Origin of the sequence: Edaphobacter sp., from assembly GCF_028283685.1 — a bacterium.
Classification (GTDB): domain Bacteria; phylum Acidobacteriota; class Terriglobia; order Terriglobales; family Acidobacteriaceae; genus Edaphobacter.
The window spans coordinates 1-230686 of record NZ_JAPWKF010000007.1; the positions used below are offsets into that span (position 1 = coordinate 1).

Genomic DNA, 230686 nt, shown 5'->3' on the forward strand with positions numbered 1-230686 from the left:
GGACGACGGGGCTCGAACCCGCGACCTCTGCCGTGACAGCTAAGCTGGATCGCGTAACTTGTTGATACTAGGCGTAGCGGATGGCTCCCTGAGCGCCTTATTGAACCCTCGGCAACGGTTACTGGACCCTTAGCGGACCCACGACCTTTGCCCTCCAAACCTTTGCCCTGCTCTCGATTTTCCAGCAAATTTGGGCATTTTTGCGGTCGATTTCGGCCGATTCCTCTGTCGCGGTAAGGCAGAGGTCGAAGGTCCAAATGATACTCCAATCACCGATTGTTCCTTCTGGGGGAACTTTTCGTGCAAACAATAACATCCCTACGTGATACCCTGTTCGCGTTTCGTTCCTTGCGGGGGAACAATATGATCACGGAATATAACCCGAAGACTGCTGGACCTAGATCTAAAACCTTGGGACCAAGGTCGTCCGCCCTCTGGGTGGAACTCAATGAACGCGGCAAAACCACGTTCACTCTCAAAGATGCCGAGGAGATAACCGGCCTGCGCGGTTCCTCGGCGCGGACCCTGATCCACAAGGCGGAGCGGCGGGGACTCGTAACCCGGCTGCGCTCCGGCCTCTACACGTTGGTCCCTTTCGAACTGGGCAGGGCGACCGAGTACGTCGGCGACCCCTTTGTCATCGCACGGGAAATGTGCGAAGGGCGCCCCTACTTCATATCGCACGGCTCCGCGATGGAATTGCACCGCCTGGTCACGCAGCCCCAGTTCACCATCTACGTCAGTTCGACACTCAGGACGCCACCACGTTCGGTGCATGGGCACGAGTACCGCTTCGTCACGGTCAAGCCGACAGATTTCTTTGGCCTGACGCAGGTCTGGATTACGAAGCAGCAATCCGTCATGATCAGCGACAAGGAGCGGACTATCCTTGACGCTTTGCGCCAGCCGCAATACGCGGGCGGCATCCCGGAAGTAGCGAAGGCTCTCTGGATGGGCCGCACGGAAATCAAGGTTGCGAAGCTTCTCGACTATGTGCAGCACTTTTCGAGCGGCGCTCTGCGGCGGCGACTTGGGTTCCTGTTGGAACTCTACGCAATGGCCACACCGGGGGAGCTCGAACCGCTTCGCTCGAAGCTGACCTCCACCTATGACCGCCTCGATCCAACGTTGCCAAAGTCAGGTTCCTTTCAGGCACGCTGGCGTCTGCAACTCAATATCGGTATCGACGAACTGGAGGCGATTCCGCACACATGATCCCGCAGCGCAATCTCTCCCTTCTCGCCAACCGGCTGTACAAGGAACACGGTGGCCGTCGTATTCCCGAGGCCGTGCTGGAGCGGGATTACTGCCTGGCCTGGTTTCTTGTGGGCTTGAGCCAAAGCAAGCTCCGCGACCTGCTCATCTTTAAGGGCGGCACGGCGCTGAAGCGCTGCCACTTCGGCGACTATCGTTTCTCCGAAGACTTGGACTTCACCCTTGCAAGGAAAGTGCAATTTGCGGGGATCCGCGCAGGACTGGACGAGGTCTATGAGCTGGTGGCCCAAGCCTCCGGCATACGCTTCTCGTTCGGGGCTGAAGACCGCCAGACGCATGTCAACAGCTTCACCTTCTATCTCCGGTATCAAGGACCGCTGCCGATACCCAACACCGTGAAGGTGGACATTACTGTTTCGGAGATTCTGCTCTTCCCAGTCGAGCAGCTTCCTGTGCTACGCACCTATCCAGAGTTTGAGGACGTACCGGAGGATCGCTTGATCTCTGTGTACAGCCTGAACGAGATCGCCACTGAAAAGATCGTGGCTCTCCAAGACCGGGCTCGCAACGAGCCGCGCGACCTCTACGACCTGTGGTTCCTGACTTCTCATGCGGGTATCGAAATCGGCCATCTCATCGGAGCCATAACGGAAAAGCTACGCTTTCGGGAGAAAGATATCGCCGGCGTCGAAGCCCGCATCCTCGCAAAGGAAGCTCGTCTGAAGGCGCTCTGGAACGGCCGTCTCGGACATCAGATGGAAGCATTACCACAGTATGATGGGGTCTTCCGCACCGTGCGTCGCGAGCTTCGGCAAGCAGGATTTGCGAACTAGGACAGACGTTCTGGGTAATTGATAGATGAGTGATTGTCCCTTCTTGCCCTCGACGCGGGGTTTTGCCTACCACTTGTGTGGTCTACGCGAAGTGGATCGCCGGGTATGCTAACGACATATGGCCAAAGCGAAGACCAAAGCGACAAACGGTCGGAGGGAATCTGAGTCGATCACCTTCCGCGTCGATTTTGTGGTCAGCCTTTCTCAATATGAAGGAGACCCTAGCGACTTCATCACGGTCTGTCACGGAGACATTATCTGCTTGATGGATGACGACAGTGAGCAAGAGATAGGGACAGTCGTGGTCTACATGATCGAACGTAGCCGGGTGCCGAACGAAGGAATGTCCCTCTTTGAGGTGATGGATTGTCTCGATGGCGACAGTTGCGATTGCTTTGCGAATCTCTTCGACCAGGAGAGCGAACAGCTAAAGCCAGAGGTCGAGCGACTGCTTTCGGAAAATCGTGCGTTCCAGCATGACATGATGCTGATCGAGCGGCTTGAGCTAAAGCCTGACTATCGGGGTCGAGGTTTGGGAAATGAGATTGCTTCGCGCGTGATCCAGAAATTTGGACAGAATTGCAGTGTCATTACCTGCGTACCTGTCCCCCTGCAGTTCACGGGTCTCGGGCCGAGGGACAAAGAACCGACTGGAAAACGGTCGGCACAGCAGCGCGTTCGCAAGTTCTGGGAGGGTGTGGGGTTTTTGAGGCTGGCTGGAAGCGACTACTACATCTGGCCTAACTGACTACTCCTCTTCCGCCCTGCTTGCCACCGTAAACAAAAAGCGCCAGATGTCTCCGTTCACGGTCATTTAGGTTCTGGCTAGGAGTTCCACCGGCAGTGAAATACACAACAACCTGAATCGATGGTGGGCTCGAAAGTGGCGTTAGCTCGTCGGATTGAAATTGGAGTTAGATTTTCAGTTTGAAGCGGGATGCAGCACCACTTGTCGGGAGAACAGAACGTATGACTGCCAAAATCTACAGCCGTGGAAGATGGAGCATAACCACCGGCCGATCCTATCGGTGTATGCCTTGGAACTAGACCTCGCTTCGTACTCGGATCCCCAGATGCCTCAAAGCCAATTCAGCAGTGCGCTTGAGTTGAGCCCTCGTGGAGCCGTTTGCCGCTTGCACGGCGAGACCACTGAGGAGTGATGACAGGTAGCGGGTGTAGTCATCGATGTTCTCTTCTTTGGAGAACTCTCCGGCTCTTCGGGCTTTGAGAAGACGGCCCTTGAGGACGGCTTCATTCCGGAGCCGTATATCGAGCATTAGAGCCTTGGCAGGTTCCGTGTCTACACCGCAGGACAATGACCCAGTCAATGTGAAGCAGCTAGCCGGATATTCCTTGCCTCCTAGAAACTCCACTGTGTTGTAGAACGCAGCCTGTACGAATGTTTCAAACGTTGGCTCAGCAAGCGCTCGCACCATGTACTGCCCAGGTACTTCCAAATAACGTTTCGCCGCGAGAGCGAACAGTGCCTGCTTATCCCCGAACGCCGCATAGATACTGGACGGGTGAATGCCCATCGCGTGCGAGAGATCCGCCATGGAGGTGCCTTCGTAACCCCGTTCCCAGAACAGACGCATCGCGACATCTAGCGCGGCGTCTTTGTCGAAGGCAGCAGGTCTTCCGAGCTTGTTCGAGGGCCTCATATCGTTTTATGACGCAAGTTTTTTGAATCAGATGCAGAGTTGATCACATCTGTAGTGATCGTACGATATCATTCCGTAATGATCATTCTCGAATAAATCGCGATTCACATCCCAGCTTTACAACCGCAACGCAGCAAAGGCGAAATATTAAGGAGTCGAATGGGCAGGCTGAGTGGCAAGGTAGCGCTAATCACCGGAGGCAATAGCGGGATTGGGTTGGCAACGGCAAAGTTGTTCGTCAAAGAAGGAGCTTTTGTCTACATAACAGGACGAAAAGAGGCGAGCCTCGCAGAGGCCAGCAAACTTCTGGGCGAGCAGTCGCAAAGTATTAAAGTCGATGTGTCGAAGCTGCGCGATATTTCCCGCATGTACGACGTTATCGCCGAACGGCATCAGCGGCTCGATATCCTTGTCGCGAATGCCGGTGGCGGAGAATTCAGCGCGCTAGGAGAGTACACCGAAGATCATTATTCCCGTACGTTTGATGCGAACGTGAAAGGGCTGATCTTCACGGTTCAGGGTGCTCTTCCTTCTTTGCATCCGGGCTCGTCCATCGTGCTTGTCGGGTCGCAAATATCTATCGAGGGGGTCGCGAATTTCGGCATCTACGCTGCAACGAAGGCCGCTGTACGCTCGCTTGCGCGAACGTGGACTGCCGAACTATCGGATCGCAACATCAGGGTCAACGTTGTTAGTCCGGGACCCACGGATACTCCCGCGATCTCCGGTCTAGTGGATCGCGACCCAGCGCGGGATGCTGAACTCAGGAAACTACTAGCCTCATCGGTCCCACTCAAGCGTATGGGTACAGCAGATGAGTCAGCGAACGTGATCCTTTTTCTTGCGAGTGATGAAAGCAGCTTCGTAGCTGGAGCTGATTACGTCGTGGATGGCGGCAAGACGGGCATTTGAGCGAAGGTGTCATTCGTCAACGACGGCAAGAAGCACGGGTGGCGCCTCTTTACTGACTACATGTAATGAAAGTTCAGAACGTGGAAGGAAAGCACCTTGGAGATCACTCGCAGACAATTTTCGGTTGGTGCCGGCGCGGCCGGAGCATTGGCCCTCCTGAACGGAACGTCCAGCAGCGCCGCGACAACGAAAGCAAACGAAGACATGCAGAATCAACCTAAAGGTAAGTCGTTCTGGCCTAACGGAGCGCGTCTGGCCGTCAGGATCTCTCTCATGTTCGAAGGCGGAGGGCAGCCCATTTCGGGTGCCAAAGCGCCTTCGGCCCGATCCTAGACGGTCTACCAGACCTCCCGGCGAATGCATTTTTCGCTTACGGGCACTACGAAGGAATACCCAGGGCACTGAACCTGTTCGATAAACACAACATCAAGGTTTCGTGTTTCATGGTTGGCAAAGCCATTGAGAATGCCCCTGATGTAGCTCAGGAGGTCGTGCGCCGCGGGCACGAAGCAGCGGCTCACGGTCGCACTTGGTCGGCCTCTTACAATTTCTCTCGCGAGGAAGAGAAACGCTTCATCGCTGACTCACAAGAAACCATTCATCGGCTTACCGGACAGACAGCAGTTGGTTGGAATGCCTTCTACATGCGCAATTCGGTCAACATCCTGGAGACACTGCAGGAGCTAGGCTTCTTGTACACCATTGATGAACCGAGCCACGATGAACCCTTCATCATTCCGGTAAAGGGCAGAGGCTTCGTGACCGTGCCGTATACGCTCAGCATGAACGACATTTCGTCTTTCCCACTGGAGGGCTACAACCCGCTTGCCTATGAACAGGCATTGAAAGACGAGTTCGACCAGTTATATGAAGAAGGCGCGAGCCGCCGCAGGTTGATGCTCATAGGCATGCACGACCGGATCAATGGCCATCCAATCGGATTCGTGTACTCGATCGCTTCTTGACATACGCGAAGAGCCACAACGACGTTTGGTTTGCGCGTAAGGATGAGATTGCGAAGTGGGCGTTGGAACACAGGGAGGATACGCCGATCGTGCATCGTGGATCGGCAAGTATTTCGGGGCTTCAGGGTAGTTGATTGGCCGTTCAGTGGTTCGGACAGTTGTGCGGAGGCTGGCACGGGCCGCAAGGACGCGACCCCAGAACTCGGTCTGTCCTTCATAGACCCAAAGCATCGAGGGGTCTGTCGGTTGATTGAAGTTTGGTGACCAGAGACCAGCGGGCTGGCGAAAGCGGCTGTTCCATGCGTGAACGTATTCGTGCGCGATCAGGTCTCGGTTGTTCAACTGCTGCACGCTTGCGGTGAAGTAGTTGGCAGGAAAATTATTTTCCTGCCCTCATCCAGATGTTCGAGGCCTCCGCCAGGAGAAAGCTGATTGCTGAGCGAAACCAAAGCGTCATAGTGGCGAAAGGGCGCCGGGCCGAAAACCTTTGAGGCTTGCACGACCAAGGCCTGCAACTCAGCAAGATCTGTTGGCGAGATTTCGAGGTCCGCAGGTTCATCTGCGACAAGGTCGAGATGAACGGGGACATGCGAGGGAGATGAGAGAACCAACTGTCGTGTGTACCGTGCGGCATAGACCGGAGCATCGACGAGGCGGTCGAGAGTTTCAGGCGAGAAAGCCAAAAGATTGGCTGAGCTATCAGGAGGGTGCAACGGTGCGAGTGCAGTGAACGCAAGCAGCCCCTTCGGAAGTTCTAGCTGCGCAGCCACCGGAATATCCCGGACAAACCAGCCGGCCGGGTAGAGCAGGAGATGTTGCCACTCGACATCGACCATCTCTGGGCGCAACTTGGCCGAGGAGCGCGACGGCAGGTATTGAAAATTCAATGTCAGCGAACGTGCTCCAGCAGGGATGGCTAAGTGAAAGGCGTGAACGTCGATCGTGTCGCGCCGCCACTCGATGTCGTGTCCATCGACCTGCATGCGTATGCCCGCCAGCTCTATAGCCGATACCGTGTGCCCGTGGCTGGTCGTTTCCCACTCGGGGTAAAGCAGCACCATTTCACCGGGAGCTTGTATAGGTATTGATTCGCTTACACGGAAGAAACTATGAATCGTGTCCGTAGCGTCGACGTGAAGTTGGATCGTACCCCTAAAGTGCTGGTCGCGCGGCTGAGGCACCGAGGACCGGAGAGGCGTTGAGAACGGCTTACCCCCGACCTGTCCAATCGCAGAAACACAAACCAAAGCAGAGACACCAAGGACTACGAAACGCATGGTCGATTGTAACCAATCAAAACGAAGAGGAAACAAAACTGCCAGCATCCCGAGACGCTCTTCGCGGGTGGCGTGAAGACAGTTTCAAAACGTTTCCGAGAGTTATAGACAACTTCGCAGGCACATACAAGTCTCGACGAGTTGGAGTTGTCTGATGGATGAGGTTTTCCGTAAGTCAGGTGAAGCAGCAGATGGGTTGCAGCCGCGAGCATACTGTCGCGGCGAACAACCCATGACCCGCTTGAATGCTTTGCTAAAGGCGCTTTCAGATTCGTAACCCAACGAAAGAGCGATCTCGGAGATGGCGTCGGCAGTATTTTGCAGCCTGTCGCCGGCGAGCAACATCCGCCAGCGGGTCAGGTACTCCATCGGGGATGATCCGACCGCCTTTTTGAACCGGAGGGTGAAGATCGTTCGGGACATACCGGCGCGTTCCGCCAAGGTCTGCAACGTCCAGCGGTGGGCTGGATTCTCGTGCATTGCGTTCATTGCCAGGCTAAGTTGCTTGTCCGTTAAGGCGAACATCCATCCGACACTGCCTCTGCCTCCTTCCAGATGCAGCCGTAGAGCCTGAACCAGCATCATGTAGGCGAGCTGTTGGGTGACCAGAACTGCTCCTGGTCGTTGTTCGCGCAACTCCTGCCGCATGCGCTCAAGAGCCCAACGCAGTGCTGCCTTATCCGATTCTGTCTGGAGATGCACGATGGGTGGCAACGCACCCAACAGAATGCGGGCGTGACCGCCTGTGAGCGTGAAGTGGCCCCCAACGATGAGGCAACTGCCACCACCATTGAAGGAGACGATACCGCCGCTTCGCCCGCTCGCGTAAAACGCGGATGCGTCGATCGGGGCAAGTGACAAGTCGCTTGCAAGGCGTAAAGGCCTACCGGTCGGCAACAGGAAACAATTTCCTGTCTGAAGGTGCACCGGATCAGGAACACCTTCCACCGAGAGCCAACATGCGCCTGAAACGACTGCGTAACACTTGATGCCCTCCTTTTGAGGGAACTGGATTGCCCATTCTCCTCCCACGTCGAAACCACCGGACACGTAAGTGCGTGGCTTCAGCAACGACAGAACATCCGAAAGTGGGTCCATAAAATCTCCGTACGATCGAGCTAGTAATGCGAACGCCCTGCCATAGATCGTACGACAAAAGTCGGCATATTGTGGGGACAGTGGTTCCCAGAAGTGTCCAAGGGCAATGCGAAATCTACGGGAGAAAATATGCGTGTTTTCGTCACAGGCGCTACGGGCTATATCGGTTCAGCCGTAGTTGAGGATTTAATTCGAGCTGGACATATGGTGCTTGGTCTTGCTCGAAACGACGTGGCAGCCGATGCGCTTAAGCGAATGAGAGCCGAAGTCCACAGAGGTGACTTGTCAGACCCGAAGGGCCTTTCCCTGGCCGCCTTAGAGTGCGACGGCGTGATCCACACCGCCTATAACCATGACTTCTCGCAATTTGCGGCTGCCGCTGAGATGGACAGGCGTGTTGTAGAGGCGTTCGGCGAAGCACTCTCGGGAACAGGCATGCCCTTGGTCATCGCCTCCGCAATTGGTTTGCTCTCGCCGGGACGCCCAACGACCGAAGACGACACTGGAGATCCCCGTTCTCTTGGAGCAGCTCGTATTCCATCGGAGGAACTGGCTCTTGCGTTGGCGTCTGAGAACGTCCGATCAAACATTATCCGGCTTCCTCCTGTGGTTCATGATCGAACGAAGCAGGGCCTCGTCACCAGAATGATCGCCTTGGCGAATCAGACTGGTGCTTCGGCATACGTGCGCGGCGGACTCAATCGCTGGCCAGCCGTACATCGTCGGGATGCCGCACAGCTCTTCCGATTAGCGCTCGAAAAAGGGGCATCGGGAAGCCGGTATCACGCGATCGCCGAGGATGGTATCGCATTGCGGGCGATCGCTGAGGCAGTCGGAAGGCTTGCGAACGTTCGTGCTGTCTCGAAGACTCCCGAGGAAGCGGCATCTCATTTCGGTTTTCTTGCTTACTTCGTGAGCGCTGATTTCCAGGCATCCAGCACGAAAACAAAACAAGCATTGGGTTGGAATCCAACGGGACCAGGTTTGATCGCCGATTTGGAGCCTGCCTGATCGATGAGTTTCCCCTGCGTGCATATGCGTGGAAAACCCAAATTGCAAACTACAAGGAAATCCCCGATGAGTTATAGAAAAACCTTCTTCATTCACCGAATTCTGTTGTCTATCCTTTCCTTGGTTTTCATCCTTGGGTCGGTGGAACCAACACTTGCCGAACGCATTGACAGCGGCGTGCCGGGGATGATTTTCGAGCAGGATGTGCCCATCACGATGACAGACGGCGTTGCATTGCGTGTCAACATCTATCGCCCAGAGAAACCCGGGCACTATCCCGTGCTAATGTCTATGGGGCCTTACGGCAAGGACAGCCGGATGGATTCGGTTCCAGCGTACAGTGCTTCATGGGCAAGACTGATCGCAAAGTACCCGGATCTCTGCAAGAAGTCGTCCTGCCGTTACCTGCGTTTCGAGGAGGCCGACCCCGAGCGCTGGGTTCCGCAAGGTTATGTTGTGATCGATGCCGACTCACGTGGCGCTGGCAGCTCACCGGGTATGCTCGACCCCTTTTCTCCTCGGGAGATCGACGATTACGCAACCTTAATTACCTGGGCCGCTCATCAGACCTGGAGCTCGGGTAAAGTCGGTTTGATAGGAACCTCCTACCAGGCCATCAATCAGTGGATGGCCGCAGCACGACAACCTGAAGGGCTCGCCGCCATCCTGCCATGGGATGGAGCCTTCGACTACTACCGCGAGATCGCCTTCTACGGCGGAATACTCAATCCTGCATGGAAGTTCTGGTGGGACCATCAGGTCGTCCCCGATCAGAATGGAAATGGCGAGTCGCCTCTCAAGGATATGGTCAATGGTCAACGGACGACCGGTGAAGCCTTGTCCGCGGAATTGTTGAAGCAGAATCGTGCCGCACCTCTCGATGCATGGATAAGCCATCCTTATGATGGAACCTTCTACCACGAGCGAACACCCGATGGCAGTCGCATCACCGTCCCGCTGTTATGTGTTGCCAACTGGGAGGACTGGAGCACAGCTGGCTATATGGCCGCAAGCAGCAAGTCAAAGTGGCTGCGGATCGAAACTGGCGATCATCTGACACCGTTTTATTCCGAAGAGTCTTTTGACTTGCAAAAGCGCTTCTTCGATCACTTTCTGAAAGACGCGAAGAACGGGTGGGACAAAGAGCCTCCAGTTTCAGTGCAGGTCAGGAGTCCGGATGGCACCTTCTGGAAGACAGATGCCACATGGCCGTTGCGGGAGACGCAGTGGACACGCTACTACCTCGATGCTGATAACAGCGAAATGGGTCCGGACAAAGATGGATTGGCCGCAACCGAGAAGTCGTATGCGGCAATGGGCGACGGCCTGACTTTCAAAACCAAACGATTCAACGAAGACGTCGAGTTCACCGGACCAGTAGCGCTCAAACTGTGGGTTCGATCTTCCACATCCGACATGGATATCTTCGCAGCCTTGCACTTGATCGATCCTGAAGGGCTGGAGATAACCTTCACAGGCAATACCGATCCGCATGTTCCCGCAGATCAAGGCTTCCTCCGTGTCTCTCGCCGAGCTATCGATCCGGTGAAGTCAACGAACTATTACTCCTACCACCCCCAACTCGCCACAAAGCCGATGGTGCCTGGCCAGATTTACGAAGTGGATGTCAATTTCGCCTGGCCGACCAGTGTCGTCGTACCAAAGGGCTACCAGTTAGCCTTAAGTATCCAGGGCAAGGACTGGCAATATCCGCCCAGCGCAAGCATCGTGCCAAGCAAGGATTACGTACTTCCGTTCTCAACCAACCCCGGCTTATTTTACGCAGCGCATCCGAATCGTGATCCGGCTCTCTATGGAGGAACGAGCACGGTTGCGACCGGCGTGGGGCAGGCTTCTTATTTGTTACTGCCGTTGAGTCCGAGCAGGCATTGACGGCGCTATGCCGACAGCATCGCAGCTTAGGAGAGAGGAAAGATATATGCGTGTTTTCGTTACCGGAGCTACGGGATTTGTAGGATCAGCCGTCGTGAAGGAACTTCTCGAAGCCGGTCATCAAGTGTCGGGGCTTGTGCGCTCGGAGGCAGCGGCGAAATCGCTGATCGCCGCTGGTGCTCGGGCGCATCGCGGCACGATTGAGGACTTGGAGAGCTTGCGTAGCGGAGCTGCTGCTGCCGACGGCGTGATCCATACCGCCTTCTTCCATGCGTTCTCGCAAGCCAGCCTCGGAACGCGCCTTCGTGTGATGCTCGGCGGAAGTCCGAGCGGCATTGTTTCGCGCTTCATGTCAGCCGCAGTCAGGGCGGACAAACGCGCCATCGAAACCCTTGGCGCTGCACTGATGGGCCGTGACCGCAGGCTGGTCGCTGTATCCCCGACCATGGCCCTCTCGCTAGGCCGTACTGCCACAGAAGAGGATGTGGCCGATCCTGCCTCTGTTGGCGGTATCAGAGCCGGAACCGAAACGGCTGTGCTGGCACTGGTCTCGCGCGGCGTGCGTGCTTCTGTGGTGCGATTGCCTCCATCCGTCCACGACCAAAGCAAGCAGGGATTGGTCACCCAGATGATAGGTCTGGCCCGCAAGAAACAAGTCGCGGTGTATGTGGGCGAAGGAAAGAATCGTTGGGCGGCAGTGCATCGGTTCGATGCCGCTAGGCTTTTCCGGCTGGCGCTTGAGAATGGCGAGGCAGGCGCAAGGTATCACGCTGTAGACGACGAGGGCATTGCGGTTCGTAACATTGCAGACGCCATCGGCCGGAGCCTGGATGTACCGGTTGTCAGCAAGTCCGCCAAAGAGGCGGCCAAGGATTACAGCTTCTACACGCCGTTCCTCTCGGCAGATAACCCGGTGTCAAGTCAACTGACCAGGAAGGCACTTGGATGGCAGCCGACAGAGGTTCATCTCATGTCCGAGCTCGACCAGCTGCTTGCGCACCAATGAGCCTATTCGCCGCACTTGGGCCACGGTTTCGCGCGCCCAGCGGCAGCAAGGTGATCGGGGCTGCTCACTGTTCGGTCAGAACGCTGGTGAAGATGGCCTCCCCGATTGGACGTAGACCATCGGCAGTATGGCACTGCAACGATTGCTTAACTGAAACCGGGCCATCTTGATTTGGCATATGTATCCAGCGTCACTTCGTAGAAGGACCATCGGGAGGAAGGAGGGCGAGCAACAGTCGATTATGAACAATCCAGAAGCAAGATACGTGCGCAATGCGACTTTTACTGTTGGTGTTCTCTTCCAAAGCAAATGGAGAATACAGATTCTCTGTGCCATGCGTACGGGGCCAATTCGCCTGGGGCATCTTGCAAGACTGGTTCCAGGGGCCTCCAAGAAAATGTTAGTCCAGAATCTGCGCCAACTAGAAAGCGCTGGAATTGTTGCTCGAAACGATATGAGTGATCTTGTGCTGCATGTTGAATATGAACTGGACGGCGGCACGAGAGACGGCGTGTACGCGGTCTTGGATCATCTTGCAGAGTGGGGAGGAATTTATCTCAGCAAATCGTAGAGCCACAGATCTCTATGACGAAGACTTCGAACTTTCGTATCAAATGCTATTTTTTACAGCTTTCGTCTTCAGGGAGATAACACATGAAGCGTCTCGCCGGTAGCCTCTTCTTTGTTTTCATGATTCTGATCGGCGCCGCAAGCTCCACTCAGAGTCCACTACCAGCTGATACCAACAAGGCTGTCCCTACCAGCACCGCGTCGGATACTGTCGACGTTCAGCATGTGATTGATGCTTATCACGAAGCCGTTCTGACCCATGACGGGTCTCGACTAGCGCGTCTCTTTTTTCCTCAAGGCGGTATGTGGCTCAACGTACTTTCTGATGAGGCTTACGCCCGCGCGAAAGCGAAATCACCAGATGCGGTGAAGGTTCGTGTGGGAAGTTACACAGACTTCGCAAAGCTGGTTTCGACCTCAAAGGCCAGCTTCAATCCGACGCACACACATCTGCATGAGAACAGCGACGGGACGATCGCGTCCGTGTACTTTGACTTCGTATTCCTGGTTGACGGAAAGGAGCAGAATCGCGGGAGCGAAACCTGGGTTGTTGGTCAAAGGAAGCGAGGGTTGGAGGATAGCCGCAATGACCTACTCGTCAAATCCACACGTATCATGAGCGCTCGCTCCGCCTGACTCATTCAACGCAAAGTCAAATTAAAGAGGACAACACACATGTTCGCTGTTATGGGAATCACCGGTAATGTGGGCGGCGCCGTCGCAAACGCTCTCCTCCAGCATGGAAAGAAGGTTCGCGGTATCGTCCGTGACGACTCGAAGGCGCAGGCTTGGAAAGACAAGAGCGTTGAAGTTGTAAATGCCAACTACGATGGCCACCTTATCGCCGCCTTTACGGATGTCGAAGGTGTATTTTGCATGATTCCGCCCGATGTGGTTCCAGGGTTTCCGGACAGCGTCGCGCGAATCGTCGCGATCAAGAAGGCAGTTCTCGCGGCCAAGCCTCCCCAGGCCGTCTTCCTCTCCTCCATCGGAGGCGAAAAGGCCTCAAGTTTGGGCCTAGTTACTACGGCTCATATCCTTGAAGAGGAACTCGGCGGCACCAGGGTTCCCAGCGCGTTTCTTCGTGCCGGATCGTTTATGGAAAACATTTCGCATAGCATTGCCGCTGTCCGCACTACTGGCATGTACTTCTCCTTTTACCAGCCCATGGAAGACCCTATTCCACTTGTTGCTACAGAAGACGTTGGCCGGATCGCCGCAGAGATTCTGCTCCAGGCCTGGCAAGGGAACCGATTTATTGAGATTTCAGGCCCGACTTACTACTCCCCGAATGATGTGGCGGCTGCCCTCGAAAAGGCTCTCGATCGGCCTGTCACCGGCGTTGCCTTTCCGCGAGAGACGTGGGTCGATACTCTGGCACAGCATGGTATGCCAGCCGAACGCTCCGGTGCCTACGTTGAGATGGTCGATAGCTTTAACTCTAGGTGGATCGACTTTGGAGCACCCGGCACCGAACACATCAAAGGGACGATTGATCTGGTCACGGCTGTGAAGTCGCTGACCAAGTGAGCCATGAACTCCCCAACCTTGATTCAAAAATAGGCAAGTATTCCTGAATCTGCAACGATCGTTATTCGATCTTATGGAAAACGGTCGTTGTAGTATGGCCGCACCTCACTCAACAAGCGCCACTAAAGCCTTAAGGAGAAGAGATGAAAATTGGAATCATTGGAGCGGGGGGCGTTGGATCAGCCCTCGCTGTTCACTTCCGCAAGCTCCAACATGCTGTGCAAATTGCGAACTCACGTGGTCCAGAGACGCTTTCGAAGGTTGCTGAGGAAACGGGCACTACTGCCGTAGCTATTTCGGACGTAGCAAAGGGTGTAGATCTGCTCGTCATTGCGATTCCTGAGAAGAGTGTGCCCTTGCTCCCGAAGGATCTGCTTGGTGCGCTCCCTTCGGGGGCACCCATCGTCGATACTGGGAACTACTATCCTCAGCGCGATGGTTTGATCGCTCAGATTGAAGGAGGAATGACGGAAAGCGAGTGGGTGTCCAGTGTGTTGGGGCGTCCCGTCATTAAGGCCTTCAATAACATATTCACGTATAGCATCATCAACGGCGGGCTTCCAAAAGGTTCACAGACTCGCATCGCCCTTCCCATATCTGGAGAAGACATGAAGGCCAAGCAGTTATTGATCGCCCTCTTGGATGGCATGGGCTTTGACGGCATCGACGCTGGGCCGCTCTCCGAATCCTGGCGTCAGCAGCCGGGCACTCCCGCCTACTGCACGGATTACAACGCAGAGGTACTGAGGGGCGCACTTGCAAGCGCAAACATTGCGATTGCTTCCCAAATGCGCGACGCCGGCTTCCAGACGGTGATGAGTCTTCCGCCGGACACGCCGCCTGAAGAGATCGTTCGTTTCGCTCGCGCCCAGTGGACGACTTTCGCCTAGACTAGCGCATTCGAGAATACAAGCAACATCCTGAATACTCCGACAATCCCATGCTCCGTCCACGGCTCACGATTCTTCCATCAGTTTGATTTCAGCCTAGAACATCTAATGAGCTCGGAGAGCAAAGGAAAAAGTGGAGATACAGAAAACAAGCAACTGTAAATCCACAACGACTTCCACTCGTTTTTGAGGTTTATGCGACTATGAACTTATTTCGTAAGCATTCTCTTCTTTCTCTATTAGCGCTGCCTTTTGTCTTCCCGACGTTCAGCGCAAAGGCTCAATCCAGTACCAGCACATGCTACGACGCAAGTGATGCAACTGATCTGCGCCTATGGGACGATCAGGCTCCCGGGTCGGTCGGCAACAATCCGTGCATCGACATTCCGTTTCTTCGCGTGTTCAGACCCGAGGGAGCGGCCGCTGCGACAGACATCGGGATTGTTGTCATGCCGGGCGGCGGATACAACGAGTTGACCGATGAGAACGAACAAACTCCCGTCGGCCAGTATTTTGCGAACAAGCTTGGCATTACGACCTTCGTGCTCTATTACCGCCTTGCGCAGGCGAATGGCACATACCGCTATCCAGTCCCCATGTGGGACGGACAACGTGCAGTTCGCTATGTACGGTTTAATGCCGCACGGTTCGGCATCAATCCCGCGCATATCGGTGTCTTTGGTTTCTCGGCAGGCGGCCATCTCGCCTCGACGATCGCCATTCACTTCGCCTCGAACTTCAACCTTCCCTCTCAGGACAGCATCGACCAGGTCGACGCACGTCCCGACTTCCTTGGTCTTGGCTATCCAGTTATCTCCATGGATCCCAATCAATTTGCCTCCGCGTCCTCGCTCAGCCACCTGCTCTACGGATACACCGGCACCGAGTTGAGCCAACTGGAGGACTATCTCTCCGGGCAGAAGCAGGTAAACTCTACCACCCCACCTGCGTACATCTTCGAGAGCTTCGACGACAAGGTTGTTGATTCTCAGAACAGCATCCTTTTCTATGAAGCGCTTAGAACCGCGAAGGTTCCCAGCGAGGCTCATATCTTTCAAAAAGGAACACACGGCGCGGGCCTGGCGACGACTGAGCCCTATGAGTATGTTTGGCCAGAGCTCTTTCACAATTGGCTGAGTGAACAGGGACTTCTACCGTCTCCATGGAAGCTTGTTCCTGAAGATTCTGAATACAGGCGGTGACTCGATCCATATCGCATACATCCACGACTTCTCACAATTCGCAGCAGATGGTGAAACCTGATTCGGATGCTTCGAAGACCACAGGATTCACCTCAACCTTATCTTCCCGCCAAGTCTTCCAACCATCCTTGCCTAACCAGGAGAAGCATCTGAGTGACTTTTTAGATGTCCTTACGAAAAGAACTGCGGCGGAGCATTTTGATTCGGCTGCGTCGATTTCCGACTCTGAAGTAAAGGAGCTGATCGGAGAAGCATCGCAGGCTCCCTCGTCCTTCAATATTCAACATTGGCGATTCATCGCGGTGACTGACCCGGAAATTAGACAGAGGCTTAAGTCCGCCACAATCGAGTCGAATCAGAAAAGGGTCGCCGATGCACCTGTAACCTTCTTGATTCTTGGTGATTTGCAAGGGCACGAGAGATTAGCGGGGCTTTTGGACGAGACCGTCAAAGCCGGACTCTTGTGTCGCGAGGTCGCGGATGTTTGGTTGGCCATGGCCATCCAGATGTACGGTAATCCTCTTGCGGCCCGCGATGAGGCAATTCGATCCGCTTCGTTGGCTTCGATGACACTGATGCTTGCTGCGGGGAACCGCGGCTACGTCAGTTGTCCGATAGGTTTCGATCCAATCCGGGTAAACAACATTCTCGGAATAAGTAACCGGTATATGCCAGTAATGATGCTTGCGGTGGGTCGTGCTTCTTCCGGGAATACTGCGCGAAGGCCGAGGCTTAGCGTTGATGACATTCTCGCGTTTAACGTTTTTCGGGAGTTCTGACGAGGTGGTTTTGACAGGCAAGCCTCTGCGATCAGGCCCTTGAATCGGTCGTTAAATGTGACCTGTAAAACAAGGGGCTTAACAAGCACACATAATGAGGAAGTGAAAAGAGAAGTGAAAAGCACAAAGATAAAAGCACTCGCGACATTCGCTCTAGTTTTCATTACCGCCACGCTGATTGTAGGCGTGGTCATTCATCGGCGGCATTTACGATCTGCCGCAGAAGCTGGGCTGCGGAAGGAAATCAGCGAAAATAATGATGGTTTGCAGCAGATGCGAGAGTCGCTCCCCAAAGAGATCGACAACTTAACTGCAATCGTAACTTTGATGACAGAGAGAGAAGCTGGCCGGCCGACAGACGAGAGAACTCCTGCAAAACTTGGTCTCGCCGTCATGGCTTTCACGAACGCGAACTGGCAGGCAGCCTCGGCGACCGGAGCGGTCGAATTGATGAACTATCAGTCGGTGGAAAGATTTGCAGGAGCGTACTTCGAACAGGCTCGTCTTGCGCAACTTCAGACAGCAACACTCGAATCGATGATGGGTCTGACTTCGTACGTGGGGCATGGCGAAAGGATCGCATCCATGACTCCAGAACAAGCCCGGTTGGCCGATGTGCAGGCCCAACTGCTGCTGGCTCACCTGCGAATGATGTTGCGCATGAGCGAAGGGGTACAAGGAGCCTATAAAGAAGCTCTGGCACCGGCAGCCAAAGCAGAATGACCTGCCTTAGTCCTGCTCGGAGGAGTTCTGCGACAAGAGGCGCGCAAATCCGCAAGTCAGTCGCATACGCAGGAACAATCGCCATAAAGGGAGACTGACAGCATGTTGAATCACAAGTTAAACCGATGGATCGACGTACACGCACACTTCTACCCACCGGAGTCTAACGAGGTACGGGAAAACCGCCTGCGCGGTCTCAAGGAAGGTTGCTGGCTCGTCGACAAGTCTCCGGAATGGAACCCCGAAGACACCCTGGCTTACATGGACCGCACAGGGATTGCCATGCAGATGTTGAGCAACATCCCAAAGACGCTTGAAGCCCTCCATGCCTCGAATGACTATGCTGCCTCTCTCGTGAAGCAACATCCGAGCCGCTTCGGTCTCTTAGCAGCTCTGCCCACGGACGATCCAGATGCCGCGCTCGATGAGATAGAGCGCGCGTCGACCCAGTTGGGCGCGGACGGTTTTGCCGTGACCTGTAACTACAATGGCGTTTACCTAAGTGACCCCAGCCTGAAGCCGGTCTGGAAAGAACTGGATCGTCGTGGCGCGGTCGTGTTTGCCCATCCAAACGCCTACGCGCCTGGATCGATGGGTAGGCCTTGCGTCGTGGTTGAAGTAGCGTTTGAGACGGCTCGCACCGTAACGGATATGCTCTATGCCGGCATTTTTCATGAGTTTGCTCAGATGCAGTTTGTTCTGGCGCACTGCGGCGGAGCCTTGCCGGCTCTCTCTGGGCGGCTGCTCATTCTGGGTAATGAGTCGTGGCTACCGAACCCCAACAAAGTTACGATCGCTGAGATGCGTGAGCACCTGCGTCGGCTTTACCTGGACACAGCCGCCACCTGCCCCACAGTACTTGGCCCGGCCCTTCAGATGACAACGCCGGACCATATCGTCTACGGATCTGACTGCGGGGTACCCTGCACAACGGAAGAGTCAATGAACGCCAACCTTACAGCGTTGTTCGGGTATGACGGGTTGACTCAGCCACAGATTGAAGCAATCGGCCACAACGCTCTACGGCTGTTTCCTGCCGCGGCGAAGCGAATCCAATTGCCAGCGTAGACAGCTCCAGAGGCGCACTTAAATTGGGTACGAACCAGCACGAATAAACGAGAGACGGTTGTTTTGATTCATGGCGTAGGCCATGATCTGACCTATTGGGATCAACAGATCGAAGCGCTATGCGGGAAATACAACGTGGTCGCACTCGATTTACCCGGCCATGGACAATCGTCGGGCGCGCCGGAAGATTGGTCATTTGACCGGCCGCCCCTATCGTTGCCAAGCTGATCGAAGAGGTCAGCGCCAAGCCAGTTCACAATCGTCGGAATCTCGTTCGGCGGAATGATCGCACAGGTAATTACGCTCGAAAGGCCCGACCTGGTTCGCAATCTCATTCTGATCGGCACAGCCTCCCAGTTTTCCGAAGACGTGCGAAACGGTATGAGAGCTCGTGCAGAGACGGTCCGCCGGGGGAATGGCTACCGTTATTCAGTCGAGTTTGGAACGGTGGTTCACCAAGGAGACAAGAACACAGCGACCCGACATTGTAGATAGAGTCACGAAGACACTACTCGCAGATGATCCTGCAACTCATGCGGCTATATGGGGCGTCATTTCGAAGCTCGATATCCATACCCGGCTTGGGGAGATCCGTTGTCCCACACTGATCCTGGTAGGAGAGCACGACCCAGTACGCCGCCGAGCGTAGCCCGCGGGCTGTCTGAAGCCATACGGGGCGCGAAAGTTACCGTCATTCCGGATGCCTCGCACATTGTTACGGTCGAGGCGCCCACTGCTGTCAATGACGCATTGGAAGCGTTCTGAACGAACTTGAGGACTCGTGCGGCCAACTCGGTTTGTCGTCAGTGATCAGTGACTGACGCTAGGCGCATGCGCCGTGAAAGGCGTTTAGCCCACACTGGGTGCAAGTTCGCTGCGAATGATATTACGCATGAGCGACGGGGTACAAGGAGCCTATAGAGACGCTCTGGCACAGGCAGCCAATGCAGCATGACCTGCTTTGGCCCTGCTCGGAGAGATTCACGGTGAACATCTGTGACGCAATCATCGGTCTTGTTGTCACAGGCAGGTTTGACGAGTGAGATTAGGCGCGTAGCTTCTCTATTCGGGGCCGGGATCAATGGAAACTGGATCGTGCATCCTCACGCTGAGCCCACTTAACCTGCGCTTTACTTATCAAAACGGCCAAAGAACTGTAAACACCAGACGCAGCAAGGCGACCCAGCTTCTCGGCCTCAAAATATCCAAGCCAGCGGAAAGACGCGCGACCCGTACCAGTTCTTGCGGCGGAAAGTCGGCGGGGAGCTTCGCCATCATCTTAGCTGCCTGATCTCGATTCGCTGGTGCTTTATCGCGATTGGCTCGCTGCAACAGGGATGGCAGCTGTCGGATCGTCGGATCAGGACAGTAAGCTGGCGTACCAGGCTGATAGCGCCAGGATGCGGAGAGGAGACCTGCATCCATGGCATCGAAGCCCATCTGATCCAACAGAGCGATCACAAGCTCTTTGGCACTGACATCATCTCCTGACACTGGAAGAGCGATGCGGCTCTTCGAGCCTTTCGGAAGACCTTTATGAAGAAGGCTATCCGCTACGATGTTGTTGAATGCCTTGATGACAGGGCGCCCCAATATGTGCGAGGTCCACTCGCTCTCGACCATACCTTTATCAAGCTCAGTGATATGACCGTCGCGAAGAGGATAGTAATTTCCGGTGTCGATGATCGGCGATGTCACAGGCAGACTAGCGAGCAGATCATCGGGTAGCGACGGCACGTTCTTCATCGGAATGGCGATGACGAGCAGATCAACTCCTTTCGCGACTTCCGAGATATTGACTGGAGTAGCGCCAGTTTCCTGAGCGACCTTAAAAAGCGTCCCCGGGCCGCGCGAGTTTGCTATTACTATGATGTGCTGTAGTTTGTGGAAGTATCCGGCGAGTGCCGATCCGATATTGCCCGCTCCTATGATTCCGATCTTCATATTTTCTCCCGTGCGGCTCTGACCATGCGACGAATGTCTCGCGCATGCTACAACGTACGTTTTCCTAGATGCGGAAACGGACGTTGTAGATTCATCGAATGTTCTATATCCTAGACAGGTGGCGGAGAGGCATCAATGAAGACGGCGGCTAAGCGCACATCCAAAGCAATTATGGTCGCCGAGAAGGATCGCGCGATCGTGCTTTCAGCCCGTGAACATTTTCTGAGGGACGGATTTGCCGGGACATCGATGGATGCGATCGCGAAATCCGCAGGAGTCTCCGTCAAGACAATCTACGGTCACTTCGCTAACAAAGAAGAACTTTTCAGCAAGGTGATGGTCGCGGCTTGTACCGACCATCTTCTTTCAAGTGAACTTCCCTCCGATTCGGTGCTTGCGGAGCAATTTGCCTGGTTCCGCGAGGCAACGCAACGCGGCCTCATGGAAGCCGGTCGAGAGTATCTTCGGCACTTGCTCTCAGAGGAACAGTTGGCGCTCTATCGCGTCGTGACGCGAGATGCAGACCGTTTCCCGGACTTGGGAAAGCACTATCATAAAAACATCGCGCGTGGCAGGACGGGCATTTTAGTCACCTATCTCAGGAGCGTTGCTCGAAAAAAGTCCTGGGCAAGAAGAGATGCAACACAAGATGCAGCTCTCTATGAGGCGTTGCTGCGCGCTGGCATTTACGAGGAGGTCTTACACGGCCTCGTAGCTGCCAACTCAGAGACAATCAAGATGCATGTACGTTCGGCTTCCAAAACCATGTGGAAGGTACTTACATCCAACCGCGAATAAGTATCGGAAATACAGCATAACGAGGAGGCAAAACATCACTCCTGACCCCGACTGAGTCCAGCCGCCTCTCCTCTTCCTAATGCAGCTGTCCCAGACGAATGAGACAACAAACTTGAGACTCCAATGCCCCAGCAGATGAGGATGTCGGACCCAGATGTTCCGGTCCAGTCTCCGATGTTTAGCCATAGATTCACGCCTTATTTGGAGAACGACAGAGAAATGGATTCCTACAACCTTCGATGAATGGCCGATGTATGGGCTGGTGGTCTCCGTTATCTGAACTGGGCCTGTGCCTCTGATCGTCAGCCCCCCGCTCAAGGCTCGTTTGGCCATGCCCCTGGTGTGGTCGCAAATTGTCAACGATGTTTCAAAGGACTTCGGAATTTATTTAGAAGGAACTACGACTGGTTTGCGCGTAAGGATGAGATTGTGAAGTGGGCGTTGGAACACAGGGAGAATACGCCGATCGTGTAACGTGGGTCAGCAAGTATTTCGGGTCTTCAGGGTAGTTGATTGGCCGTTTCAGTGATTCTGACAGTTGAAAGATAGCCGGTAGTTAGCGCCCTTGATGATGTGAATCTGAATCATAAAAGGGCTAGATAAAAGGAAACGCAGATCGGCTCTTGAGAGCTGGTTGCTGATTGAAAGCTGATTTCTAAGGAACATCCGCGCTCTCTTAATCTTAACCAACGGTGGCTTAGCCATCAGAAAGTAGAGGTGCAATATGGGAGTTTTCTTGATAACTACCCTTCTCCTTGCTTCCATAACCCCCGCGACGACTTCGGCAAAAAATCCCTGGAATGGCACTTGGGTTCTCGATGCCAGCAGAAGCACTCCCGGAATCAAGAACCAGGCTGCGAATGCTTATCGCTTTACTTTGCAACCTGACGGGCAGATCAAGTGGGAGATTCCGTCCCTTGGAGAAGTTGTTACGGGTAAAACAGACGGAGTGCCCATGGAGGTGCACAGGACGAAGCCGTCGCCTGGTCTAACGCTAAGTGTCACGGCGGAGAGTCCGGAGGTGCTCATCTACAAGGTCGCTCGCAATGGCAAGCCCGAGGGGGAAGGTCGAATGACCTTGGTAGAGAACGGCAAGGCTTGGGTCGATATCTCATGGCCCGCAGGTCAGGCGCAATACGCGGGAGAAGTTGTGTATGTGAAGCAGTGAGGCGACCCGCTCCACTCCGTCTCCTTGTTGCGGGCTACTTCGACGGTGTGCGCTTCGACGCAACATACATGTGCAGCCGAATCGACAATGACCAAATTCGTCTGGAACCGGAACGCAACGAAAAGGCGGCGCACACCACTCTGCGGCTCGCTCGCATGTCAGAACCGCGCGATTATCCGTTATGCAGACCCCGTTTCGATGGCTCCAAGAGCGGACTCTTGAACGATAGATTAACTAGTCGGAGATGAATATGCATCGCCTCACAAGAAGAACGTTCACCAAGAGTGCCGTCGTCGCAACCGCTTCGTTTGCTCTGGACAGTTTCTCGCAAACCGTCCCCTCCCAGCAACAAGTAGGCATTGCCCCTATTGGTCTGGGAAGCATCGCTGAGGTCTTCATGCGTTCGGTAGGCAAGTCTGAAAATGCGAAGCTGACAGGTTTGGTCACCGGTCATCCGGTAGAAAAGGGTAAAAAGTTCGCATCAATGTACGGTGTCGCTGACAGCTCCATCTACACCTACGAGACCTTCGATAGTATCCGCAATAACCACGGTATTGATGCCGTTTATGTGGCACTACCGAACAGCATGCATTGCGAGTACACGATCAGGGCAGCTGAAGCGGGCAAACATGTCTTCTGTGAAAAGCCGATGGCTATCTCTTCCAATGAGTGCAAACGAATGATCGATGCGTGTCGCCACGCTGGCGTCAAGCTAATGATTGGCTACCGTCTACACCATGAGCCTGTGTTTCTGAAGTTGCATGAGATGGTGCGGTCTGGAGCCTTTGGCGAGATTCTGCAGTTCCAAGCTGGCTTTTACGGAATGAAAAATAAACAGGAATGGAGACTCAATCGTGCGCTCGCCGGTGGCGGTTCCATGTTTGACCTTGGAATTTATGCACTCAACACAATCCGTTGGTTCACCGGCGAAGAGCCAGTGGACTTCAGGGCCGTGGTGGCTACGCGTGATAAGACTGGGAAGTTTACTTCGGTGGAGGAGACCATCAATTGTCTTCTCAAGTTTCCATCCGGCATCCTCGCAGAATGCGGAAGTTCTTATGGACAGAATGGTACAAACTTTCTCCAGATCAACGGAACTACGGGACACGTTCGGGTCGAGCCCGCATTTACTTACGGAGATACGGTTCTCAAATACGAGGGGAAGACCGAGTCGGGCGATCTCGCTGGCAGCGGTGCTGTATACGATCCCGACCAGTTCGTCACTGAGGTCACACACTTTGCAAATTGCGTTTTGCAGAACGCCGAGCCAGCGACTCCGGGCGAAGAAGGCCTGAAAGATTTACTGTCCGTTGAAGAGATTTATAAGGCGGCTGGCAGTTCAATGGCATAGCCTTCATGCGGATAACTGTCGGGTACAAGGTGCTTGTGCTTAGGGTTCGGATCTAGGCCATATCACGTTAAGCATCTTCAGAAGTGAGGGTTGTCATCTGCGCGGTACCGAGGGAAGGTCCAGGAGCAATAGGAACTCGAATCTTGGCGCGCAGCCGGCGAGCGGCAGCCGGAACGCAAGCGGGATGAGGGCCGGGAGAAACCGAAGAGGGTTTTCCCGCCGCGATCCGGAAGCCGGTCGGAACAAAACGACCCCGGATGAATCCGGGGCCAGAATGAACGGGCTGAGCGGCTTTTTGCTTCTTGGCGGTGACTTTCATCTCGGCAGGTTTGACGAGAGTTGGAGCCGCCTTCGCTTTGATCGCTTTCTTGGGCTGGGCGTGGGGTGGAGCGAACAGTACCTCGGCTTCCGCAAGCAGGTCGGGATCGGTGTCGCGTGGCACTCCGTGATGGTCCGTAGGTGCAAGACGCAGGGCGAAGCTGCACAGTCTCCTCGTGGGTGAGCGACTTCGGCGCTCATCAGGGTCTATCCGACGCGAGAAGGGGCAGGTTACCTTGGCGCTCTGCAAGCGGTACGGCCCGTCGTGCTTGTGATGGTACCTCTATTCTCCTCAGAATGCTTCATGCATTTACTGCAAGGTGGCTTCCGGTTCTGCTTTGCGATCGAAAGATAGTCGCCGGTATGCGGTTAGCTTGCAGAGCCGCCGAGGCCGACATTGCTCGGATTACTTGAGTGCTTTGACGACGCTGATGCGAATTTCATCACTAAGCAGTGGAAGGATCTTGTTCATGTCGGGCTTCTGAGCTTTGACGTGCGTCTCCAAAGCGTGTTCGCTGGCCCACTCCTCGACGGTGTAAAAGCTACCGACGTAATAAAGGTCTTCGAAGAGCTCATAGCTCACACATCCTTCTTCGCTGCAAGCAGGTTCCACAAAGGCTTTGAGGGCCTTGCGCACGTCATCTTCATGCCCGCTCTTTGCGCGAGCGTAGCCCATAACTGTAATCGACTTGCTCTCTGTATTCATTCGAGTCTCCTAGTTGTAATCGTGGGTGCCGCGAAACCTTCAATGTGTCGCGAATCGGAAAGGTTCTATTCTCGTGATGTCGGAGCAAAATGCTGCGGTGTGTACTTTCCCGATGTGCCAAGAGAAGTGTTTGAGACAAAGGCGGGCTCATGTTGATGTACCGCAAGACCGCGGGCATCGGGTGAGAGTTCCGGCTTCAGAACCTGGACGTCGTTGTAGTCGCCGCCGTTCTGCGAGCGGTAGCCGATAGGTTCAGTTGTCTGCGCCGCGAGAAGGCGGTCAACATACACCCGAACCATAGCTTTCACGCTTTCCTCCGACGAGCGTTCCACTTCGTATAAAACCGCCGGCGGCAGCACAGTCATGCCGGGATAAAAGAGTATGCCGTGCTGCACAGGCCAAAGAATGTCGTCGATGGCACCATTCACGCCACGTGGACCGTAGTGAGACATGCGACCTCCGACGGTCACAGCGACTATAGCCTTGCGCCCTTCTAAAACGCCTTCCCCAAACCGGTCGCCCCAGCGCGCGCCTCCGTGCTCGCCAACGCCGTATGCAAAGCCGAGAGCATAAACACGATCCACCCACCCCTTGAGGATGGCTGGCATGCCATACCACCAAAGCGGAAATTGAAAGACGACTACATCGGCCCAGAGTAGTTTGCGCTGCTCTTCGGCCACGTCTACTGACTGCGTTCCGTTCTTGAACGCCTTGCCAGATTCGGAGGGGTAGTGCAGCGGGGTAGCACGGTCGCGTTCGGGGAAGTCTTCGCCGTCCGCTACTGCTTTCCACTTCATGGCGTACAGATCGGAAATCTCGACTTCGTGACCCGCTGCCGTAAGTGCTTGAATCGCCTCATCCTTCAACAATCCGTTGAGTGATATCGGCTCTGGATGAGCGTAAACGAAAAAGTATTTCATGGGGCAATCCTTTCGGTTGGTGCTTTCTGAGTGATGCAGCAACATCAATAAGATGCCGGGGAATGACGCAAGTCGCACATTTTGTTATACTTACAAATTTGTAACCATGCCATCTTCTTGTTACCATGGGTCATGCGGAAGCAAAGATATGCGCGTTATCCTTCAGCAAGTGGGTGCGGCGTGGAAGCAACCCTTGAGGTCATCGGTGGCAAATGGAAGGGCTTGCTGCTGCATCAGTTAATTGAGCACGATACGCAGCGCTTTGGTGAACTGCAAAGCCTCAAGCCGAAGTTAAGCGCGCGCATTCTCACGGCACAGTTGCAGGAATTGGAAGAGGACGGGATAGTTGTTCGAAAGGCGTTTCCAGTCGTTCCACCGAAAGTTGAGTACTCGCTCTCCGACTATGGCAAGACGCTGGTTCCCCTTGTCCGCATGCTTCAGACCTGGGGCGACGCAGACCAGCAACGGCGTAACGAGAAAAGTCTGGAATTAAAGCTAGAAAACAGGGAGTCCCGATGAACGCTGTTCTCCTAATTCGAAGGTCGCGGCCAGCCAAGGGACAGAATGCAAAGAGGAGGAACTTGACTCTTTGCCGCGCAGCCGGCGAGCGGGGGCCGGGAGAGCAAGCGGGATGAGGGCCGGGAGAAACCGAAGGGGGTTCTCCCGCCGCGATTCTCGGGGCGGATCGAGAGACAAATCGGCCCCGGACGAATCCGGGGCCAGAGTATCTATGCTTAGGCTGCTTTCTGTTTCTTCGCCGCTGTCTTTTTCTCCGCAGGCTTGACGAGAGTCGGAGCCGCTTTCGCTTTGGTGGCTTTCTTGGCTGTGGCCTGGGGTGGTGCGAACAGCGCCTCCGCTTCCGCAAGCAGGTCGGGGTCGGTGTCGCGGGGCAATCCAAGATGGTCCGTCAGTGCAAGACGCAGGGCCAAGCAGGTTAGCTTTTCGTCTGCGGTGTTGCCGAGCGCGGCCAGTACGATCTGCCTCCCAACGAACCGCATTCGGATGCAAGATTTTGAGTTCAGCCGGTTGCTCGATGACGACGAGACGCTCATAGAGCGGAACGTGGTCGAGAAGCGCCTTCATCAGGGTCGACTTACCCGAGCCGGTTCCACCACTGATGATGCCGTTCTTGCGCTTCGTAATGAGCCCCACAGCGGCGTCGCGGACGTGGGCTGGAAGCCCACCGGCAGCGACCAGCTCGTCAGAGGTGTACCAGCGATTGAATTTGCGGACTGTGAGCGTCGGGCCATTAATGGAAGATGGAGACCCAACGACGGCCACGCGCGAGCCGTCAGGCAAGCGCGTATTCAGGATGGGATTTTGGCTGGTCAGATCTTGCCCGAGCAGGCGTGCAACGCGTTCAATAGCCGCCTGCAGGCGGTCATTGGTGTATGGCGCGGAGAGCGGGATATGCTCGACCTCGCCGGCTCGATCCGCGAACACACCCGTAGTCCCGTTGATCATAAAATCCGAGATCGACGGGTCCATCAGGAGCACTCGCAACTCCTCTGGGAAGAACGGGAGTATGAGCTCGAAGCTCATCGCGTTGCTCCCGGCGCAGACTGGACGATTCCGTTGGGATTCACGCCCGGCGTTTCGGCATCTACGGACACGCGGTTTTCGTGGAACTCGGTGATCGTTAGCCCCAACGGATTAATAAATTCATACTGCGGGTAAATCCTGGACTGACGGCAGGCTGCGACCGCAGAACATGTTCGGCGGCTTTGCTGAAGTTCTTGCTTTCGGCAATTGCAACCAGGTATTCCAGATGGCGAAATTCGATGATGTCTGACATGGCCTTGATACTCCGCTGGCTGTGACGTCAAGACTCCACATCTCACTCGGGGGACGAGAGTCGATGTTGCACCTTTAATCGTTCAACTGGGAACCACATACGTCAATTAGTTTCGTTTGGGTTGCTAGGTTCCTACGCGGGTAACTAGGAACCAAAAGGTTCCTACCTCTATAGGCCAGCTATGCACAGAACTTTGAGTGGTATTGATGAGAAGTATTGGACGCGTATGGAGATCAGCGTCACTCTTGGAGTCGGGTATATCCCTACAACGAGGTGAACATGTCTTCAGTCCTGTATGACGCTAAGGACTCGAATCCACTCGGGAAGAAACCACCTGCTTCTGCTGGAACCTTCACGCCGGAAAGACTACTGGACAGTGACGAGGCGGCAAAGATCATGAATGTCCACCCGAAGACACTTCAGAAGCTCGCTCGCAAGGGCATTGTGCGGGGAGTCCATGTTGGGAAGCTGTGGCGCTTCCGCGCCTCCACGATTGAGGATTGGATTCAGAGCCAGCTCGCGAGTTAATTCCCGCAACGAAGACTCGACCTTTGCCCAGCGTAGCGGTAGCCTAATATCAGCCATCCGTTGCGCCGAAGACAGGAGAGAAAATGTCTAGGCGGACACGGTATCAGAATGGAAGCGTGCAGCGCGAAAAGCGCCAGAGTGGACCCGATGTATGGGTCTTTCGATGGTGGGAGCCTGGCTCTGATGGAACGAACAAGCGAAGGAAAGCAATCGTGGGAAATATCCTCACGTTGCCGACTGAAGCAATCGCCCTCAAAGCAGCTCGCGCGTTGCGCATCGACGCCAACTCACTAACCCCGCAGGTAGATGGCGGTCCGGAAACAATCGCAGACTTGGTGGCTCATTATCGTCTCAAGGAATTGAACGAAGAGAGTCACAGCCAAAAGGCGTTTCCGACACGAGCTGCCTATCAAAGCTATCTGGAGAACTGGATCTTGCCCCGCTGGGGTGGACTCAAGATGGACCAGGTAAAACCCGTAGCAGTCGAAGAGTGGCTGCGAGGGATCAAGCGGGCCAAAGCAACACGAGCCAAGCTACGGAATCTGATGAGCGCACTTTTCAGTCACGCGATGCGGTACGAGTGGACGGATAAAAATCCGATCAAGCTCGTGCGCCAGAGCGCTAAGCGAGAGCGCGTTCCTGATGTTCTCGAACTGAGAGAGCTTCAGCTTCTCCTCACCAAACTCGACACACGCGAGCGCACCTTGGTTCTGCTGGCTGCTGCCACAGGACTGCGCGTAAGCGAGCTGTTGGGGATTCGGTGGGCGGATGTGGACTTCGAAAGTCTTGAGCTGCGTGTAACCCGATCCATCTGGCACCAGAAGATCGGGGATTGCAAAACGGAAGCTTCTGCCAAGCCTGTCCCACTCGATGGGTACATGGCGGAAGACCTGCTTCAGTGGCGAAAGAAGAGTCCTTATCCAACACAAGAGGATTGGGTCTTTGCCAGCCCGACCATGAAGGGGGAACAACCCTATTGGCCGGACAATCTGATGAAGCGGTACATCAAGCCGGTCGCCAAGGCGAACAGCATTTACAAGAACATCGGCTGGCACACCTTCCGCCATACCTTCGGCACGTTGCTGAAGGCGAACGGAGAAGATGTGAAAACCGTACAGGAGCTTTTACGGCACGCGAACAGCAGGATCACACTGGATGTGTATACCCAGGCAGTGGGTTCCAATAAGCGCGCCGCACAGAGCAAGGTTGTAAGGATGATGATTCCCAGCGTGGGTCAGAAAGCGGGTGAGACGGACCCGCAGAAAGCTCATGTTGGAGCGTAATGGACCCTTATTGGACCCGGATTTGGCTGTCACTTGGGGTTGCCATAGCTTCTAAGTCCTTTAGAATCTATGGCGGGGACGACGGGGCTCGAACCCGCGACCTCTGCCGTGACAGGGCAGCGCTCTAACCAACTGAGCTACGTCCCCAAGATTGTTTTTCAACAACTTGGAATTTCCAGCAGATAGAAACTGTCACAAAGTCTCTCTCTAACTTACTGCAAACATTGGCCGCTCGCCTGCTTCGGCGAACCACCATCGTTGCAACAACAAGATTGAGTCTAACAGACTTGCAGCACTTTTGGTGTTGGCTACGCAAAACAAAATCTACACGGGCATTGTGTTAGAAACGGAAGACGGAGCCAAACTCTACCAATATTCCTATCGTGGGAGATACGCAGCATCCGGCCCTTCGGATTGTTCTGCGTCTCGATATATCCTGAGAGATCGCGCCCTGTATGGGTGTCCGATGTAGTTGACCTTAATACTCTCGCCATCGTTCCATCCCCGCATGTTGAACTGCGTCAGCGAGGCCCAGTATCCAACCAGGACGGCTTATTCAGCAGAATGTGACGGTCATTCTGCTCTGCCGTCATAATTCGCGTTACATTCTGCAGCCTCTCAAATGAGAATAACCAGGATCAAACCTTTTCCAGTGAAACAGTTAGCAGATGCCGGTTGAATCTTCGGCGCGGGATCAGGATAGAGAGATTATGTCTGGATCGCTCGCAGTGCGAAATAGGTGAGGCACCCCTCCCATCCCCTCAGCCAAATTCAACTGCGGGGCGGCAGGAAGACACTCCTCATCCAGGAGGAATGCACCTTTCCCCTAGCCGTTTCCTGCAACAAGAATAGAAGAAGCAGAGATCCCTAAAATCTGCTTGAACGAAACCTTGAAAGTTTTTCAAGAAACGCTATAAACAGGTAATGCCGTCAACAAACGGTATGCCATCAACCCCGCGACGGCACGAAAACCTGAAATAGTTACTAGCATCTCTGATGCTATAAATTGCGTTCGAGAGCTCGACGAAACCTATCTCAAACGCAGTTAATCGGCTACGCCATCTCCAAGAGACCCTGCGGCTGACAAGCCATGCTTGTCCATTCGATAGATCAGTGTCCTGCGGCTGATATCGAGATACCTTGCCGCCTGCGTCTGATTGCCACCAAATCTCTCCAGCGCCCGCGTAATCAGATCTCGCTCGATCGCCTCAAGGCTGATGCCTTCGTCCGGCAGATCTGGCCACACAAAACTTCCGACACTTCCCTTTTGCTTCGACAACTCCTCGGGCAACTCCTCCGCTGTAATGGTCTCGGAGCACGACAGGACTAGCATACGTTCCAGAACGTTCTCCAGCTGCCGCACATTTCCCGGCCAACGGTATGAAATAAGCCGCTGATGCACCTCTGGCGAGAGCCTTACATGGTTCAGACCATGCCGCTGCTTGGCGCGATAGAAGAGCTTCTCGATCAGCTCCGGAATATCATCCTTCCTATCCCGCAATGGTGGAATGGTTAGCGGAACCACCGCGAGGCGGTAATAGAGATCTTCACGGAACGTTCCGTCCTCCACCATGGCGGAGAGCGTTCGATGAGTAGCCGCAATCACGCGCACATCCACTTTTGCGCTCGTTGTCGTTCCCAGCTTGGTCAACTCCCCTTGCTGCAGCACACGCAGCAGCTTCACCTGCGCATCCAGGGGCAGTTCCCCTATCTCATCCAGGAAAAGCGTTCCTCCATCAGCGGCCTCAATGCGGCCCGGCTTGTTGGCCAGCGCCCCTGTAAAGGCTCCGCGAACATATCCGAATAACTCCGACTCCACCAGATCCCTTGGGATAGCGCCGCAATTGATGGAGACAAACGGCTGGCTACGCCGTGGACTGTTATGGTGAATCGCACGCGCCAGGAGCTCCTTGCCCGTTCCCGTCTCTCCCTGGATCAGGATCGTGGCATCCCTCTGGGACACACGAGCTGCCTGGTTCAGAACATGCAGCAATCCCTTGGAGTGTCCAACGATTCCTTCAAAACCGTACCGCTGATCAAGAGCTGATCGAAGAGTCCGCACCTCTTCGATCAGCTTCTGACGTTCCATCGCACGGTGAACCACCAGCACCAGAGCTTCAAAATCGAGCGGCTTGGTGACATAGTCATACGCACCAAGACGCATCGCCTCCACAGCCGTCTCGATGGTCCCGAATGCAGTCACCACAATCACCGTGGTCTCAAGTCCCTGCTTCGTGATGCGTCCCAGAAGCTCCATGCCGGTCGTCGGCATTCGAAGATCGGTGATCACCAGCGCTGGTTCCTGTTCGCGTAGCATCGACCACGCCTCCTCGCCGTCCGAAGCGAGTGCCACCTCATAGCCGGCCTCTTCCAGCTGCATCTTCATCACGCGACGAAGGCTGCTGTCATCGTCCACCACAAGAATATGTTTGCGATTCATCGCGTCTCCACTCGGCCGGACACTATAGAAGATTCCACGGCCAGCGGCAGCTCCGTACGAAAGATCGTTCCCTTCGCTCCATTCGGACGGCACGTGAGTGCGCCTCCATGTTGCGATGCAATATTCGACGCGATCGCAAGCCCCAGCCCCGTCCCTGTCTCCTTCGTCGTGAAGAACGGTTCAAAGATACGCTCCCTCTCCGATGCCGGAATGCCTCGTCCCTCATCGCATACCTCAATGCAAAGGTGTTCTGAAAGAAAGAACGAACGTACGATCACCTTGCCGTGGCTTTCCGTTGCGTCCAAAGCGTTCAAAATGAGGTTCAGCAGTAGCTGCTTGATCTGCTCCTGATCGCATGGAACCTCACGGGAGCCATCCGCCAGCTGCATCTCCACTACGACTCCTTTGCGTCTCGCAGCATGCTGTGCCAGCGTCCCCACAGCATGAATCATCTCTCGAGGATCGGCATTCTGTAGACGAGGAAGCCGGGGACGGGCGAAGTTGAGAAAGTTCGTCAGCAGCTTGTTGAGTCGTTGCGACTCCTTCGTAAGAATCTCCAGGCATTCGCTGCGAGCCTCCTGCGATGCCTGCCCGCGCGCCAGAATTCCGGTAGCACCGCTGATGCTTGCCAATGGATTGCGAATCTCATGCGCCAAACTCGCCGACAGTTGTCCGGCTGCTGTCAGCCGTTCCGTCCGCTTGATCTGATCGAGGCTCTGTCGTAGCTCCGTGTACACCCGCTCCAGTTCAAGCTTGGTCGTCTCTACTCGAAGGCGTTGCATTCTCTCTCTCTCCGAGAGGAACCCCGCGATAATGCCGGCGGCGCCGAAGGTGCCCAACTCAACCACCTGGTCCTGCGAATCCAGCGGCGCACGAAACCAATGCCGGTAGATCGAAGGGGCCATCAGCACAGCAGTAAACAGAACCGTCTTCAGCGCGCCTCGCCAACCGAAGAACATCCCTGCCAGCATGAACGGAAGGATGTTGAGGTGATGCAGGATGTTATGCAACACCACGGCATGCGGGGGCACAATCCAGGTGTAGACCGCCAACGTCACCACCAGAATCACAATCAGCACGGCCTTTGCCCGCTCAGACCGCAGCCACCGAGGAACCAGCGCCATCTCATTATTGTCCCATGCAGGCGTCAAACTGCCGGACATGTATCCATGCACACGGCTCCCCGGAATGGCATTCATTAGCACGACGTGCCTTCACTGCAATTCAGTCGCCAAGCTGAGCGGCATCTTTTGTTGACGATTTTCAATCGTGATGCCGCCTCTGGCACGCACTCCAACCAATTCGGTACACCCATGTACCTTATGGGACACTCTGCCAGCCAGCCTCTTCGAAAAACGCCCGTATTCGGTCCAATTGCGTTTGGCGTTGCAATTGCACTAATCAAACATGTGACGTTGCATCGACTTACATTGCAGTTCTTCCTGCTAACCAGCTCCTGCCTCATCGCGCAGGAACTACCTCCGTCTCCGTCTGCCGTCGCTTTCGATCTCAGCAGCGACGGTCAGAAGCTGCCCACAGCAGGGACTGAGGCTTCTCCTTCGACGCCTGCCGGCGCTCCCCAGCTCGTCCTCACTCTATCTGATGCCAATTGCGATGTCATCGCGCAGCAACCCAAGGTTAAGCGAGGCGCAGGCCTTGACCGACAAGGCCAGTGCAGCAGCGAAGACAGCCCGCGCCTATACCAACCCAACCATCGATATCTACGAGGGTCGCCAGTATGCACGCCCGATACGAACCCCCGGCGTGCCCGGACTTCTGCAGCATTACGGCGGCTCGCAAACGATTGAAATCCCCTCCGAGCGCCGCGCACGACAGCGAGTCGCTCAGTATGAAATCGCGAGCAGCCGGGCAGCCCAGACCGCGACAGCCATCACCGTCGTAGCCGATGTGAAGCATGCCTTCTACGATGCCCTTCGCCGCCGCGAAGAGATCAGCCATGCGAAAGAGAACCTGCAACTCGTTCAGGATCTCCGACGTCGGGTTGAGGTCGAGGTCCGTGTTGGAGAAAAAGGGCGTCTTGAACTGACCCGAGCTGAAGCTGAACTGGCAAGAGCGCAGTTTGCCGTTCGCAGCGCGCAGATCGAATACAACAACGCCATCGCGATGCTGCGTGTCACCATAGCTGCACCCGCCGACGTCAACCTGGAACCACGCGGCGATCTCGAATCTCGCATCTCACTTTTGCCGGTCGATCAGCTTCGTCAAAACGTGTTGAACGCGCACCCGGCCATCGCGCAATCGAAAGCCGATATCCAGGCAGCTGAAGCATCACTCGATCAGCAAAAGAAACTTCGTATCCCTCAGCCGCAGCTCTTCGCAGAGTTTGAAAATCAGCCGGACCTCCGCTTCTGGCGCACCGGCGTCAACATACCGATTCCCCTCTGGGACCGTCGTCACGGACAGATTGAAGAAGCGCACGCAAACATTAGCCAGTCAACCGCCATCCTCAATCAGCGGCGCCTTGAGCTGATCTCGGCACTCGAGCGCGCCTACGAACAGTACCAGCTGGCGGATCAGCAGGCCACATCACTCGAGTCCGGATCCCTCCACGCAGCCGAGAGCGCAGTCGATGCCGCCAAGGCGGCCTATCGCTACGGCGAACGAGGTATCGTCGAGGTCCTCGACGCACAGCGGGTGCTGCAAAGTGTTCGCGGCGATCTGCTCGACGCACAATACGCCCGCCAATCTGCCCTCATCGATCTACAAGAACTCGGCGCCGTCGCGCCTGGAGCGAAGCCCTAACATGAACGGTCCTGCCAATACACGCGCTCGCAGAAGCCGCAACCTCGCCTATGCCCTTGCACCTTTTCTGTTGCTCTCCTTCATCACACTCCAGGGATGTAAGCAGAAGCCTAAGGAGGAGAAGGCTCAGGTACAGACCGATCCCAACGAGGTCGCAGTCACCCCCGCACTCGCGGAGAACCTGAAGTTTGGTACGCCGGAGATCACCGATGTTAACGGGACCCTCCGCGTCGCCGCGCACGTCGAAACCGATGCGCAGCGCATCGCGCATGTCGGCTCTCCAGTCGCCGGGCGCATTCTGAAACTTCTCATCTTTGAGGGCCAGTATGTCAAAGCGGGGACCGTGCTTGCGACGCTGCACAGCACGGCGCTCTCCGACACACAATTTGCGCTGATCAAAGCAACATCGCAGCAAAACCTCGCCGCGGCTGCAGAGAAACGTGCTGAACAACTGGTTGACGCCGACGTGATCGGACGCGCTGAACTCGAACGCCGCCGCGCCGAGCTGCTTCAGGCTACAACGGAAGCTGCCTCGTATCGCACGCAACTCCTTGGTCTCGGCATGACCGAGGGCCAGATTCGTCAGTTGGAGATAAGCCGCAAGCTCAGCGCAGACTATCCCATCGTGACCCCAAAGAGCGGTACAGTCCTGAAACGCGATATCACCATCGGTCAGGTCGTTCAGCCTGCAGATCAGGCCTTCACCATCGCAGACCTCTCGAGCGTCTGGATCGTTGCTAACGTCCCCGAAGAAGATGCCGGAACACTGCATAAAGGCATTCGCGTCGAAGTCGAAGTGCCCGCGCACCCTGAGAACAAGATCACCGGGTTGCTCTCCTTCGTCTCCCCCATCGTTGATCCCGCCACCCGCACCGTCGATGTACGCATGGATGTCGATAATGCCAATGGCATGCTCAAACCCGATGAGCTCGCCAGCATGACCTTTGTCGGTCACACCGAAAAGAAACTTACGGTGCCTAACGCCTCCGTTGTTCGCGAAGAGAATCAGGACCACGTCTTTGTACAGGTCGCACCGCAGCGATTCGTGCTGCGCGAGGTATCGCTTGGCGAAGAAGAGAATGATCGGCGAGTCGTGCTTGACGGCGTTCACCAGGACGAGCGCATCGTCACCGAAGGCGCCTTCCACCTCAACAATCAGCGCCGGCAGAACTCCATCAAGGGAACACAATAGATGCTGCAATCCATCATTGCCGGTGCACTCAGGCAGCGGCTCATTCTGGTTGTCGTCGCGCTCGTTCTCGTCGGGTTCGGCATCAATGCTGCGCAACACCTCTCCGTCGACGCGTTTCCTGACGTCGCCAACATCCAGGTCCAGATCGCTACTGAAGCCCCAGGAAAATCTCCGGAAGAGGTTGAGCGCTTCGTCACCATCCCCATCGAAATCTCGATGACCGGCCTGCCCGGCATGACCGATATGCGCTCGCTCAACAAGCCCGGGCTCTCGCTCATCACCCTTGTCTTCACCGATGAGAGTGATCTCTTCCGCGAGCGCCAGATGATCTCTGAGCGGCTCGCAGAGTTGCGCGAGCGCATGCCAGCAGGCGTCACGCCTGTACTCGGCCCCATCACGAATGCTCTTGGCGAGGTCTATCAGTACACCCTGGAGCGTCCCGGCGAAACCGCATCGAAGCATATCCTCACCCGCGATGAACTAGTCGAACGTCGCACGCTGCAGGACTGGGTCGTGCGCCCGCTGCTGCGTTCCATCTCCGGCGTAGCAGAGATCAACTCGACAGGCGGCTTCGTCAAGCAGTACGAAACCGTCGTCGATCCGCAGAAGCTGCATTATTACGGCCTCAGCATCGGAGATGTCCGCTCCGCGCTCGCGCAGAATAATGCCAACGCCGGCGGCGGCATTCTTCCCCAACACGCTGAACAGTACCTCATCCGCAGCGTCGGCCTTATTCACGACCTCGATGACATCCGCAATATCGTTCTCAAGGAGTCCAAGGGTACACCCGTCTATATTCGCGACGTCGCCGAAGTCCGCCTCGGCACCGAGGTCCGCTACGGCGCCATGATCAAGAACGGCTATACCGAAGCCGTCGGCGGTGTCGTCCTTATGACCAGCGGCGGCAATGCCAAAGAGATCGTCAGCCGCGTCAAGGATCGAGTCGCCGAGATCAACAACCGCCACATGATTCCCGGCGGACTGCAGATCGTCCCCTACTATGACCGCTCGCAGCTAGTTGACGCCGCCATCCATACCGTCACGGAGGTCCTCGGCGAAGGTGTCATCCTCGTCGTCATCATCCTCTTCCTCTTTCTAGGCGATCTGCGCTCCAGCTTCATCGTCAGCGCTAATCTCATTCTCACGCCTCTGCTCACCTTCCTGGTGATGAACAAGATCGGCCTTTCCGCAAACCTCATGTCGCTTGGCGGTCTCGCCATCGCCATCGGTCTCATGGTTGACGGCTCCGTCGTCGTCGTCGAAAACGTCTTCGCCCGTCTCAGCCATGCTAATCACGAGCAGCACGGCCCCGTGAAGATCAACAAGCTGAGCCTGGTGCTCTCTGCCGTGCAAGAGGTCGCCACACCAACCCTCTTCGGCGTCACCATCATCATCCTTGTCTTCCTTCCCCTCATGACTCTAGAAGGCATGGAAGGCAAAATGTTCGCCCCCCTCGCCTACACCATCGCCATCGCACTTGCCATCTCGCTAGTGCTTTCGCTTACCCTCTCCCCGGTGCTCTCCACCTACCTCCTCAAGGGTGGCTCTGAGGACGATACCTGGCTCGTCCGCATCCTGCGCAAACCCTACCGCAGCATGTTGTCCTGGTCGATGAATCACCGTGGCCTCACCGTGGTCTCGGTCATCATCATCTTCTTTGCTGCGCTCTCGCTATTCCCCTTCCTCGGCACCTCTTTCATTCCCGAGATGCAGGAAGGCACTCTCTCGCCCAACGCAGACCGCGTCCCTAATATCTCCCTCGAAGAGTCCCTCAAGATGGAGAAGGAGATGCAGCGGCTCATGCTCAAGGTCCCCGGCGTCGATAACGTCGTCTCCCGCGTCGGACGCGGAGAGTCCCCCGCCGATCCTGCCGGTCCGAACGAAGCCGACGTTCTTGCCTCGCTTACGCCCTTCGACGAGCGGCCTAAGGGGATGACGCAGGATCACATCGCTGAACAGATTCGGGAGAAGCTTGCTGCACTGCCCGGCATTAATCTCGTCATGTCGCAACCCATCAGCGATCGTGTTGATGAAATGGTCTCCGGCGTCCGTGCCGACGTCGCCGTCATGCTCTATGGCGACGATCTCGACATCCTTGTTGAAAAGGCCAACCAGATTGCGAAAGTCGCCACGGGTATCCAGGGCACACAGGACACCCGGGTCGACCGTGTTGGCGGCCAGCAGTACCTCACCATCACCATCGACCGCGGTGCTATAGCCCGTTACGGCATCAATGCCGCCGACGTTAACGATGTCATCGAAACCGCCATCGCCGGAAAATCCGCTACCGAGATCTACGAAGGGGAGCGCCGCTTCTCCGGAGCCGTCCGTCTCCCGCAGACTCTGCGCGACAGCGTCGAAGATATACGCGAGCTACTGATCAACTCGCCTAATGGCGCCCGCGTCCCGCTTAAAGACCTGGCGACCGTCAAGGTCGTCGAAGGCCCTGCTCTCATCAACCGCAGCATGGGCAAACGCCGCATCGTCGTCGGTGTCAACGTACAGGACCGCGACCTAGGCGGTTACGTCAAAGAACTGCAGCAGAAGGTCGACGGCAATGTGAAGCTTCCCGCCGGCTATTACATCGAGTGGGGCGGTCAGTTCCACAACATGGAGCGCGCACTGCACCATCTGATGATCATCGTACCGATCACGATTGCCGCAATCTTCTTCCTGCTCTTCGTGCTCTTCAGATCCGTCCGCTTCGCCGCACTCATTATCACCGTGCTTCCACTTGCTTCCATTGGAGGCATCGTTGGGCTCTTCGTCACCGGCGAGTATCTTTCAGTCCCAGCATCTGTCGGCTTCATCGCTCTCTGGGGCATCGCCGTCCTCAACGGCGTTGTGCTTGTCTCGTATATCCGCAAGCTCCGTATCGAAGGCATGGATCAGTCCGAAGCCGTTTACGAAGGTACGCGTCTGCGATTCCGTCCCGTCATGATGACCGCGACAGTCGCTGCATTAGGCCTCGTACCATTTCTCTTCGCCACTGGCCCAGGCTCCGAGATCCAGCGCCCACTTGCCATTGTCGTCATCGGTGGACTGGTAAGCTCCACAGCACTCACCCTGCTGTTGCTGCCCACCGTCTACGCTTTCTTTGAGGGCAACGGCGATCCCCGTCTTGAACTGGAACACCACGACACGATTCAAGGCTAAGCTCTATGGGACGCTGACCACCGCGCTAACAGGTCAGCGTCCCGCGCAGCTTTATTTCAACATCGCAGCCTCTTCGACACTCGGCAGTGCGGGCTCCTTCTCCTTAGGGAAGGAGGGCAGGAACAGCACCAGCACAATCAGTGAAGCCACTGCGGAGACGATCCAGATCGAGCGCCAGTCGTAGCCGCTGCCAACCGCGTAGTGCTCCACAACCGCGCCCGAAAGCCACGATCCCAGAAACATGCCGACGCCATAGGTGATGAAGTAAATCAGTCCCTGGGCAGCGGCACGCAGCGAATTCGGCGCCTTCTGGTCGACATAAATCTGCCCCGTCACGAAGAAGAAGTCATAGCAGATGCCATGCACAATAATGCCCAGCCACAGCATCCACATCTTGCCGCTGGCATCGCCATAAGCAAAAAGAGCATAGCGCAGAACCCAGGCCAGCATGCCGCTCACCAGCATGTACTTCACTCCAAGACGACGGAAAAACCACGGAATCAACAGCATGCACAACAACTCGGAGATCTGACCGCCGGTCATCTTACCTGCGGCGTTCGTCACCCCAATCTGGTTCAAAAACAGATTCGTGAAGGCATAGTAGAACTGCAGCGGAATACAGATCAGGAAGGATGCAATCGCAAATATGGCCATGGAGCGGTCCTTGAACAGAAACAGCGCCTCTTTCGGAAACAGCCCAGTCTGCTTTGCACTCTCTGCCTTTGCCAGCGGTGGTGTATGCGGAAGAGTCAAGCAGTACAAGCCCATCAGAAACGACACCGCCGCAGCCATCCGCAGCGGCTGCGCCGTAGCCTCCAGCTTCATCGCGCCGATGATAATTCCCGCTACGATCCAACCTGCCGTTCCCAGCACGCGAACCGCGCCAAACTCCGCCTTCGTATCCGTCATCTGTCGAAACGACAGCGAATTCGCTAATGCCAGCGTCGGCATGTAGCAAAGGCAATACAGCAGCAACGTCGCATACACTGCACCGAAGGTCTTCTGCTGCGATGTCAGCAACAGAAAGACGGCGCCCACAATGTGCAACACAGCCAACACCTTCTCCGTAGCGAAGTACTTGTCTGCGATCAACCCCACCAGGAAGGGCGCGAACGTTGCGCCAACCGCCGTTGTTCCGGCCACCAGGCCTACCTGCTGCCCCGAGAAGTGAAGCGTCGAGGACATCCAGGTTCCCACCGTCACATACCACGCGCCCCAGATAAAGTATTCGAAGAACATCATGGCGCTAAGCCGAATTTTTGTCCCTGTCATGAACGTCTCATCCTGCCGCTCCATAGCCATACCGCGCCATGGCAGCTATAAAGGTTTCGGCAAGCAGCAGGCGCAAACCAGCCGCTGAGGCCTCGCATCCACCATACAGCACTACCCCCAGATGTTTCCCGCCAAATTCCATCCCAAGGTTGTTGTCTTCTCCAAAGCCACCACTCTTCAGTGAGACAATCAAGCCATGAAGGCAGGCCACCCCTATCCCCTCGGAGCCACCCTCACCGACCACGGCGTGAACTTCAGCATCTTCTCCTCTCACGCCCGCGGTATGCATCTTCTATTGTTCGACTCGCCCTCATCGCCCTGGGCTGCCCGGACCATCGCCCTCGACCCCACCATCAACCGTACCGGCCACTACTGGCACATCGAGGTTCCCGATCTCGTCGCCGGGCAGACCTACGCCTATCGAGCCGACGGCCCCTACCTTCCCGAAGCCGGCTATCTCTTCGACAGCAACAAAGTTCTTCTCGATCCCTACGGACGCTCCGTCTGCACTCACCTCTACGACCGAGCCGCGGCAAAGAGCAGAAACGACAACGAGACCGTCTGCATGCGCAACATCGTTATCGATCTCGGTGCATACGATTGGGAAGGTGACCAGCCGCTCGGTAATCTCTTCCACGAGACCATCATCTACGAGCTGCAGGTCGGAGGTTTCACCCGACACCCCGAATCAGGCGTCAGCCCGGAAAAACGCGGCACCTTCGCCGGAGTCATCGAGAAGATACCTTATCTCCAGCAACTCGGCATCACCGCCGTCGAACTCATGCCCATCTTCCAGTTCGATGCTCAGGATGCTCCGCTCGGCCTCGAAAACTACTGGGGCTATAGCCCCGTCAGCTTCTTCGCCCCTCATCTCGCTTACTCCGTCAGCCAGTCCCCGCTCGGCTGCCTCAACGAATTCCGCGACATGGTCAAAGCTCTCCATCGTGCCGGTATCGAGGTCATCCTCGACGTGGTCTACAACCACACCGCCGAGGCAGGGGCCAACGGCCCTACCTTCGGCTTCAAAGGCCTCGACAACTCGCTCTACTACATGCTCTCCGCCGATCGCGCTCGCTTCGCCGACTATACCGGCACCGGCAACACACTCAACTCCAACCACTCCGTCGTACGCCGCCTCATCCTTGATAGCCTCCGTTACTGGGTCTCCGAGATGCACGTTGACGGCTTCCGTTTCGACCTTGCCGCCGTGCTGAGCCGCGATGAGACCGGAACCCCTGTCCCCAACGCACCCATCATCTGGGACATCGACGCCGATCCCATCCTCGCCGGAACCAAGCTCATGGCCGAAGCCTGGGATGCCGACGGCCTCTATCAGGTAGGCTCCTTCTCCCGCGATCGCTGGAAGGAGTGGAATGGCCGCTTCCGCGACGACATCCGCACCTTTCTTAAGTCATCCGACGGCTCCATCGCTCATCTGCAGCAGCGCCTGCTTGGCAGCCCCGACATCTATAACCTCCCACACCATCCACCAGAGCAAAGCATTAACTTCGTCACCTGCCACGACGGCTTCACCCTCAACGACCTCGTCTCCTACGACCAGAAGCACAACCTGGCAAACGGCGAGCAAAATCGCGACGGCCTCAACGAAAACCTCTCCTGGAACTGCGGCGTCGAAGGTCCCACCGAAGACGAAAACATCAACGCCCTCCGCGAACGCCAGATACGCAATGCCTTTGTTCTGAATCTGTTCTCCGTCGGAACCCCGCTCCTGCTCATGGGAGATGAAGTGCGACGCACCCAGCAGGGCAACAATAACGCCTACTGCCAGAACAACGAAATAAGCTGGTTCGACTGGACGCTCTGCGAGAAGAACTCTTCTCTCCTCCGCTTCGTCAGCATACTCATCCACATGCGCCGAAGCTTCGGATCAACCTTCGAAGGACATGCCCTCTCCCTCCGCGGCGTGCTCGAAAGCGCACATATCGACTGGCATGGCGTTCATCTGAACAGTCCCGATCTCTCCCATCAATCCCATACCTTGGCGGCGACGGTCTATACACTCTCCGGTCCTGCCTTTCATGTCATCTTCAATGCTTACTGGGAGCCGCTTACCTTTGCTCTCCCCGCTCCCGTCCCACCCGGTCCTTCATGGTTCCGCATCATAGATACCGCCCTGCCCTCGCCCGAAGACATCGTCCTCCATCAACGCGAGTCGATCACCGACGCGAAATATAATGTCGCTCCCAGATCCATCGTCCTGCTCGGCAACCTTGCCTGCCAGCCTCCAGATCAGCAGAACTAACTGATCGTCAACACAGCGCACGTCGCCTTTGCCAGCAACGCGGGCGTCAATCCCGTCTGCATCAGCATCTGCCCAAATCGCTCTTTCCTCGAGCCCAGTACGATCAGTTGCGCGTGAATCTTTTCCGCGAGCTCCAGCAGCACATTCGCGGCCTCTCCATGCTCGACCACACACGATGGGCTGCACCACGCATAAGCTGAAGCTGGAATCATCCGCTGCAACTCTGTCCGCCACTCTTCGTCCGGCCGCGATAGCTTCTCTTCTTTGGCCTTCACCACATGGCACACATACAGGCGCGCATGCTGCTTCTCTGCAAACGCCAGTGCAGCTCCTACCGCACGAACCGACTCCGCTGAAAAGTCCGCCGCGCAAAGGATGCTGTTCATCAGCTCCCCTTCCAGCAAGGGCTTCACCTTCGGTCCCACCGTCAGCACAGGACATCTCGCATGACGAAAGACAGCCTCTGCCGTTGATCCAAACACTATCTTTGTGAGGCCCTGTCTGCCCGACGTCCCCATCACAATCAATCCCGCCTTCACCTGATCTGCATAGTCCAGAATCGCCTGCGACCGGTCCCATCCCCTGATTTCGACACACTCTGCATGGATGCCCTGCATACGGCGCGCAGCCTCGCACAACAAATCTCGGTTCTGGATCAGGATCGAATCCAGCGCAGGTGCAGAAAGTCCCTCTGCGGCCCTTGCCAGAAGCGAAAGATCGGCCACGTGCAGCACATCCACTCTGGCAGAAAAATGCACCGCCAGGGCTCTGGTATACGACAGCATTGGCAAACTGTTCGACGCAAGATTGGTTGCCATCACAATTCGGTCGATGGCAACTGCTTTTTGCCTACTGATGGCTGGCATCACCCATTCCTCCGTCACGAAGCGCCAACCATACTAGACCTAATTTGTCTTCGCGCGGGAAAGATCTGCCTCAGCGAATGCGCGAAGCCACCTGAGGGGATGCCTCGCCACCCGGCAGCAAAACCGTGAACACCGAACCATGCTCCAGCTGGCTCGTCACAATGATTCTTCCTCCGTGGGCCTCTACGATGGCCCGGCTGATCGCCAGCCCCATCCCGGTCCCCGAAGCCCCGCTTGCCTGCAACCGGCCGCGATAAAACCGCTCGAAGATCAGCCCCTGCTCGGTCGGATCAATACCAATCCCGCGATCCGCCACACTGATCGCAATACCAGCCCCCTGCGCCTCTGCCGTCACCGTAATCGGCGTCCCCGAAGGCGAATACTTTGCCGCATTTTCCAATAGATTTGTGATCACCTTTACCAGCAGCGAAGGATCAGCACGCAGCCACAAATCCTCTGCGATCTGCAGCCGCAGCTCGTGGTTCTCTTCCACCCAGCCACACGTATCTCTCGCCTCGTCGATCAGGCCACGCACCGTCACTCGTTCAAAGTGCATCTGCACCTTCTGTGCATCCAACTGAGCCGTCTCCACGGCCTCCGAGACCAAGCGATTCAGACGGTCGCTCTCCTCGTCGATGATGCTCAGCAACTCATGCCGATCTTCCGCATTAACCTCGCTTTCCAGCAGCGTCGTCGCCGCGCCCTTGATCGAGGTCAGCGGGGTCCGCAACTCATGCGTGATCGAATCGATCATGAGCGAACGCAACCGTTCGTTTTCCTTCGCGGCCTCTCCTCGCGCCACGTTCTCCAGAGCCTGCGCGCGATCGATGGCAATCGACACCAACCCGCCAATCGCGTTGGCTGTCTCGAGCGAAAGAACGACGCCACGCAACAGAAGCATTCCCTTAGGCCGAACCCCCGACCGTACCGGCATCTGCACTTCGTCCGCCGTCATGCTGGCCTGCGTCAGGGATATCGCAATCTGCTGAAAGTGCGGCAGTTCGACCTCCGACACCATGCCATCCCCGGCCTGGAAGACCCGCCCGCCCTCCAACAGATACAGGAGTCCATAGCGTGCCGCCGTCACATCGACCACAGCAGCCGGCAGAGAACGCAGCAGGCTCGCCGCACTCTCCGTCTGCAGCAGATCGCGGCTCAATTGGAACAGGACTTCCAGCTCATGCTGTCGCGCGCTCGCCTCATCCGCTTCGTCCCTTGCGGCCTGCGATAACCTGCTGGCAATAATCGAAGTTGCCAGAAACACCAGCAGCGCCAGCCAGTTCTCCGTATCCGAGATCGTAAAAGTCCCAAACGGTGGCAGGAAGAAAAAGTTATAGCACGCCGCAGCGGCAACCGAGATCACCACGGCAAACCGCAGCCCCCACTCCGTCGCCAGCAGCAGGATAAACAGCAGCAGCGTCAGCGCCACCGTTGTCGTATTCACATGCAGCCACCGCTTGTACACTAGAACGATCGCCGCCAGGCCGGCAAATGCCATGCTCCAGCGGGCGGCTGTCAGAGTTCGACGCGAGTGCATGCGAGAATTGTACGGCGTGACCCATCCGACCAAATCTCCGGAAGACTGGCTCCAGGCCGCCGAGACCGAAAAGCAGCGCGGCCGATTGAAGATCTTCCTCGGCTACGCGCCCGGAGTTGGCAAGACCTTCAGTATGCTCAGCGAAGGCATCCGCCGTCGCAGCCGCGGCGAAGACGTCGTCATCGGCGTGGTCGAAACGCATGGCCGTTCCGGCACAGCGGAGCTTTCCGCCAAACTCGAACATATTCCGCGCCGCGAGATCGAGTACAAGGGTGCCCTCTTCTCTGAGATGAACGTCGACGCCATCCTCGCCCGAGCTCCACAGGTTGCCCTCATCGACGAGCTGGCCCACACCAATATCGAAGGTAGCCGTCTTTCCAAGCGCTACGAAGACGTCTTCCTCCTCCTCGAAAATAAAATTGACGTCGTCAGCACCGTCAACATCCAGCACGTGGAGAGCCTGACCTCGCGCGTGCAGGCACTCACCGGTGTCATCGTCCGCGAGCAGGTACCCGACTGGGTTCTGGACCGCGCCGATGAGATCGTCATCAGCGATCTCACCCCTGAAGCGCTTGTAACGCGCATGCGTCGTGGCGACATCTACCCTGCCGAGCGCATCGAGCGATCCCTCGCCAACTTCTTCCGCCGCGGCAACCTTATCGCCCTCCGCGAGATGGCGCTCCAGCGCGTCACTCGTGCCGTCGATCGCAGCCTTGATGACTATGTGCGTCGCAAGAAACTCGGCGCCCACTGGACCGTATCCGAAAAAATCGCCGTCTGCATCAGCTCCGGCTCGCAAGCCCGCGATCTCATCGCTCGAGGTGCGCGCCTCGCCGAAGCACTCGACGCCGAGCTCTATGTAATACATGTGGCCACCACCCTTGACGAGACACCGGAGCGCAAACGCGCGCTTGAGTCCAACCTTCAGTTCGCCAGAAATCTGGGTGCATCTGTCATCACTCTCAATGACACCGACACCGCGCACGCCACAGCCGCCTTCGTGCGCGAAAACCGCATCACTCAGGCCATCGTTGGTCGTTCCGCCACACACGGACTGCGCAGCTACCTCTACTACCTTGCAATCCAGAAGTTTATGTCCGAAGCCCCACACGTCGACCTTCATATCGTGACCCAGGAGGACCGTTGAAACGCATTCTTGTCGTCGACGACGAGCCGCAGATCAAGCGTATGCTTCGCACCTCGCTTCAGAGCAGCGGCTACGAAGTCATCCTCGCCGCCAATGGTATCGAGGGACTCGCAGAGTTCGAGAGCAAGCGCCCCGATCTCATCATCTCCGACCTGGCCATGCCCGAGATGAATGGCCTTGAGCTCACGCAGGCCATCCGTCGCATCGCCGACACCCCCATCATCGTGCTCAGCGTGCGCGACACCGACGCTATGAAAATCAGTGCCCTCGACGAAGGCGCCGACGACTACCTCACCAAGCCCTTCAGCATGCCAGAGCTTCTCGCCCGTGTCCGCGCGCAACTGCGCCGTACCACCGAGCCCGAAGTCGCCACCCGCATCTCCATCGGAGACTTCATCATCGACGCCGACGCCCACACTGCAACCGTGCGCGGCGCAGCCATCCATCTCACGCCAAAAGAGTTCGACCTTCTTCTCCTCTTCGCGCGCTCACCCGGACGCGTTCTCACCCATAAGGTGCTCCTGCGTTCCATCTGGGGGCCGGCCGGCGAAGACCAACCCGAGTATCTCCGTGTCCTCATCGCCGGTTTGCGCAAAAAAATCGAACGGCCGGATGCGCAGAAGCACATCGAAAGCGAACCTTGGGTCGGCTATCGCTTTCAGCCTGGCGCAGAGACACAGGAATAGCTCTCTGCCAGAACTTACGACTTCTTAACGCCTTCTCAACGGACTTTCTACGGCCTCGGCAGCTTCAATAGCTTCCGAGGCCGTTTCATGAAGTCCACCGCTCTACTCGTTCCCGCACTCACACAACTGATCCTCGCAACCGCGGTATCGGCACAAACTCCACGACCTCGTCCTCTCACCGACGCAGAGCGTGACGCCGAGATTCGCGAGATCCACAAGCAGCTCGATACCCTTTCCGCGCGGCTCGCAGCTCTCGAAGCTCAGACGGCTAATAGAGACGCTCCAGCAATCGCTGCCCACGATGACGCCGAGTCGTCGATGCCTCCGACAGCGATCTCCGCGAAAGCCGGAGCCGCTTCTCAACCACTCATTGACACTCCCGATACGCCCGCGAATCTCGGCTTCCTCCACGGCACCACGCTCAACTTTGGCGTCGACGGCTACTACGGTTACAACTTCAACGCCCCCATCGGTCGCGTCAATCTTCTCCGTGCCTACGACGTGACGTCCAACAGCTTCAACATCAACCAGGCAAGCTTCATGGTCGAACACCTCCCTACGGCCACGGAGCGCCTCGGCGGACGCATCGATCTCCAGTTCGGTCAGGCCACCGAAACCCTGCAGGGATCCTCCAGCAACGAGGAGCGCCCTCAGGTGTGGCGCAATCTCTTTCAGGCCTACGGCAGCTATCTCGCCCCCATCGGCTCCGGCCTCCAGATCGATTTCGGTAAGTGGGCTAGTTCTCTCGGCAACGAAGGCAATTACACCAAGGACCAGATCGCCTACTCGCGCTCCTTCAGCTTCGATTACCTGCCTTTCTACCACATGGGCTTGCGCGCCAACTACAACCTCACGCCCAGGCTCAACGTCGCTTACTGGCTCGTCAATGGTGCCAACGACACCGAAGATCTCAACGGCTTCAAATCGCAGGCCTTCCTCTTCACCCTCAAACCTGCTAGCTCACTCACCTGGAACATCAACTATTACTTCGGCCAGGAAGCGCGTGACGTCGAGCCCACGATCAACACCAACGCTCCACCATCGCCGACGCAGCCCGGTCTGCCTACAGCCAACATCACTCCAGCGCCCAACGGACGCGAACACATCTTCGACACCTACGCTACCTGGAAACCTACCAGCAGGCTGACTCTCATCGGGGAGGCAGACTACGTCATCCATCGCACGCAACAGCAACAATCACCCTCCCACGTCGCGCTCGGCAGTCTCACCACCAAATATTCGCTTGCCCGCAACTGGAATCTCGGCGGCCGCTTCGAATACTTCGACGACCGCAACGGCCTCTTCAGCGGCAAAGCACAGGCACTGAAAGAGTTCACCTTCATCTCCGATCACACCCTTACACCCGGCTTCCTTGTACGCGCCGAGTACCGTCGCGATTTCTCCAACCAGCCCTACTTTCTAACCGACACCATCGGCGTCCTTGTCCGCTCGCAGACAACCGCCACACTCGGCCTCGTCTACTGGTGGGGCACCAAGCAAGGCATCTGGTAACACGGAGGTCCCATGCCCGACATCATCGCCATCGTCTCCTTCTTCCTCTTCTTCCCGATCTGTCTCTTCTACGTCGTCGGCTGCAAACGCCTGAAAGGCTCTCGCAAATGATCCTCAATGCATCGTTGCTCACCGTCTCGCTCGCCCTGCTGGTCTATCTTGTCTACGCCCTGCTTCGCCCGGAGAAGTTCTAAATGTCTCTCAATGGCTGGTTACAAATCACGCTCTTCATCGCGGCTGTTCTACTGCTGGCCAAGCCGATGGGGATCTATCTCACGCGTGTCTTCAATCGCAGCTCCACTTTTCTCGATCCCATCCTGCTTCCCTGCGAACGCTTCCTCTATCGCCTCACCGGCGTGAATCCCGAGCAGGAGATGCGCTGGACCGAATACGCCACGGCAATGCTCGTCTTCAGTGCCGCGACCATGCTGCTCACCTATCTTGTCGAGCGCCTGCAGCACATCCTTCCACTCAACCCGCAGCATCTCCCCAACGTCGAACCTTTTCTTGCCCTCAACACCGCGGTCTCTTTTACCACCAATACCAACTGGCAAAGCTACGTACCCGAAGCCACGATGAGCTATCTCACCCAGATGCTCGCCCTCGCCACACATAATTTTTGGTCCGCTGCCGTAGGTATGTCCCTTGCCATCGCCTTCATCCGCGGCATTGCGCGGCGTGAATCCAAAACCCTCGGCAACTTCTGGGTCGATCTCACTCGCGGAATCTTCTGGGTTCTTCTCCCTATCTCCATCGTCTTCTCCCTCGCTCTCGTCTCGCAAGGTGTCGTGCAGAATCTGCGCCCCTATGACACATCAAAGCTCGTCGAGCCACAGATCTCCATCTCCTCCGACGGCAAGACCTCGACCATCACCACGCAGACCATCGCCCAGGGCCCCGTCGCCTCGCAGGAGGCCATCAAGATGCTCGGCACCAACGGCGGCGGCTTCTTTAACGCCAACAGCGCACATCCCTTTGAGAATCCAACCCCGCTCACCAACTTCCTGCAGATGCTCGCCATCTTTCTCATTCCCGCTGGACTCACCGTTACGCTTGGCCAGATGGTCGGCTCTCCGACACACGGCTGGGCTGTACTCGCAGCAATGGTTGTTCTCTGGTTCGCCGGAACCTTCACCTGTTACTGGGCTGAATCGCAACCGAACCTCATGCTTCACGGCGTCAACCAGCATGTCTCCGAACTACAGTCCGGCGGCAACATGGAGGGCAAAGAGGTCCGCTTCGGCATCACCAACTCCGCTCTCTTCGCAACCGTTACCACCGATGCCAGCTGCGGCGCCGTCAACGCCATGCACGACAGCTTCATGCCCCTCGGAGGAATGGTGCCCATGGTCAACATTCTTCTTGGCGAGATCGTCTTCGGTGGCGTTGGTGCAGGCCTTTACGGGATGCTCATCTTCGTCATCATCGCGGTCTTCATCGCCGGACTCATGGTCGGACGCACCCCCGAGTATCTCGGAAAGAAGATCGAAGCCTACGACGTGCAGATGTCCATGCTCTATCTGCTCATCTTCCCTCTCATCATCCTCGGCTTCGCCGCTATCTCCGTACTCATGCCCACTATCGGACTCGCCAGTCTCGCCAACCACGGCCCCCATGGACTCAGCGAGATCCTCTATGCCTATACTTCGGCTACCGGCAACAATGGCTCCGCCTTCGCTGGACTCAATGCCAACACGCCCTGGTACAACAACTCCCTGAGTGTCGCCATGTTCTTTGGCCGCTTCATGATGATCATCCCCATGCTCGGCGTCGCAGGAAATCTGGCAGGCAAGAAGATCGTTCCCGCATCCGCTGGAACCTTCCCAGTGACCACGCCACTTTTTACCCTGCTGCTGACTGGCGTCATTCTCATCGTCGGAGCGCTCACCTTCTTCCCCGCGCTCTCGCTCGGCCCCATTCTTGAACACCTTCTGCTGCGTGCCGGTCACGCGTTCTAAGGCAAAAAGGAGAATACCTTGTCATCGCATGCCAACCGCCGTTCCCTGTTCGATGGGAAGATAGTTCGTCGCGCTTTCTTCGACGCGTTCGCTAAGCTGAGCCCAAGACTCATGATGAAGAACCCCGTCATGTTCGTTGTCGAGATCGGCAGCGCCCTCACCACTATTCTTCTCATCGCCGACTTCGCCACGCACAAGACCGGACTCCGTTTCAACCTCCAGATCACTCTCTGGCTCTGGTTCACCGTCCTCTTCGCCAACTTCGCGGAAGCTATGGCTGAGGGCCGCGGCAAAGCCCAGGCCGACGCCCTCCGCCAGGCAAAGTCTGAGACCACCGCCTACCGCATCATCAAAGGAGAGGTTCACGAAATTCCAAGCTCGCAGCTCCGCGTCGATGATGTCGTTCGCGTCACCGCCGGTCAAATGATCCCCGGTGACGGTGAGGTCATCGAAGGTGTCGCCTCCGTCGACGAGTCCGCCATCACCGGTGAATCGGCTCCCGTCATCCGCGAAGCAGGTGGCGACCGCTCCGCCGTCACCGGAGGCACACGCGTTCTCTCCGACGTCATCACCGTCCGCATCACCTCCAACCCCGGCGAGACCTTCCTCGACCGCATGATCGCCCTCGTCGAAGGCGCCGAGCGCCAGAAGACCCCCAATGAGATCGCCCTCAACATCCTTCTCGCGGGACTCACCATCATCTTCCTGCTCGCGGTCGTCACCCTCCAGCCATTTGCCGTCTACTCCGGCGCACAACAGACCATCTTCGTCCTTATCTCCCTGCTCGTCTGCCTCATTCCCACCACCATCGGCGGCCTGCTCTCCGCCATCGGCATCGCCGGCATGGATCGACTCGTTCAGCACAACGTCCTCGCCACCTCTGGCCGCGCCGTAGAAGCCGCTGGTGACATCAATACCCTCCTGCTCGATAAAACCGGCACCATCACCATCGGCAATCGCCAGGCATCCGAATTCGTTGCTGCTCCCGGCATCGACGAACGCACGCTCGCTGATGCCGCGCAGCTGTCCTCTCTCTCCGACGAGACCCCTGAAGGGCGCTCCATCGTCGTTCTCGCCAAAGAAAAGTACAACCTGCGCGGACGCGAGCTGGCCCACCTTAACGCCGAGTTCGTCCCCTTCTCCGCCATCACCCGCATGAGCGGCATCGAGGTCGACGGCCGCAGCATCCGCAAAGGCGCCGTCGACGCTATCGCCAGCTACCTCCAACAGCACGGCTCGGGCTTGCCCACCGAGGTCCGTGCCTCCGTCGAAAAGATCGCGCGCAGCGGAGGTACTCCGCTCGTCGTCGCCGAAAACGGTTGCGCGCTCGGTGTCATCCATCTCAAAGACGTCGTCAAAGGCGGCATGCGCGAGCGCTTCGATCAACTCCGCGCCATGGGCATCCGTACCGTCATGATCACTGGCGACAATCCCCTCACCGCCGCGGCCATCGCACGCGAGGCTGGCGTCGACGACTTCCTCGCCGAGGCCAAACCCAAGGACAAGATGGACCTCATCAAGCGCGAGCAGGCCGATGGCAAGCTCGTCGCCATGACCGGCGATGGTACCAACGATGCCCCCGCACTCGCACAGGCCGACGTTGGCGTCGCCATGAATTCCGGAACGCAGGCCGCCAAAGAGGCAGGCAACATGGTCGATCTCGACTCCAACCCCACCAAGCTCATCGAGGTCGTCGCCATCGGCAAGCAGCTCCTCATGACACGCGGCGCACTCACCACCTTCTCCATCGCCAACGATGTGGCCAAATACTTTGCCATCATCCCTGCCATGTTCGCAGGCGTCTTCCCTGTGCTCAACGCGCTCAACGTTATGCATCTGCACAACGCGGAATCCGCCGTCCTCTCGGCCGTCATCTTCAACGCACTGATCATCGTTGGCCTCATCCCGCTCGCGCTCCGCGGCGTCAGCTATCGACCCATGTCCGCCGCCGCACTGCTGCGCCGCAATCTGCTCGTCTACGGACTTGGCGGCATCATCGTCCCCTTCATCGGCATCAAGGCCATCGACATGGCTATCACCGCGCTCCACCTCGCATAAGGACCCGTCATGAAGAAGCTCTTCCTCACCGCAACGCTCTACACACTCATCACAGCCGTTGCACTCGGCATCGTCTATCCCGCGCTTGTCACAGTACTCGCACACGTCGCCTTCCGCGACAAAGCCGACGGTCAGCTCATCCAGCGCAATGGTCAGATCGTCGGCTCACACCTCATCGGACAGCCCTTCACCGGCCCAGGCTACTTCCATAGCCGCCCATCTGCCGCAGGCACCGGCTACGACGCCTCCGCATCCTCCGGCTCCAACCTCGCCTCCACCAATAAAGCTCTTATCGATCGCGTCAGCGCCAGCGTCGCCCATGAAGGCACAGCGGGAGCCGTTCCTCCGATAGATCTGGTCACTGCTTCTGCCTCTGGTCTGGACCCCGACATCTCTCCCGCAGCCGCGTTCTATCAGGTTTCACGCGTTGCACGAGAGCGACACCTCACTGAAGCTGCTCTTCACACCCTCATCGAAGAGCACACGACACCCGCGTCAGTTCGGCCTCCTCGGCGAACCTCGCGTCAACGTCCTCGAACTCAATCTTGCTCTAGCCGATCTGCATCCCTAGCCAGTGCAGCTTGGCGCTACTATGTCCCGCAGAAGGTTCTGCTGACATATTCTTCCGGACGAGCAGGTCGTGCGTACTCCTCCAGCTCTGGCCTCTCGTCATACGGCTTCGCCAGCACCCTCAGTAGATCCTCAAAGACCTGGAAGTCCTGACGATCCACCGCCGCACGAATCGCCGCCTCCACCAGGTGGTTGCGAGGAATGAACATCGGATTCACCTGACGCATCGCCTGCGCGCATTCCTGCCCTGAGACCGCATCCTGCGACAACCGCTCTCGCCACGCCATCTCCCACGCGTCGAACGCCGCAGGATCGGCAAACAACGCCCGCACCCCGGCATTGCCTTCAACACTCTCCGCCGCATCGCAGAGCCTGCGAAACATCAGCGTGAACTCCGCACGATTCGCTTCCATACGCTTCAGCAGATCATCGATCAGAGCGACATCTTCATCACGCTCCGTCTTCAGGCCAATCTTCCGTCGCATCCCTGCATAGAATGCTGCCTCGAACTGAATGCCAAACTTCTCCAACGCCTCATGCGCAGAAGCCAGCCCCGCCTCATCGCTTCCCCCCTCCTCCTGCACCAGAAGCGGCAGCAGTGTCTCCGCCAGCCGAGCCAGATTCCAGTGCATCGCATGAGGCTGATTGCTATACGAATACCGTCCCTGATGATCAATGGAGCTGAACACCGTACGCGGATCATAAGTCTCCATAAAGGCGCACGGCCCATAGTCGATCGTCTCCCCTGAGATCGACGTATTGTCGGTATTCATCACTCCATGCACAAACCCGAGCAGCATCCATTGCGCCACCAACGCAGCCTGCCGCGCGATCACCCCATCCAGCAGCGCACGATATCGCTTCGTCGCACTCTCTGCCTCCGGATAATGCCTGCCGATCGCGTAGTCCGCCAGCGTGCGAATTCCCTCGACGTCTCCCTGCCCAAAGAAGTACTGAAACGTCCCCACACGCAGATGACTCGCCGCCACCCGCGTCAGCACCGCTCCCGGCTGAATCGTCTCGCGGATCACCGTCTGCCCCGTCGTCACCGCTGCCAGTGCACGCGTCGTCGGCACCCCCATCGCAGCCATCGCTTCGCTTACGATGTACTCCCGTAGCACCGGCCCAAGCGCCGCCCGGCCATCGCCGTTGCGCGAAAATGGCGTTCGACCCGATCCCTTCAGCTGAACGTCGTACCGAACGCCATCGCCGCCAATCACCTCGCCCAGCAAATTGGCGCGGCCATCGCCAAGCTGTTTCACGAAGTACCCGAACTGATGTCCCGCATAGGCCATCGCCAGGGGCTCCGATCCCTGCGCCACACGATTACCCGCAAGCACCTCCACGCCTTCCTCACTCGCGAGAGCAACCGCATCCAGCCCCAGCCTCGCCGCAAGCTCCTCATTCACCTTGATCAACCGTGGCGCCGCCACGCGCACTGGCGCCACCCGGGAGTAAAACCTCTCCGGCAGCCGAGCATAGCTATTGTCAAAGTGAAACGAGACGCCTTCGAGCGCAGAACGATTCGTAAAGCCCATATCTATATTCTGCTTGAATCACCGGAGATCTGCTTCACAGCCTCCAACTCACAATGCAAATTGTCGGTCTAGCCCTCAATTCCCCAGAGACTAGGCAGGCATCCTCTCCAAGAGGTCACGGTTGCCAGCGCAACGTCACCTGCCTGTTCACGACACCGCTATCCTGCGGAAGCTTGATGTGCAGCGCGTTTTCGCTCAGACGCTCTGCTCCATCGGTCTTGATCTGCAGCTTTTCCGCATTGCGACGGACGAAGAAGTCGACGTTCGATCCGGCGAGGCCTTCAACGGTAAGGGACAACTGGCTGGAGCCATAGGTCTCACTGATCACACGAGGCTGTGCTGTGACGGAGCCAGGCTCGGGCAAGCCTTGATCTTCAAAACCTATCTCCACTGGTGGTAATGGAAGTTCGATGCGATGCTGCTGCGCCGGTCTTGCGGAGCATGGCTTCTGCGCGTCCGGGTTGAGGCAGAGGACGGTTTCCTTGTCCGAGCTGGCCACGACAATCAGCTTCCTCCCCCGGCGCTGAAGCGACACCTGGTAAAAGTCGTCTCCGACACGAACGTTCTCCACCTGCGCCTCATCCCACTGCGCCGGGAGGTGCGGGTGAAGCTGGAGAGTATGGTGCAGCGCGTCCGCCTCGATACCGAAAAGACCGCGAATGGCGGGAGAGAAGGTCATCGCGGACGACCATAGCTGATGCGAGGACGATCGTCCCAGCGGCTGAAAGAACTGTCCGGAGATCACCTCTGTCACAAAGCCGGGGTCCTGTTGCCAGGTGAGGTCCACGTTGCGCATCAGCGTCGCATAGCCTGCGAGCGGCTTATTGCCGCGGTACTCCGCCATCGCGGCCCAGCCAGTGAAGAGCGGCCAGACGGTTCCCTGGTGGTAGCTGATGGGATCGTAGACGCGCTCACCTTCGGCGACGGCGCGAACTCCCCAGTCGGTGGCGAAGCGGAAGTTAGCCCAGCCACTCAGGCTGGCGTCGGGCTGCGGAAGATACCTGGCGTCCGTCCACATGGCGACGGCGGGAAACACCGTCGCGGTATCGTCATACGCCCCATCGCGACCGCGGGAGAAGGCATAGCGACCATCCCGCAGCTGGTAATGTGCAACGCTTGCGGCAATGTGAGCCGCCGTTGTTCGCGCCGATCCCGCGAGATCGGTATCGTTCATCAAGCCGGCAAGCTCGCTCATGTGGTCGCTGGATATGCCGTCGAGCGCGGCGAGATAGATCTCCTGGTGCGGCATTACAGGAGGCCAGGCTTCAACCCATCCTGTTCCCTGGCTGTTGTCATAGACGCCGTCGGTGTCATGCGCGCGATCGAAGGCGTACGCCTTCTTGACCTGCTCCCAGTGATCACGCAGAAAGGCGAGATCGCCGGTTGTCCTGACGTAGTCGTAGATGGCCATGATGTAGAGCGGCGTGGCATCGGCGGCGGCGTACTCATAGCCGAAGTTCGACCACTTCATCACGCCGTCGAGCGAGTCGGCGGTCAGCGAGTACTCATGCATGATCTTGCCGTCGTCGCGTTGGCGGCGGCTGATAAATTCAAGAGCCTGCCGCGCGAGATCGCGATCGCCATAGCTGTTGACGGCATATAGGCTCCACAGGGTATCGCGGCCGAAGTACCAGCCGAAGCCAGGCCGCGTCGAATCGAAAGACGGGTACCAGCCTGCGACCAGACCGGTCTCATCGCCGGTCTTTACCTTGCTCTGCTCGATTGCGATCTCATCCCAGCGCAGCGCCTTGTTGAGATTCTCGTTGGGGGTCTTTACGGTCAGGCGATGGTCGAAGAAGTGCGCGTAATAGTCGCTGGTCTCGCGATACAGCTGTGGAAGCGCCTCGGACTTTGCAACGAGTCGCGCCATCATGGCGTTGACCGCGGCCGGGGAGTTGGATTCTCCTCTGGCTGGAAGTTCCGTCAGAAGAGGAAAGTAATGTCCACTGTCTCGTCTGGGGTCGAAGCGCACCTTGAACTGCATGGGCAGGCTCTCGGGACGCTCCTGGTAGGGGAACAGGACACCAGGCTCCGCATTGGGCATGGCGATGAAGCCGAAGTTAGCCGGATTATCGGTAGACATGACGTAACCACCGCCTGTGCCCATCGGAACCCAGCTCACGCCGGGGCGCCCGAACTGCGGCGCAGGCCACTGCTGCACCATTGCAGGCTCCATCGAGATGGTCAGCGTAGCCGGCCGCGTGGACTCGATCTCGAAGAAGACGATGGCTCCGCTGCCTGCTTTGGCTTGCGGTCCTGCCGGAATGAACATGTGCTGCCGAACCGTAATCGCAGCATGGGAGTAGGTAATGGTTGTGTGATCTGGCTCCACGTCAATCGCAGCCGCGATGGAGTTGAGCTTGATGGGAACGGCGTATCCGTCAAGCTCAGCCGTGATCTGAAGATTGCTGAAGACCTTGGTAGGAAGATCCCACAGCTCGATATTGCCGTTCTGCAGGCCGAGGATAGCTCCCGAGCTGCCTGTCACCGTGAAGGGAAGATTCGGCTTCACCGCCTGCCGAATATGCATCGCTGTGCTGGACAAAGTAAACGCCGGAACCGTGTTCAGCGTCGGGTGCTGCTGCGCAGACAGATAAGGCGAGCAAGCCGTCCATACGACGGCCAGCATGGCGATCGACAATAGTCGGCACAGGCGAGATCTCATACATCCTCTTCCAAGACAGTCCAATGACAGTTCAATCGTTACATTGATGCTGCGCGCCGGGGCTCGCAACAACTTCAACAAGAGCAGAAGCGATTGCGGATGGAACGCAGCAACAGAGGTGCGCCCTGCGGAACAGCATGGGAGCCACATGAATCGGTGACGCGATCGTTCCATGTGGCTCATGCTGCGTACAAGGTTAGAACGAAACGCGAGCGGCAAACTGTAGCTGTCGCATGTTCGTGTTGGGCTCCAGCGAGGTGATGGTGCCGGTCGTATTGGTCGTGCAATCGACGCAGCGTGCGTTAGAGGCAGTTGGGATATCCAGGGCCGTGTGATTGAAGACGTTGAAGGCCTGGAACTGGAACTGCCCCTTGAAGCGTTCCGTGATCGGAATGTCTTTGATCAGCGAGACGTCTGCGAAGAAGTCGCGGGGACCGACGAAGGAGTTGCGGCCGATGTTGCCAAACGTTCCGAACGCGGGCCGGCTGAAGGCGCCCGAGGTCATGCCGTTGGCAGTCATGGGAGCGACCGGGGTGAAGTACTGCCGCGCATGACTCGACGTATTTAACCCACCGGCGCTCATGTTGAAAGCGCCTGCCTGTCCATTCGGACGGCAGTCGCTTGTCACACCGGGGCTGCCGAAGTTGGTATCGAGATCCTGATCGCTTCCGCACTCGGCGTAGGTGACGGTGAAGGGCCTGCCGCTCTCCCACGTCGTCTGCCCGCTGAGGTTCCATCCGCCGATCACGGTGTCGGCCACACGATTCATGTGGTTGGCGAACATGCGATTTCGGCCGAACGGAAGCTCCGCGACGCCGCTCAGGACGAGGACCTGAGCGCGATTGGTGTCGTTGGGACCATAGCTGGCCTGACGATAGTTAGCGAAGGCCGCGTCATTGGCAAAGTTAGTTGCCTTGGACCAGGTGTAGTTTGCGTTGAACTGCACACCGTGGGCGAAGCGCTTCTCCAGCTTGGTCTGCAGAGCATGGTAGGTGGCGCGTCCGGAGGGCTGCGCCGAGGTCATGCTGTTGGAGCAGCAGGTGACAACGGCTCCGTTATAGAGGCTGACGTACTTGTTGTAGTAGGGACGACGAGCGACCGTATCGCTCAACTGAGCAGGAGACGTCGGCAGTACGGGCGAGTTGAGGTCGTAGCCATAGGTTTCGCCCGGATACACTCTTTCGCCGACGTTGCCGACATAGGCTACGTCCAGCGTCAGGTTGCTTCCGAACTGCTGCTGAAGAGCGAGATTGAACTGGTCGACCTTGGGGAGCTGAATGCGCTCCCCGCGGAACTGCTGCGCGTACTGATCCTGGAAGGGAATAACTCCAGTGGCAGGAACCAGGGGTGCGCCTGGACGAATGGGCGGAGAAGACAAGCTCGTCACATAGCCGCCAGTCGTGCCGATCAGGCTGGAGTTCTCGTTCGCCTGCACGGGGAGGTTATGGGAGAGCACGCTGCCGAAGAGGGTTCCGAAGTAGCCGACGTTGTCATAGATCTGTCCGACGCCGCCGCGGATCACGGTGTTGGGATGGACCTGATAAGCAAATCCAAAGCGGCCTGCCAGGTTCATGTAGTCCATCTTCTGGTTGCCGTTGGTTCCGTAGGGTCCGACTCCCGCGACGCGGATTCCACCGGTGGCGAGCGAGGCGAATCCACCATGCCCGGCACCGTTGACGGTCTCCGGGAAGATGAGATCCCAGCGGACGCCGTAGTTGACCGTCAGCTTGGGCGTGAGACGCCAGGAGTCCTGCCCGTAGAAGGCACCGCGCTTCTGATAGCTGTACTGGTCGTTGATGTAGACATCGAAGCGCTGGAACTGCGCCGCGTAACCGACCAGCAGGGATGCGAGATCGAGACCGGTGCTGCCTGCGCCCGACGTGGAGCTTCCTGCAAAGACGAAGCGTCCGGCGCGGTTGTAGTCGCTGGCATTACGGATGTTCTTGGCATAGCGAAGATCGCCGCCAAACTTCAAGGTGTGATTGCCGACGGTCTTGGTCCAGTTATTGACGATCTGAAAGACCTGCTCACTCTGCAGCAAGGGGCAGTTGCAGCCCTCGGTGCCGAAGCCGCTCAGTCCTCCTTCGTTGAAGTCAAAGGTCGGCGAACCGGAGGAGTCCGGGGTGACGTTCAGATTTGGAATGCCTGCTGCGGTTGCGGGCGTTGAGCCTGCATCGTACTTGCTCTCGGCGACGTGATAGCTGAGAAACCCGAAGCGGAGATCGGCAACGAGGGTCGGCCTGACCGCCCAGTCCATCCCTGCCGTTGCGCTCTGATTCTGGACGCTGGTGTTGCCGGTCGTATTGCCGAGGCCGAATCCAGTGCCGCCAGCGGCGCCGAAGACGGGTGCCCCCTGCAGGCGGAAGTTGGCGTAGTCGTAGCGTCCGAAGAGATGGATGGTGTTGGACAGGGTGTGATCGAGACGGAGGTCCGCCTGATCGCCGTCGACCTTGCCATTGCCGGAAGCGGTGTAGTTGTTCGCCGTGCCGGAGGCGGTCGGGGCAGGAAGAGCCTTCATCAAGGTGATCGCCTGGGGCGAGAGGGCGGAGACTGGAATGAGGCCTCCTGTTGTGCTGTAGGGTACCTTCGTCGCCGGGTTATAGAGGATCGACGAGGTGTACTCACGCAGGTCGCAGTTGCCGGTTCCACCGTTCAGGCAGGTGTTGCGCACAGTATTGGTGGGGACGTTCTGCTGGACACTGGTGCCGATGCGGCGGCGGAGGCCCTGATAGTCCATGAAAAAGAAGGATTTATCCTTGATGATCGGACCGCCGAGCGCGCCGCCGAACTGGCTGTAGAGCTCACTGGGGATATATTTGCCCGTTACCGGATCGGGCGCATACTGCGAAAAGGGATTGCGCGCATAGAAGGCATCGCTGCGGCGGAACAGGAAAGCATCGCCGTGCAGGCCGTTGCTGCCCGACTTGGTCGTGACGCTGATAAATCCGCCAGCGGCTCCGCCGAACTCTGCTTCAGGGTTCTGGGTGGTGAACTTTGTCTCCGCAATGGAGTCGATGTTGGGGTTGATGACGATGATGCCCAGGACCGGATCGCGATTATCGGTTCCGTCGAGGATGAAACCCTGTTCTCCATAGTTGGAGCCGTTCGAGTTCAGCGCCAATCCACCCTGCGGGTTTTCAGGCCCGGAGATGTTGAAGGTCGAATGCTGCATGCCCGGAGTCAGAAGAGCGAACTGCGTCAGGTTGCGGTTCAGGTTCGGCAGGTTCTGCACAGAGGTCTGGTCGAGAACCATCGCTACGTCGGCACGATCCGTCTTCAGGACGGGAACATAATTTGCCGAGACGGTGACGCTCTCCTGTGCGCCGGCTGTCTGGAGCGCAAAGTCAGCCTTTTGTGCGGTATCCGCATGAACCTCGATGCCCTTGGCTTCGGCAGGAGAGAAGCTTCCGGATTCGACAGTCACAGTGTAGGTGTCGGGGATCAGGTGGTCGGCTCTCCAGGAACCGCCTGCATCGCTCTGGACGATAGACGTTGTCCCCTTCGCCACGTCTAGGACGGTAACTTTTGCGTTTGGCACGACCGCTCCAGTGCTGTCGGTCACCGTGCCATAGATAGAACCATAGATAGCCTGCGCGTGCGTTGCCGCGGGTAGCATCAGCCCAATTACTCCTGTAGCGAGCCCCAGCCTCAAAACGGACAATTTCATCTGTCTTCTTGTAAACATCCCTTGCCTCCAAAACCAAGCCTCAAAAACGACTCTTGTTGCCGCGAGACCCTAAATTTGCGTCTCATATATGGATCCTTTAAGGATCGCCGACCACATTGCTCGGATGCATGTAGAGCTGTCTATCCGTGCTCGGGAGATTTGACCGTCAATTTCACGGTGTGAAAGACTCGAAACGTGGCAAAAATGGCACTCGCGCAACTTGAGCAACATGAACAATTCAAAGGAGATGTTCGCTGGGATCTCGTACAGCGGGTAATCGGGAGTAAACCCTTCCAGAACTCTGCCCGGCTGCGTGATTTTCTGCTCTATGTCACCTCCTGCGCGCTCCGCGAGACGCCGGATGAAGCGACCGAACAGCATATCGGGATCCATGTCTTCCATCGTCGTCCAGGTTTTAACTCGACCGAAGACAGCATCGTTCGCAGCCAGGCACGGCTGCTCCGAATCAAACTCGCCACCTACTTCGATTCCCCCGAGGGAGTAGCGGAGCCGATGGTGATCCGAATTCCCAAGGGACACTATCTCCCCGTCTTCACCGACAACCAGCTGGATGGCGATGCCGAACCGGCTCTGCGTCCCGAGCCGGAGGTCGCCGCAGTAGCACCGCACGCGAGGGTATCGGCGGGAGTCCACGATGAGGAATCTCTTCTGGCGGCGATGCCGTCACAGGCGCACCAGCCGATCTTGGCAGATGATGCTGCAGCGGTAATCCTGCCTCAAAGACGGAAATGGCTTCTTTGGGCCATCGGGTTGATCGGTCTCTTTGCCGTCGCCGCGGCAAGCTTCCTGCTGGGAAAGCGCATGGCCGCCCCCATCGCGCCAGATCGTGCAGTGGAGCATTTATGGCATCCGTTTCTGATTGGGGCCGAGCCCCTGGTGATCTACAGCAACGCTTCGTTTATCGGGGATTCCAGGACCGGTATGCGCTATGCGGAGCCTGATGGAACCGGATCGACAGGTTCGGGTCCTTTGATTGACACGTACACCGGCATCGGAGAGCTTTCGGCGGTCCGCGAGATCACCCGCCTCTTCGACTCGACGAGCGCAAGGTTCGTGCTGAAGCGGAGCCGGCTGGTTACGTGGGATGAGGCTAAACTCCACAACCTGATCTTCATCGGCTCGATCGCCGAAAATGCATCGCTGCAGGTTCTGCCTCACGCCGACGACTTCGTTCTGACCGCGGAACCGGGACAAGCCGGATTTATCAATCGGCACCCGAAAGCGGGTGAGCCCTCGCGCTACATGCGTCCGGAACGGCCTCCTGCGCGGGATTACGCAGTGATTGCTCTTCGCCCTGGAGCGGACAACGACCTGCGCACGTTCGTTTTTAGCGGACTGACAACCCTCGGTACCGAGGCCGCAGTCGAATTTGCCACGTCGCGCCCTGGTGCGGAACAACTGCTTGCTGCAGCGACCAGCAATCAGCAGGTTCACCCCTTCGAGGCCCTCCTCGAGGTGGATATCAGCGGCGGCGTTCCGATTCATAGCCGGATCGTTACGATGCGCGTCCACTAGTCGATCTCGCATCGCCACTTTTCGCCGGCATCTCAAGAGCTCAACCTGACTAAAGCAAAGCGTCCTTCACCATCTGCGTCAGGACTCCATCCATATAGTCTTCACCGAGACAATCTACTCCTGATATCCCACACATGCTGCGCTGCATCTTGCTCCATGGAACCGCCCATCTGCAAATTCGGCCCAGGCAAATGTTTCGAGAGGGGGATTCAGCAGATATTCAGTGAGGCTTAAGGTCCTTCTCGTAAGTTAGCGAGATGGCTGGAAGGTCGTTTTCTTTTCATACATTCGCCGCCTCATTCGGCTTCGTCGCAGCAGTGTCCCTGCTCGCGTCCGCGCAACAGGCAGATTTGCCGCGTCATGTCTCGCTGACAGAAGCGATCCAGCAGGCACAGGCGAATGAGCCCATATTTGCTGCGGCTGTGGCAGCGCAAAAGACGATGAAGATCGATAGCTATCTGGCGAAGGCCTCCCTGCTTCCGTCCGTCACCTACCACAATCAGATGCTCTACACCCAGCCCAACGGCCAGACGAACCAGGGTGGGCAGGTTGGCACGCAGTCATCTCCCATCTTCATTGCGAATAATGCCATTCATGAGTACACCAGCCAGGCATCCATCAACGAGACCGTCGGACTCAAGCAGCTCGCTGATGCCCAGGTCGCATCGGCAAACTCGGCTCGTGCCAGCGCCGAGCTCGAGATCGCAAGACGAGGCCTCGTCTCCACCGTCGTCAGCCTCTATTACACCGTCAGCACCGCGGAAGAGAAACAAAAAGTCCAGGCAGAAGCGCTCCAGGAGGCTCGGGATTTCTCCTCGTTGACGCAAAAGCGCGAGGCCGTTCGCGAAGTCGCCCACGCCGACGTAGTCAAGGCAGAGCTCCAGCTGCAGCAGCGACAGCGCGATCTAGCGGATGCAACGGTCCTCGCCAGCAGGGCGCGTCTTGAGCTTGCCGTCCTCCTGTTTCCCGATCCTCGCGCCGCCTACACCACCGACGCCCCCGCCTCCTCGCCGCCTCTCCCCACACGCGATGAGGTCAACCAGCTTGCCTCGACCAACAATCCGGAGATTCGCAGTGCGCTTGCCGGCCTCAGGGCATCCGATGCCGGGGTCAAATCCGCAAAGGCAGCCTACCTTCCCGACGTCGCACTCAACTTTACGTACGGCATCGATGCGCCACAGTTCGCCAAACGCGGCCCCGACAACGTTCCAAATCTTGGCTACTCCATCGGTGGCACGCTCGATATCCCTGTCTGGGATTGGTTTTCTACGCAGAAAAAAGTCAAACAGAGCGAGATCCTCCGGGACGCGGCCAAGGTGACACTCACCGCGGCGCAACGTCGCCTGATCGCCACTCTTGAAGAGAGCTATGCAGAAGCAAGTACTGCGCGCGATCAGCTCGATCTCCTCGATCAGAGCGTTCACACCGCAGCGGAGAGCCTGCGGCTGACCAAGCTCCGCTACGCGGCTGGCGAGGCCACCGCACTGGAGGTCGTCGACGCCCAAAATTCATACCTCACCGCACAGACATCGCAGGCCGACGGACTGACACGCTTTGAAACCGCCTTGGCGGCACTCCAGGTTCTTACAGGAAGCATTTGATCTATGAGATTCCACGACACCACTCGATCAATTTCAACGCGCTTTATTCTCACTGCTGCTTTCCTCTGCCCCCTGGGTTTGAGTGCATGTAAGAAAACCACAGATGATACCGCTCCATCTGTCGTCACGGTCGAAGCGGAACATCCGAAGCTCGGCGATATCTCGGAGCACGTGATGGCTGACGCCACGCTCTCGCCGCTGGCTCAGGCCGCCATCTCTCCCAAGATCACCGCGCCCGTCCGAACCTTTTACGTCCAGCGCGGCGCAAAGGTGAAGGCTGGCCAACTGCTCGCGGTCCTTGAAAACCGGGACCTCTCGGCACAGGCGCTCGACAATCAGGGTCAGCTTACCGCTGCCCAGGCGGCCTACGACATGCAGACCAGAGCCCAGGTTCCTGAAGATTATGCGAAGGCCGAACTCGATGTAGCTCAGGCGAAGGCACAGCTTCATCTCCAGGAAGAGATCGTCATCGCGCGGAAGAAGCTTTTTGAAGAAGGCGCCATCCCCGGACGAGATCTCGATACGGCCGTCGCAGCCCTCGCCCAGTCCCAGGCTGCCTACGACATCTCCACGAATCACCTGACCTCGCTCAAGAGTGTCAGCAGAACTGCCTCGATGGAACTCGCAAAAGGCCAGCTCTCCTCCGCTAAGGGCAAGTACCAGGCAGCGGAGGCACAGGTCTCTTATGCAGAGATTCACAGCCCGATCGACGGCGTCGTCACAGATCGATCTCTCTTCGCGGGCGAGACGGCCAGCACCGGCACGCCGCTCGTTACCGTGATGGATACATCGTCTCTGCTGGCGAAGGTGCACCTGTCCCAGATCGTCGCTCAGCGCCTGAATCTTGGCGATAGCGCCGAGATCACCATCCCGGGCGTGGACGAGCCAGTCTCCGGGAAGATCACCCTCATCAGCCCGGCACTCGATCCCGGCAGTACGACCGTCGAGGTCTGGCTGAAGATCGACAACAGTACCAGCAAGTACAAGGCCGGCACCCCGGTGCGCGTCTCCATCATCGGACGCACCGTCCTCAAAGCCGTAAAGGTCCCACTCGTTGCGGTATTAACGGCCGAAGACGGATCGAAGTCGGTCATGGTGGTCAACTCGTCCGGCGCCGCCCATAAGGTGAATGTTCAGCTCGGCATCAACGACGGTGAAGATGTACAGGTCACTCAGGGGCTGAATGGCTCCGAGACCGTCATCACAAAAGGGAGCTACGGTCTGGACGAAGGAACCAGGGTCACTGTGGGCAAGGCAGACGCAGAGGGAGACGCGAAGTAATGAGCCAGCAAACGGCTGTAGCCTCGAATCCCTATTGGCTCGTTCGCTTTCGGGGACCGATCTTCTTCTTCCTGATCGTCCTCTCGCTCGCAGGAATCTACACAGCACAACGAGTCCCGATCTCCGTCTTCCCCGACACCAGCTTTCCTCGCGTGGTCATCGGTATCGACAACGGTGTCATGCCTGTCGAGCAGATGCAGGTCACCGTCACAAAACCGATCGAAGACGCCATCAACTCCGTGCCGGGCCTGGTCACCGTCCGGTCCACCACCAGCCGCGGCTCTGCAGAGGTCAGCCTCTTCTTTGACTGGAACGTCGATATGTTCCATACGCTTCAGCTGGTCGATGCGGCCTTGAGCAACGCGCGGCAGGCACTACCGGCCACAGCGACCATCACCACCAATCGGCTCACCTTCGCGACATTTCCAATCCTCGGTTATAGCCTCACCTCCGATCGTCTCTCGCAGACACAGCTATGGGAGATCGCCACTTATCAGCTCAAGCCTCCGATCAATCGTGTTCTGGGCGTCAGCACCGTAACCGTCCAGGGCGGGAAGGTGCCTGAATACCACATCGTTCCCAACATGGCGAGAATGCAGGCAGCCGGCGTCACCATCCTCGATCTCGTGAACGCCGTGCAGGCATCCAACATCATTGACTCGCCCGGCCTCTACGAGGCCAATCATCAGCTAGTCCTGGGTCTGGTCGGAGCACAGGCTCACGACGCACACGAGTTGGGCGGGCTCGTCGTCAAGAGCACTGCAGGCGGAAACGCCGTCCGTGTCTCCGACGTCGCCACCGTTCAGCAAGGTGTACTGCCCGTGTACACCACCGTCACGGCCGACAATAAATCAGCCGTCCTGCTTAACATCACTCGTCAACCGGCCAGCAACACCGTCTCGGTCGCCGATGCCATCGCAGTGCAGGTCGAGCAGCTCAAGAAAACACTGCCCGCCGGCGTGCAGCTCAAGCCCTACTACGATCAATCGGAGCTGGTGCGCGAGAGCATTCGCAGCGTGCGCGATGCCATCCTCATCGGGCTCGGCCTGGCCTGCATCATTCTCTTCCTCTTCCTTGGCGATTGGACCTCCTCACTGGTCGCTGGCCTTGTGATTCCCGTCACCGTCGCTATCACCGTGCTGTTCCTCTGGATCCTCGGTGCCAGCTTCAATCTCATGACGCTCGGGGGGCTGGCCGCCGCAATCGGTCTCGTGATCGACGATGCCATCGTCGTCGTCGAAAACATCGTCCTGCATCGCGACAACGGCGAGTCGCGCGAAAAGGCTGCCCGTCTGGCCCTGCGCGAGATCGCCGTTCCTCTCGTCGGATCCACCATCACCCCAGTGGTCGTGTTTCTTCCACTCATCTCTGTCACCGGTGTCACAGGAAGCTTCTTCCGCGCGCTGGCCATCACCATGACGGTCGCGTTGCTCAGCTCCCTGCTGCTCGCAGTGACGTGGACACCCGCGTTGAGCCTCGTCTTTCTCCGAAGTCATTCTTCGTCCCAGCCGGCACACCATGACGAGCATGGCCGCGCGATGACCGCCGTTCTTCGCTGGCATCAGAAAATTCTCTCCTGGGCTCTCTCGCGCCCGTTGATGCTGCTCGGCCTCTGCGGCGCTCTCGTCGTCGGCACCTACTTTGGCTATCAGGCGTTAGGCTCCGATCTCCTTCCATCCATGGATGAAGGTGGATTCATCCTCGACTACATCATGCCTGCCGGCAGTTCCCTCACCGAGACCAATCGCGTCCTTGAGCACGTCGACAAGATCCTTCACTCCATCCCCGAGGTCGAAAGCACCTCTCGACGAACCGGTCTGCAGATGGGCCTCGCCGCTGTCACCGAAGCCAACACTGGCGACATGACGGTGAAGCTCAAGAAGAACCGGAACCGCGACATCGAAGAGATCATGGCCGAAGCCCGCGCTAAAGTAAAGGAGACAGAGCCGCAACTCGACGTCGAGCTCATCCAGGTCCTTCAGGACATGATCAACGATCTCTCCAACGCTCCTGAACCAATTCAGATCAAGCTCTTCGCGGCCGATCCCGAGCTGCTGAACAACATTGCACCTCGCATCGGCGACGCCATCAGCAAGATTCCCGGTGTCGTCAGCGTGGAAGATGGTATTGAAAATACCATCAGCGGCCCTGCAACGAATTTTCAGGTCAATCCAACCGTCGCTGGACGCATGGGGTTCACTCCACAGGAAGTGGCAGAGGATGCCACCTCCATCCTCGACGGCGTGACGACAACCGATCCGCTCATCGCCAATGGTCGTCCCTACACCGTGCGCGTACGCCTCGGAGAAGAGACAAGACAATCGCTCGACACAATTGAAAACACCGTCTTCAACAGCACAACGGGCAAGTTGGCCACCCTCGGCTCTCTTGCGCAGATCACGCAGCTGCCACCGCAGAACCAGATCCGGAGAGAAAACCTCCAACGCATGGTTGTCGTCACCGCCCAGCTGGAAGGTTCGGACCTTGGGACCGCCATCGTCAAGGTGCAGCACACCGTTGCTGCGATGCACCTGCCTTCCACCGTTCGCATCGAATACGGAGGAACCTACCAGGAGCAACAGCAATCGTTCGGGCAGCTCCTCCAGGTCCTGATCATCTCTCTCGCTCTCGTATTCGGCGTGCTGCTGGTCGAGTTCCGCAACTTCTCCGCTCCGGCAGCAATCCTGACATCCTCGATTCTCTCCGTGGCAGGCGTCGTCTTCGCTCTCCTCATCACCGGCACCACCTTCAACGTCGCCTCGTTCATGGGACTCATCATGGTGATCGGTATCGTCGCAAAGAATGGAATTCTTCTCCTTGACGCTGACGAACGCTACCGGCGAGAAGGTTCTTCCGCCATGGACGCCATGCTCCACGCGGCCCAGCGTCGTCTTCGCCCCATACTCATGACAGCCACCGCGGCAATCTGCGGCATGTTGCCGCTCGCCTTCGCCCTCGGTGCCGGATCGCAGATGCTGCAACCGCTGGCGATTGCTGTCATCGGTGGCCTGCTGATTTCGATCCTCCTCAGCCTGATCGTCACGCCCGTCGTCTACTACCTGCTCACATTCCGGCGTCACGATGCCAGACCTCTGACACAACTGTAGTTCAGGGATGCGCGAGACCAGTGAAAGCAAAAACGCTGGCGTTACACATATACGAATCGGCGGACTACTAGAACCATTGAAAGGAGTAGGTTGCTGCATTTGTTGTAAAAAAATAACCTGTGATCAACAGGACCAATAACCATTATGAAAAAGAAGCAATTCGAAACTGCAGGCCTGGCGACAGATTCCTCCCCAATCTCCGAGACCATGGAGCCGACCGCCCTCTTCACCCGGCGTGAAATGCTGGGAATTACCGGCATGGCTGGTTTGGCGGCTTTGACCGGTATCAGTCCCGATGCGGTTGCGCAGACTTCGCAAAAACGGCCTCGTATCGCCTGCCTTGTCAGCTATTGGGGTCTGCCGACTTCACATGCGGACTGGATCGTCAACAAGCTGTTGGATGGTTATTGGTGGCACGGCGCTTACACGCCTTCGCGGGTGGACGTGGTGTCTGTTTACATCCATCAGCTGGACACGAGCTTACTGGGCCAGAAGGTATGCAAAGCGAAAAACATTCCCATCTATAAGTCAGTCGGCGAGGCTGTAACACTTGGGGGTAACGAACTTGCGGTGGATGGCGTTGTCATCGTCGCTGAACATGGGAATTATCCAACCGATCTCAAGGGGCACTGGCTGCTGCCGCGCTGGTGGATCTACCAGCAGGTGATCCGGGTCTTCGAGCAGAGCAATCGCTCCGTGCCCATATTTAGCGACAAGCACCTCTCCTATAACTGGGACGACGCCAAGTGGATGTTTGACAAGTCCCGTGAACTGAACTTTCCTCTTACCGGCGGGTCGTCCATACCGACTTATTTCCGCAAGCCCGAGATAGAACTCGCTATCGATACGCCCATCAGGAACTCGATCGTGGTTGGAAGCTGCCCGGATGAGGGAGCCATGTCCCATTGTGTCGACGTGCTGCAGGCATTTGTAGATCGCCGCAAGGGCGGTGAGACAGGCGTCAAATCCGTGCAATCCATTCGTGGACCTGAAACATGGAAGTGGGTCGAAGCCAATCCCTGGGCCGGTAATCTGCTTGAAGCAGTGCGGAAGAATTTTGACCTGAAGCCGGGACACTTTCAGGAGGGCAAGCGATCAAACGTCTGCATCGTGGAGTACAACGATGGGACCAACGCTGCGGTTATTTCGGGCGAGGGTGTGGGGTGGACCTATGCCGGCGAAATCGCAGGGCAAAAAGACCCAACGATCGTCTCGATGCTTGGCTGGCCCGGCCCCATCTCGCAGTACCATGCTGCGAACGCCCACGAGCACTGGATCACCGAGATGATGCTGACTCGAAAGGAACCGTTCAATGCCGAGCGCTTACTTCTATCAACCGGAATCGTGAACCACTACATGGATTCAAACTGGGAGAACGGCCGTTACTCTGCTGTCGGACGCCGCATCGAGACGCCGTTCATGAACATGAACTATCACTCCACACACGGACCGCTCTTTGAATCGGGGCAGCGGCCGCCGAATACCCCCTACATACGGGGATTTGAGTCATAGGCTCTGCATGGCTGTGGCATCAACGGGGCTTATAGTGAGTCGCGGGTGTTTACGCCCGCGACTCATGCGATGGTGAAGGAAGGATCAGGAGCAAATCCACTCCGGCCATCGCTTAGTTCTGCAGCAGATTTTCCCTCACTTCCCATACTTCTGAACAAATCGTCAAGATGATCGAAATACCTTGCGGACTGCATCGAGGTACGCACTCCCGTGTTCCACATCAGGTTCGAGATAACTCCCTTCAGTCCACTCATTCCAAGAGTTGAGGGTGATCAACTGTTTGCCTCTGGGCAGTTGACTGAGTGCAAACTGTTTTGCCGAACGAAGCGCCTCTTCGAATGCCTCCGGCGAGTTATTAACGACGACCGAGGTGAAAGGGTAGCCGCCTACACGGAAGTTGTCCGTTTGACACGTACGAGGCGTGGCATCCCACCCAACGGTTACGTTAGGGAAATACATGCAACCCAGTTCTGTAGACGTTTGACTGCGGTACGCCTCGTACTGGCGACGTATGTCTGCATATTCCGTGGTGCATGCGTTTGAAAGATGCGCATGATGGATCCACACATAGGAAGTAGTGCTGTCGATGCGCAGCTGCTGCAGCAACTGTGGCAAGTTCTTGACCTCAGCCTCACCCGGTAGAAGCTTCACTCCCCATGTGACTGCGTTGATGTGGACACCAGGAAAGCCTGCGGCACGGGCCTTCTGGCGAAGCGCATCGAGTGCGAACGCAGCCTGCGAGACTCCTCCAATCCCTTCTACAAAGCGAAAGAGTTCGTAGATGGAGAAGTAAGGCTCTCCATCCAGCTTGAGGTACGAGGGATGTTGGAAGAGTTCGACCACACGCTGACACATTGCATCGAAGGCGTTACGCGAAATGCCGCCATGGAACTGCATCCTCCCGGGGCTATCGAGCTTCGCAGGGTGTAGGTCGATCCAATTGTGGTTCGCCCACATCAGTGCAAAGCGAACGTCTTGATTGTTCGCGGCCTTAAGGTAGCCGTTATCGAGGGCACCATTCAGAAAAGGTCCATCCTCATACCAATACCAATCGAACAAGAGCGCATCGACACCATGTTGGCGAGCGGCGGAGATCTTCTGACTGAAGCCTTCCGGCGTGGACTCGTCCGCATAACCCCATTGCGGCACCTTGGGCTGATTGTGGCCTGGAAAGCGCGGGGTTGCCGCCTTGACGAGGTTCCATTCGGTCCAGCCGTTGCCGTGAGCCTTCTCGTTCCGAGGGTCCACGTGAAAGTTGCCAAAATAATAGGCCGCGGTAATCAGACCATCCGGTTTTTTGGATTCAGCCGAGGCGCTTCCGGAGCTGAGTCCTCCGTTCAGCAACACAGTGCTCGCTCCCGCGATAAATTCACGACGATCCATACCTCTCCTCTTGGCAAACTTCTTCCAATTGACTGTTTCCATTGCGTCCGGGATCAAGAAGTTTGCTGAGGCGCAAGGCATCTTTCCCACATCTGGCGGCCCGGCGGTGTGCGAGCTCACTCTCGAGAGGTCGCCGCTGCATTCGATTCCAGTCCAGCCTCTCTCTATCTTCGAACAGTGCCCCTTTGAACTGTCAACGTTCTGCGGGAACGGTGCAGGTGCAGTGCTGTATTATGGCTGCTCTGAGACGCGTCAATGACCCGTTGTCGTTGACCAGTTCGTAACGTGGATCAGATTCGAGGTGCTGCGGTGCTTGCCATAAAAAACGAAATTGACACCATTGGCGAAGAGCCCGAGAAAGACGGACAAAACTCCTCCGAATACATCAAAGAAGTGCTGACTTCCATCCTGCAGAGCCCCGGCTTCAGAGACAGTCCACAGCTGCAGAACTTGCTGCAATACGTCGTCTACGAAGTGATCAAAGGGAATGAAGATGCTCTCAAGGAGAGAATTATCGGGATGAACGTCTTTGGCCGACGTCCCGACTACGACACGACGGACGATCCGATCGTTAGATCCCGGATGGGGCTGCTCCGGAAACGGCTCGCAAAGTATGACGAGGGGGATGAGGGCAAGCACGCTCCAGTCCAGATCGTGATCCCCAGTGGCACCTACCGCCCATCTTTCGTATTTCGGACGGCCGCCAAGAATCCAGGAACGAAAACCGTTCTCGTTGAAACAAAGACGCCTTCGCTTTCCAGTGCGGCCTCTGAGATCGCACCCGATAGCCCCCAAACGCAGGCAGGCATGGTTCGACGGATTGGCCTGGCTGCTGTCATTCCGTGGGCGCCCGGGTGGGACCGACGTTTTAAGATTTTCACCATCGCATCCGCCGCCATGCTCCTTCTCCTTGGAACGTGGTGGTTCTTCCTGCGATCCTCGCAGAGTGAGCTCAATCTGCTATGGGCGCCGATCCTGAAAAGCAAGCAGCCGATCTATGTCTACACCGGGACGATTCCGGTCTTTGAAGAGGCATCTCCTTTCGATGAAGCAACATCGCCGGAAGATCGGACCTCGCCGGTGCGCGTGCCCGAACCACCATCGGTGGATGCACCGGGGACAGGCCCAAACCGTGTTTTCTCATGGGGTGAGGGAATGCTTACGGGTTCCGTCTATGCCGATATACGATTAGCCGCATTTTTAAGTGGGCGCAATCGAACTCCGATCATGCGCTCCGGTGCGAACCTTCCCTATATGGATTTGAAGGGATCCCCTCTCATCCTCGTTGGCTCCTTTGATAACTATTGGACACGGGTGATGAATGAAAGCCTCCCATTTTACCTGGATCGCGGCTTCGGGATTCGCGAGCGAGGGGGGACCCACCGGCGGTGGTTTAATCCTCTGAAAGCAGAGATGACACCGAGGATGATGGAAGATTACGCTCTCGTCTTTCGAATCATGAACTCGAAAAACGAAGCGCCGGTACTGGCTGTCGTGGGCCTTTCCACATGCGGGACGCACGCTGCAGCGAATTTCGTTACCGATCCGGTGCAAATGCGAGCACTGTCAGGCGTTCCCCGTGGCGCCCTCATGAACAAGAACATCGAGCTTGTTCTCCACGCCTCCTTGGTGAACTGCGCGCCCACCTCGGTAGAGGTCATTGCAAGCAAGATCTGGTAATGCCTTCTGCGGCTCCACAGTATAAAGGAGTCGCAATGTGTGCAACGCCTTCGTCTCTGAGGCGAAAAGAGATCTGCTCCCTGAAAACTTCCCCACGAGCGCCTTGCCGCGGCACTGTCGCGTAAGGCCCTTCGGTAAGCAGGCGACTCCTCGCTGCTAGAGTGCCGATGGGACTGCAGTGCACTGCCTTAATACTGCGGCGCACTAACGTGGTGTTACCGCGCATAATCACGCGGCAAGTCATCACGGGAGCATTGGTTACGATTTCTCCGATAACTGTGCGTACTGCACCACACCTGCACCATACCTGCGGATCATTGACAGCCAATCCAACCGAACCGTAGCACTTGTGAGGTTTGTAATCACATGCTTCATGATTCGTGTCATTTCAGGGGGTAGGACGTGAGATCGAAGTTGCTCATTCAAAGCTTGCGACTCAGGAGCGCAGAGAAGAATGGAACGGCACAAACGGCGGGTCGAACCCACCGAAAAGCGACGCTTCCAGGCTATATTCTCCCCGCACTGCTTTCAATCATCATCCTAATGTCGGTTGTTCCTCAACCGCAGGCATTTGCGCAGACAAACCTCGCCAGCATCACAGGAACGGTGACTGACAGCACCGGCGCCGCACTTCCAAATGTCAGCATCAACATCCTGAACACAGAAACCACAGCAGTGCGTATCGCCACGACGGACGCAAACGGATTCTATACGGCCCCCTCATTGAATGTCGGCTCATACCGGATCACGGCAACAGCGGCCGGATTCAATAAGGCAGTCGTTTCGGCGTCGCTGACTTTGGGCGGTCTCAACCTTGACGTTCACATGAAGGTAGGAAATATTTCGGAAGAGATCGCGGTAAACGGATCGTCCGGATCAGTAGCTCTCCAGACGGACAGTCATGAATTGTCCACATCCGTGGACAGTGTGCAACTGACGATGCTACCAAATAGTGGCCGCAGCCTTCTCAGCATTGCCACGCTGGGCCCGGCTGCACAGAACGGCACGGATTCTAATACTTCGGCTGGCGACCAGAGCTTTTTTGGTCAGACCGGCAACTCAGTCATCCTCGCCGGTCTAGGCCCCAATCAGACACAGTTTCTGCAGGACGGAATCGATAACACAAACCTTCTCACGCAGACCGCAAATATCGTCGCCTCTGTTGAGGCCGCCAAAGAGGTGTCCACTCTCTACAGCAACGCTCCCGCCACCTTCCGGCAACCCGCGATCGTCAACGTTATTACCAAGAGCGGCTCCAACGACTTTCATGGAACCGTGTATGACTTCCTGCAAAATGATGCTGCAAACGCGAAAAACTGGTATGCGACATCGAAGGCGCCTCTGCGATACAACCTCTTCGGTGGCAACCTGGGCGGCCCGATCTTCCGAAACAAGCTCTTCGGTTTCTTCGATTACTCCGGCCTGCGGAGTCATTCGTCTGGACTCTCGCAGAATCGTGTTCCAACAGCAGCAGAGCGCCAGGGAGATTTCTCAGCTGACCCGGTCATCTACGATCCCTCAACGTACGATGTTGCAACCGGCACGTCCAATCCATTTCCGAACAACAAGCTGCCGGCTATCAACCCATTCGCCCAGCTATGGCTGCAAAATTATCCGCTCCCGAATATGGCGCTCAACGCGAACAATGTGAACTATCAGGTGAACCTTCCCTCCATTAGCAACTATGACGAATACCTCGGCCGTGTCGATTGGAACGTTTCCAAAAAGAACCAGGTCTTTGGAACGGTAGCCAGCTACAGTAGCTCCGGCGGTGGAAACAGCATCGTTCCAGGATTTTTTGGCATCAGCATTCCGCTAAAAGGCACCAATGCTTCCATCACGGACACTTATATTCTGAATGACCACGTCGTCAATGCCGTGAAGATTGGTTACAACCGCAGCAATCTGTTTCGTACACAGCAAGGAACCGGTGCGAACAACTACGCGGCTTATTACGGACTGAAGAATCTTAACCCGTTGCTCGCGCAATCGACACCACCTGCGATCTCTGTCTCGAACTACACCTCGCTCGGTGATCCATACTCTCCTCAAGGCGCCATCCAAAACCGTTATCAGTTCGCGGACCAGGTCACCTGGACACGCGGAAACCATACGTTCAGCTTCGGCGGTGAATTCATTCGGGTCCAATTCAACGGAAGCTGGGTCGTCACGAACAACGGCAATTACGGTTTCGACGGATCCGCGACATCCCAGTACGTCTCCGGAAAGCGCAGCTCGACCAATCAGGGGAATGCATTAGCCGATCTCGAACTCGGCTTCCCTGTCAGCGGTAGCGGTCTGACGGGTACCTCTGCCGGGTCGTTCCGCGAATTCGATGTCTCCGGATTCGTTCAGGACGACTGGAGAGCAACTCCCCGCCTGACCCTGAATTTCGGGTTGCGGTACGACTACGTCAATCCCCCAACCGACAAGAATGGACGCGGTGCACTCTACGTGCTGGCAGCAAATGCGAACCGGCCCGGTGCCTGGAATGCGAACTACAACGATTGGGGCCCACGAGTCGGTTTCTCTTATAAGGCGACAGATCATCTTGCTATTCGCGGCGGTTATGGCATTTACTACGCGCCGATCTTATACAACAATCTTCAGTTCATGCTTTTGTACTCGCCGAATGTGGTGGCCCAGAGCTATAACCTGAACATCCAATCGCCGCAGAATATACAGAACCTATTTCAGGCCAATCCACCATCAGTTCCCGGCCAAGGCGGTTACTCCATCACCCCAACCCTTAAGGACACATCAACGCAGGAATGGAACCTAAACATCGAGCGAACCCTTGGTAGCAGCACGATGCTCACGGTACAGTACCTCGGCAACGTCACCCGGCACCAGTCTGCTCGCGCTGATCTCAATCAGCCGATCGCTCTCTCTGCGGGGAATACATCTGGGAAGCTCGACGTTCGTCCTTATCCCAGCGCGGGTCCCATTGACGGCCAGCTCAACGCCTTCAGCGCGAACTACAACGCATTGGGTGTCAAGTTCGATCGAAGACTCTCCAAGGATCTCCAACTTCTCGTCAGTTATACCTGGCAGAAGGCGATGGACAACGTGGACGGCGACAACAATAACATCCAGTCGATCTACACCCCTCAGCTGACCTACGGTCCGGCAAGCTTCAATCGTAGTCACGACCTCAACATCAGTCCGATTTACTTCCTACCCTTCGGACCCGGTAAACGGTTCGCAAACTCGAACAATATATTCAATCGTGAGCTAATTGGAGGTTGGGAACTATCGGGCCTTCAGTACGTTGCATCCGGCCAACCAATCAGCGTGACCGCGAATAACAACGCGGATACAAGCCCGAACCATGGTGTTTACGCAAATCTCACCTGCAATCCTATGCATGGATTCCAGCGCACGCGCTTCAACATCTTCAATCCTGCCTGTTTTGCGCAACCTGCAGCGGGCCAATACGGCACCACGCGGACAGTTGGCTCGCAACCTCGAATTTTCTCCACGAACCTTTCCGTCTTGAAGAACTTCGCCATCAGAGAGCATCAGCTCCAATTCCGTGCAGAAGCGTATAACCTCTTCAACCATCCACTCTTCAGCACCGGCGGCGGCGGAGTAACCTCTCCGACACTTGGCGTGGCAACTTCGCAGTCAAATAGTCCGAGGTCGATGCAGTTCGGCCTCAGGTACTCGTTCTGACATTGTCTCGATGAAGACTTTGCGCGCCTGGCGATACATCGTCTCGGCGCGCACGTAATCTTCTCTGCCATCTAGACGCTGCCGAGGTTAGTGCTTTTTCGCGGCCTTCCTTATGCTCTCTTCAGCGGCTCCCCAAGCCGATGCCCTCGGCTACAAAGACGCGGATCCTCGCCTCAATGCTCTCTACCAACAGATTGAAACTCGTGTCGGTGCGCTGCCCAACGTCAAGGCCGCTAGCTTCTCCGCCTTCACCTTTCGCGAGGGCAGTTGGAGCTCTTCCTTTCTTGTCCCCGGAATGCCCAACAATGAAAACGTTACGGTGCATCATAATATCGTCGGCAACGGCTACTTCAAGACCATGCAGATCCCGCTCATCGCAGGACGCACCTTTTCCGCCACCGATACCGCAACTTCGCAACGTGTAGCCGTCATCAGTGAGAACATCGCAAAGACGCTCATCCCTCCCGGCAATCCCATCGGCCGCCATATCCACATCAAAAACAACGATCCGGAGAATGAGTACGAAATCATCGGCATCGTCAAAGACGCAAAATTCGAGAGTCTGCAGGAGCGGACCGAGAACGTCAACTATCTCTCCTACGTCCAGCAACCATGGACCTTCGGAGACTTCGAGGTCCGTTACAACGGCGATTTCAGCGACGTTTCCTCCTCAGTCCAGCAGGCGATCAAGTCGATCAACCATAATGTGCGCATCTCGCACGTCACCACACTCGATGAGCAGGTCTCGCGTTCGATGACGAACCAGCGTCTGCTCGCGCAGCTCTCGGCCTTCTTTGGCCTGCTCGCTGTCTTCCTCTCCGCCATCGGCATCTACGGCCTCATGTCCTATCTGGTCAGCCGCCGCACCAATGAGATCGGAATCCGCATGGCCTTGGGCGCCGCCAGATCGAACGTAAGCTGGCTGGTCATGCGCGAAATTCTGCTCATGGTGGTTATCGGTATCGCCATCGGTATCCCCGTGGCTGTCGCGGGAGACCGTCTCGTGGCAAACATGGTCTTCGGAATCAAAGGCACCGATCCGCTGAGCCTCACCGTGGCCGTAGTGCTTCTGCTCCTGGTCGCCTCGATGTCCGGATACTTCCCCGCAAAAAGAGCATCGAGAATCGACCCCATGGAGGCTCTGCGCTACGAGTAATGAATACAGACTCGACCGTCAAACCGACGGTCAACTAAGCTACGCACGGATCAGGATGTTACCCAGCGTACTAGCTGCAAGCCACACCACCTCTGGCTGTAAACCGTGTCTCTTATTTGCTCTTGTAACGGAAGTGCTGAGTACGCTCAGGAGGAAGAGACTCCACTCCGAGCTTGCGCAACCGTGAAGCGAAGGATGCCCCGGCAACTCGATTCCACCGAAGGCAGCCTCGCTTCCCTGTCGCTCTATCCCAATATCCCAGCAGCTCAACCAGTGTGATTAGAAGTTGAACTTGCCAGCAAACTGCCAGTCGCGAGCGCTGTTATTTTGCTTGGTAACCTTGCCGAACGCGCTCAGGTTAGATAAGGATGTCCCCAGTCCTCCAAACTGAGTATGGTTCGTTACATTGAATGCATCGGCCTGAAACGTAAATTTCAGATTCTCCCAGATGGGAAACTCTCGCTTTAGCCCTGCATCCAGGTCATAGCTCCCAATGTTGTAAAGGTGATAGGGCGCATTTCTGTCGGCATTGCCAAAGTTATACCCCCCATTGCCGGGTGTCGCGATGAACGCGTTCGGATCGATATAAGAAACATTGTTGACGGTTGTCGCCGTCAGCCCCTTGCCGATACTCCCGTTGACACGCACGGGGCCGGTGAATGCCGGGTTATAGCTGGGGTAGCAGCTTCCCGGAGTCTGGCAGTTCACACCACTGATGGTCAGCGGAGCGCCCGATGTCTTCGAGAAGATAAACGAGAGCTTCCATCCGCCTGTCAGGGCACGCACAATAAAATGCTGACCGCCAGGTTGATCCCGCTGCCCAAAAGGCAAGGAGTACACGCCGAAGATGTGCAGGTTATTTGGAACATTGTTCGAACTGACGGAGCGATCAATTCTGTTGGCTTCAACGGTCCCACGCCCCCCATCGATCACATTGGATGGGATCGCGTAACCGCTGCGAGAACCGGAGATATCATCAATCGTCTTCGCAAATGTGTAGTTCAGCGTAAAGCTCAGCCCATGCCACTCGCGTTGTGCCAGAGAGATCTGCAGTGCGTTGTAGCTGCTGTTTCCAACATCACCATAGGTATCGGTCACGGCCGAATACTGCGGAAATGGCTTCAACATCTGACCAAGATTTGCAGTCGGCCCTCCATAGTTGGGATACGGAAGACCGATCCCCGGCAGAATTGCCTGGGCCTCTTGCAAATAGGTCTTGCCGGTCGCTTTATCGACATTGTTCGGCAATTGCTTCAAAAGAGAGCCGAGTGCCTGGTACTGCGGTGCAAGTTGATTGTTGTAGTGGCCGCGCAAACCCGCAATCAGGAAATGGCCCTGATTGCCAGCGTAATCGACACTCAACGTCAGCGATTTCGTCAGCAGATGTTGCAGGCCAAAGTTCCAGCTGACCGCATATGGCGGACGACCCGAGAGATATGGATCTGCGTAGCTCGCCGAACTTGCGACGACAGCCGCTCCGTTACCGGCGATATAGCTTCCGGCGTTGGCGCTCGCCGACTGATTGATCGTCGTCGAATACGCGGGCAAACTGGTATTCCCCAATGCAGGATTCAGGAAGAAAGCTGGCTGCTCGCCCTGATTCGAGGAAGAGAAGGCAGGACTGATGGTCAGGCCAACCTGGCCTGTTCCGTTATAGTTTCCTGCGCTTGATCCACCGACACCGCCACTGTGGGTATACATGATCGAGAACGCTCCGCGGATGACGTCTTTCGAACTGGCCTGGTACGCAAAACCCAACCGTGGGCCCAGGTTCTTGTACCAGGTGTTCACAGTCGTCTTGCAGTTACAGGTTCCATCCCCATGCCCATAGTAGAAAATTGCTCCTGGCGAACCCGTCGCAGGATTCGCCAGCGTGGGGTTGAACCCGGACCAGCGGTTCTCGCTCTCTGTGAACGGCGTGTAGAGGTCCCAACGCAGACCAAGATTAAGCGTGAGATTTTTCGTAACCTTGAAATCGTCCTGCAGATACGGTGAAAACGCTTTATACCTGGCGCCCAGCGTAGAGAAGTTCTGAATATATAAGGACGTTGAGTCCACGGCTCCCATCAGGAAGCTGGCAAAGGCCAGGCCGCTCTTCACATTGATATTGCCGTTTGTAAAGCCCGCAGTCGAGTAATTCGTGTACGTAAAGGTGAGAGGCTTTGAAGCACTATCTGCGGACGACTGATTGAATTGCAGCCACTGAAACGTGCCGCCAAACGTAATCGAATGACGCCCACGGATCCACTGAAACTCGTCGCCAACCGTGTAGGTGTTGACGGCCTCATGCTGTCCTGTTGGCGCGGAGAAGCCTGTCGGATTATCCACTCCTCCGGAGAAGGTCGCCCCCGGAAACGTCGTGGAAGCCTGTCCTGCCGGGAGATTGCCGATCCCCAGATTGGCGGCCGTGTCGTCCGTTCCATCGGTCAGATTCTGAATCGGCGTCGCAAAACGCGTGTACCCATAGCGAAACTGGTTGACTGCGTGTGGTGTGAATGTATATGTGTGCTTGAAGATATCGGTCGTCGTCCGCTCATCCACATGCGTGCAGTTGGTGTAAGGATGCGGCAGAACCGAAGTCGAGCCATAATCGCAGGGGACGAACGTTTTATCGCCCGAGGTCGAGATCAGCGAGATCTGTTGCTTATCGCTGATCGTGTAGTCCAGGCGCCCCGTAAATCCCCATACGTTATTTCCAACCGGACGACCATAGAGGTAGTTGTTCGTCAGAGCCGAGTTCGAGACCGGGGGAAGATTCTTCTCCATCGCCTGGGCAATCGAAGAGATTCTCGACGCAGGAATCACATTGCGCGTCGCTATGCCATTCTTCTGCCCCATGAATTGATAGACACATGGAACCCCGCCGCTTGCAGCGGTGCAGGACGCTGCCGTAGAAGGATCGTAGATGTTGTATCCGGTGGCAGCACTGTAGGCTGAAAAGTCACCATTCCGGGCATCGTTGGTAGGAATGGTCTGCAGCGATGGGTTCGCAACACCCGTGTAATGATAGCGATCGTAATTCACAAAGAAGAAGAGTTTGTTCTTCTTGATCGGTCCCCCTATAGACAGGGAGAGTTCATTCTGGTGCTCCGGGTTCTTCTTCGTTGGCAACGCGCTCGTACCATCGGCCCGCACAACCGGAGCCCATGGCTGAAAGTAACCCCAGCTGTCGAAGAGCGTATTCCGGAAGAACGCGTACGCATTGCCGTGAAACTGGTTGGTGCCTTGCTTGATGGAGAAATTCTCTACGCCAATGCCCTGATACTGCGCCGAAGAGCCGCTGGTCTGCACCTGGAACTGATCGACGGCTTCGATCGACAAGTTCTGGTTCAGCTTTCGATTGTCTCCCTGCGAATCAACCGTGGTTTGGGGAACGCCCTCGACATACATCTCATTGGAGTTGCCCGATCCCACACCGTTGAAGATGCCCGATCGTCCTCCACTTTGAACACCAGGCATCAGGCTGGTGAATGCCGTCGGATCGCGCGGCGTTCCGCTGGTCATTTGAATCGGCAGCTCGGAGTAGGTCTTGTTCTCCATCACGGCCCCCAGGGTGGCATTGGTGGTTTGTAACGCAGGGGGCGCCGTCGAAACTGTAACCATGTCCGTCACGCTGCCGACCACAAGCTGGGGATTGAGCCCAACCGTCTGCAGCGCATTTACCGTGATGTTCTCTTGCTTATAACCCTGAAAGCCCTGAACGTTGATTACGATCGTGTACTGCCCGGGCGTCAGTGGCGAGATAACGTAATACCCCGTGCCTGTTGTCTTGCGCACGGTTGAGACGTGCGTGCTGTTCTCCATCGCCGTCACAGTCGCACCGGCAATCGCCGCTCCTGAATTGTCCGTCACGGTTCCGGAGATGGCCCCCTGGCCTGCAATCTGTCCTTGAAGATCCGAAGCAATGAGCACTACGCATAGACACAACAAAGAACAGAAAAACACACGCAGATCCCTGAAATACATTTAGGCCGTCCCTCGCAAATAAAGTTTCTATAGATAGATCATTCCAATAGCGCACAAATCCTAAGAACGCCTCCTTGCAACTGTCAATAGAAAAACAATTTCAGGAATAAAATAAATGTCGACCTCGATCGACTATTCGCGCTGCCCGAGCAACGTTAGCGCTGACTATGCCCAATTGTTAGAGGTCCATCCACTACCTCGTCATGGGACGCCGTTGGGACACAGATCCATAGGCCATGGCGGATTGAAATCCCGGAGCAGCCATCTCATCTAATTTCGGCAGATGCCTCGGCTTACTCCTTCCAAATCCTTGTTTCCTGGCCTTGACAACTGTTTCCTATCAGGACTAATTTCATTCGGGAATTATTTTTCTTATCTATGGAAGTTTATTTCCGCTTAGCAGCTACCGCCCTGCGACCATCCCTCCATATAGCTTGAGGATTGAAACAGGTGTTTGATACGTTTCCTGGTCAGACCACTTGACCATCAAAAAGTACAAGCAACTCACGCAGTCGACGGCCTGCAAATTCTCTTGAGGTCTTCTTGAATGCAAGCATCATCTGAGTCGAAAGTTGTGCTCCTCAACGCACACATGTCTTCAGCGTTTTGTACCCGGCATCTCCTCCGATTTCTTGTCATGCTGCTGACGCTGACCGCGCTTGGTCATCGCCTTCTTCTAGCCCAGGAGTTCCGCGGCACCATCAGCGGCACAGTCACCGATACGTCCGGCGCCATCATTCCGCAGGCCGTTGTCACCGTTCGTGAGACCCAGACCGGAGCTGTCTCGAAGCTCACGACCAACGACGCCGGAGCCTACAGCGCCCCCTCGCTGGCCCCCGGCTCCTACGAGGTCCGCGTCGAATCCAAGGGCTTCCAGCCCTACGTCCGCCAGGGCATCACCATTAACGCCGGGGCTCACCCCCAGATCGACATCCACCTCACCGCGGGCGACGTCTCCACCGAGATCGTCGTCAACTCCGACGCCGCCATGGTCGACACCACCAACGCCGCCATCGGCACCAGCATCGGCACCAAAGAGGTCCAGGACCTGCCGCAGAACGGACGCACCCCTGTCGTGCTCGCGCAGCTGGCGCTCGGTGTCTCCAGCACCCAGCCGCAGCAGCAGGTTCGCCCCTTCGATAACGGCGGAGCCGCCTCCATCACCATCGCCGGTGCAAAGAACCAGACCACCGAAACTCTGCTCGACGGCTCGCCCGACACCGACAGCCAGCTCAAGGTCGCCTACAGCCCTCCGCAGGACGTCGTGCAGGAAGTTAAGGTCTACGCCTTCCAGGTCGACGCAGCCTACGGTCACTCCGGCGGCGGCATCGTGAACCAGGTCACCAAGGGTGGCACCAACGCCTTCCACGGCTCAGCCTACGAGTACAACCAGACCGCCGCGCTGACCGCCAACAACTACTTCAGCAACCGCACCGGCACACCTAAGCCCAACACGCACTACAACCAGTACGGCCTCTCCTTCGGCGGCCCGGTACGAATCCCCAAGGTCTTCGACGGCCGCGATAAGGTCTTCTTCCAGTTCGGTTACGAGGGCATCCGCGACTCGCAGCCTTCCAGCGGCTATCTTCACGTGCCGACCATGGCTGAACGCACCGGCGACTTCTCCGATCTGCTCACCGCCGGAGGATCGCAGTACACCATCTACGATCCCTCCACCGCACGCACCGTCAACGGAGCCGTCGTCCGCACGCCCTTCGCCGGAAACAGGCTGCCCTCCGTCAACCCCATCGCTGCCGCCGCGCTGAAGTACTACCCCGCTCCGAACGTCGCAGGCGCCAACGCCCTAACGCTCAACAACTACTTCAATAACTTCGCCAGCACCGACACCTACGACAACCAATTCGGCCGCATGGACTTCAACATCGGCACGCGCAACAAGCTCTTCTTCGACATCCGCCACAACAGCCGCCTGCAGTCCACGTCGAACTACTTCGGCAACGCCGCCACCGGCGCCCAACTGTCCCGCACCAACTGGGGAGCCGTCGTCGACGACGTGCACACCTTCAACGCCACCACCGTCGGCAATCTCCGCTTCAACTGGACCCGCTACGCCGCCCTCACCTCCGGTCCCAGCCAGGGAACCGATCCCTCCACGCTGAACTTCCCGTCCTCACTCTCCGACGGCGCAAACATCCTGCAGGTCCCCAGCATGGCCTTCAGTGCCACCTCGGCCTGCAACAAGACCGGCAGCTCGGTCACCACCTACGCCTGCCTCTTCACCCCCAACAACACGCCCAATGCGAACTGGAACGACAGCTTCCACATCTTCGCTTCGGTCACCAAGATCATCGGCAACCACGCTCTGAAGTTCGGTGCCGACGCTCGCGAGTACCGCGTCTACAACACCTCCTACGGCTATCCCACCGGGCAGTTCGTCTTCGGCTCGAACTTCACGCAGGCGTCCAGCACCTCGGCAGCCGCGCCCTTCGGTCAGGACCTCGCTGCCTTCGAGCTCGGCCTGCCCACCTCGGGCGGCATCGATCGCAACGTCTTCACCGCAACCTGGACCCGTTACGTCGCCGGCTTTGTGCAGGATGACTGGCGCATCACGCCCACCTTCACCCTGAACGCCGGCCTTCGCTTCGATCACGACTTCCCGATGCGCGAGCGCGACAACCGTGCGATCGCCAGATTCGATCCCACTCTGACCACCCCGCTCACCGCCGCCGCCGTCGGCAACTACAACGCCAGCCCGATTCCGCAGATTCCCGCCGGACAGTTCCAGGTTCCGGGTGGTGTCGTCTACGCCAGCGACGCGCGTCGCCAGCTCTACAACACCAACTCCTATACCTTCAGCCCGCGCCTCGGCTTCGCATGGACGCCGGACATGTACCACGGCAACACAACCATCTCGGGTGGCTTCTCCATCTTCGTCTTCCCCATCCAGAACATGGCCACACCCAACAGCGCGGGCTTCAGTCAGAACACGCCCTACGTCTCCACCAACGACAACTATGCCACCACGGCGTCCACGCTCGACAACCCCTTCCCCAACGGCCTCATCCAGGCCAGGGGCGCAGCAGGCGGAGCAGCCACCAACCAGGGACTCGCTGTCGGCACCTATAACCAGAATCAGCGCAACGGCTACTCCGAGCGCTGGGCGCTCTCAGTGCAGCAGCAGCTTGATCCCAACACCGTCTTCCAGCTCGCCTACATCGGCGCGCACTACCTCAAGCTGCAGGTCAGCAGCCAGTACATGAACCCGATTCCGCTGCAGTACCTCAGCAAGAGCCCGGTGCGCGATGCCAACGTCGTCTCCCTGCTCACGCAGACAGTCAGCAATCCCTTCAGAGGCCTGCTGCCGGGAACCACGCTCAACGGAGCCACCATCGCCCGAGGCCAGCTGCTGACCGCGTATCCGCAGTATCCGATCAACGGTCTCACCCTGCAGAACGTGAACAACGGCAGCCAGAACTACAACAGCCTGAATGCCCGCGTACAGCACCGTCTCTCGCACGGCCTCTCGGCCATCGTGAACTACACCTGGTCCAAGAACATCGAGCAGGTCACGCGGCTCAACGATGCTGACGTCAAGTACGAGCGCCGCGTCTCCAGCTTTGACTACACCAACAAGCTGAGCCTCGCGACCGTCTACACCCTGCCGTTCTCTGTGACAGGAGGCGACAGCTTCACCGGACACATCGCGCATGCTCTCCTCGGAGGCTGGGCCGTCAGCGGCGTCTACACTCTGCAGTCCGGCGCTCCCATTACATGGGGCAATCTCATCTCTTACGGCGGCGACCTCGGCTGGAATCCCCGCCAGACAACACCAAACGTCACAGCCTTCGACACGACGAAGTTCGACCGCGTCGCCGCCGACCAGCCCTCGGTCTCGGTCAACGGCGTCACGCTGCAGACCAACGTCCGCACCTTCCCCTCCACCTTCTCGAAATATCGCTCCGACAGGACCAACAACCTCGACACCTCCGTCGCCCGCCAGATGAAGATCCGTGACACCTTCACCGGCGAGCTTCGTCTGGAGGCCTTCAACACCCTCAACCGTGCACAGTTCAGCTCGCCGAACGTGACTCCCACCTCCACCGCATTCGGCCAGATCAGCGCGCAGGCCAACAATCCTCGCGTCCTTCAGATCTCCGCACACATCCGCTTCTAACACTCGAAAGGCGACCGCCTCACTCCTCGGACGGTCGCCTCTTTTTCTACCTGAAGTCACTCTCTTTACCTTCTTTGAAGTAGCCCTGGAGATACCCCTTTGAGTTCGAGCCGCCGAGAGATCCTCCGCCTGAGTGCCTTCAGCGCCGCCGCTGCCGGTCTCACTCCCGCCAGCGCCTACGGCGCGGCCTCCGCCCCTCTCCACGGCCATCCCGCCGAGACCTTCGACGTCCGCCGCTTCGGCGCCACCGGCAACGGCACCACCATCGATTCGCCCGCCATCAATCGCGCCATCGAAGCCGCCGCCAGCGCCGGTGGAGGAACCATCCGCTTCCCTGCAGGCACCTACGCCAGCTACTCCATCCGCCTCAAGAGCAACATCGCTCTCTTTCTCGAGCCCGGCGCAACGCTCCTGGCCGCCAGCGTGCCCGACCAGGGCACCACCACCGGAGGCTACGACGCCGCAGAGCCAAATCCGTGGGAACAGTATCAGGACTTCGGCCATTCGCACTGGCACAACTCGCTCATATGGGGCGAAGGTCTCAGCAACATCGCCATCCTCGGCACCGGACTCATCGATGGCAAAGGCCTCTCCGTCGGCCGCAAAAAAGAGCCGCCCCTTGCCGAGCTGCCCGGCGTCGGCAACAAGGCCATTGCACTCAAAAACTGCCACAACGTCGTGCTGCGCGACATCTCCATCCTGCGCGGCGGACACTTCGGCGTCCTCGCCACCGGCGTCGACAATCTCACCATCGACAATCTAAAGATCGACACCATGCGCGACGGCATCGACGTCGACTGCTGCCACAACGTGCGCATCACCAACTGCATCGTCAACTCGCCCTGGGACGACGGCATCTGCCCCAAGAGCTCCTTCGCGCTCGGCTACGCCCGCACCACCGAGAACGTCACCATCTCCAACTGCTACGTCACCGGCAACTACAAGCTCGGAGCCATGCTCGACGGCAGCTATCAGCACTTCGCTCCCGGCGAACACGGCGCGCCCACCGGACGCATCAAGCTCGGCACCGAATCCGCCGGCGGCTTCAGGAACATCACCATCTCCAACTGCGTCTTCGACCAGTGCGCAGGCTTCGCGCTCGAAAGCGTCGACGGAGCTATCGTCGAGAACATCACCTTCACTGGCATCGCGATGAACGAGTGCGCCAACTCCGTCCTTTTGCTGCGCCTCGGCAGCCGCCTGCGCGCTCCTGCCGGAAGACCGGTCGGCGTGCTGCGCCGCGTTCTTATCAGCGATGTGGTCAGTACCAACTGCGCCTCACGCGTCGCCTCTACCATCAGCGGCATCCCGGGCTACAACATCGAAGACATCCAGCTCCACAATCTCTATCTGCACCACATCGGCGGCGGCACCTCCGAGACCGCAGCGCTGGTCCCCGCGGAGAAGGAAAACTCCTATCCCTCCTCCGGCATGTTCGGCGCGCTTCCCGCCCACGGCTTCTTCATCCGCCACGCACGCAACCTTGAATTCTCCAACATCGAGATCGCCAGCGAGCATCCCGATCAGCGCCCCGCCTTCTGGCTCAACGACGTCGAGGACGTCGACTTCTTCCGCATCAAAACCCCGCGCACCGGAAGCCCCGTCGTCTTCGACCTCCGCTCCGTGAAAGACTTCCAGCTGGGCCGCAGCCGCGATCTCGTCGACCTCTCTCTCAACACCGTCGACAAGCGCACGATCGAGCGAGTCGTGAAGCAGCCGTCGTAGGAGTCAATGATTCAATGAGTCCTGATCCGCACTGGAGCCGTCGGCAGTTCCTTCTACACAGCGCAGCGGCAGCAGCACTCTCCTCTAATCGCCTGCTCCTCTCGCAGGCAGCCAGGCCGCAGTCCGCAGCGGCTTCTCCGGAGGAGATTCTGGGCGACGTGCGGCCCCTGTTGCACGGAAACACCGCTCTCCCCCTGCGCTACCAGCCGGTCAATCGCGGCTTTGTCATCCGCAATGGTTCCGAGTTCTTCAACCGCCCGCTCTACGGCGCCAACATCGCCTTCCGCGTCGACGCAGGCGACCGCCCCGAGTTCTCTCTCTACCTGCCGGGACACGGCGGCAACCTGCGCCTCGCCGTATCCATCGGCGAGACTTCCTTCTGGCTGCACCAGGCCGAAGAGATCGTCGCCACCTACCGCGACGGCCTCATGCACTACCGCATCGCCGACCCGCACCTCCACGGCGGCTCCATCGAGGTGCAGAGCTTCACCGTCGGCAATGGCTCAGGACTCCAGCTGATCGTCACACCCACGCAGCTTCCCCCTGAAGCGCGCCTTCTCTGCGCCTTCGGAGGCGTCAGCGGACGCAGAGGAAAGCGCGGCGGCGACATCGGCTGCGAATCCGAGCCAGTCGCGCAGTTCTTCCAGCTTCGCCCCGAAGAGTGCACCGGCAACATCTACACCGTCTCCGCGCCGTCGCCCGTGTCACCCGTCGCCGTTCGCGTCCAGGCCCACGCCGCAACGCTCGATCTCTCCCTGCCTCCTGGCACGCAGACACGCATCGCCGACGCCACGAACTGGAACACGCCTCCTGAAACACTGTGGCGCAGCGCTACCGAGACAACGCCGAAGCTCCCCATCCTGCTCGCCTCGACAGTCCCCGATCAGCCGCTGCATCTTCATCTCTTTCGCGTAGATGTCCCCCACTCCACCGCACCTCTTACTCCACTGCAGGCACTCGCGCAGAACCAGCTCCAGACCGAAGCCGCGACGCGCATCGCCACGCTGGCCGAGACCGCGCACCGTCTCCAGGCCAGCACACCCGACGCCTTCATCGACGCCGCGGCCTCCGCGCTCTCCACCGCCTCCGACGCTCTATGGGACGAGGCCGCAGGCTGCGTCATGCACGGCGCCGTTGCGTGGCGTGTTCCGCTCGCCGGCTGGCGCGGCCCCTACTGCCTCAGCTCACTCGGATGGCACGAGCGCTTCCAGCGCCACAGCCGCCACTGGCTCGCCCGCCAGAACATATCCCCAGTCACAACCACAGGCCCAGTCGCGACCGGCCATCCCGATCCCGGATCACATCTGGCCCGCACCGAAAACCTGCTGCACAGCCAGGGCGACCTCTCGCACAACCACTACGACATGAACCTGGTCTTCTTCGACGCGCTGATTCGTCATCTGCGCTGGACCGGAGACCGCAACCTCGCTCGCGAGGCATGGCCCGCCCTGCAGCGTCACCTCGCATGGGAGCAGCGGCTCTTTCGCCGCGCCTACCAGCACAACGGAGACGAGCTTCCTCTCTACGAGGCCTACGCCGCCATCTGGGCCAGCGACAACCTGCAGTACAACGGCGGAGGCGTCGCCCACTCCACCGCCTACAACCTCTTCGCGCACGAAGCCGCAGCGCATCTGGCGACATTGCTCGGCGAAGATGCCGCGCCATACGCAGCAGAGGCCACTCTTATTCGCAGAGCGCTCACCACGCTTCTCTGGATCGCTCCCACCGGCTCCATCGGAGAATCGAAGGACATCCTCGCGCAGCAGACCGTCTACACCTCGCCCGCGCTGTGGACCGTCTATCACACCATCGACTCCGAGGCCGTCACGCCGCTCGAGGCATGGCAGATGGCCGCCGAGCGTCTATACACTCTGCCCCATGTTCCGGTGCACGGCGCAGACGTCCCCTCCGAGCAGCTCTTTCAACTCGCCTGCTCCGACTGGCTGCCGTACATCTGGTCACTCAACCTACTTCTGCTGGCCGAGAACATGCACTTCGCCCTCGCTCTCTGGCAGGCAGGCGACGCAGACAACGCCTACCGCATCTTCAAAGGCAATCTGCTGGACAGCCTCTTCCAGGGACTCTCACCCGGCAACTTCCACATGACCTCCCCGCTCGACGTCCATCGCCAGGAGGCGCAGCGCGACTTCGGCGATCCCATCGGCATCTCCTCGCGCGCCTTCGTCGAAGGTCTCTTCGGCGTCCAGCCCAACCTGCTCTCGAACACCATCGTCCTCCGCCCCGGCTTCCCATCGCACTGGAGCCACGCCTCGCTCCATCACATCGACTTCGATCTCGCATGGCAGCGCAGCAACTCCACGGAGACACTGCACTTCACCAGCCGTCTTCAAGAATCCGTTCCCGTCACCCTGCTGCTTCGTGCGCCGCGCACCGGAACCCCACGTGTGCATCTTGATGGAAAACCCATCGCCGCAATCTGGCTCGAAGACGCCATCGGAGCCCCCACGCTCAAGATCGTCTGCCCCGCCAGCCGCAGCCTTGCCGTCGAAATCGTCTGGGCGGGAGCCCCCGCACCTGCCATCCCCCAGCACCAGAGCTACCCCCTGCATGCACCGCTGCATCTTCCAGCAGGCATCAGCCTCAGCGCCATCCACGATCCTCAGCACTGCCTGCGCAACGGTCATGCCGTCTCCCCCGGCGTGCACACCATCTTCGCCCGCATGCACCACGGCTCCTGCCGCTGGCTGCTGCCCATCACCTTCACCGCCGCCGCTGCACCGCTCTCCGCCGCTCCGTTAGCTCTTACTGCCGGAGAGCGCATCGAGCCGCTCGACCTCACGCCGCATCTTCAGCATCATCTCCGCCAGATCTTTCAGCGTGACTACGACTCTCCGCGCTCCAGCTTCTGTTCGCTGTCGATCCCACGCCAGGGCATCGGCGCCTGGGCCGCCTTCGACACGCAGCCCGTCATCGACGACAGCGGCCTGCGCTCCCTGCCCGGCGAACTCACCACGCCGCAGGGGCTTCGCTTCCGCATTCCCGCGCACGACGCCCCCAACTGCCGCTTCCTCTCGCTCTGGCAACAGGACGACGCCTCGCTGCAGCTCTCGCTCGAGGGCAGCGCCACCGCGCTGCATCTCCTTCTCACCGGCTCCACCTTCCCACAGACCAGCCGCATGACGCACGCCACCGTCACCGTGCACTACGCCAGCGGCGAACCCGCGACGCTGGCGTTACGCAACCCCGAGACATGGTGGCCCATCGAGCAGGACTATCTCTTCGACGACTACCTCTTCACCAACGATGCTCCGCTTCCCACGCGCGTCGATCTGCGAACAGCCAAAGTCCGCATACTCGATCGCCCCGCATTCAAAGGCAAGGGCACGAAGGTCGAAGGAGGAGCAGCGACCATTCTCTCCCTGCCACTCGATTCTCAGCGTGAGTTACGTTCCCTGGAGATCAAGGTAGAGCTTTACGGCCCCGTGCTTGCACTCATCGCACTCTCACTAACACGCTCTCAATCAGAACTCCGCGCTGCTTCCGCTAAGGATTAGTTCATGACGAAGGCAAACAACTTGTCGCCTGCGCCAACAAGCAGGTACTGGTGGCCGTCAAGCTCATAAGTGATCGGGCCATTGGACAGGCCGGTGCTTAGGTTGACGTGCCATAGAGGTTTGCCGGTAGTCGCATCGAGTGCGACAAGATTGTTGTTCGGATCGCCCGCAAACACAAGATTGCCAGCAGTGCTGAGCAGCCCACCTTTGTTGCCCGGCGTCTCCCACTTGTGGCTCCACTTAATTTTTCCGGTGCGGTAATCTAGGGCCTGCAGCATCGCCTGAGACCAGTTGCCGGTCTGACGGCCACCCCAGCCTTCCGGCTTGTCGCTGTCGTCGTAGATGTAGAACATCGAATACGAGTGCGTGGCGTTCACGTAGAACAGTCCCGTTGCCGGACTGAACGTCGGCGGCTCCCAGTTCACTCCGCCGGAGGCATCTGGCGCAACCAACACTCCGGGAATCTGCGGCTCCTTGGCAGCGTTAGGAATCGGCTGCCCCCTGGCATCCAGGCCCTTGGTCCAGTTCGTCTTCACAAACTCCGAACTGACATAGTTCTTCCCCGTCTCGCGATCCAACACAAAGAACCAACCGTTGCGACTTGCCTGTGCCAGCAACTTGTGCGGCTTGCCATCAATTTCGCCGTCGAACAGAACCGGTGTCTGCACTGCGTCCCAGTCGTGGGTGTCATGCGGCGACGGCTGAAAGTACCAGGCCATCTTCCCGGTGTCGGCATGGAGCGCCACGATGGACTCTGTATAAAGATTAGCGCCCTTGCGTCTACTGGCGGCGAGCACCGGTTGCGGATTTCCTGTGCCGATGTAAAGAAGATTCAGCTCCGGATCGTAGGTGGGCGAGATCCAGGTCATGCCGCCGCCATGCGCCATCGCATCGGCATCGGGCCACGTCTCAGACCCCGGCTCGCCCGGCTTGGGTACAACCGACCAGCGCCACTGCAGTGCACCAGTCTCCGGATCGTGCGCCTCGAGGAATCCAGGACGATCCAGATCGTCACCGCTGACACCGGTGATGACATGATTTTTTACCACCAGTGGAGCCACCGAAGCGTAATACATCTGGTCCAGGTCGCAGATGGACTGGCTCCAAAGCTTCTTGCCATCAGCTACGTTCAGCGCGACCAGGTTACAGTCCGGCGTCTCGAAGTACAAAGAATTGCCCGAGATGCCAACGCCGCGATTGCCAAGGTGAATGCCGCCCTTGGATGTCCACTCGTAATGCCACAATGTCCGGCTGGTGCGCGCGTCAATCGCCCACACGTGGTCCGGCACCGTGATGTAGATAACGCCATTCACGACTACCGGTGTGCCGGCAAGCCGCCGGACTACTCCTTCGCCCGCATTCGGCAGCTGGTATAGCCATGCAAGGCTCAGCGATTTCACATTCTTATCGTTGATCTGGTTCAGCGTGCTGAAACGTCGGCCGGAGTAATCTCCGTTGTAGGTCGGCCAGGAATCCGCTGTCGGGTGTAGTAGCGTCGCTGGATCGAGACCAGCGCCTGTCTGCTGCCCCGGGCCCGCGGCATGCATGGAAGCAACGCTGAACAAGGCAAGAAAGAGGGCCGAAAGAAACTTCATTGCAAGGTCTCCAGGTACGACACGACATCATGAATATCCTTGTCGGTGTATGTTTCGAGAAGTGCCTCATGACCGGCATAAGGATTGTGCTTCTCTACCTTGAGGTCGGGGCTGCGCTTGAAGCTGAAATATCGGCCTGTGGCGTCTCGCAGAGAGACATTGAAGTCGTCGATATTCAATGGCTCCCCGGTCACCGTTGTTCCTGAAGATGTTGTGACAGTAACCGTCGCTACACCATGTTGACGCGAAGCCGTACCCTGCTTGGTGATCGCGCGGTTCTCTGGGAACACGAACTTCTGCTGTAGCACAGGTGGATCATACTTGCTGGCGATGTGTGCCAGGTCGCCGGTTGCAGAGTGGCATCGTGTGCAGCCTCCAGCGCCTTCAAAGTAGAGCTCGCCTGCCTTGGCGTCGCCCACCAGGATATTCCCCACGTTGTTGTATGGGCCCGTGCGCAGCGTATCGCCGATCTGCTGATGCAGAAAGTGAGACAAGTTCACAACCTGATCCTTGGTCAGATCTACCGGCTTGGTACTGGGGTGTCCCTTCGCAAGGTACGGTCCGATCGTGCTGCCGTAGCGATCGTGCAGAACCAGCACCGACCGCACCAGGTCGGCGCCCCGGCTGCCACCGCGCGCGCGCGTTCCGTGGCAGGTGATGCACTGCGCAATATAGACCGTCCTGCCGAGCGCGGCGGCATCTTCATCGACGATCTGCTTGTCTTGGGAGCCCGCTTGATCGATCAGGCTGGGCTTGCGCGGAGCCTTCGTTTGCTTCGTCGCCGCTGTGCCTGCGCTGGTGTCGCCATTGAGAGGGAACGCCGTTGCGAGATAGCCTACGATCTCGTCGAACTCGTCATCAGTGACCTTTGCTCCGCGCCCGATCATGTCCGACACGGTAGCTCCCCACTGTTGCCGGGTCATCCTGCGTCCACTAAACATCTGCACGGCATGACAGCTTGAGCAGGCGCGCTGGACGGTTTCGCGGTGCGCACCTTCCGGTAGCGGAGAGCTTGGGGTTTGCCCCCAGGCAACCACGGACGCCAGACTAGCCGTCAGCAGAAGATAGCGACTGATCAATTGCATGGCGGACATCATATACATGACAAGCACCTTCAAACGAACAATACGGCGTCTGCGTTATGCGTGACAGCATACGATTCCTGCCCACTGAAATCGGAGTGCAGTGTAAGGATCGACCACTAAGCCTTGGAACGCATCTCACCGGACAGGATGAGAGCAAAGCGGCGTCGCATCTCTTTCAGGTAATCTGCGTCCCCGGAACTGAGTTCGAGCGTCGCCGTTCCCTGATAGCCAATCTCTTCCAGCGCTGCATGTACGGCAGTCCAGTCGATGTCGCCATCACCGGGAGATACCCAGCGAGCTACAGAGGTGCCGCTGGCCTTATCGCGCCGAAACGAAAAATCCTTGATGTGCAGCTTGACAATGCGCTTTCCTAACGTGCGAATCCAGTCCTGCGGGTAGCCGTAGAGTACGACGTTGCCCACGTCGAAGTACGCTCGTATATGCGGCGAGTTGTACTCGTCGATATAACGCGCAAACTCCAGCGGACTGAGCAGGAACTTGTTCCAGACTTCTTCCAGCCCAAGCGTTACGTTTAACTCTTCGGCCAGTGGGATCAGCTTGCGAATGTTTGCTTGCGAGCGTGTGTACGCATCCTTATACGACGTCTGGGGATTCACCACCCCCGGCACCAGGAGTACCGTCGAAGCTCCCCAGAGATGCGCATTTCGAATAGAAGTACGCGCGCCATCAAGGCTCTTCTCCACCACCGCAGGATCCGCAGAGGAAAACGGATACTTCCAGTGATCCATATTCATGACGGAGTGAATCGGTAGTCCGACCTTTTCCGAAGCGACCTTCATTGCCTCCGCATCGGCATGATCGGGTGTTGTGGGACACTCGATCTGCTCATAGCCGGAATCTTTGGCAAGCTGAAAACGTTGCAGGATCGACAGGCTCTCGGGCAGCATGTTGTACTCAACCGCCATGCGGATGGGTAGCATGTTCTTCGCTCGCAAGGGCACGGAGGACATCACGGTCATTGCGGCGGCATTCAGCATAAAGCTTCGACGATTCATCATGGATGGCAACGATAGTCACACTTTAAGACTTCGCAGACAATCGGAATCCACCGCGATGATCTGGAAAGTCGGGTTATAGAACTGAAGTCCTTCTTTAGAGCCTCTCTGCCATAACCACTGACATCAGAGATCACGATATGGGGAGTCTGTGCATCCGTCGAAAAAATCAATTACCAGGACGGCCGATCTCAAATGCGGCGAGCGTGTTCCTGTGCATGGAAACAGTCCGATGACCGTATCGGCATCCGTCCTGAAGTGACGGAAGAATTGCATGACGGACCGTTCAACTTCTGGTTTTGAGCTCTTTTCCCCTTCCCTAAACCAGCTCGGTGACAGTTGCTATATCTACTCTTTTAGAGCGTTTACCGCCGGCGTGATTCATTAATAGCAGCAAAATAATATTAAACATAAACAAATAATTAAAAAGATATTGATTAAGAAGCAAAACGTAAGCATACTCTCTCCACACGTCACAAAGGTTTTTTCTTCCGAGAGGTCATGCCATGTTCTGTCTCAACGGTCCCGCACGTCTTTGCGATATCCCCCGGTCATCAGGCAGATGGTCCATATTCCAGCGTCTTCTGATGGCTCTCCTGCTGTTGGGATTTACCGCTTCAGGAAGGTCGCAGACTGTGAACGCAACCTTGCGTGGCACCGTTATGGACGCGACCGGCGGCGTCGTGGCCAAGGCTCAGATCTCGCTCTACGAGCCGGTGACCGGCCAAAAAGTACGCGACACCACCTCCACCGACAATGGCGACTTCGAACTCAGCGAACTAAAGCCTGGAACTTACGAGCTGCGTTGTAATGCGTCCGGCTTCAAACAGTTTGTGGCGCAGAACATCATCCTCGACAGCGGCCAGGTGCGCCGAGTGAATCCATCACTCGCACTTGGCGCGACGACGGAAGAGGTCACCGTCTCAGCGGGAGCTGCGGTCATCTCGACCGAATCGTCCACGCTCGCTGGCCTGTTCACAGCGAAGCAGCACGACGACTCCCCTCAGGTCACGATCTACCCCTCGACATACTCCATGTTGACAACCCTCTCCGGCGTGCAGGGTGGCACGGGATCTCCGATTGCGAATGGTCAGACACAACAGCAGCAGTCGCAGACCTTCGACGGTATTGCAAACGATCTTCAGGGCAACCAGAGCAACAATGCCAACTTCTTTGAACAGGTCTCGGCCTCGCTCTTCAACGCTCCCGCCGAGAGCGCCGTTCCTGTGCAGATCAACATGGTGACGAAGCGCGGCAGCAATACATTCCACGGCAGTGCCAGCTACCGCATCTACGACTCCGTCTTCAATGCGCGCGGCTACTTCGATACCCAAAAGATTCCCTATCTGCAGCACGAGTGGAATCTCGAGGGCGGAGGCTACATCTGGCGCGATCGCACCTTCTTCTACGGTCAGTGGTTTGCGCAGAAGATTCCCCTCGGCTACCAGACGCGTGCAAGTGTTCCCACCGCGGCATGGCGCTCCGGTGTCTTTTCGTCGCCCATCATCGATCCGCAGACCGGTCTGCCCTTCCCCAATAACACCATCCCGGCCTCGCGCATCAGCCCGGTAGCCAAAGCCTTTCAGGACAACTACCTTCCAGCCCCAAACATTGGGCCCGCAACAAGCGCCGTCAACAACTATGCCTTCCAGTTCCCCTTCAACAGCGACCTCTATCGCGGCGACTGGCCCTTGGCCCGCATCGATCATCAGTTGACGAAGAACAACTCCTTTTTTGTGCGCTGGCTGATGCGTCAGACACCTTACGTCCTCAACAATGGCCTCCCCATCCTGGTGTGGACTCGTAACCGGCGTCATCAGCAGTGGGCTGCGGGTGACACGCACCTCTTCACGCCGCAGATGATTAATGAGTTCCGCTTCGGCTACTCCACCGACTACATGGTGGACGGACAGAGCAACGCCGGGCAAACGCCTCCTGACGGAGCCCAGGTGCTGGCGACCACAGGCCTGCAGGGATCGAACCCAGGCAACAGCATCGGACAGGGATTTCCCAGCATCTCCATTACTGGACTTACAGCACTCACAAATGTCGCTGGCGGCACCAAAGCAAACAATCACATGACCACATTCGTGGACACGTTCACCTGGCAGAAGGGACGTCACGTCCTGAAGTTCGGAGGCTCAGCGGTCCGCTTCAGCAACTTTTACGGCTTCGTGAACGACTACGGTACGTTTACCTTCGACGGTTCCATCTCTAAATCAGGTACTGCAACGACCGAATCGGCCTATGCCGACTTTCTGCTTGGGCTTCCGCGGCAGAGCCAGCGCACAAACCCGCTAGGAGCCCGCGAACAAACGTTGAACGAGTACGGTCTTTTCGCGCAGGATTCATTCAAGATTTCGCCAAAACTGAACATCGACTACGGCCTGCGCTGGGATATCTATGGCACACCAACAGCCGCCGACCACCTGATGTACAACTTTGACCCAACCACGGGGAACGTCATCGTCGATCCGTCCGGAATTTCAAAGGTGAGTCCGTTCTATCCCAATACCATCAGGGTCCAGTCTGGCAGTGTGCGCGCTCTGGTCGACAAGACCAACGTCGCTCCGCGTATAGGCGTGGCATACCAATTGACCAGCCACTCCGTCGTCCGTGGAGGCTACGGTCTTTACATCTCGCGCCTGGGATCATCAGGCACCTTCAACAACTTTCTTCCGATCAACCCTCAGCTTGGATCAACCGGGCCGTTCTCAATCAGTGAGGTCTACAACAACTCTCCGAACGGAAGCGCCTTCTCCTTCCCTAACCCCTATCCATCGAACACCGGGCACGGCAGTGGCTCCCAGCCAAAGCATCGTTGGCTACCCGCTCCAAACCGAACACGGCCACATCCACCAGTTCAGCGCGACCTATGAGATCGAACTGAAGAGCACGGGCTTCCGCGTATCGTATGTCGGCTCCAGAAGTACGGGACAGAACTACTCTGTGAACATTAACAAGCCGATGCCAGGCACAACACCCTTCACAGCATCGAGCAATCCATATCCTCAGTTCGTATCCGCGACGATGACCCGCTATAACGGCAGCGCCAACTACAACGGTCTGCAGTTCGACGTTCGTCGCCGTGTCGGCTCGCTTACCTTCTCCGCCAACTACTCCCTGTCGAGCAGCCAGGCAAACTATCTAAACACTGAGAATCCATACAACCTGCTGTCTCGCTATGCGAACGATGGCATGACACGCCGGCACTACAGCTCCGGTACGCTGACCTATGCGCTTCCCTTCGGCCACGGCCGCCATTATTTGAACGGCGCCGGAGGCCTGACGGAACGTGTGGTGGGCGGCTGGTCGACCAACGTAATGACCTACTTGGCGTCAGGCATCTACTTTTCGCCATCATTCTCCGGCTCCGATCCCTCCAACACAAATACCTTGAGTGGTCTCCCGGACCTGGTCGGTGATCCGAACAATGTCCCTGGAGGGAAATCGAAGACAAACTGGTTCAATATGGCTGCCTTCGCAGTTCCGCAACAGGGACACTTCGGCAATGCGCTACCGAACAGCCTGGAGGGCCAAAACCTATATCAGACTCACGTTTCGTTGATTAAAAGTACTCCCATCACCGAGCGCGTAAAGTTCAACTTCGTCACACAGATCTCTAACCTGTTCAATCACGCGCAATTCCTCAATCCCAGTGGAAATATTAGTTCTGCAAGTGGCAGCCAGTTCACGAGTCAGATCGGAACCTTCGACTCCTATGAAGTGGCCAAGCCCAGGAACATCACCTTCCAGGGAGCATTCGTCTTCTAAGTAGCAATCAAAGTCTTGGCAGGGCCTCGCAGCTGGTATGCGAGGCCCTTTCTGTTGAGCCCGTCACTACAGATATTCCGAACTACCAGATGTGGACTGCAATAACCTCGCCCGGTGCAGGCTTGAAGTCGCTCACCTTGATATGCAACAGGATCTGTAGATTGCGTTGACGCCAATCCTTAGCGGCCGAATGTTCGAACTTGCTGAGCCTCTCGGGATTGAAGACAAACTCCGTGGCAGCAAGCGTGCCGTACTGTCCCAGTCCTGCAACGCTGATTATGGGCGAGGATCCATCCTGCGGCAGCAGACGCGAGATGATGGCATAGTCTTCGGTGTCGTGCGCGTCCTGCGAGGCGCGCAGCACCCACGCCTGCTCTGGTCTCTCACGATCCTGAATGCGATTGCGGGAGACAAAGAAAAATCGCAGGTTCTTCGTCAGCTCACGTGTCATCGGGTTGTTAAACCCGCCCACTAGAACCGTTGGGCTGCTTCGAATCTCCGCGAAGGAGATGTCATTGGAAAAGCGCTCCTGGAATGGCTTCTGCAGCCGCGTCAGGTTCGAAACCGTTACCGATATGGCTGCTACGTCACCCAGCGCCACAAAGCTGTCGGGCGCCGGATGCATTCCCGAAGAACGTATTGTCGTGTCGGGACTGAGGTCCGGGAAGAATTCCATTCCGCTGCCTTCCAGATGATGGTCTCGACCATACTGATCAGCCACCTCGTCGGAGACGCGATAGACGGCATTGCTTCCCACCGAGATCAGCGCAGGCTTTGGGCTGATGAGCAGAGGTTGCCAAAAATCCCTGACCGCCTTCTCTTGCTTGGATTGTCCTACATGAACCAGGATTCCTGCGACGCCAAACAGAATGATGATCGCCAGCAACGCCCACAACCATCGCGCCGGCACGCGCCAGTTCGGCGCCTCAACCTCTGTCGGCTTCTTATTCTGGTGCGCGAGTGGCGCTGGAGCTTCCACAGGCGACAGCAGCGGACCCTCTGTCCCCGCCACAACCAGGTGTTCGTCATTATGTGATACGAGGTCGACTCTCCCCCAGAAGAACGTCGCCTTGTAGGATCCCGGGGGGATCTGGATCGTCACCTTGGGTGCCTGCTCAAGAGACTGATAGAACTGGGCCAACCTCTTGCGCACTTCAGAGGCGCGCAGACGTACCACCGGGTCATCGTTGGTGTCATAGTTCGGAGGACGCCCAAAGACTGCATTGCCGATGACACGTTCGCGCAACGAACCGTCGTCTGAGTTCAGGGTATGCGTAACAACATAAGAGAGAAAACGCCGACACTGCTGTGAACCACGGAAAGGGGTGCTCTCCATGAGCGTCTCCAGCTGGTCGAGAATGATCTTCTTCTCTTCGCTCGATACCAGTGTCGACGCCAAGGGGTTCACCTGCTCCATCTCTGAGATTCTCGTCATCGGCATCCCCCGCAGCAGAGGTATAGTACGTCCCCAAACTACGTCAGTCAATCAATTGGAATCAATCAGTTAGGTGCCGCGTACCGTAGCCTCCGCGTACCGAACCTTGTCAGGCAGTTACAGGCTCCCGTGTAGTTCTCCGCGACTTCCGATTCACAAAATCGACATAGTCAGGAGCTCATTTGTTTTCATCCGGTTCTATCTTTGCCAGTCTTGGCGCGCCATCCCACTCGCGCACTGCGGCCCTTCGCCTTATTGCCGCCGGCTCCACGCTATTCCTTCCGGCCCTCACTCTCTCTGCCCAGCAACTTCAACTGCAGCGCGGCGAAGCCACCGTCCTGGTAGAACCATACGCACACAACATCGTTCGCATCAGCATGAGTCTCAGACGTGAGGATGCCCTCGCGGCCCCCGGTTACGGCATTCTCGCCAAGCCATCTGGAAGCGGATGGTCAGCCACTCGCGGTCCCGACGGCGATCTCCTCCACTCAGATCACCTTCGCATCGCAGTCGCCCCGCAGGGTGAGCAGCGTCCATCTACCGGCACCCACGCTGACATCGCGAAGTTCTTCAACGGCTCTGCTCCATGGGTCGGCCTCAGTATCTCCCGCGCCGACGGCACGCCGCTCGTCCACCTCACCGGCTGGCAGATGGCCGTGCCCAACTACAAGGACGGCACCTCGCAGATCAACTACGACCGCCGCCCCACCGACCCGCCTTTCTATACCGTCGGCGCCGGCCTCTCGGCCGCGTCCGACGAGCACGTCTACGGCCTGGGGCAAAACCAGGAGGGCTACCTCGACCGCCGCGGCCACGTCCTCAACTGCGCCCACGACTACAACGCCCCCTCCGGACAGAGCGTCTGCGTCCCCTTCTACCTCACCAGCAAGGGATACGGCATCGTCTGGGACAACCCCTCGAAGACGCAGTTCGCCTTCGGCTTCAACGATGAAGACCGTATCTCCAGCCAGGTGGGCCAGCGTGTCAGCTTCTTCGTCATCGTCGGTGACTACGACGCCATCTATCGCGGCTACCGCCTGCTCACCGGCGATACGCCCATCCCACCCAAGTCCGCCTTCGGCTACATCCAGTGCAAGCAGCGCTACACCTCGCAGGCCGAGCTGATGGCCGTCGCCCACGGCTATCGCGACCGCCACCTGCCCATCGACGATCTCGTCGTCGACTGGTTCCACTACACCCGAATGGGCCAGATGGACATGGATCCGGCAAAGTGGCCCGATCCGACGGCCATGAACCGCGAGCTGCACGACCTGCACTTCCACACCATGATCAGCGTCTGGCCGCGCTTCGTTCCTGAGAGCCGCTACTACGCTACCGTGCTGAAGAACGGCTGGTTCGAGAAGCTCGCCGACGGCACGCCCACCAACGGCCTGCCCTACGACCGCGCAGGCTCCGACATCGACACCACCAACCCCGACGCCGCAAAGTGGTTCTGGGGCATCGTGAATGAGAACTACGTCGCCAAGGGCTTCGACGCCTTCTGGGCCGACGAGACCGAGCCCGACCTGCCGCCCAACGGCAGCTACTTCCACATCGGCCCCGGCACGCAGTTCTTCAACGTCTATCCCCTCTTCCACACCGCCGCCTTCTACAACGGTATGCGGCGCGATATGCATCAGCGGGCGCTCATCCTCTCGCGCGACAGCTACCTCGGCGCGCAGCACAACGGCGCCATCTTCTGGTCCTCCGACATCGACGCCAAGTGGGACACGCTGCGCCGCCAGGTGCCCACCGGCATCAACTTCACCGCCAGCGGCATGCCCTACTGGTCCAACGACATCGGCGGCTGGCAATACCCGGCAGCCACACACACTCCGGCGCACCCGCCGTTGCTCGATCCCTCCGACGCCCGCGCCAACATCGGAAACTACGACGACTATCCCGAGCTCTACACCCGCTGGTTCGAGTACGGCGTCTTCCAGCCCAACTTCCGCTCCCATGGCTCGCGCCCCGAAAACGAGGTCTGGAGCTACGGCAAACAGGCGCAGCCCATTCTCGAGAAGTACCTGCGCCTGCGCTACCAGCTGATGCCCTACCTCTACTCGCTTGGGTACACGGCCAACCAGACCGGCGCGCCGTTTATGCGCGCACTCTTCCTCGACTTCCCCAATGACCCCAACGTGGCCGACCTCGGCGATGAGTACATGTTCGGCCCGGCCTTCCTCGTCGCTCCCGTCACCGAGCAGGGCGCCACCACACGCTCCGTCTACCTGCCCGCAGGCACCGACTGGTACAACTTCTGGACCCGCGAGCGCTTGCGCGGCGGCCAGCGCATCAGCGTCGCCGCTCCCATCGACACCATCCCGCTCTTCGTCCGCGCCGGGTCCATCCTTCCTCTTGGTTCACCGGTAGAGAGCACCGAAGACAGGCAGACCATCGCCAGCCTCCGCGTCTATCCCGGCCGCGACGGCGACTTCACCCTCTACAACGACGACGGCAAAACCTACGCCTACGAAAAAGGCGACTTCACCCTCACCCGCCTGCACTGGGACGACGCCCGGCACAAGCTCGCCGCCGACGGCCCCGCACTGGGCAGCGGCTCCATCGACAGCCTGATCGAGGTGGTTCACCCATGAGCCGCGCCGCCCCTCACCCACCGACCTTCGCCCTGAGCCGCAAAGGCACACACACCGCAGATGCACCCGCTCCGCAACGCGCAACGATAAGACACTCCTCCGGAGGCACGAACGCCATGAAACTCCATCGAAGAAATAAGTCTGAATTTCCCCTCTTCCTAGCCCTCGCTCTACTCCCTCACCACTCTGCTCACACCGCTCGCGCTCCACGCGCAGACCACGGCCAGCCTTACCGGCACCGTACTCGACAGCACCGGCGCCATCGTCCCCAACGCGCACGTCGTTCTGACCGAAGAGAGCAGCAAGGACCGCCGCGAGCTCGACACCAACAGCTCCGGCTTCTTCAACTTCGCAGGCATCAAGCCCGGCACCTACACCCTCAACGCCACCGCGCAGGGATTCAAGCAGCTTGAGCAGAAGGGCCTCGTCGTCAACCCCGGCGACACCCGCAACCTCAGCCTCTCGCTCACCGTCGGCACCAGCACCGAGCAGATCACCGTCGAGTCCACCGTCGGCGAGGTCGCGCCCGTCGACTCCGGCGAGCGCTCCGCCCTGCTCTCCACCAAGGACATCCAGCGCCTCACCATCCAGAGCCGCAACATCTCCGAGCTGCTCAAGATCCTTCCCGGCGTCACCACCACGGCCAACGGCGTCGGCAACGGCCCCGGCTTCAACTTCAACGACGCCTCCTCCTCCGGCTCGGCCATCGGCGTGGGCCTCAGCACCAACGGAGCGCCCTATCGCGGCGGCACGGCGTACCTGCTCGACGGCGCCAGCATCATCGACCCCGGCTGCGCCTGCTGGTCCATCGCCACCGTCAACCCCGACATGACGCAGGAGGTGAAGGTGCAGACCTCCAACTTCGGCGCCGACGCCCCGCAGGGCCCCATCGTCGTCAACGCCATCAGCCGCTCCGGCTCCTCCGTCTTCCACGGACAGGCCTACATCTACGCCCGCAACGGCGTGCTCAACTCCAACACCTGGCAGAACAACAACGCCGGCGTGAAGCGCCCCGAGGACGCCTACTACTATCCCGGCGGCAGCATCGGCGGTCCCGTCCTCATCCCCGGCACCAACTTTAATAAGAGCCGCAAGCTGCTCTTCTGGGCAGGCTACGAGTACTTCTGGCAGAACCTCGGATCCTCCGCCCCGCTGCAGTCCTACGTTCCCACCGCGGCCATGCGCGCGGGCAACTTCTCCGCCGCAGATCCCGACAATGCGAAGCTCTGCGCGGCCAGCGGCGGCATCGACGCCTCGCGCACCGACTTCTGCAACAACCTCACCGGCACCATCGCCCCCAACGGCGCGGCCATCACCGGCTCGCAGATCCCCAGCGCCAACCTCGATCCCGGCGCTCTCTCGCTGCTCAAGCTCTTTCCCTCCCCCAACATCGATCCCACCACCAACGCCTCGGGCTACAACTACTACTCGCCCACCAGCGCCCAGCACAACGGCTACATCTACCGCGTGCGCGGCGACTACAACATCAGCGACCACGACAAGGTCTACGTCAGCTTCCAGCACGGGCACGACGTCGGCGTCAGCTTCGCGCACATCTACTACACGCCGTCCTACTCCATCGCCTACCCCGGCGGAAATCTCCTCAGCCCCGTCAATTCCAACGTCGTCTCCGGCAGCTGGATTCACATCTTCGGCTCGGCGATGACCAACGAGGTGCGCATCTCCATGGGCCACCTCAGCAACCCCTTCACCGCCACCGACCTCAACGCGCTGGCCATCAGCACGCTGGGATATCCCTACGGCACCGCCTATCCCAACGCCTCAACACTGGTGCCCTCCATCAACTCCGCCGGGGCCCGCACCTTCCCCGACATCTCGCAGCCCGACCTCTTCCAGCAGGGCGGCACCTACAACACCATCAAGTCCTCGCCCTCCGTGACCGACGACTTCAGCTTTATATACAAAAACCACAGCTTCAAGATCGGCGGCTACTGGGCACGCGCCGGAAACAAGCAGGGCACCTACGGCTCGCCCAATGGCTCGCTCTCCTACGCCAGCGGCCAGAAGACCGATGCCATCACCGGCCTCACCATCGGCTCCGTCAATCCGCTGGCCAACTTCCTGATGGGCGTCACCAGCGGCTTCACCCAATCCAATATCAACCCCGTAAACGACATGTACTACACCACGGTCGCGGGCTATGTGCAGGACAACTGGAAGATCACCTCGCGCCTGATGCTCAACCTCGGCCTGCGCCTGGATCACGTCGGCCGCTGGCAGGATCGCAGCGGCGTCGGTCTCGCGGTCTGGCGTCCGGAGAAGTATGCCTCCGAGCTGGGCACCTCGCTCTACCCCGGCGTCAGCTGGCATGCCCTCGACGGTTCGCTACCCAACGGCGGATCGCCCGTGCAGGCCGTCTTCCTCGAACCGCGCCTCGGCTTCGCCTACGACCTGCACGGCAACGGCAGAACCGTTCTCCGTGGCGGATGGGCCATCTATCGTTGGAACGACCAGTTCAACGACTACGCCGGGCCGCTCGGCACCTCGCAGGGCATCAAGACTTATAACTCGCCCAGCGGACAGGCCATCACCCTGGCCGAGATCAGTGCGCTCGGCAAGAACAGCTCCGCCCTCGGCTCCGCCGCCTCCAGCGTCTACGCCACCAGTCAGGACGACGACCAGGTCGGCAACACCTACGCCTATAACTTCACCATCTCGCAGCAGCTGCCCTACAACTCCCTGCTCGAGGTCGCCTACGTCGGCAACAACTCCACCGACCTGCTGATGGGAGGCCAGAGCGGCTCATCCGGCATCGGCGGCGCCAACTTCATCAACCAGAACAAGATTCCTCTCGGTGGACTCTTCCGTCCCGATCCCGTTACCGGGGCGCCCGCGCCCTCCGACCCCGAGAACGTCTCCAACATCGTCGACTACTACCCCTATCGCGCCGGTTACGGCACCAACTCCATCACCGTCGCCACCCACGTCGGATACTCCAACTACAACGGCATCCAGGCCAGCTGGCTCAAGCGCTCGGGCCGCCTCTCCTACAACATCAACTACACCTACTCCAAGGCGCTGGGCATCGTGAACTCCACGGTCGACGCCTTCAGCGTCCACGGCAACTACGGCGTGCTCAACATCGACCGCCCACACGTGGTCAACACCTCATATGCCTTCGACCTCGGCACGCCCGTCCACGGCCACAAGCTGGTTGAGGGAGTCGTCAATGGCTGGACGCTCTCCGGCACCACCACCTGGCAGGCGGGCGGCAACCTGCAGGCCAACTCCTCGCAGAACCTCGGCCTGACCATCCTCAACACCACCCTCAACCACACCATCGGCTCCTCCACCTACTTCGGAACGCCGGTGCAGTCCGTGCTCCCCATCCTCACCTGCAACCCAACCTCCAGCCTGAAGCAGAACCAGAAGATCAACATGGATTGCTTCAGCGCTCCACCCATTGGCACGCAGGGCATCCGCCAGGCTCCGTACCTCAGCGGCCCCAGCTTCTTCAACACCGACATCGGTATCTACAAGACCTTCCACATCAACGAGCGCAACTCGCTCCAGCTTCGCGCCCAGGGCTTCAACTTCCTCAACCATCCCCTGCCCGGATTCAGCAGCACCGATCCGATCACCATCAAGCTCCAGACCGCCAACAACAGCGCCTTCAGCTCGCAGGTCAGCAACGCCAATCGCGGCATCACCGACACCAAGTTCGGCCAGCGCGTCCTGCAATTCGCACTCAAGTACAACTTCTAAACCCAGCTGCCATAACAAAGGAGAGGACCCAGAGCCGTGCCTGGGTCCTCTTCTTTAACTTCGAAACCTTTCAGTCGCCAGGTACTCAAACAAAACATCTACGGACCTCCTGGTCATCTCGGATCTGAGACGGGATGAGGCTGCGTCTCTGCGATGACACGATCCGTAGCGTATAAGCCGATGCGATATTGGAATATGTTCCGGCTGGCGATGCCGAGCACCTTGTTCCGCCCACCAGGACAAAGGTGATGAACCTTACGCTTCATCACCTGGACGTTCGAGCCAGGGCCCCGGCGAGCGCAGCCCGCGACGGCGACAAGATCGCGCTAGAAACTATTTCGATACGTCCCCTCTTCCTCTGGAAGGAACAGGAGTTCAGTGCCTCCATGACCGATACCTTTCACGATCCCCGGTATGTCCAGTCGATCGGGGACGAGAAGAAGAGCGGGAGAAAAGATCGTTTCTCTTGTGAAGGATGAACCGGCTGCGTAAGCGCCGCTAATGGGACCCACACAGCATTTGTGCTGCTTATTGGCCCCAGATTTCATTTATGTGGATTTGAGTTATTTGGTGGAGCTGAGCGGGATCGAACCGCTGACCTCCTCGTTGCGAACGAGGCGCTCTCCCAACTGAGCTACAGCCCCACTCCACCCGACGAACCAGCCTCATGCTTCAGGCAGGCAACGTCATTTTGCGACTCGCTTAGTGTAGCAGGAAGCCGCCGCGCCTCCAAGATGTTCGTCCACGCAACCTGCTACCTCTATGGAGAAGCCGTCAGCACATGCCCCGTCACCACGGTCTCCTGCAACAGCGGCTTCTCTACCTGGTGCCAGAGCTCCCCCTCGTGCTCCACCACGCTAAGCACCGGCACTTCAAGCCGCGCCCCGCTCCGAGCCACGGCCTCCAGCATCCCGGCATCCCCTGGACGAAACTCCGTGCGGTCCAACTGCACCAGCCAGCGTTGCCGCCCTGCTTCACGCCGCTCCTCGACAATATCCATCACCACTGCCGTAAAGCTCACTTCGTCGCAACTCCCGCCAGTATCTCCTTCAGGGCTTCCATCTCGCGCTTGCTGCCAACGCAGAACGGCGTCCGCTGATGAATCCCCTCCGGCTTGATATCCAGTATCCGTCCCGCACCGCTCGTCGCTATGCCGCCAGCCTGCTCTGCGATAAACGCCAGAGGATTGGCTTCATATAGCAGCCGTAGCTTGCCCTTCGCCTGCTTCTCCGTCGGCGGATACAGAAACACGCCGCCCTTCAGCAAGGTGCGATGAAAGTCCGCCACCAGGCTGCCGATGTAACGCGAGCTGTACGTCTTGCCCAGGCCGCCATCGCGCAGCAGCGCCACGTAGTGGCGATACTCCTCCGGCCACGTCGCCGCATTGGCCTCGTTGGTCGAGTAGTAGCTGCCCTGCTCCGGCATCTTCATCTGCTCCTCGCTCAGCACAAACGCGCCGATCGTCGGGTCCAGCGTAAAGCTGTGCACGCCATTGCCCGTCGTATACACCAGCACCGTCGACGGCCCATAGACCACGTACCCCGCGGCTACTTGCCGGAACCCCTGCTGCAGAATCGACTCCTCCAGCGTTCCCAGCTCCGCAGGCATCCTGCGCAACACGCTGAAGATCGTGCCGACATTCACATTCACGTCGATGTTGCTCGAGCCGTCCAGCGGGTCGAAGACGATGATGTACTTGCCCGTCTCCGCATCGCGATTGAACGTCACCGGCTCCTCGTCCTCTTCGCTCACCAGCGCGGCAACGCTGTCACGCAGCCCCAGGCAGTGCAGCAGAGCCTGGTTGGCATAGACGTCCAGCTTCTGCTGCTGCTCGCCCTGCACATTCTCCGCGCCCGCCGCGCCCAGCACATCAGCCAGCCCCGCCTGCCGAATCTTCGCTTCAATCATCTTCGTCGCCAGCGTGATGCCGCTCAGCAGCCAGCTGAAGGTTCCCGACGCCTCGCGCCCACTCGCCTTCATCTGCTCCTGCTGCTGCTGGAGAATATGCTGCTGCACCGTCGTAATCATCGCCATCGCGGGTCCGCCTCAGAAAATAAGATCTCGTAAAACAAAATCATCAGCTCTTCCTTACATTATCCATCCCGCACATTATCCATCCCGCCGATTACCGCGCGACACCTTCCGGCAGCCGTCCCGCAAGAATCTCCTTCGCCACGCGACTACCCACCCGATAGGCCGACTCCAGAGAAGCGTCATACCCCGTAAAGGCAGCATGCTTCTCGCTATTGGCGCTCTGCTCCGCCGTCATGCCGTCCGGCTGACGATCGAAGTTGCTCGCCGTCCGCAGCAGCAGAGCCCGGTTCCAATCCGCCTTCCCCTGCTTCGTCAAGGAGTACAGCGCCACCATCGCTCCGGAGTCGTTCATCGAGGTTGTGCCCATCGTCGCCATACCGTCCGTCGCATAGCTCACCCAGCGATGCGCCCAGTCATCCATCCGCGCGCCATGCCAGAACGTCTCCGTCGCAATATTGGCGCCAATCGACACCTTCGGTGGTCCGGCAGCCAGCGGGTTGTTCGCATACCGCCTCCCCAGCGTCTTCATCGCATCGTTCTGCGGCAACGACACATCCTTCGTCAAGCCGAACGCCCAGCGCAGCAGCACCGGATTCATCTTCACCACCGTCCCTCGCCAGTTGATCTGCGCCTCATCCTTCTTCCACGTCCGCACATCTTCGGCCGAACCCGCCTCCACCCTCGGCTGCTCCTCCGGTCTGCTCTTGTCGATCGCGTAATAACCGTCCTGCCAGCTCCCCGGCATCTCTCGCGGGTCGATAAAGTGCAGCAGGTCGCCGTTCACCACGTAATCCGTCCAGAACGCCGCCCCCAGCGCTCCGTCCTTCGGTGAAACCCCTGCAATGCCATTGATGATCCAGTAGCTCTGCCGCAGGTCGAAACGCGCATCCGCTCCCAGCGCCATCAGGTTCACCGCCGGACGAATCTGCCCCGGCCCAACTACCGCCAGGATCTCCGAGCCATCCGCATTCGCCCGCACGACATGCGACATTCCCGGCACGTCGATGACGCGATCCAGGTGATCCCGTTCGATCCACAACTGAGCTTCGCCAGGCCGGTCTCCCGTATCCTTGCCCACCTCGAAGTAGGCCACCACCACCACCTTCGGCCGCAGAATCTCGGCTCGCCCGGCCGCGACGCCTGCAAACGCAACCGCCAACGCAATCCAGCGATACTTGAACATCTCCGTAGCCTATCGCACTCAAACAACAGACAAAGCCGTCCAAACCACGCAGTACAATCCCCTCATGCCATCAAGACGCAGCTTCCTTCTCGCCGCCTCCGCAGCGGTTGCAGCCCCTTCTCTCAGCCTCGAGGCCCAGCGCCCCGGCTCACCGTCCTCTGCCGGCATCAAGCTTCCCCCCGCCATCGCCGCGCTCACCAGCCGCAAATCCGAGCCCGTGCCCATCACCCTCGACGAGCGCGAGCATCGCGTCGAACGCGCCCGCGAGCTGCTCGCCAAAAGCAAGATCGACGCCCTCGTCATCTGCACCGGCTCCTCTCTCACCTACTTCACCGGCCTCCGCTGGGGCCAGTCCGAGCGCTTCTTCGCCTGGGTTCTCCCCGTCAAAGGCGCTCCCTTCGTCGTCTGCCCCGTCTTTGAAGAAGGCCGCGTCCGCGAGCGCATGGAAGCCAAACCCGCCACGCTCCCCCAGGCCTCCGTCACCAGGGTCTATACCTGGAACGAGGACGACAGCCCCTACGCTGTACTCGTCAAAGCACTCAAAGACGCCGGCATCTCCACCGGAAAAATCGGCATCGAGGAGCGCACCCAGTTCGCCTTCGCCGACGGCATCCAGCACGCCAGCCCGCATCTCACCGCCGTCAACGGAACCCCCATCACCGCAGGCTGCCGTGCAGTCAAGTCGGCCGCCGAGCTCGCCCTCATGCGCCTCGCCAACGACATCACCCTCCATGTCTACAAGGCTGCCTTCCAGTCCCTCGAACCCGGCATGACCAACGAGCATGTCTCCGAGCTCATCGGCCTCGGCTACAACCGCACCGGCTTCCCCGGCTACGCCTCCTGCCAGGTCGGCGAGTACTCCGCCCTGCCCCACGGCTCCCTCCAGCCCCAGGTCATTAAAGAAGGAGAGATCATCCTCCTCGACGACGGCTGCACCGTCGAAGGCTACGAGTCCGACATCTCCCGCTCCTTCGTCTTAGGCAAAGCGACCGACAAACAGAAAAAAGTCTTCGACATCGTTCACAAAGCCCAGTCCGCCGCGCTCGCCGCAGGCAAGGCCGGCGCCCCCTGCCACGCCGTCGACGACGCCGCCCGCAAGGTCGTCACCGACGCAGGCTACGGCCCCGACTACAAGCACTTCACCCACCGCCTCGGTCACGGCATCGGCCTCGACGGCCACGAATGGCCCTACCTCGTCCGCGGCAACAACACCATCCTCGAACCAGGCATGACCTTCTCCGACGAGCCCGGCATCTACATCGTCGGCGAGTTCGGCATCCGCCTCGAAGACGACTGGGTCGTCACCCCCGAGGGCGGCGACATGTTCACCCCGCAGAGCCCCTCCCTCGAAGACCCCTTCGCCAACGTTTAACTAGCCACAACAAATAAGAGCCCGCAGCCACCCAGCCGCGGGCTCTTATCTCATCTCCCACAATCACAGCTGTCATCCCGACCGAAGGCGAAGCCGCAGCGGAGGGACCTGCTTTTCGGCCACAAAAGCCTCCCAGACCCCACCTCCACCTACAAAGCTCAAATGCTGTCAACCCCACGCCAACATGCAAACGACTCAACATCCCCATTAAAATAAACAAAATAAACAACTTGCGCAGACAGTCAGCAGCTGCCCAGGCTGCCGATCCACCCCACCCCATTCGCTAAACTAAAAGTGGGCCAAAAGAAAACGGCGCCGGAAATCCCGGCGCCATCTCCTTCTAGATCAAGAATTTAGCTGCAAAATATTGATTCACAAGACTTTAGGTGGTCCACCTATAAAGCCTTTCAATCCAAGATTTTGCACCAATAAGTATAGGGCCCCCTTCAAGGCTGAGGCATCACCAGCACCTCAACTCCGCTGGCCTCGGACGAGCTCCGATACACACTCTCCGTAGCCTTCACAAACTGCTCCGGCTTCGCCAGCGGAATCTCGACGAACGTCTGAGGATTACGATCCACCAGAGGAAACCACGAGCTCTGCACCTGCACCATGATCCTGTGCCCGGCGCGAAACGTATGATTTACATCCGGCATCTCGCCGTTCACCACCGTCACCTTGCCCGGCGTCAGCGCAGCAGGCTTCTCCCAGCTGTCACGAAACTTCGCCCGCATCGGCTCCCCGCGAACCAGCTGCTCGTAGCCGCCCATCACCACCGGCGCTGCGCCAACAATCCGTTTGTTCCCCGACGATTCACCCTCCGGCGCCGGGTAGTCATATGGATAGACATCAATCAGCTTCACCACGAAGTCAGCATCCGTTCCCGTCGACGCGATCTTCAGCTTCGGCTTCACTGGCCCCGCGATCGTCACGTCCTCCGTCAACGGCTCCGACTCATACACCAGCACATCCGACCGCATCGCAGCGAACCTCTGATCATCCGCCATATAACGCTGCGGCACCGTATCGGTAGGGTAGCCAACGAACGGCACCGGATGCGCCGGGTCGCTCACATACTCATCGACGCCCGCCTTCTCCACAGGCGCCTCGAAGCTCAGCCTGCCGTTCGCATGAAAGTACAGCGTCTTCGCCACCGCAGGCTTTGGAGGCCACGCATCGTAGCTCCGCCACACATTCGTGCCCGTCTCAAAGACATAAGCCTTCGGCAGCGGCTTCGCCGGCACGCCCTTCAGATAATGCTCGAAGAACGGAAGCTCGATCTCCTTGCGGTAGAACAGCGACGTCTTCGCATTGAAGGTCACATCGCCCAGGTGATCGCCGTCGGTGCGCACCCAGCCGCCATGCGTCCACGGCCCGATCACCAGCGTGTTCATTCCCGCATTGCCCGGGTTGTATTTATCGATCGCGTGGAAGGTCTTGAACGGCCCTGACAAGTCCTCCGCGTCGAACCAGCCACCGACCTCCATCGTCGCCGCATGCACGTTCTTCATATGCCGCGACAGATCACGCTTCTGCCAGTAGTCGTCGTAAGTCGTGTGCATCAGCTGATCGTGAAACAACCAGTTCTCACCGTTCAGGTAAGCCTTGCCTGTGTCCAGGTTCCCCGTAGCCCCGGCCTCCAGCAGCGTCTTATACGTGTTCGGATCTTCCTTCGGATCAGCAGCGTGTCCACCACCGCTGCCCGCAGCCGGAATCACCGGATTCTTCTGCGGCTTGAACGCGCGGTAGAATCCATAGTTCGCTCCCAGCATGAAGGCACCGCCGTGATAGGCGTCATCACCGAAGAACAGGTCCGTCATCGGGGCCTGAGGGCTGGCCGCCTTGATCGCAGGATGCGAATCAATAATGCTCGCCGACGTGTAGAACCCCGGGTAGCTGATGCCCATGATGCCGACATTGCCGTTGTTGTTCGGCACATGCTTCAGCAGGAACTCCACCGTGTCATACATGTCGCTGGACTCATCGACATCCTTCGGAGACTTCTTCTCGTCGATGTGCGGGTTCATCTCCTCGAAGACGCCCTCACTGCCATAGCGGCCGCGCGCATCCTCGCAGACGAAGATGTAGCCCGACTCCATCAACTCCCTGCTCGTTCCCAGCATCGCCGGATACCTGTCCACACCATACGGTCCGCAGCTGTACGGAGTCTTCGTCATCAGGAATGGATACGGCCCCGCATCCTTGAACGCTCCCGTCTTCGGCACATACACCGCGGCGAACATCTTCGCTCCATCCCGCATTGGAATGCGGTACTCGTACTTGGCAAAGTGTGTCCTGACAAAATCGTCCGAAGCCGCCGGAGCCTGCGCCACCGCGCCTACGGAGACAGCAAACAAACCCATCGCAAGAGAAAACACTGCTCTCATCGTTCGTCCTTGGTTATGAAGTGGAACGCTATGAAGTTGAAACCGGATGCACGCAGTCTATCCCACGCCGAGCCTGAATCCCGTCACTTTGCCAGTGGAATCCCCTCCAGAGATCCCAACCGTCCCACCGGATACAGCCCAACGCGATTGGCCGCATACCACGGCGACCGTTCGTAGAAGAACTCCAGCCGCGCATAAGGATTCCCGGCAAAGACCGGATCGCTTGCCACCTTCTTCTCAAACTCCGACTTCAGCTGTGGATCCTTCGCCATCATCTCTCGCGACAGTTCTTCCAGCACATAAGCCTCGCCGTACTCCTTCTGCTCAAAGATGGAGTCGAAGAAGCCCCACTGCATCGCCGAATCCGGAGCCTGAGGCTCCAGCCACTCCACCGCAACCTTCGACAGACGCTGATTCAACCGCACCAGCGCCGAACCTGACGGAAAGCTCATCCGCTCGCGCACCAGAACGCAGTTGCCGAACCTGCCCGCATCGTGCATCGCCTCACCATTAAAGGTCGGATGCCGTCCCTCGAACGGCGTCTCCTGCCAGGTCATCCCCGCGCAGCGATAGGTCTCCACATCACCCGACCACGGAGCCGTCGTGCGCGTCATCTCCACCTGATGCGCAGCCAGCACATCGATCACCTGCGTCCACTGCGCCGGGATGAGATACGCCGCTGGCAGCGTCGTCTCTGCCGCCACCTTGTATCCGCTCTGAAACGGAAGCGAGACGTTCCACGGCTCATGCGTGTACCGTACCCACATTGCGCCCGAGACCGCGCTCAGCTCCCGCGTGTACTTGTAGCCGCGAAACAGGAACGGCGTTGTCTGCCCTCCCCAGCTGAGCGCCAGAGGATATTTCACATTGCTCAGCGGATGAGCGCCCATTGCTTCGGCCTCTTTGTCGGCGGCGGCGTTCAGCGCGATCAGCTTATCTGCCTCACGATTCACCATCTCCATCAGCCCGGCCAGAAGCTCGTAGTTGCCCGTCACACGCGTCTTGTAGTCCTTCAGCATGTGCAACTCGGCCAGCATTCCCGGACGCCCTTCGAGAATCATGTAGCCCGTCGAAAACCGCGGTGGATTGTCGTTGAACCCAAGTCCCTGCGAGGGATCATTATCGTTCGTCAGCGTGATGTACGTCGGAGCGGCCAGGTGTCCGTGCCCATCGACATACTTTTCGAGTGTCGGCGTCGCCACATCGTCCACCCACTTTGCCGTCGCCGCTGGCAGATTCGGCCCATCGTCGATAGTGAAGGTCACATCGTACTGATAGTCCGCGCCGTCAGTGACATGATCGTCGACGAAGAAGTCCGGCAGCCAGCGATGAAACATCGCCAGGAACGAGCGGGTCTCCGGAGCATCGGCCTTCAGATAATCGCGGTTCAGATTAAGATTCATTCCGTTTCCGCGCCATCCCATCTCCGCAGGTCCATCCTGATTGATGCGGCTGTAGCGGCTTCTGCGTTCATGCCCATCGGCGTTGTACATCGGGATAAAGACGAACACGGCGCGATCCAACAGCGCCGACTTCGACTTTGTCACCACCATGTCGCGCAACAGGGCGAGACAGGCATCCTTGCCATCCGTCTCCCCGGCGTGGATCGAGTTCTGCACCAGTACCACCGGTCGCTTCGCCGCATGAATCTCAGCCGGATCGAAGACACCATCCTTCGACACGATGACGATATCCAGATCGCGCCCCTCACCCGTCCTGCCGAACGTCTCGATCTTGACCTGTCCTGGCGCCGCCTTCTGCACGCGGTCGAGGTATGCCATCGTCGCCGCGTAGTCCGGCGTGATCGCATAGCAGGCCTTCTCCGCAGGCGTCGCCCACTCGTCGGTGCTGTTGCACGACGCGACCGTAGGAGCATCCATCAGGTGCGGCGAGGTAACCGTCTGTCCCATCGCTACAGTGCCAGCCAATAAAGCGAGACCCGCAAGACCGTTACGCATTCGTTCTCCCAACCAAGGCATCGATCAGCTTCAGTGTATCGGCAGCGGCGGCATACGGCTTGCCGCTACGGTACGATTCCCATTAGCCTTGTCTTCTATGGATCAAGGCATCTGGATCACCGTCGACCGCTACCTCACCGATCACCTCATCTCCCCGGATCACTCCATGGACGAAGCCCTGGAGGCCAACGCCTGCGCCGGTCTGCCCGCCATCGACGTTGCTCCCACGCAGGGAAAGCTGCTTCACCTGATGGCCCGTATGCAGGGCTCGCGCCGCATCCTCGAAATTGGAACCCTCGGCGGCTATTCCACCATCTGGCTGGCGAGTGCGCTGCCCGCGGACGGCAGACTGGTCACGCTCGAACTCGATCCGAAGCACGCCCAGGTGGCGATGAGCAACATCAGCCGCGCCGGACTCGCAGCGGTCGTCGATATCCGCGTCGGACCCGCGCTCGACTCGCTCGCCAAGCTCGCAGAGGAGAACTCCGGCCCCTTCGATCTCATCTTTCTCGACGCCGACAAGCCCAACAATCCGAACTATCTCGACTGGGCGATCAAGCTGTCACGTCCCGGCACCGTCATCATCGGCGATAACGTTATTCGCGACGGCGCCATCGTTGATCCAGCCAGCGAAGACCCTCGCATCATCGGCACGCGCACCTTCCTCGAAAAACTGGGCAGCGATCCGCGCCTCGATGCGACGGCGATTCAAACCGTCAGCAGCAAGGGCTACGACGGCTTTGCGCTCGCCATCGTCAAGTAGAAACGACCAAACAAAGCGGCAGGTGAAGAATCTCTTCGCCTGCCGCTTGCTTTCTGTATCAAGACAAGAACTAGGTAATGTCGTCGGTATCGAACGTCGGGCGCTTGCGTCCCAGAGCAGAGACATCACGCGATCCGCCGACCAGTCCCTTGACCACCTCGTCGATCTCATCATCGACATCGGCCACTGCAACCATGCGCGCTGGAGGATCAACCAGCTTGACGCTCTCCAGCAGAACCGTTGCATGAGCCACGGCTACACCATCCTGATTCAGACCTTCGGGAGTCTTCGCCTTGATGCCGACTTCCCCCGGCTCCACACCCAGCAACTGAGCAACACGCTCGCGCAGTTCCCCGGCGATGGGCACAATCTTCGGCTTCGCCATCACCAGCACCGTGTCGATGTTGACGATCTTGTAGCCAGCCGTCGCAACCTCTTCCAGAGCAGTCTGCAGAAAGATATCCGAGGCAGCGCCCTTCCAGCGAGGATCGCTCGGCGGAAAGAAGGTGCCAATATCGCCAGCCGAGACCGCGCCCAGCAGAGCGTCCGTGATGGCATGAAGCAGCACGTCGCCGTCAGAGTGACCGGCCAGGCCTTCAGGATGCTCGATAGCCAGGCCGCCGATCACCAGCGGAACGCCCGGCTTGAAGGCGTGCGAATCAAAGCCATAACCAATCCTCATACTCATCGCGCACCCTCCGTCTGGTTCAGATAAAACTCTGCAAGCTCGATATCGCCGGGCTGGGTGATCTTGAAGTTGCGCGGCGATCCCGGCACAACCGTGACCTCCACGCCGGCTCGCTCCAGAAGGCTCGCCTCATCGGTGCCCTCGAAGCCGTCGGCCTCCGCCTCGGCGAAGGCGCGTTGCAGCAGACCAAAGTTGGCTCCCTGTGGCGTCTGCGCCAGCACGACGCGCTCACGCGGAATGGTGGAGGTGATGATGGCGCCGTCAGCGGTTCGCTCGACCTGCTTAATCGTGTCGAGCGCGGGCAGACCGACGATGGCTGCTCCGTGCTTTGCGACCGCCTCGATCGTGCGCTCGATGGTTGCACTGTCGATCAGCGGGCGAACGGCATCGTGCACCAGCACCACGTCGTCGTCATCGCACTCAAGCGCCGTCAGAGCATTGCCGACCGACTCCTGCCGGTTGCTGCCACCCTCGACCATGTGGACACGAGGCCCGAGGTTGAACTCCTGCATCTGCGCCTCAACCCGCTCCCGCTCCGTGCCACGCACAGCCACACAGACGGCATCAACTGACGCCACATCCAGAAACGCCTTTACCGAACGCACCAGCACCGGCACGCCGCCCACGCTGAGAAACTGCTTCGGCGCGGCGCTATGAACCCCTGCGGCCATCCGGGTACCAATACCCGCGGCCGGAATAATGACAAAAACTCGCATAACCTGCGAAGTATACAAGATCGACCTGCCAAATCCTCAGACTCTTGCCAGGGGTTCCATCATCAGCATCATCTCGTTGCTGGCGTCGAATCCCGCATGTTCGTAGATCGGCCGTCCAGCTTCGGAGGCGTGCAGACTGACGACACGGATGCCCATGGCCTGAGCCTCGGAGATCGCGTGACGCAGAAGAGCCGAGGCTACGCCCCGCCGCCTGGACTGCGGCTCCACGTAAAAGTTCAACAGGTAACCGCGTAATGGCTGCGCATCGCGCCAGTGCGGAGGAAAGTCCATCAGATACATCCCACCGCCGCCGATGGGACGGTCGTTCTCCCAGGCAAACCACCCCCTGTAACGTCCCTCCTGAATCTTGTTTCGCGCCCACGGAGTAAAAGCCTCGACCATTGCCTGCAGGCGCAGATCGTCTGGCTGCCCCATATCGATGAACATGTTCCTTCGCTGAGCCGCCACCTGCTCAGCATCTTCCGGTCCCACCACCCTGATCTCGAGCATGTCTTTGTTCAGAAAACGAATAGCAGCAGGTAATGGTTTCATCGCATCCGCGTAATCGCCGGGTATCGCACAGGAAGTGGCAGCCGCTGCGCAGCCGGGCAAAGGCGAGCCTAATAGGATGGATAGTGCATGCCAGCACCTTCGCCTCTCTCCTTCCATCGCGACCACATCCAGCCCGGAGACCGCCTCTCGGTCGCCGTCTCCGGCGGGGCCGACTCCGTCGCCCTCCTGTTCGCCATCCACGAGGCGAACAATGCTCCACGCAATGGGCTCGGCATCGGGCTTTCCGCCGTACATGTCCAGCACGGCATACGCGACGCGGCAGAGGCAGAGGCCGACCTCGTCTTCGTGCAAGACCTTTGTATCCAGCTGGATATTCCTCTACACCTCCACCGGGCCGACGTTCCCGCGCGAGCCGCCGAAAACCGGGAGACGGTAGAAGAGGCAGCCCGCGAGGTCCGCTATGAGTTCTTCCGGACCCTGATCGCCTCCGGGCACGCTGACTCCGTTCTCACGGCTCACACCCTCGACGACCAGGCTGAGACCGTCCTGATGAAGCTGATCCGGGGGGCCTGGACGGAGGGTCTCTCGGCCATCCATCCTGTCGTAACCATCGCCTCCCCCGGTCAGCGCCCGGGAAAGATCCTCCGTCCCCTGCTCTCGACCCGGCGGTTGGAGGTGGAGGCCTATCTCCATGCGCGGAACCAAGTCTGGCGTACCGACTCCACCAACGCCGATACCACCTACACCCGGAATCGTGTCCGCCACGAGCTGATGCCACAGCTCCGGGGCTTCAATCCCTCAATCGACCAGACGCTGGCAAATCTGGCTGAACTGGCCCGCGAGGAGGAGAACCGCTGGCAGGGGGAGTTGAACCGCGTGCTCCCCCAGATCCTGCTTCCCGGCAAGCCGGTTCGGGGCGGGGGCCGCGCGGTCTCCACGGCGCCGGGCGATAAGTCTATTGCTATCGAGCTGGAACGCTTACGCTCCCTTGATCCTGCCCTCCGGCGACGAGTCCTGCGGGCAGCGGCCCGGCAACTGGGATCGCGGATCAGCTTCGATGACACCACCCGCCTGCTCGCGCTTGCAGGATTCGCCAGTCTGCCGACAGTGGCAGGGCGAACCGGGGCCTCGGTTCACCTGGCCGAGGGTCTCCGGGCGGAACGTTCCGCCCGCGAACTTCGCCTGAGCCGGACGGAGTCTGGTGCAGTTACCCCTTAGTTGCAGCCGTGGAGCGGAACCGGCGGCCTGAATCGAGTTGCCGGGAGTAGAATCTAATCCACTGAACGCGCCGGAAACGGGCCAGGGGCCGTTGATTTGTTTCACCCGCCACGGAACCTATCCTTTATCCCAATCGTCTAACGATGTAGGCTCTTAATACGGGCTTTTCCGAGAGAGGCCCGGGTCTTCACAGGCTAAGCGAAAGACCTGAAAAAGACCGGGAAATGAGGCACACGCATTGAACTCGACCGTTAAACAAATCCTGATCTGGGTCTTCATGATCGCCTGTGTAGTGTTCCTGTGGCAGTTTGTCGTCAAGGGAACGGGCGCGGGACAGGAAAAGAACATCAGCCTGACCCAGCTGCTTAACGATGCCGACCAGGGGAAGATCGCCGAGGTTACCGTCAACGGTTCCGAGGTCACCGGACACTATCGCGACGACAAGGCGCAGTTCCACACCACGATCCCGGGTAACTACCCGGATATGTACAAGACCCTGCGCGATCATGGCGTCAACATCACCATCAAGGACCAGAACTCGAACGCCTGGCTCGGCTTCCTGATCCAGCTGGCTCCGTTCGCCCTTCTGCTCGGCCTCTGGTTCTTCCTGCTGCGGCAGATGCAGTCCGGCGGCAACAAGGCGATGAGCTTCGGTAAATCGCGCGCCCGCCTGCTCTCGATGCAGCAGAAGAAGATCACCTTCAAGGACGTCGCCGGCGTTGACGAGGCCAAGGAAGAGCTCAAGGAAATCATCGAGTTCCTCCGCGAGGCCCAGAAATTCCAGCGTCTCGGCGGCCGCATCCCCAAGGGTGTGCTGCTTGTCGGACCTCCCGGAACCGGCAAGACCCTGCTGGCTCGCGCCGTCGCTGGCGAGGCCAATGTTCCCTTTTTCTCCATCTCCGGTTCGGACTTCGTTGAGATGTTCGTCGGCGTCGGCGCCTCGCGCGTCCGCGACCTGTTCGAACAGGGCAAGAAGAACGCTCCCTGCATCATCTTCATCGACGAAATCGACGCCGTCGGACGTCACCGCGGCGCAGGCCTCGGCGGCGGACATGATGAGCGCGAGCAGACACTGAACCAGCTGCTGGTCGAGATGGACGGCTTTGAGTCCAACGACGGCGTTATTCTCGTCGCTGCGACCAACCGCCCCGACGTGCTTGATCCGGCGCTTCTCCGCCCCGGCCGTTTCGATCGCCGCGTCGTCGTCGATCGTCCGGACATCCGTGGCCGCGAAGAGGTCCTCAAGGTTCACGCCAAGAAGGTTCCGATGGCGGAAGACGTCGATCTGAACATTCTGGCTCGTGGAACCCCGGGCTTCTCCGGTGCCGATCTGGCCAACATGGTCAACGAAGCCGCACTCACCGCAGCCCGCTACAACCGCAAGTCGGTCCACATGTATGACTTCGAGGTTGCCAAGGACAAGGTGATGATGGGCGCGGAGCGCAAGTCGATGCTGCTCACCGACGAAGAGAAGAAGGTTACGGCCTACCACGAGGCCGGTCACACCCTCGTCTCGGCTCTGCGGGAACACTCCGATCCGCTGCACAAGGTCACGATCATCCCGCGTGGCATGGCTCTCGGCGTCACGGTCTACCTCCCCGAGGAAGACCAGCACACCGTCACCAAGGAGTATCTCGAGACGCGACTCGCCACCCTGATGGGCGGACGCTGCGCCGAAGAGATCTTCCTCGGCAAGATGACGACTGGTGCCGGAAACGACATCGAGCGCATCACCGACCTCGCCCGCAAGATGGTCTGCGAGTTCGGCATGTCGAAGCTCGGTCCGATGACCTTCGGCAAGAAGGAGGAGCAGATCTTCCTCGGACGCGAAATCGCACAGCACCGCGACTTCTCCGATGAGACCGCTCGCCAGATCGACGCCGAGGTTCGCAGCTTCGTCGATGTCGCCTATCAGTCGGCTTACAACCTGCTGAACACGAACCAGGACATCATGCACCGGCTCGCCAGTGCCCTGCTCGAGCGCGAGACCCTCGATGCTATCGAGATCAAGCTGATTATCGAAGGCAAGGATCTTCCTCCGATGAAGTCGGCACTCGCGGCAGTTGATCCGGGTTCGGGTGGTGAGGCTCAGAAGATCCTCAAGCCCGAGGGTGGCCGTAAGCCTGGCTTCAACGAAGGCCAGCCTTCCCCGGCGTAAACTTCATCACATAACCAAAGAAAAGAGGCGACTATTCATGTCGCCTCTTTTCTTTGTCCTGAAGGAGGAATGGCATTGCTCAAACAGCCCTTGATCTTGCTTCGGCTTGAGGCCGCGGTCGTACTGTCGGCGACAGTGTGGGGCTACGCCCACATGCACTTCAGCTGGATTCTGTTCGCTGCACTGTTCTTCGTGCCCGATCTCTCCATGCTTGGCTACACGATCAACGTCGGTCTGGGAGCCAGCCTCTACAACCTCGTCCACAACTACGTCCTGCCGGCGCTTGTGCTGGCATATGGGCTCACTCGCGGCGGCTCGCTTCCCGTGGCGATCGCTGCCATCTGGATCGCTCATATCGCCTTCGACCGACTACTCGGGTATGGGTTGAAATACCCAACACACTTCAAAGATACCCACATGCAGCGCGTGGCCTGAATGCGACAATAAACAAGACACGCATGAAGCTTCGCGCCACCATTCTTATTACGCTCTCGGTCCTCCTCACAGGTTGCGGTTATCACACCGCAGGCTCTGCCACGCATATTCCCACCAATGTCCGCACATTGTCGGTGCCGATCTTCGCGACGCGTGTTCAGTCCTACCGCACCGAGGTTGCCTTCACGCAGGCAGTCATCCGCGAGCTCAATACGCGCACCAAATATCGCGTCATCAATAAAGATGATGCCGAGGCAGACGCTACCCTGAGCGGCACCATCCTGACGCAGACCGTAACCCCGCTAACCTACGATGCAACCTCGGGGCAGTCTTCCAGCTATCTCGTCTCGGTCACGGCAGGCGTTTTGCTGACGGCACAGGACGGCCGCGTCCTCTACCGCAATGATGCCGTCACCTTTCGCGAGCAGTACCAGTCCACACAAGACCTCAGCGGCTTTATCCAGGAAGATTCCCCCGCCGTCAATCGCATGTCGCGGGACTTCGCCAAGGCGGTCGTAAGCGATATGCTGGAGTCGTTCTAATGGCTACGTCCTCGCGCGGCTTACCTCAGCAACTTCGCAGTTTTGCGTCCGTCGATCGGTTCACCTCCGAGATCGGCGGCCCCGCCGCGTCTCTACGGCCCGGCTACATCCTGCTCGGCGATGAGATCTTTCTCTACGACCGCTGCCGTCGAGCTGTCCTCGCAACACTGGTCCCTGAAGGCTTTCGCGACTTCGCGCTGCACGACATCGACCTGAACGAGACCAGCATCTTCGACGCGCTCGACCGTGCACAAACACCGTCCCTCATGGCTCCGTTCCAGGTGCTGTTCATTCGCAACATCAAGAATCTCTACGGCCGCGGCTCGAAGAAGGAAGAGTTTGCCGCCATCGAGGCCTATTTCCGCTCGCCGAATCCTCAGGCCATGCTCCTCTTCATCGCCGATCATCTGCGCATCCCCACCGATCTGCGCAAGATGGATTACCAGGATAAGGAACGCTTCGAGCGCATACGTGAGACGCTGGGCGACTGGTGTGGCACGGTCGAACTGGCGCGTGTCGACGAGAACGATGCTACGCGCTGGGTTACTGCCTCCGCAGAGGCACGCGGTGTTCGCTTCGACCCCGATGCGGCACGGGAGCTGGTCGATTCCCTCGGGGCTGACATGATGCTCATCTCCTCCGAGTTCGAGAAGCTGCTGCTGTACGTCGGCGTACGTGGCACCGAAGAACTTGCGAAGAACCGCGTCACACTCGGCGATGTCGAGACGATGGTGCTGGCAGCCAAGCAGCGATCTCTCTACGAGCTGACCGACGCCATCTCGCAGCGCGACCGTGCTCGTGCCCTGGCCCTGCTGCACGGCCTGCTGAACGCCTCCGACGGCGGCGAAGACGCGGCCATTGGCCATCTCTACATGCTGGCCCGCACCTTCCGGCAGATGCTCATCATCCTCGAGAAGAATGTGCGCGATTCGCGCGCCATCTGGCAGGCGCTGTGGCAGGGCTTCCGCATGCCTCCCTTCGCCGCCGACGACCTGATCCGCCAGGCACGCCGCTACAAGTCACGCCGCGATCTTACGCGAGCCATCCGCTTGGTGGCGCGGGCCGACATCGAGCTGCGCAGCTCTCCGGTCAGCAAGGTCCTCGTTCTGGAACGGCTGGTCCTCGACCTTTGTACCGAACCAAAACCATCGCCCTTCGAGCCGTCTTCAGTGCAATTCGCCATGGAGCTGTAGCCCAGACTCACCTCCCCCAGCACTGCGGACAAACACCTGTTGTCACAATGCAGGCCTCATCGACCTACAATGGCAGCGATCTGATCCTGCCCGCATAAGGAAATCTTCGACGTATGACTCCTCGCGCCTCCATTCGCTCGCTTCTGCTTGTCGCCGCCCTCATCGCTCCCTGCAGCGTGCCGCTTCGAGCCGCAGCCCCGGTGCAGGAGTTCATCTACACAACTGCTCCCTTCCCCTCGGCACATGCTTCCACGCTGGTCGAGCTCTCGAACGGCGATGTACTGGCCTCATGGTTCGGCGGAGCGAAAGAAGGAGCGAATGACGTCGCGATCTGGGCCGCGCGCCGTACCGCCGCCGGAACATGGTCGGCCCCGGTCGAGCTCGCCCGCGAGGCTGGCGTTCCCTGCTGGAATCCTGTGCTCTTCAAGACCCACGATGGGCGGCTGTGGATGTACTACAAGTTCGGACCGAACGTCCGCACCTGGACCGGCGCTCGCATCTTCAGTACTGACGAAGGAAAAACCTGGTCGAAGCCGGAACATCTGCCCGCGGGCCTGATGGGACCAATCAAGGACAAGCCCCTGGTCCTGCCGAACGGCACGATCGTCAGCGGCACCTCGGTCGAGAGCTACACCTCGTGGGCTACCTGGATCGACCGGAGCACCGATAACGGAAAGACCTGGTGGAAGTCCGGCCCCATCACAGTCCCCGCACAATACTCCACCGGCGCACCGGACACGGGGGCAACGCCATCGGAACATGTCACCGGCATCATTCAGCCCACGGTCGTGGACCTTGGCCACGGACATCTTCGGCTCTATGCGCGACCCACGCGCGATATCGGCAAGATCTGCGTCTCGGACTCGAGCGACAACGGAGTGACATGGACCGATGCTCGCCCCATCGACCTGCCGAACCCAAACTCCGGAATTGACGCCGTTGGACTCGCCGATGGCCGCGTCGCGCTCATCTTCAACAACACGACGAAGGGACGCACGCCGCTGAACGTCGCCATCAGCTCCGATGGAGAGCACTTCGACATCATCTCGACGCTTGAGGATCAGCCCGGAGAGTACTCCTACCCTGCCATCATCCAATCGAAGGATGGCAGAATGCTGATGACGTACACCTGGAACCGCCAGCGCATTCGCTACGCGGAGATCGCACTGCCTCCCATGAAGCGATAAGCCGCTCGGGCAACCACAAACTCCTGATTCGCGACCTAATGTAAGGCGCTCAACGCCGGCACGGAGCCTGAATGCAAGATAGTCGAGAGTCACCCTGGAAGCAGACCAGCCTGTATCTGCTGACAATTGCCGTTTTGGCTATCTGCGCCTTCATCCTGCAGCCGTTCGTCTCGGCTATCGTTGGCGCTTCTGTTCTTGCCGTCATCGTACAGCGTCCGTATCGCTGGCTCTCTGCCCGCATCGGTAACCGCAGCTTATGTGCGGCAGTGGCGCTTGTGCTGATCCTGCTTGTCATCGTGACGCCGGTGTACCTCCTCGCCCAGAACCTGATCGGGCAGGCCTTCGATGTCATCACCTCGCTCCGCAGCCCGGAGACGCAGGAGAAGATCACCGACTACTTCTCCCGGCACCCAACCTTCGCGGCGCGCATCAACACCGTAACCGACTCGCTCGACCTTGCGAACATGGCGAAGTCCGTCGCCGCATTTCTCGGCAGCCGGTTTGCAGGCTTCATCGGGCGCTCTTTCGGGGCAATCACGCAGATCGTCGTGATGCTCTTCATCCTTTTTTTCCTGCTGCGGGATCGCGATCTGATCCTGTCGTTTGTGCGTTCCCTCTTACCGATGCGCGACGATGAGTCGGACCTGCTGACGACGCGTGTTGGCGACGCAATCTACGCAACCGCACTGGGACGGCTCGCGATCGCTGGTATCCAGGGAACGCTGGCCGGACTCGGCTACTGGTTTTTGGGCGTGCCCAACCCGCTGTTCTGGGCGATCCTGACCGGCACGCTTGCCATGGTTCCAGCGTTCGGCGCCTTCCTGGTCTGGGTACCGATCGCGTTGTATCTCGGCTTCGGCGGTCACTGGGGCAAAGCCGCAGTACTTGCAGCGTGGGGCGGCGGCTTCGTCAGCACGATCGACAACTTCCTCTACCCGCTTCTGATCGGCCCGCGTCTGCGCCAGCACACGGTCGCGGTGCTGGTTTCAATCCTCGGGGGCATCACACTGTTTGGCATCGACGGAATCGTTCTTGGGCCGGTCTTCTTTACGCTGGCTTCGACCCTGCTCGATATCTGGAAGAAAAGAAATGCTGAGACCGCCATATCTTCCCGATAATCGCCCAGAACGGCCGGATACCGCTCATTTCAGCAAACCTTGATTGACATGCCTTCTGCGGGAGCGAAGACTGGTCAATCAAAGGGAGAGCGTCTGCCCCATGAAGAATGAGAAGACTGAAAGTACTGTCCTCACCGGCCCGCTGACCACCAACAAACACCTCATCCGCTGGGTCGAAAAGATGGCCGACCTGACGCAGCCGGAATCCATTCACTGGGTCGACGGCTCACAGGCCGAGTACGACGCTCTGTGCCAGGGGCTGATCGACGCCGGGACCTTCATCCGCCTCAACCAGAAGCTGTGGCCGGGCTGCTTCTACGCCCGCTCTGCGCCGAACGACGTCGCCCGCGTCGAAGACCGCACCTTCATCTGCTCTCTCTCCAAGGACAACGCCGGCCCGACGAACAACTGGGAAGATCCCTTCGTCATGCGGAGAAAGCTCAAGCAGCTCTTCCGCGGCTCCATGCGCGGCCGCACAATGTATGTGCTCCCCTTTTCGATGGGTCCTATCGGCTCGCCCATGTCGAAGATCGGCGTTCAGCTGACGGACTCGGCCTACGCCGTCGTCAACATGCGCATCATGGCCCGGATCGGCGCACCTGTCTTCGCCGAGATCGATAAGGACACCAAGCGCGTGGTGCCATGCATGCACACCGTAGGCGCTCCGCTGGCACCAGGCGAGCAGGATGTCTCGTGGCCCTGCAACGATGAAAAGTACATCGTCCACTTCCCGGAGACACGCGAGATCTGGAGCTACGGGTCAGGCTATGGTGGTAATGCCCTTCTGGGGAAGAAGTGCTTCGCTCTACGCATCGCCTCCAACATCGCCCGCGATGAAGGCTGGATGGCCGAGCATATGCTGATCCTCGGCGTCGAATCGCCCAGCCACGAGAAGACCTACGTCGCTGCCGCCTTCCCCTCCGCATGCGGCAAGACCAACTTCGCCATGATGATTCCTCCAGCAGGCTTCGAGGGATGGAAGATCTGGACCGTGGGCGATGACATCGCCTGGATCAGGCCCGACGCGACAGGCCAGCTTCGCGCCATCAATCCCGAAACCGGCTTCTTCGGTGTCGCTCCTGGCACTTCTCCCAAGACCAATCCGAATGCAATGGCGACGCTCGCGAAGAACACCATCTTCACCAACGTCGCGCTAACGCCTGAAGGCGGCGTGTGGTGGGAGGGCATGACCGACCAGCCGCCCGCTGAGTGTCTCGACTGGCAGGGCAATCTGTGGACTCCCGCCATCGGCAAACAAACGGGCAAGCCAGCGGCTCACCCCAACGGACGCTTCACCGCACCGGCCAGCCAGTGCCCGACCATCGATCCGGATTGGGAGACTCCTACCGGCGTCCCCATCTCAGCCATCATCTTTGGTGGGCGGCGCTCGACGACGATGCCGCTGGTCTATCAGGCCTTCAACTGGTCAGGCGGTGTCTACGCCGGGGCGACGATGGGCTCCGAGATGACTGCCGCCGCAGGCGGTACGCTGGGCAAAGTTCGACGCGACCCGATGGCCATGCTTCCCTTCTGCGGCTATCACATGGGCGACTACTTCCGGCACTGGATCAAGATGCAGCGCACCTTGAACTCCACGCCGCGCGTCTTTCACGTGAACTGGTTTCGTAAAGATGAGAACGGACGCTTTCTTTGGCCGGGGTTCTCGGAGAACATGCGCGTGCTGAAGTGGATCGTCGATCGAGTCCGCGGACGGGCTCAGGGCAAGGAGACGCCCATCGGATGGACGCCGTACTTCGAAGACATTCGCTGGGAGGGCATCGCAATGCCCCGCGAACGTCTGCATGCCATCTTCGATGAGTTACAGACAGTCGACCGCGCCGCCTGGCGCAAAGAGGTCATGGATCACGAAGAGCTGTTCCTGGCTCTCCATGACCACCTCCCGCCTGAGATGATCTATGAGCGCGAACTCCTGATCTGCCGTCTTTAGCAATGCGGAGAGAATAAAAGGCAAAAATAAATCACGTAGCGACCGTCTATAGTATTGATAAATAAGTATTTTCTATGTTAATCCCAATAAGGAAATCTTATGAGGGAAGACGGACATTTTTATTGATATTCCTTGACTCCCCTGTCCGTTGTCGCTATCTTTGTCGAGTGGCAAGACTCCCTTCGGGTTGAGTCGGTCATAGCGAAGTCCACCCACTTCGTTGCTTCAAATGGAATACCCACGCAACAGCCCCCACCGCGCTGCGTGGGTTTCCTTTTTAAGCGGTCCAGCCTTGACTCGCTCCCGGCAAAACAATAAACTTAGTATCAATGGGATCGAAGAACATCGCGGCCAGCACCTGTTGCCTCTGTTGTATGGGCAGCTGTTGCTGTTGCTGCGTCGGACTCTCCCGCTTCTAAGCTGAAAAAAATCGCTTAGCAAGATTATCGGAACCCACGCAAACGGCACCCCCGAAACTGCGTGGGTTTTTCTATTGCCTCCGCGCAGGCCACCTCCTGAAGCAGACAACCAGAATCGAGAACCGGATGGCACGCCCCGACTCCAGTACGAACCGCATCAATATCGACCTGATCGCCATTGCGATTGCTCTGACCGTCGCAGCCCTGATTCGGCTGAACATCATCCCGCCGGTATCCTTCTAAGCATCCGCTGTTTATGTCGGCCCACACGATTCCATCGCCAGTCTCGAACCAAAACCCCACACTCACGCAGCGGTTTCTGCGGGTTCTGCCGGGTATGGCTTTATTGTTTGGAATCGGCTTTCTTGGCAAGCTTCTGGAGCACACCTTCAAGCAGCTCCAGGCCGCGCATCCCACTCTTCCCCTTCCACACCTCGAATATGTTCTCTGGGCGATTCTGCTGGGCCTTGCAATCGGCAACACCGTTGGCCTGTCCAATGTCTTTCGCCCCGGAGTCGCGACCTACGAGCTTTGGCTGAAGCTCGGCATCGTCTTTGTCGGCGCGCGCTTCCTGTTGCAGGACATCCTCCACATCGGCGGCCTGGCGCTTGGCCTGGTTGCGGTGGAACTGGCTCTGTCACTCTCATTCATGCATCTGCTCGGCCGTATCTTCCGCCTTCCACCGAAGCTGACCAGCCTGCTTGCCATCGGTTCGAGCATCTGCGGCGTAACGGCGATTATGGCTGCGCAGGGAGCCATCGAGCCCGAGGAAGAAGATACCTCCACCGCCATCGCCGCGATTCTCACGCTGGGTGCGATTGCGCTCTTTACCTTTCCTGCGATCGGACACGCGCTGCACATGAGCCAGCAGGGATACGGCATGTGGGCCGGTCTTGCGGTCGACAACACCGCAGAATCGCTGGTAACGGGCGCTCTCTATGGTGAAGAGGCGGGACGGTGGACGGTGCTGGCGAAGACCGCGCGCTCCGGCTTCATCGGCTTCGTCGTGCTGGCTTACGCGGTGTACTGGTCTTCACGCGGGCTGGCTCCTGACGTAAAACACAAAGGCGTCTTTCTCTGGCGCAAGTTTCCGAAGTTCATCCTGGGCTTCCTCGCTCTTGCAATCCTTGCGACCTCAGGATTTTTCTCACACAACCAGCTGACAAGCCTCGCCAATCTTTCCAAGTGGGCCTTCCTGCCTGCCTTTGCCGGCGTTGGCCTGCGTACCAACCTGCGCGACCTGACCAGCCAGGGCTGGCGGCCTTTGATCGTGGGCATTCTCGGCGAGATCGCCATCGCCCTGATCACGCTGGGCCTTGTGTACTGGAGCTATAACCACGGAGTGGCACGGTGATCCGTAGCACCTCCATCGCTGTTCGCTGTTGTTGTCGCCTGCCTTAGCGCGAGAACCAGCAGTTTCTCTTTAACGCACGAATCAATGTCCGCTCGCCGTAAGAGGTGAGTGTCCCTGCTTTTCTTCTGGAGTCCGCCATGCAAATCTTTTTGCGCAGGATCACGCCTGCCCTGATCGTCTTTCTTTATTTGTTTACTCCCATCTCTCTGCGTGCGCAGGTTGTCGGCGGCAGCATCTCCGGCACCGTCACGGACCCCAGCAGCGCTGCTCTCTCCGGGGCGACCGTAGTTGTCCATAACGATGAGACAGGCAGTGAACGCCGCCTTACGACCGGCGACGATGGACGCTTCTCTGCGCCATCCATCACGATCGGGACGTACACGGTATCTGCAAGCCACGACGGCTTCACGCCGCAGCATCGCACCGGCATCGGACTCACCGTAGGGCAGAGCCGCCAAGTCGATCTGCAGCTAACGGTCAACTCCGTCGAGCAACAGGTCACCGTCGAGGACACACCCGGCGTCGTCAATCTTTCGACGCAGCAGACCTCGGGGCTGATCGACGAGCGCCAGATCAAGCAGCTTCCCCTGAACGGGCGCAGCTACGATCAACTCGTTACGCTGAACCCGGCCGTGGTGAACTACACCGGCCAGCGCTCCGGCTCGATCGGCACCTCGAACTCATCAGTCGGCAACATGTATGCGATCTCTGGCCGCAGGCCGCAGGACAATATCTTCCTCCTGAACGGCATCGAGTACACCGGCGCATCGCTGATCAACCTGACTCCTGGAGGCACCAGCGGGCAACTGCTTGGTGTCGACGCGGTGCGCGAGTTTAACGTCGTCACCGACAGCTACTCTGCCAGCTACGGCAAGCGGCAGGGAGCGCAGATCTCCATCGTGACCGCCTCGGGCACCAACCAGGTGCATGGCTCGGTGTACGAGTTTCTGCGCAACTCAAAGCTCGACGCACGTAACTACTTCGACCAGGCAAAGATTCCGGAGTTTCAGCGCAATAATTTCGGCGGATCGCTGGGCGGTCCCATTCGTAAAGACAAGTTGCTTCTGTTTGCGAACTACGAGGGCTACCGGCAGAATCTCGGTCTTTCGAACGTCACCTTTGTCCCCGATACGCAGGCAAGGCAGGGCTATCTACCCGATCCGGCCAATCCAAGCGGAGCGCGTAAGAACTATGGCATCGCACCTGGCGTAGCGCCGTTGCTCAACCTCTGGCCTGAGCAGAACGGCGCTTATCTGCTCGATGCGAATGGCAAGCAGACCGGCATTGGCCTTGCCTACTCGAACCCGATGCAGCGCATACGCGAGGACTTCGGCACCACGCGGTTCGACTACAACGTAACGCCGAAGGACCTCTTCTTCGCGGTCTACACGGTGGACGACTCCACAGCCGATACGCCGACACAGAACCCCCTGGCCTCCATCAACGAAGACCTGCGCGAGCAGGTAACAAGCCTTCAGGAGCAGCATGTCTTCTCTCCCCGGCTGCTGAATACGGCGCGCTTCGGCTACTCTCGGGCGTCGTTCTTCTTCCTTGGCTCATCTTCGCCACTTGATGGAGCGACGGTACCCGGATGGGTCTCCGGCAAGCCTGTCGGGGCCATCGTTATTGCAGGGTCGACAGCCTCTAACGGATCGTCGCAGATCACCGGAGCAGGCGCCAACGTTGGCTCGAACAATGCGACCACACGCAACCTGTTCACCTTCGACGACCATATCTTCTGGACGTTTGGGCGCCACCAGATTGAGGCCGGCGGCTGGATCCAGCGCATGCAGTCGAACGACAGCCTGGCGCAGAACCAGTTTGGACAAGCCTCATTCGCTTCGCTGACGACCTTCCTTCAGGGCACAGTAAAGACCTTCACCGTCGTTCCAGCGCCCACCAAGCTGGGATGGCGTTCGTGGATGGGAGCAGCCTACATCGAAGACACCATGCACCTGACACCCCGCCTGGAGATTCGCGCCGGCCTGCGCATGGAGTCGACCAATGGCTTCAATGAAGTGCAGGGACGCGCGGCCAATTACCTCTTCACAAACGGAGTCATCGATACCAACCCAACTGTCGGCAACTCCCCGCTGACGAACAACCGCGCGAAGTTTCTGCCTGCGCCTCGGGTCGGCGTGGCCTGGGATGTCTTCGGCGATGGAAAGACAAGCATCCGCGGCGGATTCGGTCTGCACTACTCTCTACTCGACAATCTGAACTATCGTGTCGACCAGGCCGCGCCGTTCAACACGACGCTGTCACTCTCCAACGTCGCCGTCTCCAGCCTGAACATCAACTCGTCGACGCAACCGTCTGCCGGGACATTGATCTCGCCGTCTACAGTACAGACCGATATTGCGACGCCGACGGTAGCCTCGTGGAGCCTGCACATCGAGCAGCAGATTGCGCCGAATACGTCCCTGACGCTGGGCTACATCGGTTCGCACGGTTACAACCAGGTTCTCTCCGCCGACCTCAACGAACCGGAGGCCACGGTTGTCAACGGACGAATCTACTACCCAACGACGACCAAGGCGAATCCTGCGGTTGCGAATACAACGTCGTGGATCTCGAAGGGCATGAGCAACTACAACGGCCTCGTCGTCGACGTGCGCCACAGCCTGACTCGAGGTCTGCAGGTGCGCGGCAATTACACCTTCTCAAAGAACCTCGACAACGGCTCGGCCTGGAACACCAGCGTCTCTGCAAACACACCGGCCTTCGTCTCCTACCCTGCCGATCCCTCCATCGACTATGGACGTGCTGCGACAGACATCCACCACATCGTCGCCATCAACGGCAGCTACGATCTCCCCTTCGGTGCAGGTCACCTGATTGGATCGAACCTGAGCGGCATCGCTAACCGCGCCGTCAGCGGTTGGACAGCGAGCACGATCGTGACGCTGCAATCGGGCTTTCCCTTCTCGCCGCAGCTGGGTTACAACCCGACGGGTTCCGGCGATACACGCAATCCGGTTCGGCCGGATATCAACCCCAACTTCCACGGCAATCTGTATCCACGCACAGTACAGCAGTATTTCAACCCGAATGCGTTTCTGGCACCGGCCTATGGCACCGTCGGCAACCTTGGCCGCGATACGCTGACCGGCCCGGGACTGGCAAACGTCGATATCTCACTGCTCAAGGCGACGCACATCACCGAACGCGTGCGTGCGCAATTCCGCGCAGAGTTTTTCAATGCCCTCAACCGTGCCAACTTCGCTACGCCCAATCCCGTGGTCTTCTCCTCGGGGCCCACTCAGGGAACATCCTCGAACCAGACGGCAGCCATCGTTGCCAGCCCTACTGCCGGAGTCGTCACAGCTACAGCAACCACCTCGCGACAGATTCAGTTTGGCCTGAAGCTGTTGTTCTAACGCAACGCCGGGGCACCGTAAACACCGTGATTCGGTGCCCCGTGCGCTCTGCCATGCGACTCTCGTAGACTGGAGAGAGCGCATGCCTCTCGAAACGCCAAATACCGACCCGAAGCTTTCAGTCGTCAAGCCAGTCCCCAGCGGCTTTGCTCCCCTTCGTATAGCCCTGTTTCGCGATCGCTGGATTGCCTCGACCGTCTCGTCGGTCGGTACCTGGATGCAGGACACGGCCGGCACCTGGCTGATGACCTCGCTGACGGCATCCCCTCTACTGATCGCCCTGATGCAGACGGCAGCTTCGCTACCGGTGCTGATGCTGGGCCTGCTGGCCGGAGCCACAGCCGACATCTTCGATCGCCGAAAACTGCTGATCATCTGGCAGGCCTGGATGCTCGGTTCCGTGGCCATCCTTGCGCTGCTTACCTTCCTTGGACACATCTCTCCCTGGGCCCTGCTGGCGTTCACCTTTTTGCTGAACATCGGCTCCGCGATGAACAATCCGGCGTGGCAGGCGATCGTGCCGGAGCTGGTGCCACGCGAGTTCATCCCCGACACCGTCGCCCTCAATGCGGCCTCCAACAATCTCGCACGTGCCGTCGGCCCTGCGCTTGGCGGCCTGATGGTCGCGGGCTTTGCCAGCGTCTATATGGGTGCAGGATCGGTCTTCCTTCTGAACGCAATTTCGTTCGCCGGTGTGATCTGGGTTCTCTACAACTGGAAGCGCACGCCGCTGTTCAAGTCCGCCCTGCCGTCTGAGCGTATTGCCGGATCGATCATGACCGGGCTGCGTTACGTGCGCTATGCCCCGGAGCTGCGTGCCTCGCTGACGCGTGCTTTCACCTTCACCTTCTTCGTCTCGGCCATCTGGTCGCTGCTTGCCGTAGTCGCCAAGCGCGATCTCAACCAGGGAGCGCTTGGATACGGCATCCTGAACGGATCACTGGGAGCTGGCGCCGTCATCGCAGCAACGCAGCTCCCTCGCATCCGACGTCGATTTACCGCCGACCAGATCATCGCCGCCAGCACCTTCTACGACGTCATTACTCTGGTGGTGCTGGCCTATGTGCCACATGCGTACGTTGTGATCCCGGTGCTGGTCATCTCGGGCTTTGCCTGGACCAGCACGATGTCTACACTGAACACCTCGGTGCAGCTCTCGGTGCCCGCATGGGTGCAGGCGCGAGCGCTGGGCACCTACCTGATGACCTTTCAGGGCGGCATGGCCTTCGGCTCCATCATCTGGGGCATCGTCGCAGAACACACCTCCACGCCCACTGCGCTTGCCGCATCGGCTGTGGGCCTTGGACTGAGCTACCCTCTCATTCGCCGCTTCCACGTTCTCAGAGGGCCGGTTCCCGATCACACGCCGCATCAGTTTTCCCGGCCTGCCCCACAGCTGGCTCCCTTTCCGGAAGGACCGAGCAACGAGGATGACCCCGTCCACGCGGGGCCAGTTCGCATCTCGATCAACTACACCATCCCGGCAGAAAACTACGGAGAGTTCACCACCGCCATTCATCAACTGCGCGGCGTAAGACTGCGTGACGGCGCGATCCGCTGGGGCATCTATCGCGATGCGATCGATCCGCAACGCTTGAACGAGACCTTCATCATGGAGTCCTGGCTGGACTATCTGCGCTCCCGCGAGCGCGTCACCGCCGCCGACGAAGCCATCCGCGCCCGTGTCCGCGCGCTTCACAAGGGGGACGATCCACCGGCGATCTCCTATCAGATCTATGCACGCGAGATCACGCCGCACGAGGCAGAGTAAGTTGTCCCCTCGCCTCTCCTGCTGTCATCTGCGCGCGACGCACGTCTATAGGAAACGGTGATGAGCGTCCCTCCAGCAAGAAGCGTTCTGGCCTTCGCGGGCTGCGGACTCTTCGCTCTCTCCTCCGTCGCCCAGCAGCCATCTCCCTCGCAGCAAGACCGTGCTCTGCCTGATGTCGCCACCCTGATGCACGAGGTCGAAGACCATCAGCGCACATTGGAGGCGATCCAGAAGGACTACCTCTATCACGAGGACGCCAGGCGCGAAGATGCCGATGGGAAACAGATCGAACACCAGGAGTTCGACGTCTTCTGGCTCAACGGCGTTGAGATCCACAAGCTCACTCGAAAAAATGACCGCGATCTGACCGCCGACGAACAAAAGAAAGAGAGCGACCGGATCGATAAGGAGATCGCAAAGGCGAAGGAACGCAAACAGAAGGCCGCGCAAAAAGGACAAGAGACGGACTCCCATGGCTATGAAGAGGTCACCGTCTCGCGCTTTCTCTCTCTCGGCAGCTTCACCAACCCACGGCGCATGACGATGGACGGACGCGACACCATCGTCATCGATTACACGGGAGATCCCAAGGCGAAGACGCACAACCGGCTTGAGGACGTGATCCGCAATCTTGCGGGAACAATCTGGGTGGACGAACAGGATCGGACGATCGCCCGTCTCGAGGGGCACTTCATCAACAGCTACAAGATCGGCGCCGGGCTGGTGATGAATATCAGGAAGGACACGAGCTTCGCCATCCGGCAGAAGAAGATCAACAACGAGGTCTGGCTGCCCGCGGAGATCACCGGTAGAGGCGCGGCGCGCGTCATGCTCTTCGTCAGCTTCAGCGGAACGATTCGCGTGACCGACTCGGAGTATCGCAAGTTCAAGACCTCGTCCAAGATTTTGCCGGGCCTCTCGACGATCGATGACAACCCCGCGAACAACGAATCGCCCTCGAAGACGCCTCCCGATTCAAGCCCGACACCACCGCAGTGAAAGATCCCAAAAGCCGACCTCCGCACAAAATGTTCGTTATTCGCCCGACTTCTTTTTTGCCAAAACGTGACTTTGTCCCGAAATAGGCCACCAGCGCAACCCCCTTACCACGGAAGTAACAGGAAGGTTTGCGCGGGAAGGCTCGGAAAGGTCTAGCATAGATATAGGCCGTCTCCGGCGTAGGGGAAGCTTGGGCCGTGCCTATATTTCGATCTTTCGGAAACCGAGAGGCAGCAATGGCCAGCAAGGCAGAGGCACTTACGCAATCGCCCATGGAGCAACACGAACGCGACACCGTCTTTGATATCTTCCGACGGTGGGGCTATCTGCAGGCATCTCTCGATCCTCTTGGACAATACCTTCCGCCCGAGCCGTTTCCGACTCCCGCCCCCGAGGGCGAACTTGCCGCTGAGGCACGCGGCTACTACTGCGGCACCATCGCCGTCGAGTTCATGCATATCCCCAGCCCGGAACAGCGTCAGTGGCTGCAGGAACGCATGGAGATCAAGGCACCAAAGGCCAACCAGTCGCTGATTCTCACCCAGTTGATCAAGGCCGACCTCTTTGAGCAGGTCATTCAGTCGCGCTACCTCGGCGCCAAGCGCTTCTCGCTCGAAGGCGTCACCGCCTTCATTCCCTTCCTCGATCGTATCTTTGAGGTCGGCTCCGGCCTGGGCGTCACCACCTCAATGTTGGCCATGAACCACCGCGGCCGTCTCAACGTGATGGCCAACACCATCGGTCGTGATCCATCCGAGATCTTCACCAAATTTGAGGATGTCGATCCGCGCAGCACGATGGGCGGCGGAGACGTGAAGTACCACATGGGTGCCACGGGGGAGTACACCGCGCCCGACGGCAAGGTGATGAGCCTTCACCTCGCGTCGAACCCGAGCCATCTTGAAGCCGTCAATCCTGTGCTTATGGGACGCACCCGCGCCAAGCAGGAGCGCATCGGCAAGGGCGGCAAGCAACAGGTACTGCCGATCATCATTCACGGCGACGCAGCCTTCGCCGGTCAGGGCATTACAGCAGAAGCGCTAAACATGGCCACGCTGCACGGCTTTAACATCGGTGGCACCATTCACGTCATCGTGAATAACCTGCTTGGCTTTACCGCAATTCCGGAGGAGTCGAACTCGACTCGCTTCTCCACCGACATCGCCAAGCGGCTCCCGATTCCGATCTTCCACGTCAACGCCGAAGATCCCGATGCGGTCGTCCGCGTGGCCGCGATTGCAGTCGAGTACCGCCAGCAGTTCGGCAGTGACATCATCGTCGACTTGATCGGCTACCGCAAGCACGGTCACAGCGAGGTCGATGATCCGACCGTGACTCAGCCTCGTCGCTACGCCATCATCAAGGACCGCAAGCCGCTTTATCAGATCTACGCCGACCAGATCGGCGTCAATCCGGCGAAGGAAGCCGAGCAGATTCAGAAGGAGCTTCTCGACGACCAGAAGGAAGCGACCAAGGCAGAACACATCCCCAAGCTCTCGGAGCTGCCCGATTACTGGGATGCCTACTTTGGCGGCGAGCATGAGGCTTCGTTCGAGGTGAACACCGGCATCTCCGCCGCGAAGATCAACGAGCTGGTGCAGATGATCACTACGGCACCCGCTGACTTCCACGTTCATCCCAAGGTCAAGAAGCTCTTCGAGCAGCGCCAGGAGATGGGCACAGGTGCAAAGCCATTCGACTATGGCACCGCCGAGCTGGTTGCCTTCGCCTCTCTGCTTGAGTCCGGCACACTGGTTCGCCTGACCGGCCAGGACTCACAGCGCGGCACCTTCAATCAGCGCCACTCAGTTTTGGTCGATACGGAGACGGAGTTGCGTTACTCTCCGCTCGCTCACCTGAGCAAGGATCAGGGACGCTGGGAGGTCTACAACTCCCTGCTCTCCGAAGCTGCGGTTCTCGGCTTCGAGTACGGCTTCGCCCGCGACTACCCGGAGGCTCTCGTCCTGTGGGAGGCGCAGTTCGGCGACTTCGCAAACGGCGCGCAGATCATCATCGATCAGTTCATCGCATCCAGCGAGGCCAAGTGGGGCCTGCTCTCGGGAGTGGTGATGCTGCTGCCTCACGGCTACGAAGGCCAGGGGCCGGAACACTCGAGCGCCCGCATAGAGCGTTATCTGCAACTGGCGGCAAACGACAATATGCAGATCTGCCAGCCTTCGACCGCAGCGCAGTACTTCCACCTGCTGCGCCGTCAGTCGATGCGCAACTGGCGCAAGCCGCTGGTTGTCTTTACCCCGAAGAGCATGCTGCGTCACCCGGATGCCTCGTCGCCTGTGGCAGACTTTGGACGCGATCGCTTCCTCAACGTTCTTCCGGACAACGACGTTGTCAATCCTCGCCGCCTGCTGGTATGCAGCGGAAAAATCGGCCACAACCTTCGGGTCGAACGAGAGAAGCGGAAGGAAAAAGGTGTCGCCATCATCTTCCTGGAGCAGATGTATCCCTGGCCCGAGGAAGAGTTGCAGGCTGCGCTCGATCAGCACCCCGGAGCCGAGGAGATCGTCTGGGTGCAGGAAGAGCCGGCAAACATGGGCGCACAGTTCTACGTCATGCCGCTGCTCCGTCGCATCGCGCGAGACCGCGCGGTTCTGAGCATTAAGCGTAGAGCCAGCGCCACTCCGGCAACCGGTTCAGCCAAGGCGCACGACATCGAGGAGAAGACACTGATCGATCTTGCCCTTGGTACAAGCGGCGACAAATAAGCGTCACCCACAGTGAATCTCCGGCAGAGAAATGCCCCAGTCATGCAATCGGGGCGTCTCTCTGCCGGAGATTGATCGACTTAAACGTGCAAAGGGGAGTAGCCGAAGCCATCCCCTTTGCAGTACCGGTCGATTGATTTGGTTTGTGCAGCTCGGAGCGAATCTTACAGCGGCTGAACGTCAGAGGCCTGCCAGCCCTTCGGTCCCTTCACCACATTGAACTGAACTGCCTGGCCTTCCTGAAGGCTCTTGAAGCCGCTGGAATTGATCGCCGAGTAGTGCACGAACACGTCCTCGCCGTTCTGGCGGCTGATAAAGCCAAATCCCTTAGCGTCATTGAACCACTTCACTGTTCCCTGTTCCATTTTGTTTCGTTCCTTGTTTCTAACTGATGATTTGCCGCCAGATCCAAATCGGGTCCGCTCAGACGAGCATTGCAGAAAACCAACTTGTTTCAAACGATGTGTGAAGGTTAGCACATTCGAGAATTTTTTTTGAGAAATCTTTTCCAGGCACACTTCATGGTGCATGGAGTCACGCAAGCTACTGCTAATACGACGCTTGCGACAATTTCATGAGATCTCTAAGTGTGCTCAGGAAGGCACAGTTTGCAGATGCGAGAGCACGATCTTCTCGGCTTGAACAAGCACTTCATCGAGAGTCATGCTAGTCGAATCGAGCACGATTGCGTCCTCTGCGGGGCGCAGCGGTGACTCGGCCCGGTTGCGATCCCGCTCGTCGCGCTCCTTCATCTCACGCAACAATTTCTCCTGATCCAGCATGCGAGCCGCGGCCTCTTCCGGTGTGGGTGCGGGTGGTTCCATACGCTCTTCTGGCAGCAGAGGAGGCATCGAAACCTGGCGATAACGCCGTCCGCCGCGCACCTCTGGCGAGGCATCGAGAAAGATCTTGACCTCAGCATCGGGAAAGACAGCCGTACCAATATCCCGTCCTTCCATCACCACACCACCTGCCGCTCCCAGGGCACGCTGCTGATCGACCATCCACGCACGCAGATGAGGATGCACCGAGATGCGCGACGCTGCGGCCGTCACATCGGCATCCCGTATGCGGAGCGAGACATCGCGGCCATCGAGCAGAACGCGGTTGCCCTCCAACTGCGGCTGCAACTGGATGCGCGTATAGTTAGCCAGTTCGAGAAGCGGCTGCTCCTCATCAAAGGACAGGTCGCCTTCAACAGCCTTCAGTGCCAAAGCGCGGTACATCGCGCCGGTCTCAAGATTAAGAAAGCCGAACCGTCGTGCAAGATGCGCGGCAAGCGTGCTCTTGCCCGCGCCAGCGGGGCCGTCGATGGCGATGACGGGACGCTGGCGGGGCGTAGCGAAGTTTGTAGCGGTCACAGTGCTATTGCTCATGCGCGGCTTATCTTACTCGCATTGGTGTTCTTGAAAACGATTGAAGTTGAGGGCGGTACCCAGGCTTATTCCTGCCCCTTGTTTCGAGGGGTATCGCGCTTGGCAAACGGCTTCTTGCTACCACCAAATTTTCCGAACGAACCTTCCTTGCGAGGTCCACTGGCAGAAGACTTGAAGGGGCGATCCGACTTTCCGGCAAAGCCCGGTCCCTTCTTGAAGGGCTTGTCGAACGGTTTACCCGAGGGCCTTCCGAACGAAGGTTTGCCGAAGGGCTTCTTGCCAAATGCAGGCGCCCCACCCTCTTCGGGAGACCGGCGCGGACGACGTGCGCCTTCTCCACCACCGTCGAAGCTACGACGCTCCTTGAAGGGAGCACGATCGCGCGACTCTCCATCAAACGGCTTGCGATCACCAAAAGGCTTACGGTCACCGAAGGGCTTGCGATCTCCGAAGGATTTCCTTTCACCGAAAGGCTTGCGGTCGCCAAACGACTTACGCTCACCGAAGGCCGGCTTGTCCCCAAACGGCTTGCGATCTCCGAAAGATTTCCTTTCACCGAAAGGCTTGCGGTCGCCAAACGACTTGCGCTCACCGAAGGCCGGCTTGTCCCCAAACGGCTTGCGATCCCCGAAAGACTTCCTTTCACCGAAAGGCTTGCGGTCGCCAAACGACTTGCGCTCACCGAAGGCCGGCTTGTCCCCGAACGGCTTGCGATCTCCGAAAGACTTCCTTTCGCCGAAAGGTTTGCGGTCGCCGAAGGGCTTGCGATCGCCAAACGATTTGCGCTCACCGAAGGGCTTGCGATCCCCGAAAGGCTTCCTTTCGCCATCGAAGCGCTTCTCGGTCGACTCCTCCCCGCCTTCACTGCGCGGCGATTTGAAGCGGTCGCGCGGAGCATCAAACTTGCGGAAGGGCGGTCCACTGCGCGCGCGGTCGCCAAAGCTGCGGCGCTCGCCAGACTGTTCGCGTCCACTGAAGCTGCGACGCTCTCCACCACGGTCCTGATCAAATCGCGGACGCGACGGACGTTCCGAGTTTCCACCAGACTGGCCTTCGACGCTGCGCGGCGGACGTGCCGGGCGATCGCGGCGATCGTCATTCCACGGCTTAGTGAAGTCCGGGCGGTCTCCGCGGTTGGACGGACGATCTTCACGGTTGAAGGGACGACGCTCACGGTCGGGACGTCCATCAAACCGGGGCTTCGGACGATCTCCACGATCAGTGGGGCGCCCTCCACGATCTGCAAAACGGCTCTGTTCGCCGTCACGGCGCACAAACGGCTTCCGCGGCCGCTCTTCGCCATTGGACGAACGGGCAAACTTCGAGATGCGTTCCCTCGGCGCGGACGCGTCGCCCTCGGTCGTAGCGGCAGGAGCGTCCACGTCGTCTGCAGCCGGCGCAACGACTTCCGGAAGCTCTGCGAGCGTTGGGAACTCTCCGCTGATGTAGGGGCGTGCCTTGCCGTCGATGACGACGCTATCCAGCTGCCGCGCGGAGTTCAGCGCGTTGAGGACCTCCCGGATGCGCGAGCGCGAAGCCAGCGGCGACAGGAAGATCTCAATCTCCTCATCGGTTGGCAGGATCGCCTGGCTCAGGTAGAGCGAGGTCAGCGCCGAAAGCGCGGAAGGCTGTCCGGCGTTGGCGCCTGCCTTGATCTGCTTGGTGTAGCGCGTCGTAGCCAGCTCCCACAGCGTCGCAGAGCCATCCGCCTGAAACAGGGGCAGGACACGCAGGTGCTGCCAGAGTTCCGTAAGGGCGCGTAGAGCGGCGGACTCGGTAACCTCGTTGCCAAGATCGGTCGCCAGCTCTGCTGCCGTCATCTGCCCCTTGGTCGTAATCAGGTTGTAGCTGGCAAGCGCCAGAGGAGAGACCCTGCTGGCTCCGCTGACTGCGGGAGGCTGCTTCCAGGTCTTGTCGCCCCGCATAGTGAAGATGTAGGGGAACGCCAACGGCGAGACGATAAAATCCGGCGTCTCCGTTCCTGCCCCGTTAGGCGATCCAAGAAGATTCAGCGGAATCGCTCCGCTGTCCGCGATCAGGCGGGCCAGCATCGTGCGGGGCTCCGCCAGTTCTGCGAGCGTCGGCGCAGGCGTTGCTGCTCCAAGAATCACCTCGACGAAGGAGGGCGCGGGAGCAGGAAGCTGCTGGATGCGGGGTGTGTAGAGTACCAGGCCTGAGGTGTTCAGCCAGTCGCGCAGCATGTTGATGGTCAAAATTGGCTGGGCATCGTGATGCCAGTGCGCGACGCGCGTAGCGGCCAGCTGGCCTGCCGAGGGAGTGCCTGGATTACTCAAGGTGTTGCCTTCCTTGCTGCGCCGGAGACGGCTGGCAGCGGTCTCAACCTGGGTCGAGAGAAAAATACGGCGCTGCGTTCTGGGTAAGTCGCGCGCAAGATCAAGAATATCAGTAAATCGGCTCCCGGATGGGGGCAAAAAGTGCTGCAAAAGACGTAATCCGGCCTCCCGTTTTTCGCACGGAAAATCTTCCCGAGTAACATTCTTCCCTGAACCACTCGAACCATACCACTTAGCCGCCCAAATCCCTGTGCAACCACAGTTGGCGCATGTCTCAAAAGCAACGCGAGTATGGCTCCTGTCGTCACAGAACTGTGCGCAGGGCTGGCGGGCAGCGAAAAAGCCGGCCAAAGCGCAGATGGCATGGCATGAAAGGAGAACGGATGCAGCAAAACTCACTCCGCAACATGATCAGAACAATCTTGCCTGTGGCCTCGCTGACCGTGATGTCCATCACGCTGTCGGCGCAAACAACGGCTACTCCGCAGGCTCCAGACCCGGCCATGACGCCGGGAACAACCCAGGGTGGGTCCTTGCCAAAGGCGACGAGTGACACAGGCGCATCCCCACAACAGAAGCAAACGGCTGCTCAGGTGCAAGCCACAAGCCTGGAAGCCGAATTCACCAAAAACATCGACACGAAGAAGGCGAAGGCGGGTGACGAGGTCGATGCCAAGACAACCGCGGACGCCAAACTGCCGGACGGCAATGCCATTCCGAAAGGAACCAGGCTGGTCGGTAATGTCGTTGAAGTCACGCCGAAGTCCAAGGAGCAGAAGAACTCTCACCTGGTCATCTCTCTCAATCGCGCTGTAACGAAGGATGGCAAAGACATGCCTATCCGCGCCGCAGTCACGTCGGTAACAGGTCCGGCGATGGCGCAGTCGATGGATATGCCTTCTCCTGGCGGAGGCATGGCTCCCTCTGCAGGCGGCGGTGGCGGATCATCGGCTGGAGCCAGCGGAGGCGGCGCTTCCTCAGCCCCGTCCTCTCAGCCAATGCCGACAGCCACTGGAAGTACCGAGGCATCGGCTCAACAGGGCGCCATGTTGAAGAGCGCGCAGGATCGCGTGCCGGTAGGCAATATGCCGAACGTTATGCTGAGCGCGCCGACCACACCTGAGAGCGCAGGAGTTCTGGATGCGCAGAACCAGAACATCTCCATCTCAAACGGCACGAAGTTTACGGTTAACGTCAGCCCTGCTCAGGCAGGACAAGGTGGTCAGTAGTAAAGGTCAACACGTAAAAGGAATACGTCCAGACATGACATACGAGGAGCGGCACCTTTGCCGCTCCTCGTATTGTTTTTGGCGTGCATTTAAATTCGCTGGAAGGCTTTTTGAATATCTTTCATGGAGTATCGAAGTGCGATAGGCCGCCCATGCGGGCAGCTGGTCGGGTGCTCCGTCTTTGCCAGCTCACGCAGCAGCCAATCGATCTTGGTCGGCTCCAGTGGAGTGTTGATCTTGATCGCAGCATGACAGGCAATCGATGCCGCGATGCGATGCCGGCGCGCCTCTGCGTTCTCGGTCTGCTGCTCACGATCCGGGACAGCCAGAACCTCTTCCAGCATCCGCTCCAGTTCTCTTCCCTCAAGACCAACCGGGGCAGCCTTGATCGCGATAGTCTTCGGGCCAAAGGGCTCGGCCTCAAACCCATTGCGTTCCAGCTCCGCAGCCAGCCGGGCGAATGTGATCATCTGCGCCGGAAGCAGATCGATGAGCACCGGCATCAGCAGGCGCTGACGCTGCACGCGCTCCACCTCGCGATCGCGCAGAATCTTCTCGAACAGCACGCGCTCGTGAGCTACATGCTGGTCCACGATCCAGAGACCTTCGTCATTGACCGCCAGAATGAAGGAGTCTCGTAACTGTCCCAGCGGACGCAGCGTGGCCAGCGCGTTCAGCGTCTGCGCCTCTCCATCCGGCGTCAGTACGGCTTCGTCGGAGTAGCCCACGGGAATAGCCGGATGGCTGAAGTCCAGACGCTCAGCGATTGCAGGCTGTGCCGCGGGTTGCAGAGTAAATGAGGCGATCTCCTCTGCGCTAACAACTCCCTCCGAGCCAAAGGACGTCGGGGGCAACTGCGGATCGAAGCCGGGCTGCGAGGGATCTCCTGGCAGCGGACTGACATCGACCAGCAGCGATGCACTGGCCAGCGGCGAGTTGTTGTTCAACGCTTGCAGGAAGTCTGCTGCCGGACGCGCGTGCATCAGCGTATTGCGCACGGAGTCGCGGACAAAGTCGTGAATGAACGCCGACTGCCGGAAGCGAACCTCCGTCTTCGCTGGATGCACATTGACGTCGACCTCTTCCGGCGGCATCTCCAGGAACAGCAACACAACCGGATACGAAGTCGGCGGAATGATGTTGCGATACGCATCGGTCAGCGCGTGCAGGATCAGGCGATCGCGAATCAGTCTTCCATTGACGAAGATGTAGATCGAGTTGCGATTCAGCTTCTGCAGGTCGGGCTTCGAGACAAACCCGGAGAGTCGCAGCATCCCCGGTGCAGGTGACTCGTAGTCCGGCTCCCTCTTCCACGGCGGCGGCTCAGGCAGCCCCGCGCGCGCGAAATCAATCTCTGCCGCTGTCGGCAGCATGTGCATGCTGGTATCGCGGCCAAAGATCTGAAACAGGCGGTCGCCGTTGCTCGATGTCACAGGTGCGGTCAGCAAAGCCTGTGTCGAAGAGTGCAGCTCAAAGTGCTTCGATGGATTCGCCAGCGCGTAGTGCGTCACCAGCGCCGCGATGTGCGACAACTCTGTCTGCTCTGAGCGCAGGAACTTGCGGCGTGCAGGCGTGTTGAAGAAGAGGTCGCGAATCGTGATGGTCGTGCCTACCGGCAGCCCTGCGGCTTCCACACGCTGGATATGGCCGCCATTGATCTCGACGACGGTGCCCGCCTCCTCTTCCGCTGCCCGCGTCTCCAGCGTCAGCCGCGAGACGGAGGCGATCGACGGCAGGGCCTCCCCGCGAAAACCCAGGGTCGCAATCGAGAGCAGATCGTCCGACGTTCGCAGCTTCGACGTTGCATGCCGCTCGAAGGCAAGCAGAGCATCATCGGCCATCATGCCGTGGCCGTTGTCGACGATGCGGATCAGCTTGCGGCCGCCACCCTCCACCTCGATACGAATGCGCGTCGACCCGGCATCGAGGGAGTTTTCCAGCAGCTCTTTAACGACCGATGCGGGACGCTCCACCACCTCACCAGCGGCAATCTGGTTCGCAACCAGGTCGGACAGGATACGTATGCGGCCCATGTCTCTGATTGTATGGGCTTCTCGAATGCGGAAAACGGGGAAGAAACATCAGGGCATCTCATCACACGCAGGAGGAATTTCACGATGATCCGCAAACTCAAAACCGGCGAGTTCCGCATCTACTCCCGACACGCCGATCCCAAGACCGGCAAACGGAGAAACCTGGGGACCTTCGCATCGCGCGAGAAGGCTGAGCAGCATGAACGCGCCATCCAGTACTTCAAACACCACTGATTCTCCGGGAATGGCTCGACCACCCCAATCCTCTTCACTCAAAGAAGCCGACTCGATGGCGAGCCTTTCAGGGGGAACTATTGATTTCCGTTCGTTTATCGACCATTCCCTTCTTTTAGTGGTCAAGCCAATCCTCGCTTCTGTACACTTCCGCCGCTGACGGAACCGATCAACTCTTCGTTTTGAATCTGGATGCTGATTCACTCGAAGCAGATCCCTGTCTCCGCAGCTTGCACCCTTTGGAGGAGCGGAAGAAGATGGCACCTGAACAGACCAGTCGTCGTGATTTTGTAAAGATGGGCGCGGCCGTCGCCGGCACCGTCGCAACATGGAACGCAACCAGCTACGCCAAGATCGTTGGCGCCAACGATCGCGTGCGCACTGCCGTGGTAGGTTGCGGCGACCGCATGAAGGGCGCGCTGATTCCCTCCTTCCTGCAGCACTCCAAGGAGATGAACTTCGAGTTCGTCGCCATCTCCGATCTCTGGAACCGCCGCCGTGATGAGGGCGTCGCCTACATTGAAAAGAAGGGTGGCCCGAAGGTTGAGACGGTTCGGAACAACGACGAGCTCTACGCCCGCAAGGACGTCGACGCCGTTCTGATCGCGACCGCCGACTTCCAGCACGCCAAGCACGGTGTCGAGGCCGTCAAGGCCGGACGCGACGCCTACGTCGAAAAGCCGCTCGCGCACACCATGAAGGACGCGCTCGCCATCCGCAACACCGTTCACGCCAACAAGCAGATCGTGCAGATCGGCACCCAGCGCCGCTCGACGCCCAGCTACCAGAAGGCCTACGAGTACATCAAGAGCGGCAAGTTCGGCGACATCAACATGGTTGAGATGACCTGGAACGTCAACCAGCCCGGCCGCTGGCGCCGTCCCGACGTCGTGCCGCTGCTCAAGGAGCAGGACACCGACTGGAAGCGCTATCTGATGGACCAGCCCTATGAGGCCTTCGACGCGCGCAAGTATCTTGAGTTCCGCCTCTTCTGGCCCTATTCCTCAGGCATTCCCGACCAGTGGCTCGTGCACCAGATCGACACCGTGCACTGGTTCACCGGCTATCCTCACCCGCGCAGCGTCGTCGCCAACGGCGGCATCTACCAGTGGCACGACGGCCGCAAGAACTGGGACACCATGACGGCGGTCTTCGACTACGGCCCGGAAGACGATCTGACCAAGGGCTTCCAGGTGCTCTACTCCTCGCGGCAGACCAACTCCGCCGGCGGCGTCAAGGAGATCTATTACTCCAACGGCGGCTCGCTGGATATGGACAAGCAGGTCGTCAACTCCGAGGGCGGCCTCACGGCGAAGGCTGCGGCTGAGATGAACATGAAGGCGGATCTCCTGCCCACCTTTGCCCTGAGCGAACACGCTGAGGCTGCATCCACCGCTGCCAACACCGGAGCTGATCCTCAGACCTCCGCCAACATGCGCAACTGGATGGAGTGCGTGCGCTCACGCAAGCAGCCCAACGCCAACGTCGATGCCGGCTACAGTCATTCCGTCGCCCTGTGCATGTGCATTGCGGCCATTCAGACCGGCCAGAAGATCACCTTCGATCAGAAAACCCAGCAGATCCTGGCTGGAGGCAAGGCGCATGCATAAGCTGCTGGCGGGCTCCCTTCTGGTCATGAGCAGTCTGCACGCGGCGTGGGCAAAGGTTGAGGTTAAGACAGATACGGCGAAGCAGCGCGTCGATGTCACCATCGACGGAAAGCCCTTTACCGCGTATGTCTGGCCCAACTCGCTAATGAAGCCTGTGCTCTTCCCGCTGGTCGCCGCCGATGGTGTGACGGTGACCCGCGGGTATCCGCTTGAACCACGCGATGGCGAGCGTGTCGATCATCCTCATCACGCCGGAGTGTGGTTCAACTACGGCAACGCCAACGGCTTCGACTTCTGGAACAACTCCACCGCGATCAAAGCGGAACAGGCGCCGAAGATGGGCACCATCCACCACGAGAAGATCGTCTCCACCAAAAGCGGAGCCAGCGGCGAACTCGTCGCCGACTCCGTCTGGGAGACCGGCGCGGGCCAGAAGATCTTCAACCAGCGCACGAAGTACGTCTTCTCGCAGATGGGCGACACCCGCATGATCGACATGACCGTTAGGATGACGGCTCTCGAAAAGGTCGTCTTCCATGACGACAAGGAGGGAATGCTCGGCATCCGCGTCGCTCACTTCCTGGAGTCAGCAACCGAGAAGGGTGGCGTCTTCGCCGACGCCAGCGGACGGCCAACCACGGTCACCGGCAATACTGCCGGAGCCACGGGTGTCTATCTGACCAGCGAAGGCAAGGAGGGCGACGCCGTGTGGTCCACGCGCGGCAAGTGGTGCAAGCTCACCGGCCACACCACCGACGGTCACACCGAGACCATCGCCATCCTCGATCACACCGGCAACCCCAACTACCCTACCTTCTGGCACGCCCGCGGCTACGGCCTCTTCGCCGCAAATCCGCTGGGACAGAAGATCTTCGACAACAAGATGCCGCAGCTCGATTACACCGTCGACAAAGGCAAGACCATCACCTTCCACTACCGCATCCTCGTCTCCTCACACGATGTTTCCGCCGAGGAGATGAACAAGGCGTCCTCGGCGTTCGAGGCGAAGAAGTAACGTCCTCTCACGACAGAACAGAAAAGCCGCCTCATATCGAGGCGGCTTTCTTATTACCCTGCACGTTGCCTTAGACCATGTTGCTTAGACGTAGAGTCCGTCCTCGTCACGCCGCACAAAGGGACGCTCATTGAACGCCGAAGCCGACGTGCTCATCGCCTTTTTGAATGATGCCTGAAAGGTCTCCATCTCCGAGGGCAGACCCACCGTGACGCGAACATGATTCGGCCACGCGGCCCAGCTGCGGCCGATGTAGACCTGGTCCTTCGCCATCAGAGCGCGAATCTCCTTACCCGGACGCTTCACGTCGATCATGAAGCAGTTGCTCTCCGATGGCACGAAGTCATAGTTATTCGCCTTCAGCCACGCAAAGGTCTTGTTGCGCGTATCGGCGATAAGCTTCTTCCGCGTGGGCACCAGACTGGCATCCATCAGGCTGGCCTGCGCTGCGATCATGCCGGTGATCGGCATGGGCGACTGGCCATAGGTCTCCAGCTTCTTCAACAGGTCGGGACGACCGATGGCAAAACCGCAGCGAATGCCGGCCATGCCGTAGATCTTTGAGAAGGTCCGCAGGATGACGACATCCTTCCCTGCCTTCACATGATCGATGGCCGAGGTTGCGTCCGAAAGATGGATGTACGCCTCATCGACCAGCACCACCGCGCCCGCCGGCTTGTTGGCGACAGCGTAGTCAATCTGTGCCTTCGACGTGATCGTTCCAGTCGGATTGTTCGGATTGCAGATGTAGATAAGCCCGGCGTTGGGATCGGCCTTTACCATCGCCTCGGTGTCGTGTGAATAGTCCTTCGACAGCGGCACCGCGTGAATTTTAGCGCCGTTTACATCCGCCGCGCGCTGTCCAGCCTCGTAGGTCGGATTGCCACAGACGAAACTGCGCGAGGGAGACGTAAATGCAAGTGTCGTGAAATGCAAAGGAGCACTGGAGCCGTCGTAGATCATCACGTGATCCATCGGCACGCCCATCTGCTCAGCGAACAACTTCATCACGCCGATGTAAACCGGCATCGCATAGCGTCCGCCGTTGGGAATGATATCGGCAATGGCCTTGCGAGCGTTCTCAGAAGGGCCGAGCGGGTTCTCATTCGCGTCGATGTAGACGCCCTTCATGGTGAACTCGGGAACGCCGGCAGCTGCGTCCATCATGGCAGCGCGGGCAAAGTGGGCCTCGGTCAGGATAGGGGCGGCGACAAGCGACGCGGAGGCGGTACGAAGAAACGAGCGGCGAGAGAAGCCACTACAGGCGGCGGAATCGTTCGAGAGCTGCGACATGGGACTCACTCCTGAGACAGCGTGCAATTGAGTTGTAGGCAAGGGGAAAGAACGCGGAACAGACGGGGTTTCGCGATGCGATTAGGGTACGCCCCGGCGCGGCAATCGACAAGAGAATCGTGACCGGATGCAAAAAGGCCGCCCAGCGCCGGGCGGCCTTTCAATGTTTCCAAGCGGTCAAACGATTTAGCGACGCTTTGCCGCTTTCTTCGCTGGCTTAGCAGCCTTCTTCGCGGGTTTCGCGGACTTCTTTGCCGCCTTTGACTTTGCGGCACGGGCAGGAACATCCTTCTCCCGATCGCCGATCATGTGCAGCCGCATGAAGTTAGTCGCACCCGAGCGTGTCCGCGTACCGGCGACGATGCCGACGATCTGACGCTCCTGAACGCCCGCATGCAGCTCCAGAATATCTTCGGCCATATTCACCAGCATATCCGTGTCATGGAAACGCGAGCACAGCAGAGGATACGTTCCCCACAACAGCATCGAGCGGTTGATCACCTTCTCAAACGGCGACAGAGCGAAGATCGGAGGGTCAGGACGGTACTTCGACAGAAGCCGCGCCGTGGCGCCGCTCTCGGTAAAGATTGCAATCGCCGCCATGTCCAGGTCCTGCGCCGAATGCGCCATGCACTCGCAGATCGTCTCGGCCACCGACAGACGAACACCGCGTGCATGATGCTTCGTCGGAGGAGGATCGCGGCGGATCTGCTCTTCGGTCTCGATGACGATCTTCGCCATCATGGCGACCGACTCGACCGGATACTTGCCGGCCGCGCTCTCCGCCGAAAGCATCACGGCATCGGTGCCGTCATAGACGGCATTGGCCACGTCGGAGGCCTCAGCGCGGGTCGGACGAGGATTCTCGATCATTGACTCGAGCATCTGCGTCGCCGTGATCACAGGCTTGCGATACTCCGAGGCGCGGCGAATGATGTGCTTCTGAATCGCCGGTACCTTCTCCGGAGGAACCTCGACGCCGAGATCGCCACGCGCAACCATGATGGCATCCGTCACCTCGAGAATTGAGTCAAGGTGCTCGATCGCCTGCGGCTTCTCCAGCTTCGCGATGATCCACGCATCCGAGTTCAGCTCAGCCAGGCGGCTCTTGACATGACGGACGTCGTCCGCCGTGCGCACGAAGGAGACAGCAATCGTATCCACGCCCTCACCGACGGCGAAGACCAGATCTTCTTCGTCCTTCTCTGTCAGCGACGGTACCTTCACCGGGATGCCCGGCAGGTTGATGCCCTTGTTCTCGCCCAGCGTGCCGCCGTTGACGATGCGGCAGACAACGTCGCCGCCCTTGATCTGCTCGACCATCAGCTCGATCAGGCCATCTGAGAGCAGGATGCGGGAGCCGGGCTCAAGATTCTCGGCCAGCGTGGTGAATGTTGTTCCCACCATCGCTGCGGTACCTGCGATCTCGCGCGGCGTGATGATGATCTGCTTGCCCGCAACCAGCTGCACCGGCTTGTGATCCTTCAGCTTGCCGGTACGGATCTTCGGCCCCTGCAGGTCGGCGAGAATGCAGATCGGTTTCCCTTCCTCGCGCGAGACCTGGCGCACCATGCGGATCAGCTCCGCCTTCTGCTCATGCGATCCATGCGAGAAGTTCAGTCGTGCCACGTCGAGTCCTGCGCGTACCAGCTTGCGGAAGACCTCGATCGAACTTGAGGCCGGCCCCAGGGTTCCGACGATCTTAGCGCGGCGAAGAGTGCCGGCTCCGTTTGAGAGGGTGTCGATAAAAGAAGCCTTGGTGGTCATAGAGAAATTGTTGCTGAAGTCCCTTTCAAACGCCGCGAGAGTAATGTCGATCTCGCTGAATGGATCACACAAAGGTGCTCCGTTGGACATTCTAACCGTCTGGAGGCGGAAAGGCTAAGATGGCTCTGCGTTCTGATCGTTTACCGGCATATGGCCATGCAGATGAAACTGCGCATTAAACTCCGCCCCGAAGAAGACGCTGAGCGAGATGATGTAGAGCCAGAACAGCAAGGCGATGCCCGCGCCCAGCGAACCATAGACCTGCGAGTAGTTGGCGAAACGGGTGACATACCAGCCAAAAGTCAGCGTCGTCAGAAACCACATCGCCGTGGCGGCGACGGCACCGGGCAGCACCTGCCGCCATGGCTGACGCGACGGTGTCCCCATGTGGTAGATCAGGCCAATCAGGCCGATGGAGCTTGCGAGAGCCACGCCCCAGCGAATGATCGAAGCAACCACGTAGACCTCCGTTCGCATGGAGGGCACCACATGGTAGGCGAGCCATCGGGTGACGAAATGACCGAAGACGACCAGCATGCTGGCGATACCAAGCGGAAGCAGCGACAGAGGCACCAGGGCGTACGATCGCATCCGTCGCGCCACAAAGGTCCAGCAGTCTCCCGGCAGTTCACTGGCACGGCGAAGCCCCTCCATATAGGTCGCGATCACGCTTGACGCGCCGGTCAGCGAGACTAAAAAAGCCAGCAGCAAAGCCTGCGCCGACTTGGAGCTGTGGGGCTGGAAATAGGCTTCCAGCAGCGGCATCACCTGCGGCGGCAGAATCCGGCTGAAAAAGTAGCTGACCTGGTTGCGAATCGGAGCGTTATCCGGAAGCACCGCAATCACCGCAGCAGAGACGATCATGGCTGGAAACAACGCCACCATCGCCGAATATGCCGCCGATTGCGCGAGATTGAATACGTCATGCTCCACCGCCTTCAAGACCGCGCGATGGAGAATGACGTGGATGCGGAGCATTTGTCTCACAGGGTCGTCTCAGGCTCCAGGGACGGTTGAAGATGCCCGATGATATCCGCAGTAGCGGTGATAGGTTAGGACTTCGACTTCCAATGATTCAGGAACTCCGTGACGTCGCTCGACCTCATGTTACGCATATTCTCAAACTCTTTGTTTGCCTGGGAATAAAGAAGTGCGCCATTCGAATCGAGCACCGCGAGCGCGGGAACTCCCTTCTCGATGGGAACCTTGTACTGCTTCGCAACATCCACATTCCGGTCAAAGCGGCCGATGTCCACGTGGACGACGACAAAGTGCTTCGCCAGAAGCTGAGCGTTCACGTTGTCCTGCATGTAATAGTCCAGCACCTGGCAGTCACCGCACCAGTTTCCGCCGAAGTCCAGAATGACCCGCTTCCGCTCCGCCTTTGCCTTCTTCACCGCTGCGGAGATATCCATCCTGGCGTTCGCCGTGTCCGAATAGATGTTCTTCTTGACGAACGGCACCGTCATCTGCGCCTGCGCGGTTACCCCGGCCAGAAGACCCGTGAAGAGTGCGGCGACCGCAAAACGCCGTAAGAATGACTTAAACATGAATCTGCCCATATGGATTCCTCAAACAAGATACTTGTCTTGTTTAAGATGCAACATGGGCAGAGGAGACGCAAACCGCTTCCGGCTCGTTTGGAACGTCCGGGGTCTAATCCTTGTTTCCGGTGTAGTACCCGTCCCGCGTCTGGAGACGCAGATCCTTCTTCTTCGCCGTCAGATCTATCTGGTGATATCCATCCGCCGCCGTCGCCGTATCCGGGGTATATCCCAGCCGGTACTGTGAACGCAGCTCCTCGGCGATCTGATCGTAGATCTGGGCGACCGTCTGCTTCTTCGACACCTCGAAGAGACGCCCTCCGGTCTCCTGCGTCATCCGCTCCAGGATCTTCTTTCCATCGACATGGCTGTTTCCGCCGCCTCCAGGACCGCCGCGCCCGCCGCCACCACCACGACCTCCGCCGCCACCCGGATAACCACCACCCCCTGGATAGCCTCCTCCGCCTCCAGGAAACCCGATGCCGCCGCCACGGGGAACGTGCCCCCCGTTGTTGCCGTGGTTGCCGGAGTTCGACTCGCTTCCTTTGAAGTAAATGGCATAGAGAATGGCGTCCGCGCGCTGCGCCGACTCAATCGACTTCACCAGGTTCTCTTTGCTTCCGTTGTCGACCCCATCGGAGAGGATGATCAGCGCCTTTCTCCCCTTCTGCTTGCTCATCAACTCATCCGATGCCAGGAACGTCGCATCGTAGAGCGTCGTTCCGCCGCCGGCGTGTCCGCCCCTGCCCTGCTGTCTTCCGCTACCGCTGCCGGAATCATCCGAGGGGTCATTCGACGAATTGTTGCTGCTCCGGCTCGGCGTGTCGACCTGCTTCAATCCGGCCTGCAGCTTGGGCCGCGAATTGGTGAGATCGGCCAGGAGGTCCGTCTGATTGGCGAACTGGATGATAAAGGCCCGATCCTTGTCCGTCTTGAGCATCTCGTCCAGAAAGGTGCCGCTCGCCTCGCGCTCGTCGTCGATCACATCGCGTTGACTGTAGCTGGTATCGATCAACAGGCCAAGGGTCAGAGGCAGATTGCTGTCTAGATCGAAGTAACGGATCGTCTGCTGATGACCATCCACCTGCAGATCGAAATCATCCTTGTGCAGGTCGCGGACGAGAGCTCCCTTCTTGTCGCGAACAACCACAGGAATGTTGACCAGGCGGGCATCGACAGAGATAGTAGGAGCCGTGGTCGCCGGTGCAGCTTGTGTCTGGGCCGCTGAAGTCACGGCACTCGACTGCGCACGGCCAGACAGAGGAATCAGGGATATAAGAGCGATCCATGCCCAAGAGCGGAGAGCGGCCATTTTTTGGAGCGGCATACGCCCGTATAGACGAGATCTCGCGAAATATGTTGCGCTTATCCGGTCATATGGCCTGAAACGACTCAGAACAATCCTCATCCCAGAGGTCTACAGACCTTTGGACTAAAAAAATGATGGCTTTTATTAAAGTTTTCAGAGAAAGTGATTCATAAATAAGGCTGTTGAACTACGATCACAGCACTGGATCCATACCGCAAGCAACCTAATCAGGCCAACACGCAACCATACACATAACTTGTTGTTAAAGAAGCGATTTGCGACTCGTTTCCCGTGACAACACCAACCGACTTCGAACACGAGATAGAACCTTGAGGGCTTGGGTGTTGGACTCCCCCCGACCGTGGATGTGGAAGGCTGGATTCGTCGTTGTGTCCCTGTTTCTTGGACTTTCCCTAGTCTGGAGTATCCACCAAGGGCTGCACGAGAGCCAGGCATTCACCATCGTCATCGCAGTCGCCGGTATCACGCTGGCGCTCTGGGCCATCCTTCACGATCGATACAGCCGGATCGCTCATCAGCAGAAGGAGGAAGCGCTCTCACGTTTCCACGCCGCAACCGAATCCTGTCTTAATGCCTTCTGCCTGCTCGATGCCGTCCGCGACAGTGAAGGAAGGATCGTTGACTTCCGCGTACAGTATGTCAATGCCAACGCCCAGGATCAGATTGGCCTGTCCCAGGTCCAGATCGTCGGGAAGAACTTCAGCGAAGCTCTTCCCCGCCTGCTGACAAAACGCATGTTCGAGGTCTTCTGCGAAGTCGCTGAAACCGGCATCCCCCGCACTGAGATGTACGAGGTTCCCGCGGAAGCTCATATCAGGCCCTCATGGATCCGCTACCAGGTCATTCGTCTTGGAGATGGCCTCGCCGTTACATCCAGCGATATCAGCGAGACCAAGTCCGCCCAGCAAAGATACGAGCAGCTCGTCACGTTCACGGATTCGGTAATTCAACACGCACCCTTCAGCATTATCGCGACGGACACACGCGGCATCATCACGGCCATGAACCAGGCTGCCGAGAAACTGACCGGGTACTCGCGAACGGAGCTGGTGGGTAATGTCTCCATCACGGTTCTCTACGATGAGCGCGAACTGACAGCGCGCGCCGAGCCGGCCCATGACTACGCCGACGACATCGAGCAGATCGGCTTCGAGATCCTTACTGCAGGAGCGTCCGCGGGAACGGTCGACGAGAAGGAGTGGACCCTGATCTGCCGTGACGGCTCCCGCATTCCGACTAGCGTGGCCATGCGCGCCGTCTCTTCGGAATCAGGTGAGATCAATGGCTATGTAAGTATCGCGATCGATATCACGGACCGTCGCCAGATGCTCCAATACGTCACGCACCTCGCGACCCATGACCAGCTCACAGGCCTCGTTGGCCGCGCTCTGCTCCGGGACAAGACCGTCGAAGCAGTCGAGCGCGCTCGGCGTTATGGAACCAAGGTGGCGCTTTTTGTGGTGGACCTGGACCAGTTCAAGCGCATCAACGATTCTCTCGGTCATTCCTCCGGAGACCAGATTCTCATCGAAGCCGCCACCCGGCTCCGGCGCGCGGTTCGCAGCACCGACGTCGTCGCCCGCGTCGGAGGAGATGAGTTTGTCGTCGTAATGACGGACATCACCTCGCTGGCGGACGTCGAGCTCTGCGCCTCGAACCTCGTCGCCAAACTCTCACCCGAGATCAAGATCGACGAGTACCTCGTCAACGTCACGGCCAGCGTCGGCGTCTGCGTCTACCCCGACTTCGCATCGGACGCCAAGCATCTGCTCAAGCGTGCCGATTCGGCCATGTACGCTGCGAAGGAGCGTGGCCGCAACCAGCACCAGGTCTTCACCGAGGACATGCTCAAGGAGACCGCCGATCGGCTCACCATGGAGCATGCACTACGCCATGCCCTTGCCAACAAGGAGCTGTCGCTGCACTATCAACCACAGCTCTCGCTGACCACCGGCCTGGTGACAGGCATGGAAGCCCTGCTGCGCTGGAAGCATCCCAAGCTCGGCAGCGTATCTCCTGCACAATTTATTCCGCTGGCAGAAGAGACGGGCCTCATTATCTCCATCGGAGAATGGGCCTTCATGACCGCCTGCCATGAGGGCAAAACTCTTCAGGACACGCTGGGGTCGGATCTGACCGTCTCCGTCAATCTGTCGCCTCGACAGTTACAGCAACGCAACCTGGTCGAGGTGATCGAACATGCGCTGGCCTCAAGTGGGCTGGCTGCACGCAACCTCGAGATTGAGATCACCGAAAACATGTTGATGGTCAATACGGACAACAATCTGAGCAAGCTGCAGCGTATCCGTGAGCTTGGCGTTCGTATCTCCATCGACGACTTCGGGACCGGTTTCTCGAGCTTCTCCTATCTGCTGCAGTACCAGGTTGACCGCCTCAAGATCGACAAGAGCTTCGTCAAGCAGGCTGGGACCGACCCGAACGCAGCCGCTGTTGTTCGAACCATCATCGCCATGTCGCACGGGCTCTCCATCCGCGTCGTCGCCGAAGGCGTCGAGACCGACGAACAGCTTCGCTTCCTGATGCGCCGAAAGTGCGATGAGGCCCAGGGCAACTACATCGCCGGGCCCGTGCCATTCAGCGAGTTCGCGAATACCGCAGGATCCTGCAACGGACTGAGCATCCTGCAGAGCATCTGATACGGATGCTCAGGTTGTCTGGTTTCTGCGGAAGAAGTGGTAGATCGCAAGCAGCAGAATCGCTCCAATCAGCGAGACGATAAACCCGGCCGACTGCCCTTCCTGATAGTGTCCGATCATCCTGCCGAGAAACGTTCCGAGGAACGATCCTGCGATTCCAAGGACCATCGTGATCAAAATTCCCCCAGGATCTTTCCCTGGCATAATCAACTTGGCAAGGGCGCCGACAACCAGCCCAATCAGGGCTGTCCACAACAGGCTCAGCATAGAGATGCCTCCTAGTCGTTCTGTTGCATGACCTCCGGATGACCGCTCCGGTGGCGTCAAGCATACCCCGGCCAATACGTTTTCGAACAGCGCAATCTTCTGCGTTGTTGAACAACGATGCGCCTCAAACGCTAGTAGGCCTGGAGCAGATTGACAGGAAGCCGAATCTGGAAGCAGGTGGCATGGGGGCGTGAGTCGATCGCGACCGATCCTGCATGCTTTCCGACGATACGCTGCACCGTATCCAGCCCCAGTCCCATGGCCGTCCCCAGGGGCTTGGTGGTGAAGAAAGGCTCAAAGATGCGCGACTGAATCTCTGGCTGGATTCCCGGCCCGTTATCCCGAACCTCAACCAGCACCATCTTTGCGGTACACCGAATCGCAATCGTCAGAATGCCTTCATCGTGCATCGCATCCAGAGCGTTCTCGATCAACGCCGACCAGACCTGATTCAGCTCACTGCCGTATGCGCTGACCAGGGGCAGCTCCGGTTCAGACTCCAGCTTCGTCTCCACGCGATTCATGCGCGAGCGAAACATCGCCAGCACGTTGCGAATCGATTCGACCAGATCGATCTCCTGCACCGGCGCCTGATCCATAAACGAATACCCCCGAATCGCGCTGATGAGTTCGAAGATCCGTTCACTGGAATCCATCACCGTGTGCGACATCGCCTCGACCTGCAGCGAACCGGAGACGGTCGTAATCGCCATCGGCAACACACTCGGGCCAACGATTGCTTCCAGCTGCTCCAGCTTTGCCGTCGTGACGCACATCTCCGCCAGAATCGGCCCATACTCCCAGGGGGTCATCACACCATGCGCCGCAAGCCACTCCGACAGCTCCTGCTCCCGGTCGCTCGCCTCCAGAGGGCTTCGCGGCAACGCCGAATATTCGAAGCTGTTGCGCACGTCCTGTTGCAGATTCCGAAACCACTGATGATACTGCTCCAGTTGCTCCTCTGAGGTGAACATCCTCCCCAGTCGATACTTTGCCTCGTCCGTGCGCACTAACTCGGCGGCAATCATCGACGCGGAACGCTGTGCAGCCGAGGCCGGATTATTGAGCTCGTGGGAGAGATTCGCAGCCAGCTTTCCCAGGGCAAGCAGCTTTTCCGCCTGCTCATCCATGCGGGTAAAGTCGCGAACGCGGTCCAGCAGGAGCGTCACACTGCGTTGCCCCATCGAGGGAATAACCTGCAACATCTCACCGAAGAGATCCTGGTGAATATCCAGCACCCAGACCTCTCCCACACATCGTCCGTCCGCGCCCCAGGACTTCATTCGCGAAAATGGAAGCTTACCCGTCAGGTGCGCCGTACGCCCCACAAAGCGCGAAACCGGCCCGGACTTGCGGCGATGTACCATCACGTCTCCGCGCAGAATGATGGTCATATGAAAGGAGGGTTGGTCTTCGCAGAAGATGAGCGCCCCATCTTCCCCAACGCGTTCCGTACTGTGCGTCGCGAACCAGCGATACTCCTGCTCCGTCAGACCATCCAATACCGCTATCCCACGCAGAGCCTCGACGACCTGTTCGATCGGCGTCGGCTCAGCCGGCGACGCCGCAAGCGGACGACCGCCTGCGGAAGGCACACTAGAGGCGTTCCATGCGGTTTCAGTAGTGATCGCGACCCCTCGTTCCGAAGACTTCGGAAACGTCTTCAGACTACCCCAGAACCGGACGTCACGCCTCCCCCGTCAGGGTTATCGCGTCGCGGAACGCCTTCCCTTCGCCGCCTTCTTGGCCGGAGCCAGCACCGGCTTGAGAGACTGCATGTCCGGAGAGAGAACCATCCGCTCATCCGTACTCTGCCATAAGCGGATGCCCCGATGACCGCGTTGCCGTTATCGCCCAGGATGACGTGCGGTGGGAGATACTTCATCAGCTTGGCATTGCCTCCGCCGAGCAGAATATAGTCGCAGATCAGCGCAGTCTTAAGACGCACCATGATGTCCAGCACTGACTTCCGCCAGCGTTTCTTTCCCAGCCTGTCCAAACCGTCTTTGCCGACCCACTCCTCGTAGGTACGACCTTTCTTGTATGGCAGATGGGCGAGTTCCAACGGAATAACGAGCCCCTCGGCGATCATCGCAGACCCCAGGCCTGTGCCCACTCCGAGAAAGAGCATCTTGCCGCCGCGATAGCCCCCCAGGGCTTGCATCGCCGCATCGTTGATGAAGCGCAGCGGCTTGCCGAATGTCTTTTCGTACGGGAAGTCGATCCATCCTGCTGCCAGATTATGCGGCTCCGCCAGAGGACGGTCATGGACGACTGGGCCGGGATACCCAATGGAGACGCAGTCATACTGCCAGTTCTTGGTGGCAAGCTTTACCTGCTCCACCATCAGCTTGGCGGTCATCGTCGGACCGGAGGGAATCTTCAGGGGGGACTGCTGACTGGTTGATGACACCTTCACATGGGTGCCGCCGACATCGATGACAAGAACCTCTCTCATTCCCAAGAGGATACGCCACATGGCCGGGTTCAAGGTGCCATCCCACGGCCGATATCCCTTGGCCAGCTGAGGAGTACCCCAAAACGTTTCGCCACGAGCCCGCAAAGGGATTCGGGCGATAAACGGTAAAGCCATTCAAAACAGGATGCTTACTGAGTTATCCATGAAACTCAAGCGCTGATAATAAACGAGTTATATTTTTTAAAATTTAGCATTTGACAACTGTATTCAGTAAATTTTATAGTGGTGACGGGTACTTCAAAACTCTCAGGAGAAACATAATGCGTCAAGCACTTCTAGCTTCGCTCATCCTTTCCCCCGTTATGCTTCACGCTCAGGCAAATTCGCCTGCACAACCGAAGAATGTTTTGGAGTCCCGGCTTGCTGCTCCTGCCGAGCTCGCTGGCGCCGGTGACCGCACCGCATCCACCAAGGCCCTCCGCATCTCGACCGGAGTTGTTGCCCCCAAGCTGATCCACTCGACCGACGTTGCACTCGATAACAACTCGTCGCTCTCCTACAGCGGCCCCCGCCACGTTGTTGTTGGCATGATCGTTGGCAAGGATGGAGTTCCCTCCGACCTGCACATCGTTGAATCGGCCGGGGTCCTCGTCGATCGCAACGTGCTCGCAGCAGTCAGCCTGTATCGCTTTGCTCCCGGGACGGTCAGCAATCAGCCCACAGAAGTTCCGCTGAATCTCGACATCACCCTGGTCGGCGCGGCTCGCTAAATCAGTTTCTGAACGCCACAAACGTTCAACGGCGGACTCTATCTATGAGTCCGCCGTTTCCATTTGCAAGCACGCTTACGTAGCGAAAAGAAGTTACTTCTGCTCCGCCTTCTTCGCCGTAAATGTCCCGGAAACATTCAGTGGCTGTACATCGATATCGCCACCGAGCTCTCCCTTGTCATTCATAAATCCGGTAAAGGTCAGCGTGAGAGCCTCTCCCTGATACTCCCCGCCATGGACGAAGATGACCTTCTTCTCAGCGACGGTCACCGTCGTATCGAAGGTCTTCCCTTCGCCGTTTTTGCAGGTGCCGGCGATCTTATCCTTGTCCTGAGCAAAGCTGCACGACTCGTTGATGGGGTAACCCTGAACATCACCGGTAACGGTCCACGAACCCGGTACTGTCGACTGCGCCAGCAGTGTCGCGGCGGATGCAAGCATCAAACACAGTATTCTCTTCATCCTGATCCCCACTCACAAAAGTATTGGAACGTCCTTGAGCATACCGCTTTCATTCCGCGTTGCAAGGAAATCGTGATGAAAGACTCCTTCTTTTAGTAGCAGCCAAAGAAAACGGCAGAGCCGAAGCTCTGCCGTTTTGAGTTTGAAGCAGTAAGCGCTTCGTGAGCCGTCTTACTCGGCTGCCATCTCTTCCTGCTCGCCTTCCATACGCATCGCCTCGAGCTCGCGCTCTTCGGCGTCGTGCGCCTCCTGGACTTCGGCCTGGACCTGGGCTGCCGCCTCCTCAAGCTCCGGAGAGAGCTCGACATTGCGGTAGTACTCCATGCCAGTGCCAGCGGGAATCAGACGACCGACGATGACGTTCTCCTTGAGACCGCGCAGCGTATCCACCGAGCCGTTGATCGAGGCTTCGGTCAGAACGCGAGTGGTCTCCTGGAAGCTCGCCGCCGAGATGAAGCTGTCGGTCGAGAGCGACGCCTTCGTGATGCCCAGCAGCAACGAGCGACCAATCGCCGGCTTGCCGCCACTCATCAGCACACGCTGGTTCTCTTCGTTGAAGCGGAAGCGATCCGTCTGCTGATCGATAAGGAAGGCGGTATCTCCTACCTCTTCGACCTTCACCCAGCGCAGCATCTGCCGAACGATGACCTCGATGTGCTTATCGGAGATCGCCACACCCTGCAGACGGTAGACTTCCTGGATCTCGTTCACCAGGTACTGCTGCAGAGCGCGCTCGCCGAGCACCTCAAGGATGTCGTGCGGGTTGCGAGGACCGTCGATCAGCGCGTCACCGGCACGAAGGCGCTCGCCTTCCTGCACGTTGACATAGACACCACGCGGAACCGAGTACTCCTCTTCCTGCCCGTTGTCAGCCGTAACGTAGACCTTGCGCTGTCCCTTGGTGACATCGCCGAAGCGAACCACACCGTCGATCTTCGAGATGATCGCGGGGTCACGCGGCTTGCGTGCCTCGAACAGCTCGACGACACGCGGCAGACCGCCGGTGATGTCCTTGGTACGGGTCGTTTCGCGCGGGATCTTCGCCAGGACGTCGCCCGGGAAAAGCTCGTCGCCATCGACCACCATAAGGTGAGCGCGGCTCGGCATCAGGTAACGCTTGTTACCCTGGGCCGACTTGATGAGAATCGTCGGCTGACGCTTCTCGTCGGGTGAGTCCGCAACGACCAGACGCGAGAGGCCCGTGACCTCGTCGATCTCTTCGTTCAGCGTGACGCCTTCCTGCAGGTCCTTGAACTGAACCGTACCGGCAATCTCGGTGAGGATCGAGAAGGTGTAGGGGTCCCACTCGCCCAGGCGATCGCCCAGAGCGACGGTAGCACCGTCTTCAACCTTCAGCTTCGCACCATAGACGATTGCGTAGCGCTCCTTCTCACGGCCCTTGTCATCGATGATCGCGATCGAACCGTTCCGGTTCATCGCAACCAGGTCGCCCGACTTCGCGCGAACCGTGACGAGATTGATGAAGCGAACCGTACCCGTGTTCTTCGCCTCGATGTGCGAGGTATCAGAGACTCGCGATGCAGTACCACCGATGTGGAAGGTACGCATCGTGAGCTGGGTTCCGGGCTCACCGATGGACTGAGCCGCGATGACACCAACTGCCTCGCCCATCTCCACCATCTTGCCCGAGCCAAGGTTACGGCCGTAGCAAAGGATGCAGGCGCCGCGCTTGGACTCGCAGGTCAGCACCGAGCGGATCTTCACCTTCTCGATACCGGCTGCCTGGATGGCGCTGGCCAGATCTTCGTCGATCTCCTGGTTCACTTCGACGATCGTCTTGCCTTCGTAGTCCTTCAGCTTCTCGAGCGAGACGCGGCCGATGATACGGTCACGCAGCGGCTCGATCGTCTCGCCGGCTTCGATGATCGGCGTCACATAGATGCCTTCCACCGTGCCGCAATCGTTCTGCGAGATGATCACATCCTGCGCCACGTCGACCAGACGACGGGTCAGATAACCCGAGTCAGCGGTCTTCAGTGCAGTATCCGCAAGGCCCTTACGAGCGCCGTGCGTCGAGATGAAGTACTGCAGCACGGTCAGACCCTCGCGGAAGTTCGCGGTGATCGGAGTTTCGATGATCTCGCCCGAGGGCTTGGCCATCAGTCCACGCATACCGGAGAGCTGACGAATCTGCTGCTTCGAACCACGAGCACCGGAGTCGGCCATGATGTAAATCGGGTTCATGGCTCCTTCCTTGTCCGCGCGCTTCATGTTGTTGAACATCTCGTCGGCCACCTTTTCGGTGACGCTCGACCACATCTGGATGACCTTGTTGTTACGCTCACCGTTGGTGATCGCACCATCAAGGTACTGCTGCTGAACGTTGATGACCTGCTTCTCAGCTTCAGAGACAACGGTGTACTTCGACTCCGGGATGACCATGTCGTCCAGGCCAACCGACAGACCCGAACGCGTCGCGTAACGGAAGCCGAGGTCCTTGATGCGGTCCAGCGTCTTCACCGTAACCTCAAGACCAAGGTTCAGGTAGCAGTAGTTGATCAGCTGCCCCATGCCCTTCTTCTTGAGCAGGCCATTGACATAAGGCATCTTCTCCGGAAGAGCATCGTTCAGGATGGCACGGCCGACGGTGGTGTTGATGTACTGCTTGTTGAACTCCACCGGCTCGGTATGCGTAAGGTCCTGATCGTCGTACGCGGTCGTCATGTCGAGCACGGGACCGGTGTAACGCAGACGAATCGGCGTGAGCGTCTCGACCTGCTTGGCCTCGAGCGCCATCAGCACCTCTTCGATGTTGGCGAAGACGCGGCCTTCACCCTTGGCATTGATCTTCGCCTTCGTGAGGTAGTAGATGCCGAGAACAAGATCCTGCGTCGGAACCGTGATCGGCTGTCCGCTCGCAGGCGAGAGGATGTTGTGCGATGCCAGCATCAGCACCGAAGCCTCGATCTGCGCCTCAGGCGAGAGCGGGATGTGCACAGCCATCTGATCACCATCGAAGTCCGCGTTGAAGGCGGTGCAGACCAGCGGGTGAATCTTGATGGCCTTGCCTTCGACAAGGACCGGCTCAAAGGCCTGGATGCCGAGGCGATGCAGCGTCGGGGCGCGGTTCAGCAGCACCGGGTGATCCTTGATGACCTCTTCCAGGATGTCCCAGACGATCGGCTCCTGCATCTCGACCATCTCCTTGGCCTGCTTGATGGTCGTGCAGTGGCCCGTCTGCTCCAGACGGTGATAGATAAACGGCTTGAAGAGCTCGAGCGCCATCTTCTTCGGAAGACCGCACTGGTGCAGCGCCAGCTCCGGGCCGACGACGATGACGGAACGGCCGGAGTAGTCGACGCGCTTGCCGAGCAGGTTCTGACGGAAGCGGCCCTGCTTGCCCTTGAGGGTATCGGAGAGCGACTTCAGAGGACGGTTGTTCGCACCGCGCAGCACGCGGCCACGGCGGCCGTTATCGAACAGAGCGTCGACGGCCTCCTGCAGCATGCGCTTCTCGTTACGCACGATGACCTCGGGAGCGTGCAGGTCCATCAGCTTCTTGAGGCGGTTGTTACGGTTGATCACGCGGCGGTACAGGTCGTTCAGGTCCGACGTTGCGAAACGTCCACCATCCAGCGGCACCAGCGGGCGAAGCTCCGGCGGGATCACGGGGATCACGTCGAGGATCATCCACTGCGGCAGGTTGTCGGACTTGCGGAAGGCCTCAACGATCTTGAGACGCTTGGAGTACTTGAGCTTCTTCTGAAGCGACGACTCCTGCTTCATGCGCTCACGCAGCTCGATCGCAAGCTCGTCGATCTCAACGCGCTTCAACAGCTCCTTGATCGCTTCGGCGCCCATCATGGCCTTGAAGCCCGTGGGGCGATACTGCTGGTCCAGCTCGCGGAACTTGGTCTCGTCCTTGATGACCTCGCGCTCCTTGACAGGAGCATCGCCTGGATCGACGACAACATACGACTCGAAGTACAGAACGGCTTCAAGCTCGCGCAGCGAGATGTCGAGAAGGTGGCCGATACGCGAAGGAAGGCCCTTGAAGAACCATACATGCGAGCAGGGCGAGGCCAGCTCGATGTGGCCCAGGCGCTCACGGCGAACCTTGGACAGCGTTACTTCGACGCCGCACTTATCGCAGATCACGCCGCGATGCTTCATGCGCTTGTACTTGCCGCAGAGGCACTCCCAGTCCGTGATCGGTCCAAAGATGCGGGCGCAGAACAGGCCGTCACGCTCTGGCTTGAAGGTACGGTAGTTGATGGTTTCCGGCTTGGTAACTTCGCCGTGGGACCAGCTGCGGATCTTCTCGGGGCTGGCAAGTTGGATCTTGATCGCGTCGAAGTCAGCGATCGGTCCGGTCAGTTCGAAGGGGCTCGAGCGGAACATAGTTAGCGTCTCCCTTATTTCCTGCGTATAGCAGTGGCAGCGTCATGCTGCGGTTACAAAACTTTTGCGATAACTCTCGGCGTATCGCTTTGCCGTCTATCTGGATCTGAAGCTCAATTTCAGTTGTCTTGCCGCTCGATCAAGGGTAAGCGGCTGCCGGAAGGGCGTTCTGACTGCCCTCCCGGCTTCCCTGTAGCAAGTTAGTCGGCTGCAGCGATCGCAGGCTGCGGCTGCTTCTTCTGATCGCTCTGCTTGACCAGTTCCACGTCAAGGCAGAGAGACTGCAACTCGCGGATGAGCACGTTGAACGACTCCGGCACGCCGGGCTCGATCGCAGCCTCGCCCTTGACGATCGCCTCGTAGATCTTGGTACGACCGAAGACGTCGTCGGACTTGGCAGTGAGCAGCTCCTGCAGGATGTAAGCTGCACCGTAAGCTTCCAGCGCCCAGACTTCCATCTCACCGAAGCGCTGTCCGCCGAACTGCGCCTTACCACCCAGCGGCTGCTGCGTGATCAGCGAGTACGGTCCGATCGAACGGGCGTGAATCTTGTCATCGACAAGATGCGAGAGCTTCAGCATGTAGATGTAGCCGACCGTGGCGGGCTGCTCGAATTCATCACCCGTCATGCCGTCATGCAGAAGGCTCTTACCCGAGCTCGGAAGACCAGCCGACGCCAGCAGCGCCTTGATCTCCGTCTCACGAGCACCGTCGAACACAGCCGTTCCGAACCAGATGCCGCGCTTCATGCCGGCAGCTACCCGGAGCGTCTGCTCGTCGTCCAACGTCAGCAGCTGGTTGAGAGCAGCGGTACCAGCGAAGCGTGCCTTGAAGAGCTCACGGACCTCATTGGCCGAATCCATCTTCGCAGCCAGCTCTGCAACCTGCCTGCCCAGCTCGTGAGCTGCCCAGCCGAGGTGCGTCTCGAGGATCTGTCCGACGTTCATACGCGAAGGCACGCCCAACGGGTTCAGGACGATCTCGACCGGCGTTCCATCCGGGAGGTACGGCATATCCTCTTCCGGCAGAATGCGGGCGATAACACCCTTGTTACCGTGACGGCCAGCCATCTTGTCACCGACCGAAAGCTTACGCTTCATGGCGATGTAGACCTTGACCATCTTGATCACGCCAGGCGCGAGCTCATCGCCCTTGCCCATCTTGGTGATCTTCTCGTTGGTGATCTTACGCAGCACGTCGATCTGGCGCGAGGTCATCTCCTCGATCTCGTCGATCTGCTCGTTCACGCGCGGGTCCTTGTCCGCGTAGCGAATACGCTTCAGGTTGCGCGTCGAGATCAGTTCGATGGTGTCGCGGTTCAGAATCTCGCCCTTCGAGAGCAGCTTCTTGTTGGTGCGTTCGTCGTGCAGGTCGGCCTGGACTTCCTTGCCTCCCAGGATCGCCTCAAGACGCTTCAGACGCTCGTCGGTCAGAATGCGGATCTCGTCAGCCAGGTTGCGCTCCAGCTTCTCAATCTGCTCCTGCTCGATCTGCTTGGCGCGCTCGTCCTTCTCCTGTCCCTTACGGGAGAAGATGCGGATGTCGACGACCGTTCCCTCGATACCGGGAGGGCACGTCAGCGAAGCATCACGAACGTCGCCGGCCTTCTCACCGAAGATGGCGCGCAGCAGCTTCTCTTCCGGAGTCAGCTGCGTCTCGCCCTTCGGCGTGACCTTGCCGACGAGGATGTCGTTGTGCGAGATCTTCGCGCCGATGCGGATGATGCCCGACTCGTCCAGGTCACGCAGAGCGTGCTCGGAGACGTTCGGAATATCGCGCGTGATCTCTTCCGGTCCCAGCTTCGTGTCGCGGGCCTCGATCTCGAACTCCTCGATGTGGATCGAGGTGTAGTAGTCCTCGCGGACCAGCTTCTCCGAGATCAGGATCGCGTCCTCGAAGTTGTAACCGCGCCACGGCATGAAGGCAACCAGCACGTTACGGCCAAGACCAAGCTCGCCCTGTTCCGTGCAAGGACCGTCAGCGATGACCGCACCTTTCAGCACGCGATCGCCCTTGCGGACCACCGGCTTCTGGTTGATGCAGGTGTTCTGGTTCGAGCGCTTGAACTTCGTCAGCTGGTAGATGTCCGAACCAACCTCACGCGACAGCTGCGTCGGGTGATGCTCACCTTCCACACGGATGATGATGCGCTCGGAGTCGACCGAATCGACGATACCGTTACGCTTGGCCAGAATCACAGCGCCAGAGTCGCGCGCCGTAACGCCTTCCATACCGGTGCCGACAAACGGAGCCTCGGCCACCAGCAGCGGAACCGACTGACGCTGCATGTTCGCACCCATCAGGGCGCGGTTCGCGTCGTCATGCTCGAGGAACGGCACCAGCGAGGCAGCCACGGAGACCAGCTGCTTCGGCGAGACGTCAACGTAATCGACCTCAGCCTTGTTCACCAGGATGAAGTTGCCCTGGCGGCGGGCATCAACGATGTCCTGAACGATGTTCTGCTCTTCGTCGAGCTCGATGTTGGCCTGAGCGATCGTGTGACGATCCTCTTCCCATGCCGAGAGGTAGAAGCTGAACGGGATCAGATCCATCGTCCGCTTCTTGTCCTTCTTCAGCGTATCGTTGAGCTTCTTCGCCTCGTTGATCTCGAGGTAGTCGCCCTGACGCAGACCGCTCTCTCCAGCATTCGAGACAGCAACGTAATCCAGCGCTCTGCCATCCTTCACGCGACGATACGGCGACTCGATGAAGCCGTACTCGTTGATGCGTGCGAAGCACGAGAGCGACGAGATCAGGCCGATGTTCGGACCTTCCGGCGTCTCAATCGGGCAGATACGGCCATAGTGAGTCGGGTGCACGTCGCGCACCTCGAAGCCGGCGCGCTCACGCGACAGACCACCAGGCCCAAGGGCCGACAGGCGGCGCTTGTGCGTGATCTCCGACAGAGGGTTCGTCTGGTCCATGAACTGCGACAGCTGCGAGCTTCCGAAGAACTCGCGGATCGCCGCCATCACGGGCTTCGCGTTGATCAGGTCGTGCGGCATCGCCGTCGACATCTCCTGATACACGCTCATCTTTTCCTTGATCGCGCGCTCCATGCGGACCAGGCCGATGCGGAACTGGTTCTCCATCAGCTCGCCCACAGCGCGGACGCGGCGGTTGCCAAGGTGATCGATGTCGTCCACCACGCCGATGTTCTTGCGCAGCTTCAGCAGGTACTTGATGGTCGAGTAGAAGTCCTCGGGGGTCAGCGTACGACGGTCGAGCACCGTAGCATCGCCGTTCTCGTACAGCTTGATGTTGAACTTCAGACGGCCCACGCGCGAGAAGTCATACTTGCGCGAATCGAAGAACATGCCCTCGAACAGAGCCGTAGCCGTATCCAGGGTCGGCGGGTCGCCCGGACGCAGCTTGCGGTAAATCTCGATCAGAGCCTCTTCAGGCTTGCGCACCGAGTCACGACGCAGCGTGTTCGTGATGATGTTGCCTACGTCGTCGCGTTCCGGGAAGAAGAGCTCGAAGCTGGTTACGCCTGACTGCAGGATCTTGTGCAGCTTGTCGGCGGTCAGCTCCTGGTTGGCTTCGTACAGCAGCTCGCCAGTCGTCAGGTCGACGACATCGGACGCCGTCATCGCGCCGTCGAACTCGGAGGTCTCCACTTCAACCTCTTCGACGTTGTGCGAACGCAGCGACTTCATGGCATGTGCCGAGATCTTGCGGCTGGCCGGAACGATCTCCTCACCCTTGACCGTGATGGCCGCGGCGGGACGCGTTCCCTGCAGGTTGCTGGGAGTTCCCTCCGCCGCGACCTTCCAGCTCAGCTTGCCTTCCTTCACATTAATCGTGTCGACCGTGTAGAAGGTCTTCAGGATCTCCTCGTCCGTACGCAGACCGAGGGCGCGCAGGAAGATCGTGCCCAGGAACTTACGCTTACGATCGATGCGGACGTACAGGGTGTTCTTCTGGTCGTACTCGAACTCAACCCAGCTGCCGCGATACGGAATGATCTTGCCCAGGAAGTAGGTGCGGTTGTTCGCCGTCTCAAAGAAGACGCCGGGCGAGCGGTGCAGCTGCGAAACGATGACGCGCTCCGTGCCGTTCACGATGAAGGTGCCGTTGGCGCTCATCAGCGGGATATCGCCGAAGAACACTTCCTGCTCCTTCATGTCGCGCAGGGTCTTCACACCCGTCTCCGGGTCCTTGTCGTAGATCTTCAGGCGGATCGTAACCTTCAGCGGAGCCGAATAGGTCATCCCGCGCTCTTCGCACTCAGCCTGGTCGTACTTCAACTGCAGACCCACCGGGTCACCGCACTTGGTGCAGAAGTCCGGGGTGTTCTTGTTGTAGGTTCCGCAGAAGCTGCAAAGGACGTCGCCCGGGTGGAACGGGTCGGTGATCACCATATGACCGCAATGCGAGCAGGCGGTACGCAGGTGATTCAGGCCCTTGAGGTAGCCGCACTTGCACTCCCAGTTGCCGATAGAGTAATCAACAAACTCGAGTTCCGAGACATTACGGAAGTCCGTGATCGGAAAGACCGAGGTAAAGACCGACTGCAGGCCGTTGTCTTCACGCTCCTGGGGCAGCTTGTCCATCTGCAGGAAACGCTCATAACTACGGCGCTGTACCTCGATGAGGTTGGGAATTTCAATTGCGGTTGGAATCTTGGAAAAATCTAGACGGCTTCGGATCGCGCGCATTTCGCTGGACATGCTCTCTCCCTGAATACTTACCTTCGAGGACCAGCTTCGGGATGACTCTTCCCTTTGCCGGGGAGAGCCCCGGTCAAGGCCCTCCTGCTGTTTTCTCTCTGCGCCTCGTACTTCGTCAGGTCCTGCCATCCTCGAAACGGCTGGCCCTGTGCGCAAAATCTCATGCTCAAACTGTCCCAATGCGGGACGCCTGCTCGATTAACTTTCCTGACTATTCACAGCGCTGGTTCGCCTGCTGCCGGCGGAATCTGCTATAAGGAACCCGTAGTTGTTGCCCGCAACGAGAATCGAGAGGGCGGAAGTACCTGAAAACACGACAAGGCGCTCAGAGGGACAGCGTGTCCCGCGAGCGCAAAGGTTCGACTTGTGCACTATTTCGTTCGTGTTGAGATAAATGTCTGCCGCCATTTTGAGGCTCGCCTTGCCCCAAATTCGCTGCTGTCTGCCTGAAACCAGTGGCACTATGCGCATCCGCCGCTAGAAACGCATAATGGCCGGCCCCCTAACCTCTCTCTCAATTCAAGAGGATGGACCGGATTACAACCGTATATCTCGCTCAACTGCCGACTGAAATCGTTTCGCCAACCGAGCACAGCTGGGCGGAACGGTTCTTCCCTGAAAAGAAAGGATAACTCGTTCCGCCCAGGCGTGCAACTATCTGGGTTGTTACTTGATCTCGACCGTGGCAACACCCTCGAACTTCTTCGCGATTGCAGCCGCGTCGTCCTTCGAGATGTTCTCCTTCAGGGGCTTGGGAGCTCCGTCAACCAGGTCCTTGGCTTCCTTGAGCCCAAGGGCGGTGACTTCGCGCACAGCCTTGATGGTGTTGATCTTGTTCGCGCCGGCATCCTTCAGGATGACGGTGAACTCGGTCTTCTCTTCTGCCGGGGCAGCCGCCGCAGCGCCGCCGCCAGCTGCCGGAGCAGCCACAGCTGCAGCCGCAGCCGAAACGCCAAGGCGCTCCTCAAGCTTCTTTACAAGAGCCGAAGCCTCGAGCAGGCTGAGGCTAACGATCTGATCTTCCAACTGCTGAATGTCCGCCATTTTTCTCTCCAATAATTACTGTACTTGTACTGCCGATTGCTTCACCGGAGGCTCTCTTCTGCCACCGTTGCTCAACTCCATTCAGGTTTCCGTTGCGCCCAGACCAGCGCACCTGAACAGAACTGCGCGAAACCTTATCCCTCTGCGGGAGCTTCGTCCGCTGCCTCGCCGGCCTGCGACGCCGTCGCGTTCTCCGGCTGCGCTGCGCCCGAAGGCTGCTCCCCTGCCGCTGACTCCTCGGCATGAGCCGACTCTGCCACAGGTGCTGCAGGAGCCGAACCGCCGAACTTGCCCTTCTCCACACCCTGGTTGATCACGACGGCCAGATCGCGTCCGGTCGCGTTGATCACCGTCGCAAGACGCTGCGCCGGGGAATTGATGAGGAACAGCAGCTTCGAGAAGAGCTCTTCCTTGCCCGGCAGCTTCGCCAGGTCGCCGATATCTTCGATCGACAGAACCTTGCCGTCGACGATGCCCAGCTTGAAGGTGAACTCAGAGTTATCCTTCACCCAGGTCGAGAGCGCCTTGGCCAGAGCCACGGGATCGCCCGAGGTGTAGGCAACCGAAGATACGCCCTTAAGGCCCTTGAGGGCCTCCTCGATCTTCGTTCCCTCAGCCGACCTTGCGGCCAGCTTGTTCTTCACCACGTGATAGCTGCCACCGGCAGCCCGTACCGCCTTGCGCAGGTTGAAGTCCTTCGCTGCCGTCAGCCCGGTAAACGTACCGATAATGGCCGAGGTCGAGGTCTCCAGCTCTGCAGCGAGCTTCTTTACCTTATCCGACTTCTGTGATCTGGACAGTGCCATAACAATTCCTAGCCTTCACTGCTAGCCAAAACGCTAGCTGAAATTTGAGCGCCGCAAGCTTTGCGGCCAAACCGTACCGCGATTCGCCTTGCCTAAGCCTTGCCGGCAGCCTCAGCCGCCGCATAATCCAGCTGGATGCCAGGGCCCATCGAGGAGCTCAGCGTTACGCCCTTGATGTACTTACCCTTGGCAGCCGAAGGCTTCGCCTTCACCACGCTGGTAATGACCGTCATCGCATTGTCGACAAGCTTCTGCGCATCGAACGAGAGCTTGCCTACGGGAACGTGAACCAGAGCGGTCTTATCCGTGCGGAACTCAACCTTACCGGCCTTGATCTCCTTGACCGCCTCAGCCACGTTCGTGGTCACGGTACCGGTCTTCGGGTTCGGCATCAGGCCCTTGGGGCCGAGAACCTTACCCAGACGTCCGACCGACTTCATCATGTCGGGCGTCGCGATCAGGGCATCAAAATCGGTCCAGCCTTCCTTCTGAATCTTCTCGACGAGCTCTTCGCCGCCGAAGAACTCAGCGCCGGCAACCTGTGCGTCCTTCACCTTGTCGCCCGAGGCGATAACAGCAACAATCTTGGTCTTACCCAGACCGTGCGGGAGAACAACCGTGCCGCGAACCATCTGGTCCGCATGACGGGGGTCGACACCGAGACGCAGCGTCAGATCGACCGTCTCATCAAACTTTGCGTACTTTGCCTTCTGGAGCAGCGGAACCGCGTCCGCCAGGACGTAAGGACGGGGCTCAACGAGCGCGCGCGCCTTCGCCAGATTCTTGGAGATCTTCCTAGCCATCTTTCCTCATCTCCCACCCCTCTCGGCGAAACACTGCCGGGGCGTGGTTATCGACTAGTCTCAATACGGGATTGAGACGCTCTTGTAAGTATGCAACAAATTGGGGGAATTGACAACCAGTTTCCCACATCCCACCCTAAAACTCCTGTCCGCCCTGCTGACCTTTTTCGGGACGCTCATCGTCTCCGCCACGCAATGAGCGCCGCAGAGAGGCCTTCGCGGAGCACTTGATCGGTACAAACCGCTGCAGACCCTTGATTCTTCTATCAGCAGGCCCTCTATAATCTCCGAATGTCCGCCGCACTCCAGATCTTCCGCCCCGATGCCCGCCCTGCCGACGCACTCCGTCCCATCCGCATTACGCCGGGCTTTGTCGCCATGGCCGAAGGATCCGTTCTCATGGAGTCCGGCAATACCCGGGTTCTCTGCAATGCCTCCATCGAACAGGGTGTCCCCGCCTGGCTGCGAAACTCCGGCCGCGGCTGGGTGACGGCGGAGTACGGCATGCTGCCTCGCGCCACCCTGACCCGCACTCCGCGCGAGGCCGAGCGAGGCAAGATCGGCGGACGCACCCATGAGATCCAGCGCCTGATTGGGCGCTCCCTGCGCTCCGTTGTGGACATGAAGGCCCTCGGCGAACGCACCATTATTCTCGACTGCGACGTCCTGCAAGCCGATGGTGGTACCCGCACAGCAGCCATTACCGGCGCCGCGGTTGCCCTTGCCATCGCCCTCGATAAACTCGTTGCCGCAGGAACTCTCAAGGCATCGCCCCTGCGCCAGATGGTCGCCGCAACCTCCGTCGGCATCGTCGACGGCAACGTCCTGCTTGACCTCTGTTACGAAGAGGACTCCCGCGCCACCGTCGACATGAACGTCGTCATGCTCGCCTCTGGCGGACTGGTCGAAACACAGGCGACCGCGGAGAAGGACTCCTACTCCCGCCAACAGCTTAGCGAGATGCTCGACTACGCGGAAAAAGGCATCCACCAGCTGCTCGAGGCACAACTGGCCGCGATCCGCTCCGCAAAATAACCAGACCGCCTGCTCAGTGGCAGGAGGCAACATCCTCGAACTTGCCTCCCGGAACCGCCTGCGCAGCCATCCCCTGCGCGCAGGCGAGGATCTTCTGATCCACCGGATCGTTATCCAGGGCATCGGTCGGCACAAAGGTCAGCGAAGAGCGTAACCCCAGAAAACGACCGCTCATCTGCTGCATAAGACTCATCGCCCCCTGCAGCAAAGCGAGCCCCTGCCGATCTGCATCGCTTGCCGCAGAGGCTGTCGCCATCTGCATGCGGCTATCCGCATTGCGTCGATATCCGGAGATCCAGGTCTGCTCGACTGGATTGTTCGTACGCACTGCATTTTCAATTGCACTGCGCCACTCGCGGATCACCGTCATCTGCTCGACGCCTGCCTGCAGAAATTCGCGGGTGTAGCCACTGTCCGCAGGTTTGGTTTGCGGAGCATCCGCCGCATGTGACGCTGGTGCTGTTGGCAGCGCTGCGGGCAGCGTCAGGACTACCCTGCTGCCCTGGAAGCCGAGCGTCGCCCCCGTGATGCGGGCCAAAGACTCCACCTCCACATACGACCGCCCATTGTGCTGGATCACCGGTGCCTGGCCGTCTCGACCAGGCACCGTCAGCGCGGAGCTTTGCACCTGGGCGAAAGCTGCCGCCGAAAGCAATACCAGAGAACCTGCTGTCATCATCGCGTTCATGCTGTCTTCCTCAACCGCAATTATCTATAGCATTCGCTCCGCTTTGGAGCGGAACGTGGCTTAGCCTTCATGAAACCGGATTGCTTCGCTGCCAAAGGCAAGCTTTGCCTTTACTTACGACGAGAGCAACGATTAGTCGTCGTCATACCCTGCAAAAAAACTTGACCGGCCCTGATAGCGAACCTATTATCCGGAAACTCCCCTGAAAAAAGATTTATTGCTGTTCCCATTTGCGAGTTGAAAGGCCGATTCATGTCCTCCACAGGAGTTGCAACGACCTATTTCCCCCCGATGACGGAATTAGCAAATTCCGTCGGCAAAGATTCCTTCCTCTTCTCTCACAGCCTCAGCGGCCACGAACTCTTCACCCGCGACGCCGTCAAGCGTCTGGTAGAGACGATCGGGGCTCTTCACGTCAGGCAGTCGTTCGGCGGAATTCCCCCAGGCTTCTTCATCAAGAAAGATGTTGGGCATCTGGAATGGGGATCCCCCGAATTTCAACGGGCACTGGACGAAGCCTATGACAACATCGACTTCAGCGGATCTCGCATTAAGCTCTCCGATATCCAGCAGGTCGATGTCTACCGGGATCTGCTGGCTGCCTGCATCCTCAACCTCAGCGAAGTAACAGGCATCGACTTCCAGCGCGACTTCAGCCGTGCCATCGCAACGCTTTTTATCAGCTCTCCCGGTGAGCAGACGCCCTATCACGTCGATCAGGAGGTCAATTTCCTTCTCCAGATCGACGGCATCAAGCACGTCAGTCTCTTCGATGGAAACGATCGCGCCGTAGTCACTTCTGAACACATGGAAGAGTTCTGGATGGGCAACAGCTTCATCGAGAGAAGCCACAACAAGGAACCAAAAAGTTACGTAATGGGGCCGTATCAGGGAGTTCACCAGCCTCCCTTCTTTCCCCATCTCATCACCGTGGGAGACAGTATGTCCGTCTCTCTCAGCCTTGGATTTCGTAAGGCCAAATTTCCGGAGGCTGAGGTCTACCGCATGAACTCCTACCTGAGAAAGCTCGGCCTTACGCCAAACCCTCCAGGATCGAGCCAGGTGGTCGATGGCCTCAAAAGCGCCATCATCCGCCCCGCGCTCCGCGCCAAGGAGCGCTTCCTTGGCTCCAACGGAGCCACGCTATCCTCACTTAAAAAGCCGGCCATGCGCTAACGCCTGTTCCTGCAGCTTCCGAATAAGTCCTTCGAGTAGAACGAAGAAAGCCCGACACACGCCCAGACTTCATGAGCGTGCCGGGCTTTGCTGTTCAATGGCTTTGCCGGTCCCCTGCACGGTAAACGCCCACCTTTTGAGGCACATGCAACTCCCTTCAGCCTGCTTTTGACATCTAACCTATTAGGATTGATAGAGTTGCCCTATTGAATAGAGGCATAGACCGATCCCACCCGTTACGTTGAGGCAAGTTGTTCAATTTGCTGTGTAGAATGACCGTCTAGCGAGACTCAAACACCGAGGAGAAAAGAGCAATGTCAAAGCTGACCCCAGGGAAACTTGCCGGACTGAAAGCCGTATCCGACCCGCGCGGCGTCATCGCCGCTGCCGCAATGGACCAGCGTGGCTCGCTGCAGAAGTCTCTGGCCAAGGAGCGCGGGGCCGCAGCCGATGCCCACGACCTTGAGCAGTTCAAGGTTCACGTGACCGAGGTCCTTACCAGGCACGCCTCCGCCATCCTGCTCGACCCGGAGTTCGGTCTGCCTGCCTCCAAGGTGCGCAACGGCAAGGGCCTGCTGCTCGCCTATGAGAAGACCGGCTACGATGCCGCCACGCCCGGCCGCCTGCCCGACCTGCTCGACGTCTGGAGCGTCCGTCGCCTGAAAGAGGCCGGTGCCGACTGCATCAAGATCCTTCTCTACTACACTCCCTACGAGAAGACCTCCATCAACGATCTCAAGCATGCCTGGATCGAGCGCATCGGCGACGAGTGCCTCGCCCACGACATCCCCTTCTTCCTCGAGACGGTCGGCTACGATGCCGATGGTGGCGACGAGAAATCCCTCGCCTACGCCAAGAAGAAGCCAGAGGTCGTCTCCGGCTCCATGGCCGAGTTCGGCAAGGAGCGCTATAACGTCGACGTCCTCAAGGTCGAAGTTCCCATCGATATGACCTTCGTCGAAGGCACCAAGGCCTTCAAGGGCGAGCGCGCCTACACCCGCGCCGAGGCTCTGCAGCACTTCCGCGACGCCGAGACCATGACACACAAGCCCTTCATCTATCTCTCGGCCGGCGTCTCCAACCCCGTCTTCATCGAGACCCTCGAACTGGCCGCCGAGTCCGGCACCAAGTTCAACGGCGTCCTCTGCGGCCGCGCCACCTGGAAGGAAGGCATTCCGATCTTCGCTAAGCAGGGCGCCAAGGCCTTCCATGAGTGGCTCGAGACCACCGGCGTCGAAAATATCGAGAACGTCAACAAGGCGCTTAAGGCCGCCAGCCCCTGGTATCTGAAGTTCGGAGCCAAGAGCATGGACGAGCTGGGCTAAGCGACAACGCTCTCCGGCTTCAATTGAGAACGGCGGCCTGATCAGGCCGCCGTTCTCTTTGCTTTTATAAGTACTGCTATTTACATCGTCTGTACTTCTCTCGGACAACACCTTCAAAACTTTGAAAAAATAGAGCGGGGCCGACGGGATTGCAGCCCCGCTCTTGCGAAAAATCAAACTTGTCAGCTCACGGTCTCACTCACCGGAGCGCGATAGCGCATATGGAGCTTCTCCATCTCGATATGAATCTGCTGGCCGTTCTGTTCCCTCTGCTCGGTCCAGCCTTCGATCACCTCAATGCAGGCGTGATCGATATAGCGCAGATTGACGCAGTGGATGTGGACCTCGCACTCCGTCTTCACCTCGTCCAGCGCCTGTGCGATACGAGGTATCGCAAGGAACGTGCCGATGCCGGAGAGATGCACGTGCGTCGCGCCCTCCTGCTCCTCCACCCGCGCATCAAGATGAGTCACCGTGTACAGCAGCCGCAGCAGCGACAGCCCCACGCCAACCATCACGCCCGTCAGCAGGTCTGTGGAAACGATCGTGATCATGGACGCGAAGTAGATCAGCACCGGAATCTTGCCGAATCGCGCCAGCTTACGAATCTCGGCCGGCTTCACCAGCTTGATGCCCACCAGGATCAGCACCGCCGCCAGGCTTGCCGTCGGGATCATGCGCAGGACAGAAGCGAACAGCACCACCGACATCAGCATCCACACGCCGTGCAGAATCGCAGACCGCCGCGTCTCCGCGCCCGCCTGTACATTGGCCGAGCTGCGCACGATCACGCCCGTCATCGGCAAGGACCCCACAAAGCCGCACAGCATATTGCCGACGCCCTGCGCCATCAACTCGCGGTCATAGTTCGTCTTGTGCCGCGTCTGCATCTGGTCGACCGCAGCCGCCGAAAGCAGTGTCTCCGCGCTTGCGATAAACGCCAGCGCCAGGGCCGTGCCCGCCAGCGTCGACAGGCCAATTCCCTGCATCGAGCTCAGGTGCGGCAGCGAGATCATCTGCCCCAGGTTCTCCGGCACCTTCACCCGGTTCACGCTCATAGCAAAAATCTGCGCCGTCGCCGTCGCCGTCACAATGCCCAGCAAAGCACTCGGAACCAGCTTCAGCTTCGCCGGACGGAATCGCTCCCACAACACCATCACGACAATCGTGATCAGTCCCACAAGTGCGGCAGCCTCTTCTTTGCTTCCGTTCAGCGGAAACAGACCGCCGAAGATCGCCCCCCACATCGCCTTGATGTTCGCCGGACCGCTATGCTCCGGTGTGCGATCCAGTACGACGTGGAACTGTTGAATCACAATCAGCACGCCGATACCGGCCAGCATGCCATGAATCACCTCGGGTGAGATCGCGCGAAACCAGCGCCCCGTCTTCAACAGACCGGCCACCAGCTGTATCGCGCCCGCAACCATCAGGATCGGTCCAAGCGCCGCCACACCATGCTCGCGCACCATCTCGAACACGATCACGGCCAGTCCCGCCGCCGGGCCGGAGACCTGCAGCGGCTGTCCCGAAAGAAAGCCCACCACCAGCCCACCGATAATGCCCGTCACCAACCCCGACGCCGGGGGCATCCCCGACGCCAGCGCGATCCCCATGCACAGTGGCAGCGCTACCAGAAAGACCACCAGCGACGCCGAAAGGTCCTTCATCCACGCACCGGACGGGCGCGCAGAGCCGCCCGCCGGTGTTGTAACTTCGTGCTTTGGATTGCGGATCTCAACCGAGGTGCTCACGTTACGTCTCCTTAAGCAATCTTCCGTTCGTCCCGCACGCCAGCCTCAATGACGGGCTGATCTTCAGGAAGTAGAGCAACGAAGCTTCCCTTCTCGGTATCGAAGCGGCGGATCCCTCCGCTGCCAATGTCGTACATCCATCCATGAACCTTCAGCGTCCCGCGGCGCATCGCCTCGTACACCGCTGGATGCGCCTTCAGGTTCTCCACCTGCGCGATGACATTCAGTTCAGCCAGAAGCGCCAGCTTCTCCTGAAAGGGCAGCGCCTCCGCGTCCTTCACCGAGGCGAGCCTTCCGCGCGACGACGCGCCGGCATTCTCCAGCCACGCCTTCACCACCGGCAACGACTCCAGCTGCTCCATGTGCAGCATGCCCTTCATCGCGCCACAGTCCGAGTGGCCACAGATAATGACATCGGCGACATTCAGCACGCGGATGGCATACTCCACCGTCGCCGCCACACCGCTCGATGCCTCGCCGGGGACAGGAACAAGGTTGCCCGCATTACGAATCGGAAACAGGACACCCGGCTCGCACTGCATGATCATCTCTGGCATCACGCGTGAATCCGAGCAGCAGATAAACAGCGCCTGCGGCTGCTGTCCGGTGGACAGCTTCTCAAAAAGCTCGGAATGCTGGGGAAAGACTTTGGAACGGAATTTGGCGTAACCATCAATCAACTGCTGCATAATCTTCTCCATGGACTGACCTGAAGCAGGGCATCAGGAACAGCCATCGGTACTTCGCTGAAGGGGTTTCATCGAAACTGCCGTCTGGCGGCTCTTGAGAGGGTCAGGCGCTCACGCAATGTGCGGAAGCAGCTGCCCCTGTCGCACGATGAAGTTCTGCGAGGGGTGTGATTATGCAGCGATAGGAGGAGCGCGTCCAAGCCCGGGCGCACGAGGTGCAGCTCCCAGGGCAATGACATTCTGATCAGCCAGCGGCTCCGTCAATCCGTCCGGGCGGACGAGGCGAAGCATGGCGGTCGCAATAGCACCCTGGATGTGCGTTCCCGCACCAGGATGGCCCTGCGACAGCATGACCTTCGGAGCATGATCTGCAAACGAGTGATCGAAATGCGCCACGACCACCGTCGCCGAGCTCTCGCTCTCACTGCGCGACGATCCTGCTCTCCGTGTGGAGTGAACAGGAATGTGCGAGTAGTTCAAACGCGTGTGCTGGAAGACATGCTGGCCGTGCAGAATCCCCAAAAAGCACAGGAGGTTGAGACCGAGGAAGATAGCCCCGAGTAGCAACCGATCCGAGATGGCTTTATGACGATTCATGACACCTTAGGGAGGAGTCTACCCTAAGGCAAGCCCTTGTCAACTGTCAGCCGTCCCTATCTTTCGGTCATTTCTATCGGTTACCAATTCGCGGTCACAACAATTTACCCGGCACTCAAAAAAGAAAAGCGGCCCGAAGGCCGCTTCTCTTACTCCCACTCGATCGTTCCCGGTGGCTTCGAGGTAATGTCGTACACCACGCGATTGATCCCGCGTATCTCGCTGACGATACGGCTCGATATAGTGCGTAACACCTCATACGGCAGCGGCGCCCAATCGGCCGTCATGCCGTCCTCGCTCTCCACCGCGCGGATCGCACAGGTGTACGCGTAGGTTCTCTGGTCGCCCATCACGCCAACGCTCTTCACCGGCAACAGGACCGCAAAGCTCTGCCACACCTTGCGATAAAGCCCCGCTTTCTTGATCTCGGTCACGACGATCTCGTCCGCCTCCTGAAGCAGCGCCACACGATCGGCCGTCACTTCACCCAAAATACGTACCGCCAGGCCCGGTCCGGGGAACGGCTGACGCTCCAGGATCTCCTCCGGCATACCCAGGTCGCGGCCAATCCGCCGCACCTCGTCCTTGAAGAGGTCGCGCAGCGGCTCGATCAGCTTCAGCTTCATATCGTCCGGCAGGCCACCGACATTGTGGTGACTCTTGATGGTGTGCGAAGGCCCATGCACGCTCGACGACTCGATCACGTCCGGATACAGGGTTCCCTGCACCAGCCACGCCACCTCTTCACCCGAGCTCTTCTCGGCCTGAAATATCTTCCCGGCCTCATCGTCGAACACCGCGATGAACTCGTTGCCGATGATCTTGCGCTTCTTCTCCGGGTCAGTCACGCCGGCCAGCTTCGTCAGAAAGCGCTCACCCGCATCCACGGCCACGACGTTCAGCCCCAGCCCCTCGCGCATCGTCTTCTGCACCTTGGCGAACTCTTCCTTGCGCAGCACGCCGTTGTTCACGAAGATGCACGTCAGCCGGTCGCCGATCGCCTTGGCCACCAGCACCGCAGCCACCGACGAGTCCACGCCGCCGCTCAGCCCGCAGATCGCATGACCATCGCCAACCTGCGCCTTGATCTTCTTCACCGTCGACTGGATAAAGTGCTCCGGCGTCCAGTCCGCCTTGGCTCCGCAGATGTCGATGCAGAAGTTCTTCAGCAGCTCCATGCCCTGGCGCGTATGTGCGACCTCGGGATGAAACTGCACCGCCCACATCTTCCGCTCTTCATTCGCTATACCCGCGACAGCGTTCGACGTCTTCGCCGTCAGCCTGAAGCCCTCAGGCAGCTCCTTCGCCTCGTCGCCATGCGACATCCATACATCCAGCGTCTGCGGCAGGCCGCGGAACAGCGGAGTCTCCTCGATCACCGTCACCTGCGCATGGCCGTACTCCCGTGCCGGCGCGGACTCCACCTTGCCGCCGAGGTGATACGTCATGAACTGGAGGCCATAGCAGATGCCCAGTACCGGCAGCTCCATCTTGAGCACCGCCGGATCGGCCGCAGGAGCATCGGCGTCGTAAACCGAGCTCGGTCCGCCGGAGAGAATGATGCCCTTCGGCTTCAGCTCCCGAACCTTCTCCAGCGGAGTCGTACAGGGCAGCACAACCGAAAATACGTTGAACTCGCGGATACGCCGCGCAATCAGCTGCGTATACTGCGACCCAAAATCAAGGATGACGATCGTAGAGGTGTCCACACTACAAGTGTAAACGGCGCCACTCCGTCGCGATCAATGTTCCTCGTACGCCTTCCACAGCCGCAGATACCCCAGCAGCCGCGCCACATGAAAGAAGTCCGAAGCCGCCAGGTACAGCACCCCGTCCGCGGCCCACCAGATGCCAAGGAACTCCGGCGTGGTAATGCTCTCAAAAGGCAGCGGGGTCGAGGAGAAGACCAGCGCCAGCACAATCAGCGCGATCTTCACAATCCCCATCACCAGGTTGATCTCTACCAGCTTGCTCTTCAGCTTGCCCAGCCGGAACGCCCCGGCCAGCGCGGCCCCCGGCCCCTCGTCGCGCAGCATCGCCAGCAGCGGAGCCACACTGAATCCCCAGCTGACGATCGCCCACAGGGTAAACAGGCCGATCGTCGCGATGATCGTCAGTGCGAAGTAGCCCACCAGGTTTGGGTCTCCACCACGCGCCAGCGGATTCGTTACCGTCACCCGCGCCGCGCCCTGCAGGCAGGCAAACCACACGCCGAAGCTCGCCAACAGCGCCACCACGCGAATCGCCTGCAGCACCATCAGCGTGAATGGCCGCGCCTTCAGGCTCGGGTCGATCTTCCGCAGCACCACGGTTCGCCCCAGCGCCGACCACACCGACCAAGTCACCAGCAGCAGCGGCCCCAGCCACTTCGCCTCGGCCATCACAGGCGGCAGCAGCACATCCATCGCCTGCGCCAGCGTCTGGGCAGCCTTCATCGGCTGAGTCACCGTCATCGCCTCGAGGCCGTGAATATCCAGCGGCACACTCGCCACAATCCGCGATCCCACACGCCACAACAGCCACAGCGCAGGAATGCCGTAGATCCATCTCCACAGCACCTCGTACAGCGTCAGCAGCGGACGCTTCCAGCACTCCTCCAGCACCCGAACAAACGACTGCGTCGCCCGAACATCACCGCCCGCAACGGCAACGATCGTCCCCTGCCCGTCGTTAAAAGAACCGGCCACTACTTCACCACGAGATTCACAAGCTTGTTCGGCACTACGATCACTTTGACCACGGTCTTCCCTTCAATACGCGCCTTCACCTTCTCATCTGACGAAGCTGCGGCCTTTACGGCATCATCGTTGCTGCCCGCGGCGACCTTCACCACGTTCACCAGCTTGCCGTTCACCTGCACCGGAATCTCGATCTCATTCTCCCGTGCCAGATCCTCATCCGCCACCGGCCACGCCGCCCGGAAGACCACGCCCTCGCCGCCCATCTGCTCCCACATCTCAGCCGCAAAGAACGGCGCAAACGGAGCCAGCAGCAGCACAAGATTGCGGAAGATCTCCGCCACGGCAGCAGGCGAAACCTCGCCCGCATCCATCGCCGCCTCGGTCGCAACAATCTCGTTGATCAGCGTCATAATCGCCGCAATCGACGTGTTGAAGTGCCACCGTCCGCCAAAGTCCTGCGTCACCTTCGCAATCGTCTGGTGCAGTTTCCTCAGCAACTTCTGATCGGTCTGCGTACGGCTAGCCAGCTGCGGCGACTGCCCCTCCCGCACCAGCTCCGCATACTTCGTCGCCAGCCGGTGCACGCGCCCCAGGAAGCGGCTGATGCCTGCAACGCCCTCCTCCTGCCACTCCAGATCACGGTCCGGCGGCGCCGCGAACAACGCATACATCCTCGTCGCATCCGCGCCATACTTCTCAATCATCAGGTCCGGCGAGACCACGTTGCCCTTCGACTTCGACATCTTCGCGCCGTCCTTGATCACCATGCCCTGCGTAAACAACCGCTCCGCAGGCTCATCGTTCTTGATCAGGCCAAGATCGCGCATCACCTTCGTCCAGAACCGCGAGTAGATCAGGTGCAGAATCGCGTGCTCCACGCCGCCGATGTACTGGTCGATCGGGAACCAGTAGTTCGCCTTCTCGCTCGCAAACGGAACCGTGCTGTCCTTTGCATCCGTGTAGCGGTAGAAGTACCAGCTCGAATCGACGAACGTATCCATCGTGTCCGTCTCGCGCTTCGCCGGTCCGCCGCACACCGGGCACGTCGTGTTCAGGAAGTCAGCCACCTTGCCCAGCGGCGAACCGCCCTCCTGCGTAATCTCGATCTGCTCCGGCAACAGCACCGGCAGCGCGCTCTCCGGCAACGCCACCACGCCGCCTGCTTCTACGCCCGCATGCCCGTTCTGGCAGTACACCATCGGGATCGGCGTGCCCCAGTAACGCTGACGGCTCACGCCCCAGTCCTTCAGGCGATACGTCACCGTCGGCTCGCCAAAGCCCTGCTCCTTCGCCAGCGACGAGAGCTTCTGCTGTGCATCCACGCAGCCCAGGCCATCCCACTCGCCGGAGTTGATCAGCACCGCATCCTCTTCCGCCGTAAACGGAAGCTCAGGTTCGCCACCATCCTTCGGCGCGATCACCCGCTTGATCTCCAGCCCATACTTCGTCGCAAACTCGAAGTCGCGTTCATCATGCGCCGGAACGCTCATAATCGCGCCCGTGCCATAGTCCGCCAGAATGTAGTTGCCCACCCAGATCGGAACCTTCACGCCATTGAACGGATTCACCGCGAACCGGCCCGTGTTCACGCCATGCTTCTCGATCGCTCCCAACGCATCAGACTCGCGCGCCTTCTTCTGCTCCTCCAGCAGCGCCTCGACCTTCGCCGCCAGCTCCGCATCCTCGGCAGCAAATGCCTTCGCCACCGCATGTTCCGGAGCAAGCTGCACCGACGTCGCGCCAAAGATCGTATCCACGCGCGTCGTAAACACCGTAATCGCTTTACAGGTGTCATCCTGAACGGATCCTGAGCGAACGGAGTGAGTCGAAGGAGAAGTCGAAGGACCTGCGGTTACTGCAGAAGCCCCGTCGACCGCAAAGTCCACCAGCGCGCCTTCGCTCCGTCCGATCCAGTTGCGCTGCATCGTGCGCACCTTCTCCGGCCAGCCCTCCAGCTTGTCCAGGCCTTCCACCAGCTCATCGGCGTACTTCGTAATCTTCAGGAACCACTGCGTCAGGTCGCGCAGCTCGACGATCGTCTCCTCGTGCCGCCAGCAACGGCCGTTGATGACCTGCTCGTTCGCCAGAACCGTCTGGCAGTCCGGGCACCAGTTCACCTTGCTCTTCTTGCGATACGCCAGGCCCTTCTCGAACATCTTCAGGAAGAACCACTGGTTCCACCGGTAGTAGTCCGGCAGACAGGTCGTCACCTCGTTCGCCCAGTCGTAGCTCAATCCCATCCGCCGCATCTGCGTCTTCATCGCGGCGATATTCTTCAGCGTCCACTCGCGCGGCGGCGTGTTGTTCTTCAGAGCCGCGTTCTCCGCAGGCAAACCGAACGCATCCCATCCCATCGGGTGCAGCACGTTGTAACCGCGCATCCACATATGCCGCGCCAGCGCATCGCCGATCGAGTAGTTCCGCACATGCCCCATGTGCAACTGGCCACTGGGATACGGCAGCATCTCCAGGCAGTAATATTTCGGCTTGCCCGAATCGTGCCCTTCGGCGGCATACAGCGCAGGATCGGCGTCCCACCGCGCCTGCCACTTGGGCTCAATCGCTGCTGGGTTATATCGTCCGTCGCGCTCGTTCTCGTCTTTCACCATCTCGGCCATATCTATCGATTGTAAAGAAACGGGCCGCGAGGTGCAGACCCGACCTAATTCGACATCTGATCCAGCCTCTCCTGCAACTCCTTCAGCGTCTGCCGAACATCCTTCACCGAGTAACCCGCAGGCGCACGGAACAGCGCTGGGTCAGGCTCTGCCCGAGAAAACGGATCCAGCTCCACCGTCTGCTCTCCCGATCTCGGGTCTTCCCACTGCTCCTTCATCACCAGCTTCAGATCGGGCGACGTCCACGTCTCATGAATCTTCGTAATCGGAGCATCATTGCCAGACCTCCCAATCGGAACCACCGTCGTCACCTTCCTGACCGTGACCGGTAAGCCCTGCAGCGTATCCGGGGCTAGATCCTCGGTCGTCACCACTGGTTGCGGCCTTGAATCCTCCGCCGCCTGTTGCTTCTCCGCAGCAGGCTTCGCCGCTTCTTTCTTCTCCGGCAGCCTGATCAGCGTGGCCACCTTCGTCGTCCTGGGTCCCGTCGTCCAGATCATCATGGTGTGAGCCACAGGATCGAGCACGAACACCATCACCGTCTCCGGCTGTCCATTCTGTGCCTCCTCCATCCTCCGCTCCACCCGCACTCTTCCAGCGGAATCTCGCGCGACCGAATGGTGTCCATGATGCGAGATCCTTGTCCCATCCGCCAGTACCCTCTTGATCCTCCGAACCTGCATCGCCGAATACGGCTGCCCCACCACAGGAGCCGCCATAAGCGTGTGTATCAATCCCCCATTTGCAATAACCTCTTGAGGCGCATCGCTCGCCGTCGCCTGTGCTCCCGCCAATGTCGTCATCAACGCCAGAAAACCAACCGCCATCGTCCTGCGCATCGTTCTCTCCTGAGCCAACGCTCCAAATGTACTGTGGGTCTTTTCACTTCAACCCGGAAAACTTGTCTAAGACTTACCAAATCTCTACATTGTTTCCGTGCTGTCTGTCTGAACCTAACCAGCGGTAACCTATCGGAATAAGGTCAACAATGAATAAACGGCAGTTCCTCAAGACCTCAGGAGTCCTCGTGTCCGGAAGCATCCTCTCCCGTTTCGCTCACGCTGAATCTCCCTCCGCTCCCGCTCAGAAGCCCCGCACCAACTGGGCCGGCAACCTCACCTATCACACCAGCAATCTCTTCGAGCCCACCACGGTCGCCGAACTCCAGCAGGTCATCAAGGACAACCCCAGCATCCGCCCCCTCGGCACCCGTCATTCCTTCAACGCCCTCGCCGACAGCACCCACGCCCAGGTCTCGCTCAGCCATTTCAAAGACATCACAATCGACGAGAAGACCCGCACCGTCTCCGTCGACGCCGGGGTCCGCTACGGCGACCTCGCCCCCGTCATCGACGCCAGGGGTTTCGCCGTCCACAACCTCGCCTCCCTGCCCCACATCTCCGTGCCCGGAGCCATCGCCACCGCAACCCACGGCTCCGGACTCCACAACAAGAACCTGTCCTCCTCCGTAGCGGCAATCGAGTTCGTCGACGCCAACGGCGACCTGCAAAAGCTCTCCCGCGCCGACGGAGAAAAATTCAACGGTGCCGTCGTCAACCTCGGACTCCTCGGCGTCATGACCAAAATCACCCTGGACCTCGAACCCTCCTTCCAGGTCGCGCAGACCGTCTACACCGACATCCCTTTCGCCGAGCTCGAACACCACTTCGACGACATCTTCGGCGCCGGCTACTCCGTCAGCATCTTCACCGACTGGCAGCACTCCCGCGGCACCGAGCTCTGGCTCAAGCGGCTCGTCAAAGCCGACCATCCCCTCGATACCCCGGAGATGTTCTACAACGCCCGCCTCGCCAACCGGAATCTGCATCCCATCCCCGCCCTCGACCCGGTCAACTGCACCCCGCAGATGAACCTCCCCGGCCCCTGGTACGAGCGTCTTCCCCACTTCCGCATGAACTTCACCCCCTCCAGCGGCGAAGAGCTGCAGACCGAGTACTTCGTCCCCCGCGCCGACGCCTACAAGGCCATCCGCGCCGTCGAAACCCTCCGCGACAAGATCACGCCACACCTGCTCACCACCGAGCTCCGCGTCATCGCCGCCGACAACCTCTGGCTCAGCATGGCCCACCAGCAGGACTCCCTCGCCATCCACTTCACCTGGAAGCGCGAGTGGCCCGAGGTGCAGAAGATCCTCCCGCTCATCGAGGCCCAGCTCGCCCCCTTCAACCCGCGCCCCCACTGGGCCAAGCTCTCCACCCTCAAGCCCGATCACTTCCACCAGGCCTACCCACGCCTGAACGATTTCAAATCCCTGGTCCAGCAGTACGACCCCAAGGGCAAGTTCCGCAACGACCTCATCACCACCGAGCTCTACAGCTAGCGCCAAGCACCGTCACTCATCAAGCCAAACACCATCACTCATCAAAAAGAGAGACGCCATCCGACGTCTCTCTTTCTTTACCCGCCACAAACTGTGTCATTCCGAGAGAGCGCAGCGAACCGAGGAACCCCCGCATTCGCCCGCATCGCCACAACTTCACGCCGGACGCACCAATACGGGTGCCCCATATCTCGAAGAGATGTGGGTCGCGGAAAACCGGGTTCGCGGAAAGCCGGGTGCCCCATTCATGCAGCCTCACCGCATGAGTGGGCTTCGCGCAAAAGCGCGAACCGCTCTTCCTCCCTCCGTCATCCCAACCGAAGTAGAGGAACCTGCTTTCCTTCACCACCACCCCAACCGCTCCTTTCCCCCACCCCACCGCATCCAACCCAACATGACCCAGGAACTCAAAGGCCAACTCGCCGTCGTCACCGGAGCAGCCCGCGGCATCGGCGCCGCCATCAGCAAACAGCTCGCCTCCATGGGAGCCACCGTCGTCCTCGCCGCCCGCGACAAGGCAAAGCTGGAGCAGGTCCAGTCCGAAATCGCTGCCGACGGCGGTCAGGCCGAGATCGCAAGCTTCGATCTGACGAGCGATTCCTCCATCACCGCACTCGCCGACACCATCAAAGCCCACCACAGTCGCTGCGACATCCTCATCAACAACGCCGGCATCGGCATCCTGGGCAAGCCGCTCCACGAGACCACGCCCGATGAGTGGGACAACCTCATGGCCACCAATCTCCGCGGCCCTTACCTCATGATCCGCGCCCTCGCGCCCCTCATGATCGCCGCAAACTCCGGTCACATCATCAACATCTCATCGCTCGCCGGACGCAATCCCCTGCCCAACGGAGCCGCCTACTCTGCCTCCAAATGGGCACTCAACGGCCTCACCTACTCCGTCGCCGAAGAGTTGCGCCCCCACAACATCCGCGTCTCCGTCGTAGCTCCCGGCTCCGTCAACACCGGCTTCGGCCGCGACAAGACCGACAACCCCCGCAAGATCCAGCCCGCCGACGTCGCCCACGTCGTCGCCATGCTCGTCACCCAGGCGCCGCAGTCCTTCGTCAGCGAAGTCCTACTCCGCCCTACACAGAAACCATAATCTTCAACAGGGACCGCACATCTGCAATGGTTCAACGGGCAGCTGTGCGGTTCTCTTCGTCACGCAGCGTATAACCCGCCGGCACTTGAAACAGTGCGGGGTCAGGCTCCGTACGCTTCATATTGGAAAATTCGAACTTCCTCAATCCACTCACCGGGTCGTCGATGATGGTAATCAGCGCCAGCCGCAGCTCCGGCGAATACCAGCTTTGAATCGTGGTCGTCAGGTCTTTGTCATTGCCATCCACTCCAGCCGGAACAATCCGCACGACCTTCGACCCACGCGTCGTCACTCCCATGATGATCTGCGGTGGTAACTCCTCAGTGTGATACTTCAACCGATGCTCACGGTCGGGCCCAAGGTAGACATCCATCCCCTCGGCCCCCGGCACTCGCTCGGTCCTTCTCGGCAGCGGCTCACCGAAGTGCTTCACCGTCGCAACCTTGCTGCACGTGCACCAGTTTGTCGAGGTTCGCGTATTCGGATCGAAGACGCTGATCGTTTCATACCGCATGGTCTCCGGCCGCAGAGGGTCGCCAGGCCGCTTCACCTTCGACCACGTTCGTCCCTGCGAATCCCGCGCCAGCGACGCCGTACTCTGTTTTTCGATGGTCGTTCCATCCGCCAGCTTCTGATAGCTGGTCATCGTTCGCTCGGCCGTATACGGTTCCCCGGTTACAGGCAAAGAAGCGGGCGGCAATGACTGACAGAATCCCGTTGAGCACACCAGTAATGCAAGGACGAAACGCACACGCATAGAGCATCCCTCTACCGCACGGCTCTCACTTCCAGCTCAGTCTGACCCGAAACTTGTTGCGTTGCAAGCCCTCACCCAGCCGCCAGCGCCCGCAGCACCCCAACATTCCGAGCCTCATCCCCCGGAGCATCCACCGGCGTCTCAGCAATAAACGCACAGTGCGCAAACTTCGGCTCATGCAGCAGCCGGCGAAACGCCTCCGCTCCAATCGTGCCCTCGCCGATGTGTTCATGCCGATCCAGCTTCGATCCCATCGCCGCCTTGGCATCGTTGCAGTGCCACACCTTCACCGCATCAAAGCCCACCGTCGATTCGATCAGCTTCATCGTCTCGATATACCCATCCGCCGTCACAAGGTCATACCCCGCCACATGCACATGGCATGTATCCAGACACACCGCCACCGGAGCGCACGCCTTCAGCGTCTCCACCAGTTCAGCCACCTGCTCCAGCTTGCCGCCGAGCGAAAACTCCGCGCCAGCCGTGTTCTCGATCAGAATCTGAAACTTCTTCCCTGTAAAGTCGATCCCCTCGATCGCCTTCTCGATCGACGCCGCCGCATACGTCAGCCCCTGCTCCCGCGTCAGCCCCTTCCAGCTCCCCGGATGCAGCACCAGGAACTCCGCCCCCAGCGCCAGCGCCCTCTCCACCTCGCCGCGAAACGCATTCGTCGAGTTCTCCCGCACCGTATCCGTCTGCGAGCAGAGATTGATCAGGTAGCTCGCATGCACCGCCACCGGCCCCACATCGTGCTTGGCGCGCAGCTCCGCCATCTTCGCCGCGTCCGCAGCCTTCACCGGCGAGGCCTTCCACATCCTCGGACTCGAAGAGAAAATCTGGAACGTATTCGCACCCGCCTCAACCGCGCGTTCCACCGCCGTCCACACTCCGCCGCTCGTCCCGACATGCACACCAATACGCTTCTTCGTCTTCGTCGCCATCCCTCCAGCCTACCGCAAAATCCAACCGCACTTCATCAGCCGTCATCCCGCTTTGTAAATGTCATTCCGCCTTTTCAAAGCCGTCATCCCACTTTCCTGTAGTTGCCATCCCACCCACTTAAATTGTCATTCCGCAGCAAAACGGAGGAGTCTGCTTTCTCCCCACTCACCACATCGCCATCCACACCACCGAAACCCCTCTCTCCCCTCTCCACGAACATGCACCCCGGCCCCTCCAACCCCACCTGCTATGCTGAAGCCGCCCCGCCACGAAAGGAAAACCATGGCCGCTCCACAGAGCTACAAGAACCACGCACGCTTAGATCCGCCAATGCACTTCTTCATCATCCCGGTTCTGCTCATCAACCTCGGAGTCGCGGTCTACATCGCCATCCATTTCCGGCACGACTATCCATACCTCGGCCACTGGTCCATCCTCGTCGCGCTCGCCCTTCTCACCCTTGCCCTGCGCTGTCGTATGAATGACCTCAAGCTCCAGAACCGCATCATCCGCCTCGAAGAGCGCCTGCGCCTCGCCTCCCTGCTGCCGCAGGACCAGCTCGCCCACATCAGCGAACTCGACAACCGGCAGCTGATCGCCCTCCGCTTCTGCTGCGACGAAGAACTTCCCGCGCTCGTCCGCAAGACGCTCACACAGAACCTCGAGCCCAAAGCGATCAAACAGAGCATCACCGTATGGCGCGCCGACAACCACCGCGTCTGAAAATAGAGAAGGGGCAGCCGCCCTCGCTGCCCCTCTCAAAAGCGATCTGCCAGGTCTCTACTAGCTCGCTCATCACCAACGATCACTTCCGACAAGCCGACTTCACGGTACCAATCGAGTCAATGAGCACATTGGCGATTTGGCGCTCATCAGCGCATCGTCGAAGGATCGCAACGCCGATGCCTGCTTCACGGGACTAACGTGTAGGCTCTTTGCCTGGGGTGCCGGCGGCGCGGAAAGTGATACCCATCGTATGCCTTGGTACACCATTCTCAGCGGGATTTCTAACCAAAAATGCTTTCGCTGAAGCATCGTTTTTCAAATAGCCATCCAGGAACTCAAGCGTGTAGCGAGCGACCCACGCATAGCCCGTATTGGTGTCATCGCGTCCGTAGTCCGCTACCTCATCTTCCGCGTAGTCCTCCGCCGTCTTACGCCGCTGACACATGGAGCAGAACTCCGGATGAGACATGCCGAGCATTTTCACACTGAACAGATCTGCTTGCCTCCATGCATTTAAAACACTCGGGCCGACGATATCCGACGGAGGGCCATCGTAGTAGCTGTCGAGAGCTTCCATCAGCATCGAACTGTTTGCCGCGAAGAAGAGAAGGGGTATCTTCATCTCGTTCGGGTGCACATCGCCAGCTTTCTGCACGAGACCTGGAAAATAGCGCATGCTTCCGTCCAGTTCTGCCAGCGCGTGGATGCGCGGGTCTCGAGCGGCGGCAAACAGGCTTGAGATTCCGCCCCAGCTCCAACTCACCACTGCAACTTCAGACACGTCGGCTTGAGGCAGTTCGGATGCATAGGTCACGAGAAACGAGATGTCACGCGCCTCCGCGTTGATCCCTTCGGTATCGTCCGTCATGTCACGTGTTGAGGCACCCATGGAAGGGCTCGCCAGAACAACATAACCATGACTGGCAAGGTACTCACACAAGTCGGCGTTTTCCCACGCCGTCGCAGAATCGCTGGGAGCGTAGATCACGACCGGGTAACGGCCCTCGGCGGGAGCAGCATTTCGCACTGCCCAGAGAGGAATGTCGAACACGGCCCGAAATCGCGGGCGCCACTTGTTTTGCTTCTCATCTGGCGCGTTGAAATGAATCTCCTCGTCGGCCAGCGATACGTAATTGCCGACCGTCATTGGTTTGTTCATGCTCTTGACCGCCGGGTACCAAATCAGCGTCTGCAGAGGGCGGTAGGCTTCGCTCCCCGCAGGAAAAGAGCGTGTTCGGTCGTATTGCTCGATGACCTTTAGACCAACCGGATAGTCACCTGGCTTCTGCAGAAATCGAAATGCCGGTGATTGAGCAGGTGCAGAAGCAGCACTCAGTGCGACGAACAAGCTGACCAGGACTTGAAACTTCAACATGGATCTCCATCGTTCCTCAATCTATACGTGCAGGATCTCCACGGGTTCCATTGACTCAGAAGTCGCAGAGGAGTGCGATACAGGGCTCCAAAACTCAACTGTTGCGTCCAGGCCAACACACTCATTAAGTTCGGCGTGACAGCAACGATGGGATGAGTAACGAGAAACACTCTTATGGCCAGCAAACAAAGAAGAGGACGGCCAGTTGGCCGCCCTCTTCGTCACTGACGCAATGATCAGCACGCAACAATCAATATCCAACCGAGAACAGCTGTTTCTCATGCTTCGGCTTCTCAATCTCATCCACCAGCGCAATCGCGTAATCGGCAAATGAAATTTTGCTCTCACCATTGGGCTGCGTCACAAGCTCTTTGCTGCCCAGGCGGAACTTGCCCGTACGCTCACCAGGAACGAAGTAAGCAGCAGGAGCGAGGTATGTCCAGTTAATGTCCGAGGCTTTCAGGACCTCAGCCGCCTTCTCGTGCGAGACGGCAATCGGCATGTATGCCTCCGGCAGATAACCCGACTTGATCAGCGTCACACCGGGAGCAACCTCAAGCTGTCCGGCGCCGCCCACAACCACCAGCCGCGGTCCGCCAGCCTTCTTCACCGCCTCAATCTCCAGCTTCGTTACGTCGATCAGCTTGTCCGTATTCTCTGCGGGAGGCTGATACGCCGAAACAACAACGTCCGCGCCCTTGATAATAGCGGCAACCGCATCCGCGTTCGAAAGATCGTCGCTCTTGGCCGTTACCCCTGCAACATCCTTCAGCTTCTCCACGTTCCTGGCCACGCCCGTCACCTTGTGACCACGCGCTACCAACTCCTTCACAATCTCAGAACCCGAGTTTCCGGTCGCACCATACACAACGATATTCATTGCCGTGCCTCCTTTTGACTCAACTGCAGTCTTCATTAAAGATGCGTGTTGCAACACGCAAGATGCAGAAATTCCCCATGCCGGCCACGAGTTCATCAGGTCCCAAATGGAACTGTCAAGCCCCTCTCATTGGCAACCAGCAGAAATCAAACAGGATGGCCACAAAACCAGCCTGCCGATTTGTTAGCAGCCAACGGCTATGATGGAAATCAGGCCCATAGAAACGAAAAGCCCTTGCCGGGTGGCAAGGGCTTTACTGTTTAGAATCAATAATTTACGTCTAAACCATTGATTATCAAGAATTTAGCGGACTGGTATCAAGCTAAAACCTTATCTTTCAAGATTTTAGGACTAAACCCCCGGGGGGGGCCTAGTATACGTCGCGCTGGTAACGCTTCTGCTTCTTCATGCTCGCCAGATACTCGTTAGCATGCTCCAGCGTGCCGTTCGAGCCCTGAGCGATCGCGTCCAGCAGCGCCAGCTCAACATCCTTTGCCATACGAGTAGCATCGCCGCAGACGTAGAAATAAGCGCCCTGTTCAAGCAGCTCGTAAACCGCCTTGGCGTTCTCAGAGATCCGGTCCTGCACATAAACCTTGTTGTGCTGGTCGCGCGAGAACGCAGTGTGAAGTGTAAGGAAGCCGTCCTTCACCATGCCTTCCAGCTGATCCTGATAAAGAAAGTCCAGCTTCGAGCGCTGCTCCCCGAAGAAGAGCCAGTTCTTACCCTTGGCTCCCTCAACCTGGCGCTCCTCAAGAAACGCACGGAACGGAGCAATACCCGTTCCCGGCCCGATCATGATCACCGGCGTTTCAGAGTTCTCAGGAAGACGGAAGTTGTTGTTCGAGTGCAGGAAGATCGGCATCGTCGTTCCGATCTCCGAACGGTCACCCAGGTGGCCTGAAGCAACACCCTGGCGGTCGCGTCCATGCGCCTCGTAACGGATCACGCGCACGGTGGTATGCACCGAATCCGGGTGAGCCTTCTGGCTCGACGAGATCGAATACATCCGCGGCGTCAGGCGCGGCAGGATGTTGAACAGCTGCTGAGGATCCGTCACGACGCCCGGGAAGTCCGTAGCCAGGTCAACAAACTCACGGCCCCAGCAATAGTCCTCAGCCTTGGCGCGGTTGTCCGGCCCGGTCAGGCCCTTCAGCCCCTCGTGCTCAGGTGCCAGCTTCGCCATCTGCGTGATCGCGCCACGCGACAGCTTGCCGGTCGTCAAACGATTACGCAGCGCCTCTTCCAGCGAGATCTCAACCTTGTAGTGATCCAGCACGCGCTCATCGCCCTTGTAGCCGAGAGCCTTCAGCACATCCTCCACCGCCGACGGACGGTTCTCCGGGATGATACCGACTGCGTCACCAGGGGTGTAGGTCATCCCCTCTTCGAGCGCCAGTTCGACATGGCGCGTCTCCTTCTCCGAACCCTCGGCCGTGATCTGCACGTTGACATTCACATTCGAGTGGTACGGATTGTTTCGTGTGTACTTTTGGGCGTGTCCCGCCCCCGCCTTCGCTTCCTGTTCCAGAACTTCGCTCATACCTCTATGGTAAAACGCATTGCACCAAAATTGAGCTGAAAATATAGGACTATTTTGGTGGCATTTGCTCCAGAGGCACTGCCGGCGCGGCATACCAGCTCCCTGCCGGAACCACCGCCGGCCTCTCCGGATCTCGCACGTAAGCTGGTGTCATAATCTGTACGCCAAACTGGTTGAACTCATCGAGAATGTTGCGGTTAAGTTCGGCGCGCACAGCATTCAGCGGCGCCTGTCCGGTCAGAAAAACAGTCAGCTCATAGGTGATGTCAAAGGAGTTCAGCGACGTCTCCAACACGAACGGCGCGGGCTGTTGACGGACCGTATGTGTCTTGCCGGCTGCGTTCAGCAACATCGCTTCCACCTGCCGCCACGGCGTGTCATAACCAATACCAGCCGTCGTCGACAAGGACAGCGATCCTTCTGCAGCCGCGCTGTGGTTGATGATCTGTCCGCCAAGCACCTGCGAGTTCGGAATCGTGATCACCGTCTGCTGGCGAGTTCGAAGCCGCGTGACGAACAGGGATGTCGTTTCCACATAGCCCTGCGCGTCCCCGATCTGTACGAAGTCGCCCTTCTGAAACGAATCCATATACGTCAGCAGGACGCCGTTCAGCACGTTGGACACAACTCCTGTCGAGCCCAGGGAGAAGAGCACGCCGAGAAACAAAGAAAAGCCCTTGAACGCAGCCGATTGAGAACCAGGAATGTACGGATAGGCGATCAACACCGCAAGCAAGACCAGCGCGAGGTTGACCAGTCGCGATGTCACCTGGGCCCACTGCGGCTTGAACCCCTCCATCCGCACGTGTCCTTCTCCGATGCGCTGGAAAGCAAAGCTCACCAACTGCACAAGATATCTGCACGCCACCGCAATGATCAGGATAAAGATCAGCGAAGGCGCACTGCTCCAGGCAGCCCAGCCAAACTGCTCGAGCGGCCGCTCGACACCTGCAAGCATCTTCTCGCCCAGCGGTTTCGTCTGCGGATAGATCAGGAAGAGAAGCTGGAACGCCGCATAGATGACAAACAACGAGACACCCAGCCGGATCGTGCGCAACAACAATCGAAAGATGCCGGTCAGTTGCTCTGCGTCGATCAGCGACCAGCTCTGCCCTTTCGCCCGAGTCAGCCGTGACAGGATCTCACGCGAGATGACACCGGACACCCATCGCGTGATCGGCACCAGCAGCCAGAGCGCAGCTACTGTGAGCAGGACAACCACCGCCGTCAGCCCCATGCGCTCGAGCATGCGGCCGCGTGTGTGGTCTACACGGTATGTATTAATCGCCTGAGTAAACGCCGTCTGCCATGAAAGCGCCAATTCCGGAGCGGAGACACCTGCGGCCTCGGCGTCTCCGGCGAAGACCGAGGCCAGCACAAGGTCTCCCTGCGTCACATCGATTCTCAGTTCCTTCGGATATGTTGCGATGTCGATCGACTGCGATCCATCTCTAGCAAGCCGCAGCAGGCGCTCACTTATAGCCGCGGCACGCACCTGCGGGGTAATGCTGCCGATGCCCCAGCGAATCTCGATAACCGTCCGGCCATCCATGACAACAGCGACAGGAGCATAGACTGTCGCAGGCGCCGCGCCGTTCACGGCGGCGGTCTCCTTGGGATGCTCTGCGTGCCGTACTGGCTGGGCAACGACCTGAGCGCTCAGCGGAAAAACAAGTGCAACTCCAAGTAGCAACCGTCTTAGCCATTGCGCATTCATGCCATACGTTTAGCACGAAAAGCAACGATTACGCTCTAAACAAACTCCCGGAAGCAACTCACGGTACGACTGATGATGGTATCGGGCGACTGTGCCCATAGCGACTCGTTGAAGATCTCGACCTCGATCGGCCCACGGTAACCCGCGGCTTCCACCGCTCTACGAAGTCTCTCGATCTCGATGACGCCATCTCCCATCATGCCGCGACCCATCAAAAAATCAGGCGTAGGAACGATCCAGTCCGATACGTGAAAGGCAAAGATACGCTCGGCTGCGCGCTCAATTTCGGTGTAAACCTGAGGATCCCACCAGATGTGATAAACATCGACAACCAGTCCAACATCGGCCGCATGAAATTTCGCAGCAATCTCGTTCGCCTGCCCCATGGTGACCACGACGCTACGGTCGGCGGCGAACATGGGATGAAGCGGCTCAATCCCCAGCCTGACGCCACACCTGGATGCATAATCAACCACGGCACCAATCCCATCGACGACCATCTGCCGCGCTCCCTCGAGATCGCGGTCCGGCGCAGGCCCGTTCACCAGCACCAGCAGATCGGTCCCAATCGCAGCAGCCTCATCGATCGCGTGGAGATTATCGTCAATCCTGCGCTGACGCTCCTCCTTCGTCGCCGCTGGAAACATACCACCGCGACAGAGGCTCGATACCTTCAATCCTGCGTCGCGGATGAGTTGAGCCGCTGCGGATGGATTCTCCGAGACCGAGTAGCGCCATGGACCAATCCACTCCACTCCATGATGAACACATGCAGCTGCGACCTCCGCGAGTGTTGCCTTGCCGGCCGTCATCTGGTTGAAGCTCAGCCGTGACAGCTCCGCCATTACGACGCCACCCCTGCGATCTCCAGCACCGGCCGCATGCGCTTCACCGCAAGCTCAGGGTCGGCCAGCAGCCGCGCTTGATCGGCAAGCACAAAGAGCTGCGCCAGATGAACCACCGATCGCGCGCTCTGCTGACCGCCAAGCATCACAAAGTGCCGTTGATGCCCATTGAGATACGCCAGAAATACCAGCCCCGTCTTGTAATGGAACGTAGGCGTTTGAAAGATATGCCGTGACAACGGCACCGTCGGCGTCAGCAGTCTTTCGAAAGCTGTCATGTCACCAGCGTCCAAAGCCCGCAGTGCGAGCGCTGCCGCCGGGGCAATGCCGTCGAAGATACCTAACAGAGCATCACTGTGCCCCTGCTCATCGCCCCGAATCAGTTCGGCATAGTCGAAGTCATCGCCGGTATACATGCGCACACCCACAGGAAGCTGCCGCCGCATGATGATCTCCTGCCGCTTGTCGAGCAGCGATATCTTCACGCCATCGACCTTTGCATGGTTGGCCTGAATGATGCCGAGACAGGTATCCATCGCCTGATCGACATCGGCACTGCCCCAGTAGCCGCGCAACTGCGGGTCGAACGCTTCTCCCAGCCAATGCAGAATCGCTGGCTGCTTCAGCCCGCTCAGCAGACGCGTGTACACGCGGACGTAGTCCTCCGGGCTTTTGGCGCACCGAACCAGAGCACGACTTGCCATGAGAATCACGCGTCCGCCCGCATTCTCGATCGCCTCGCATTGCTCCTCGTACGCTCTGATCACCTTGTCGACGGTGGGTTCGCATGTCGGGTCAAGCTGATCGGTATTTGCACCGCAGGCAATCGCACCGCCACGTTCGGATGCCGAAACCCGGATCAGTTCACGCGCCGTCTCCCAGTTCAACCCCATGCCTCGCTGCGAGGTATCCATCGCTTCAGCAACACCGAAGCCCAGCGACCACAGGTGACGGCGAAACGCCATCGTCGCCTCCATGTCGAGCCGCTGTGGCTCCAGCGGATCGACGACTACGTGCGCAGCAGCATAGGCCACGCGGGACCGCGGCGGACCACCGGCCACCACGGGCAGCGGTCCTTCTTCGTTCAGACGATAGCTGGAAAGTCCCCCGTCGAGGGGAAGACGAATCTCCATAATGGCTCTCTATTGTTTGGAAGATCGGTTAGTTGAGCTTCAGCTCCTCAAGATCGATCCAGCGCCGTTCTTCCCAAGAACGCAGCCCGGCTTCAGCCAGCTGTACCCCCTTGGCCGCATTGAGAAAGCTGTGCGGGAACGGCACATCTTCAAGGACATGACGCAGAAACATCTCCCACTGAATCTTGAAGGCGTTTGCTTCCGGCACGGTAGAAGGCACCTGCTGCCATCCATCGCGGAAAGGAATGGGATTCGGAATATCGGGGTTCCATACAGCCTTGGGCGTCGTGACACGGGGCTGGACCTTGCACTCTCGCAGACCGGCGATCGCGCTGCCCTCCGTCCCATCGACATGCAGCTCCAGTAGCTCATCGCGATTCACTCTGGTCACCCAGGATGAGTTGATATGGGCCACAACTCCTCCCGCAAGTTCAAAGGTGGCATAGGCCGCGTCGTCGGTGTTGCAATCGTAGACTTCGTTTCGTTCGTCGACGCGCTGCGGGATCGTCGTCCGCGCCGTGCAACTGACGGACAGCACGCTGCCGAAGAGGTTTTCGAGGACATACTGCCAGTGCGGGAACATGTCGAGGATGATGCCACCGCCCTCCTCCTTGCGATAGTTCCACGACGGCCGCTGTGCCGGAGGATTGGGGCCTTCAAAGACCCAGTAACCGAACTCGCCCCGCACCGAAAGCACCCTACCCAGAAAGCCACTGGCGATCACCTGCTTCAGCTTCAGCAGGCCAGGCAGATAGAGCTTGTCCTGCACGACGCCGTTCTTTACGCCCGCCTCAGTGGCCAGCCGCGCCAGTTCAAGGCTGTCTTCCAGCGTACCGGCAAGGGGCTTCTCGCAGTAAACGTGTTTCCCCGCGCTGATCGCAGACTTCACCGCATCGGCACGCAGCAGGGTGGACTGTGCATCGAAGTAGATCGTGTTCTCAGGGTCAGCGAGACAAGCCGCCAAATCAGTGGACCACTTCTCAACTCCCCACTCTTTGGCCAGCTTCTCCAGCTTGGCGGCATCCCGACCTAACAGGACCGGCTCAGGCATCACCAGGCTTTTATCTTTTAGCTCAAGACCGCCCTGCTTGCGGATCGCTGCAATTGAGCGCCCCAGATGCTGATTGGTTCCCATGCGTCCGGTGACGCCATTCATGATGATGCCGATATGCCGCATCCACCTGTTCTCCCCAGAAGTGCATTAGACAACTGGCATCGCGGTTTTCAACGCAAAGAAGAGCGGTCGCGCGGCCACGTCGGGATCATATACGAACGGGCCTGAGCGCCGAATTACCCATCGGAGCCTGATAAGCTCACTTAGGCAAGTGATAAGACGTACAACATAGACTGCAACCAAATTAAAAATTGAGGTAGCCTTCATGGCACCCCGCTGTGTGCGTTTTGTAAAACTCTTCGCCTTCACCCTTCTGGTCTCCGTTACGGCTCAGTCTCAGCAGCCGCTCACCAAATCCTGGACCACTCTCCAGGCAGGCCTTACCAATAAAGACATCGAAACTCGAGTCACGGCAGTTCGTCTGCTCGGTATGCTGACGGGCGATGCCAAGGCACCGGAGCTGGCGATCAAGGCTCTCTCCGATGAGAGACCTGAGGTTCGCGAGGCAGCAACCAGCGCCATCGGCGCAATCAAGGCAACCGCCGCGAAAGAAGAGCTGCACAAGATTATTCAGACGGATAAGGACCCCTCGGTGATCCTTGGAGCCGCGCGAGCTCTACTGGCGATGAATGATTCTTATGGCTACAACATCTTCTATGCCGTGCTTACCGGAGAGAAGAAGAGCGGCGACAGTCTGATGGACGAACAGAAGAAGATGCTCCACGATCCCAAAAAGCTGGCTGCCTTCGGTTTTGAACAAGGTATTGGCTTCGTTCCATTTGGTGGCATCGCCTACACCGCGGTGAAGACACTAACGAAGGACGACACCTCACCGGTTCGCGCCGCAGCGGCCAAGATCCTGGCGGAGGACCCGGACGTTAAGAGCCTGGGGGCTCTGGAAGAAGCCACCAATGACAAAAGCTGGATCGTGCAGATCGCAGCGATCGCAGCCATTGCGCAGCGTAATGATCAGACGACGCTAAGCACGCTCGAGCTTCGGCTTGATGATCCAACTGCAGCTGTTCGCTACACCGCTGCTGCTGCCATTATTCACCTGAACGATATAAAGACGGCGAAGCCCACTGTCTCTACTGGCGGAAAGACACCTACCCGGCATTGATCTGCCAGCGAGCTGCACGACCTGACTCCATCTGGAACCGACAGCATCGTTGATGCTGTCGGTATATGCCAGTGCAATCGCTCCAAAAGCGATAAGTGCGGCTCCAATCACGCGGCGAAGATCTGTCATCAGGCTTACCTCTGCACAGAGTTATCGTCCAGCATTCCGGTGGCACGGAGCTGGACCAGCTTGTCGATCGTCAGCGGGGTGATGCCAAGGCTCCGCGCCCGCTCAATGAACTGATCGTCGATACGAAAGACCTTCATCTGGATCAGTTGATCGACAGTGAGGTCGGGATATTGTTTCCGCGCCGAGCGGGCAAAGTCAGCAGTGACGTTCTGGATTCTCAGCACGACGATCTTTTCCGAGCTGAGAGAGCCAAGCCCCACAGCCTTCATCGCTTCGATATATTCGGCATTTACTTTAAATATTTTGTAACGAATCAGATCCTGGATCGTGGTCGGGCCGGAGCCGGCGGCACGTAGCTTCTCTGCCTCTTCCGGCGTGACATGAAAGATGTGAAGCGCGATCAGGTCATTGGCTGAAGGCTTGCCATAACCAGTCAGCGCCATCTTCTCGGCGTACTCTGGCGTAATGCCATTGATCTTCATCGCAACAAGTGACTCGGCATTGGTGTAGCCTAACCGGCTCATCGCAGCAGCGTAATGATCCTGCACGCCGCCGGTTCCATCCATCGTGGTTGCCGTAATAGCGCTCGTTGCAGCGCTAGCGCTGGACATCGCCGAATTCAGTGTCTGGATATTTTGCTGTAGATGCACGGCCGGAGCTGCGACTGAAACTGCAGCCAGAGGAGCAAGAGGTGCCACCGGCCGAATCGCAGGGGCAACAGCCGGCAGCCTGGGCGGCACAGGCTTTGTCGGAACAGCGAGAGCCGTTGGAGCAGCCGGAATAACCGTAGCGCCTTTCGCCAGGACATGAGGCGCAGGAAGCACAATCGCTCCCAGCAGCATGAAGAGTCCGGCCATAGACAAGGGAACCACCTCGCCGCGCTGGATATTCTGCTTCCCTGCAGTCCCCTCGAGCATGCGGACGATGCGGAGCTTCAGGCCTGCGCCGCTGTCTCCACGAAACGCCATGGCGAGACGCAGCTGTGCATGACGCTGCTCCTCCAGCCTGAGCAACGCCGTGGCATAGACAACCGGATCGCCGCAGCAGGCCAGCGCCGAATCGTCACAGCTGAGTTCGCGCAGCTGACGCGTTCTCGCACCCATCCACCAGACCGCGGGATGAAAAAAGAGGAGAGTCTCGATCATCGACTGGAACATGTTCCACAGGTAGTCGGCACGGCGGATATGCGCGAGTTCGTGGGCAAGCACGACCTCCAGCTGCTCCGGACTAAGTTGGGTCAGAGCCGAGACCGGTAAGAGAACGATCGAGCGCAGGACTCCCATGGCCACGGGTCCGCAGATGCGAGAGCAGACAAAGAGATCGACTTTCTTCGTAATTCCCATCTGCTGAGCCAGGCAGACGAATGCCGCATACACTGCCGTTGGAGCCTGCGCGCGCGTGCTGCGTCGCAGGCTGCGCAGATGAAACCAGCCGCCCAGCATCCGAACCGAGAGGGCCATCACCCCTGCAAACCAGAGCGCGTCGATCCAGGGCATTGCATCGTTCGATACCGCAAGGAAGACGGCCTCGGTACCCCGACGAGCTGACTGCCAGGTACGAACGAGGGTTCCCTGCTCCTGATCCGGCGTGCCGTTCGCGCCTGCGAGCGTCGACGCCGAATTGCATTCGGCCGTTCCTTCAGCACCGCCGTTTGCAGCACGCTGCATCTGAAGATGCGACTCTGTCGCAACACGCCGGTATTCGTAGCCAAACGTCACCACCGATAGGAGACCGATCCCCATCATCGCTGCGAGGGCAATCGTGTAACGCATAGCGCTACGCGATCGAGACAACAGCGAATCCAGCAGACGGTAGGCAAGAACAACCGCTATAACCTGCCAGCAGGCGTGAATAAGAGTCCAGCCAAGAATCGGGATCAAAGAATTCATCGCTTCTCCTTCTTTTGCTGAATCAACCGGCGAATCTCCTGCAACTCCTCTGCCGTAGCCGGCTCCATGGCAAGGGCGTGCATCGCGAGCTGCGCGGCAGAACCGGCAAAGAGGCGATCGCTCAGATCGCGGAGCATCTGGCTCTGGGTCTGATCCTGGCTTGCCGCAGCACGATACATATGCGCCTTGCCGAACTCCGTCCTCTCGACCAGCCCCTTCTCCGTCATGATCTGAAGCATCTTCAGGACAGTGGTGTATCCCATGGGGCGCTGTTCGTTGATGACTTCGTAGATCTCGCGGACCGTCGCCTCGTTCTTGTCCCACAGCACGCGCAATAGCTCGAGTTCGACTTCGGTAGGCTTCGGAAGGGAATACATCTCTTTCATGCGAAGAAATGTATACGACAAAATTCGTAGATGTCAACGAAATCCTTCGTAGAAGGTGCCGAACCTCTTGGCGACTGGACTAATTTTTTGGTTTAAGACTCGTGGAGCAGTGACATCATGTTTTGGATATCTTTGGGATCAACGATGTAGCTCATCTCGTCCCGCGTCAGCGAATCGGACGGATCCGCGGGAATAGCCCGCCTCAAACTGCCGTGCAATTGGCCGACACCGCTCTTCTGAACAACCTGGCGGGCGTTTTCGAGACGGACGCCACCTCCGGCGGCAATTGCGATCCGGCCTGCGGCCTGTGTCACGAGCTGGCGCAGACTGGCTGCACCTGAGACGACGTCAGGCTGTCCACCTGATGTCAGCACGCGACGACATCTTGTCGCGATGACAGCTTCAAGAGCTTCGGCGAGCGATGGCGTCAGGTCAAAGGCGCGATGAAAGCTCACCTCAAGCGGCGCCGCCAGCTCTACCAACTGTCGCGTCCGCTCCACATCGACGGTCGCATCTGCATGAAGCACACCGAGCACGACTCCATTGGCACCGAGGGAACGCGCGTGAAGCACATCCTGCTGCATGATGGAGAACTCGCAGTCGGAGTAGAAGAAGTCTCCTCCGCGAGGGCGGATCAGAACATGAACGGGAATCCTACTCAGCTCAACAGCAGCGCGGATGAAGCCGTGGCTCGGCGTGAGTCCATCTTCACTCAACGCCGAGCACAGCTCGATTCGATCGGCCCCGCCGTCGCGCGCCGCGAGGCACGCGTCCAGCGTCTCCGCGCACAGCTCAAAGATAACCTTTGCGCTCACGCGAGTTTCAGCGAAGGCGGAAGCGAAGCCTCGTCGGCTCCAAACTTCTCATTCGGCTCCGGCCCCATGACGTAGACCAGCTTGGCGCCGTCCACGATCTCCGAGTGATGGAACCACGCCCGCTGCTGCGGCTTACCGTTGATCGAGAACGACTGTACATACTGGTGCGAGGGATCCTTACGCTCGACGACGATGTCGAGCACCTTCCCTGCTGCAAGCTGCACCTTCGCGCCTTCAAACAACGGAGAGCCAAGCACGTAGTTGCCGCTAACGGGATCGACGGGATAGAAGCCGAGCGCGCTGAGCAGATACCACGCCGACATCTGACCCACATCCTCGTTGCCCTGCATGCCGTCCGGTTCCGCCGAGTACATCGTCTCCATCAAGCTGCGAGCACGGGCCTGCGTCTTGTAGGGAGCGCCCGCGTATACGTAGAGGTAGGAGATGTGATGCGAGGGCTCATTGCCGTGCGCATACTGTCCAACCATTCCTGCGATATCCGGCGGTGCGTTGGCCGGAAGATCCGGGGCCGCAGTAAACAGGCCATCGAGCTTCTTCACGAAGGCTTCGTTGCCGCCGTAGAGCTTGATCAGGCCTGCAGGGTCATGCTGGATGCCGAAGGTCGTCTGCCAGGCATTCGACTCGGTGTAATCCCGCCACTTGGTCGAGTGTCCGAGGTCGATCGGGTTGAAGGGAGATGTAAAGCTGCCGTCTTCCAGCTTAGGCCGCATGAAGCCGGTCGAGGAATCGTAGTAGTTGCGATAGTTGAGCGAACGCTGCGTGAGCATGGCAGCATCGTCGTTCTTGCCCAGCTTGCGGGCGACGTGCGCGATCGACCAGTCGTCGTAGCAGTACTCGAAGGTCTTCGAGACGGACTCTTCTTCCTTATCGGCCGGGATGAAGTGAAGCTTGCGATAGTAGCCCAGGCCGCGATAATCGTCGACCATGGCGCGCTTCATCATCACCTCGTAGGCCTTCTCGAAGTCGATCCCGGTAAAGCCCTTGGAGCAGGCCTCAGAGATAACGGCAGCCGAGTGATAGCCCGTCATCGTACCGGTCTCAGTGTTCATCAGCGGCCAGACAGGCATGCCAGCGGGGCTCTGCTCCGCCATGCGGATCAGCGTGTTGACAAAGAGCGGCACACGCTCGCGCTCGATGAGGGTGTAGGCAGGATGCGCGGCGCGGAAGGTGTCCCAAAGAGAGAAGGTGGAGAAGTTGTGCTGGCCAGCAGGCAGCTGGTGCACCTCGCTGTCCATGCCGCGATAACGGCCATCGACGTCGTCATAGAGCGTAGGCCCAAGCGACATGTGATAGAGCGCGGTGTAGAAGATACGCTTGTGCGTCGCATTGGCGCTCTCAACGCTGATCTTCGAGATCTGCTTCCGCCAGATCTCCTTGGCGTTAGCGCGGACCTTATCGAACTCCCAGGCAGGAACCTCGGCGGCGACGTTCTTCGCAGCGCCATCGGTCCCCACACCAGAGATTCCGGTCTTGACCAGGATCGTCTCCTTAGCCTTGGTCTTGAAGTAGAGAACCGCCTTCAGGTTCTTGCCTTCGATCTGGCTGCCATCAGCGGGAACAGGAACTTCCTTATCGTCAGAGAAGAAGACGATGCGCTCGGGCTTCTTCGAGACCTTCAGCGAGAAGTACGCCTGGCGATTCTTGCCCCAAGCCGAGGTCTTGTGACCGCCAACGAGAGTATCGGGCGCGGTCATCTTCAATTCGGCTGACGTGACCGGGCCGTCACCGGGACCATACCCGTGCTGCAGGTCGAGTATGAGATATGCCTTGTCGCTTGCGGGGAAGGTGTAGCGGTGAACACCTACGCGCTCGGTCGCGGTCAGCTCGGCTTTGACGTTGTAGTCCTTGAGAAGAACGGAGTAGTAGCCGGGCTCCATGCGTTCATCGGCGTGGTCGAAGCGTGAGCGGTAGCCCTTCTCCGGGGAGCGGCGATCGCCAGGGACAAGCTTGGCCTCACCGGTGCCTGCCATAACGAGAAAGTCGAGCTGATCGCCGCACCCGGTACCGCTCAGATGTGTATGGCTGAAGCCCATGATGGAGTCGTCGGAGACGTGATAACCAGAGCACCAGTCCCAGCCGTCATTGAAGGTGTCCGGGCTAAGCTGCACCATGCCAAAGGGCAGGGCTGCTCCTGGAAAGGTGTGGCCGTGGCCACCGGTACCAATTCGAGCGTCCACCCACTGCAGGGGGTCTTCCATCTTCTTGCCAGCAACCGCCGCTTCAACGATTTTGGTCATCGGTGCAGCGCTCAAAACATATGCAGCGGAAGAACGCTGCAAGAACTTTCTACGGCTAATCATGCATACTCCATCATCAATGGTTACGGTTCGCCCGGATGCTCATCACGATGGTGAACGTCAGGAAGACTCCAAGGCAGGGTTCCGCAACTATTTTCAAGCATCTGGATGGGTGAGGCAACTGTGCCACAATGACAGAGGCATACCGATGAAGCAATTGAACCCAGTACCCAGCAGACGAGCGTTCCTTCGCATTGCAGGCGCAGCAGCAGCCACCGCCGGCATCCCCAGCACCGCAAAAGCCCAGGCGACACAATCGACAGTCGAAGTTCCCCCCGTTCAAGCCCCGTGGGACATGTCGAAAGGCAGGCCATCTCCCGCTGAGCGGCGGTTCACCAGCAGTGCCGTGGAAGAGTTTCTTGCCGAGCGCAGCAAGCGAATCGCTGATCCTGAACTGGCTACCCTCTTCAACAACTGCTACCCCAACACGCTCGACACGACCGTGGAGCCGGGCACATTCGAAGGCAAACCCGATACGGCCGTTCTGACCGGCGACATTCAGGCGATGTGGCTACGCGATTCCTCAGCGCAGATTTGGCCGTATCTTCCTCTGGCAAAGAAAGATCGCAAGTTGCGCGATCTCCTCGAAGGAGTCATCCGCCGGCAAGCCCGCTGCATCCTGATCGATCCCTACGCCAACGCGTTTATGGCCGATCTAAATGCCCCGGCCTTGTCCTGGAGCATGAAGGATAAGACTGAACTGAAGCAGGGCGTCGGCGAACGCAAGTGGGAGGTCGACTCCCTGTGCTATCCGATCCGCCTTGCACACGGCTACTGGAAGATGACCGGCGACACCGGCCCCTTCGATAGCCGATGGCTGCAGGCAATGAAACTGATCGTCGCCACCTTCCGCACGCAGCAGAGGAAGAATGGCGAAGGCCCCTACAGCTTCCGCCGCATCTCGGATACGACGACGGAGACCCTTCCCGCCGGAGGGTTTGGCAATCCCGTGAAGCCGGTAGGCCTGATCGCGTCCGGCTTCCGTCCGTCGGACGATGCCTGCATCTTCCCCTTCCTGGTGCCGTCAAACCTCTTTGCCGTAGCGTCCCTGCGACAGCTATCAACGATGGCTCATGAGATTGCACACGATGAGGCACTGGCAAACGACGCCGCAGCCCTCGCGACCGAAGTGGAGCAGGCGTTGAAGCAACACGCCATTGCGACCACTCCCCAGGGAACAATCTGGGCCTACGAGATCGATGGCTTCGGCAGCCAGGTGCTGATGGACGACGCCAATGTGCCCAGCCTGCTGGGACTTCCCTACCTGGAGAGTTCGTTGGATGCAGCGCTCTACCAGCGCACACGCGCCTTCTGCTGGAGCGAACGGAACCCGTGGTTCTTCCGCGGCACAGCTGGGGAAGGCATCGGAGGGCCACACATCGGCAAAAACATGATCTGGCCGATGTCGCAGATCATCTACGCCTTCACCAGCACGAGCGACGATGAGATCCGCCGCTCGATCATCATGCTGAAAGGCTCGGCGAAGGGCTTCGGCTTCATGCACGAGAGCTACTTCAAAGATGACCCGAGTAAGTTCACCCGCGCATGGTTCGCATGGGCCAATACGCTCTTCGGCGAGCTGCTGGGCGAGGTAGCCGCTTCACGTCCTGGCTTGCTGAAGCCCTAGCCCTTACGCGCTCTCCAGAGTGCTCCCTGCAGCGGATCGACGACGCCGGGGAGCACCTTGAGATCGGGCAACTCCGCTCGAAGAACCTCGACGATGCCATCACGAACCTCGGCAACATGCTCGAGGATGCTGCCGGTGAAGGCTAGCTCAGGGAGCCAGCCTGTCCGTGTGTCGGCACGGCGCAGACGGTCAATGACAAGCCTCGCAAGATGCGCAAGCTCTTCGGCCTCGCGACGTAGAACTCCCTTCGCCACGGCGTCACCCTTCGCTGCGCACTCCACGACTACCGGGGCTAGCTTGGTGACATCAGGCGAGGGAATCTGGTTGGCATAGCCGACCAGCTCCATGTAGTCCGCCAGTCCCCAGAGTTTTAGAATCCCGGGCAGCAGGGCTGTCTCACGCTCTTCATCCATGGCAAGGAAGGTATCGCGCAGCGCCTGCTGTCCGATGCGTGCCCCCGATCCCTGGTCGGCCAGTGCGGGTCCCCAACCGCCAGCTGTGGTCAACTCGCCAGCCGAAGTACGGCCGGCCACGTTCGAACCTGTTCCAGCCATGACGAGGACGCCGGGGCCACCGAAGAACGCGGCATCAAGGGCGATCTCCACATCGCCAACCAGAATCAATTCGCCGCCGACGCGCGTAGAGAAGGCCTCGCGAATCCAGTCCGTTACCAATGGAACAGTGACGCCCGCGGCTCCCACGCAGCTGCGAGAGACATTCCGCATGGAAATCCCGCTAACGGCTTCGATCTCCGCCAGTGCCTTTTCAAGATTTTCAAGTGCAGATGTCGCATCCGTGCGCATCCGCTTGATCGTTCCGCTGCGAACACGCGCCAACTCGTTGCTCTCGTCCGCCAGGACATACTCTGTCTTCGTGCCGCCTACATCCAATGCCAGATAAAACGCCAAACCAGTTCTCCGCTACCAGACTCTACATTTTGAAGATCACGTTCCATCCTACCTATTCCTCAAGCAGTATTCCTGCGGGCGAGGACAAAATGGCGTACTCTCCAATGCCATTATCATCGCAGGATGACGCTAAAGCCGATCGTCGTCGCAGGAAGCTTGAATCTTGATGTTGTCGTCACCACAGAACGTATCCCCCTTGAAGGGGAGACGGTGCTAGGCGAAAGCTATGAGGAACTGCTTGGCGGGAAGGGCGCCAACCAGGCGGTGGGGGCCGCAAAGCTGGGAGCTACGGTTGCGATGATTGGCCGGGTTGGAGATGACAGCTACGGCGTGCGGCTATTGGAAGGACTCAAGCAGGCAGGGGTCAATGCATCTGGCGTCTCCCCGGTCAAAGGGCCATCGGGCATCGCCCTGATCACCCGCGCACAGAGCGGAGCCAATAGCATCGTCGTCATCGGCGGAGCGAATCAGGCACTCGATGAGACGAGCATCGAATCTGCAGCGGAAGCCATCCGCACCGCCTCGGTTCTTTTGCTTCAGTTGGAGATCCCATTGCCTTCGGTACTTCGTGCGGCGCGTATTGCCGCCGATGCGGGCGTTCCGGTAATGCTTGATCCTGCCCCGGCACAGGATCTTCCACCTGGATTGCTGCAGGAGGTTACATGGCTGACTCCAAACGAGACCGAAGCGGCCACGCTCCTGCACTCGACGGAGGAACTCTCCCTTGAAGCAACCGCAGACCGGCTTCTCTCCATGGGAGCCAGGAATGTGGCACTCAAGCTCGGCGAGCGTGGCGTTTTTCTGAAGGGGCAAGACTGTACTTCTTCGGTTCACCTCGCCGCCATTGCGGTCGAAGCAGTCGATACGACAGCCGCGGGAGACTGCTTCAATGCAGCGTTCGCTACGCAACTGGCGCAGGGCAAACAGCCTGCGGATGCAGCGCGCTATGCTAACGCAGCCGCCGCCATCGCAGTGACCCGTTACGGAGCACAGAACTCCATGCCAACGGCCAGTGAAGTTGAGGATCTCTTGAAAAGGAGCTCGGCTTAGAAGTTGAAGGCCAATCCGGCCTGCACCATGCGCGGTGCCTGTGCCAGAAAGAGCGTCCGCCCATCCTTGGACAGAATCGGCCGATACCCCTGCTCCAGAAGGTTCGTCATGTCGACGGTAGCCTCAAGACCTGCAGGAAGCAGGCCGCCACAGCGGATCGGCTGACGGATGAAGAAGCTGAGATACGCCTGATCACTGAAGGCCGCATAAGGATTGACCGCAGTGACCAGCGCCTCAGGCTGCCAGCGATAGGAGGCCCTGACCTGGGTTCCGCTGTGGATCACGCGCCCCTTGATTGCCACCGTAGCCGACTGCGAAGCCTTCGGCTTCAGGGTCGATGCGAGGGAAGTCATCTGCACCGCGCCATTGCCGGCAGGAGCAGATAGCCCTGCACCTGTGCTGTACTCGACCGCCACCCACAGTGCTTGCGTGATGGGCTCGGTCAGCATCAGGTTCACTCCCTGCGCGTGATAGCCCGAACCCATCATACGGAAGGTGTCTGTCGTCGTATCCGTAATCAGGCCGATCGTCTGTATTCCCTGCGCGTCTCCGTTCAGATCCGCGACGGCAAGGCGTCCCGAACCCGACAAGGCAACGTTGCTGAGATTGTCTTTGTAGTAAGACGCCTGGACCATGCCTCTCCCTGTCTTACGCGACACGGAGAATTCCTGATGCAGGCCACGCTCCAGCTGCATCTTGCCCTGCTGCAGGACGGCGACAGGAAGCTCCAACTCAACCGAATCGAGTCCCTCGAATGACTGGAGATCGCGAGAGGTCGCCATTCGATAGCCGGCACGCCAGTTGCTGCCGGGATGCGCCGTGATCCGGAGAAATGGGCGCGATGCCATCCCATAAGCCGGTCCATGCACAACATAGACAGTTCCACCGGCCTCGAGATCGACCGTATCGCCGAGGGAGGTCTTTTGCACTGACGCCATCTCGGCGGTATCGAATCCTGAGCTTCCGCCGCTGCTCAGCATCTCGGGATGCGATTGATAGCTGACGACTGTGCGGCCAGCTCCCGCGAATCCCAGGCGGCGCTGATATCCGACCGCAAGCGACGTGGACGGAGCCCGAACAGCTGGGCCGGACATGGTTCCAACATCTATCCGCAGACGCATATCGGAGCCATCCGGCAGGGCTCGATCCATCTGGAAGACATTATGGATGCCGCCCGCGCCAAAGCCGCCATCGCCTGACGTTACGGAGGCACGTGCCTTGTCGGGAGTCCGCGTGTGCTCGGCAGCACTCGACGAGATCATCACCGGGTCGCCGTTTTCATCGAAAATACGCAGGATGGGACGATTTGCAGCAGAGCGCAGCGTCCATTTCCAGTCATCGCTGGGCTCGTCAGCCTTTCGGCGTTCCGCTGGTAGCCATGATGTGGCATCGAAGATGGCATTCATCGTCAGGTTGACGATGGTTCGCTTGCCGGACCGCAGCTGAAGATTACGCTGCGTAGACGGCACGAAGAGCGCGCCGGAAGCCCTGACCTCGTATTTTCCGGGAAGAAGATTGGCGATAAGGTAGCGGCCGTGCAGGTCGGTGAGCGCGGTTCCGACCATGACGGAGTCGGCTCCCAGAACCTGAACCAAGGCCCCCATCTGCACAACACCCTGGGTATCGCGCACAATCCCTGTGACCGTGGCCGGAGTTCCGGCCCAGCCGGTCGCAGCTGCCATCAGCAGCATAACGATCGCGATCTTCACCTGGTTTCGCTGCACGGTCTTAGGCACCTTGGCGTCGACGGCTGCTCCTAAAAGTTAACGCGTCCGCAAAAATAGGGTGCGCGTTGAGAGGTCGCGCCACGCAACCAGTTATCGCCATGTAGTCTGCGTAACTGTCTTGCCTGCTCCAGCACTCCAGCAAAAACACTTCAGTCAATAACGAAGGGCGCAGATTCTGCGATCTGCTGCTTCGAGATCCCGTCATCAACCTTGATCGAGATCTGATACTTGCCCGGATCCAGACTGCCCAGCGGCATTGACCGCTCGAGCGTAACCTGATCGGCGTTTGGGTTCGTCTTCGAGGTGAGCTCTTCGGTCTGAAGAATCGTCTTGTTCGTCGTCATATCCGTCACGACGTACTCGATCTTTGCATCATTCTTCTTGCTCTTCTCGTCGATACCGAGGTTATACACCTGCATCCAGAAGTTCAAGTTCTGGTTGCGATGGAAGGTCACCGGCTGCATTCCACCGGAGGAGACACGCGGACGGATGCGGGTGTTTCCAATCACGAAGTTGCCGGCACCGATGTCCTTGGAAGGCACGCGCTCCATCTGGTCCGCCAGGATCAGCGATGAAGCCGCGAGGCGGTCATCGTCGTACTTGGGAACATTGATGCTGCGATGCCAGGTTCCGATGTGATCGGGGTTATTGACGTCCTTGATCACGATATCGACCTTGTATAGACCCGGGCGCAGCGGAACCGACTTCCAGTAGACCGAAGCGTTGTTCTGTGTACGGCCCAGAAGGTCGCTGGGGACCTGAACATTCACCGTATCCTCGAAGGTCTGGATGGGGCGATTGGTCAGATTGGAGACGCGGCCAAGGATATTGACCGTTCCTGTCGCCACGCCGTCCTTGTTCTGGAAGGTAATGTCGCGGTTGCGAATCTGCAGTGTAATGGGAATCAGGATCGTGTCGTTGGTGACCTTGACGTAGTCCGTACGCACATCGAAAAGGAACGGAGGGCCGGTCAGAATTTTCGAGCTGACCATGTAGCTCTCAAGGTCCTTGAACTTGATCTCGGGAGCCGCCATCAGCTTGGCGTAGGTGTTCAGGCGATCGAACTGCTTGGACTGGTTCATCGCGGACATGGGCCCATTGCCAAGCTGTTCAAGTCCGCCGCCCGAAAAGCGGTCCTTCTTATCGGACTGTCCCATCTGCTCGTACATCGTCAGACCGGCGCCTGGAACCATCTTCAACGCGTCCTTCTCAGAGCGGTCGATGGTCATGTGGTAGTCGCCGCACATGCAGGTGTCGACAAACTCGATATCGATGTTGTCGCCAATACCCTGCAGATAGCGATAGTGCCAGACCTCGAACGGATAGGTGGAGGTATTTCCGCCGCCTTCGTCCATCGGGCGCTGATAGTTGCCGCCGCTGGGGTGTGAATCGATCGAGTCCGCCTTGCCATAGGCGATGTAGATGTGGCCGCGGTCCGTCTTCCAGCCCGGCTTGCCAGCGGCAAAGTGCTCGTTGGCGTATGCGATGCGGCGATAGTGCTCGTCGCGAAATTCGTTATCAGGAGAGTCCGGGTTGGGATTGCGACGCAGCCAGAAATTTTCGATGAAGGTATCACGCTCTTCATCGTTGGCAAGGCTCTTGAAGGCCTGCATCTCCTGGTCGGTGATGATCCAGCGCACGTCCTCGTCCAGCCACTTCTTGTAGACGCCCTTCAACTCCTGGCGGAGGGCCTTCTGCTGGGCGAACTTTTCCTTATCGCTCGGCTGACGCTTGAGCGGATCGGGCTTTTCTTCAACTGACTGTTTCTGGGTCACGCCATCCGTGGTCGTGGACTGGGCCTGCACTGCCTTACCACCGAACAGGGCAAGCGATAGAAACGTCGTACCAAGGACAAGATGACGAGACGGGATCATGGTGCTAAGACACTCCTGATGCAATCTATATTGTAGTGCGCAGGTACGCCACCGTACAAGATGGAAGATTTCTCCTTCCGCCTGCTATCATTCGTGCCACAACGCCAGTATTGAATAGACGTTAGCCTTTTCGCAGATGTTAGCCAGTCCGTCAGGCTATCTGCACGAGAGACAGGTAGCTGGCACGACACCGGCAGGGTGCATGATTACGGAACCAGACGTCACAGGAATCCGTATCTATGCCCAGCCTTTAAATGAAACACGCGGCGTGTGCCTATCCGGGAAGGGCCGCCGCCTAGAGGGCTAAATCAAGCAAGGCCCGCACAAAGCAGTGCAAAGATAACTCCAGATGAGCAAAAAGAAAATCATACTGATCACTGTCGCAGTCATCGTTCTGGCTGGAATCGTCATCGGCACCATCATGCACAGCCAGGGCTCCGTTACCAAGGTCGCAACCGGAAAGGCCGTTCGGCAGGATCTCGTCTCCATCGTGAACGGAACCGGCCAGATTAAACCCAAGACCTACGTCAACGTGGGAGCCACAGCCTTCGGGCGCATCACCAAGCTGAACGTCAAAGAAGGCGATCACGTAAAGCAGGGCCAGCTTGTGGCTACGGTGGAGAGCGAACAGCCCGCCTCGGCCGTCCAGGCCCAGCACGCCACCATCGCTGCGTCCAAAACCGACGTTGACTCCTACGTCGCCGCCGAACGGACAGCCGAGGCCAATGTGGAACAGGCCAAGGCCGATCTCGAGCAGAAGAAGTTCGACTTCGGCCGCGCTCGCGCACTTTATGACGAAAAGCTGATCGCCAAGCAGGACTTCGACGCCAAGAAAGCTGCCTTCGACGTCTCAGATGCCACTCTGCAACAGCGCATTGCGGCCGTAGCACAGGCAAAGGCGCAGACAGCGTCCGCTCGCGGCCACGTGGATCAGGCAGTCGCGACGCTACGAGGCAACGACTACTCCCTCGGCCTCACACAGAGCCGCGCCCCGTTTGACGCCCTTGTTACGAACGTCCCGGTACGCGAAGGCGAGACCGTCGTCGTCGGCATCCAGAACGCCGAGGGCTCTACGCTGATGACTCTTGCCGATATGAGCGTCATCACGGCTGAGGTTAAAGTGGACGAGACGGACATCGTCAACGTGCGGCTCAACCAGCCGGCAGACGTGACCATCGATGCCCTTCCCGGCCGCGTCTTCAGAGGACATGTCACCGAGGTTGGGGATCAGGCGCTTCTTCGCACTACGGGTCTCGCCACCAGCCAATCCACCACAGGCACCGAAGAGGCCAAGGATTTTAAGGTTGTCGTTACGCTCGACGAGACCTCGGATGACCTCAAACCCGGCCTTTCAGCGACGGCAAAGATCACGACGGCGCACGAGAAGGATGTCCTGACGATTCCCATCCAGTCCCTCGTGCAGCGCGTGCCCGAGGCTGAAAAAGAGCTGGCGGCAAACGATGGCAAGCCGTCCGCAACAAACATCGTTGCAGCCAGCGGCGCGGCTCCTGCCAAAGGGCCATCGGTGCAGGGTGTTTATCTGCTTCAACAGCAGAAGAAGAAGGTGCGTGTGGTGTTTGTCCCGATTAAGACCGGGATCACGGGCGCGACCGACATTCAGGTTCTCGGCGGGCTGAAACCGGGAGATGAGATCGTCATCGGCCGCTACAAAGTTCTGCGCGCCCTTAAAAGCGGAATTACGGTGAAACGGGACAATACTCCGGAGACAGAGACAGACAAATCCTGACGGGCTATTTCCAGCGGAACCGATCGGCAGTTTCAGGCGTATTGCCTGAAGAAACGTACTATTCTTGTAAGCGAACGGACCGGAGAACCGGATGGCTATCGATACAGCAGTGGAAACGAGAATCGCCCGCGCAACAGGACCGCAGGCAGGCGAGGTCATCGTTACCGATAACCTCTGGAAGACCTATGAGATGGGCGACCAGGAGGTCCATGCCCTGCGCGGCGTAAACCTTCGTATTCGTCACAATGAGTACGTTGCCATCATGGGTCCGTCAGGATCGGGAAAGTCGACGCTGATGAACCTGATCGGCTGCCTCGACTCGCCGTCCCAGGGAAAGTACTGGCTCAACGGGCATGACGTCTCCGAGCTGAACGACGACGAACTGGCCCGCATCCGCAACAAGGAGATTGGCTTCGTCTTCCAGACGTTCAATCTGCTGGCGCGCGCCACGGCACTGCACAATGTGGAGCTTCCGTTGATCTATAACGGCACCCCGGCTGGAGAGCGCGAGGAACGTGCAAAATCTGCGCTCGAAAGCGTTGGCCTGGGAACCCGCATGCTGCACAAGCCAAATGAGTTATCTGGAGGTCAGCGCCAGCGCGTGGCCATCGCCAGGGCGCTGATCAACAATCCCTCGATTATCCTTGCGGACGAGCCCACGGGAAACCTCGATTCGAAGACTGGTGACGAGATTATGGCCCTGTTCGACGAACTCCACTCCAAGGGCAATACGATCGTTCTGGTCACCCATGAGCCCGACATCGCGGAATTTGCAGATCGTATCGTCACTATCCGGGACGGCGTTATTGCCAGCGATCAGGCCTCCGGTCGGATTCGTAATCAATAGAGCACCTTACAGGTTTCAACGGATTTGCATCCGATCAGCGGGTTTCTGCCGTCTAAGATGGAATCATGGCCTTATTTTGCGGTCGTCTGAAAGCTGCGTCTCTTGCATTATCTGTATTTTTTCTCGGGTCCGCCGCTGCACTTGCGGACGGCCCGGCGCGTTTTGACCTAACGGGCCCACGCGTTGATGTCCGTGTGACCCGGAACGGCAAGACGCTGCCGATCGCTTCGGTCCCCAACCTTCAGCCCGGCGATAAGCTTTGGCTCTTTGCCGACCTGCCGCGCACCCAGTCGGTCCATTACCTGCTCGTCTCGGTATTTCTGAGGGGAACCACCAATCCTCCCCCGGAGACCTGGTTTACCAAGATCGAGACCTGGAACAAGAAGGTTCGCGAAGAGGGCGTTACCATCACGGTTCCCGATGAGGCCCAGCAGGCGATCCTCTTCCTGGCGCCGGAGACAGGTGGAGACTATACAACGCTTCGCTCCGCGGTCCAGGGACGGCCAGGCATCTTCGTTCGCGCCTCGCAGGATCTCTCCGAGGCAGGTTTTGAGCAGCAGCGAATTGAGAAATACCTCGACCTGATCAAGGATGTGCCTCCAGACGATGCCAAGGCCCTTCAAGAGCACTCCACACTACTGTCTCGCACGCTCAATCTAAAACCCAACGCGGATTGTTTCAAGAAACCGGCCGACCAGCAGTTCAGCTGCCTTACGCAGACAGGCAGCCAGACGCTGCTTGACGACGGCCACGGGCAGACCGTTGCTTCTCTGCTCTCGAATGGATCAGCCTCAGACTTCATCAATCAGGCCTCCTATACGGGGATGGCTGGTGCCGGCATGTACTCCGCCTATGTTGGAGCCGTCGTCGACCTGATCCGTCTGACCAGTAATCTGCACACGGCGCAATACCAATACATTCCTGCCATCGCCTTCCCGCAGCAGGAGCAGATGAATCTGCGACTGAACACGCCGCCCTCGTTTCATAATCCAAAGTCGGTTATCGTTATCGGTCTTCCGGCCATTCAGAAGGCGGTTCCTCCGCCACTGCGTGCATCCGATCCCAAACACATCACCTGCCTGCTGGAGCCGAGGGTGGCTGTTCCGGTAGAAGGCGCTCCACTGGTCTTCTCCACGGCCTTTGCCCATGACCTCTACCTGCATGTAACAGGTGGCTCGCCGCGGCCGGATATTCCGCTCGTGGCAGATGCTTACAAAGGTGGCCTCGTTATTGCTCCGGAAAAGGGACGCAAACTGCTGCCAACACCGGGCGCGGAACCAATGGCTCCTCCGGTCTCTGGAAAGGACGACTCCGGCACCTCAAAATCGCCCAGCGATCCAACCGCGCCTCACACCCCGGTCTCAGGAACCATCGTCGGCTATTGGGGCTTTGATCAGTTCACCGGTCCGACACTTCCCTTGCAGGACTTCAATGGTACGGGCTGGAAGCTCTCTTCGGATGGCCCGCTGATCGCGGGCCGCGACAACCATCTGACACTGGTCTCCACTGGCACGGCCTGCATCGAAAAGATCTCCGTAGAGCGTCCGTCAGGCCGCATTATCGATGTTCAGTGGAAGCCATCGGAAAAGGGTGCCAGCGTTGTGGACGTGACCCTCTCGCTCAAGTCCATCGACCCAGGCTCCCTGCATCTCGACGTGCACCAGTACGGCTCGGATGCGGTATCCTCCGTGTCCGCGCAGACCTTTTCTGAACCAGCCCAACTGAACGCACTGGCGCTGCACGCTGGAGACACGACTGCCCTGCTCAACGGCACCAGCCTCGATCAGGTCAAACAGCTCACGATCGACAATCTCGCCTTCCACCCAGTGGGCGATCCAGCTGCAGCGGAACACGGGCAGACGCTGACGCTGACAGCAGCCCCCTCGGACCAGGCTCCGAAGATGCAGGCAGGCGATCATCTGATCGGTCACGTTTCCCTCCGTGACGGACGCACTCTGACACTTCCCATTACCGTTGCTCCGCCACGCCCCACCGTCACCCTGCTCAACAAGAGCATCGGCAAGGGTGGTAACTCGCCGATCCATCTGGCCAACGCAGACGATCTTCCCATCGATCAGAAACTCACCTTCGCGCTCCGTTCGCAGAACGCCTTTCCGCGTGACTCGAAGATTGAGATCGCCTCGCCGGACGATGCCCTGCACACCACGCTCAGTGTCTCGTCCGGTAGCCTGATCCTGCAGAACTCGCACACGATCCTGGGTACGCTCGATCCACTCAAGAGCTTCGGGACCTCCGGCTTCGGTCCGTTGCGTCTGAGACCCGTGTCCCCGGACGGCACCGCTGGGGACTGGATTCCGCTGGCGACGCTGGTGCGCCTGCCATCACTGGACAACATTCACTGCCCCAGCGATCCCTCCGCAGGATGCACGCTTACCGGGTCGAGCCTTTACCTGGTTGATGCAGTCGCGATCGACTCGGCATTCACGACTCCTGTCGACGTGCCCGAAGGCTTTGTCGGCAATACAATCAATCTGCCTCGTCCACCCAAATCGGGTTTCTATCTGAAATTGCGGGATGAACCAGAGTCGTCCAACCTGGTAAACCTTCCGGTTCAGATTCAGCGCGGAACGCAACCTGCCCCAACTCCTGCTCCAGCCGTAGCGGCTCCGCCTCCTGCCGCGACGCCTGCCCCGGAAACTCCGTCCACCGTGCCGGCGGCATCGACGCCTCCTCCACAACAGCAGTCCCCTGCTCCGCAGGCACACTAAGCCGTTCGATTTTATGAATCAACAAGAAGAGGCTCCCACGATGGGAGCCTCTTCTTGTTGATTCCTCTGCTTCGGTTCGCGCTTAGACGCCGACCTTTCCTTCCAACCGCTGCCTGACCTTGCTGTGCTTCACGCTATAGCTGAAGTAGACAACAAGACCGATGGCCAACCATACGATCAGGCGCGCCCAGTTCAGCCAGCCTAGCTTGATCATCATGTAGCCGTTGAACAGGATGCCCATGACCGGAATGAACGGAACCCACGGCGTACGGAAGGGACGTTCTTTGTCAGGCTCGGTCCGGCGAAGAACGATGATGGCAATGCAGACAATAACGAAGGCCAACAACGTTCCAATATTGACCATCTTTCCGATGTCGTCGATCGGCGTGACCGAACCGACGATCCCGGCCAGGGTGCCGACCAGGAAGGTGTTCTTGAACGGAGTGCGGAAGCGCGGGTGGACCTCGGCGAAGAACTTCTTCGGCAGCAGGCCATCGCTGGCCATGGCGTAGAGAACTCGAGTCTGGCCAAGCAACATGACCAGCATCACGCTGGTCAGTCCGGCAAGGGCTCCGACCACGATGATGTCACTCGCCCAGTTCAAGCCGCGGTCAAGAAAGGCGCGGGCAATAGGCGCTTCGATGTTGACCGACTGCCACGGCACCATGCCGGTGAGAACCGCCGCCACGCCGATGTACAGCAGCGTGCAGACCGTCAGCGAGGCGATCATGCCGATCGGCAGATCGCGCTGCGGATTCTTGGCCTCCTGCGCCGTCGTCGACACGGCGTCGAATCCGATATACGCAAAGAAGATGTAGGCCGCTCCGGCACCGATGCCGCTCAAGCCAAAGGGAGCGAAGGTCGACCAGTTGTTTCCCCAGTTTCCGGGATGGACGTACTTGGCTCCGAGACCAAGTACGAAGAGGACGACGGCCACCTTGACGACGACGATCGTGGAGTTGAACTTCGCCGACTCCTTGATCCCGATCGCCAGAATCGTCGTGATGACGAGGGCGATCAAAAGAGCTGGAAGATTGAACCCGATCTCACGGCCGAAGAGCACCGGCGCTCCCAGTAAGGTGTGCGCTCGCGCAACCATGTCCGCTGTTGGTGCGGCAACGATCGCCGCCATCTGCTTGATGTACTCCTGCGATCCAGGTGCGAGCGAGGCATAATTCGCAGACATCACATCGCGAGCGACGAACTCCGTCGCTTTCCGCATACCGGTCCAGTGATCGTAGGCCAGCCACAGCGGGAACTTGACGTGGAAGACCTCTAATAGCTCAACGAAGTTATTCGACCAGCCGGAGCTTACGGTGCTGGCTCCCATGGCGTATTCAAGCGTCAGGTCCCAACCGATGATCCATGCGATCAGTTCGCCAAGGGTGGCGTAGGCATAGGTATACGCCGATCCGGCCAGGGGAATCATCGCGGCAAACTCTGCATAGCAGAGACCCGCAAAGGCACAGCCCAGGCCGCTCAGCACGAAGGAAAGCATCAGGCCGGGACCAGCGTAGTGCGCTCCCAGACCCGCCAGGACAAAGATACCGGCACCAATGACAGCACCGACTCCCAGGGCCGTTAGCTGAAACGGCCCAAGGGCTCGCTCCAGAGTATGTTCGCCCTCGGCATGCGCCTCCTCCATGAGGACATCCATCGTTTTTGTTGCAAATAGCTTCGACATGTTCCCAGTCTCTCCTTTGCGCGTCTACGTACCGGCCGTCTCTGTCGATGCGACAGGAACGACGCCGCGACGCCTCCATACCAGATACACCGGAACACCGAGCAGAACGAGGATCAGGCCGGGCCACGTATATTGAGGCTTGTATCGCAATAGTACAAGACAAATGAATGAGGCCATAACGATGTAAAGACCCGGCAGAACAGGGTATCCAAATGCCCTGTAAGGTCTTGCAGCGTCAGGCTTTGTTCGCCTCAAAACAAACAGGCCGATGATCGTCAGGATGTAGAAGACCAGGACCGCGAAGATCACGTAATCCAGCAATTGACCGTAGCTGCCGGAGATGCATAACAGGCAGGTCCATGCCCACTGCACCCATAGCGAATTGACTGGGGTCTTCGACTTTTCACTGAGCGTTCCAACCGATTTGAAGAACAGTCCATCCCGGCTCATCGCATAGTAGACGCGCGCCCCGGCGAGGATCATGCCGTTGGCGCAGCCAAAGGTAGAGATCAGAATGGCAACAGCCATCAGCCTGGCGCCATAACCGGTGAACGCCCGCTCCATGACGGCCGTGGCAACACGATCCTCCTGCGCATACTGGATACCTCGGGCAAGGACCGTCGTACCATGAGGATCGCCGGCCATGGGCAGAACACTCAGGTAGACGAAGTTGCAGAGGATGTAGAGCAGAAGAACGACGCCGGTGCCAATCGTGAGAGAAAGCGGCAAGTTGCGCTTCGGGTTCCTGATCTCTCCTGCCGTGAAGGTTACGTTGTTCCAGGCATCGGCGCTGAAGAGGGAGCCGACCTGCACGACGGCGATCAGGGTAAGGATGCCGACCATCTCCGTGCCGCCCGGCTGCGAGGGATGCAGCGCATGCCATCCCGAACCTGCCCAGAAGTTCTTCCAGCCAGCGCCGAAGTTTGCGGCGATCGCCTGCGGATCGCGAACGACGATTCCGACGAACACGACTGCAGCCAGAGCCAGAACCTTGGCCGAAGTGAAGAGGTTCTGAATCGCAGCGCCCATCTTTACGCCACGGGTGTTAAGGACCGTAAGCAGTGTGATGATCGCGATCGCGGCCAGGTTCGCCGTGTTGATCCCAAGATCCATGTTGCCAAGGACCATCGGCCCCACATGCCATGCCGGGACGCGGGCGATATGCCAGATCCAGTTTGTCGTACCGATCGAGGGGAAAAAGATGCCGAGAAACTTTCCAAATCCGACGCCCACCGCGGCGATGGTTCCGGTCTGGATGACGAGGAAGAGCGTCCATCCATACAGAAAACCCCAGAGAGGGCCGAGCGACTCACGCAGGTAGACGTACTGACCACCCGCTTTAGGCATCATCGCTGCCAGTTCGCCATAGCTGAGCGCTCCGATGATCGTCATCACGGCAGTGACCAGCCATGCCGCAATCAAAAGTGCCGGCGACTGCAGCGTGCGGGACATCTCGGCGGAGACGATAAAGATGCCCGACCCGATCATCGACCCCATGACGATGGCGGTCGCAGAAAAGAGGCCCATGCCCTGGATAAACTGCGGCTGCTGCGGGATCCCCACAAGTTTCTCTTCTGAAGTTTTCACGTTGAAGTCTGTTCTACCGTAAATGACGGCGATTGTCTCGCCTACGACGCAAATGTATCAGGTCCGCATCGCAGTCACGGCGAAGTAGCGAAACCTCTCGGAAGCCCAGAACGGCGAGGGCCACTCCGCAATCGAACGCATCATGTACGACCGCTCGGCAACTTTATTTCCCGCGGCGCGAGCGGTCAGGCAAGCCTTGAAGGCCTGGTAGCTAAGGATGCGCCGCCGCCAGATCGCGCGACGCAGGCCGCTTTGTCCGGCAAGCAGCGTATCGTCGAGCATCTTCATAAAGTCGCCGAACATATGATCGGCATCGCCGCTCAAGCCGCCGGCGCTGGAGACGTAATCGGTCAACGGCTCGGGGCAGATACAAAACGAACCAAACTTGATGAGCCGGAACCAGAGATTCCAGTCTTCGCTGCCGCGCAATCTCTCGTCATAGCCATGGTCAAGCTTCTCCAGTGCGCTTCTCCTCAGCAGAACCGAAGATGGTGGAACTCCCGGATTGCACCAGCGGAAGGTCTCATTCAGATTTGAAGGAACGACCGGATCGAGGTCAGCAAGCAACTCTTCGGTCTCACTAACCACCCGCAACCCCGTGTAGTTGCCGATTGCCTGAGGGCTGGCAGAGAGAACGCGAAGCTGCTCCGCGATCTTGTCAAGCTCCCACCAGTCATCGGCATCCAGAAATGCGATGTACTCTCCGGTTGCGATGCGCAGGCCTGCGTTGCGTGCTTTGGCTGGGCCACCGTTCTGCTGTTCGATCAGGGTGACTCGCCCAGCGAACTCCTCTGAGAGAATTTGGCGGGTAGCATCCTTCGAGCCATCGTCGATGACGATGATCTGGCTCACGGCATAGGTCTGCTTGAGGGCGCTATCGATCGAACGCCGGATGAATCGCTCTGCGTTATACGCCGGGATGATGACGGTTACCGATCCCGCGCCGAGCGACTCGGCCTCAAAGACTGCCATCCATCTCTCTTTCCATAGCTGGAATTGATGCGCCTTGCCGAGGATAGCAAATGGCCGCTTGGATCAGGCAGAGATCTCTTCCATAAATCGTGCGACCATCTCACCGGGGGTGGCGTCGTTGCGGATCAGCGCGCTGATCACGGCAACCGAATCGGCACCCGCCTCGATGACTGCCCGAGCATTTTCAACCGCGATACCGCCGATAGCCACCAGTGGACGCGAGGTCAGCAGACGGGCGCTCCGGACACCTTCCAGACCGACGACAGGCTCTGCATCAGCCTTGGTACTGGTCGCAAAGACCGGTCCGATGGCAATGTAATCAGCTCCCGCGACGTCTGCCTCCGCGACCTGCTGATCGATATGCGTGGAGCAGCCGATAAGACCCTCCGGCGGAAGCACCACACGAGCATCGCCAATCTTCGTGTCGCCCTGACCGACGTGAACCGCGTTCCAGTCGGAGAGCATCGCCAGCACGGGATCGTCGTTCAGGATCAGAGTGCTTTCGATGCCGCGGAAGAGATCCGCGATGATGCGGGCATTTCTCAGGATCTCCTCCTGGCTGCCCGTCTTGTCGCGATATTGCAGCAGGGTCACTCCGGCATCGCGCAGCTCGGCCACATAGTGATCGAGTGCGATACCCCGTGATCGCAGCGTCTCCGCATCAACGATCGGATAAAGACGAGGCAGGCTCAGGGAACCCGGTGGTACTCGACCTCGAAGAGCTTGTCCCACGTCGCCCCCTTGTTGATGGTGGTGAAGAGTGCCCAGGTGTAATGATCCATGTCGATGCGGTGGACCTTGGTCTGAAAGTGCAGTTCGATACCGTTGACCAGCGTCATGACGATGTCATAAAGCTGATCGTCTGCATGAGGCATGACCGTTCCACGAATCGACTCTCCGCTCGGGGTAACGTACCAGAAGGTGATGGTCTTCTTCGCAGGGTCGTATGCGTACATTCCAGCGTAGACCGGCTGCCCGTCGACGCTGGTCTCCATAGCCATCATCCGGCCATCAAGCTGCGGTGTAAACCGCGTCAGCACCCGGGAAGCTTTTCCATTTCCGGGCGGCTTCGCGTCCGCAACCCAGCTCCCTGCCATCCATGCGATCGATTCAAGAGGAGAAGGCGTCTCAGCATTCTGCGAAGTCTGGGGCATCGGAAGCTGTGCGACAGCCGTCACGACAGGCACGGCCAGCACAGCGATACAGAGCAACCGGACAACATTCCGCCGCACGAACGCTCTCATCCGTCTCGAGCCCCTCAGGCTTCTTTTTGCCGTTCCAGGAACCGCTCCATGAACTTCGTGTCGAACTTACCGGAGCGGAACTCCTCATCGGCGAAGATCTTCTGGTGCAGCGGAATCGTCGTATGAATGCCCTGCACCACAAACTGGCTGAGAGCACGCTGCATGCGATTCATTGCCTCTTCGCGATCCTTGCCGTGGCAGATCAGCTTGGCGATCATCGAGTCGTAGTAGGGCGGCACGATGCCTTCGGAGTACTGGGCCGTATCGACACGAACGCCATTGCCTCCCGGTACGTTGAACGCCGTAATCTTGCCAGCGCTGGGGGTGAACTTCTCCGGGTGCTCGGCGTTGATGCGGCACTCGATGGCATGGCCGCGAATCTCAACGGGGCTGGTCACGATCGAGTTCAGCTTTTCGCCCGCGGCGATGCGCAACTGCGCCTTCACCAGATCGATGCCGGTGACCATCTCGGTGACACAGTGCTCCACCTGAATGCGGGTGTTCATCTCGATGAAGTAGATCTTGCCGTCTTCATCCATCAGGAACTCGATGGTTCCGGCGTTCCAGTAGCCGATATTCTCGAGCGACTTCTTGATCGTCTTGCCCAGCTCCTCGCGCAGCTTCGGCGTGATCTGAAGGCTCGGAGCCTCTTCGATCAGCTTCTGGTGGCGGCGCTGAATCGAACACTCGCGCTCACCCAGCGACATCACGTTGCCGTGCTCGTCAGCCAGCACCTGGAACTCGATGTGGCGCGGCCGCTCGATGAACTTCTCCATGTACAGATCGCCGTTGCCGAACGCCGCAGCCGCCTCCGTCGAAGCCTGGTTGTAAAGCCCCGGAAGTTCTGCCGCATTGCGGCAGATACGCATGCCGCGACCGCCACCACCGGCAACCGCCTTGAGGATCACCGGATAGCCAACACTCTTGGCCCACTCCAACGCCTCACCTTCGCTAGCGATGATGCCATCCGATCCCGGAAGGATCGGCACCTTGGCCTTCTTCATCGTCTGCCGCGCCGTGGACTTCTCGCCCATCATGCGCGTCACCTCGGGAGGAGGCCCGATGAATTTGATGTTCGACGCGCGGCATACCTCGGCGAAGTTGGCGTTTTCGCTCAACAAGCCATAGCCCGGATGGATGGCGTCCACATCGGCGATCTCGGCCGCAGAGATGACCGCAGGCACGTTGAGGTAGCTCTCCGCCGAACGTGGCGGCCCGATGCAGATGGCCTCATCGGCAAACTTCACGTGCAGCGAGTTTCTATCGGCCTCGCTGTACACGGCAACCGTACGGATGCCCATCTCCTTACAGGCGCTGATCACGCGCAGCGCGATCTCCCCACGATTTGCAATCAATACCTTACGAAACATAGATCCCTGATGCCTTCCGTCGATTTGCGTGTGAGTGATTACCGCGGGCGGATCGCAAACAGCGGCTGGCCATACTCGACCGGCTGACCGCTGACGCCGATACGCTTGACGACCTCACCAGCGACATCGGACTCGATCTCGTTCATCAGCTTCATGGCCTCCACGATGCAGAGCACCTGGCCAACCTCAACCTGATCGCCGATCTGCACAAACGCGGATGCTCCCGGTGCAGGCGACTCGTAGAAGGTGCCAACGATGGGAGACTTCACCTCGTGCAGCTTCTCTTCTGCCTGCGCCGGCGCGGCCGCGGTGTGGGCTGCAGCTGCAGCCACGGGAGCCGCTCCTGCGGCCGGAGCCGAGGCCATCAGGCGGCTCAGTTGAGCCAGGTCAAAACTGCTCGCCGCCGCTGCCGGATCACCGGCAAACTTGATCCTCACCTTCAGATCGGCCTGTTCCATGTCGAACTCGGCGATCTCGTTCGCCTTCAGAAATTCGACCAGTTCTCGCAGCTCCTGCATCTTTGATCCGTCCATCGTCTCTCCTGTGCCTGTTGCCGGCACTCCTCTGTTCTTACAGCTCAATCCATGCTTTGACGCTGGGCGTAAGCACTTCGCCGCCCGTGGCCGTCACCAGCACCATATCCTCGATCCTCAGACCGAACTTTCCGGGCATGTAAACACCCGGTTCGATCGTGATCACCATTCCAGCCTCCAACTTCTGCGTTTGTTTCGCAGCTAGTCTTGGCCCCTCGTGAATCTCCAGCCCTACGCCGTGCCCGGTAGAGTGCGTAAAGAACTGGTCCAGCCCGGCGCGCCGCAGAACGCCTCTGGCGGCCTCATCGATCTCGCCCGCAGTGACGCCCGGTGCGACCGCCGAAACGGCGGCCTTTTGCGCTTCCAAAACCGCATCATACACTTCCCGCTCGCCTTCAAGTGCGCGTCCGAGGTGCACGGTGCGGGTCATATCACTCATATAGCCGTCGACCACAACGCCGAAGTCCATGGTGACAAAACCTCTCTTTGGCAGCTTTGCCTCGCTGGCCCGGCCGTGGGGGAGGGCGCTTCGCTCCCCGGAGGCCACAATCGTCTCAAAAGACATGGCTTCCGCCCCAGCCAGACGCGCCCGATATTCCAATTGCCGCGGCGACCTGAAACTCCTTCAGTCCGGCCTGAAGAAACTCGAGCATTCCGTCGAAGAGGCTGCAGCCCAAAAGTGCCGACTTGCGAATCCTGGCGATCTCGTCAGCGTCCTTGACCTCGCGCAAACGCGCCACAATCGGCTCAACGGCGGAAAACATTCCACGACGCTGCTTTGCCGGGACCGCTTTCTGCATCGATTCCAGCGCGGAGACGGTGGTATGAGAAGCATCGAAGCCGCAACGCGAGACTCCAGCCTCCACCAGCCACTCGCAGGCAGCGGACAGCACTGGTTTTGTCGCAATAATGACGCGAGTGCCGACAGCTTCTGCCTTGGCCTGAACGGTATAACGACCATCGGTCAACAGCACAGCCCTGCCACCGGAGAAGGCCAGAACGGCGTTGGAGCCAGTAAATCCTGAGAGATACCGGACGTCCGGCAGATGGGTAATCAGCAACCCATCCATCCCGGCTGCCTTCGCTGCGCGAGCCGCTTTCCTCTTCCGTACGTCAAAGTTCATCCCTTTGATTCTACTCAAGCAAGGCCCTCTGTGCGGCAAGGAGATTGAGCATCTGACCCGTTATCATGGACTATGTCTTCTCCCCGGAGCGACTCCGCGCCGTTCAGGCTCACACGCCGTAACTTCATTCTGGGTTCAGGCGTTACTGCCGCTGGACTTGCCTTCTACGCAGGCGAGATCGAACGTCACGTTATCGACAAGGTCGAAACGAGCATCCGGATCGACAACCTGCCTGCGGCATTCCATGGATTCCGCATCGCCCAGATCTCGGACATTCACCTGGATGAGTTCACCGAGCCGCTCTTTCTGGAATATGTCGTCAAGCGGGTTAATGACCTGAAACCGGATCTGGTTCTAGCCACAGGAGACTTCATCACCCGTGGATCGCTGACCTTCCTTGCGAGCAACCACGCGGCGTATCGCTGCGCAGAGATCTTGAGCACCCTGAAGGCACCTCAGACATACGCGATCCTGGGCAACCATGACGCCTCCGTCAATTCGCAGCTGGTTATCGATGCCCTGGCCACGGCAAAGATCCCCGTGCTGGTCAATCGCTACGTCGCCATCGAACGCGGCAGCTCACGCCTCTGGCTGGCCGGGACCGACGATATTGCGGCCGGTCATCCCGACCTCGATAAGACGTTGCCGGAGAATCCCGATGTGCCGGTCATCCTCATGGTTCACGAACCGGACTACGCCGACAGAGTTGTCGCCCATCCTCGCGGAAATATTGTCGATTTAATGCTCTCCGGACATTCGCATGGAGGCCAGGTCCGCATGCCGTTTTATGGCCCCCTGATTCTGCCGCCGATGGGGCAGAAGTACGTCGAGGGGCACTTCCGGCTCGGCCACATGCAGCTTTACGTCAACCGCGGTATTGGAGCGGTGGGCCTTCCCTTCCGCTTCAACTGCCCCCCGGAGATCACCCTTCACACGCTGCTTCCAAGATGAATGGATAGTTAGTCTTACAGCTTCTTCTTGATGCTTTTTCTGAAGCATTGCGAAGAGTGGTCTTCTACGATTCCCACGGCCTGCAGCCAGGCATAGACGATGACAGGACCGACGAACTTGAAGCCCTTTTTCTTCAGGGCTTTTGAAATCTCTTCGCTGAGGGCGGTCCTGGTGTAGACCGCGCCGGTCGTATTCACCATGGGCTTGCCGCCCGCCATCCCCCAAATCAGCTTTGCGAAATCCTCTCCTTCACGCTTCATCGCAAGAAAGATCTGCGCACCGGTGATTGTGGCTTCAATCTTTGCCCTTGCCCGGATGATCTCGGGGTCCTGCATCAGCCGCTCCACATCGCTGGCCGTCATACGAGCGACCTTGACAGGATCGAAGCCATGGAACGCCTTGCGGAACCCTTCACGCTTACGCAGCACGATCAGCCAGGAGAGACCTGCTTGAAATCCCTCCAGCATCAGCGTCTCCCACATCTCGCGGCTGTCGTGGACGGGCCTGCCCCATTCCTTATCGTGATAGTCGCGGAGCAGCGGATCGCTCTCCGCCCAGGCGCAACGTAGCTTTGTCGTCATGGGTTTCAGATTCTTACTAAAGCGCAACGCTGCACACCCTCATGACAAATGCTGTCAGCATGGTGCTCATGACTTGTCTTCAAAAATATTTCGGCGAAAAGAGATTCAGCGAGAGCGCGCGACCGGTTTCTTTTGCTTCGGAGCGACAGGGGCAGCCGGTGCGACCACGCCGCTCTTCTCGTCCATCCAGGAATCCAGAAGCGACTTCTTAAATCGCCAGCGATTACCCAGCTTGAATGCAGGGATGAAGCCCTCCGAAGCGTAGCGATAGAGAGTATCACCACTGATGCCGAGATACTCCGACGCCTGCCGGATGTCCATCACTTCGCGCGGTGCCGTCTGTGTCATCGGTGCCATCGGATAAGAACGCTCCAATTCCTGAGAGAGACGGGCAAAAACCGAAACCACCGGTCGAAGCCCAGCACACTTTTTGTATCCCCTTTTGCCCTGAAGCACAACGATTATTTTGTGATGTTTACCAGCAAATAACTGATAACTAAACGCTAACTACCTTCTAGGAGGCTCCAGGCTGGTCATGACATCGAGCAGGTCCTGATCCACGGTCCGCGTCTTGGCGATCGCCTCGGACAAAGGAATATCAGAGATATGCGTCCCCTTGAGCACCACCAGGCGGCCAAATCTACCCTCGTGCGCCAGGTCGATGGCCCGGACCCCGTAGCGTGTTGCCAGCATGCGGTCATAGGCTGATGGGGTGCCTCCCCTCTGCGTATGACCAAGGTTGACGCTCCGGGTCTCGAAGCCGGTTCGCTTTTCGATCTCCTCGGCCAACTGCTGACCGATTCCACTGAGCCGGACATGGCCAAAGGCATCGACGGCCGCTCCCTGAGAAGCCTGTTCCCGCTCCGGGAACTTCGCCCCCTCTGCCGCGACGACGATGGCAAACTTCTTGCCGTGATCGTACCGATAGCGCAGCAGCCGGCATACTTCTTCGATATCGATCGGAACCTCCGGCACCAGGATGACGTCCGCTCCTCCTGCGATACCCGAGGTGATTGCGATCCATCCCGCGTCACGTCCCATCACCTCGCAGACCAGAACGCGATTATGCGCTTCGGCTGTTGAGTGAAGTCGGTCGATCGCCTCGGTCGCGATAGTGACTGCTGTATCGAAGCCGAAGCAGGCATCCGTACCACTGAGATCGTTGTCGATCGTCTTGGGGACACCGATACATTTCACGCCACGCTCACTGAGAGCCAGTGAAATCGACTGCGTGTCGTCTCCTCCCAGCGCAATGAGGGCATCTAGTTTGTGACTGGCAATAACCTGGAGACAGGTTTCAAAACCATTGGGGATCTTCTTGACGTTCGTCCGGGAGGAGCGAAGGATCGTTCCGCCTTTATGGAGAATGCCTGAGGTTGTCTCCATGTTGAGCGGCATGGTTGCGTCGTCCAGAACGCCGCGCCAGCCCTCCATGAAGCCGACGAACTCATCGCCGTAGTGGAGAATCCCCTTGCGAACGACAGCACGAATTACAGCGTTCAGACCCGGGCAGTCGCCGCCACCGGTCAGCATTCCAATACGCATCGAACCCTCCTCTCAAACCGGCAGCATGATACCGCAACCGGAGGGAGGGATCACTCTTCAGGTGCGACCAGGGTTCAGCGCCACCAGTCGGACTGAAGCGGCGTCCCGGCGAAGACGTCAGACGGCTGCCCCGGGGCTGGCGACCACAACTGGATTCCCGTCTCCGCCGAAACCTCCAGCATGCGCTCGATGGGTTGGCGCCAGCCGTGCAGAGCCAGATCGAAGAGACCCCAGTGGATGGGCATCATCAGGCCTTTGTCACCCAGATCCAGAAAAGCCCTCGCCGCTCCGTCGGGACCGAGGTGGATCTCCTTCCACAGGTCGTTGTAGGCGCCAATCTCGAGCATGGTGAGATCGAACGGGCCATACTCTGCACCGATTTCGGCAAAGCCGGGCCACCAGCCGGAGTCTGCACCGAAGTAGACCTTGTGCTGCCTCCCTTTGAGGACAAAGGCTGACCAAAGCGTCTCGAAGCGGTTGAACATGCTGCGCCCGGAGAAGTGGCGGGTCGGAACGGCAGTGATCTCAAGCTCGCCGGACGAGGCGCTCACGTTGCAACTCTGGGTCCAGTCCAGCTCTTGGATGCGGCGCTTCGCAACGCCGT

General features: G+C 58.7%; 169 protein-coding genes, 2 tRNA genes and 3 pseudogenes (1 of these 174 cut by a window edge). 85 read left to right on the forward strand and 89 right to left on the reverse strand.

All coding sequences use genetic code 11. The annotated features are described in order from the left end of the window. The first annotated feature begins 363 nt into the window (after positions 1–363). The 3 genes from PW789_RS10945 to PW789_RS10955 all read left to right on the forward strand — a co-directional run bounded on the left by PW789_RS10945 (position 364) and on the right by PW789_RS10955 (position 2796). Positions 364–1215, forward strand: coding sequence for a type IV toxin-antitoxin system AbiEi family antitoxin domain-containing protein (locus tag PW789_RS10945; RefSeq protein WP_299375821.1), 852 nt, complete (start codon positions 364–366; stop codon positions 1213–1215). Further along, the gene (locus PW789_RS10950) at positions 1212–2048 is read left to right on the forward strand and encodes a nucleotidyl transferase AbiEii/AbiGii toxin family protein (RefSeq protein WP_299375823.1); all 837 of its coding nucleotides are present in this window, start codon (positions 1212–1214) and stop codon (positions 2046–2048) included. The genes PW789_RS10945 and PW789_RS10950 overlap by 4 nt, the downstream gene beginning before the upstream one ends. Positions 2049–2166: 118 nt before the next feature. After that, entirely contained in the window at positions 2167–2796 is a 630-nt protein-coding gene (locus tag PW789_RS10955) for a hypothetical protein (RefSeq protein ID WP_299375826.1), read from the forward strand. A gap of 295 nt (positions 2797–3091) precedes the next feature. Here PW789_RS10955 and PW789_RS10960 read toward each other — a convergent pair whose 3' ends face one another. After that, entirely contained in the window at positions 3092–3709 is a 618-nt protein-coding gene (locus tag PW789_RS10960) for a TetR/AcrR family transcriptional regulator (RefSeq protein WP_299375830.1), read from the reverse strand. A 159-nt stretch (positions 3710–3868) separates the two neighbouring features. Here PW789_RS10960 and PW789_RS10965 point away from each other — a divergent pair, with 159 nt between their 5' ends. Together PW789_RS10965 and PW789_RS10970 are read left to right on the forward strand one after the other, a co-directional pair. Further along, positions 3869–4621, forward strand: coding sequence for an SDR family oxidoreductase (locus PW789_RS10965; RefSeq protein WP_299375834.1), 753 nt, complete (start codon positions 3869–3871; stop codon positions 4619–4621). Positions 4622–5046: 425 nt separating this feature from the next. Further along, positions 5047–5586 (forward strand): polysaccharide deacetylase family protein, encoded by a 540-nt coding sequence (locus PW789_RS10970; protein WP_299377836.1) that lies wholly within the window; start codon positions 5047–5049, stop codon positions 5584–5586. Here the strand turns inward: PW789_RS10970 and PW789_RS20100 are convergent. The 3 genes from PW789_RS20100 to PW789_RS10980 are packed head-to-tail and all read right to left on the reverse strand — an operon-like array spanning position 5485 to position 7961. Continuing rightward, positions 5485–5937, reverse strand: coding sequence for a hypothetical protein (locus PW789_RS20100; RefSeq protein ID WP_367182537.1), 453 nt, complete (start codon positions 5935–5937; stop codon positions 5485–5487). The genes PW789_RS10970 and PW789_RS20100 overlap by 102 nt on opposite strands. Continuing rightward, on the reverse strand, positions 5925–6911 hold the full coding sequence (locus PW789_RS10975; RefSeq protein ID WP_299375837.1) for a hypothetical protein: 987 nt from the start codon (positions 6909–6911) through the stop codon (positions 5925–5927). Before PW789_RS10975 ends, PW789_RS20100 begins: the two co-directional genes overlap by 13 nt. A 54-nt stretch (positions 6912–6965) precedes the next feature. Further along, positions 6966–7961 (reverse strand): AraC family transcriptional regulator, encoded by a 996-nt coding sequence (locus PW789_RS10980; protein ID WP_299375840.1) that lies wholly within the window; start codon positions 7959–7961, stop codon positions 6966–6968. Between the two features lie 129 nt (positions 7962–8090). Between PW789_RS10980 and PW789_RS10985 the strand changes: the two genes are divergently transcribed. From PW789_RS10985 to PW789_RS20105, 12 genes and pseudogenes are all read left to right on the forward strand, one after another. Further along, entirely contained in the window at positions 8091–8972 is an 882-nt protein-coding gene (locus PW789_RS10985; RefSeq protein ID WP_299375843.1) for an SDR family oxidoreductase, read from the forward strand. A 66-nt stretch (positions 8973–9038) separates the two neighbouring features. After that, entirely contained in the window at positions 9039–10865 is a 1827-nt protein-coding gene (locus tag PW789_RS10990; protein WP_299375846.1) for a CocE/NonD family hydrolase, read from the forward strand. A gap of 46 nt (positions 10866–10911) precedes the next feature. Beyond that, positions 10912–11871 (forward strand): SDR family oxidoreductase, encoded by a 960-nt coding sequence (locus tag PW789_RS10995; protein WP_299377839.1) that lies wholly within the window; start codon positions 10912–10914, stop codon positions 11869–11871. A gap of 241 nt (positions 11872–12112) precedes the next feature. Continuing rightward, positions 12113–12442, forward strand: coding sequence for a helix-turn-helix domain-containing protein (locus PW789_RS11000; protein ID WP_299375849.1), 330 nt, complete (start codon positions 12113–12115; stop codon positions 12440–12442). A gap of 83 nt (positions 12443–12525) precedes the next feature. Next, positions 12526–13077 carry a nuclear transport factor 2 family protein gene (locus PW789_RS11005; protein WP_299375852.1) on the forward strand — a complete coding sequence of 184 codons (552 nt, stop codon included), beginning with the start codon at positions 12526–12528 and terminating at the stop codon, positions 13075–13077. A 39-nt stretch (positions 13078–13116) separates the two neighbouring features. After that, positions 13117–13971 carry an NmrA family NAD(P)-binding protein gene (locus tag PW789_RS11010; RefSeq protein WP_299375855.1) on the forward strand — a complete coding sequence of 285 codons (855 nt, stop codon included), beginning with the start codon at positions 13117–13119 and terminating at the stop codon, positions 13969–13971. A 143-nt stretch (positions 13972–14114) separates the two neighbouring features. After that, positions 14115–14861 (forward strand): NAD(P)-binding domain-containing protein, encoded by a 747-nt coding sequence (locus PW789_RS11015; protein WP_299375860.1) that lies wholly within the window; start codon positions 14115–14117, stop codon positions 14859–14861. Between the two features lie 203 nt (positions 14862–15064). Further along, entirely contained in the window at positions 15065–16063 is a 999-nt protein-coding gene (locus PW789_RS11020; protein WP_299375863.1) for an alpha/beta hydrolase, read from the forward strand. A gap of 47 nt (positions 16064–16110) precedes the next feature. Beyond that, entirely contained in the window at positions 16111–16842 is a 732-nt protein-coding gene (locus tag PW789_RS11025; protein WP_299375866.1) for a nitroreductase family protein, read from the forward strand. Between the two features lie 114 nt (positions 16843–16956). After that, positions 16957–17565, forward strand: coding sequence for a hypothetical protein (locus PW789_RS11030; protein WP_299375869.1), 609 nt, complete (start codon positions 16957–16959; stop codon positions 17563–17565). A gap of 102 nt (positions 17566–17667) precedes the next feature. Continuing rightward, the gene (locus PW789_RS11035; RefSeq protein ID WP_299375875.1) at positions 17668–18633 is read left to right on the forward strand and encodes an amidohydrolase family protein; all 966 of its coding nucleotides are present in this window, start codon (positions 17668–17670) and stop codon (positions 18631–18633) included. A 63-nt stretch (positions 18634–18696) separates the two neighbouring features. After that, a pseudogene (locus PW789_RS20105) lies at positions 18697–19128 on the forward strand (alpha/beta fold hydrolase). 642 nt (positions 19129–19770) lie between these two features. Here the strand turns inward: PW789_RS20105 and PW789_RS11040 are convergent. Continuing rightward, positions 19771–20601, reverse strand: a pseudogene (locus PW789_RS11040) (NADPH-dependent F420 reductase); the annotation flags it as partial. Positions 20602–20712: 111 nt separating this feature from the next. Between PW789_RS11040 and PW789_RS11045 the strand changes: the two are divergent. The 4 genes from PW789_RS11045 (at position 20713) to PW789_RS11060 (ending at position 24396) form a co-directional block, all read left to right on the forward strand. After that, entirely contained in the window at positions 20713–21375 is a 663-nt protein-coding gene (locus tag PW789_RS11045; protein ID WP_299375878.1) for a TetR/AcrR family transcriptional regulator, read from the forward strand. 955 nt (positions 21376–22330) lie between these two features. Further along, the gene (locus tag PW789_RS11050; RefSeq protein ID WP_299375881.1) at positions 22331–22543 is read left to right on the forward strand and encodes a hypothetical protein; all 213 of its coding nucleotides are present in this window, start codon (positions 22331–22333) and stop codon (positions 22541–22543) included. Positions 22544–22793: 250 nt separating this feature from the next. Further along, the gene (locus PW789_RS11055) at positions 22794–23894 is read left to right on the forward strand and encodes a Gfo/Idh/MocA family oxidoreductase (RefSeq protein WP_299375884.1); all 1101 of its coding nucleotides are present in this window, start codon (positions 22794–22796) and stop codon (positions 23892–23894) included. A 274-nt stretch (positions 23895–24168) separates the two neighbouring features. Then, positions 24169–24396 carry a hypothetical protein gene (locus PW789_RS11060; RefSeq protein WP_299375887.1) on the forward strand — a complete coding sequence of 76 codons (228 nt, stop codon included), beginning with the start codon at positions 24169–24171 and terminating at the stop codon, positions 24394–24396. 222 nt (positions 24397–24618) lie between these two features. On the opposite strand, the gene PW789_RS11065 is transcribed toward PW789_RS11060, so the two are convergent. Then, positions 24619–24918: a putative quinol monooxygenase gene (locus PW789_RS11065; protein ID WP_299375890.1), complete on the reverse strand. Its 300-nt coding sequence runs from the start codon at positions 24916–24918 to the stop codon at positions 24619–24621. Positions 24919–24983: 65 nt separating this feature from the next. Beyond that, the gene (locus PW789_RS11070; protein WP_299375893.1) at positions 24984–25838 is read right to left on the reverse strand and encodes an NAD(P)H-dependent oxidoreductase; all 855 of its coding nucleotides are present in this window, start codon (positions 25836–25838) and stop codon (positions 24984–24986) included. Between the two features lie 180 nt (positions 25839–26018). On the opposite strand from PW789_RS11070, the gene PW789_RS11075 reads away from it, so the two are divergent. Next, positions 26019–26357: a helix-turn-helix domain-containing protein gene (locus PW789_RS11075; protein WP_299375896.1), complete on the forward strand. Its 339-nt coding sequence runs from the start codon at positions 26019–26021 to the stop codon at positions 26355–26357. On the opposite strand, the gene PW789_RS11080 is transcribed toward PW789_RS11075, so the two are convergent. Together PW789_RS11080 and PW789_RS11085 are read right to left on the reverse strand one after the other, a co-directional pair. Next, entirely contained in the window at positions 26334–27380 is a 1047-nt protein-coding gene (locus PW789_RS11080; protein ID WP_299375899.1) for an ATPase, T2SS/T4P/T4SS family, read from the reverse strand. The genes PW789_RS11075 and PW789_RS11080 overlap by 24 nt on opposite strands. 97 nt (positions 27381–27477) lie before the next feature. Next, the gene (locus tag PW789_RS11085; RefSeq protein WP_299377906.1) at positions 27478–27633 is read right to left on the reverse strand and encodes a LysR family transcriptional regulator; all 156 of its coding nucleotides are present in this window, start codon (positions 27631–27633) and stop codon (positions 27478–27480) included. Positions 27634–27912: 279 nt separating this feature from the next. Between PW789_RS11085 and PW789_RS11090 the strand changes: the two genes are divergently transcribed. Both PW789_RS11090 and PW789_RS11095 read left to right on the forward strand, forming a co-directional pair. Beyond that, entirely contained in the window at positions 27913–28161 is a 249-nt protein-coding gene (locus PW789_RS11090) for a helix-turn-helix domain-containing protein (RefSeq protein ID WP_299375902.1), read from the forward strand. Positions 28162–28373: 212 nt separating this feature from the next. Beyond that, complete coding sequence (locus PW789_RS11095; RefSeq protein ID WP_299375906.1) at positions 28374–29444, forward strand: site-specific integrase; 1071 nt, start codon at positions 28374–28376, stop codon at positions 29442–29444. Between the two features lie 70 nt (positions 29445–29514). Here the strand turns inward: PW789_RS11095 and PW789_RS11100 are convergent. From PW789_RS11100 to PW789_RS11110, 3 genes are all read right to left on the reverse strand, one after another. Continuing rightward, positions 29515–29591: transfer RNA gene (locus PW789_RS11100), tRNA-Asp, on the reverse strand. Between the two features lie 898 nt (positions 29592–30489). Beyond that, positions 30490–31884 (reverse strand): sigma-54 dependent transcriptional regulator, encoded by a 1395-nt coding sequence (locus tag PW789_RS11105; RefSeq protein WP_299375910.1) that lies wholly within the window; start codon positions 31882–31884, stop codon positions 30490–30492. Continuing rightward, positions 31881–33047 (reverse strand): ATP-binding protein, encoded by a 1167-nt coding sequence (locus tag PW789_RS11110; RefSeq protein WP_299375913.1) that lies wholly within the window; start codon positions 33045–33047, stop codon positions 31881–31883. The genes PW789_RS11105 and PW789_RS11110 overlap by 4 nt, the downstream gene beginning before the upstream one ends. A 493-nt stretch (positions 33048–33540) precedes the next feature. Between PW789_RS11110 and PW789_RS11115 the strand changes: the two genes are divergently transcribed. The 3 genes from PW789_RS11115 to PW789_RS11125 are packed head-to-tail and all read left to right on the forward strand — an operon-like array spanning position 33541 to position 38995. Continuing rightward, positions 33541–34647 (forward strand): TolC family protein, encoded by a 1107-nt coding sequence (locus PW789_RS11115; protein ID WP_299375916.1) that lies wholly within the window; start codon positions 33541–33543, stop codon positions 34645–34647. 1 nt (position 34648) lies between these two features. Then, positions 34649–35839, forward strand: coding sequence for an efflux RND transporter periplasmic adaptor subunit (locus tag PW789_RS11120; RefSeq protein WP_299375920.1), 1191 nt, complete (start codon positions 34649–34651; stop codon positions 35837–35839). Beyond that, the gene (locus PW789_RS11125) at positions 35840–38995 is read left to right on the forward strand and encodes a CusA/CzcA family heavy metal efflux RND transporter (protein WP_299375923.1); all 3156 of its coding nucleotides are present in this window, start codon (positions 35840–35842) and stop codon (positions 38993–38995) included. It begins immediately after the preceding gene. A 51-nt stretch (positions 38996–39046) separates the two neighbouring features. On the opposite strand, the gene PW789_RS11130 is transcribed toward PW789_RS11125, so the two are convergent. After that, positions 39047–40267 carry a nucleoside permease gene (locus PW789_RS11130; RefSeq protein WP_299375927.1) on the reverse strand — a complete coding sequence of 407 codons (1221 nt, stop codon included), beginning with the start codon at positions 40265–40267 and terminating at the stop codon, positions 39047–39049. A 196-nt stretch (positions 40268–40463) separates the two neighbouring features. On the opposite strand from PW789_RS11130, the gene glgX reads away from it, so the two are divergent. Then, positions 40464–42530 (forward strand): glycogen debranching protein GlgX, encoded by a 2067-nt coding sequence (glgX, locus tag PW789_RS11135; protein ID WP_299375931.1) that lies wholly within the window; start codon positions 40464–40466, stop codon positions 42528–42530. Here the strand turns inward: glgX and PW789_RS11140 are convergent. Next, positions 42527–43396: a universal stress protein gene (locus PW789_RS11140; RefSeq protein ID WP_299375934.1), complete on the reverse strand. Its 870-nt coding sequence runs from the start codon at positions 43394–43396 to the stop codon at positions 42527–42529. The genes glgX and PW789_RS11140 overlap by 4 nt on opposite strands. 70 nt (positions 43397–43466) lie before the next feature. Then, positions 43467–44894, reverse strand: coding sequence for an ATP-binding protein (locus PW789_RS11145; RefSeq protein WP_299375937.1), 1428 nt, complete (start codon positions 44892–44894; stop codon positions 43467–43469). Between the two features lie 37 nt (positions 44895–44931). Between PW789_RS11145 and PW789_RS11150 the strand changes: the two genes are divergently transcribed. The 8 genes and pseudogenes from PW789_RS11150 to PW789_RS20115 all read left to right on the forward strand — a co-directional run bounded on the left by PW789_RS11150 (position 44932) and on the right by PW789_RS20115 (position 52865). Continuing rightward, positions 44932–46080 carry a histidine kinase gene (locus PW789_RS11150; protein ID WP_299375940.1) on the forward strand — a complete coding sequence of 383 codons (1149 nt, stop codon included), beginning with the start codon at positions 44932–44934 and terminating at the stop codon, positions 46078–46080. Continuing rightward, on the forward strand, positions 46077–46766 hold the full coding sequence (locus PW789_RS11155) for a response regulator transcription factor (protein ID WP_299375943.1): 690 nt from the start codon (positions 46077–46079) through the stop codon (positions 46764–46766). Before PW789_RS11150 ends, PW789_RS11155 begins: the two co-directional genes overlap by 4 nt. A gap of 87 nt (positions 46767–46853) precedes the next feature. Beyond that, complete coding sequence (locus tag PW789_RS11160; protein ID WP_299375946.1) at positions 46854–48278, forward strand: outer membrane beta-barrel protein; 1425 nt, start codon at positions 46854–46856, stop codon at positions 48276–48278. A 107-nt stretch (positions 48279–48385) separates the two neighbouring features. After that, a complete protein-coding gene (gene kdpF / locus PW789_RS20110) occupies positions 48386–48472 on the forward strand; it encodes a K(+)-transporting ATPase subunit F (RefSeq protein ID WP_367182567.1) in 87 nt (28 codons plus the stop codon). Continuing rightward, the gene (gene kdpA / locus PW789_RS11165) at positions 48473–50236 is read left to right on the forward strand and encodes a potassium-transporting ATPase subunit KdpA (RefSeq protein WP_299375949.1); all 1764 of its coding nucleotides are present in this window, start codon (positions 48473–48475) and stop codon (positions 50234–50236) included. 18 nt (positions 50237–50254) lie between these two features. Further along, positions 50255–52294 (forward strand): potassium-transporting ATPase subunit KdpB, encoded by a 2040-nt coding sequence (gene kdpB / locus PW789_RS11170; RefSeq protein ID WP_299375953.1) that lies wholly within the window; start codon positions 50255–50257, stop codon positions 52292–52294. Positions 52295–52303: 9 nt separating this feature from the next. Continuing rightward, a pseudogene (locus tag PW789_RS11175) lies at positions 52304–52726 on the forward strand (potassium-transporting ATPase subunit C); the annotation flags it as partial. Then, positions 52722–52865: a potassium-transporting ATPase subunit C gene (locus PW789_RS20115; RefSeq protein WP_367182538.1), complete on the forward strand. Its 144-nt coding sequence runs from the start codon at positions 52722–52724 to the stop codon at positions 52863–52865. The pseudogene PW789_RS11175 and the gene PW789_RS20115, both read left to right, overlap by 5 nt. A gap of 19 nt (positions 52866–52884) precedes the next feature. Here the strand turns inward: PW789_RS20115 and PW789_RS11180 are convergent, their stop codons facing one another. The 3 genes from PW789_RS11180 to PW789_RS11190 all read right to left on the reverse strand — a co-directional run bounded on the left by PW789_RS11180 (position 52885) and on the right by PW789_RS11190 (position 60734). Beyond that, positions 52885–54402, reverse strand: a complete 1518-nt coding sequence (locus PW789_RS11180; protein WP_299375956.1) for a YdiU family protein — start codon at positions 54400–54402, stop codon at positions 52885–52887. 115 nt (positions 54403–54517) lie between these two features. Next, positions 54518–57067: a glycogen debranching protein gene (locus tag PW789_RS11185; RefSeq protein WP_299375959.1), complete on the reverse strand. Its 2550-nt coding sequence runs from the start codon at positions 57065–57067 to the stop codon at positions 54518–54520. A 196-nt stretch (positions 57068–57263) separates the two neighbouring features. Beyond that, on the reverse strand, positions 57264–60734 hold the full coding sequence (locus PW789_RS11190; RefSeq protein ID WP_299375962.1) for a TonB-dependent receptor: 3471 nt from the start codon (positions 60732–60734) through the stop codon (positions 57264–57266). A 195-nt stretch (positions 60735–60929) separates the two neighbouring features. Here PW789_RS11190 and PW789_RS11195 point away from each other — a divergent pair, with 195 nt between their 5' ends. The 5 genes from PW789_RS11195 (at position 60930) to PW789_RS11215 (ending at position 69771) form a co-directional block, all read left to right on the forward strand. Further along, positions 60930–62270 (forward strand): hypothetical protein, encoded by a 1341-nt coding sequence (locus PW789_RS11195; RefSeq protein WP_299375965.1) that lies wholly within the window; start codon positions 60930–60932, stop codon positions 62268–62270. Between the two features lie 317 nt (positions 62271–62587). Then, complete coding sequence (locus PW789_RS11200; RefSeq protein ID WP_299375972.1) at positions 62588–63871, forward strand: TolC family protein; 1284 nt, start codon at positions 62588–62590, stop codon at positions 63869–63871. 174 nt (positions 63872–64045) lie between these two features. Further along, positions 64046–65152: an efflux RND transporter periplasmic adaptor subunit gene (locus PW789_RS11205; protein ID WP_299375975.1), complete on the forward strand. Its 1107-nt coding sequence runs from the start codon at positions 64046–64048 to the stop codon at positions 65150–65152. Beyond that, positions 65152–68259: an efflux RND transporter permease subunit gene (locus PW789_RS11210; protein ID WP_299375978.1), complete on the forward strand. Its 3108-nt coding sequence runs from the start codon at positions 65152–65154 to the stop codon at positions 68257–68259. Before PW789_RS11205 ends, PW789_RS11210 begins: the two co-directional genes overlap by 1 nt. Before the next feature lie 144 nt (positions 68260–68403). After that, positions 68404–69771: a hypothetical protein gene (locus PW789_RS11215; protein WP_299375981.1), complete on the forward strand. Its 1368-nt coding sequence runs from the start codon at positions 68404–68406 to the stop codon at positions 69769–69771. 162 nt (positions 69772–69933) lie between these two features. Here the strand turns inward: PW789_RS11215 and PW789_RS11220 are convergent, their stop codons facing one another. Next, positions 69934–71154, reverse strand: a complete 1221-nt coding sequence (locus PW789_RS11220) for a glycoside hydrolase family 99-like domain-containing protein (RefSeq protein ID WP_299375984.1) — start codon at positions 71152–71154, stop codon at positions 69934–69936. Positions 71155–71439: 285 nt separating this feature from the next. Here PW789_RS11220 and PW789_RS11225 point away from each other — a divergent pair, with 285 nt between their 5' ends. From PW789_RS11225 to PW789_RS11235, 3 genes are all read left to right on the forward strand, one after another. Continuing rightward, the gene (locus tag PW789_RS11225; protein ID WP_299375988.1) at positions 71440–72834 is read left to right on the forward strand and encodes a hypothetical protein; all 1395 of its coding nucleotides are present in this window, start codon (positions 71440–71442) and stop codon (positions 72832–72834) included. Between the two features lie 543 nt (positions 72835–73377). Further along, the gene (locus tag PW789_RS11230) at positions 73378–76509 is read left to right on the forward strand and encodes a TonB-dependent receptor (RefSeq protein WP_299375992.1); all 3132 of its coding nucleotides are present in this window, start codon (positions 73378–73380) and stop codon (positions 76507–76509) included. A 112-nt stretch (positions 76510–76621) separates the two neighbouring features. Beyond that, positions 76622–77665: an FtsX-like permease family protein gene (locus PW789_RS11235; RefSeq protein WP_299375995.1), complete on the forward strand. Its 1044-nt coding sequence runs from the start codon at positions 76622–76624 to the stop codon at positions 77663–77665. Positions 77666–77944: 279 nt separating this feature from the next. Here the strand turns inward: PW789_RS11235 and PW789_RS11240 are convergent, their stop codons facing one another. Further along, on the reverse strand, positions 77945–81577 hold the full coding sequence (locus PW789_RS11240) for a carboxypeptidase-like regulatory domain-containing protein (RefSeq protein WP_299375998.1): 3633 nt from the start codon (positions 81575–81577) through the stop codon (positions 77945–77947). Positions 81578–82268: 691 nt separating this feature from the next. On the opposite strand from PW789_RS11240, the gene PW789_RS11245 reads away from it, so the two are divergent. From PW789_RS11245 to PW789_RS11255, 3 genes are all read left to right on the forward strand, one after another. Next, positions 82269–85766, forward strand: coding sequence for a carboxypeptidase regulatory-like domain-containing protein (locus PW789_RS11245; RefSeq protein ID WP_299376001.1), 3498 nt, complete (start codon positions 82269–82271; stop codon positions 85764–85766). A gap of 99 nt (positions 85767–85865) precedes the next feature. Further along, a complete protein-coding gene (locus PW789_RS11250; protein ID WP_299376004.1) occupies positions 85866–87491 on the forward strand; it encodes a glycoside hydrolase family 28 protein in 1626 nt (541 codons plus the stop codon). Positions 87492–87505: 14 nt separating this feature from the next. After that, entirely contained in the window at positions 87506–91006 is a 3501-nt protein-coding gene (locus PW789_RS11255; RefSeq protein WP_299376007.1) for a DUF4450 domain-containing protein, read from the forward strand. Here PW789_RS11255 and PW789_RS11260 read toward each other — a convergent pair. The 3 genes from PW789_RS11260 to PW789_RS11270 form a co-directional block, all read right to left on the reverse strand. Beyond that, complete coding sequence (locus PW789_RS11260; RefSeq protein ID WP_299376011.1) at positions 91003–92601, reverse strand: acido-empty-quinoprotein group A; 1599 nt, start codon at positions 92599–92601, stop codon at positions 91003–91005. The two genes, PW789_RS11255 and PW789_RS11260, sit on opposite strands and share 4 nt — an antisense overlap. Beyond that, positions 92598–93686 (reverse strand): cytochrome C, encoded by a 1089-nt coding sequence (locus PW789_RS11265; protein ID WP_299376015.1) that lies wholly within the window; start codon positions 93684–93686, stop codon positions 92598–92600. Before PW789_RS11265 ends, PW789_RS11260 begins: the two co-directional genes overlap by 4 nt. Before the next feature lie 116 nt (positions 93687–93802). Beyond that, a complete protein-coding gene (locus PW789_RS11270; RefSeq protein WP_299376018.1) occupies positions 93803–94705 on the reverse strand; it encodes a sugar phosphate isomerase/epimerase in 903 nt (300 codons plus the stop codon). A gap of 632 nt (positions 94706–95337) precedes the next feature. Between PW789_RS11270 and PW789_RS11275 the strand changes: the two genes are divergently transcribed. Then, positions 95338–97581 (forward strand): carboxypeptidase-like regulatory domain-containing protein, encoded by a 2244-nt coding sequence (locus tag PW789_RS11275; protein WP_299376021.1) that lies wholly within the window; start codon positions 95338–95340, stop codon positions 97579–97581. Continuing rightward, on the forward strand, positions 97502–98476 hold the full coding sequence (locus tag PW789_RS11280; RefSeq protein ID WP_299376024.1) for a hypothetical protein: 975 nt from the start codon (positions 97502–97504) through the stop codon (positions 98474–98476). Before PW789_RS11275 ends, PW789_RS11280 begins: the two co-directional genes overlap by 80 nt. Before the next feature lie 82 nt (positions 98477–98558). On the opposite strand, the gene PW789_RS11285 is transcribed toward PW789_RS11280, so the two are convergent. Further along, entirely contained in the window at positions 98559–99911 is a 1353-nt protein-coding gene (locus PW789_RS11285; RefSeq protein WP_299376029.1) for a hypothetical protein, read from the reverse strand. 182 nt (positions 99912–100093) lie between these two features. On the opposite strand from PW789_RS11285, the gene PW789_RS11290 reads away from it, so the two are divergent. After that, entirely contained in the window at positions 100094–102508 is a 2415-nt protein-coding gene (locus tag PW789_RS11290) for a TIM-barrel domain-containing protein (RefSeq protein WP_367182539.1), read from the forward strand. Between the two features lie 170 nt (positions 102509–102678). On the opposite strand, the gene PW789_RS11295 is transcribed toward PW789_RS11290, so the two are convergent. Continuing rightward, on the reverse strand, positions 102679–102867 hold the full coding sequence (locus PW789_RS11295) for a hypothetical protein (protein ID WP_299376032.1): 189 nt from the start codon (positions 102865–102867) through the stop codon (positions 102679–102681). Between PW789_RS11295 and PW789_RS11300 the strand changes: the two genes are divergently transcribed. Next, entirely contained in the window at positions 102794–106234 is a 3441-nt protein-coding gene (locus PW789_RS11300; RefSeq protein WP_299377845.1) for a carboxypeptidase regulatory-like domain-containing protein, read from the forward strand. The genes PW789_RS11295 and PW789_RS11300 overlap by 74 nt on opposite strands. A 568-nt stretch (positions 106235–106802) precedes the next feature. Here the strand turns inward: PW789_RS11300 and PW789_RS11305 are convergent. The 4 genes from PW789_RS11305 to PW789_RS11320 form a co-directional block, all read right to left on the reverse strand. Continuing rightward, a tRNA-Ala gene (locus tag PW789_RS11305) sits at positions 106803–106878 on the reverse strand. 116 nt (positions 106879–106994) lie between these two features. Then, positions 106995–107255 (reverse strand): hypothetical protein, encoded by a 261-nt coding sequence (locus PW789_RS11310; RefSeq protein WP_299376035.1) that lies wholly within the window; start codon positions 107253–107255, stop codon positions 106995–106997. Further along, a complete protein-coding gene (gene fbp, locus PW789_RS11315) occupies positions 107252–108268 on the reverse strand; it encodes a class 1 fructose-bisphosphatase (protein WP_299376038.1) in 1017 nt (338 codons plus the stop codon). Before fbp ends, PW789_RS11310 begins: the two co-directional genes overlap by 4 nt. Positions 108269–108359: 91 nt before the next feature. After that, the gene (locus PW789_RS11320; protein WP_299376041.1) at positions 108360–109451 is read right to left on the reverse strand and encodes a purine nucleoside permease; all 1092 of its coding nucleotides are present in this window, start codon (positions 109449–109451) and stop codon (positions 108360–108362) included. A gap of 64 nt (positions 109452–109515) precedes the next feature. Between PW789_RS11320 and PW789_RS11325 the strand changes: the two genes are divergently transcribed. Continuing rightward, on the forward strand, positions 109516–110823 hold the full coding sequence (locus tag PW789_RS11325; RefSeq protein ID WP_299376044.1) for a Xaa-Pro peptidase family protein: 1308 nt from the start codon (positions 109516–109518) through the stop codon (positions 110821–110823). A 446-nt stretch (positions 110824–111269) separates the two neighbouring features. On the opposite strand, the gene PW789_RS11330 is transcribed toward PW789_RS11325, so the two are convergent. Both PW789_RS11330 and PW789_RS11335 read right to left on the reverse strand, forming a co-directional pair. Then, entirely contained in the window at positions 111270–113210 is a 1941-nt protein-coding gene (locus PW789_RS11330) for a CocE/NonD family hydrolase (protein WP_299376048.1), read from the reverse strand. A gap of 83 nt (positions 113211–113293) precedes the next feature. Next, positions 113294–115168: a M14 family metallopeptidase gene (locus tag PW789_RS11335; protein WP_299376051.1), complete on the reverse strand. Its 1875-nt coding sequence runs from the start codon at positions 115166–115168 to the stop codon at positions 113294–113296. Between the two features lie 97 nt (positions 115169–115265). Here PW789_RS11335 and PW789_RS11340 point away from each other — a divergent pair, with 97 nt between their 5' ends. Beyond that, a complete protein-coding gene (locus tag PW789_RS11340; protein ID WP_299376053.1) occupies positions 115266–115931 on the forward strand; it encodes an O-methyltransferase in 666 nt (221 codons plus the stop codon). A gap of 70 nt (positions 115932–116001) precedes the next feature. Here PW789_RS11340 and ispF read toward each other — a convergent pair whose 3' ends face one another. Genes ispF through PW789_RS11355 form a run of 3 tightly spaced genes read right to left on the reverse strand, consistent with a single transcriptional unit; the run spans position 116002 to position 117887 of the window. Beyond that, positions 116002–116619 carry a 2-C-methyl-D-erythritol 2,4-cyclodiphosphate synthase gene (gene ispF / locus PW789_RS11345; RefSeq protein ID WP_299376056.1) on the reverse strand — a complete coding sequence of 206 codons (618 nt, stop codon included), beginning with the start codon at positions 116617–116619 and terminating at the stop codon, positions 116002–116004. After that, positions 116616–117335, reverse strand: coding sequence for a 2-C-methyl-D-erythritol 4-phosphate cytidylyltransferase (ispD, locus tag PW789_RS11350; protein WP_299376059.1), 720 nt, complete (start codon positions 117333–117335; stop codon positions 116616–116618). The genes ispF and ispD overlap by 4 nt, the downstream gene beginning before the upstream one ends. Before the next feature lie 36 nt (positions 117336–117371). Beyond that, positions 117372–117887 carry a GNAT family N-acetyltransferase gene (locus PW789_RS11355; protein ID WP_299376061.1) on the reverse strand — a complete coding sequence of 172 codons (516 nt, stop codon included), beginning with the start codon at positions 117885–117887 and terminating at the stop codon, positions 117372–117374. Between the two features lie 87 nt (positions 117888–117974). Between PW789_RS11355 and tilS the strand changes: the two genes are divergently transcribed. The 13 genes from tilS to PW789_RS11420 all read left to right on the forward strand — a co-directional run bounded on the left by tilS (position 117975) and on the right by PW789_RS11420 (position 138293). After that, complete coding sequence (gene tilS / locus PW789_RS11360) at positions 117975–119066, forward strand: tRNA lysidine(34) synthetase TilS (protein ID WP_299376064.1); 1092 nt, start codon at positions 117975–117977, stop codon at positions 119064–119066. Positions 119067–119304: 238 nt separating this feature from the next. Then, positions 119305–121224 carry an ATP-dependent zinc metalloprotease FtsH gene (gene ftsH / locus PW789_RS11365; protein ID WP_299376068.1) on the forward strand — a complete coding sequence of 640 codons (1920 nt, stop codon included), beginning with the start codon at positions 119305–119307 and terminating at the stop codon, positions 121222–121224. Between the two features lie 69 nt (positions 121225–121293). Then, positions 121294–121659, forward strand: coding sequence for a DUF4260 domain-containing protein (locus tag PW789_RS11370; protein WP_299376071.1), 366 nt, complete (start codon positions 121294–121296; stop codon positions 121657–121659). A 23-nt stretch (positions 121660–121682) separates the two neighbouring features. Continuing rightward, entirely contained in the window at positions 121683–122201 is a 519-nt protein-coding gene (gene lptE / locus PW789_RS11375) for an LPS assembly lipoprotein LptE (protein ID WP_299376074.1), read from the forward strand. Continuing rightward, positions 122201–123394 (forward strand): DNA polymerase III subunit delta, encoded by a 1194-nt coding sequence (gene holA, locus PW789_RS11380; protein ID WP_299376077.1) that lies wholly within the window; start codon positions 122201–122203, stop codon positions 123392–123394. Before lptE ends, holA begins: the two co-directional genes overlap by 1 nt. Positions 123395–123507: 113 nt before the next feature. Next, the gene (locus PW789_RS11385) at positions 123508–124581 is read left to right on the forward strand and encodes an exo-alpha-sialidase (protein WP_299376080.1); all 1074 of its coding nucleotides are present in this window, start codon (positions 123508–123510) and stop codon (positions 124579–124581) included. A gap of 71 nt (positions 124582–124652) precedes the next feature. Beyond that, positions 124653–125699, forward strand: coding sequence for an AI-2E family transporter (locus PW789_RS11390; RefSeq protein ID WP_299376084.1), 1047 nt, complete (start codon positions 124653–124655; stop codon positions 125697–125699). A 100-nt stretch (positions 125700–125799) separates the two neighbouring features. Next, complete coding sequence (locus PW789_RS11395) at positions 125800–127647, forward strand: phosphoenolpyruvate carboxykinase (GTP) (protein ID WP_299376089.1); 1848 nt, start codon at positions 125800–125802, stop codon at positions 127645–127647. Positions 127648–128322: 675 nt separating this feature from the next. Then, on the forward strand, positions 128323–129420 hold the full coding sequence (locus PW789_RS11400) for a putative sulfate exporter family transporter (protein WP_299376092.1): 1098 nt from the start codon (positions 128323–128325) through the stop codon (positions 129418–129420). Positions 129421–129557: 137 nt separating this feature from the next. Continuing rightward, the gene (locus tag PW789_RS11405) at positions 129558–132800 is read left to right on the forward strand and encodes a carboxypeptidase-like regulatory domain-containing protein (RefSeq protein ID WP_299376095.1); all 3243 of its coding nucleotides are present in this window, start codon (positions 129558–129560) and stop codon (positions 132798–132800) included. Positions 132801–132882: 82 nt separating this feature from the next. Continuing rightward, positions 132883–134571: an MFS transporter gene (locus PW789_RS11410; protein ID WP_299376098.1), complete on the forward strand. Its 1689-nt coding sequence runs from the start codon at positions 132883–132885 to the stop codon at positions 134569–134571. A gap of 60 nt (positions 134572–134631) precedes the next feature. Continuing rightward, a complete protein-coding gene (locus PW789_RS11415; protein WP_299376101.1) occupies positions 134632–135570 on the forward strand; it encodes a hypothetical protein in 939 nt (312 codons plus the stop codon). A 236-nt stretch (positions 135571–135806) separates the two neighbouring features. After that, the gene (locus tag PW789_RS11420; protein ID WP_299376104.1) at positions 135807–138293 is read left to right on the forward strand and encodes a 2-oxoglutarate dehydrogenase E1 component; all 2487 of its coding nucleotides are present in this window, start codon (positions 135807–135809) and stop codon (positions 138291–138293) included. Between the two features lie 164 nt (positions 138294–138457). Here PW789_RS11420 and PW789_RS11425 read toward each other — a convergent pair whose 3' ends face one another. The 3 genes from PW789_RS11425 to PW789_RS11435 form a co-directional block, all read right to left on the reverse strand. Next, positions 138458–138658 carry a cold-shock protein gene (locus PW789_RS11425; protein ID WP_022845525.1) on the reverse strand — a complete coding sequence of 67 codons (201 nt, stop codon included), beginning with the start codon at positions 138656–138658 and terminating at the stop codon, positions 138458–138460. Between the two features lie 228 nt (positions 138659–138886). Continuing rightward, positions 138887–139669, reverse strand: a complete 783-nt coding sequence (gene cmk / locus PW789_RS11430) for a (d)CMP kinase (RefSeq protein WP_299376112.1) — start codon at positions 139667–139669, stop codon at positions 138887–138889. A 65-nt stretch (positions 139670–139734) separates the two neighbouring features. After that, positions 139735–141963, reverse strand: coding sequence for a hypothetical protein (locus PW789_RS11435; RefSeq protein ID WP_299376117.1), 2229 nt, complete (start codon positions 141961–141963; stop codon positions 139735–139737). 383 nt (positions 141964–142346) lie between these two features. Between PW789_RS11435 and PW789_RS11440 the strand changes: the two genes are divergently transcribed. Continuing rightward, on the forward strand, positions 142347–143192 hold the full coding sequence (locus PW789_RS11440) for a hypothetical protein (RefSeq protein WP_299376122.1): 846 nt from the start codon (positions 142347–142349) through the stop codon (positions 143190–143192). Between the two features lie 89 nt (positions 143193–143281). Here PW789_RS11440 and mutL read toward each other — a convergent pair whose 3' ends face one another. Further along, entirely contained in the window at positions 143282–145225 is a 1944-nt protein-coding gene (mutL, locus tag PW789_RS11445) for a DNA mismatch repair endonuclease MutL (protein WP_299376125.1), read from the reverse strand. An 84-nt stretch (positions 145226–145309) separates the two neighbouring features. On the opposite strand from mutL, the gene PW789_RS11450 reads away from it, so the two are divergent. The 3 genes from PW789_RS11450 (at position 145310) to PW789_RS11460 (ending at position 148084) form a co-directional block, all read left to right on the forward strand. Then, complete coding sequence (locus PW789_RS11450) at positions 145310–145459, forward strand: hypothetical protein (protein WP_299376129.1); 150 nt, start codon at positions 145310–145312, stop codon at positions 145457–145459. A gap of 257 nt (positions 145460–145716) precedes the next feature. Continuing rightward, positions 145717–147069 (forward strand): Gfo/Idh/MocA family oxidoreductase, encoded by a 1353-nt coding sequence (locus PW789_RS11455; protein ID WP_299376133.1) that lies wholly within the window; start codon positions 145717–145719, stop codon positions 147067–147069. Then, the gene (locus PW789_RS11460; protein ID WP_299376136.1) at positions 147062–148084 is read left to right on the forward strand and encodes a PmoA family protein; all 1023 of its coding nucleotides are present in this window, start codon (positions 147062–147064) and stop codon (positions 148082–148084) included. Before PW789_RS11455 ends, PW789_RS11460 begins: the two co-directional genes overlap by 8 nt. A gap of 84 nt (positions 148085–148168) precedes the next feature. On the opposite strand, the gene PW789_RS11465 is transcribed toward PW789_RS11460, so the two are convergent. The 5 genes from PW789_RS11465 to PW789_RS11485 all read right to left on the reverse strand — a co-directional run bounded on the left by PW789_RS11465 (position 148169) and on the right by PW789_RS11485 (position 153922). Then, positions 148169–149377: a pyridoxal phosphate-dependent aminotransferase gene (locus PW789_RS11465; protein WP_299376139.1), complete on the reverse strand. Its 1209-nt coding sequence runs from the start codon at positions 149375–149377 to the stop codon at positions 148169–148171. A 186-nt stretch (positions 149378–149563) separates the two neighbouring features. Then, the gene (gene pyk, locus PW789_RS11470) at positions 149564–151144 is read right to left on the reverse strand and encodes a pyruvate kinase (protein WP_299377847.1); all 1581 of its coding nucleotides are present in this window, start codon (positions 151142–151144) and stop codon (positions 149564–149566) included. 114 nt (positions 151145–151258) lie between these two features. Further along, positions 151259–152122, reverse strand: coding sequence for a YihY/virulence factor BrkB family protein (locus PW789_RS11475; protein WP_299377850.1), 864 nt, complete (start codon positions 152120–152122; stop codon positions 151259–151261). A gap of 74 nt (positions 152123–152196) precedes the next feature. After that, positions 152197–152694 carry a thioredoxin family protein gene (locus PW789_RS11480; RefSeq protein WP_299376142.1) on the reverse strand — a complete coding sequence of 166 codons (498 nt, stop codon included), beginning with the start codon at positions 152692–152694 and terminating at the stop codon, positions 152197–152199. Positions 152695–152800: 106 nt separating this feature from the next. Continuing rightward, positions 152801–153922, reverse strand: a complete 1122-nt coding sequence (locus PW789_RS11485) for a VWA domain-containing protein (protein WP_299376145.1) — start codon at positions 153920–153922, stop codon at positions 152801–152803. A 464-nt stretch (positions 153923–154386) separates the two neighbouring features. On the opposite strand from PW789_RS11485, the gene PW789_RS11490 reads away from it, so the two are divergent. Next, entirely contained in the window at positions 154387–156675 is a 2289-nt protein-coding gene (locus PW789_RS11490; protein ID WP_299376148.1) for an EAL domain-containing protein, read from the forward strand. Between the two features lie 9 nt (positions 156676–156684). Here PW789_RS11490 and PW789_RS11495 read toward each other — a convergent pair whose 3' ends face one another. The 3 genes from PW789_RS11495 to PW789_RS11505 all read right to left on the reverse strand — a co-directional run bounded on the left by PW789_RS11495 (position 156685) and on the right by PW789_RS11505 (position 159400). Next, entirely contained in the window at positions 156685–156942 is a 258-nt protein-coding gene (locus PW789_RS11495; RefSeq protein ID WP_299376150.1) for a GlsB/YeaQ/YmgE family stress response membrane protein, read from the reverse strand. Positions 156943–157073: 131 nt separating this feature from the next. Further along, the gene (locus PW789_RS11500; protein WP_299376155.1) at positions 157074–158537 is read right to left on the reverse strand and encodes an ATP-binding protein; all 1464 of its coding nucleotides are present in this window, start codon (positions 158535–158537) and stop codon (positions 157074–157076) included. A 68-nt stretch (positions 158538–158605) separates the two neighbouring features. After that, on the reverse strand, positions 158606–159400 hold the full coding sequence (locus tag PW789_RS11505; protein WP_299376158.1) for an ROK family protein: 795 nt from the start codon (positions 159398–159400) through the stop codon (positions 158606–158608). A 368-nt stretch (positions 159401–159768) separates the two neighbouring features. Here PW789_RS11505 and PW789_RS11510 point away from each other — a divergent pair, with 368 nt between their 5' ends. After that, positions 159769–160131: an energy transducer TonB gene (locus tag PW789_RS11510; RefSeq protein ID WP_299376161.1), complete on the forward strand. Its 363-nt coding sequence runs from the start codon at positions 159769–159771 to the stop codon at positions 160129–160131. 93 nt (positions 160132–160224) lie between these two features. Here PW789_RS11510 and PW789_RS11515 read toward each other — a convergent pair whose 3' ends face one another. The 6 genes from PW789_RS11515 to rplA all read right to left on the reverse strand — a co-directional run bounded on the left by PW789_RS11515 (position 160225) and on the right by rplA (position 172281). After that, the gene (locus PW789_RS11515; protein ID WP_299376164.1) at positions 160225–160572 is read right to left on the reverse strand and encodes a hypothetical protein; all 348 of its coding nucleotides are present in this window, start codon (positions 160570–160572) and stop codon (positions 160225–160227) included. A gap of 192 nt (positions 160573–160764) precedes the next feature. Next, positions 160765–164955: a DNA-directed RNA polymerase subunit beta' gene (rpoC, locus tag PW789_RS11520; protein WP_299376167.1), complete on the reverse strand. Its 4191-nt coding sequence runs from the start codon at positions 164953–164955 to the stop codon at positions 160765–160767. Between the two features lie 200 nt (positions 164956–165155). Further along, positions 165156–169628 carry a DNA-directed RNA polymerase subunit beta gene (gene rpoB, locus PW789_RS11525; RefSeq protein WP_299376170.1) on the reverse strand — a complete coding sequence of 1491 codons (4473 nt, stop codon included), beginning with the start codon at positions 169626–169628 and terminating at the stop codon, positions 165156–165158. A gap of 666 nt (positions 169629–170294) precedes the next feature. Next, positions 170295–170672, reverse strand: a complete 378-nt coding sequence (gene rplL / locus PW789_RS11530; RefSeq protein ID WP_299376173.1) for a 50S ribosomal protein L7/L12 — start codon at positions 170670–170672, stop codon at positions 170295–170297. Between the two features lie 134 nt (positions 170673–170806). Then, positions 170807–171478 carry a 50S ribosomal protein L10 gene (gene rplJ / locus PW789_RS11535; RefSeq protein ID WP_299376177.1) on the reverse strand — a complete coding sequence of 224 codons (672 nt, stop codon included), beginning with the start codon at positions 171476–171478 and terminating at the stop codon, positions 170807–170809. A gap of 92 nt (positions 171479–171570) precedes the next feature. Next, positions 171571–172281 carry a 50S ribosomal protein L1 gene (rplA, locus tag PW789_RS11540; protein WP_299376180.1) on the reverse strand — a complete coding sequence of 237 codons (711 nt, stop codon included), beginning with the start codon at positions 172279–172281 and terminating at the stop codon, positions 171571–171573. A 291-nt stretch (positions 172282–172572) separates the two neighbouring features. On the opposite strand from rplA, the gene rph reads away from it, so the two are divergent. Continuing rightward, on the forward strand, positions 172573–173316 hold the full coding sequence (gene rph, locus PW789_RS11545; RefSeq protein WP_299376184.1) for a ribonuclease PH: 744 nt from the start codon (positions 172573–172575) through the stop codon (positions 173314–173316). A 13-nt stretch (positions 173317–173329) separates the two neighbouring features. On the opposite strand, the gene PW789_RS11550 is transcribed toward rph, so the two are convergent. Then, positions 173330–174004, reverse strand: coding sequence for a hypothetical protein (locus PW789_RS11550; protein ID WP_299376187.1), 675 nt, complete (start codon positions 174002–174004; stop codon positions 173330–173332). Positions 174005–174256: 252 nt separating this feature from the next. Between PW789_RS11550 and PW789_RS11555 the strand changes: the two genes are divergently transcribed. Both PW789_RS11555 and PW789_RS11560 read left to right on the forward strand, forming a co-directional pair. Continuing rightward, positions 174257–175180 (forward strand): hypothetical protein, encoded by a 924-nt coding sequence (locus PW789_RS11555; RefSeq protein WP_299376190.1) that lies wholly within the window; start codon positions 174257–174259, stop codon positions 175178–175180. Positions 175181–175494: 314 nt separating this feature from the next. Then, positions 175495–176505, forward strand: a complete 1011-nt coding sequence (locus PW789_RS11560; protein WP_299376193.1) for a tagatose 1,6-diphosphate aldolase — start codon at positions 175495–175497, stop codon at positions 176503–176505. Between the two features lie 182 nt (positions 176506–176687). Here the strand turns inward: PW789_RS11560 and PW789_RS11565 are convergent, their stop codons facing one another. From PW789_RS11565 to PW789_RS11595, 7 genes are all read right to left on the reverse strand, one after another. Next, positions 176688–178259, reverse strand: a complete 1572-nt coding sequence (locus PW789_RS11565) for a SulP family inorganic anion transporter (RefSeq protein WP_299376196.1) — start codon at positions 178257–178259, stop codon at positions 176688–176690. 11 nt (positions 178260–178270) lie between these two features. Continuing rightward, on the reverse strand, positions 178271–178948 hold the full coding sequence (locus PW789_RS11570) for a carbonic anhydrase (protein ID WP_299376199.1): 678 nt from the start codon (positions 178946–178948) through the stop codon (positions 178271–178273). Between the two features lie 171 nt (positions 178949–179119). Further along, entirely contained in the window at positions 179120–179545 is a 426-nt protein-coding gene (locus tag PW789_RS11575; RefSeq protein WP_299376202.1) for a hypothetical protein, read from the reverse strand. A 149-nt stretch (positions 179546–179694) separates the two neighbouring features. Beyond that, positions 179695–181254 carry a glutamine-hydrolyzing GMP synthase gene (guaA, locus tag PW789_RS11580; protein ID WP_299376211.1) on the reverse strand — a complete coding sequence of 520 codons (1560 nt, stop codon included), beginning with the start codon at positions 181252–181254 and terminating at the stop codon, positions 179695–179697. A gap of 33 nt (positions 181255–181287) precedes the next feature. Then, on the reverse strand, positions 181288–182232 hold the full coding sequence (locus PW789_RS11585; RefSeq protein ID WP_299376215.1) for a hypothetical protein: 945 nt from the start codon (positions 182230–182232) through the stop codon (positions 181288–181290). Further along, positions 182232–184844, reverse strand: a complete 2613-nt coding sequence (leuS, locus tag PW789_RS11590; protein ID WP_299376218.1) for a leucine--tRNA ligase — start codon at positions 184842–184844, stop codon at positions 182232–182234. Before leuS ends, PW789_RS11585 begins: the two co-directional genes overlap by 1 nt. Positions 184845–184888: 44 nt before the next feature. Beyond that, the gene (locus PW789_RS11595; protein WP_299376222.1) at positions 184889–185683 is read right to left on the reverse strand and encodes a hypothetical protein; all 795 of its coding nucleotides are present in this window, start codon (positions 185681–185683) and stop codon (positions 184889–184891) included. A gap of 149 nt (positions 185684–185832) precedes the next feature. Here PW789_RS11595 and PW789_RS11600 point away from each other — a divergent pair, with 149 nt between their 5' ends. Then, positions 185833–187185: a D-arabinono-1,4-lactone oxidase gene (locus PW789_RS11600; RefSeq protein ID WP_299376225.1), complete on the forward strand. Its 1353-nt coding sequence runs from the start codon at positions 185833–185835 to the stop codon at positions 187183–187185. Positions 187186–187579: 394 nt separating this feature from the next. Beyond that, positions 187580–188293, forward strand: a complete 714-nt coding sequence (locus tag PW789_RS11605) for an SDR family oxidoreductase (RefSeq protein WP_299376231.1) — start codon at positions 187580–187582, stop codon at positions 188291–188293. A 31-nt stretch (positions 188294–188324) separates the two neighbouring features. On the opposite strand, the gene PW789_RS11610 is transcribed toward PW789_RS11605, so the two are convergent. Both PW789_RS11610 and PW789_RS11615 read right to left on the reverse strand, forming a co-directional pair. Continuing rightward, positions 188325–188939: a hypothetical protein gene (locus tag PW789_RS11610; RefSeq protein WP_299376234.1), complete on the reverse strand. Its 615-nt coding sequence runs from the start codon at positions 188937–188939 to the stop codon at positions 188325–188327. Between the two features lie 182 nt (positions 188940–189121). Continuing rightward, a complete protein-coding gene (locus PW789_RS11615) occupies positions 189122–189991 on the reverse strand; it encodes a deoxyribonuclease IV (RefSeq protein ID WP_299376237.1) in 870 nt (289 codons plus the stop codon). Positions 189992–190274: 283 nt separating this feature from the next. Between PW789_RS11615 and PW789_RS11620 the strand changes: the two genes are divergently transcribed. Next, positions 190275–190715: a DUF6526 family protein gene (locus PW789_RS11620; protein ID WP_299376240.1), complete on the forward strand. Its 441-nt coding sequence runs from the start codon at positions 190275–190277 to the stop codon at positions 190713–190715. A 196-nt stretch (positions 190716–190911) separates the two neighbouring features. Here the strand turns inward: PW789_RS11620 and PW789_RS11625 are convergent, their stop codons facing one another. The 7 genes from PW789_RS11625 to PW789_RS11655 form a co-directional block, all read right to left on the reverse strand. Beyond that, positions 190912–192093, reverse strand: coding sequence for a hypothetical protein (locus PW789_RS11625; protein ID WP_299376243.1), 1182 nt, complete (start codon positions 192091–192093; stop codon positions 190912–190914). A 250-nt stretch (positions 192094–192343) separates the two neighbouring features. Next, entirely contained in the window at positions 192344–192973 is a 630-nt protein-coding gene (locus PW789_RS11630) for an NAD(P)-dependent oxidoreductase (RefSeq protein ID WP_299376249.1), read from the reverse strand. A 370-nt stretch (positions 192974–193343) separates the two neighbouring features. Beyond that, complete coding sequence (locus PW789_RS11635) at positions 193344–194516, reverse strand: oxidoreductase (protein ID WP_299376255.1); 1173 nt, start codon at positions 194514–194516, stop codon at positions 193344–193346. Positions 194517–194565: 49 nt separating this feature from the next. Further along, positions 194566–196116 carry a mechanosensitive ion channel domain-containing protein gene (locus PW789_RS11640; RefSeq protein WP_299376258.1) on the reverse strand — a complete coding sequence of 517 codons (1551 nt, stop codon included), beginning with the start codon at positions 196114–196116 and terminating at the stop codon, positions 194566–194568. 152 nt (positions 196117–196268) lie between these two features. Continuing rightward, the gene (locus tag PW789_RS11645; protein ID WP_299376265.1) at positions 196269–197078 is read right to left on the reverse strand and encodes a sugar phosphate isomerase/epimerase; all 810 of its coding nucleotides are present in this window, start codon (positions 197076–197078) and stop codon (positions 196269–196271) included. Beyond that, positions 197078–198211, reverse strand: a complete 1134-nt coding sequence (locus PW789_RS11650; RefSeq protein WP_299376268.1) for a dihydrodipicolinate synthase family protein — start codon at positions 198209–198211, stop codon at positions 197078–197080. The genes PW789_RS11645 and PW789_RS11650 overlap by 1 nt, the downstream gene beginning before the upstream one ends. 28 nt (positions 198212–198239) lie before the next feature. Next, positions 198240–199388, reverse strand: coding sequence for a Gfo/Idh/MocA family oxidoreductase (locus PW789_RS11655; protein ID WP_299376270.1), 1149 nt, complete (start codon positions 199386–199388; stop codon positions 198240–198242). A gap of 202 nt (positions 199389–199590) precedes the next feature. Between PW789_RS11655 and PW789_RS11660 the strand changes: the two genes are divergently transcribed. After that, a complete protein-coding gene (locus PW789_RS11660) occupies positions 199591–200445 on the forward strand; it encodes a HEAT repeat domain-containing protein (protein WP_299376274.1) in 855 nt (284 codons plus the stop codon). 134 nt (positions 200446–200579) lie between these two features. Here the strand turns inward: PW789_RS11660 and PW789_RS11665 are convergent, their stop codons facing one another. The 4 genes from PW789_RS11665 to PW789_RS11680 form a co-directional block, all read right to left on the reverse strand. After that, positions 200580–202463 (reverse strand): M56 family metallopeptidase, encoded by a 1884-nt coding sequence (locus PW789_RS11665; protein ID WP_299376278.1) that lies wholly within the window; start codon positions 202461–202463, stop codon positions 200580–200582. Beyond that, positions 202460–202840 (reverse strand): BlaI/MecI/CopY family transcriptional regulator, encoded by a 381-nt coding sequence (locus PW789_RS11670; RefSeq protein ID WP_299376281.1) that lies wholly within the window; start codon positions 202838–202840, stop codon positions 202460–202462. Before PW789_RS11670 ends, PW789_RS11665 begins: the two co-directional genes overlap by 4 nt. Before the next feature lie 101 nt (positions 202841–202941). After that, positions 202942–203664, reverse strand: a complete 723-nt coding sequence (locus PW789_RS11675) for a copper homeostasis protein CutC (protein WP_299376285.1) — start codon at positions 203662–203664, stop codon at positions 202942–202944. Next, complete coding sequence (locus PW789_RS11680) at positions 203661–205922, reverse strand: GH92 family glycosyl hydrolase (protein ID WP_299376289.1); 2262 nt, start codon at positions 205920–205922, stop codon at positions 203661–203663. Before PW789_RS11680 ends, PW789_RS11675 begins: the two co-directional genes overlap by 4 nt. A 208-nt stretch (positions 205923–206130) precedes the next feature. Here PW789_RS11680 and PW789_RS11685 point away from each other — a divergent pair, with 208 nt between their 5' ends. Further along, the gene (locus PW789_RS11685) at positions 206131–207609 is read left to right on the forward strand and encodes a glycoside hydrolase family 125 protein (RefSeq protein ID WP_299376293.1); all 1479 of its coding nucleotides are present in this window, start codon (positions 206131–206133) and stop codon (positions 207607–207609) included. Here the strand turns inward: PW789_RS11685 and PW789_RS11690 are convergent. Continuing rightward, positions 207606–208517 (reverse strand): N-acetylglucosamine kinase, encoded by a 912-nt coding sequence (locus PW789_RS11690; protein WP_299376296.1) that lies wholly within the window; start codon positions 208515–208517, stop codon positions 207606–207608. The genes PW789_RS11685 and PW789_RS11690 overlap by 4 nt on opposite strands. A 123-nt stretch (positions 208518–208640) precedes the next feature. Between PW789_RS11690 and rbsK the strand changes: the two genes are divergently transcribed. Further along, positions 208641–209567 carry a ribokinase gene (rbsK, locus tag PW789_RS11695; protein WP_299376301.1) on the forward strand — a complete coding sequence of 309 codons (927 nt, stop codon included), beginning with the start codon at positions 208641–208643 and terminating at the stop codon, positions 209565–209567. On the opposite strand, the gene PW789_RS11700 is transcribed toward rbsK, so the two are convergent. Together PW789_RS11700 and PW789_RS11705 are read right to left on the reverse strand one after the other, a co-directional pair. Continuing rightward, positions 209564–211303, reverse strand: a complete 1740-nt coding sequence (locus PW789_RS11700; RefSeq protein ID WP_299376310.1) for a carboxypeptidase-like regulatory domain-containing protein — start codon at positions 211301–211303, stop codon at positions 209564–209566. The two genes, rbsK and PW789_RS11700, sit on opposite strands and share 4 nt — an antisense overlap. Positions 211304–211443: 140 nt before the next feature. Beyond that, on the reverse strand, positions 211444–213168 hold the full coding sequence (locus PW789_RS11705; protein ID WP_299376315.1) for a GWxTD domain-containing protein: 1725 nt from the start codon (positions 213166–213168) through the stop codon (positions 211444–211446). Between the two features lie 349 nt (positions 213169–213517). On the opposite strand from PW789_RS11705, the gene PW789_RS11710 reads away from it, so the two are divergent. From PW789_RS11710 to PW789_RS11720, 3 genes are all read left to right on the forward strand, one after another. Then, positions 213518–214915 carry an efflux RND transporter periplasmic adaptor subunit gene (locus PW789_RS11710; protein WP_299376319.1) on the forward strand — a complete coding sequence of 466 codons (1398 nt, stop codon included), beginning with the start codon at positions 213518–213520 and terminating at the stop codon, positions 214913–214915. 91 nt (positions 214916–215006) lie between these two features. Continuing rightward, entirely contained in the window at positions 215007–215762 is a 756-nt protein-coding gene (locus PW789_RS11715; protein ID WP_299376323.1) for an ABC transporter ATP-binding protein, read from the forward strand. Positions 215763–215956: 194 nt separating this feature from the next. After that, positions 215957–218491 (forward strand): hypothetical protein, encoded by a 2535-nt coding sequence (locus PW789_RS11720; protein WP_299376327.1) that lies wholly within the window; start codon positions 215957–215959, stop codon positions 218489–218491. 82 nt (positions 218492–218573) lie between these two features. On the opposite strand, the gene PW789_RS11725 is transcribed toward PW789_RS11720, so the two are convergent. The 9 genes from PW789_RS11725 to PW789_RS11765 all read right to left on the reverse strand — a co-directional run bounded on the left by PW789_RS11725 (position 218574) and on the right by PW789_RS11765 (position 227005). After that, the gene (locus tag PW789_RS11725) at positions 218574–220175 is read right to left on the reverse strand and encodes an amino acid permease (RefSeq protein WP_299376331.1); all 1602 of its coding nucleotides are present in this window, start codon (positions 220173–220175) and stop codon (positions 218574–218576) included. Positions 220176–220199: 24 nt separating this feature from the next. After that, complete coding sequence (locus PW789_RS11730) at positions 220200–221702, reverse strand: APC family permease (protein ID WP_299377853.1); 1503 nt, start codon at positions 221700–221702, stop codon at positions 220200–220202. Positions 221703–221819: 117 nt separating this feature from the next. After that, positions 221820–222734 carry a glycosyltransferase family A protein gene (locus tag PW789_RS11735; protein WP_299376336.1) on the reverse strand — a complete coding sequence of 305 codons (915 nt, stop codon included), beginning with the start codon at positions 222732–222734 and terminating at the stop codon, positions 221820–221822. A gap of 63 nt (positions 222735–222797) precedes the next feature. Continuing rightward, positions 222798–223466, reverse strand: coding sequence for a thiamine phosphate synthase (gene thiE, locus PW789_RS11740; protein WP_299376339.1), 669 nt, complete (start codon positions 223464–223466; stop codon positions 222798–222800). Further along, the gene (locus PW789_RS11745) at positions 223424–223966 is read right to left on the reverse strand and encodes a hypothetical protein (protein WP_299376344.1); all 543 of its coding nucleotides are present in this window, start codon (positions 223964–223966) and stop codon (positions 223424–223426) included. Before PW789_RS11745 ends, thiE begins: the two co-directional genes overlap by 43 nt. Before the next feature lie 26 nt (positions 223967–223992). Continuing rightward, positions 223993–225348, reverse strand: a complete 1356-nt coding sequence (gene accC / locus PW789_RS11750; RefSeq protein WP_299376351.1) for an acetyl-CoA carboxylase biotin carboxylase subunit — start codon at positions 225346–225348, stop codon at positions 223993–223995. Positions 225349–225386: 38 nt separating this feature from the next. Beyond that, positions 225387–225881 (reverse strand): acetyl-CoA carboxylase biotin carboxyl carrier protein, encoded by a 495-nt coding sequence (accB, locus tag PW789_RS11755; RefSeq protein ID WP_299376355.1) that lies wholly within the window; start codon positions 225879–225881, stop codon positions 225387–225389. A 37-nt stretch (positions 225882–225918) separates the two neighbouring features. Then, positions 225919–226446 (reverse strand): M24 family metallopeptidase, encoded by a 528-nt coding sequence (locus tag PW789_RS11760; RefSeq protein ID WP_299376362.1) that lies wholly within the window; start codon positions 226444–226446, stop codon positions 225919–225921. Beyond that, complete coding sequence (locus tag PW789_RS11765; RefSeq protein WP_299376365.1) at positions 226436–227005, reverse strand: aminopeptidase P family N-terminal domain-containing protein; 570 nt, start codon at positions 227003–227005, stop codon at positions 226436–226438. Before PW789_RS11765 ends, PW789_RS11760 begins: the two co-directional genes overlap by 11 nt. A 72-nt stretch (positions 227006–227077) precedes the next feature. Between PW789_RS11765 and PW789_RS11770 the strand changes: the two genes are divergently transcribed. Next, positions 227078–227956, forward strand: coding sequence for a metallophosphoesterase (locus tag PW789_RS11770; RefSeq protein ID WP_299376369.1), 879 nt, complete (start codon positions 227078–227080; stop codon positions 227954–227956). A gap of 14 nt (positions 227957–227970) precedes the next feature. On the opposite strand, the gene PW789_RS11775 is transcribed toward PW789_RS11770, so the two are convergent. The 4 genes from PW789_RS11775 to PW789_RS11790 form a co-directional block, all read right to left on the reverse strand. Next, positions 227971–228537: a DNA-3-methyladenine glycosylase I gene (locus tag PW789_RS11775; protein WP_299376372.1), complete on the reverse strand. Its 567-nt coding sequence runs from the start codon at positions 228535–228537 to the stop codon at positions 227971–227973. Positions 228538–228642: 105 nt separating this feature from the next. Then, positions 228643–228894 (reverse strand): helix-turn-helix domain-containing protein, encoded by a 252-nt coding sequence (locus tag PW789_RS11780; RefSeq protein WP_299376375.1) that lies wholly within the window; start codon positions 228892–228894, stop codon positions 228643–228645. Positions 228895–229044: 150 nt separating this feature from the next. After that, the gene (locus tag PW789_RS11785; RefSeq protein WP_299376379.1) at positions 229045–230082 is read right to left on the reverse strand and encodes a 6-phosphofructokinase; all 1038 of its coding nucleotides are present in this window, start codon (positions 230080–230082) and stop codon (positions 229045–229047) included. Positions 230083–230156: 74 nt separating this feature from the next. After that, on the reverse strand, positions 230157–230686 hold the 3' portion of the coding sequence (locus PW789_RS11790) for an MBL fold metallo-hydrolase (protein ID WP_299376383.1). 520 nt of this gene lie beyond the right edge of the window; only the last 530 of its 1050 coding nucleotides appear in the window; the start codon falls outside the window, past its right edge; its stop codon occupies positions 230157–230159.

What these genes read in the sequence shown, in the direction of transcription:
- PW789_RS11285 (WP_299376029.1), bottom strand. Translation starts at nt 99,911, where the DNA reads ATGACGAGAATCTCAGAGATGGAGCAGGTGAACCCCTTGGCGTCGACA.
- PW789_RS10960 (WP_299375830.1), bottom strand. Translation starts at nt 3,709, where the DNA reads ATGAGGCCCTCGAACAAGCTCGGAAGACCTGCTGCCTTCGACAAAGAC.
- rplJ (WP_299376177.1), bottom strand. Translation starts at nt 171,478, where the DNA reads ATGGCACTGTCCAGATCACAGAAGTCGGATAAGGTAAAGAAGCTCGCT.
- PW789_RS11455 (WP_299376133.1), top strand. Translation starts at nt 145,717, where the DNA reads ATGGCACCTGAACAGACCAGTCGTCGTGATTTTGTAAAGATGGGCGCG.
- PW789_RS11660 (WP_299376274.1), top strand. Translation starts at nt 199,591, where the DNA reads ATGGCACCCCGCTGTGTGCGTTTTGTAAAACTCTTCGCCTTCACCCTT.
- rbsK (WP_299376301.1), top strand. Translation starts at nt 208,641, where the DNA reads ATGACGCTAAAGCCGATCGTCGTCGCAGGAAGCTTGAATCTTGATGTT.
- PW789_RS11595 (WP_299376222.1), bottom strand. Translation starts at nt 185,683, where the DNA reads ATGCGCAGGACGATGGCGGTTGGTTTTCTGGCGTTGATGACGACATTG.
- PW789_RS11605 (WP_299376231.1), top strand. Translation starts at nt 187,580, where the DNA reads ATGACCCAGGAACTCAAAGGCCAACTCGCCGTCGTCACCGGAGCAGCC.
- PW789_RS11215 (WP_299375981.1), top strand. Translation starts at nt 68,404, where the DNA reads ATGAAAAAGAAGCAATTCGAAACTGCAGGCCTGGCGACAGATTCCTCC.
- PW789_RS11330 (WP_299376048.1), bottom strand. Translation starts at nt 113,210, where the DNA reads ATGAGAGCAGTGTTTTCTCTTGCGATGGGTTTGTTTGCTGTCTCCGTA.
- PW789_RS11220 (WP_299375984.1), bottom strand. Translation starts at nt 71,154, where the DNA reads ATGGATCGTCGTGAATTTATCGCGGGAGCGAGCACTGTGTTGCTGAAC.
- PW789_RS11130 (WP_299375927.1), bottom strand. Translation starts at nt 40,267, where the DNA reads ATGACAGGGACAAAAATTCGGCTTAGCGCCATGATGTTCTTCGAATAC.
- PW789_RS11450 (WP_299376129.1), top strand. Translation starts at nt 145,310, where the DNA reads ATGATCCGCAAACTCAAAACCGGCGAGTTCCGCATCTACTCCCGACAC.
- PW789_RS11650 (WP_299376268.1), bottom strand. Translation starts at nt 198,211, where the DNA reads ATGGAGATTCGTCTTCCCCTCGACGGGGGACTTTCCAGCTATCGTCTG.
- PW789_RS11685 (WP_299376293.1), top strand. Translation starts at nt 206,131, where the DNA reads ATGAAGCAATTGAACCCAGTACCCAGCAGACGAGCGTTCCTTCGCATT.
- PW789_RS11465 (WP_299376139.1), bottom strand. Translation starts at nt 149,377, where the DNA reads ATGTCGCAGCTCTCGAACGATTCCGCCGCCTGTAGTGGCTTCTCTCGC.
- PW789_RS11515 (WP_299376164.1), bottom strand. Translation starts at nt 160,572, where the DNA reads ATGCTTGCATCCGCCGCGACACTGCTGGCGCAGTCGACAGTACCGGGT.
- PW789_RS11085 (WP_299377906.1), bottom strand. Translation starts at nt 27,633, where the DNA reads ATGTCAGACATCATCGAATTTCGCCATCTGGAATACCTGGTTGCAATT.
- PW789_RS11410 (WP_299376098.1), top strand. Translation starts at nt 132,883, where the DNA reads ATGCCTCTCGAAACGCCAAATACCGACCCGAAGCTTTCAGTCGTCAAG.
- cmk (WP_299376112.1), bottom strand. Translation starts at nt 139,669, where the DNA reads ATGAGCAATAGCACTGTGACCGCTACAAACTTCGCTACGCCCCGCCAG.
- holA (WP_299376077.1), top strand. Translation starts at nt 122,201, where the DNA reads ATGGCTACGTCCTCGCGCGGCTTACCTCAGCAACTTCGCAGTTTTGCG.
- mutL (WP_299376125.1), bottom strand. Translation starts at nt 145,225, where the DNA reads ATGGGCCGCATACGTATCCTGTCCGACCTGGTTGCGAACCAGATTGCC.
- PW789_RS11295 (WP_299376032.1), bottom strand. Translation starts at nt 102,867, where the DNA reads ATGCCTGCGAAGTTGAAGAAGCCGGAGCTGTTGGTGTCGAGCTCGCGG.
- PW789_RS10985 (WP_299375843.1), top strand. Translation starts at nt 8,091, where the DNA reads ATGCGTGTTTTCGTCACAGGCGCTACGGGCTATATCGGTTCAGCCGTA.
- PW789_RS11575 (WP_299376202.1), bottom strand. Translation starts at nt 179,545, where the DNA reads ATGAATCGTCATAAAGCCATCTCGGATCGGTTGCTACTCGGGGCTATC.
- PW789_RS11665 (WP_299376278.1), bottom strand. Translation starts at nt 202,463, where the DNA reads ATGAATTCTTTGATCCCGATTCTTGGCTGGACTCTTATTCACGCCTGC.
- rpoB (WP_299376170.1), bottom strand. Translation starts at nt 169,628, where the DNA reads ATGTCCAGCGAAATGCGCGCGATCCGAAGCCGTCTAGATTTTTCCAAG.
- PW789_RS11340 (WP_299376053.1), top strand. Translation starts at nt 115,266, where the DNA reads ATGGATCAAGGCATCTGGATCACCGTCGACCGCTACCTCACCGATCAC.
- PW789_RS11615 (WP_299376237.1), bottom strand. Translation starts at nt 189,991, where the DNA reads ATGGCGACGAAGACGAAGAAGCGTATTGGTGTGCATGTCGGGACGAGC.
- PW789_RS11010 (WP_299375855.1), top strand. Translation starts at nt 13,117, where the DNA reads ATGTTCGCTGTTATGGGAATCACCGGTAATGTGGGCGGCGCCGTCGCA.
- PW789_RS11210 (WP_299375978.1), top strand. Translation starts at nt 65,152, where the DNA reads ATGAGCCAGCAAACGGCTGTAGCCTCGAATCCCTATTGGCTCGTTCGC.
- PW789_RS10995 (WP_299377839.1), top strand. Translation starts at nt 10,912, where the DNA reads ATGCGTGTTTTCGTTACCGGAGCTACGGGATTTGTAGGATCAGCCGTC.
- PW789_RS11405 (WP_299376095.1), top strand. Translation starts at nt 129,558, where the DNA reads ATGCAAATCTTTTTGCGCAGGATCACGCCTGCCCTGATCGTCTTTCTT.
- PW789_RS11235 (WP_299375995.1), top strand. Translation starts at nt 76,622, where the DNA reads ATGCTCTCTTCAGCGGCTCCCCAAGCCGATGCCCTCGGCTACAAAGAC.
- PW789_RS11320 (WP_299376041.1), bottom strand. Translation starts at nt 109,451, where the DNA reads ATGTTCAAGTATCGCTGGATTGCGTTGGCGGTTGCGTTTGCAGGCGTC.
- rph (WP_299376184.1), top strand. Translation starts at nt 172,573, where the DNA reads ATGTCCGCCGCACTCCAGATCTTCCGCCCCGATGCCCGCCCTGCCGAC.
- PW789_RS11420 (WP_299376104.1), top strand. Translation starts at nt 135,807, where the DNA reads ATGGCCAGCAAGGCAGAGGCACTTACGCAATCGCCCATGGAGCAACAC.
- PW789_RS11080 (WP_299375899.1), bottom strand. Translation starts at nt 27,380, where the DNA reads ATGAGCTTCGAGCTCATACTCCCGTTCTTCCCAGAGGAGTTGCGAGTG.
- PW789_RS11335 (WP_299376051.1), bottom strand. Translation starts at nt 115,168, where the DNA reads ATGCGTAACGGTCTTGCGGGTCTCGCTTTATTGGCTGGCACTGTAGCG.
- pyk (WP_299377847.1), bottom strand. Translation starts at nt 151,144, where the DNA reads ATGACCACCAAGGCTTCTTTTATCGACACCCTCTCAAACGGAGCCGGC.
- PW789_RS11710 (WP_299376319.1), top strand. Translation starts at nt 213,518, where the DNA reads ATGAGCAAAAAGAAAATCATACTGATCACTGTCGCAGTCATCGTTCTG.
- PW789_RS11635 (WP_299376255.1), bottom strand. Translation starts at nt 194,516, where the DNA reads ATGAGCGAAGTTCTGGAACAGGAAGCGAAGGCGGGGGCGGGACACGCC.
- PW789_RS11000 (WP_299375849.1), top strand. Translation starts at nt 12,113, where the DNA reads ATGAACAATCCAGAAGCAAGATACGTGCGCAATGCGACTTTTACTGTT.
- leuS (WP_299376218.1), bottom strand. Translation starts at nt 184,844, where the DNA reads ATGGCCGAGATGGTGAAAGACGAGAACGAGCGCGACGGACGATATAAC.
- PW789_RS11780 (WP_299376375.1), bottom strand. Translation starts at nt 228,894, where the DNA reads ATGGCACCGATGACACAGACGGCACCGCGCGAAGTGATGGACATCCGG.
- PW789_RS11150 (WP_299375940.1), top strand. Translation starts at nt 44,932, where the DNA reads ATGCGAGAATTGTACGGCGTGACCCATCCGACCAAATCTCCGGAAGAC.
- PW789_RS11765 (WP_299376365.1), bottom strand. Translation starts at nt 227,005, where the DNA reads ATGAACTTTGACGTACGGAAGAGGAAAGCGGCTCGCGCAGCGAAGGCA.
- PW789_RS11060 (WP_299375887.1), top strand. Translation starts at nt 24,169, where the DNA reads ATGAACGGGCTGAGCGGCTTTTTGCTTCTTGGCGGTGACTTTCATCTC.
- PW789_RS11260 (WP_299376011.1), bottom strand. Translation starts at nt 92,601, where the DNA reads ATGAAGTTTCTTTCGGCCCTCTTTCTTGCCTTGTTCAGCGTTGCTTCC.
- rplA (WP_299376180.1), bottom strand. Translation starts at nt 172,281, where the DNA reads ATGGCTAGGAAGATCTCCAAGAATCTGGCGAAGGCGCGCGCGCTCGTT.
- rplL (WP_299376173.1), bottom strand. Translation starts at nt 170,672, where the DNA reads ATGGCGGACATTCAGCAGTTGGAAGATCAGATCGTTAGCCTCAGCCTG.
- PW789_RS11120 (WP_299375920.1), top strand. Translation starts at nt 34,649, where the DNA reads ATGAACGGTCCTGCCAATACACGCGCTCGCAGAAGCCGCAACCTCGCC.
- PW789_RS11145 (WP_299375937.1), bottom strand. Translation starts at nt 44,894, where the DNA reads ATGGCATTTGCCGGCCTGGCGGCGATCGTTCTAGTGTACAAGCGGTGG.
- PW789_RS11480 (WP_299376142.1), bottom strand. Translation starts at nt 152,694, where the DNA reads ATGTTTAAGTCATTCTTACGGCGTTTTGCGGTCGCCGCACTCTTCACG.
- accC (WP_299376351.1), bottom strand. Translation starts at nt 225,348, where the DNA reads ATGTTTCGTAAGGTATTGATTGCAAATCGTGGGGAGATCGCGCTGCGC.
- PW789_RS11230 (WP_299375992.1), top strand. Translation starts at nt 73,378, where the DNA reads ATGTCGGTTGTTCCTCAACCGCAGGCATTTGCGCAGACAAACCTCGCC.
- PW789_RS11185 (WP_299375959.1), bottom strand. Translation starts at nt 57,067, where the DNA reads ATGAGATCTCGCCTGTGCCGACTATTGTCGATCGCCATGCTGGCCGTC.
- PW789_RS11325 (WP_299376044.1), top strand. Translation starts at nt 109,516, where the DNA reads ATGCCATCAAGACGCAGCTTCCTTCTCGCCGCCTCCGCAGCGGTTGCA.
- PW789_RS11205 (WP_299375975.1), top strand. Translation starts at nt 64,046, where the DNA reads ATGGCTGACGCCACGCTCTCGCCGCTGGCTCAGGCCGCCATCTCTCCC.
- PW789_RS11065 (WP_299375890.1), bottom strand. Translation starts at nt 24,918, where the DNA reads ATGAATACAGAGAGCAAGTCGATTACAGTTATGGGCTACGCTCGCGCA.
- PW789_RS11475 (WP_299377850.1), bottom strand. Translation starts at nt 152,122, where the DNA reads ATGCTCCGCATCCACGTCATTCTCCATCGCGCGGTCTTGAAGGCGGTG.
- PW789_RS11715 (WP_299376323.1), top strand. Translation starts at nt 215,007, where the DNA reads ATGGCTATCGATACAGCAGTGGAAACGAGAATCGCCCGCGCAACAGGA.
- PW789_RS11015 (WP_299375860.1), top strand. Translation starts at nt 14,115, where the DNA reads ATGAAAATTGGAATCATTGGAGCGGGGGGCGTTGGATCAGCCCTCGCT.
- PW789_RS11550 (WP_299376187.1), bottom strand. Translation starts at nt 174,004, where the DNA reads ATGAACGCGATGATGACAGCAGGTTCTCTGGTATTGCTTTCGGCGGCA.
- glgX (WP_299375931.1), top strand. Translation starts at nt 40,464, where the DNA reads ATGAAGGCAGGCCACCCCTATCCCCTCGGAGCCACCCTCACCGACCAC.
- PW789_RS11760 (WP_299376362.1), bottom strand. Translation starts at nt 226,446, where the DNA reads ATGTCTTTTGAGACGATTGTGGCCTCCGGGGAGCGAAGCGCCCTCCCC.
- PW789_RS11245 (WP_299376001.1), top strand. Translation starts at nt 82,269, where the DNA reads ATGCTGCTGACGCTGACCGCGCTTGGTCATCGCCTTCTTCTAGCCCAG.
- PW789_RS11045 (WP_299375878.1), top strand. Translation starts at nt 20,713, where the DNA reads ATGAAGACGGCGGCTAAGCGCACATCCAAAGCAATTATGGTCGCCGAG.
- PW789_RS11600 (WP_299376225.1), top strand. Translation starts at nt 185,833, where the DNA reads ATGAATAAACGGCAGTTCCTCAAGACCTCAGGAGTCCTCGTGTCCGGA.
- PW789_RS11395 (WP_299376089.1), top strand. Translation starts at nt 125,800, where the DNA reads ATGAAGAATGAGAAGACTGAAAGTACTGTCCTCACCGGCCCGCTGACC.
- PW789_RS11070 (WP_299375893.1), bottom strand. Translation starts at nt 25,838, where the DNA reads ATGAAATACTTTTTCGTTTACGCTCATCCAGAGCCGATATCACTCAAC.
- PW789_RS11140 (WP_299375934.1), bottom strand. Translation starts at nt 43,396, where the DNA reads ATGCCAGCCATCAGTAGGCAAAAAGCAGTTGCCATCGACCGAATTGTG.
- PW789_RS11735 (WP_299376336.1), bottom strand. Translation starts at nt 222,734, where the DNA reads ATGGCAGTCTTTGAGGCCGAGTCGCTCGGCGCGGGATCGGTAACCGTC.
- PW789_RS10975 (WP_299375837.1), bottom strand. Translation starts at nt 6,911, where the DNA reads ATGCTGGCAGTTTTGTTTCCTCTTCGTTTTGATTGGTTACAATCGACC.
- PW789_RS11425 (WP_022845525.1), bottom strand. Translation starts at nt 138,658, where the DNA reads ATGGAACAGGGAACAGTGAAGTGGTTCAATGACGCTAAGGGATTTGGC.
- PW789_RS11005 (WP_299375852.1), top strand. Translation starts at nt 12,526, where the DNA reads ATGAAGCGTCTCGCCGGTAGCCTCTTCTTTGTTTTCATGATTCTGATC.
- PW789_RS11020 (WP_299375863.1), top strand. Translation starts at nt 15,065, where the DNA reads ATGAACTTATTTCGTAAGCATTCTCTTCTTTCTCTATTAGCGCTGCCT.
- kdpF (WP_367182567.1), top strand. Translation starts at nt 48,386, where the DNA reads ATGATCCTCAATGCATCGTTGCTCACCGTCTCGCTCGCCCTGCTGGTC.
- fbp (WP_299376038.1), bottom strand. Translation starts at nt 108,268, where the DNA reads ATGGCGATGATTACGACGGTGCAGCAGCATATTCTCCAGCAGCAGCAG.
- PW789_RS11355 (WP_299376061.1), bottom strand. Translation starts at nt 117,887, where the DNA reads ATGAAACCATTACCTGCTGCTATTCGTTTTCTGAACAAAGACATGCTC.
- PW789_RS11125 (WP_299375923.1), top strand. Translation starts at nt 35,840, where the DNA reads ATGCTGCAATCCATCATTGCCGGTGCACTCAGGCAGCGGCTCATTCTG.
- PW789_RS11110 (WP_299375913.1), bottom strand. Translation starts at nt 33,047, where the DNA reads ATGTCCGGCAGTTTGACGCCTGCATGGGACAATAATGAGATGGCGCTG.
- PW789_RS11265 (WP_299376015.1), bottom strand. Translation starts at nt 93,686, where the DNA reads ATGCAATTGATCAGTCGCTATCTTCTGCTGACGGCTAGTCTGGCGTCC.
- PW789_RS11370 (WP_299376071.1), top strand. Translation starts at nt 121,294, where the DNA reads ATGGCATTGCTCAAACAGCCCTTGATCTTGCTTCGGCTTGAGGCCGCG.
- PW789_RS11495 (WP_299376150.1), bottom strand. Translation starts at nt 156,942, where the DNA reads ATGCTGAGCCTGTTGTGGACAGCCCTGATTGGGCTGGTTGTCGGCGCC.
- PW789_RS11555 (WP_299376190.1), top strand. Translation starts at nt 174,257, where the DNA reads ATGTCCTCCACAGGAGTTGCAACGACCTATTTCCCCCCGATGACGGAA.
- PW789_RS11035 (WP_299375875.1), top strand. Translation starts at nt 17,668, where the DNA reads ATGTTGAATCACAAGTTAAACCGATGGATCGACGTACACGCACACTTC.
- PW789_RS11190 (WP_299375962.1), bottom strand. Translation starts at nt 60,734, where the DNA reads ATGAAATTGTCCGTTTTGAGGCTGGGGCTCGCTACAGGAGTAATTGGG.
- PW789_RS10945 (WP_299375821.1), top strand. Translation starts at nt 364, where the DNA reads ATGATCACGGAATATAACCCGAAGACTGCTGGACCTAGATCTAAAACC.
- PW789_RS11570 (WP_299376199.1), bottom strand. Translation starts at nt 178,948, where the DNA reads ATGCAGCAGTTGATTGATGGTTACGCCAAATTCCGTTCCAAAGTCTTT.
- PW789_RS11630 (WP_299376249.1), bottom strand. Translation starts at nt 192,973, where the DNA reads ATGAATATCGTTGTGTATGGTGCGACCGGAAACTCGGGTTCTGAGATT.
- PW789_RS11390 (WP_299376084.1), top strand. Translation starts at nt 124,653, where the DNA reads ATGCAAGATAGTCGAGAGTCACCCTGGAAGCAGACCAGCCTGTATCTG.
- PW789_RS11055 (WP_299375884.1), top strand. Translation starts at nt 22,794, where the DNA reads ATGCATCGCCTCACAAGAAGAACGTTCACCAAGAGTGCCGTCGTCGCA.
- PW789_RS11400 (WP_299376092.1), top strand. Translation starts at nt 128,323, where the DNA reads ATGTCGGCCCACACGATTCCATCGCCAGTCTCGAACCAAAACCCCACA.
- ispF (WP_299376056.1), bottom strand. Translation starts at nt 116,619, where the DNA reads ATGAGTATGAGGATTGGTTATGGCTTTGATTCGCACGCCTTCAAGCCG.
- PW789_RS11655 (WP_299376270.1), bottom strand. Translation starts at nt 199,388, where the DNA reads ATGCGGCATATCGGCATCATCATGAATGGCGTCACCGGACGCATGGGA.
- PW789_RS11460 (WP_299376136.1), top strand. Translation starts at nt 147,062, where the DNA reads ATGCATAAGCTGCTGGCGGGCTCCCTTCTGGTCATGAGCAGTCTGCAC.
- PW789_RS11620 (WP_299376240.1), top strand. Translation starts at nt 190,275, where the DNA reads ATGGCCGCTCCACAGAGCTACAAGAACCACGCACGCTTAGATCCGCCA.
- PW789_RS11440 (WP_299376122.1), top strand. Translation starts at nt 142,347, where the DNA reads ATGCAGCAAAACTCACTCCGCAACATGATCAGAACAATCTTGCCTGTG.
- accB (WP_299376355.1), bottom strand. Translation starts at nt 225,881, where the DNA reads ATGGACGGATCAAAGATGCAGGAGCTGCGAGAACTGGTCGAATTTCTG.
- PW789_RS10965 (WP_299375834.1), top strand. Translation starts at nt 3,869, where the DNA reads ATGGGCAGGCTGAGTGGCAAGGTAGCGCTAATCACCGGAGGCAATAGC.
- PW789_RS11160 (WP_299375946.1), top strand. Translation starts at nt 46,854, where the DNA reads ATGAAGTCCACCGCTCTACTCGTTCCCGCACTCACACAACTGATCCTC.
- PW789_RS11025 (WP_299375866.1), top strand. Translation starts at nt 16,111, where the DNA reads ATGGTGAAACCTGATTCGGATGCTTCGAAGACCACAGGATTCACCTCA.
- ispD (WP_299376059.1), bottom strand. Translation starts at nt 117,335, where the DNA reads ATGCGAGTTTTTGTCATTATTCCGGCCGCGGGTATTGGTACCCGGATG.
- PW789_RS11785 (WP_299376379.1), bottom strand. Translation starts at nt 230,082, where the DNA reads ATGCGTATTGGAATGCTGACCGGTGGCGGCGACTGCCCGGGTCTGAAC.
- PW789_RS11255 (WP_299376007.1), top strand. Translation starts at nt 87,506, where the DNA reads ATGAGTCCTGATCCGCACTGGAGCCGTCGGCAGTTCCTTCTACACAGC.
- PW789_RS11090 (WP_299375902.1), top strand. Translation starts at nt 27,913, where the DNA reads ATGTCTTCAGTCCTGTATGACGCTAAGGACTCGAATCCACTCGGGAAG.
- kdpA (WP_299375949.1), top strand. Translation starts at nt 48,473, where the DNA reads ATGTCTCTCAATGGCTGGTTACAAATCACGCTCTTCATCGCGGCTGTT.
- PW789_RS11270 (WP_299376018.1), bottom strand. Translation starts at nt 94,705, where the DNA reads ATGATGAATCGTCGAAGCTTTATGCTGAATGCCGCCGCAATGACCGTG.
- PW789_RS11770 (WP_299376369.1), top strand. Translation starts at nt 227,078, where the DNA reads ATGTCTTCTCCCCGGAGCGACTCCGCGCCGTTCAGGCTCACACGCCGT.
- PW789_RS10950 (WP_299375823.1), top strand. Translation starts at nt 1,212, where the DNA reads ATGATCCCGCAGCGCAATCTCTCCCTTCTCGCCAACCGGCTGTACAAG.
- PW789_RS11725 (WP_299376331.1), bottom strand. Translation starts at nt 220,175, where the DNA reads ATGTCGAAGCTATTTGCAACAAAAACGATGGATGTCCTCATGGAGGAG.
- PW789_RS11625 (WP_299376243.1), bottom strand. Translation starts at nt 192,093, where the DNA reads ATGTTGAAGTTTCAAGTCCTGGTCAGCTTGTTCGTCGCACTGAGTGCT.
- PW789_RS10980 (WP_299375840.1), bottom strand. Translation starts at nt 7,961, where the DNA reads ATGGACCCACTTTCGGATGTTCTGTCGTTGCTGAAGCCACGCACTTAC.
- lptE (WP_299376074.1), top strand. Translation starts at nt 121,683, where the DNA reads ATGAAGCTTCGCGCCACCATTCTTATTACGCTCTCGGTCCTCCTCACA.
- PW789_RS11680 (WP_299376289.1), bottom strand. Translation starts at nt 205,922, where the DNA reads ATGACCAAAATCGTTGAAGCGGCGGTTGCTGGCAAGAAGATGGAAGAC.
- PW789_RS11385 (WP_299376080.1), top strand. Translation starts at nt 123,508, where the DNA reads ATGACTCCTCGCGCCTCCATTCGCTCGCTTCTGCTTGTCGCCGCCCTC.
- tilS (WP_299376064.1), top strand. Translation starts at nt 117,975, where the DNA reads ATGCCAGCACCTTCGCCTCTCTCCTTCCATCGCGACCACATCCAGCCC.
- PW789_RS11705 (WP_299376315.1), bottom strand. Translation starts at nt 213,168, where the DNA reads ATGATCCCGTCTCGTCATCTTGTCCTTGGTACGACGTTTCTATCGCTT.
- PW789_RS11180 (WP_299375956.1), bottom strand. Translation starts at nt 54,402, where the DNA reads ATGGGCTTTACGAATCGTTCTGCGCTCGAAGGCGTCTCGTTTCACTTT.
- PW789_RS11730 (WP_299377853.1), bottom strand. Translation starts at nt 221,702, where the DNA reads ATGGGCCTCTTTTCTGCGACCGCCATCGTCATGGGGTCGATGATCGGG.
- PW789_RS11050 (WP_299375881.1), top strand. Translation starts at nt 22,331, where the DNA reads ATGGAGGTGCACAGGACGAAGCCGTCGCCTGGTCTAACGCTAAGTGTC.
- PW789_RS10955 (WP_299375826.1), top strand. Translation starts at nt 2,167, where the DNA reads ATGGCCAAAGCGAAGACCAAAGCGACAAACGGTCGGAGGGAATCTGAG.
- PW789_RS11415 (WP_299376101.1), top strand. Translation starts at nt 134,632, where the DNA reads ATGAGCGTCCCTCCAGCAAGAAGCGTTCTGGCCTTCGCGGGCTGCGGA.
- PW789_RS11670 (WP_299376281.1), bottom strand. Translation starts at nt 202,840, where the DNA reads ATGTATTCCCTTCCGAAGCCTACCGAAGTCGAACTCGAGCTATTGCGC.
- PW789_RS11610 (WP_299376234.1), bottom strand. Translation starts at nt 188,939, where the DNA reads ATGACCAGCTATCAGAAGCTGGCGGATGGAACGACCATCGAAAAACAG.
- PW789_RS11105 (WP_299375910.1), bottom strand. Translation starts at nt 31,884, where the DNA reads ATGAATCGCAAACATATTCTTGTGGTGGACGATGACAGCAGCCTTCGT.
- rpoC (WP_299376167.1), bottom strand. Translation starts at nt 164,955, where the DNA reads ATGTTCCGCTCGAGCCCCTTCGAACTGACCGGACCGATCGCTGACTTC.
- PW789_RS11505 (WP_299376158.1), bottom strand. Translation starts at nt 159,400, where the DNA reads ATGAGAGAGGTTCTTGTCATCGATGTCGGCGGCACCCATGTGAAGGTG.
- PW789_RS11775 (WP_299376372.1), bottom strand. Translation starts at nt 228,537, where the DNA reads ATGACGACAAAGCTACGTTGCGCCTGGGCGGAGAGCGATCCGCTGCTC.
- PW789_RS11645 (WP_299376265.1), bottom strand. Translation starts at nt 197,078, where the DNA reads ATGGCGGAGCTGTCACGGCTGAGCTTCAACCAGATGACGGCCGGCAAG.
- PW789_RS10990 (WP_299375846.1), top strand. Translation starts at nt 9,039, where the DNA reads ATGAGTTATAGAAAAACCTTCTTCATTCACCGAATTCTGTTGTCTATC.
- PW789_RS11560 (WP_299376193.1), top strand. Translation starts at nt 175,495, where the DNA reads ATGTCAAAGCTGACCCCAGGGAAACTTGCCGGACTGAAAGCCGTATCC.